The sequence below is a fragment of the Paraburkholderia sp. UCT2 genome (assembly GCF_014397665.1).
GTDB classification, from domain to species: Bacteria; Pseudomonadota; Gammaproteobacteria; order Burkholderiales; family Burkholderiaceae; genus Paraburkholderia; species Paraburkholderia tuberum.
In genome coordinates this window covers 1-191,688 of sequence record NZ_VZQO01000009.1, presented here as the reverse complement: position 1 = coordinate 191,688, position 191,688 = coordinate 1, and the positions used below count along the sequence as shown (strand labels likewise).

General features: G+C 61.9%; 162 protein-coding genes and 8 pseudogenes. 72 read left to right on the top strand and 98 right to left on the bottom strand.

The genetic code is table 11. The features are described 5' to 3' along the window. Positions 1-126 precede the first annotated feature (126 nt). The 11 genes and pseudogenes from F6X39_RS10510 to F6X39_RS37360 form a co-directional block, all read right to left on the bottom strand. A pseudogene (locus tag F6X39_RS10510) lies at positions 127-462 on the bottom strand (XdhC family protein); the annotation flags it as partial. A 52-nt stretch (positions 463-514) separates the two neighbouring features. Beyond that, entirely contained in the window at positions 515-895 is a 381-nt protein-coding gene (locus F6X39_RS10505) for a BON domain-containing protein (protein ID WP_187616560.1), read from the bottom strand. 28 nt (positions 896-923) lie between these two features. Beyond that, positions 924-2,069, bottom strand: coding sequence for a porin (locus F6X39_RS10500; RefSeq protein WP_187616559.1), 1,146 nt, complete (start codon positions 2,067-2,069; stop codon positions 924-926). A 158-nt stretch (positions 2,070-2,227) separates the two neighbouring features. Beyond that, positions 2,228-3,514: an MFS transporter gene (locus F6X39_RS10495; protein ID WP_187616558.1), complete on the bottom strand. Its 1,287-nt coding sequence runs from the start codon at positions 3,512-3,514 to the stop codon at positions 2,228-2,230. 149 nt (positions 3,515-3,663) lie between these two features. After that, positions 3,664-4,317, bottom strand: coding sequence for an SRPBCC family protein (locus F6X39_RS10490; protein WP_187616557.1), 654 nt, complete (start codon positions 4,315-4,317; stop codon positions 3,664-3,666). Next, entirely contained in the window at positions 4,305-5,888 is a 1,584-nt protein-coding gene (locus F6X39_RS10485) for an alpha/beta fold hydrolase (protein WP_187616556.1), read from the bottom strand. The genes F6X39_RS10490 and F6X39_RS10485 overlap by 13 nt, the downstream gene beginning before the upstream one ends. Then, positions 5,885-7,132, bottom strand: a complete 1,248-nt coding sequence (locus F6X39_RS10480; RefSeq protein ID WP_187616555.1) for a CaiB/BaiF CoA transferase family protein — start codon at positions 7,130-7,132, stop codon at positions 5,885-5,887. The genes F6X39_RS10485 and F6X39_RS10480 overlap by 4 nt, the downstream gene beginning before the upstream one ends. A gap of 24 nt (positions 7,133-7,156) precedes the next feature. Then, a complete protein-coding gene (locus F6X39_RS10475; RefSeq protein WP_187616554.1) occupies positions 7,157-10,081 on the bottom strand; it encodes a molybdopterin-dependent oxidoreductase in 2,925 nt (974 codons plus the stop codon). Positions 10,082-10,088: 7 nt separating this feature from the next. Beyond that, positions 10,089-10,955, bottom strand: a complete 867-nt coding sequence (locus F6X39_RS10470; RefSeq protein ID WP_187616553.1) for an FAD binding domain-containing protein — start codon at positions 10,953-10,955, stop codon at positions 10,089-10,091. A 3-nt stretch (positions 10,956-10,958) separates the two neighbouring features. Then, positions 10,959-12,131, bottom strand: coding sequence for a thiolase family protein (locus tag F6X39_RS10465; protein WP_187616552.1), 1,173 nt, complete (start codon positions 12,129-12,131; stop codon positions 10,959-10,961). Then, positions 12,128-12,538, bottom strand: coding sequence for a Zn-ribbon domain-containing OB-fold protein (locus tag F6X39_RS37360; protein ID WP_187616551.1), 411 nt, complete (start codon positions 12,536-12,538; stop codon positions 12,128-12,130). The genes F6X39_RS10465 and F6X39_RS37360 overlap by 4 nt, the downstream gene beginning before the upstream one ends. 311 nt (positions 12,539-12,849) lie before the next feature. Between F6X39_RS37360 and F6X39_RS10455 the strand changes: the two genes are divergently transcribed. Further along, the gene (locus F6X39_RS10455) at positions 12,850-13,527 is read left to right on the top strand and encodes a TetR/AcrR family transcriptional regulator (protein ID WP_187616550.1); all 678 of its coding nucleotides are present in this window, start codon (positions 12,850-12,852) and stop codon (positions 13,525-13,527) included. 85 nt (positions 13,528-13,612) lie between these two features. Here F6X39_RS10455 and F6X39_RS10450 read toward each other — a convergent pair. From F6X39_RS10450 to F6X39_RS10440, 3 genes and pseudogenes are all read right to left on the bottom strand, one after another. Beyond that, positions 13,613-13,940, bottom strand: a pseudogene (locus tag F6X39_RS10450) (cupin domain-containing protein). Between the two features lie 162 nt (positions 13,941-14,102). Next, the gene (locus tag F6X39_RS10445; protein ID WP_187616549.1) at positions 14,103-15,203 is read right to left on the bottom strand and encodes an NADH:flavin oxidoreductase/NADH oxidase; all 1,101 of its coding nucleotides are present in this window, start codon (positions 15,201-15,203) and stop codon (positions 14,103-14,105) included. Then, the gene (locus F6X39_RS10440; protein ID WP_262413830.1) at positions 15,200-15,721 is read right to left on the bottom strand and encodes a LysE family translocator; all 522 of its coding nucleotides are present in this window, start codon (positions 15,719-15,721) and stop codon (positions 15,200-15,202) included. The genes F6X39_RS10445 and F6X39_RS10440 overlap by 4 nt, the downstream gene beginning before the upstream one ends. 124 nt (positions 15,722-15,845) lie before the next feature. On the opposite strand from F6X39_RS10440, the gene F6X39_RS10435 reads away from it, so the two are divergent. Then, complete coding sequence (locus F6X39_RS10435) at positions 15,846-16,343, top strand: LysR family transcriptional regulator (RefSeq protein WP_262413847.1); 498 nt, start codon at positions 15,846-15,848, stop codon at positions 16,341-16,343. 52 nt (positions 16,344-16,395) lie between these two features. On the opposite strand, the pseudogene F6X39_RS10430 reads toward F6X39_RS10435, so the two are convergent. After that, positions 16,396-17,151: pseudogene (locus F6X39_RS10430) on the bottom strand (SDR family NAD(P)-dependent oxidoreductase). Positions 17,152-17,319: 168 nt separating this feature from the next. On the opposite strand from F6X39_RS10430, the pseudogene F6X39_RS36720 reads away from it, so the two are divergent. The 3 genes and pseudogenes from F6X39_RS36720 to F6X39_RS36710 form a co-directional block, all read left to right on the top strand. After that, positions 17,320-17,829 (top strand): annotated as a pseudogene (locus tag F6X39_RS36720) (AraC family transcriptional regulator); the annotation flags it as partial. Further along, positions 17,806-18,033, top strand: a complete 228-nt coding sequence (locus F6X39_RS36715) for an AraC family transcriptional regulator (protein ID WP_262413846.1) — start codon at positions 17,806-17,808, stop codon at positions 18,031-18,033. The pseudogene F6X39_RS36720 and the gene F6X39_RS36715, both read left to right, overlap by 24 nt. Continuing rightward, positions 18,034-18,213, top strand: a complete 180-nt coding sequence (locus tag F6X39_RS36710; protein WP_262413829.1) for a helix-turn-helix domain-containing protein — start codon at positions 18,034-18,036, stop codon at positions 18,211-18,213. Positions 18,214-18,386: 173 nt separating this feature from the next. On the opposite strand, the gene F6X39_RS10420 is transcribed toward F6X39_RS36710, so the two are convergent. Then, on the bottom strand, positions 18,387-19,160 hold the full coding sequence (locus tag F6X39_RS10420) for an SDR family oxidoreductase (RefSeq protein ID WP_187616548.1): 774 nt from the start codon (positions 19,158-19,160) through the stop codon (positions 18,387-18,389). Positions 19,161-19,253: 93 nt separating this feature from the next. Between F6X39_RS10420 and F6X39_RS10415 the strand changes: the two genes are divergently transcribed. Together F6X39_RS10415 and F6X39_RS10410 are read left to right on the top strand one after the other, a co-directional pair. Beyond that, positions 19,254-19,889 carry a TetR/AcrR family transcriptional regulator gene (locus tag F6X39_RS10415; protein ID WP_187616547.1) on the top strand — a complete coding sequence of 212 codons (636 nt, stop codon included), beginning with the start codon at positions 19,254-19,256 and terminating at the stop codon, positions 19,887-19,889. Between the two features lie 230 nt (positions 19,890-20,119). Next, positions 20,120-20,737 carry a LysE family translocator gene (locus F6X39_RS10410; protein ID WP_106282940.1) on the top strand — a complete coding sequence of 206 codons (618 nt, stop codon included), beginning with the start codon at positions 20,120-20,122 and terminating at the stop codon, positions 20,735-20,737. Between the two features lie 272 nt (positions 20,738-21,009). On the opposite strand, the pseudogene F6X39_RS10405 reads toward F6X39_RS10410, so the two are convergent. From F6X39_RS10405 to F6X39_RS10395, 3 genes and pseudogenes are all read right to left on the bottom strand, one after another. Continuing rightward, a pseudogene (locus F6X39_RS10405) lies at positions 21,010-21,724 on the bottom strand (transposase); the annotation flags it as partial. Between the two features lie 92 nt (positions 21,725-21,816). Then, positions 21,817-22,395: a cupin domain-containing protein gene (locus F6X39_RS10400; RefSeq protein WP_187616546.1), complete on the bottom strand. Its 579-nt coding sequence runs from the start codon at positions 22,393-22,395 to the stop codon at positions 21,817-21,819. Positions 22,396-22,429: 34 nt separating this feature from the next. Continuing rightward, positions 22,430-23,071, bottom strand: coding sequence for a dienelactone hydrolase family protein (locus F6X39_RS10395; RefSeq protein WP_187616545.1), 642 nt, complete (start codon positions 23,069-23,071; stop codon positions 22,430-22,432). A 188-nt stretch (positions 23,072-23,259) separates the two neighbouring features. On the opposite strand from F6X39_RS10395, the gene F6X39_RS10390 reads away from it, so the two are divergent. Further along, positions 23,260-24,207: a LysR family transcriptional regulator gene (locus F6X39_RS10390; protein WP_187616544.1), complete on the top strand. Its 948-nt coding sequence runs from the start codon at positions 23,260-23,262 to the stop codon at positions 24,205-24,207. A gap of 438 nt (positions 24,208-24,645) precedes the next feature. Here F6X39_RS10390 and F6X39_RS36705 read toward each other — a convergent pair whose 3' ends face one another. The 12 genes and pseudogenes from F6X39_RS36705 to gtdA form a co-directional block, all read right to left on the bottom strand. Continuing rightward, entirely contained in the window at positions 24,646-25,830 is a 1,185-nt protein-coding gene (locus F6X39_RS36705; RefSeq protein WP_316251676.1) for a methyl-accepting chemotaxis protein, read from the bottom strand. Between the two features lie 805 nt (positions 25,831-26,635). Beyond that, positions 26,636-27,775 (bottom strand): porin, encoded by a 1,140-nt coding sequence (locus tag F6X39_RS10380; protein WP_187616542.1) that lies wholly within the window; start codon positions 27,773-27,775, stop codon positions 26,636-26,638. A gap of 227 nt (positions 27,776-28,002) precedes the next feature. Continuing rightward, entirely contained in the window at positions 28,003-28,641 is a 639-nt protein-coding gene (gene maiA, locus F6X39_RS10375; protein ID WP_187616541.1) for a maleylacetoacetate isomerase, read from the bottom strand. 62 nt (positions 28,642-28,703) lie between these two features. Beyond that, positions 28,704-29,015 (bottom strand): non-heme iron oxygenase ferredoxin subunit, encoded by a 312-nt coding sequence (locus F6X39_RS10370; protein WP_187616540.1) that lies wholly within the window; start codon positions 29,013-29,015, stop codon positions 28,704-28,706. 202 nt (positions 29,016-29,217) lie between these two features. Then, positions 29,218-29,916: a fumarylacetoacetate hydrolase family protein gene (locus tag F6X39_RS10365; RefSeq protein WP_187616539.1), complete on the bottom strand. Its 699-nt coding sequence runs from the start codon at positions 29,914-29,916 to the stop codon at positions 29,218-29,220. 240 nt (positions 29,917-30,156) lie between these two features. Continuing rightward, positions 30,157-30,285: a hypothetical protein gene (locus F6X39_RS36695; RefSeq protein WP_262413824.1), complete on the bottom strand. Its 129-nt coding sequence runs from the start codon at positions 30,283-30,285 to the stop codon at positions 30,157-30,159. 23 nt (positions 30,286-30,308) lie between these two features. Continuing rightward, positions 30,309-30,578, bottom strand: a pseudogene (locus F6X39_RS37585) (carboxylesterase family protein); the annotation flags it as partial. 776 nt (positions 30,579-31,354) lie between these two features. Next, positions 31,355-32,713: pseudogene (locus F6X39_RS10355) on the bottom strand (MFS transporter). A 137-nt stretch (positions 32,714-32,850) separates the two neighbouring features. Continuing rightward, positions 32,851-33,912 carry a maleylacetate reductase gene (locus F6X39_RS10350; RefSeq protein WP_187616537.1) on the bottom strand — a complete coding sequence of 354 codons (1,062 nt, stop codon included), beginning with the start codon at positions 33,910-33,912 and terminating at the stop codon, positions 32,851-32,853. A 53-nt stretch (positions 33,913-33,965) separates the two neighbouring features. Continuing rightward, positions 33,966-34,442, bottom strand: coding sequence for an aromatic-ring-hydroxylating dioxygenase subunit beta (locus tag F6X39_RS10345; protein ID WP_410449997.1), 477 nt, complete (start codon positions 34,440-34,442; stop codon positions 33,966-33,968). Further along, complete coding sequence (locus tag F6X39_RS10340; RefSeq protein ID WP_187616536.1) at positions 34,439-35,701, bottom strand: aromatic ring-hydroxylating dioxygenase subunit alpha; 1,263 nt, start codon at positions 35,699-35,701, stop codon at positions 34,439-34,441. The genes F6X39_RS10345 and F6X39_RS10340 overlap by 4 nt, the downstream gene beginning before the upstream one ends. Positions 35,702-35,724: 23 nt before the next feature. Next, positions 35,725-36,771, bottom strand: coding sequence for a gentisate 1,2-dioxygenase (gene gtdA, locus F6X39_RS10335; protein ID WP_187616535.1), 1,047 nt, complete (start codon positions 36,769-36,771; stop codon positions 35,725-35,727). Positions 36,772-36,879: 108 nt separating this feature from the next. Here gtdA and F6X39_RS10330 point away from each other — a divergent pair, with 108 nt between their 5' ends. From F6X39_RS10330 to istB, 4 genes are all read left to right on the top strand, one after another. Continuing rightward, on the top strand, positions 36,880-37,782 hold the full coding sequence (locus tag F6X39_RS10330) for a LysR family transcriptional regulator (protein ID WP_187616534.1): 903 nt from the start codon (positions 36,880-36,882) through the stop codon (positions 37,780-37,782). A gap of 190 nt (positions 37,783-37,972) precedes the next feature. Further along, entirely contained in the window at positions 37,973-38,959 is a 987-nt protein-coding gene (locus F6X39_RS10325; RefSeq protein WP_187616533.1) for a 2Fe-2S iron-sulfur cluster-binding protein, read from the top strand. Between the two features lie 37 nt (positions 38,960-38,996). After that, positions 38,997-39,308: a non-heme iron oxygenase ferredoxin subunit gene (locus F6X39_RS10320; protein ID WP_187616532.1), complete on the top strand. Its 312-nt coding sequence runs from the start codon at positions 38,997-38,999 to the stop codon at positions 39,306-39,308. A gap of 85 nt (positions 39,309-39,393) precedes the next feature. Further along, entirely contained in the window at positions 39,394-40,068 is a 675-nt protein-coding gene (gene istB / locus F6X39_RS10315) for an IS21-like element helper ATPase IstB (protein WP_222945176.1), read from the top strand. Positions 40,069-40,227: 159 nt separating this feature from the next. Here istB and F6X39_RS10310 read toward each other — a convergent pair whose 3' ends face one another. Continuing rightward, entirely contained in the window at positions 40,228-40,848 is a 621-nt protein-coding gene (locus tag F6X39_RS10310; protein ID WP_187616530.1) for an NADPH-dependent F420 reductase, read from the bottom strand. A gap of 195 nt (positions 40,849-41,043) precedes the next feature. On the opposite strand from F6X39_RS10310, the gene F6X39_RS10305 reads away from it, so the two are divergent. After that, on the top strand, positions 41,044-41,496 hold the full coding sequence (locus tag F6X39_RS10305; protein ID WP_187616529.1) for a winged helix-turn-helix transcriptional regulator: 453 nt from the start codon (positions 41,044-41,046) through the stop codon (positions 41,494-41,496). 13 nt (positions 41,497-41,509) lie between these two features. Here the strand turns inward: F6X39_RS10305 and F6X39_RS10300 are convergent. Together F6X39_RS10300 and F6X39_RS10295 are read right to left on the bottom strand one after the other, a co-directional pair. Then, positions 41,510-42,107, bottom strand: a pseudogene (locus tag F6X39_RS10300) (NADPH-dependent F420 reductase). A 72-nt stretch (positions 42,108-42,179) separates the two neighbouring features. After that, positions 42,180-42,914 carry an SDR family NAD(P)-dependent oxidoreductase gene (locus tag F6X39_RS10295; RefSeq protein ID WP_187616568.1) on the bottom strand — a complete coding sequence of 245 codons (735 nt, stop codon included), beginning with the start codon at positions 42,912-42,914 and terminating at the stop codon, positions 42,180-42,182. 85 nt (positions 42,915-42,999) lie between these two features. Between F6X39_RS10295 and F6X39_RS10290 the strand changes: the two genes are divergently transcribed. Further along, entirely contained in the window at positions 43,000-43,395 is a 396-nt protein-coding gene (locus tag F6X39_RS10290; protein WP_187616528.1) for a winged helix-turn-helix transcriptional regulator, read from the top strand. Positions 43,396-43,609: 214 nt separating this feature from the next. After that, positions 43,610-43,789, top strand: coding sequence for a hypothetical protein (locus tag F6X39_RS36360; RefSeq protein ID WP_410450009.1), 180 nt, complete (start codon positions 43,610-43,612; stop codon positions 43,787-43,789). Positions 43,790-44,425: 636 nt separating this feature from the next. Here F6X39_RS36360 and F6X39_RS10280 read toward each other — a convergent pair. Continuing rightward, positions 44,426-46,228: an ATP-binding protein gene (locus tag F6X39_RS10280; protein WP_187616567.1), complete on the bottom strand. Its 1,803-nt coding sequence runs from the start codon at positions 46,226-46,228 to the stop codon at positions 44,426-44,428. Continuing rightward, the gene (locus F6X39_RS10275; protein WP_187616527.1) at positions 46,225-46,539 is read right to left on the bottom strand and encodes a hypothetical protein; all 315 of its coding nucleotides are present in this window, start codon (positions 46,537-46,539) and stop codon (positions 46,225-46,227) included. Before F6X39_RS10275 ends, F6X39_RS10280 begins: the two co-directional genes overlap by 4 nt. Positions 46,540-47,002: 463 nt before the next feature. On the opposite strand from F6X39_RS10275, the gene F6X39_RS10270 reads away from it, so the two are divergent. From F6X39_RS10270 to F6X39_RS10260, 3 genes are all read left to right on the top strand, one after another. Further along, positions 47,003-47,338, top strand: coding sequence for an ArsR/SmtB family transcription factor (locus tag F6X39_RS10270; protein WP_018422741.1), 336 nt, complete (start codon positions 47,003-47,005; stop codon positions 47,336-47,338). Beyond that, complete coding sequence (locus F6X39_RS10265) at positions 47,331-47,810, top strand: SRPBCC family protein (protein WP_187616526.1); 480 nt, start codon at positions 47,331-47,333, stop codon at positions 47,808-47,810. Before F6X39_RS10270 ends, F6X39_RS10265 begins: the two co-directional genes overlap by 8 nt. A 141-nt stretch (positions 47,811-47,951) precedes the next feature. Beyond that, positions 47,952-48,380 carry a VOC family protein gene (locus tag F6X39_RS10260; RefSeq protein ID WP_184045223.1) on the top strand — a complete coding sequence of 143 codons (429 nt, stop codon included), beginning with the start codon at positions 47,952-47,954 and terminating at the stop codon, positions 48,378-48,380. A gap of 205 nt (positions 48,381-48,585) precedes the next feature. Here F6X39_RS10260 and F6X39_RS10255 read toward each other — a convergent pair whose 3' ends face one another. From F6X39_RS10255 to F6X39_RS10245, 3 genes are all read right to left on the bottom strand, one after another. After that, on the bottom strand, positions 48,586-48,870 hold the full coding sequence (locus F6X39_RS10255) for a hypothetical protein (protein WP_184005314.1): 285 nt from the start codon (positions 48,868-48,870) through the stop codon (positions 48,586-48,588). A gap of 236 nt (positions 48,871-49,106) precedes the next feature. Beyond that, positions 49,107-49,433 (bottom strand): DUF190 domain-containing protein, encoded by a 327-nt coding sequence (locus tag F6X39_RS10250; protein ID WP_090811812.1) that lies wholly within the window; start codon positions 49,431-49,433, stop codon positions 49,107-49,109. Positions 49,434-49,686: 253 nt separating this feature from the next. Next, a complete protein-coding gene (locus F6X39_RS10245) occupies positions 49,687-50,469 on the bottom strand; it encodes an ABC transporter substrate-binding protein (RefSeq protein WP_184023501.1) in 783 nt (260 codons plus the stop codon). Between the two features lie 436 nt (positions 50,470-50,905). On the opposite strand from F6X39_RS10245, the gene F6X39_RS10240 reads away from it, so the two are divergent. The 7 genes from F6X39_RS10240 to F6X39_RS10210 are packed head-to-tail and all read left to right on the top strand — an operon-like array spanning position 50,906 to position 56,461. Next, on the top strand, positions 50,906-51,433 hold the full coding sequence (locus F6X39_RS10240; protein WP_187616525.1) for a Na+/H+ antiporter subunit E: 528 nt from the start codon (positions 50,906-50,908) through the stop codon (positions 51,431-51,433). Further along, positions 51,426-51,686, top strand: coding sequence for a monovalent cation/H+ antiporter complex subunit F (locus tag F6X39_RS10235; RefSeq protein WP_018422733.1), 261 nt, complete (start codon positions 51,426-51,428; stop codon positions 51,684-51,686). Before F6X39_RS10240 ends, F6X39_RS10235 begins: the two co-directional genes overlap by 8 nt. A 3-nt stretch (positions 51,687-51,689) precedes the next feature. Then, complete coding sequence (locus F6X39_RS10230) at positions 51,690-51,932, top strand: hydrogenase subunit MbhD domain-containing protein (RefSeq protein ID WP_018422732.1); 243 nt, start codon at positions 51,690-51,692, stop codon at positions 51,930-51,932. 3 nt (positions 51,933-51,935) lie between these two features. Next, positions 51,936-52,280 (top strand): monovalent cation/H(+) antiporter subunit G, encoded by a 345-nt coding sequence (gene mnhG, locus F6X39_RS10225; RefSeq protein WP_090810583.1) that lies wholly within the window; start codon positions 51,936-51,938, stop codon positions 52,278-52,280. After that, positions 52,277-52,981, top strand: coding sequence for a Na(+)/H(+) antiporter subunit B (locus F6X39_RS10220; protein WP_184059171.1), 705 nt, complete (start codon positions 52,277-52,279; stop codon positions 52,979-52,981). The genes mnhG and F6X39_RS10220 overlap by 4 nt, the downstream gene beginning before the upstream one ends. 16 nt (positions 52,982-52,997) lie before the next feature. Then, a complete protein-coding gene (locus tag F6X39_RS10215) occupies positions 52,998-53,372 on the top strand; it encodes a sodium:proton antiporter (RefSeq protein WP_090810587.1) in 375 nt (124 codons plus the stop codon). Next, complete coding sequence (locus tag F6X39_RS10210) at positions 53,366-56,461, top strand: complex I subunit 5 family protein (RefSeq protein ID WP_187616524.1); 3,096 nt, start codon at positions 53,366-53,368, stop codon at positions 56,459-56,461. The genes F6X39_RS10215 and F6X39_RS10210 overlap by 7 nt, the downstream gene beginning before the upstream one ends. A gap of 89 nt (positions 56,462-56,550) precedes the next feature. Here the strand turns inward: F6X39_RS10210 and F6X39_RS10205 are convergent, their stop codons facing one another. From F6X39_RS10205 to F6X39_RS10185, 5 genes are all read right to left on the bottom strand, one after another. Continuing rightward, positions 56,551-57,222 (bottom strand): hypothetical protein, encoded by a 672-nt coding sequence (locus F6X39_RS10205; protein WP_187616523.1) that lies wholly within the window; start codon positions 57,220-57,222, stop codon positions 56,551-56,553. Between the two features lie 27 nt (positions 57,223-57,249). Beyond that, positions 57,250-58,731: a cytochrome-c peroxidase gene (locus F6X39_RS10200; RefSeq protein ID WP_187616522.1), complete on the bottom strand. Its 1,482-nt coding sequence runs from the start codon at positions 58,729-58,731 to the stop codon at positions 57,250-57,252. 123 nt (positions 58,732-58,854) lie between these two features. Beyond that, the gene (locus F6X39_RS10195) at positions 58,855-61,269 is read right to left on the bottom strand and encodes an alkaline phosphatase family protein (RefSeq protein ID WP_187616521.1); all 2,415 of its coding nucleotides are present in this window, start codon (positions 61,267-61,269) and stop codon (positions 58,855-58,857) included. A 613-nt stretch (positions 61,270-61,882) separates the two neighbouring features. Beyond that, positions 61,883-62,557 carry a PQQ-binding-like beta-propeller repeat protein gene (locus tag F6X39_RS10190; RefSeq protein ID WP_187616520.1) on the bottom strand — a complete coding sequence of 225 codons (675 nt, stop codon included), beginning with the start codon at positions 62,555-62,557 and terminating at the stop codon, positions 61,883-61,885. 14 nt (positions 62,558-62,571) lie between these two features. After that, complete coding sequence (locus F6X39_RS10185; protein WP_187616519.1) at positions 62,572-63,801, bottom strand: helix-turn-helix domain-containing protein; 1,230 nt, start codon at positions 63,799-63,801, stop codon at positions 62,572-62,574. Positions 63,802-63,968: 167 nt separating this feature from the next. Between F6X39_RS10185 and F6X39_RS10180 the strand changes: the two genes are divergently transcribed. The 3 genes from F6X39_RS10180 (at position 63,969) to F6X39_RS10170 (ending at position 66,028) form a co-directional block, all read left to right on the top strand. Beyond that, complete coding sequence (locus F6X39_RS10180; protein ID WP_187616518.1) at positions 63,969-64,733, top strand: DUF899 domain-containing protein; 765 nt, start codon at positions 63,969-63,971, stop codon at positions 64,731-64,733. Then, complete coding sequence (locus F6X39_RS10175; protein ID WP_187616517.1) at positions 64,730-65,563, top strand: DUF2182 domain-containing protein; 834 nt, start codon at positions 64,730-64,732, stop codon at positions 65,561-65,563. Before F6X39_RS10180 ends, F6X39_RS10175 begins: the two co-directional genes overlap by 4 nt. Positions 65,564-65,761: 198 nt before the next feature. Further along, on the top strand, positions 65,762-66,028 hold the full coding sequence (locus F6X39_RS10170; protein WP_018422720.1) for a DUF4148 domain-containing protein: 267 nt from the start codon (positions 65,762-65,764) through the stop codon (positions 66,026-66,028). Between the two features lie 148 nt (positions 66,029-66,176). Here F6X39_RS10170 and F6X39_RS10165 read toward each other — a convergent pair whose 3' ends face one another. From F6X39_RS10165 to F6X39_RS10110, 12 genes are all read right to left on the bottom strand, one after another. Continuing rightward, positions 66,177-67,619 carry an aldehyde dehydrogenase family protein gene (locus tag F6X39_RS10165; protein WP_187616516.1) on the bottom strand — a complete coding sequence of 481 codons (1,443 nt, stop codon included), beginning with the start codon at positions 67,617-67,619 and terminating at the stop codon, positions 66,177-66,179. 39 nt (positions 67,620-67,658) lie between these two features. Continuing rightward, the gene (locus F6X39_RS10160) at positions 67,659-68,846 is read right to left on the bottom strand and encodes a fumarylacetoacetate hydrolase family protein (protein ID WP_187616515.1); all 1,188 of its coding nucleotides are present in this window, start codon (positions 68,844-68,846) and stop codon (positions 67,659-67,661) included. A gap of 79 nt (positions 68,847-68,925) precedes the next feature. Further along, entirely contained in the window at positions 68,926-70,710 is a 1,785-nt protein-coding gene (locus F6X39_RS10155) for an IlvD/Edd family dehydratase (protein WP_184023534.1), read from the bottom strand. Between the two features lie 32 nt (positions 70,711-70,742). Then, complete coding sequence (locus F6X39_RS10150) at positions 70,743-72,149, bottom strand: MFS transporter (RefSeq protein WP_187616514.1); 1,407 nt, start codon at positions 72,147-72,149, stop codon at positions 70,743-70,745. A 236-nt stretch (positions 72,150-72,385) separates the two neighbouring features. Further along, entirely contained in the window at positions 72,386-73,381 is a 996-nt protein-coding gene (locus F6X39_RS10145) for a LacI family DNA-binding transcriptional regulator (protein WP_184045189.1), read from the bottom strand. Between the two features lie 156 nt (positions 73,382-73,537). Continuing rightward, the gene (locus F6X39_RS10140; protein ID WP_187616513.1) at positions 73,538-74,422 is read right to left on the bottom strand and encodes an SMP-30/gluconolactonase/LRE family protein; all 885 of its coding nucleotides are present in this window, start codon (positions 74,420-74,422) and stop codon (positions 73,538-73,540) included. After that, positions 74,419-75,186, bottom strand: a complete 768-nt coding sequence (locus F6X39_RS10135; RefSeq protein ID WP_187616512.1) for an SDR family NAD(P)-dependent oxidoreductase — start codon at positions 75,184-75,186, stop codon at positions 74,419-74,421. Before F6X39_RS10135 ends, F6X39_RS10140 begins: the two co-directional genes overlap by 4 nt. Positions 75,187-75,251: 65 nt before the next feature. Next, the gene (locus F6X39_RS10130) at positions 75,252-77,657 is read right to left on the bottom strand and encodes a glycoside hydrolase family 3 N-terminal domain-containing protein (protein ID WP_187616511.1); all 2,406 of its coding nucleotides are present in this window, start codon (positions 77,655-77,657) and stop codon (positions 75,252-75,254) included. A gap of 277 nt (positions 77,658-77,934) precedes the next feature. Then, on the bottom strand, positions 77,935-79,065 hold the full coding sequence (locus tag F6X39_RS10125) for an ABC transporter ATP-binding protein (RefSeq protein WP_187616510.1): 1,131 nt from the start codon (positions 79,063-79,065) through the stop codon (positions 77,935-77,937). Between the two features lie 69 nt (positions 79,066-79,134). Then, complete coding sequence (locus tag F6X39_RS10120; RefSeq protein ID WP_184023548.1) at positions 79,135-79,965, bottom strand: carbohydrate ABC transporter permease; 831 nt, start codon at positions 79,963-79,965, stop codon at positions 79,135-79,137. Between the two features lie 3 nt (positions 79,966-79,968). Continuing rightward, positions 79,969-80,886: a carbohydrate ABC transporter permease gene (locus tag F6X39_RS10115; protein WP_244144714.1), complete on the bottom strand. Its 918-nt coding sequence runs from the start codon at positions 80,884-80,886 to the stop codon at positions 79,969-79,971. A gap of 60 nt (positions 80,887-80,946) precedes the next feature. Further along, positions 80,947-82,242, bottom strand: coding sequence for an extracellular solute-binding protein (locus F6X39_RS10110; protein WP_187616509.1), 1,296 nt, complete (start codon positions 82,240-82,242; stop codon positions 80,947-80,949). A 245-nt stretch (positions 82,243-82,487) separates the two neighbouring features. Between F6X39_RS10110 and F6X39_RS10105 the strand changes: the two genes are divergently transcribed. Beyond that, a complete protein-coding gene (locus F6X39_RS10105) occupies positions 82,488-83,564 on the top strand; it encodes a LacI family DNA-binding transcriptional regulator (RefSeq protein WP_311734789.1) in 1,077 nt (358 codons plus the stop codon). Here F6X39_RS10105 and F6X39_RS10100 read toward each other — a convergent pair. The 10 genes from F6X39_RS10100 to F6X39_RS10055 form a co-directional block, all read right to left on the bottom strand. Further along, positions 83,543-83,932, bottom strand: coding sequence for a type II toxin-antitoxin system VapC family toxin (locus tag F6X39_RS10100; protein ID WP_090810623.1), 390 nt, complete (start codon positions 83,930-83,932; stop codon positions 83,543-83,545). The genes F6X39_RS10105 and F6X39_RS10100 overlap by 22 nt on opposite strands. Next, the gene (locus F6X39_RS10095) at positions 83,932-84,261 is read right to left on the bottom strand and encodes a type II toxin-antitoxin system Phd/YefM family antitoxin (RefSeq protein WP_409259442.1); all 330 of its coding nucleotides are present in this window, start codon (positions 84,259-84,261) and stop codon (positions 83,932-83,934) included. Before F6X39_RS10095 ends, F6X39_RS10100 begins: the two co-directional genes overlap by 1 nt. A gap of 755 nt (positions 84,262-85,016) precedes the next feature. After that, a complete protein-coding gene (locus F6X39_RS10090; protein WP_187616508.1) occupies positions 85,017-86,147 on the bottom strand; it encodes an ABC transporter ATP-binding protein in 1,131 nt (376 codons plus the stop codon). Between the two features lie 112 nt (positions 86,148-86,259). Continuing rightward, a complete protein-coding gene (locus F6X39_RS10085; RefSeq protein WP_187616507.1) occupies positions 86,260-87,597 on the bottom strand; it encodes a GH1 family beta-glucosidase in 1,338 nt (445 codons plus the stop codon). Between the two features lie 58 nt (positions 87,598-87,655). Then, positions 87,656-88,486, bottom strand: a complete 831-nt coding sequence (locus F6X39_RS10080; protein ID WP_187616506.1) for a carbohydrate ABC transporter permease — start codon at positions 88,484-88,486, stop codon at positions 87,656-87,658. Next, positions 88,483-89,517 (bottom strand): carbohydrate ABC transporter permease, encoded by a 1,035-nt coding sequence (locus tag F6X39_RS10075; protein WP_187616505.1) that lies wholly within the window; start codon positions 89,515-89,517, stop codon positions 88,483-88,485. The genes F6X39_RS10080 and F6X39_RS10075 overlap by 4 nt, the downstream gene beginning before the upstream one ends. 129 nt (positions 89,518-89,646) lie before the next feature. Next, the gene (locus tag F6X39_RS10070; RefSeq protein ID WP_187616504.1) at positions 89,647-90,894 is read right to left on the bottom strand and encodes an ABC transporter substrate-binding protein; all 1,248 of its coding nucleotides are present in this window, start codon (positions 90,892-90,894) and stop codon (positions 89,647-89,649) included. A 190-nt stretch (positions 90,895-91,084) separates the two neighbouring features. After that, entirely contained in the window at positions 91,085-92,176 is a 1,092-nt protein-coding gene (locus F6X39_RS10065) for a LacI family DNA-binding transcriptional regulator (protein WP_187616503.1), read from the bottom strand. Between the two features lie 199 nt (positions 92,177-92,375). Next, positions 92,376-93,530, bottom strand: coding sequence for a porin (locus tag F6X39_RS10060; RefSeq protein WP_187616502.1), 1,155 nt, complete (start codon positions 93,528-93,530; stop codon positions 92,376-92,378). A gap of 264 nt (positions 93,531-93,794) precedes the next feature. Next, positions 93,795-93,980 (bottom strand): hypothetical protein, encoded by a 186-nt coding sequence (locus F6X39_RS10055; protein WP_187616501.1) that lies wholly within the window; start codon positions 93,978-93,980, stop codon positions 93,795-93,797. A gap of 394 nt (positions 93,981-94,374) precedes the next feature. Between F6X39_RS10055 and F6X39_RS10050 the strand changes: the two genes are divergently transcribed. Next, positions 94,375-94,683 (top strand): BON domain-containing protein, encoded by a 309-nt coding sequence (locus F6X39_RS10050; protein ID WP_187616500.1) that lies wholly within the window; start codon positions 94,375-94,377, stop codon positions 94,681-94,683. 365 nt (positions 94,684-95,048) lie between these two features. After that, entirely contained in the window at positions 95,049-96,212 is a 1,164-nt protein-coding gene (locus F6X39_RS10045) for an endo-1,4-beta-xylanase (RefSeq protein WP_187616499.1), read from the top strand. 113 nt (positions 96,213-96,325) lie between these two features. Here the strand turns inward: F6X39_RS10045 and F6X39_RS10040 are convergent, their stop codons facing one another. The 3 genes from F6X39_RS10040 to F6X39_RS10030 form a co-directional block, all read right to left on the bottom strand. Continuing rightward, the gene (locus tag F6X39_RS10040; protein WP_187616498.1) at positions 96,326-97,891 is read right to left on the bottom strand and encodes an alpha/beta hydrolase; all 1,566 of its coding nucleotides are present in this window, start codon (positions 97,889-97,891) and stop codon (positions 96,326-96,328) included. Positions 97,892-98,359: 468 nt separating this feature from the next. After that, positions 98,360-98,578, bottom strand: coding sequence for a YMGG-like glycine zipper-containing protein (locus tag F6X39_RS10035; RefSeq protein WP_018422694.1), 219 nt, complete (start codon positions 98,576-98,578; stop codon positions 98,360-98,362). An 11-nt stretch (positions 98,579-98,589) separates the two neighbouring features. Beyond that, positions 98,590-98,967: a hypothetical protein gene (locus F6X39_RS10030; protein ID WP_184068248.1), complete on the bottom strand. Its 378-nt coding sequence runs from the start codon at positions 98,965-98,967 to the stop codon at positions 98,590-98,592. Between the two features lie 897 nt (positions 98,968-99,864). Between F6X39_RS10030 and F6X39_RS10025 the strand changes: the two genes are divergently transcribed. Beyond that, positions 99,865-100,308, top strand: a complete 444-nt coding sequence (locus tag F6X39_RS10025) for a helix-turn-helix domain-containing protein (RefSeq protein WP_187616497.1) — start codon at positions 99,865-99,867, stop codon at positions 100,306-100,308. Positions 100,309-100,310: 2 nt separating this feature from the next. Continuing rightward, a complete protein-coding gene (locus F6X39_RS10020; protein ID WP_187616496.1) occupies positions 100,311-101,636 on the top strand; it encodes a type II toxin-antitoxin system HipA family toxin in 1,326 nt (441 codons plus the stop codon). A 40-nt stretch (positions 101,637-101,676) separates the two neighbouring features. On the opposite strand, the gene F6X39_RS10015 is transcribed toward F6X39_RS10020, so the two are convergent. Continuing rightward, positions 101,677-102,354: a FadR/GntR family transcriptional regulator gene (locus F6X39_RS10015; RefSeq protein ID WP_184045149.1), complete on the bottom strand. Its 678-nt coding sequence runs from the start codon at positions 102,352-102,354 to the stop codon at positions 101,677-101,679. A 220-nt stretch (positions 102,355-102,574) separates the two neighbouring features. On the opposite strand from F6X39_RS10015, the gene F6X39_RS10010 reads away from it, so the two are divergent. The 4 genes from F6X39_RS10010 to F6X39_RS09995 all read left to right on the top strand — a co-directional run bounded on the left by F6X39_RS10010 (position 102,575) and on the right by F6X39_RS09995 (position 107,733). Then, on the top strand, positions 102,575-104,359 hold the full coding sequence (locus tag F6X39_RS10010) for a gamma-glutamyltransferase family protein (RefSeq protein ID WP_184023593.1): 1,785 nt from the start codon (positions 102,575-102,577) through the stop codon (positions 104,357-104,359). A 91-nt stretch (positions 104,360-104,450) separates the two neighbouring features. Beyond that, positions 104,451-105,878 (top strand): MFS transporter, encoded by a 1,428-nt coding sequence (locus F6X39_RS10005; protein WP_187616495.1) that lies wholly within the window; start codon positions 104,451-104,453, stop codon positions 105,876-105,878. A gap of 38 nt (positions 105,879-105,916) precedes the next feature. After that, positions 105,917-106,480, top strand: coding sequence for a GAF domain-containing protein (locus F6X39_RS10000; protein WP_187616494.1), 564 nt, complete (start codon positions 105,917-105,919; stop codon positions 106,478-106,480). After that, on the top strand, positions 106,477-107,733 hold the full coding sequence (locus tag F6X39_RS09995) for an MFS transporter (RefSeq protein WP_187616493.1): 1,257 nt from the start codon (positions 106,477-106,479) through the stop codon (positions 107,731-107,733). Before F6X39_RS10000 ends, F6X39_RS09995 begins: the two co-directional genes overlap by 4 nt. Positions 107,734-107,831: 98 nt before the next feature. Here the strand turns inward: F6X39_RS09995 and F6X39_RS09990 are convergent, their stop codons facing one another. The 7 genes from F6X39_RS09990 to F6X39_RS09965 form a co-directional block, all read right to left on the bottom strand. Then, positions 107,832-108,167 (bottom strand): RcnB family protein, encoded by a 336-nt coding sequence (locus F6X39_RS09990; protein WP_184023606.1) that lies wholly within the window; start codon positions 108,165-108,167, stop codon positions 107,832-107,834. Positions 108,168-108,576: 409 nt separating this feature from the next. Continuing rightward, entirely contained in the window at positions 108,577-109,767 is a 1,191-nt protein-coding gene (locus tag F6X39_RS09985) for an arginine deiminase (RefSeq protein ID WP_410450007.1), read from the bottom strand. Between the two features lie 125 nt (positions 109,768-109,892). Continuing rightward, the gene (locus F6X39_RS09980) at positions 109,893-111,314 is read right to left on the bottom strand and encodes a basic amino acid/polyamine antiporter (RefSeq protein WP_187616491.1); all 1,422 of its coding nucleotides are present in this window, start codon (positions 111,312-111,314) and stop codon (positions 109,893-109,895) included. 527 nt (positions 111,315-111,841) lie between these two features. Then, a complete protein-coding gene (locus tag F6X39_RS09975) occupies positions 111,842-113,185 on the bottom strand; it encodes an ATP-binding protein (RefSeq protein ID WP_187616490.1) in 1,344 nt (447 codons plus the stop codon). After that, entirely contained in the window at positions 113,182-113,922 is a 741-nt protein-coding gene (locus F6X39_RS09970) for a response regulator (protein WP_187616489.1), read from the bottom strand. The genes F6X39_RS09975 and F6X39_RS09970 overlap by 4 nt, the downstream gene beginning before the upstream one ends. 7 nt (positions 113,923-113,929) lie before the next feature. Continuing rightward, on the bottom strand, positions 113,930-114,052 hold the full coding sequence (locus F6X39_RS36690) for a hypothetical protein (RefSeq protein ID WP_260332763.1): 123 nt from the start codon (positions 114,050-114,052) through the stop codon (positions 113,930-113,932). Further along, positions 114,049-114,420, bottom strand: coding sequence for a GFA family protein (locus F6X39_RS09965; protein ID WP_187616488.1), 372 nt, complete (start codon positions 114,418-114,420; stop codon positions 114,049-114,051). The genes F6X39_RS36690 and F6X39_RS09965 overlap by 4 nt, the downstream gene beginning before the upstream one ends. Before the next feature lie 543 nt (positions 114,421-114,963). On the opposite strand from F6X39_RS09965, the gene F6X39_RS09960 reads away from it, so the two are divergent. Both F6X39_RS09960 and F6X39_RS09955 read left to right on the top strand, forming a co-directional pair. Continuing rightward, positions 114,964-116,007 (top strand): patatin-like phospholipase family protein, encoded by a 1,044-nt coding sequence (locus tag F6X39_RS09960; protein WP_187616487.1) that lies wholly within the window; start codon positions 114,964-114,966, stop codon positions 116,005-116,007. A gap of 2 nt (positions 116,008-116,009) precedes the next feature. Beyond that, a complete protein-coding gene (locus F6X39_RS09955) occupies positions 116,010-117,506 on the top strand; it encodes a GntP family permease (protein WP_187616486.1) in 1,497 nt (498 codons plus the stop codon). Between the two features lie 124 nt (positions 117,507-117,630). Here the strand turns inward: F6X39_RS09955 and F6X39_RS09950 are convergent, their stop codons facing one another. Further along, complete coding sequence (locus F6X39_RS09950; protein ID WP_187616566.1) at positions 117,631-119,034, bottom strand: replication initiation protein; 1,404 nt, start codon at positions 119,032-119,034, stop codon at positions 117,631-117,633. 1,047 nt (positions 119,035-120,081) lie between these two features. On the opposite strand from F6X39_RS09950, the gene F6X39_RS09945 reads away from it, so the two are divergent. Continuing rightward, on the top strand, positions 120,082-121,293 hold the full coding sequence (locus F6X39_RS09945; protein WP_187616485.1) for a ParA family protein: 1,212 nt from the start codon (positions 120,082-120,084) through the stop codon (positions 121,291-121,293). Beyond that, a complete protein-coding gene (locus F6X39_RS09940) occupies positions 121,290-122,264 on the top strand; it encodes a ParB/RepB/Spo0J family partition protein (protein ID WP_187616484.1) in 975 nt (324 codons plus the stop codon). The genes F6X39_RS09945 and F6X39_RS09940 overlap by 4 nt, the downstream gene beginning before the upstream one ends. Positions 122,265-124,562: 2,298 nt before the next feature. Here the strand turns inward: F6X39_RS09940 and F6X39_RS09935 are convergent. Next, entirely contained in the window at positions 124,563-126,359 is a 1,797-nt protein-coding gene (locus F6X39_RS09935; protein ID WP_262413790.1) for an esterase/lipase family protein, read from the bottom strand. Between the two features lie 1,184 nt (positions 126,360-127,543). On the opposite strand from F6X39_RS09935, the gene F6X39_RS09930 reads away from it, so the two are divergent. The 23 genes from F6X39_RS09930 (at position 127,544) to F6X39_RS09820 (ending at position 161,988) form a co-directional block, all read left to right on the top strand. After that, entirely contained in the window at positions 127,544-128,518 is a 975-nt protein-coding gene (locus F6X39_RS09930) for an efflux RND transporter periplasmic adaptor subunit (RefSeq protein ID WP_187616483.1), read from the top strand. Next, positions 128,515-131,574: an efflux RND transporter permease subunit gene (locus F6X39_RS09925; protein ID WP_187616482.1), complete on the top strand. Its 3,060-nt coding sequence runs from the start codon at positions 128,515-128,517 to the stop codon at positions 131,572-131,574. Before F6X39_RS09930 ends, F6X39_RS09925 begins: the two co-directional genes overlap by 4 nt. Continuing rightward, positions 131,571-133,067 carry an efflux transporter outer membrane subunit gene (locus F6X39_RS09920; RefSeq protein WP_187616481.1) on the top strand — a complete coding sequence of 499 codons (1,497 nt, stop codon included), beginning with the start codon at positions 131,571-131,573 and terminating at the stop codon, positions 133,065-133,067. Before F6X39_RS09925 ends, F6X39_RS09920 begins: the two co-directional genes overlap by 4 nt. Before the next feature lie 141 nt (positions 133,068-133,208). Beyond that, positions 133,209-134,645, top strand: coding sequence for a basic amino acid/polyamine antiporter (locus tag F6X39_RS09915; RefSeq protein WP_187616565.1), 1,437 nt, complete (start codon positions 133,209-133,211; stop codon positions 134,643-134,645). 69 nt (positions 134,646-134,714) lie between these two features. After that, a complete protein-coding gene (locus F6X39_RS09910) occupies positions 134,715-136,142 on the top strand; it encodes a basic amino acid/polyamine antiporter (protein WP_187616480.1) in 1,428 nt (475 codons plus the stop codon). Positions 136,143-136,426: 284 nt separating this feature from the next. Next, a complete protein-coding gene (locus tag F6X39_RS37355) occupies positions 136,427-136,585 on the top strand; it encodes a BON domain-containing protein (protein WP_316251675.1) in 159 nt (52 codons plus the stop codon). Positions 136,586-137,243: 658 nt separating this feature from the next. Continuing rightward, positions 137,244-137,894, top strand: coding sequence for a response regulator (locus F6X39_RS09900; protein ID WP_187616479.1), 651 nt, complete (start codon positions 137,244-137,246; stop codon positions 137,892-137,894). A gap of 254 nt (positions 137,895-138,148) precedes the next feature. Further along, a complete protein-coding gene (locus F6X39_RS09895) occupies positions 138,149-138,697 on the top strand; it encodes a fimbrial protein (RefSeq protein ID WP_187616478.1) in 549 nt (182 codons plus the stop codon). A gap of 99 nt (positions 138,698-138,796) precedes the next feature. After that, a complete protein-coding gene (locus tag F6X39_RS09890) occupies positions 138,797-139,561 on the top strand; it encodes a fimbria/pilus periplasmic chaperone (RefSeq protein WP_262413786.1) in 765 nt (254 codons plus the stop codon). 12 nt (positions 139,562-139,573) lie between these two features. Continuing rightward, on the top strand, positions 139,574-142,411 hold the full coding sequence (locus tag F6X39_RS09885; RefSeq protein ID WP_187616477.1) for a fimbria/pilus outer membrane usher protein: 2,838 nt from the start codon (positions 139,574-139,576) through the stop codon (positions 142,409-142,411). 73 nt (positions 142,412-142,484) lie between these two features. Next, positions 142,485-143,045: a fimbrial protein gene (locus F6X39_RS09880; RefSeq protein ID WP_262413785.1), complete on the top strand. Its 561-nt coding sequence runs from the start codon at positions 142,485-142,487 to the stop codon at positions 143,043-143,045. Continuing rightward, positions 143,026-143,781: a DotU family type IV/VI secretion system protein gene (locus F6X39_RS09875; protein WP_262413784.1), complete on the top strand. Its 756-nt coding sequence runs from the start codon at positions 143,026-143,028 to the stop codon at positions 143,779-143,781. The genes F6X39_RS09880 and F6X39_RS09875 overlap by 20 nt, the downstream gene beginning before the upstream one ends. Beyond that, on the top strand, positions 143,778-145,457 hold the full coding sequence (locus tag F6X39_RS09870) for an OmpA family protein (RefSeq protein WP_187616475.1): 1,680 nt from the start codon (positions 143,778-143,780) through the stop codon (positions 145,455-145,457). The genes F6X39_RS09875 and F6X39_RS09870 overlap by 4 nt, the downstream gene beginning before the upstream one ends. 205 nt (positions 145,458-145,662) lie before the next feature. Further along, positions 145,663-146,196 (top strand): type VI secretion system contractile sheath small subunit, encoded by a 534-nt coding sequence (tssB, locus tag F6X39_RS09865; protein ID WP_184068521.1) that lies wholly within the window; start codon positions 145,663-145,665, stop codon positions 146,194-146,196. Positions 146,197-146,242: 46 nt separating this feature from the next. Next, positions 146,243-147,745 (top strand): type VI secretion system contractile sheath large subunit, encoded by a 1,503-nt coding sequence (tssC, locus tag F6X39_RS09860; RefSeq protein WP_187616474.1) that lies wholly within the window; start codon positions 146,243-146,245, stop codon positions 147,743-147,745. Positions 147,746-147,854: 109 nt separating this feature from the next. Next, positions 147,855-148,337: an Hcp family type VI secretion system effector gene (locus tag F6X39_RS09855; RefSeq protein WP_184023663.1), complete on the top strand. Its 483-nt coding sequence runs from the start codon at positions 147,855-147,857 to the stop codon at positions 148,335-148,337. Positions 148,338-148,477: 140 nt separating this feature from the next. Next, positions 148,478-149,023 carry a type VI secretion system lipoprotein TssJ gene (tssJ, locus tag F6X39_RS09850; RefSeq protein ID WP_187616473.1) on the top strand — a complete coding sequence of 182 codons (546 nt, stop codon included), beginning with the start codon at positions 148,478-148,480 and terminating at the stop codon, positions 149,021-149,023. Positions 149,024-149,028: 5 nt separating this feature from the next. Further along, positions 149,029-150,378, top strand: a complete 1,350-nt coding sequence (gene tssK / locus F6X39_RS09845; protein WP_184023673.1) for a type VI secretion system baseplate subunit TssK — start codon at positions 149,029-149,031, stop codon at positions 150,376-150,378. Continuing rightward, positions 150,375-151,709, top strand: a complete 1,335-nt coding sequence (gene tssL / locus F6X39_RS09840) for a type VI secretion system protein TssL, long form (RefSeq protein WP_184023677.1) — start codon at positions 150,375-150,377, stop codon at positions 151,707-151,709. Before tssK ends, tssL begins: the two co-directional genes overlap by 4 nt. A 13-nt stretch (positions 151,710-151,722) precedes the next feature. Continuing rightward, positions 151,723-155,688 carry a type VI secretion system membrane subunit TssM gene (gene tssM / locus F6X39_RS09835; RefSeq protein WP_187616472.1) on the top strand — a complete coding sequence of 1,322 codons (3,966 nt, stop codon included), beginning with the start codon at positions 151,723-151,725 and terminating at the stop codon, positions 155,686-155,688. A 33-nt stretch (positions 155,689-155,721) separates the two neighbouring features. Further along, complete coding sequence (locus F6X39_RS09830) at positions 155,722-158,181, top strand: type VI secretion system Vgr family protein (protein ID WP_187616471.1); 2,460 nt, start codon at positions 155,722-155,724, stop codon at positions 158,179-158,181. 89 nt (positions 158,182-158,270) lie between these two features. After that, positions 158,271-158,537, top strand: coding sequence for a PAAR domain-containing protein (locus F6X39_RS09825; protein WP_090810707.1), 267 nt, complete (start codon positions 158,271-158,273; stop codon positions 158,535-158,537). Positions 158,538-158,553: 16 nt separating this feature from the next. Beyond that, complete coding sequence (locus tag F6X39_RS09820) at positions 158,554-161,988, top strand: RHS repeat-associated core domain-containing protein (RefSeq protein WP_187616470.1); 3,435 nt, start codon at positions 158,554-158,556, stop codon at positions 161,986-161,988. Here F6X39_RS09820 and F6X39_RS09815 read toward each other — a convergent pair. The 8 genes from F6X39_RS09815 to F6X39_RS09780 all read right to left on the bottom strand — a co-directional run bounded on the left by F6X39_RS09815 (position 161,893) and on the right by F6X39_RS09780 (position 170,365). Further along, complete coding sequence (locus F6X39_RS09815) at positions 161,893-163,296, bottom strand: GlcNAc-transferase family protein (RefSeq protein ID WP_187616469.1); 1,404 nt, start codon at positions 163,294-163,296, stop codon at positions 161,893-161,895. The two genes, F6X39_RS09820 and F6X39_RS09815, sit on opposite strands and share 96 nt — an antisense overlap. A 41-nt stretch (positions 163,297-163,337) precedes the next feature. After that, entirely contained in the window at positions 163,338-164,354 is a 1,017-nt protein-coding gene (locus F6X39_RS09810) for a fimbrial protein (protein ID WP_187616468.1), read from the bottom strand. 72 nt (positions 164,355-164,426) lie between these two features. Continuing rightward, positions 164,427-165,500, bottom strand: a complete 1,074-nt coding sequence (locus tag F6X39_RS09805; protein WP_187616467.1) for an ImpA family type VI secretion system protein — start codon at positions 165,498-165,500, stop codon at positions 164,427-164,429. Next, on the bottom strand, positions 165,497-166,564 hold the full coding sequence (tssG, locus tag F6X39_RS09800; protein WP_187616562.1) for a type VI secretion system baseplate subunit TssG: 1,068 nt from the start codon (positions 166,562-166,564) through the stop codon (positions 165,497-165,499). The genes F6X39_RS09805 and tssG overlap by 4 nt, the downstream gene beginning before the upstream one ends. Before the next feature lie 2 nt (positions 166,565-166,566). Next, positions 166,567-168,447 (bottom strand): type VI secretion system baseplate subunit TssF, encoded by a 1,881-nt coding sequence (gene tssF / locus F6X39_RS09795; RefSeq protein WP_090810718.1) that lies wholly within the window; start codon positions 168,445-168,447, stop codon positions 166,567-166,569. Between the two features lies 1 nt (position 168,448). Then, positions 168,449-168,967: a type VI secretion system baseplate subunit TssE gene (tssE, locus tag F6X39_RS09790; protein ID WP_090810720.1), complete on the bottom strand. Its 519-nt coding sequence runs from the start codon at positions 168,965-168,967 to the stop codon at positions 168,449-168,451. Continuing rightward, complete coding sequence (locus F6X39_RS09785) at positions 168,964-169,800, bottom strand: type VI secretion system accessory protein TagJ (RefSeq protein WP_187616466.1); 837 nt, start codon at positions 169,798-169,800, stop codon at positions 168,964-168,966. The genes tssE and F6X39_RS09785 overlap by 4 nt, the downstream gene beginning before the upstream one ends. After that, complete coding sequence (locus tag F6X39_RS09780) at positions 169,784-170,365, bottom strand: TagK domain-containing protein (protein WP_262413782.1); 582 nt, start codon at positions 170,363-170,365, stop codon at positions 169,784-169,786. The genes F6X39_RS09785 and F6X39_RS09780 overlap by 17 nt, the downstream gene beginning before the upstream one ends. Before the next feature lie 653 nt (positions 170,366-171,018). Between F6X39_RS09780 and tssH the strand changes: the two genes are divergently transcribed. After that, positions 171,019-173,712, top strand: coding sequence for a type VI secretion system ATPase TssH (gene tssH, locus F6X39_RS09775; protein WP_187616465.1), 2,694 nt, complete (start codon positions 171,019-171,021; stop codon positions 173,710-173,712). Between the two features lie 82 nt (positions 173,713-173,794). Here the strand turns inward: tssH and F6X39_RS09770 are convergent, their stop codons facing one another. Next, a complete protein-coding gene (locus F6X39_RS09770; RefSeq protein ID WP_187616464.1) occupies positions 173,795-174,010 on the bottom strand; it encodes a hypothetical protein in 216 nt (71 codons plus the stop codon). Positions 174,011-174,255: 245 nt separating this feature from the next. Here F6X39_RS09770 and F6X39_RS09765 point away from each other — a divergent pair, with 245 nt between their 5' ends. Together F6X39_RS09765 and F6X39_RS09760 are read left to right on the top strand one after the other, a co-directional pair. Further along, complete coding sequence (locus F6X39_RS09765; RefSeq protein ID WP_184023711.1) at positions 174,256-174,639, top strand: SHOCT domain-containing protein; 384 nt, start codon at positions 174,256-174,258, stop codon at positions 174,637-174,639. 106 nt (positions 174,640-174,745) lie between these two features. After that, on the top strand, positions 174,746-175,300 hold the full coding sequence (locus F6X39_RS09760) for a hypothetical protein (RefSeq protein ID WP_409259948.1): 555 nt from the start codon (positions 174,746-174,748) through the stop codon (positions 175,298-175,300). 8 nt (positions 175,301-175,308) lie between these two features. Here F6X39_RS09760 and F6X39_RS09755 read toward each other — a convergent pair whose 3' ends face one another. Next, complete coding sequence (locus tag F6X39_RS09755) at positions 175,309-176,895, bottom strand: phospholipase D family protein (protein ID WP_187616463.1); 1,587 nt, start codon at positions 176,893-176,895, stop codon at positions 175,309-175,311. A 379-nt stretch (positions 176,896-177,274) separates the two neighbouring features. Between F6X39_RS09755 and F6X39_RS09750 the strand changes: the two genes are divergently transcribed. Further along, the gene (locus F6X39_RS09750) at positions 177,275-178,063 is read left to right on the top strand and encodes a hypothetical protein (protein ID WP_187616462.1); all 789 of its coding nucleotides are present in this window, start codon (positions 177,275-177,277) and stop codon (positions 178,061-178,063) included. Between the two features lie 39 nt (positions 178,064-178,102). Here the strand turns inward: F6X39_RS09750 and F6X39_RS09745 are convergent, their stop codons facing one another. After that, a complete protein-coding gene (locus tag F6X39_RS09745) occupies positions 178,103-179,380 on the bottom strand; it encodes a hypothetical protein (RefSeq protein ID WP_187616461.1) in 1,278 nt (425 codons plus the stop codon). Between the two features lie 467 nt (positions 179,381-179,847). On the opposite strand from F6X39_RS09745, the gene F6X39_RS09740 reads away from it, so the two are divergent. The 3 genes from F6X39_RS09740 (at position 179,848) to F6X39_RS09730 (ending at position 182,719) form a co-directional block, all read left to right on the top strand. Then, positions 179,848-180,921, top strand: coding sequence for an AI-2E family transporter (locus F6X39_RS09740; protein WP_184061789.1), 1,074 nt, complete (start codon positions 179,848-179,850; stop codon positions 180,919-180,921). 521 nt (positions 180,922-181,442) lie between these two features. After that, complete coding sequence (locus F6X39_RS09735) at positions 181,443-181,976, top strand: helix-turn-helix domain-containing protein (RefSeq protein ID WP_187616460.1); 534 nt, start codon at positions 181,443-181,445, stop codon at positions 181,974-181,976. A 329-nt stretch (positions 181,977-182,305) separates the two neighbouring features. Continuing rightward, complete coding sequence (locus tag F6X39_RS09730; RefSeq protein ID WP_090810736.1) at positions 182,306-182,719, top strand: VOC family protein; 414 nt, start codon at positions 182,306-182,308, stop codon at positions 182,717-182,719. Positions 182,720-182,832: 113 nt separating this feature from the next. Here F6X39_RS09730 and F6X39_RS09725 read toward each other — a convergent pair whose 3' ends face one another. The 7 genes from F6X39_RS09725 to F6X39_RS09695 all read right to left on the bottom strand — a co-directional run bounded on the left by F6X39_RS09725 (position 182,833) and on the right by F6X39_RS09695 (position 190,093). Beyond that, positions 182,833-183,231 carry a 2-oxoglutarate dehydrogenase gene (locus tag F6X39_RS09725; RefSeq protein WP_187616459.1) on the bottom strand — a complete coding sequence of 133 codons (399 nt, stop codon included), beginning with the start codon at positions 183,229-183,231 and terminating at the stop codon, positions 182,833-182,835. Between the two features lie 51 nt (positions 183,232-183,282). Continuing rightward, the gene (locus F6X39_RS09720) at positions 183,283-185,118 is read right to left on the bottom strand and encodes a S10 family serine carboxypeptidase-like protein (RefSeq protein ID WP_187616458.1); all 1,836 of its coding nucleotides are present in this window, start codon (positions 185,116-185,118) and stop codon (positions 183,283-183,285) included. Between the two features lie 547 nt (positions 185,119-185,665). Further along, the gene (locus F6X39_RS09715; RefSeq protein WP_187616457.1) at positions 185,666-186,034 is read right to left on the bottom strand and encodes a DUF2784 domain-containing protein; all 369 of its coding nucleotides are present in this window, start codon (positions 186,032-186,034) and stop codon (positions 185,666-185,668) included. A gap of 54 nt (positions 186,035-186,088) precedes the next feature. Further along, entirely contained in the window at positions 186,089-187,762 is a 1,674-nt protein-coding gene (gene treA, locus F6X39_RS09710) for an alpha,alpha-trehalase TreA (protein WP_187616456.1), read from the bottom strand. Positions 187,763-188,123: 361 nt separating this feature from the next. Next, positions 188,124-188,924, bottom strand: a complete 801-nt coding sequence (locus F6X39_RS09705) for a transporter substrate-binding domain-containing protein (RefSeq protein WP_184023733.1) — start codon at positions 188,922-188,924, stop codon at positions 188,124-188,126. A gap of 136 nt (positions 188,925-189,060) precedes the next feature. After that, on the bottom strand, positions 189,061-189,288 hold the full coding sequence (locus F6X39_RS09700; RefSeq protein WP_187616455.1) for a hypothetical protein: 228 nt from the start codon (positions 189,286-189,288) through the stop codon (positions 189,061-189,063). Positions 189,289-189,337: 49 nt separating this feature from the next. Continuing rightward, positions 189,338-190,093 carry a DeoR/GlpR family DNA-binding transcription regulator gene (locus tag F6X39_RS09695; RefSeq protein ID WP_187616454.1) on the bottom strand — a complete coding sequence of 252 codons (756 nt, stop codon included), beginning with the start codon at positions 190,091-190,093 and terminating at the stop codon, positions 189,338-189,340. A 79-nt stretch (positions 190,094-190,172) separates the two neighbouring features. Here F6X39_RS09695 and F6X39_RS09690 point away from each other — a divergent pair, with 79 nt between their 5' ends. Continuing rightward, positions 190,173-190,772, top strand: coding sequence for an NUDIX domain-containing protein (locus tag F6X39_RS09690; RefSeq protein ID WP_187616453.1), 600 nt, complete (start codon positions 190,173-190,175; stop codon positions 190,770-190,772). Here the strand turns inward: F6X39_RS09690 and F6X39_RS09685 are convergent. After that, a complete protein-coding gene (locus tag F6X39_RS09685) occupies positions 190,755-191,489 on the bottom strand; it encodes a haloacid dehalogenase type II (RefSeq protein ID WP_187616452.1) in 735 nt (244 codons plus the stop codon). The genes F6X39_RS09690 and F6X39_RS09685 overlap by 18 nt on opposite strands. Positions 191,490-191,688 lie beyond the last annotated feature (199 nt).

Sequence of the window (191,688 nt, the reverse complement as noted above, 5' to 3'; positions counted from 1 at the left end):
CGGATCTCTTCAAGCGTTGCATGTGAAAGCTGCCGGCCGTCGTCCTCGCGCATCTCGCCTCTCCCTAAGCCCTTTAAAGCTTAGACCATGGCGTCGATTTATGTTCGCTTATTTATGCACTGGTTAGCCACTTTGCCGCGTAATCGGTTCGAGCACGAGTTGCATCGTGCCGCCGCAAGGCAACCCGAAGCGACGCGCCTCCTCGGCGCTAATGCCATATTCCACCACTTCCGGTGTCCTTTGCGCGACGCCGTACCGACGCACCCGGTCGATCAGGTCATCTTCAATGCAGCCGCCCGAAATGGAGCCCACCACGTCACCGTCGTCGCGCAGGACAAGCATCGCCCCCTCCGGGCGAGGCGACGAACCCCATGTCTTCACCACCGTCACGAGCAGCATGCGGTGGCCTGCATCGAGCCAGCGCATCGCAGCTTCCAGCACCTCGAAATCGATACTGTTCATGCTCACATTTTCCTTCGGCACGTGGTCAAACATCGTCATGCCTGCGCACCTACTAGCTGCCGAACGGCTTTTTGACCGTCAGCCTGTTGGTCACGGACGTCACGCCGGGAACGCCCCTCGTGATCTCCGTCGCCTCGCCGACCTGGGAGGCATCCGCCACCGTCCCGTCGAGCGTCACCGCGCCACGCCTCACGATCACGCTGATATTGCCGGCATTGATTTCCTTGTGTTGCGCGATCGCCGCGTAGACCTTGCGACGCAGCGCAAAATTGTCCTTCCGGTTACTCTTCGCGGTCAAACTGTCAGAAGCTTCGGTCACTGTCCCTACCGACACGCTGTGCGCTTCGCTCTCGCTGGCTTGCGCCCAGACGTGGATGGATGTTGATCCGACCAGTAACCCAACAGCGATCTTTCGTGCTCTGCTCTTCTTCATTGAATGCTCCAGCTCCGCCGTGGCGGGATCAGAAGGTGTGGCGGATGCCGATCATCGCCGCGGTGCTCGAGGTACCCTCAGGAACCGGCGCGCCATAGGCGACCGTCTGACTCATCTTGCCCCGGTTATTGACATGGCCAACCTGCACGTAGGCGATGGTGGTCTTGGATAAGCTGTATTCGGCACCCACCGCGTACAAATCCGATTGATTGGATGAAACGTTGCGATCCTTCAGGTAATAAAAGCCCGAGGTGAGCTTGAGAAAAGGAGTGAACTTGTAGCCGAGCCCCCCGGAAATCATCTCGAAGTCGACTTGACCGCTGTTTGCCGGATTCCTGCCGATGCTGTACGACGTCGACACTGACAGGTCGTGGAACGTGTACATCGCGCCGAAATAGTAGAAGCGGTTGTTATTGAGCCCCGTGGATGGCGCCGTGATGATCGCGCCGGTGGCCGTCGTCGTGAACGGATTGGTGTCGTGACCGTTGTAGTAGACAGCCGAGAGGTTCAGGCCGTAGTTCGAATACCGGAGCACGACAGACTCGCGCGTGCCGCCCTGGAATTGACCTGCGACGCCACCAGGAGCGTACTCGACACCGAGCGATAAACCGTGAAACTTCGGCGACTGGTAAACAATCGCATTGGAGTCGTACAACGCACCGATTGCTCCGTTTGTACTGGTGCCCTGCCAGCCTGCAGCCTGATTCATGCCAAGCCATGCGGTGAGGATACTGCCGAAGAATTGCGCACCCCGTACGTCGGTGTCGGCCATCGCAAATATCATCGGCACGAACTGACGGCCCGCGTCGATCGAGCCGAAAGGACCTGAGATGCCCAACGTCGCTTGCTGGCTGAAGATTGCGCTGGAGCCGGGCGTGTCGGACAGCCCGAACTTCCCATTGGTGCTGGTGAATGCCCCCTGAAGCCTGAAGTTGACCTTGTAACCGCCTCCGATGTCTTCGGCACCCTTGAGCCCCCAGAAGCTGGTGAAAATCCCCGCGTCCTTGAGTTCGTACACGTGCCCGAGATTCACTTTCGACTGGAAATTGGGCGCATTCGCACTTTGATACAGCAATCCGGTGTCGATGGCGCCATACAGCGTCACCGATGATTGCGCGTGTGCCGCGACCGCCCAAGCAACGAGCGTCGAGGCGACGATCACTTTCAAATTCATGTTGTCTCCAATGTTGTAGTTTTTCGCCGGATGGGCCCAGCGTGGTCACCGCAAGGGCCGCAGTGCGTGCGAATTGCCGATCCACGATCATGCGCATTCACTAATCGGTATCCACGAAGCTTGTTGAGCGGCGCGCTTCGAATTTCCGCGTCGTCTTTTCAGCCAGTTTCCGGGCCAAAAAATATAGCGGCCAGTCCCATTCCGAATACGGTTGCGAGAGCGATTCCCACCACACGAAATCCCAGATTTGCCGACGCAGACGACACGATCAACGGTCCAAGCGCGGTGAACAGACGTGCCATATTCCAGGCGAAGCCTTGGCCCGTGGCGCGAACATGGAGCGGAAAAAGCTCAGTCAGATACAGCGCGACTATCCCAAATCCCCCCAATCCGAAAAAGCCGAATCCAAGCATCGCGACATAAAACGTCCCCAGTGTTTTCGCACCGCCAAAAAGTGCAACTCCTGCAATCCAGGCGCCTGCGCAAAACACCGCATAGACGGTCCGTCTGGAGATACGCGGTATCAAAGTGACGAGGAGCAGAATCGAAGCGAATCCAAGTACCGCGCCGACGTTGGTCGCCATGAACGCGATGCCCGTCTGCCTCGTGAATTCCGCATTGCCAGCGGATGGGAAGAACTCTCTCAGCAATGCGGGAAACAGGATGGATGCCCCCCAGCTACCGATCATCATTGCCGAGGCAATGAGTGTGCCCACCAGGGTTCGACGACGCAACTGACGGCCAAATATCTCGGAGATCGAGCCCATTCTCGGACCTGCGTGACGAATTCCGGTCGCACGCGACTGCTCCCAACTAGCCGATTCCGGTGTGATGAACCGCAGGCCAAGGCTCGCGACTGCCGGTACCGCCCCCACGCCAAGCACCCAACGCCATCCAGCACCTGACAGAAGGATCGCAATCGCGGACGCGGCAATCAGCCCTACCACATTGGCAACCTGCATGACCTGGACAGCCTTCGCCCTGTGTTTTTCCGGCCAGGTCTCCACGACAAGCGCGGCGCCAGCGGCCCATTCCCCCCCTATTCCAAAACCCGCCAGCATCTGAAACGCGAGGAGTTGATGCCAGTCCTGCGCTAAGGCACCGGCTGCCGTGAATACCGAGTAGATCAGCATCGTGCCGAGCATGACTCGAGCTCGCCCAAATCGGTCGGCCAGGACGCCAAACAGAATGCCGCCGATGCCCCAGCAAACCAGTTTCGCGCCGACAATGAGCGCTCCGATCTGCAGGGCGCTGCCTTGTGAAGGCCCGAGCAGGTCGTGAAGGGCCGGCACCATGATCATGGTGAAAAGGTAGAGATCCATCGCATCGAACATCCACCCTATAAACGCGGACGCAAGCACAATCCAGGCTGCCTTGCCCACGACAGAAGCACCGACATTGCTCCCGCGGTCTGTCGACTCGAACGGAGTCGAGTTCGTCTCCATCTGCTCATCTCCTTCGTTGTACTACTTATAATTATGGAAGCACTCGCCAACACTTCGATGCCATCGTGTGCCGTGCATCGCAAGGCTCAGTAGAAGCTGCTGCCTTTTGCCAACCCGACCAAATTGAAAAGAAAAATCAACGAAGAGAACTATGATGAATGCGCGCTGGCAAACCACTGCCTGCATTTTGCAACCACCGTTGCCCACACCAAGCCGAGCACCGAAATCTCGTTCGTTGAGCCCGCAGTGTTGTCGCTGCGTCTTGCCGCCACGGGTCTTTTTTCTCCAGTGGACGATGAGGCGAACGCGTCCGCGCTGGCTAAGGATGCCTCTGTAGCAGCCGGACGATCCGCGAGTTCCTTCAGCAAATTTGCCGCGAATTGACGGACCATCTGTTCCGATACGGCGTTGATGATTCCAACCCCGCGGCCATACTGCGCCACCTGCCCCGCCATCTTCACAGTGGTGTGGACGTCGACCTGAGTGCCGGCGACGTCACTGAGTCGCGATAGAGAAAACGTCGTCACCGTAGTGGCTGATCCCCGGTTTTTGGTCTCCTGCCATGTGGCGGTGACAGTCGCCGTATACGCGTCTCCCAACGGTGCGCTCAATGTGACCGTGCCGGCGAATTCCATCGCGATGGGACCCAGCTTGATGCGAATCAGCCCCTTATACGAATCCTTGCCGAGTGTGTCAGTCAGCGTCGCACCGGGAAAGCAGGACACGACCAGCGGCACGTCGAGTAGTGCCTTCCAGGTATTCTCGATAGTCGAGTCGACCGAAAAGCGATTTACGATTTCCATGCTTCCCCACCTTCATCCGTGTATTTCTCAAACAAGCCTAATAAAACTTCCGCGTACGCATCGGGCGTATCGACACATGCGAGGTGAGCGGCAGCGCCCAGCGTTCGTTCCTTCGCGCCAGGGATCCCTTGTGCCAACTTCGCCGATACTGCTCTGGGTATGCTCATGTCCAGTTCGGCGTTCAGCACGAGCGTCGGCACCTCGATGTCGCGCAAAAGACCAGACACGTCATCCGTGGAAATGGCGCGCAATATTTCCAGGTAATCCGTTGAAGCCACGGCCGCAATCTGCTGGGCAAGCCGTTCCCGTTTCGCATAGGCGGTGTTCCTGTGGAGGGTCTGCTCCACGGACATGCGCGCAAAGAGATGCATAGGCAGCTTTTTCAACATCCCTTCGGCTGCGGCGAACCGCTTTTCCACCGCGGGTCCTGAAACGCCTGCGTATGCGCTCGACAAGACCATGACAGCAACGCGTCGACCCAACTTCGCGGCAACGCGTACCGCTGTCAGCCCCCCCATCGAGATGCCCACCAGGCCAAAACAATCGAGGCCGATGGCCTCCGCCACTGCGACAACGTCGTCGGCAACAGCGTCCGGATTCCACGCGCTTCGCTTCGTCGAGTCGCCATGACCTCGGGCATCTATCGCCACGACTCTATATTTCGCGGTGAGTGCGGGCAGAATGTCGTCCCACAGCGCGCTCGATGTGCCGAGACTGTGCAGCAAAACGACCGCGGGCCCATTGCCGACGTCAATATAGGCAATGCGTTCGCCGTCGACGGTCAGAAACCGCTTCTCGTGGGACGGCACGAACGGCGCTGTCACGTCGAGGCGCGCCGCAATCGATTCCGCCAGAACGTCGGCAGCAAGCGTGGCAAGCTTTGGCGAATGCAGACCGGGCGACTCGCGCAGGAAGGTCTTGACTCCGCGTAATGCCTGCGGAGCCCGGCTGTTCATGAAGGCGATGAAATCGTCCAGCGCTTTGTCCAGTTCCCAAGGAGCGACAATTTCGCCGATCAGCCCATAGTCCAGAGCGGTCGCCGCGTCGATGGGCTGGCCCGTTAGAACCAGACGCGAAATCGCTTTGACATGGACACGCGCGACGAGAACGGACATCAACAGTGCAGGAGCAAACTGCTTCGCGAGTTCATCAGCCTCGAACTGGCTACGCACTTCGGCGACCGCATAGTCGCTCGCTGCAACGATTGCGCAACCCATACCCGAAGCGAGCCCTTTGACGAAACAGGCAACAGGTACCGCACTCGAACGGATTGCCTCATAAAGTGCGAGAATGGGCGCCGCACCCCGTGCCTTGATTGCGGGGCGTGGATCTTCCGTTGGGGAAAGCGCCGGCGGTGGCGATGCGGCTCGCCCTCCACAGAAGTTCTCGCCCTCCCCGGACAAAACGATGGCGACGGTGCTCTCGGGAGGATCGCTGATCACCTGCGTGAGCGCTCGCATCATTGCATCATCCAGTTCATTCCTGCCGTCAGCACTGTTCAGGGCGATATGCAGAACATTACCCTTCATCTTCAGCAGAAGATTTTCATGCATGCCGATCTCCTCGTTCATCGCGATTTCACCCCGGGTGATGGCATGCCTGGTGCAAACTGCCGAACAACCCCCTGATTCTGAAGTGTCCTCAGTGCCTCGGCATCAAGGCCGATGTACTTCCCGAGTACGGCGTTCGTGTGCTCCCCCAAATGGGGTGGGTAACTCCCATCGTCATGGCTCGGGTCATCAAACTTGATTGGATTGCCGGGCACGCGAACATGAGATCCCGCTCGACTGCGAAGCTCGACGACCATGTCTCGATGCGCGACCTGAGAGGCATTCAGTGCTTTATCCACCGTCTTGACCAGAGCGGCCGGAATCGAGGCTGAATTCAGCGAATCGAGCCAACTCTGCGCTGGTTCGGACCGGAAGCGCGCCTCCAGTGTTTCCCATAGCGCCACCTTGTTTGCCAGGCGTTCGGCCGGATCCTTGAATCGCGGGTCGTGGACGAGATGTGGCAAACCGACTGCCTTGCACAGGTCCGCCCACATACGTTCGGTATTGGCGGTCACGACCAGTGAAACACCGTCGCCACATTCGAACGCGCGGTAGGTCGGTATCGAATCGTGGCCTCGTCCCTGCGGTTCCGGCACTTCGCCCGACATCAGGTAATAGGCACCTTGATAACAAAGCATCGCGATTTGCGCGTCGAGCATCGACACATCGACGAACCGTCCTTCGCCAGAAGTTTGGCGCTCGACCAGCGCAGCGAGAATGCCCATCACGCCATACATGCCGGCCGCCAGGTCGCCGATCGGAATGCCGGCGCGAACGGGCGCCCTGCCAGGCTCCCCGGTCAGACTCATGCCCCCCGACATCGCCTGCACGATCATGTCGTAAGCGGGTAGATCCCTGTCCGGGCCCGTCTGTCCGAACCCGCTGATACTGCAATAGACGAGCCGCGGATTGCGCGTGCGAAGTTCCGCCTCGCCAAGTCCGAGCCGCTCCATCACACCCGGGCGATTGTTTTCTACAAGGACATCGAAATGCGCGGCCAGCTCCCGAACGAGTTCGGCTCCCTTCTCCGTCTTGAGGTCAATGACAACACTCTTCTTGTTGCGATTGACTGCGAGATAGTAAGCGCTGTCCCCCTCGACGAAATGGGGGGGTACGCCGCGCGCGAGCTCGCCGCCCGGCGGCTCAATTTTGACGATCTCAGCGCCGAGGTCACCGAGGATTTGCGTTCCGAAGGGGCCCGACAGGAACTGCGTGAGGTCTAGAACCCTCACACCGCTCAGTGGACCAGTTTTTCCAGAGTCCATATCGTTATCCAGCAAGTTCTTCGTTCAAGGTGTGTCGAGGGCGACGTCGCTGTACGCGCCAGCGGCATGCAGACGATCAAAGATCATTTCAGGCAGCACGGGTGTTTCGTCAAAACGAATTGACCATCGGCTCAGCGCATCCTCAATGGCACTGACGATCGCCGCGGATGCAGGAATCGTCCCGCCTTCCCCGGCCCCTTTGACGCCGAGAGGGTTGTTCGGCGAGGGGGAAACAAGATGCGCCATCTCTATGTGGGATGGCATGTCGAGTGCGGTAGGCAGCAGAAACTCGGCAAAATTCGTCGCAAGCGGCTGGGCATTCTCGTCGTAGCCGTGGCGCTCGAGCAGCGTATTTCCGATCCCATGGGAAATAGCGCCAATCACTTGCCCCTCGACGAGCATCGGATTGATCACGGTCCCGCAATCGTGTGCAACGCCATAGCGCAAGACCTTTACGTAGCCAGTCCCGATATCCACCTCGACTTCCGCGAACGCCGTTCCGTTGGCGTAGACGCTGGCTTTCGGGGAGAAATAATGCGTGACGGTCATGCCCGCATCCAGCCCGTCAGGTAGCGTGAACCCAGGTATCCCATAAGACATTCGAGCGATTTGCCCAAGCGGCAACGCCTTTTCCGGCTGACCTCGCACGCGTGCGGTGCCACGTGCGATCTCGATCTGATCCAGCGGAACACGAAGGGCGTGTGCGGCGAGCCCCCTGATTTTTCCAGCGAGCTTGCCGCATGCGATGTGGATGGCATTTCCGGCGTTGACGGTGATCCGGCTCGCGAATGTCCCGATGCCCATTGCGAGCTTGCTCGTATCGCCGACGACTACCGTAATGGCATCCATCTCGACGCCGAGCTGATCGGCAGCGATCTGGGCAAAGATGGTTTTCATTCCTTGTCCTTGCGCACCGGCACCACCGACGTCCAGGTGTATGCGTCCGTCGTTTTGCAACGTGACTTCCGCCCCTTCATAAGGGCCGAGGCCGCAACCCTCGACATAGTTGGCAAAGCCAATCCCGAGATACCGATGCTGCGCGTGCGCGTCCTTCTGACGGGCGCGAAACGCATCCAGATCGGCAAGCTCGACGGCCTTTTCCTGAGTCTCCGGATAGTCGCCGGAGTCATATACCATCGGCGCACCGTCGCGGAATATCAGGCCAGTCTTGTACGGCATCTGGTCTGGCTGCACGAAATTGCGGCGTCGAATTTCCAGACGGGCGAGGCCGAGCTGGTCGGCTGCCGCATCGAGCATCCGCTCCATCGCGAATACCGCTTTGGGCCGTCCCGCGCCACGCACCGGCGTGGTGGGCACCATGTTCGTGCACGCCACTTTCAGCTTCACGTCGAATGCCCGGACGACGTACGGACCCAGCGACGAGGTCACCGCGATAATCGGCACGACAATGCCCCAAGGCACGTACGCACCGTTATCGTGGACCACGGAGCCGCGCACGCCGAGGATCTTTCCGTTCTTGTCGAGCGCCATCTCGAGATTCCACAATTGATCGCGCTCCTGGGTAATGCACAGGAAGTGCTCGCGCCGATCTTCGGTCCACTTGACCGGCACACCCAGCTTGAGTGCCGCCGATGCCACGACCAACTCTTCCGGATAGGCGATGCCCTTGGGACCGAAAGCCCCCCCGACGTCCGGCATGATGACCCGGATCTTCGCTTCGTCGTAGCCGAGCGCTTGCGCGAGAAGACGTCTCTCGAGGTGCGGCGCCTGGCCTGAATTCCAGACGGTCAAATCACCGGTACCGGCATCTAGCCGCGCGAGGGTCGCGCGGCACTCCATCGGGTGCGCAGTACCGCGATGATGGAATATCTCGCGCTTGACCACGTGCGCGGCGCGCGCGAAGGCCGAGTCGACTTCGCCGAAAGCAAACGGCATGTCGAGGAGAAGGTTTGTGGGAACGTCGCTGTGAGCCCGTGGCGCATTCGGGTCGAATATCTTCCTGATGTCGCTGGCGACCGGCAGTACCTCGTAATCGATCTGCACCAGGTTAGCGGCGTCTTCGGCGATGTACCGGCTTTCCGCAATGACAACGGCAATCGCCTCGCCGACGTAGCACACCTCGTCCGCGGCCAACGGCGACCACATGCGCGGCTCATTCAGCATGTGCGTTGGTGCCAAGACCGGAATTGGCCGCCGATGTGCTTCATCCAGGTCAGCGAATGTCCACACATGGTGTACGCCCGGTACGGCCTTTGCTGCTTCCGTATCGATGTGCTTGATGCGGGCGTGCGCGTGAGACGATCGCACGAAACAGCAATGCAATGTTCCGGGAAGGTGGATATCGTCGACGAATTGCCCCTCGCCTTTGAGCAGCGCGGGGTCTTCGGTGCGCTTGACGGGTTTGCCGACATATCGCGCACCCACGCTCGAATCCGAGGGGGGATCGCTGTCTTTTGAGTATGCGGTAACCAGTCCGAAAACGGGATCGGGCTCGCCGCGCATTCGGGCGGCCGCGAGTAGCGCCGCTTCGACTATGGCCTGGTAGCCCGTGCAGCGGCAGATGTTCCCGCTGATCGCATCGCGAACTTCGGCCTCGCACGGGTCGGGGTTGGCTAGCAGAAACTCCGTTAGCGTGGTCAACATGCCTGGCGTGCAGTATCCGCACTGCAATGCATGGCGATCCTGAAACGCCTGCTGCAGGATGCCGAGCGAGCCGTCGGTATTCGCCAGCCCCTCTACAGTTGTGACCGTCCGCCCGTCGACCTGACCACAAAGCTGAAGGCAGGAGCGCATGGAACGTCCATCCACCAGTACCGTGCATGCCCCGCAAACACCATGCTCGCAGCCGTAATGCGTGCCCGTCTTGCCAAGCTGGTGACGAAGAAAATCGCCGAGCGTCACTCTGGGGTCGATGTCGCAGGTCATTGCCTGTCCGTTCAGTTCGAAGGCAATCTTTCTCTGTTCGACGATTTCGATTTTCTGATCCATGATGCCCTCAGCTTGCGTTCAATGCGCGAGCGAACGCGCGCCCAAGCGCACGCTCGGTCACGGTCCACGCGAGACGTTTCCGATATGCGGCACTGGCGCTCGTGTCGCTAAGGGCGTCAATCCAGCTTGCTCTGCTGGCTGCTGCCTTTGCCAGACCGGCGCTGGGCTGCTGTCCCTGGAGGACGTCGTCAAGCTGCAGACGACAAGGTTTGCTGCCCATCCCGCACAGGACCGCATCAGCGCGCGTGATTGCGTGATTTACGTCGACCGACACCATGGCCGCGGCGCCGACGATTGCGAAGTCCCCATGTCTGCGCGCGAATTCCTCGAACGCATATCCGTGTGGCTGATTCCAGATACGAAGGCGAATTTGCGTCACCATTTCGTCCGGCTCGATCGAAGTAGTCATGAAGCCGCGCGCGAATTCTTGAAATGGGATGCGCCGCTCTCCACCGGGTCCCACGGCGACGATGGTCGCATTGAAGATTTCGGCAAGAGCGGGCTGCTCCGAGGCCGGATCGAGATTGCAAACGCTTCCGACAAAAGTGCCTCGATTGCGCGTCTGAATATGGCCGACCAATCGATAGGCCTCCACCATCAGCGGTGCGTATTGCTGAATCAAAGGAGATTGCTCGATATCCCGCTGGCGAACCAATGCGCCGACGCAGACCTCATCGCCTTCCAACGTTATCCCGTCGAGGCCAGGTATCGCGTTCACGTCGACCAGGTGATCCACATACGCGTAGCGCATGGCCAGCATCGGCATCAGCGTCTGTCCGCCAGCGACGATGCGTGCGTTGTCCAGCGTGGAGAGTAGCTCAACGGCACGCGCCACGCTTTCCGGACGGTGCCAGGTAAAGGATGCTGACTTCATTTCTCACCTTCCAAGAATGTGTATCGCGCACGCACCGTGATCGAAGCCGTAGGCGCCTCCACCGGTGATGTGCGCCAGCCCGATTCGTGGACCGCGTGGCTTGTCTTGCGCGACCTGCCGCGCGCCGCAGCGACCCTGCAGCTGGCGTGTTATTTCGACGATCTGCGCGATCCCTGACGCTCCAAGCGGATGGCCCCTGCAGAGCAGACCGCCGGACGGGTTGAACGGGATACGTCCGTTCAGCGACGTTTGACCGTCTCTGATCAAACCCGCCCCGTCTCCGTGGGCGGCAAAACCCAGTGCTTCGTAGTACAGCAATTCGGCGATGGTGAATGCGTCGTGACACTCGACGAGATCGATGTCGGAAGGGCCGATACCGCAGGATTCGTAGGTTTCGCTCGCGCAACGCATCGTGACTTCGGGAGTCGTCATATCCCTCCCTCCCTGCATATAACGGCCCGACGTCAGATGGGACGCAAGAATCTTCACGGCGCCTTGCCGATTCGCAATGGGAAGGTCGGAGGCTTCAAGCACCACTGCGGCTGCGCCGTCGCCGAGCGGGCAGCACTGATGCAAAGTCAGCGGCGAGGCCACCTGCCGGCTGCTGAGCACTTCATCCACTGAGATGGTGCTGCGGATCTGTGCGTAGGGGTTGAGCGCTCCGTTCGCCCTGGCCTTGACAGCGATCTGCGCGAGATCGCGGGCTGATAAATCGAATTCATGCATGTAGCGCTGTGCGCGCATTGCATACAGCGCCGGCATCGTCAATCCGTTCGCCGCCTCGACATCCTCATCGCCCAGGTCAAGTGGCCCGGCTCCGAGACGAGTCAATTGCTCTACTCCAACCACGACTGCACAATCCACCGCACCTGCGGCAATCGCGAGGTAGGCGTGCCGAAATGCGCTCGCTGAGGACGAGCAGGCGTTTTCGAAATTCGCCGCTTCGATGCCGGTCAGCCCCGTCTCCCGTGCGATGCGTTGGGCAGCCAACGGACCACCGGATACCGTACCGCAATAGACTGCGCCGATGCGTCGGCGATCGATTCCGGCTTCATCAAGTGCCTCGATGACCGCTGGCGCGGCGAGTTGGGAAAGACTCACTTCCGGGAAACGTCCAAAACGAATCGTGCCTGTGCCAACGACGCTCACACTCCTCAAACCGTTCGTCACGCTCATGAATTTTCCTGCTGAGAAATTTCACCGGGCGCGGTAAAGAAATAGATGAATTGGCTCGCTTGTTTGTTTGCTGGTTGCACTCGCAATTCGAGCTGCTGCCCCGTCTGTACGGCGCCAACGTGCATTTCGATGCGCCCGAAGACCCGCAGACCATCGCTCAGGTCCACATACCCGACGGTGTAGGGCGTGTCGACGCCTCGTGGTCCCATATGCACCACGCTGTGGCAGTAGAGGGTGCCGATCGCCGGCAACGGCGACGCGACGAAGTCACGACCGCCGCATTGTGGGCACACGGTGAGTACCGGATAGATCGGCGTTTCGCAATCGGAACACTTCACCCCTAGTAATGACCAGCCCTTCCCGCCTCTTACAACTGAGGCTGTCCCTAATCGTCTGAAACCGTTCACGCTGACTCCACTCCTGTTCGTTTGGATGGTGTAGTGTGTAATACACTATACTAGCAAGCGGCAGCCAGGAAGGTAGGGCAAACCCGGTGCTCGCGGTTGCCTTCAGAGAGAATCGACATGCCGCCTGCTGGTCGGGAGCGCCGTCGCTATATGCTGTTGCCGATGCATCGGCAACCGGTCAGTGCAGAGCGTGAGCCGCGAAGTCTGCTCATCCATCTGATTCCGAAAAATCGTCGGCGGCCTCGCTTGCTGGCGAGTTTCTCCAACGGAGGGCAGAATGCCTTGCAGACCGATAGTTTTGGAGCTTATAAGTGGCAATAGCGAAGGCAGGAAAGAAGACGGCCCTCTCGCGGGCAGAGAATCACGCGCCGGACGGCGTACAGGGGTATCAGCAGCGTGTTAGCAGGGAAAAGCGCGCGCTGATACTGGACGTCGCAATTGCAACGTTTCTGGAAAGCGGATATGACGCGGCCACGATGGATTCCATCGGCGATCGCGCGGCAGTGTCATATGCGACCCTGTACAAGCACTTTCCCGGTAAGGAGATCCTCTTCAGCGATGCGATGGACCATCTCTTCCATCAGTTGTTCGCACGCTGGAAGGATCACGCCGTGCCCCCGGAGGTCGAGTCGGGCTTGCGCGAGATTGCCCGGGCATACAACGAGCTTGTTTCCGAGCCCAGCATGATTGCCGCAATGCGGCTGGTCATTGCTCAAGTGCGAAGCTTTCCCGACATGGCACTTCGCTTCCAGCGCGCGAAAGATCTCTTCAGCGACGTAACGGACGCCTGGTTGACAAAGCGGGTGGAAGAAGGCCGCCTGAAGATTGCCGACGTGCGGCTCGCACGCGCCGAATTCATCGGCATGTTGGGAGAAACGCTTTACTTTCCCCGTCTAATGCGGATCGATCATGCGATCTCCGACGAAGACGTTGAAAGGATCATCGGCAGCGCAGTCTCCACGTTCCTGACGCGCTATCACGCGCATTGAATAACGCGTCGCGACACCTACACCACGGTGAACGAGGCGGCGCTCCGCCTTTACGCGATACCTATAGAGACAGCAATCAGCCTGATCAACACATCTGTTCGTCGATTATCCTCGTCAACGTAGACTCGACATCGCCCGTGTGCTTCATCCGCACGGGCTCGATCAGGACGATCCAGCACCCGCTATCGGCCACCGGATTGCGCAACGTGCCCCTTGGGACTACGTGCATCGAACCCGCTTGCAAATCGACGACGCGTCCGCCTTCGTATTCGATCTTCAGATGTCCGCGCACTTTCTCAATCTTCAGGTATTGATCGTTGACTTCCGTGACGACTTTCGGTGACCAGTATTTCGACCACGTCGCCGAACGCGGCTTCGAGGTCGAACGATTCGGCAAACGGATGGATTGCCATGACTATATCCCGGTCGCAAAGGCGAAAATGGCGAGCAGCACGAGCGCAAGCAGAGCCATGTCCACCAGACTCAACTTAGGGAGTCTTCGCGTTAGATGGCACCTGCAAGAACGGGACGTTGTTGAACTTCGAATTCACTGCCCCCTTCTCGACGAGACGGATTCAAACGAACACCTTTCGCAGCCGACTGGGTTGAGCGCGAAGATACTGGTTCGGCGCCCTGACTTGAGCCCCAAAGTGAGCCGCAGCGTGCCAAGGCCAGCGAGGGTCAAAGAGCACGGCCCGAGCAAGCGCGATCAGATCGGCATCTCCCGTGCTGAGAATGGATTCGGCTTGTTCGAACTCAGTGATCATGCCGACGGCGATGACAGGGAGCGTCGTCTCCTGCTTCACTGCTCGCGCGAAGGGAACCTGATAGCCAGGCCCGATCGGAATTTGCGCGGCTGGGTTCGAACCACCACTCGAGACATTGATCGCGGCACAGCCTCTAGCCTCCAGTGCGTGGACAAAGGCGATCGCGTCCTGCACGGACCACCCGCCGTCCACCCAATCAGTAGCCGATATCCGCATCGTAACGGGGCGATCATGCGAAAATGCGTCTCGCACGGCTTCGAAAACCTCGAGTGGAAAACGCATTCGGTTTTCCAATGAGCCGCCGTACTCATCGTCCCTGTGGTTTGAGAGAGGCGAGAGGAATTGATGGAGCAGATAGCCGTGCCCACCAAGGATTTGAATGAAATTCAACTCAAGCCGGGAGGCGCGTTGCGCTGCGGCCGCGAAGGCGTCGCGAATTGCGGCCAGACCATCGCGGTCCAAGGCGGTGGGAGGTGTCTCGCCGGCCACAAAAGCGACCGGGGATGGGCCGTAGGTGTTCCAACCATTTGCGTGAACATATGGAATCTGTGCGCCGCCGTCCCATAATTTTTGTCGAGACCCTTTTCGGCCAGCATGGTTGAGCTGGATTCCAATCGGCGTATCAGACCACCGCCGAACGCCCTGCAGCACTCGTGCCATGGAGACTTCGCACTCGTCCGAATAGAGCCCCACGTCACCATAGCTGGTGCGTCCCTCGGGGGTGACCGCCGTCCCCTCAATGGTTAGCGCCGCCGCACCTGAAACCGCCAGCTGGCCGAGGTGAATCAGGTGCCAATCGCTCATCTGCCCGTCTTCGGCCGAGTACTGGGCCATCGGGGCGATCACGATCCGGTTGGCTAATTTCAAGTTGCCGACTTGTATCGGCGAGAACAGCGTTGGGTGACTCATAACAACTCCTTCCGGCGCGTTTTAGCGCCGTCGATGTGCTTCGTAAAACCCGCGCGCGACACGCTGATGTCGACGAGGCGCTTTTCGTTCCTGACCGCCACAGCGACACGGTCGAAGTCGTCGAGGTTCGCGGCGTCAGACGATGCCGCCGCGCCAACCGTCATCGCCCAGCCTTTCGGGTTGAGCCAGAGCAGCAGGAAACCGTTGACGAGCGTAACCGGCCGCGCGGGGCCGTTGTTCGCGTTTGGCGGCCCGCTGCGCGCGATGCGCCACGCGAGCCACAGCAGATACGCCGAGCCGAGCGCCCTCACCGCCGTTTGCAGCGACGGCAGCGTGAGAAGCAGGCCGCCAAGCCCGAGCGCAGCGAGCAAGGCGAGGCCCATCGCGATGCCCAGCATCAGCGGTATCGAGCGTACGAAGCCAAAGCGTGCGCCTGAGGTGATGGCGAGCGTGGTCGCGCCGCCGGGCGTCACGGTCGCGACGGCGACGAAGAGCAGAAGCGGCAGAATCGAGGTCATCGGTGCAAAATCGAATGAGCGAATTTGCACTGTACGGATCGTCGAAGCATCGTGAAAGCTAATAATGTTGATGCGGTACATTACGCGCCATAATGCATAGAGGAGCCGAAACCTCGATCTCGATCTGATCCGCACCTTCGTTGCCGTCGCCGATAGCGGCAGCATGACGGTCGCCGCGAATCTGCTGCACATGACGCAAGGCGCCGTGAGCCAACAGGTGAAGCGCCTCGAAGATGTGCTGGATTGCCTTCTGTTCGTTCGCAAGACGCGCCGGCTGGAACTGTCGCACCAGGGCGAGCAGTTTCTCGTGAAGGCGCGCAAGCTGCTGCGGCTGAACGATGAAATCTGGGCCGACATGACCGGCCAGCCGTTGCGCGGCGCCTTGCGTGTGGGCGTGCCTTACGATCTCGTGACGCGGCTCGCGCCCGCGATGAAGGCATTCGCCGACGCGCATCCGCACGTCGAAATTTCGTTGGTGTGCGCGGCGTCGCCAGAGCTGAGCGAAGCGGTGAATAGCGGTCGCGTGGACGTGTCGTTGGTCGAATATGTCGCGAGCGAAGCCGAAGGTGAAGTGGTCTGTGCGGCGGCGGCATTAGAAGGGGTGCGAGTGCCGCTCACCTGATTCACGAAGCAGGCGTTCGATGAAACTCAGCAAGCGCCTGGCATTCTTGTGCTCAGATGCCCTGTCCGCCAGACACTTCGATGCGCTGCGCGTTGACCCAGCGGTTGTCCCCGGACAGCAGGCTGGCGATCATCGGCCCGATGTCGTCAGCCGCGCCGACGCGGCCCAAGGCGGTCATGTCCGCGAAGAACTGGTTGAACTCCGGGGTGTCACGCACAGGCCACCGAAGAAGTCCGTCTCGATCGCGCCCGGTGCCACGGCGTTGACCGTGATCTTGCGGCGGCCCAATTCCTTCGCCATGTAGACGGTGAGCACTTCGATAGCCCCCTTGACCGAGGCGTAAGCCGACCACCCTTCGGCAGACACGCGGGTCAGACCAGTGGAAAGGTTCACGATGCGGCCGCCATCGGCGAGTAGCGACAGCAGCTTCTGGGTGAGGAAGAACACGCCCTTAAAGTGCACATTGACCAGTTTGTCGAACGCTTCCTCGCTCATCTCAGCGATCGGCGCAACGTCACCATGGCCAGCATTGTTGATCAGGTGGTCATAGGCTGTCGCGCTGCCAGGTCTGGCGCAGCACGGTCTTCAGCCGCTCAGCGAAGGCCGGGAACGTCGATGCGTTGCTGGCATCGAGTTGCAGGGCGACCGCCTTGCGACCCAGCTTCTCGATCTCGGCGACGACAGCCGTGACCTCTGCTTCGCGGCTCTGGTAGGTGATGATGACGTCGCCGCCTTTGCGGGCGATCGACAGGGCGGTATTGCGGCCGAGGCCGCGGCTGGAACCCGTGACGAGGGAAACCGTGCTCATGGCTAACTCCTTTGCAGGTGGTGGAAGTAGGCGTTCATTTTGTTGCTGAGAGCGCCAACCACCTTTGCCTAAATCTCGGAGTCCTTGGCCTTTTTCTCCGAAGGTGGTATCTCCAGTCGCCTGAACCCGCTACGATGGCCATGTGAAAAAAGACCATGATACGCAGGTATGAGTGACATATTACTTGACGCGGTGCGCCGCTACGGCGAGGCGTATGCTGGCCCGACCGGCGTGGCCCAAACCCCCATTCCCGGCCTGACTACTATCCGGGCGACGAAGCCGAGCGGGATCGACTACGCAATCTCCCGACCGCTCGCCTGCCTTGTCTTGCAAGGAAGCAAGAGAGTGACGATGGGGACGCAGACGTTCGACTTCAGCTCAGGCGATTCGCTGCTGATTACGTCCGACGTGCCGACGGTCAGCCAGATCACGCGCGCCAGCTCCGCCGAACCGTACTTCTCGCTGGTGCTGGATCTGGACCTGACGGCCATCGCGGAACTCGCCGTGGAGATGAAGTAAGGGCCAGTGGCCCAAGGGTCATCCGTGCGGGTCGAACCGTCCGACTCCGAGGTTGCCGACGCGGTGCTGCGCCTGATGCGTTTGATCGAGCGTCCCACGGCACTGCCGGTTCTGCAAGTGCAACTCGTGCGTGAAATGCACTACTGGCTGCTGGTCGGAAAGCACGGCTCCGTGATTCGCCAGCTCGGCTGGCCGGAAAGCCACGCCCAGCGCGTGGCGCGCGCCGTCGCCTTGCTGCGCGCCGAGTTCACACAATCGCTTCCGATCGAGCGCCTAGCGTCAGCGGCCGGCATGAGTTCTTCGTCGTTCTACCAGCACTTCCGGGCGGCGACCTCGTTGTCGCCGCTGCAATTCCAGAAGTAGTTGCGCCTGATCGAGGCCCGCAGGCTGATGATGTGGGAAGGCGTGTCAGCCAGCAGCGCGGCGTTTTCAGTAGGCTATGAAAGCGTCCAGCAATTCACGCGGGAATACCGACGAATGTTCGGTTTACCGCCGGGCAAAGACACCGATGCGACCAGGAGCGCTGTCAGCGCGTACGCCTAAATGGCAGAAAAAGGACTCGCATCCCCAAGACACCACCAGGATGCTTCACCCATGGTGGTGTCTTGGGGATGCGAGCGAGTCGCACGATTCCTCCCGTTTAGAAGAATCCCTAACGGATACGTCCACCGTTCTTGGTGTGCTGGTGCGATCTTTCTATCTGGCGGAGGGAACGCCTAGAGCCGGGCACCGCCCGTCGCGTCGATCACCTGTCCCGTAGTCCAGCGTGCCTCATTCGATGCGAGGAAGGCGATGACGTCAGCCACATCGGCAGGTTGCCCCACCCGCGAGAACACCGACATAGCCTCCGCGCCGGCGCGCGCCTCCGGTACCGTTATCCACGCCGCATTCATGTCAGTCTCCGTCACACCCGGCATGACCGCATTCACCGTGATGCCGCGCGGACCGAACTCAGGGGCAAGCGCCAACGTCAGCGTTTCAATGGCACCTTTCGACGCGGCGTAGGCAGGATGCGTCGGAGCCGCGACACGCGTGAAACCCGTCGAAACGTTAATGATTCGTCCATTGTCGCGAATGTGATCGGCAACAGCCTGAATCAGGAAGAATGGTGCCTTGAAGTTGACCGTCATGATCTCGTCGAAGACGGACTCACTGGTCTGAGAAAGGGGAATTGCCGGTGCCACGCCAGCATTGTTGACGAGAATGTCAAGCCAAGGCTCGCCCGTGGCGGCGATCGCGGCTGCCTTGAACTGCTCCCAGATACTATCCGTTGCTTCTTTACCGCGATTCAAGTCCGCCTTGATCGCGATGGCTTTTGATCCGAGAGCCTCGATCTCGCGGATGGTGTCGTAAGCCGCATCGGCATTGCTGCCGTAGTGCACGCCGATGAGCGCGGCCCCTTCTCTCGCAATGGCCAGTGCTACAGCACGGCCGATACCACGCGAGCTTCCGGTTATAAGGGCTGCCTTGTTTGAAAGTCTTGCAGACATTGACAACTCCGTTTCGACTATTTGAATAGGGATCGTTATAATAATAACGCCGGAAGAGCCTTGTCAACGCATTTTATAGGAATCGATACAAAAATGAACGGACCCGCCCGGAAACGTGGCAGACCGAGGTTGCTGGATCGCGAAGTGGGGCTCGATATCGCCGCGCGGCTGTTCTGGGAACATGGATATGAAGGCACCTCGATAGCCGACCTGACCGGGGCCATGGGTGTCCCGCCGCCGTCCCTCTACGCAACGTTCGGCTCGAAGGAGGATCTTTACAGACAGGCGCTCGACCATATCAGCGAGCGTGAGAACAAGCAGTGGCTGGAAGCGCTGCACGGAACCATGCCGGCCTACGATGCGATAGCGTTCTACCTGCACGACGCCGCGGCACGCTTTACCGACCCGGGAAGGCCGCGCGGCTGCATGATTTCGACTGCTGTTCTTCAACATGCTGAAAAGAGCGAGTCCGTCGCCCAGACCGTGGCCGCACGGCGGGAGCTTGGGCTACAGGCCATCAAGGCACGCTTCGACCGTGCCGTAGCCGAAGGTGAGCTTGCCACTGACACCGACACCGAAGCGCTCGCACGCTTTTATGGCGCAGTGGCGCAAGGCATGTCCGCACAAGCCTGTGACGGGGCAAGCAGGGCAACACTGAAGCGGCTGGCTGATGTTGCGTTGTCGGCATGGCCCCGGCCTCAAGCTCATCGCCAGAACCCGGTTTCGTGAGTGCGGTTCACTTTCGGCAAACACGACATGGGCGGTACCTGAGTCAATCAAGCAACGGGGTCGGCCGCGGGCCTAGCGGTGGCGTCCGCAGCGGAGCGGTCTGCGGTCACCCCGTCCGGGCCGGCCGGGGTCGGAGTCCGGCCAACAGCAGTCAGTCGTGAATTGCTTCAGAATAGTGGCCGATGGAGCAACTCCACGTTTTGTACAACCACAATTCACCGAGGCTACAAATGGTCGATTGGTCTGCTATTGCGACAGTCTTTTCTGTCTATGCGGCAGCTGCCGTTATACCCGGGCCGAACTTCGTCGCAGTCACTCACAAGGCGGTAGCCGGTAGACGCTCCGATGCGCTCGCGCTTGTCGCCGGAATCGTGACGGTGAATCTGTTCTGGGCGACTTGCGCCATCCTTGGTATCGGAATGGTGTTCGCTATTTTCCCGTGGCTCGCTGCCGGCGTAAGGCTTGCTGGCGCGGCCTATCTGATCTGGTTCGGGCTGCGGCTCGTTGTGTCGGCACGGGCAACCCCGTCAGGAGCACATTACCCAACGAAGACGCCTCTGTTTCGTGCCGCGTTCCTGCAAGGTATCGCGACAAATATCGCGAACCCGAAGTCCATCGCCTTTTATGCGGCAGTGTTTTCCTCAGCGGTGCCCGCCCACGTTTCCATGCCGACGTTCTTCGCAATGCTTGCTACTGTCGGTGCATCAGCGACGTGCTGGTACGGAGCAGTCGCGCTCGTTCTATCGCACGTGGCGATTGCGACGGCGTATCGTCGCGCGAAGGCATGGATCGACCTCACATGTGGAGGGCTCATGATTGCGCTGGGAATCCGGCAGGCATTTCGTTAACAAAAGCGCCCGGCGGAGCCTATCTGAACGGCCGCTTTGCGTGTGGGCGACCGTCCCTTGCGGGTCGCGTACAGCCGTCCGCCTTCGCGGCGGAAGCCAGCTCGATATGCAAGTCGCATGAGGCACCGGTCGGCCCAGAGCGTGTCAAAACGCGTGGCCCCTAGGAATTGACGAAACCTGTCTCGGCGCGGATCGCCGCTTGTCGATTGCGGCAAGCCGAACGTCAAATCACAGCCGCACGCATCACGAAGCTCAACAAGCCCGTCCGGGCGTCACGCCCGCATCGCCTTCATAATCGCTTCTGAACCGAGTAGTTTGATCACCCGCTTCATATTGTACGCCAGCACGTGCAGGCTCATCTCCGTGCTCACCCGCTCCATGGTCCGTGTCAGAAAATGAGTAGCGCCCATCCATGCCTTGATCGTGCCGAATGGATGCTCGACAGTCTGTCGCCGGATGCGCATCATCTCGGGCGCATGATCAAGTCGCACCTGCATCTCATCAAGAACAGCTTCGTGCTCCCAGCGCGTCACGCGACGTTGAGGGGCCCGGCGTGCATTGTGCTTTTAGCGAGCATTGCTGGCAGTTTGAACTCCAGTACTTACTGATCTTCAGGCCACGCTCAATGGTCGAGAATCGCCAGATGAGCCGCTCGCCTGCCGGGCACCGATATTCGTTCGTCTTTGCGTTGTAGATGAAGTCGTCCTTGCCGAAGCGGCCATCAGCCGTTGCGCTCGATGTTAAGGTCTTCGGGACGAACACGGTTATTCCTGCCTCGTGACACGCAAGTATCTCTTCGCTCTTGTAATAGCCGCGATCCGCAACTGCAGTGAGCCTGGGCACGCCCATCTCAGTACGGGCAAGCTTCGCCATCGACGTCAACCGGTCACGATCAATGCCGTCGTTGGTGACCACATGCGCGGCGATCAGATGGTGCTTCGTATCAACTGCCGTCTGGACGTTATAGCCGACAATTCCTGTTCCTCGCGCCGATGCCCACCTTCAGTTCTGACATGCCGGGTCTCCTCCTCTTGATATGAAAACGGCACCTACTGCGAGGTGCCGTTACGGCCACTACGTCACGGTTGATGCGGGCGATTTCCCTCCACCATGTGGAAGACGTGGCCCATGGGCTCTTCCCAGATCAGGTTGCGTTCCATCGCGCGCGCCGGCATGTCCTGGATCACGTACTGGATGGCGGGCTCGGTGCCCGTATTGATGTGCTCATGGCTGGCCATCGGCGGGCAGGCGAATGTGTCGCCGCGCTTCCAGTCGAAGCGCTTGCCGTCCAGGATCGAATAGCCCTCGCCCTGCACGATGTGGTAGAGCGCGTAGGAGTTATGACGGTGGGCGATGATGTGCTCGCCCGGATTGATACCCTGGATGCCGAGGAAGATCGACGGGAACACGCCACCCGCTTCGCCTGTATCGCCGTGAACCAGCGAGATGAAGCGGCGATCGGCGTTGCGCAGCGGATCTTTCATCACGACGTCTAGCCGCTCCGTCACATCCTGCCAGCGCCAGATTGCCGGGCGCAGGTTCTTCTTGACGAGGAACGGATAGTATTCGTCGTCCGTCATCATCTGCGCCCACTCGGTCCGGTCGACGACTTCCGTCACGGGTGACGTCTCGTGTTTGACTGCGTTGTCCTGGCTCATGTTTGTCTCCGTAAAAGAAAGGGGAAAGGTCGGGCTAGTGCGGATCAACGTGTCCGCACAGATACCAGTTCAGGAAGGTCCGGGTGCGCTGCCAGGCCGCCTTCGACGCGGCCGGCCGGAACACGGCGGACCGGAACCACTCGTCGAACGCATGCGGCGCGCCCCGATAGATGAAAAGCTCATACGGCTTCTGGGCCGCGCGCAACTGGCCGATAAATCCGTTGATCTCCTCCCGGCTGACAAGGCGATCCCAGTCGCCGTAATGACACAGCAGGGGCGCCTTCAACGAATCCACCACATCGACCGGTGCAACCGGCTTGCGCTCAGTGCGCGATGCATAGCTAAGCTGACCGTAATAGTCGACCGCACATCCCACCGCGTACTGTGCCGCCGCCAGCGCGGCATAGGTGCCGCCGATACAGAAACCAAGCAGGCCAGTTTTTGACAGCGGGAAGCCCTCGGTGTGCGCCCACGCCAGGATTTCGCCCAGATCCGCGAGCACGCGTGCATCGTCCAGCGACGCGACGGCCTCACCGATCAGCTGCGGCGTGGAAATGTCCGGAGCCGCGCCTTCCCGGCCAAAATAGTCGAGCACGGCGACCGTATAGCCGTCCGCGGCCAGATCCTTCGCGCGGCCAACGATGTAGTCGTTGACGCCCGCGATCGCCGCAAGCATCACGACGAGCGCCGGTCCTGCCTGCGTACCTGGAGCCGGCGGCAGAAGGCGGCATGAGGCGCCACCGGGAAACGAAACCTGCTGGATATCAGTGCTGTTCATGGGGGTACCTGTCCTTGTTGAATAGGAGTGTCATCGCAAAAGCTTCATGGCACAATGTGGATGATTTAGTTTTCACTATTCTCCGAATGAATAATCACCCCTCCCTGGACCTGAACCTGCTCCTCGTCTTCCGTGCGATCTGGGAGCATCGGAACGTCTCCCGCGCCGCGGAGAAGCTCGGTGTCTCGCAGCCATCCGTCAGTCACGCGTTACGGGCGTTGCGCGAGCACTTCAATGACCGGCTGTTCGTCCGGTGTGCCGGCGGGGTCATGCCGACGCCCCTCGCGCAGACCCTGGCCGACCGGATCGCGCAGGCACTGACCGCGCTCGAACAGGGACTCGAGATGCGCGACCGGTTCGATGCGCACACGAGCCGCAAGGAATTCACGATCGTCATGACCGACATCGCCGCGGCCATTATCCTGCCCCGCATCATCGATATCTGCCGGAAGGAGGCGCCCTTCGTCAGCTTCAGGACGATCGAGCTACCGACCGAAACGGTGCTTTCGGCGCTACGTGACGGCACGGCCGATCTTGCGGTCGAATTCAATCCCGCGCTTCACACTAGCCTGCTTCACAAGCCGCTATTCAGGAGCGAGTACGTCTGCATCGTCAGCGCGGACCATCCGCGCATTGGACGCAAGCTTTCGCGGACTGACTTCATGAGGGAGCGACACGCAGTCGCGCAGGCACAGGGGACGGGTCACTACGTGGTCGAGTCGACGCTGCAACGTCTCGGCCTAGTCCATCAGATCGGTGCGCGGATACCGCATTTCCTGGCACTGCCATTCATCATCGCCTCGAGCGAGATGATCGCCACCATTCCACGACCGCTGGCCGAAGTGATGCTCGGGGTCGCGCCGGTGAAGATCTTTGCGTCACCCGTGCGTCTGCCGAAGCCGACCATCGAATTGCTGTGGCACGAGCGGCTGCACGATGACATGGCCACACGCTGGCTGCGCGACCTGCTGCCCCGCGCGATGCAGCCCATCTTTGCCTCCGGGTTCAGCGGATTCGGTCATGCTCTGGAGTGACGTCGGTGTTTCAACACCGGCAGCCCGCACACGGGGATTGGAACGCTTCGGGACAGCGGGGGACCCGGCTATCAGGGTCAGCAAGTATGCGGGCTGGTTCTTTGCACGCCGGCGGCCGCGCACTGCAGTGCGGGCGGGTGCAAAGGCGTGCACCAGCGGCAGGCTCATCCCAGCCACACTCCGCTGTTTCCTCAGCCTGAAGGCGGCCCTGGAAACGAGGTGTCCGATTCGTGCGCGTCGCCATAGGGAGTCGCATGCACAGGGGAACTGGCTCATACGCCGACATGCCCGACAAGCCGCAACATGCCGATACAGCCCCCCGGGGCGCTCAAATTCGCCCGCCCCGCCCGCCCGGAAGGCTGGACTGCGCATTGCCTTGCCCCGGTCCTGAATAATTCTCGGGCCGCGGGAACGCCATGGGCGAACCCGGGCGCGACGTCATCGCATCGCGATGGTGTCGACACCATCTGTGGCACGCAGACCGTTACCGAAAGCGTCGGTGAGCCTGAATGACGAGACGGCGATCCTCAGTTGTGCTGCCTGATCCTCCAGCGACTGGGCCGCTGCGGCCGCCTGCTCGACGAGCGCCGCGTTCTGCTGCGTGAACAGGTCCATCTCGATGACGGCCTGATTCACCTGTTCGATGCCGCGACCCTGCTCCTCCGACGCTCCAGCGATCTCACTGACAATGTCGGAAACCCGCTTCGTGGCACGTTTGATCTCGCTCATGGCCGTGCTGACTTCAATGGCTTGATGCGAGCCCTCGCGGATCGTGGCGACAGACGAAGCAATCAGGTCCTTGATTTCTCTGGCGGCGCCGGCCGATCGCTGCGCGAGGCTTCGAACCTCGCTCGCCACCACCGCAAAGCCCCGGCCCTGTTCGCCGGCGCGCGCAGCCTCCACCGCGGCATTGAGGGCGAGAATATTGGTCTGGAATGCGATCCCTTCAATCACGCCTGTGATTTCGGAGATCCGGTTCGAGCTGCCACTGATTTTCTCTATGGTACCCACCATGGCCTGGACCACGTCATCGCCTGTAGCGGCGATATCCGTGGCGTCCGAGGCCAGTGCCTGCGCCTGATACGCGTTCTCGGCGTTCTGCCTGACCGTCCCGGCCAGTTGCGTCACGTTGGACGCGGTCTCATCCAGGGACGAAGCCTGTTCCTCGGTACGGACGGACAGGTCAAGATTGCCGGCCGCGATTTCGCGCGTTGCCGTCGCAACTGAATCGGTCGACAGATGCACGGCGGACATGGCTTCTTCTACCCGACGCATCAGCCTGTCGAACGCAACCGCCGCGCGGCCGAACTCGTCCATGCGTGGACTCCTGGCGCGCATGGACAGGTCGAGCGTCGTCGCAATCTCCTCAAATCTGGTGCTCATGCGGTTCAGCCCGCCGCATACCACTCGATGCAGGTGAATGCCACCACTGACTGTGATGACGCACCCTGTCAATGCCACCGCGATGAGCGGTGTGAGCAGCAGGCGGTATGACGCAGGCGCGTGCCCATCCAGATGCCATAACCCGAGAATTCCCACCAGCCCGACGGCGCACATCAGTGTTGCGCAGGTGCCGAACGCGATCATTAACTTGAGCCTGATTGTGAGAGCAGATTTCTGCACTTCGCTTCCTTCGTGACAGATGATGCGAGGACGATGAGAGGGTTGTATCTTTTGCTGACGTGCCATTGCGCGTGCCGATGCGAGCGTCGCAGGCAACCAGTCTGCTAGGTTGGTATCGGGGACACGACAGGTCGGGACCGACTCCAGAGGACTGTCCCCCAACGCGCACCGACGCTTCATTTATGGCCCTGATGCAGATTTCTGCATTCGCGTTTCCCTGCGCGTCGCAAGCCGGTTCGGCCCGCGCGAGAAAATGCGCGCAGGCCGCATCGGACAATCCTCCAACGATCATCCTGTCCCGGCCTATCAGCGGGCCGGGCTTGCGAGATTCGACCGCAAAACATGGCAATCTACGCGGCACGCATCGCTGGCCGTTCCGGGCCAGGTGGGAACATGCGCCAAATGCCGTCCTGGTGACGAAAGAAACATGGCAACCGGACCTGCGGTCCTCAATGTCTCGACGCAGACGTAGCACTCGCGGCGTGACCGTCTGTTTTTGAACGCGCTGACCCGGACCCGCATGGCGGGGTCCTAAGCGAGCCAGTACGCAACCATCAACCGCGGCGACTTTTCCGCACATCCCATCAACTTCTCCTCGTATCGCTTGATGCGACAGTTGCATAGCCATAGCTGTGACGCAACCCTTTCGGTCGTACGGATGGTCACGATCCGCTGCGCATACACGAAACCAGTCAGGCGTGAGCCGAATCGTGCCCCGGTCGACGCGGGTGGGAACGACGCTTTGCCGGCTCCCGGCGGGATGAAAGAACGAACGCGTATACCGGGGGCCTTGCCGCGAGGATCGTCAGAACTGATGGAACATGCCCAGCATGACACCCGTCTGGTTCATCCCGGGTCCGGGTGTGGCGCCGGGACCACCCGAGCTGGCGCTATATCGGGCGTGCGCGCTGTTGGCAAGATAGGTACCCTGCGCATACACCCCGCTTCGCTTTGACAGCAGATAGATCGCTCGCACGGTCGCCATCGTCGCACGGGTGTCGTGCTGGGTGTTGATGATGCGAAACGCCTCGCCGTCCAGCTCGACGAATGGCGTGATGAAATATTGTGCCCCGGCAAAGAACATGTCAGAGCGCACACTGGCGACGGCCGCGGACCCGGACGATACATGGCGGCCCAGCCAGCCCGCGTCGAACTTGACGCCAAACAACTGCACATACACGTTGGCCTGCGCGCGCGCGTCCTTGCCGCCACTGCCCGTGAATGGGGCCGGCGCAACGCCATCGAAGAAGTTGAACGCGGCGTTCGCCCCGCCGCGCTGTTCTTCATACGACGCCGCGACCCCGAACGAACCCGCGTCATACCTCAGGAGTGCAGACCAGTCCGTACACTGCCGGAAGTCGCCCGCCACAGACCCGGCACAGGTCCCCTGCCCGGGGGAATTGCCGGTCCCGGCCGCGTCGCGGCCGAACGACCAGGCTGCCCCCGCCGTGAACTGACCCATCGTGACCTTGTAGACAACGCTGTTGTCGGCTCTCGCGTTCGGGATGTACGAGTCAAGCGACCCCATCCCGTAGATGTCCGGACCTATGATGTCATTGTCGGCCAGCGCCCAGGTGGTCATCGTGTACTGACGTCCGAACGACAGGGTCCCGTAGCGACCGCTGAGCCCGACCCAGGCCTGACGGCCGAACAGACGCCCGCCCTGCAGCGAATTGCCATTGCCTACACCAAAACCACTTTCCAGCACGAAGGTGGCCTTCAGGCCGCCGCCCAGGTCCTCGGCACCCTTGAACCCCCAGCGCGACGGATAGACCCCCGTAATTGCCGGCATGCGTACCAGCCGGTCGCCCTTTACGTTCGCATGCGTCAGGTACTCCACGCCCGTATCGAGCAGACCATACAGCGTCACACCACTCTGGGCCTGTGCCGTACCCGTTACTCCGCACAGCAGCACGGCCGTCGCCCCTATTGCGTACTTCCTCATCGTCTCCACCTTTGTTTCGGGTCGAATATGTTTCTTGTAATGCCCTACAGCCAACATTGTCAGGGCGGCCTCCTGCTGTAGCAGTCACGGGAATGATCGCAATCGTGACTTTATCAACAGGAGTCCTTATAGATATTTCTTTAAAGAATCGTGAATTGTTTCCGACCGGAACAACCAGCATCCGGCACGATGTCACGCTTCTCCTCTACATGGATATCTTTACGGCACTATTCGGAATCAGGCTGCCTGTCGGGATGTGCTGCCTGGAATGCTTCGATCCACTGGCAGCGCTCATCGATGGCCTGAATCGCCGGGAATCGGGCCACATCCACGCCAAAACGCCGCGCATTGTAGAGCTGGGGCACCAGACAGCAGTCGGCCATCGTTGGTGTATCGCCGTAACAGAAGCCATCGCCCTCGCCGGCGAGCTCCCGTTCAAGCACGGAGAGCCCGGTCTCCAGCCAGTGCCGGATCCAGCCCAGCTTCTGTTCTTCCGATAGTGCCATCTGTCCCGTGAGGAACTTCAGGATACGAAGGTTGTTGAGCGGATGAATCTCGCAGGCGATGTACTGCGAGAGCGCCCTGACCCGCGCGCGCCCTTCAATGGATTCCGGTAGTAGCGGCCGGTTGGGATAGCGCTCGTCCAGGTACTCGATAATGGCGAGCGATTGTGAAAGCACGAGTGTGCCGTCCTGCACCACCGGCACCGTTTGCTGCGGATTGACCTTGACAAAGCTGTCCGAATACTGCTCACCACCGTTACGGTTCAGATGAATCGCAACATATTCATACGGCTGGCTCTTGAGGTTGCATGCTATGCGCACGCGATACGCAGACGAACTACGGAAATAGCTATACAGTTTCATAACGATTGGTTACTCGAATTGTGGGATAGCCGGAAGTTTGGGAGCCTGTTGCCGAGGCAGTCTCATCCGAGCGCGACGAAGAGGTCGTCACCATCCACCCGAGTCGGCCGGATTCGCAGATCTTCCTTAAGCGGCTCGCACAGCGCCTTCATGTGGCGCGCTTTGACCTCTTCCTGATAAAACGGACGTTCGAGTTCGTGGATATCCAGATAGCCGTCGCAGATCTGTACAAGCCCACGACTACAGATGTTGTCAGTCACGAACAGGCCGTTATCGACGTTGAAGACCGTGAATCCGCGGTTGCCCACTTCCGCCACAATGGCGCCGTGCTTCGGAACGTCTGTTACTGCGACCAGCCTTATCCACTTCTGCACGATAAGCACCTCAGATCGCCAAACTGCCGGAGACAATGACGAATCGCGGCAATAACGGTGCGCCTTGAATCGCCAGGTCGGGATTCCCGTGATCCTGGGACACGCACCAGCACCAGTAATCCCCGGCAGAAGATGGATTCAGGCCAGCCAGGGCAAGGCACCCATCTCCTTCTCATGCCCCTCATGTACGGCGCCGTCGCCCTTACTGCCCAACACGCACCACAATCGCGCCCAGACGGTCGATGAAGCCATGCATCACGTCGCCCTCTTGCACGGCATTCACACCCTCCGGCGTGCCGGTCATGATGATGTCGCCCGGCTCGAGCGCGTCATACTGCGAGAGATACGCGATGCACTCCGCCACTGACCAGATGAGTTTCGAGATGTCTGAGGACTGTCGCGACTGACCGTTGACCGTCAGCGTGATGGCCGCTGACGACAATTCACTCAGATCCGCGGCTGGCTGAATGGGGCCGATGGGTGCCGACCTGGCGAACGACTTGCCGAATTCCCAGGGACGCCCCTTGTCGCGCGCCTCGAGTTGGAGATCGCGGCGAGTCATGTCCAGGCCGACCGCATACCCATAGACGTGTTCAAGCGCCTGACCGACCGGGATATCGGAGCCACCCTTGCCGATGGCGACAACCAGCTCGATTTCATGGTGAAAGTTGCTCGTTTTTGGGGGGTAAGGAATCCGGGTCTCCGCCTCACCAGCCTGGACCACTGCGTTTGCAGGCTTCATGAAAAAGAACGGTGCATCGCGTTCCGGATCCTTTCCCATCTCACGCGCATGCGCGGCGTAGTTGCGGCCGACGCAGAAGACCCGGTTGACCGGGAACGTTTCGGGTCGGCCAGCAACAGCCAGCGTGTAGACGGTGGCGGGGCTCACTGCATATTCCATTTACTTCTCCGGTAGCACTTCAAACCATTGCCTCCTGGCCGACCGTTACCTTGGCAGCACGGGACGGTCAGAGAAAATAAAAAATGAATCATGTTTCGGCAAGAAACCTGAATTCATGCATTCCAGTTAGGGCCTGCCGCTCGCCTATTGCCCGGAGTCCAGACCTTCGGACGCTTCCCTGAGCACGACCCTGTCCAGTCCGCTGAACACGGCTGGTGCGCAGCGGGCGACAGGCAAACGTCAGTACCCGAGGATGTCGTCCCATACCACCAGTTGCGAGGATTTCGGTACGGGCCCGATTGCTTCGACCGGCGCGCCAGCCTCGCCCCAGCGCACGCAGGTCGCCATGCCGTGCTGATACTGGGCCACACGACGCCCGATGCGAGCATGTCCTGCAGCCCCCGGTTGCAGGACGTACCCGTGGCCGCATCGGCAAGGTTTGGATGGGAGAGCCAGCCCAGTGCATTCAGACGGTAACTCACGGTGACGACAACCACGCCCTGCGCCGCTAGGGCCGCGCCGTTGAAAAGCGGCATGCCGGTGGCGCCATTTCGCAGGCCGCCGCCGTGCACCCAGACGAGCACAGGCGCCTTCCCGCCGAGTTGCGGCGTCCATACGTTGAGCGTCAGACTGTCCTCGCTTTTGCTGCGTAATCGTGGGATAGATCCACGAGACCACTGAACTGTTGAACGTCTGGATGCTTGCAGGGCCGAATGAACTGGCCCTCACCGCGTCCGCCGTTGCGGGTACGTAAGGCTGCGGCGATCGGGTGCGCAGCGGACCAACCGGCGGCTCCGCATAGGGAATACTGTGATATCTGAGCGTCGTGCCGTCAGGCTGACCGATGAACTTGCCCGACGTCATACTCACGACAGTGGCGGCCTTGGCACTTCCGCCCCCTCGGCAGCCCCACAAGGGGGCCGTCGCCACGGCAGCGCTGGCGAGCAGCAGACGGCGACGGATGAGACTTGTCGGCTTCATGGCCTCCATTGAACTCATCAGGACTCCTCCATGTGTATTTTGGTAGGTCACGACTTCACGGCAGTTAAATCCCGGTTCCGGTATCCACCATGTCCAAGAGGCAGTGGTGGCCGCCGCGACCGAGTATGTTTCCGGCAGGGCTGGAACTCAAGCGTGATGTTTTAGTCTTTACTATTCAAATCACGAATAAACCTTCCATGACTCGACCGCATCTCATCAGACCGTCCGGACCGGACAGGCCATCGGCCCTGCCGAAGACTGGTTCGAGCACTAGCATCGCTGCTGTCATACACAACCGATCTCGCAGGGTTGAGATGACCAGCGGCCTCAGCTTGCTATTGGCCTTCTGGATAAACACTCTTCGGGTGCAGACTGCGACACATCGCCGGCAGCCAGCATCAGCCCTGCCGGTGGCCGACAACCCGCCGTCTTCGCCATGAGGGGTTCATCACTGATATCAACAGTCAAGGGACGCCGTTCCTGCCGGACGTTCGACGGCGTATACCCCTCCCGAAAAGTGGATGCCCGCCGTGCCGGCCACCGAGACTGCCGGCACGGCCGCCGCGAGGAACAGGACCGACGACGACCATTGCAGATGCAGGAGCGCCCCGCCCACTACCGGGCCAATCACCGAACCGACGCGTCCGATTCCGAGGCTTCATCCGATTCCGGTGGCGCGCAGGGACGTGGGGTAATACATCGCAGCCAAGACGTTCAGTGCCGGCTGCCCGCCGATGATGGCGAAGCCGGTCAGGCCGATGCTGACCAGAACAGCGACGGGGGACGCTGTCACCATGGGATTGCCGATGGCGGCCGTCGTCACGCCAGCGACCAGAAAAGCTGTGACCAGCACGCGTGTGAAACCGATCCGGTCGATGACGCGGCCCAACGCCAGCGTGCCGATCCGCCCGCCACCCCACAGGGTGGTGCCGGCCAGCACGTCAAGGGACGTGGAATGCCCCGCATCGCGCATCACCGTCGGCAGCCAGTTCGACAAGAAATACATCGCGAGGAGGTTGGCGAAATTGATCAGCCATAGCAGCAGCGTGACGCGAGCCCGGCCGTCCTTGAACAGCTCGATGAACGGCACACCAACCGGTTCCTGCTCATCCATCACAAACTGCGCGTCCTCCGGGAACGGCGTTGCCGGAGACACGCGTGCAAGACTGCGGCGAACCCGGCTGTCGCCGCGCTGCCTGAAGATCAGGAACTGGATCGATTCAGGCAGCGCCAGCCACATCAGCATGCCCAGCCCCAGGGGAATAGCCCCGCCGGCAAGGAACACCGAGCGCCAACCCAAGGCCGGAATCATCGCGGCTGTAATCAGTCCACCGACGGCGGCGCCCAGGACATAGCCACACGACACGAGCATCATCAGCATCACTGGAATCCGGCGAGGACTGTATTCGCCCGTCAAGGCCATCGCGTTGGGCATGATGCACGCCAGTCCAAGACCCGCCGCAAAGCGCCAGCCGATCAGTTCGGGAATGGAATGGGCAAACCCGGTGCCCAGCATGCAGGCCGAGAAGAACAGCGTGGCGCCGATCACGACGGGCCGACGGCCGATCCTGTCCGCGAGCGTGCTCAAGGTCAGCGACCCGACCAGCATACCGAACAGGCCGGCCCCGAAGACGGGCGCCAGCAGTTCCTTCTCGATGCCCCACTCACGAATCACCACCGCCGCCACGTACCCCATCGCCTGCACGTCAAACCCGTCCATGATGAGGCACATGGCGCACAGTGCAATGATCAACCAGTGATATGGGCAAAGCCGGCCGTTGTCGATCACGCCCGTCACATCGATTCTCGTCGTCACGTCTGTCTCCTGAAATGCGTCGCTTAATAGTTATGCGGGTCCGTTCGGTCGGACACGGGGTAAGAAGCCGCATGCGTCGCGTGCAACGACCGCGGATGCCGCACGAGCAACGACTCACTCACCCCATGAGAGATGATTCAACAGCCGGGGCGCCTCCCTTCCCAGGCTGCGTTGAGAATGCCCAAGACGGCCGCTTCGTCGATTGCTCGTGGATTGGAGTCGATGTGATGCATGCACTCGCTCGCGATCGCGCTGAGCCTGTCACGTTCAACGCCCAGTTCCTTCAACGACACCGGCGCGCCCAGCCTGTGTGCCACGTCGTACAATGCCTGCGCCGGGGACGCCTGCATGATCGGGCGCATGGCGTCCATCTGGGCTGTAATCGCCGGCTTGTTGAAAGCGAGGACATGGGGCAGGATGATGCCGTTGGTTTCCCCATGTGCGACACCGAAGCGCCCGCCCAGCACATGGCAGATCCGATGATGGATGCCAATACCCACGGAAGTGACCATCAGACCGCCAATCGCGGCGCCATAGGCAGCGAGAGTCCGCGCCTCAAGGTTGGCCGGTTCGTCCGCCAGCAGTTGCAGGGCGCGATACAGCGAATCAATCCCCGTCAGCGCAAGTTCGCTGGTCAGTGGATTGCTTTTCGGCACATACAGCGCCTCGACGCAATGCGCCATTGCATTCATGCCCGTTGAGGCCGTTTCCCGCATAGGCAGCGACTGCGCCAGTGCGGGATCGACGATGACGGTATTGGCGAGCGCCTTCGGTTCCCGCCGGCTGCGCTTTTCTCCCTCCACGAGAACACCAAAGAGCGGCGTCATCTCAGAGCCCGACAAGGTCGTCGGTATGGTGATATGCGTCGCACCGGTTTCCACCGAGATGAACTTACCCAGTCCAATGGTCGAGCCACCGCCGATGGAGACGACGCAGTCACACCCGGCCTCCCGGTAGCGACGTAACGCGACGTTGGCGACCTCAATCGGACAATGGGGTCGCGCATCGGCAAAGACGGCTTTCACCCGGTCGCCCATCGATTCGATCACCGGTGCGTAGCGGCTCCGTCCGGATACCGTCGTGACAACGAGCACCTGTGACCTGTCCAGTGCGTCTAGTCGCGCACCGGCTTCCTTCGCGCGACCGGGGCCAAACATGACCAGGGGTGACTGGCAGAAAAAATCAAAAGCAGGTTTCATGAAAAGCTCTCATAGGAACTCGCATCACTGCGCAGTCCGTTCACGACAGGTGATCAGATCGGATAGATGATGGAGTTGGGGATCATTTCGCTGTCGTAGATAACCTGGCGCGAGGCGAACCTGAGACCCGCGGCCGTCTCGACGACTTCATCGATATAACGCCCGACGTTAAACACCCACGACAGTTGATTCAGTTTCGTGCGGATCACTACATAATTCGCTTCACTGAAGGTGCGATCGCCTTCGACCTTATGCACCAGCGGGACGCCGACGATATGCCGCTGGTAGTACGGGTCGTGAAAAAGTGTCTCCTGGATGCCGTAGATGCGGTCCTTCAGCATCCCCTTGCTCTCGAACGACAGCGTCGCGAGCGGCAGGCCACGCTCAAAATTCTCCCGCGGCTGCAGGCGGTAGATACACTCGTCGGTGAAAAACTCCGGCCACAGGCTCCAGTCGCCGGAATCCACGGCACGGGCATAGTCCGCATACAGTTTCGTCAGTGCGACCCAGTCCTTGAAGCTATCCATCATTCCGGAGCCTCCATCACTTCGCGCCAGTACTGGTACATGCCCCGGATCAGCGTCTCGCTCACCATGTGATCAGTATCCCCAATATCGCTCCCCCCCAGTTGGGCCAGCGCTCGGTGGAAAGGCTTGCTTTCGAACCCCTGCTGGGAAAACTCAATCACTTCACCGTCGTCTGCGGAGACGAAACCGGCGGGACCAAACAGGTTGGCCTGGCGAAGCCTGCGCTGCACCATCTCGTCGGAATCGTCCTCGAACGCGAAGTGAGTCCAGTAAAAGTCAAAAGAGCCGGCGCCGTTGGGCTGGATCTGCCGGGTCGACACACTGTTGACCGACTGCTGGAGAATGACACTCGGAAAAATAGTCGTCATCACGGCCGTCGGGCCGCCCCACCACGGCTCCGGCACGATGTCCAGGAAACGCGGGTCATGCAGGTGCATGTCCTCCTTGAAACGCGCGACCTGCGACACCTCGGACGCCTTGAGCGCGTTGCCCTTCGTCGAAATCATTGCCGCATGCCGGTGGCGATCGTCCATCTTCAGCTCGGACCGGTTGTCGGCCCGCCAGAGTCCAAACGTCACGAACCACGTATGCAGCAGCCCGGGGTGATACGGATCCTTGATGTTCTCCTGCATCAGTTTCCAGTTGCCAGGAATCCGCTGCCGGTTGTAGCCCAGAATCCGCAGCTTGCGGCCGTTGAAGGTGCGATCGAAACATTGCAGGATCGTCGGGCCCAGATAGTCCTCCAACGACTCCACATCGTGGTCGAAGGAGGCAAACACGACCCCACCGCGCGTCGTGACCTTGAGCTTCGTGAGTCCGTTGTCTTCCAGCCTGAATTCAGGCGGCATGCCCCCGAGCACCTTGCCATCCTGCTTGACCCCCCGGCGGAACGGCACGCCCTGCAGGTCGCCCTTGAGCGAATAATTCCACTGGTGGTAGGGGCACGTGAACCCGTCCTTGCGGTTGCCGTGGCGCTCACGGCAAAACGCCATGCCCCGATGCGCGCACACGTTCTCAAGCACATGGATGTTGCCGTCCTGGCTACGGACCATGATGACTGACCGCTCGCCAATCGCGGTGCGGATGAAGTCACCGGGATTCGGGATCTCGGCTTCGAGGCCCACGTAGCACCAGTGCTTGCGGTAGAAAAATCTTTCCAGCTCCTTCCGATGCGTGGCCTCATTGGTGTACACCATGAAGGGGATCCGGCTCGTGCCGCTGTCCTCCCAGTGGACGGTGTCGGGAAATACAGAAGATGTCATTGAACTTGCTCCGTTGCTATGCGCTACTCGCGCGCCTCTCGCCAGAGGCCAAGTGCCTGATGGACCGGGCGGTCGCTGAAGCTGAACAGGTTTGTGTCCGCGATTGCATGAAGGCGCAACGCGGCCCATGACGGAACGACGAACACGTCGTTAGGTTCAAACGGATGGACCGAGCCGTTGATCTCGGCGTGACCATGGCCTTCCAGACAGACGTAGACCGTGCCGTCCGTGCATCGATAGGGCCGGGTCTCGAAGCCCTCGGGCAACCGCTGTGCAAAGGCCCCGATCGTAGGCATCGGCGCGCCGCCCGTGGCCGGATTCACGTAGCGGAGCTTGTAGCCGAGATGGCTGTCAGGCTCACCGCTGGCGATCGCTAGCAAGGATTCCGTTGCACGTTCGTAGGGATAGACGAACACGGGACTTGGGTCGGGAGCAGCGGAGTGATAGTCGACCGGCAGCATGTTCGCACCGTAGCGCTTCAGGCTGTCGCCTTCGGGGTAGCCCGTCGATTGCGTCGTCACCCCGGACTTCTCCGAAAACCCGGCATCCAGAAAGCGCACCAGCGGTACATCCAGGCCGTCAAGCCATATGACCGGCTGATTGCCGGGATTGCCGTGGCCGTGCCATGTCCAGGCTGGTGTCAGAATGAAGTCCCCACGCCGCATCGTGGCGCGCTCGCCATTGACGGCCGTATACGCTCCATCGCCCTCCAGCAACAGTCTCAAGGCCGACTGCGTATGTCGATGGGCGGGCGCCACCTCGCCTGGCAGGATCAGCTGAAGTCCGGCATAAAGCGACTGCGTGATGCACGACCGTCCTCGCGACGCGGGGTTTTCGAGGACCAGTACGCGACGCTCCGCCTCGGCGGCACTGATCAGTCGCCCGGCTTCCATCACCCGCTCACGAACCTCCGCGTAGCGCCAAAACGCCGGTTCAACCGGCGATTGGGGAAACGGCGGGACGAGCCGGTCAAGCACCTCCCAGAGCGGCGTCATGTTCTGCCGGCTGATGCGATCGTAGTATTCGCGCCGTTCCCGCGCCTGCGGCGGCTCGAAGTTGTGGTCCTGCATGCTGGTTGTCTCCGGTTACGTGTCGTTGTCGGTATGATCACTAACTGGGCGGTATCAGTAAATGCATTGCCGAAAATACGATGCATCACCATCGTGAATGGAGGAGACGTGGAATTACACGAGATGGACATGAATCTGCTGGTGGTGTTCAACCGCCTGCTGGCCGAACGAAGTGTCTCAAGGACTGCAGAAAGTCTTGGCCTGACCCAGTCCTCGATCAGCAATTCACTGGCGAAGCTGCGCAGACTATTTGACGACGATCTGTTCCTGCGCACCCCGCGTGGCATGGAACCGACCCCGTTCGCGGAAAAACTGGGGGAGTCACTCCCATATGCGATGGGGATGATTCACAGCGCGCTGAACCAGCAGATCTCGTTCGATCCGATGACCAGCACCCGAGCCTTCACGATCGGGATGACCGACATCGGCGAAATGTACTTTCTCCCGCGTTTGATGGACGAACTCGCGAAGGCAGCCCCGGGCGTGACCGTCACTACAGTGATCAACACGGCGGCGAACCTCAAGGACGAAATGGAGATGGGACATGTCGATCTGGCGATCGGTCTGCTGCCGCAACTGAAGGCAGGCTTTTTCCAGCGCCGGTTGTTCCGTCAACGCTACGCCTGCATGTTCCGCAAGGGCCACCGGCTAGACAAGCGCAGGATCAACCTGGAGGAGTTCACCGGGGCGGAGCACGTGGTTGTGGTGGCCGCCGGAACGGGCCACGGCGAAGTGGACAGGGTACTGGAGCGCAGCGGCATCCAGCGGAAAATCCGACTGACGGTGCAGCACTATATTGCCGTTGGTCCAATCCTCAGTAGTACAGAAATGATCGCTACAGTGCCGGAACGCTTCGCGCAACGGTTCGCAGGCCCCTTCGGGCTGTCGCATGTGGCCCATCCGGCACTGCTGCCCGAAATTGCGATCAACCTGTTCTGGCACGCCAAGTTCCACCGGGAAGCCGCGAACCAGTGGCTACGGTCGCTGCTCTTTGAACTGTTTTCCGGTTAAGGCTACAGGCGGCCTCGTTAGAAAAAGGCTGATATCAATGTGCATCAGCTGATCCACTGTCTTCACCGCCACATCCGTCCGGGCGTTCATCACAGGCTGTGATAACACGTATCAGGATTCGTCCATTTACCAATACCGCCATCTGCTTCACGATGTCTGCATCAGTCAAGGAAAATCCGGAGACACGACAGTGGAAGTATCCATCCTCCCGCTCGGGCGGAGACTCGACGTCCGTGCTGGCGACAACCTGCTGGACGTATTGCGGTCACATCAGATTCCCATCTCGTACAGCTGCATGTCCGGCCGCTGCGGCACCTGTCGATGCAAGGTTGTGGCGGGCCGCGCACGTGTGACGGGGCAGGACGAATCCGTTTCGCAGATCGCCGCCGGTCAGCCCATTCTCGCGTGCCAGACGAACCTTGTCGAAAGCTGTGTGATCGAACTTCCCGAAATGGATGAAGTCGTGGTCCATCCCGCGAAGATCATCAAGGCAACGGTCACAGGCCTGGACGACCTGACACACGATATCAAGCGCCTGCGGCTCGGGTTGTCGAAGCCGCTTGAATACTCGCCCGGTCAATACGCGACGCTGCAATTCACGCCTCACCATATTCGCCCCTACTCGATGGCGGGCACGCAGGACGGTAATGAAGCTGAGTTCCATATTCGCCTGGTGCCCGCTGGTCGGGTTACGTCCTATGTCGCGTCGGATCTGAAGGTCGGCGATGCTGTGCGGATCAGCGGACCTTTGGGGACCGCCTACCTCCGGCGAAAATTCGATGGTCCGGTGGTGTGCGTCGCGGGCGGAACGGGCCTCGCACCGATTCTCTCGATCCTGCGCGGAATGATGAAAGAAGGGATGTCGAATCCGGTTCACGTTTACTTCGGCGTGCGCTCGTCGCGTGACGTTTACGGCATCGAATGGCTGCGTGATCTGCAGACCCGTCATGCCGCGCTGAAGGTTCACGTGGTCGTGGCGTCGGCGGGGGAGGCGCACGGTCATCGCAGCGGCATGGTGACCGATGCCATTGCCGACGACTGGTCGCACCTGACGGGCTGGCGCGCGTATGTTGCAGGCGCACCTCCGATGGTTGAAGCGGCATCGGCCCTGTTCCGGCAAAAAGGCATCTATCCTGACCACATCTACGCCGACGCGTTCCACGCCAGCACCGTCTGATTTCGTATCTTCAACCTTTCCCGATCTGAGGCATCTCATGACAGAACGATGGATGAAAGTAATCCCGCTTGCCGCAATTCCGACGGACGATGTAATGGCCGTGCACGCGGGCGACTGTGAAATTGCCCTGTACCGCGTCGGAAAACAGGTCTATGCGACAGACATCATCTGCACCCACGGTCATGCGCGGCTGTGCGATGGCTTTCTTGACGGCCATGAAATTGAATGCCCGTTGCACCAGGGCAAGTTCGACGTGCGCACGGGAAAGGCGATCTGTGAGCCACTGACGACTGACATCCGGGCGTATCCAGTAAGGGTCGTGAATGGCGACGTATTCGTCGGGCTGTAGAGCGTTGACTCTGTGGTTGGCCGAGGGGCACAGGCGCAACGTTCCTCGGCCTGGCATTCAAGCTGATCGAGTCGGCCGAAGAATCGTGGCAGCGCATCCGCGCCCCGGAAAGGCTCTCGGGTATCTGGCCCGCCTGGTCGAAGGCGAGGCGCATCGGCGTGAAGATCGCAGCGTCGCCCGACGCGTCGCGCTCGCGCGATTCCCGGTACTCAAGACATTGGACCAATTCGAGTGGAACTGGCCCACCAAGATCAATCGTCTGCAGGTCCAGAATCTGTTTCGCCTGAACTTCATCGAGGAGCACGCCAACGTGATCTTCCTCGGCGGCGTCGGGCTGGGCAAAAGCCACTTGAGCATTGCGCTGGGCCATACCGCCTGCCTGCGCGGCTACTCGGTGCTATTTGCCACGGCCGTGGACATCATCAATTCGGTGAATGCCGCCCGTGCCCATGGCGGGCTCAAGCGTGAATTGCGCCGCTACGCCAAGCCGCGCCTGTTGATTATCGACGAACTCGGATATTTGCCCATCGACCAGCAAGGCGCCGACATCCTGTTTCAGATCGTCAGTCAACGCTACGAACACGGCGCCACCATCGTCACCTCCAATCGCGCCTTCAAGCACTGGCCCGACATCCTCAACCACGACAGCACCTTGACCTCCGCGCTGCTCGATCGCGTCTTGCATCATGCCGAGACCGTCGTCATCGAAGGCAAGAGCTATCGCATGAAAGACCAGAGCGACCCCGAACTCGCCGCTTGACGCCGTTCACCACCGTGAGTTTCAAACCGCCCGTTTCGCGCGAAATTGACGCCGCCGCTGACAATAGGCACTCGAATAGATCGTTACCACGCCAAATGCTCAAGCCATGCACGCATGGCACTCGCAGTAGTCTCCGCGAAGCGCCACGTTTCCATTCGGTCAGTCAATCGTTGGAAGGACGAACCGTTTATTGAACGTAAGATCGACACCCACGAGTGGTCCGCCAGTTTGCTGGAGCCGGCCGCCAATCGCGAGGGAGCCAAGATCGAGACTGTAGAAACCAATCTCCTCGATAAGGTCGCTCACGACCTTTTTAGCGTCCGCGTCATCCCCAGACAGGAAGAACGCGGTCTTCGGCTTTGACCGCGAAAAATCCGAGATCCAGGACATCGGAACAGTGTTAAACGCCTTGACGACCCTCGCGCCCGGCGCAAGATCGGCGACGATCTCGCTCGATGTCCGACCGGTTATGTCACCGAGCGCCAAAGGCTCGATGCTGGCAACGCGGTTAGTCGTATCCACCAGGATCTTCCCCTTCCAGTTGCCGACCGAAAATAGCGCCGCCTGCACGTTCCACCATTTGGTCGCAAGCACGACCAGGTCCTGCTCAGCAGCCTCTTTCGCCGTTCCCGCAGCAGCGCCGGCACCCAACTCCGCCACAAGGGCCGCGAGCGACTCAGGCCCACGCGAGTTGCTCAGTACGACATGGTGACCCACTGACAGGGTGTGCCTGGCGATCGTCTGGGCGACGGGACCGGCACCGATAAAGCCAATTTTCATTTCGCATTTCCTCGCTGTCATGGAGTTCATCATTCGTGGGCGGCTGGCGCGATCCCACAACCGCGCTCAACGGACAACCGCGTCGATACATTGCTTGCAAAATGCAAGTGAACACATCCTAGCCACATCTCTTGCAAAAAACAAGTTAACCGTCGAATTTCACTTGTAGAATGCAAGTGATGCTAAGATCTGGCCATGAATACGACGTGCAAAGCAGACATCCGGTCCCATTGCGCAGTGAACTACGGCGTGGAGATCTTCGGCGACAGGTGGTCGCTCCTGATCATTCGCGACATCGTTTTTGCCGGCAAAAAGACGTATGGCGAGTTCCTGAAGTCGGAAGAGGGAATCGCGACCAATGTTCTGGCTTCCCGCCTTGCCTTTCTTGAGGCGCAAGGGATTCTGTCGAGGGCGCCTAGCCCTGCCGACAGGCGCAAGGACTTCTACACGCTGACAGAGAAGGGGCTGGACCTCATCCCCATCCTGCTTAACATCGTCGTCTGGAGCGCGAAGCACGATTCAAAGTCGTACGTACGGCGACGCAAGGAGTTTGTTGCCGACTTGAATCGAAGCCCCGTCGAGGTGAGCGATGCGGTGAAGGCGTTGGTCCGCAACGGCGGGTGTGTCTTTCCTGAGAGCAAGGAATAGGCAAGACCGCCTATCAGTCGAACTTGACCAAGTCCTTGAAGATCAGTTGCCCCAGCTATTTCCACGCGCCTGCACAAGCAGTCCGCCTTCCGAAAGCCCGCTAAGTTTGATCGGCGCGAAACCGAGATTTTCCGCAAGCGCACCAATCTCCACTGCTGCGCCGTCATCGTCGCTCGCCAGGAATACGACTCTCCTGCCACCATGTACGGCCGGGTCCTGGGCCAGGACCGCGGCGGCCAAATGATTGAAGCCCTTGACCAGTCGTGCGCCATCGAAGGCCTGCGCGACAACCCTGGAAGAAGGCTGTCCTTCCAGTTTCTCTGGGGGCACGCCGTAGGCATTGGTCACATCGACGATGATCTTCCCCTGCCACATGGGGAGCGCCTTCGCGACATCCGGGTGCGACTCGATATGGACAGCCAGAAAGATGTGTCTGCCTTGACGGCTTCCACCAGGGTCGTGGGCATGATCGTGGGCCCGATTGCGGCGGCATCGGCTGCAAAGCTTGCCGGGTCGCGCGTGGTCGCAACGGATACTTCGATGCCCTTGCGGGCAAACGCTCTGGCAAGCGCCTAGCCGATCTTGCCGAAGCCGACAATTGCGTAGCTCATATATTTTCCTTCCGTTTATCACGCCCTACGGCGCTCCGAATAATCGAATGGAGTACCGCAGGGCGTAGCGCGTCAGAGTTGCGCAAGACCGCCGTCGACGGCGACCTCGCTGGCGGTCATGAAGCTGCTGTCCGGCGACGCAAGAAAGGCGGCCACCGCTCCGATCTCCGCCGGATCGGCCATGCGCTGGAGCGGGGTCATCGCGGCGAAAGCCCTCTGACCTTCCTCGCCTAGCGCTTCCTTCGCGAGTTCGGTCGCCGTCGCCCCGGGCGATAGCACGTTGACCCGGATGCCAGTGCCTTTCAGGTCCTCCGCCCAGGTCCGCGCGAGATTGCGCACGGCCGCCTTGCTCGCGCTGTAGGCGCTGAATGCTGGGGCGCCCGTGGTGCCGGCGCTCGATCCCGTCAGAATGATCGAACCACCCTGGCCCATCAGCGATAGCGCCTTCTGGACCGTGAAGATCGTCCCCTTCACATTGGTGTCGAAGATTTCGTCGATGTGCTCGGAGGTAATCTGGCCGAGCGGAAGCGCGCTTCCCGTCCCGGCATTGGCGAAAACGATGTCGAGGGTTCCACGCTCTGCCTTCACCGCCGCGTAGAGCCGGTCGAGGTCGGCCGGATCGGAAACCGAACCCTTCACCGCACGGGCATTCGGCCCGAGGTCGGCCACAGCGGCGTCTAGCGCATCCTGCCGGCGGCCGAAGATGAAGACGAACGCGCCCTCCTTGATGAAGCGCTTTGCGGCGGCGCGGCCGATGCCGGTAGCGCCGCCGGTAATTACAGCGGTCTTTCCATTTAGTCTGGTCATGTTGTGCATCCTTTGTGGGAGTTGCACAACTATCCGACCTTGTTTACCTTTAGACAAGTATGCACTTTTTGGTAAGTACCGAAATATGACGACACCCTCTGAAATCTGCGAGACCGGCTGCGGGCTCAACGCCACGCTCCGCATCATCTCGGGCAAGTGGAAACCGCTGATCCTGTTTTTCCTGCGCAACGGCCCGAAGCGCTACGGCGAGCTTAAGCGCTTGATCCCGGACGTCAGCGACAAGGTGCTGATCCAGCAATTGAAGGATCTGGAAGCCGATCGCGTGCTAACGCGGACCGACCACAAAGAGGTGCCGCCGCGTGTGGACTACGCGCTGACCTCACTCGGTCGCAGCCTGGCCGACGCGATCGTCCCGCTGTGCACCTGGGGAACCGAACACGCGGCGGAAATGGCAAGCATCTTTGCAGAGCGCGACGCTTTGTCCCACGAAGTTCCGAAGCCGGACCAACCATCGCCGTGATTGCAAAACGACTGTCTGCGTTGAAATCACGCGTTACGGCACGCTGCCGCATGTGATGAACCTCGTCCTCACAGTGCGAGGCGCGCAACCCGGTCGGCGCCTCGTTTTCAACGGGCATATGGACACATTCCCGCTCGTCGACGAAAGCCGCTGAAGCACCCATCCGAATGGCGAAGCGCGGGACGGCAAGCTTTACGGACTCGGCGTGTCGGACATGAAGGGCGGTATCGCGGCGATCGTGTTCGCGCTGCGTCATCTCGCGGCGATCCGCGACACGCTGCCAGGCGAAGTCGTCGCGACCTTCGTCGGCGACGCGGAAAGCATGGGCCCCGAAGGCGCGGGCTACTTCTTCGACTCCTGGAGAGAGGCCAGCTCCCCTACACATTTCCCCTGACGGCCTGCGGCACACCACTCACGGTCTGAATCACGGACTAGGTGGCCGATGGCGGGTTAACAGCGACGCTGCTGGCGAAATCGCCGCAGCCATCCATACCATCCATGGAGCCCCGGGTCGAGAACGTCCTATCGCTGTTAACTGCGCCGTGCAGGACTAACTCCAAATGAGAAGGCCGCCGAATTGGGGCTGCCGCCCCTTGCGCGGCATGTGCTGACAGAGTACCTGCTGCAGAGCGGCGTGCTCCGCCGTGCCGAGCACCACGGACAGGGCGAGGGACGCAGCGCGCACCGGATGCTGCGGAAACCAAGGGCCACTTTTTTTCACTCCGGGGTGGCACGTTTTCCGGAGGCGAATTTGGGCAAAAAATTCAGGGTGGTCAGATAAGGATAGTTATCTGACCACTCGTGTTTTATTTCACATTCGGCTGCGGAGGACCGGCCCGGGAAATCGCGCGGCGACGCAATATTCGATCTTCCCAGTGGATTGGGTCCGTTACGGGTGCTCTACAAGACCGCCGCAGACATGTAGTGAATTTGGTTCCATCATCCTCTGCCCAATAACGGGACTGGGCGTCGAGCTGAGATCGGCTTGCTGTCGACCTCAGCTGCCAAAAGTGCCAGGCATGGCCGGCACTTACAACATTTCCCCAATCCTGCGAAGCCACCCCTGAACTTCTCCTGCGGGATCTCTTTCCGCCAACCGCTCCGCAGTCATCCTCGGAAATGCCTTGTCCGCGAGGCGCAACTTCGCCTTGTCATCGCCCATAACCCCATCGTATTGCTGCTGCGCCGAGAATGCTTCGGCGAAAATCCTCGGGACAGCCTTTCCGTCGACACCGGGCTGATCGACAACAATGATCTCTACTCCAAAAGCATCCCTGATCGCGTCCGCATGTAGATAGCATTCGATCTCGTGCTTGTCCGTTTGCACAGCCCAGGAACCATCCGTGCGCCGGTTTACCTCGGCGACAGACTCTGCATACTTGGCTACGTCACTGTCGTAAATATGCACCTCAGGACGATTGAGGGACCGGAGATAGTGTTGTGTGACCCAATGCTTAAGCGTTGAGCCGCCGAGCAACACGAAGGCGATTCTGTCATCCCGAGCTAGATCCGGCAGGGCTTGGTCAGCCGAGTGTAACGCTCGACTGAGCGATTTAAGGGCAGTCACGTCTGTCGGCCCTTCGACGCACAGTAAGACTTTGACCCGACTGTCCGGCACGACGCCGAGCGTTTCAGCGACCTGCCCGAATACGTCAGCGCCTTCCAGGATAACGGGTTGAAGCGCGGCGTCGCGCGTTACAAATCTGATGCTAGCCGTGGGCAGATCCGCCGCGAAACCGGGGCTGTGTGTCGTGAGCAGGACCTGACACCCGGGCTCCAAAGCCAATGCCTTGAATGACTCGATCAGGATGCGCTGGTTGTTTGGGTGCTGGGCCGTCTCTGGTTCCTCGATTGCGTAGATGATGCTGCGACTGGTGCCGGCTTTCAATCTGCGCTCTGCTTCCGCCTTGAAAAAGGCGACCAAGACAAGGCGTCGGACACCGCTGCCGCGCTTGTTCAGAGGTATACCGTCGTCAGTATCCATGCCGACCGAAAACAGTCCGGTCCATTTGGCTGCAGTCGGCGGCACAAACTGCGGCGTAAGCTCTTTGGCAAGGCTCGGGTCGATCGTTTTCAAGGCCTCGTGAGTGATTTGCGCAATCAACTCGGCCTTCTCGCGCACCTTTTCCTGGATTCGGTTGATATCGTCCTGCACTTCCGCAATGGCAGCCGCCACGGCGGCCTTCATTGGGTTTTGTACTTCCCCGTCAGAATCCCGGCTGCTCCGGTCGCTCTGAAACAGAGCATACATTGGTAGGTAGTTCTCGAGCTGATCCCAGATCCGTTTGCTGTCCTCCTTCGGCTTGGTGACCGGTAGGGCCACTTCCTTTAGTTCCAGGTCTTTCGCAGCCGCCCACAAGGCGTGCCGCATGCCTGGATTCCCCTTCAGGGCGGCGTCAAGCTTTTGGTCTTTTACAAGTTTCTGCAGATCCTTTTCCTTCAGATCCAAAAGATCGGCCACGCCGGCTGCCGTCGGGTGGTTCGCAAGGATATACACCTCAACAGACGGCGTTTTTTTGCCGCAATCGAATACCTTTTTAATCTTCAGCGTGCCATTCGCCGAGAGCAGGTATTCCGCCGCGAGGGTCGTCTCCGCACCTGCGTCGAGGCTCAACCTCGATGGTAGATCAGAAAATTCGCAGGTGATTGAGACGGCGGAATCGCCGCTGTAAATGTTGGCATCGCCCTGTTCAATTTTGACGATTTCATTGTTGAAGAAGATCTCCAGTGCCTCAAGCACCGAAGACTTCCCTATATCGTTCTTTCCAACAAAGGTCGTCAAATCCGCCATTGCTACTGTGGTCTCTTCACGGTAGCAACGGAAGTTCTTTATCGAAACAGATTGCCCTGATAGGCCTCCAGTAGTTGGGGGGCAATTCGTAGTTGCCGCTCTGCACGCTCCCCCGCTCGTCTCTTTTGCTCGTCCCGTTTGCGGTGATATTCACGTCTTTGATACGAATCGAGAGCCCACGCGGTCTGTTCGATTTTCCAGTCGTTCGCCGACGGCCATCGCGAGGCGTTTGCTTCAACCCATTTTTCTAACGCCTCGAGATCAATGTCGAAATGGCTGGCCATGTTGACAGCAGCATACGTGGCGCTTTGCAGGCAGTATCGTGCGAAGTCCTCTTCGTCGGCATCTGTCACTGCCCGTCGATGGTCTAGTCGACAGCGCACGACAAGTACAGCGCTCACTCGACGGGGCCGCTGAGCAACGCAATGAATACTGGTCGCTGCGTGCACTCCCTTGTTTCACAAACATCTGGCCGAAAAAGACGTCTACGAGCGAGAGCTTGACGGAGATCCTTGCGCGAATCGCCATTGCTGCCGACGTGGCGTTCCCGGAGGCACTCAAAATTGTAATGCCGTGGCTCGCGCCCCATCCCGAAATGCGCCATCAGCTTCAAGCCGAAAACCCTTAGAAATTGTGCGGCGCACCGCAAATTTCGCGCTTGCCGCAGACTTTTTTGTCTCTGAGCGGGGTTTTCGGCGCTCCCGCAGACTTTGTTGTGCGCCGATAGGACCTGCGGAGCGTCCCTCACGTCTCCTTGACATGCAAGCAATCTCTTGCCTATAGTAAATGCAATAAATTACTTGCCTGTAGCCGTTCATGGCCGAGCGCCCCGACGACACCGACGTGCTATTCAAAGCCCTCGCCGATCCGAGCCGGCGCAAGCTGCTTGATGTGCTGCACGCGCACGACGGCCAGACTCTGAACGACCTGTGCGACCACCTCGACATGACGCGGCAAGGCGTGACCCAGCATCTGGGCCTGCTAGAAGCGGCTAACCTCGTCGTTACCGTACGCAGCGGGCGCGAAAAGTTGCACTTCCTCAATCCGGTGCCGCTGCAGCAGATCTACGAGCGCTGGATTGCCAAGTTCGAAAAGCCGCGCCTGAAGGCGCTCTCGACCCTGAAACGACGCCTGGAGAAAGGCAATGACTAGATCGACGTTCGTCTATGTGACCTACATCCGCACTACGCCGGAACAGTTGTGGTCGGCGCTCACCGACGCGGAGTTCATCAAGCAGTACTGGTTCGGCATGCACTGCGAAAGCGAATGGACGGCGGGCTCGTCGTGGAAACTCGTGTCGAGCGGCGGCCAGATCTTCGACGCGGGCGAGATCGTCGAGGCCGATCCGCCGCGGCGTCTGGTGATCCGCTGGCAGCACCAGATTCGTCCCGAGTTGCAGGCCGAAGGCGATTCGCGCTGCACGATGGAGCTCGAACCGAGCGGAACGGCGGTCAAGTTGACGCTCACGCATACGATCGAGCGCGATCCATCGAAATTCATCGAGGCGGTGTCGGGTGGCTGGCCGAAGATCATGTCCAACCTCAAATCGCTGCTGGAGACAGGCGCGATCGCGTTGCAGGAGGCTTATCCAGCCAATGGCGGGAGCCATGCCGGGAAGGCCTGATGCGGGGATACGCTGTAGAGCATCAGGTGTGTGGCTTCATCGTGGGGCCGATCGATGCATCGCAGGTTCGACGGCCGTCCGTCCGCGAGATCACGCTGATAGAATCGTCTGCCCGACCCTCGCCCGTCTCAGGAAATCAGCATGGAAATCCAGCCCTATCTGTTCTTCAATGGCCGTTGTGAGGAAGCCATTGAGTTCTATCGTTCGGCGCTCGGCGCGCAGGAGTTGCTGAAGCTGCGCGCGAAAGACGCGCCGCCCGATCCAGCTCGCCCGGTGGCGCCCGAACACGCCGACAAGATCCTGCACGCGACGCTCGTCATCGGTAACACGCACGTGCTGATGTCGGATGGCGATTGCCGCGGCGGCAATGCCGTGCATGCGGGCTTCAGCCTGTCGGTCACCGCCGACGACCAGGCGTCCGGCGAAAAGTATTTCAACGCGCTGGCGGACGGCGGACAGATCACGATGCCATTCCAGCAGACCTTCTGGACCAGCGGCTTCGGCACGTTGATCGACCGCTTCGGCGTGCCGTGGATGGTCAATGTGCGGCACGAGGAGCCCACGGCATAGCATTGAAGCGGGCCGGCGTTCCATATCACACGCACACGCGAGCGCCGCTTCGCCGCGGCGCAACTACCTGTCCGTTCCGTCTTTCAATGAGTCATGTCTGCCAGGAAGGCGGCGCCTGCTGCGCGCGGCGTCGCCATGCGCGGGACCCAGAGCAAGCCTGCGCGCACGGAACGGCGACCAATGCGCCGCCGCGCCTAAGCGACGCTTACTGCGTCGCGGACGCCGTGCTCGCCGGCGTGCTGTGGACCGACGCGGCGTCGCTCGCGGCGGGCGCTGCGCTCGCCGCCGCGCCCGCCTCGCCGTTCGCACGATTTGCCGCGTCGCTATCGCCCGGTGTGCCGCGCGGGCTCGCCGAATTGCTCATGACACCGCTGCTCACTTGGCCCGTCGAGATACCGCCATTCCCGGCCGTCCGCTTGCAGCCGGATGCGCCCGCCAGCAACGCAACGGCCGACAGCGCGATCAGCATGTTTGCCGAAACCTGCCGCATGATTCGCTCTCCTTGGGATGACTCGCCTCTTGCAGCGAAGCATGCGCCATGCCCAATAGCCACACCGGGCGCGCGTCTACTCGCGCGCGTACGCGGACCAGGTCGAGAAGGACTACGAGGAGTTCCACCGCGCGTGCCGCAGCGGCAAGCTGGAAGCACGCACCGACTCCGACATGGCGGCCGACTTCGTCGCCTGGACGAGCGAGGCGTGGGGCTTGCCATCGAGGCCCGGTCGTTCAAGCCCCGTCGGCCTCGCCGACGACGCCGAACTCGGCGGTCGTCTTCACGTAGAACAGATGCAAACCCTCCGCGCGCAGTCGATCGAACAGCCGATCGGCTTCGTCGCTCGTCACCGCCATCACGACGGACAACGGCTGGTCGGCAAGCTCGAAGAAGTGCGCGGAATGAATGCGATGATGATGGCCGATGCCTTCGCTAGCCGGGATCAGGGTCGCGCCGCGCAGGCCGAGTTCGCTCGCGAGACGCACGAGCCAGTCGGCAAGCGGCTTGCCATGATGGCTGCGCCCCTGCTGGGTGAAGAACGTGATCTGAAAGCCGTGCATGTCGGTGCCCCCCAATGCGGATCGCGCCGTGTGCGCAAGGCGATCCGCACGCGAGCCGGTGGCCGCATTGCGCCGTCCCCTGCCCGCTTACTTTTGTAAGCGGAAACCTGCAGCGCCGCGTGAGGCGCCGGTTGCAACCGATTCGGGCATCCCCGCTTGCCGCAGCACGGCTCAGGACGGTCATGACACAAGTTTAGGTGTCGGGCCGCGCGAGTGCCAGGTCGAAACTGGTCACGTGCGGCGCGGCCCCGGCTCACTGACCGTACACGTCGAAATCGAAATACTTTTTCGCAATGCGGTCGTAAGTGCCATCGGCGCGGATCTCGGCAATGGCTTTGTCGATCTTTTCCTGCAGATCGGTATCTTCTTTACGCAAACCAATCGCTGTGCCGCTGCCGAGCGTTTTCGCGTCGTAAAGCGGATTGCCGGCAAATCCGAAGTCCTTGCCGCGCGCGGTGCGCAAAAAGCCGATATCGGCTTGCACCGCGTTTTGCAGTGACGCGTCGATACGGCCGGCAAGCAGATCCGAATACACCAGATCCTGATCCTGATACGGCACGATCGCGGCGCCGGCCGGCTCCCAATACGTCTTCGCGTAGGTTTCCTGAATCGAGCCCTGCTCGACGCCGATGCGCTTGCCCTTGAGCGCTTCCGGCGTCGGCTCGATCGGCGAGCCCTTCTTCGCGACCAGACGCGTCGGAATGCGGAACACCTTCGACGAGAACGCGATCTGCGCCTGACGCGCGGGCGTCATCGACATCGTCGACAGCACGCCGTCGAATTTGCGGCCTTTCAGCGCGGGAATCATGCCGTCGAACGAATTCTCGATCCACACGCATTTCGCGTTGAGCCGGCGGCAGATCTCATTGCCGAGATCGATATCGAAGCCGACGAGCTTGCCGTCGGCCGCTTTCGATTCAAACGGTGGGTAGCTCGCGTCGACCCCGAACCGCACGGTCGACCAATCCTTGGCGATTGCGCTTCCGGACGAGACGGCCAGCAGCGCAATCGTCAGGGTTGCCAGCATGGCTTTCATTGTTGCTCCTTATTGGTCATTTGAAGAATTCAAACCGCGCGAAACCCGACATTCGACCGGGATCTGGTCGCCGGCGCAAATTCATTAAAAAAATCAATTTATGCAGCACGCGCATAGATTGGCGACTAGACTTCCAGATTCCGATCAGTCGCAGGTGATTAAAAAAACGGTACGGCGCCGCTTAGAGATTCAACGTCGCGTCTTATCGCGGCAACGCAGTCTGTTTCAAAATAAATGCGCGCCGATCGGCGTCGGCTTTTCGCGCGCCATTTTATTGAACAGATCGCAATGACACTAATTCACTCGATGAGCAGCCGATAAGCGCCGCGCGGATTGACGCACACAAAACGACCACCAACGGACAACCGTGCGCCGGTTGCTTTGCCATAAGTTGTCACTTAGAATTTTCCGCAAGGCCTCCTGAGGAACCGATGACATGGCTGCGAACAACGGAAAACCGGTGTCGTCGTTCGTTCCTCGGGGAATGCCTGGCCTCTGGGTCGTCCTGTTCGTCATCTGGATGATCGCCAATGCATCGCTCGCCGTCGAACCCGCACTCGTCGGTCTCGTCATTACCTTCGTCATCGCGCGTGTCTTCGTATCGTCGAGCGAAGCATGGCAGCGCCTGCGTCTAACGCCAGGCGCACCGTATCACTTCGCCGCATATAGCGCGACCTTCGTCGTCGAGCTCATACGCGCCAATCTGAACGTGATGGCGCTGGTGTACTCGCCGCGTATCGACATCAAGCCCGGCATCGTCAAGGTTCGCACGCGCCTCCAAACACCGCTTGGCCGTCTCGCGCTCGCCAATTCGATTGCGCTCACGCCGGGCTCGCTCGTCATGGATATTCGGGACGACATACTATTCATTCACTTGCTCGACGTGAAGACGACCGATATCGACGCAGCGACCGAGGCACTCGTCGCACCGTTCGAAAAGCATCTGGAGAAAGTCTTTGGCTGAGATCATGCTCCGGATCGCCGCCGTGCTGATCTTCTTCGCGATCCTGTTCGGCGTGATCCGTCTCGTGATCGGCAAGACCCTCGTCGACCGCATCGTCGCGATCGACATGCTGACGGTCGTCTCGCTGTCGCTGATCGCGCTGTACGCGCAAGTCTCCGGTCGTTTCGTCTATATCGACGTCGCACTTGTCTATGCACTGCTGAGCTTTCTCGCGGTGCTCGCGATTGCGCGCTTTCTCGAAAGGGGGCTGTGAGCCATGCTCGAACTGCTCCTGCTGCTGATGTGCGCGAGCATCCTCGTGAGCGGCGTACTGGCCGTCTGCCTGAAGAATCTGCTGGCCGCGATGGTGAGCTCGGGGCTCGCGAGCCTGTTCGCCGCGATAGCCTTCCTGCTGCTCGCCGCGCCCGACGTCGCGATGGCCGAAGCCGCGATCGGTTCCGGACTCGCGACCTTCATCTTTCTGTACGCGATCCGCAAAACCGGTTATCAGAAGGGCTAGCGCATGTTCGAACTGATCGGCAGCGTGTTCATCCTGGTGGGCGCCGTCTTTCTGTTCTCCGCCGGCCTCGGGCTGCTGCGCATGCCGGATGCGTATACGCGCATTCAGGCCGGCACCAAGGCGTCGACGCTCGGCAACATGCTCGTGCTGATCGGCCTCGCGTTCTATCACCCGAACTGGACCTTCCGGCTGATCCTGCTGATCTACTTCGTGCTCGTGACCAACCCGGTGTCCTCGCATGCGCTCTCGCGCGCCGCCTGGCTGATCCGCACGCCGATGACCTCGTCCACGATCACCGACGCACTCGCCGACGAAGGCGGGCGCACCGCGGGGGAGGCCGAATCATGATGCGTCGCGCGTTTGCGCTGCTGACGGTGCTGCTGTTCGCGGTCGTGTTCTGGCGGCTCGTCGGCGGCTACACGGAGTTGCAGGCGCTGCGCCCGCTCGCCTGGTACTACGTCGTCAGAGGGCCGCTCGAACTCGGCGCGCCGAACATCGTGACCGGCATTCTGATCACCTTTCGCGGCTTCGACACACTCGGCGAAGTCGCGGTGCTGTTCATGGTCGCGGCGAGCGTCGGTGTGCTGCTGAAAGAGGAAAGCAACGCGACCTCCGCCGCTGCGGCAGACGAATCCGCGCCCGCGCGCCGCCCAGCCGGCGAGATCGTACATACCGGCAAGCAGGTGCTGCTGCCGATGATCCTCACCTTCGGCGGCTACGTGATCGTCAACGGCCATCTGTCGGCGGGCGGCGGTTTCCAGGGCGGCGCGATCGTCGCGTCCGCCGTGATGCTAATGCTGCTCGCGCGGCCCCGCTCGACGCTGAACGTCGCGCTGCTGAGCGTCGTCGAGTCGCTCGCGGGCGTGATTTACGTGTGCATCGGCATTCTCGGCCTCGTGCTCGCGGGCGGTTTTCTCGACCCGCGCTTTCTGCCGCGCGGCGAGTTCGGCGCGTTCTTCAGCGCCGGCGCGATCCCGCTGATTTCCACGCTGCTCGGCGTCAAGGTCGGCGCGGAGCTGAGTGTCATCATCGACCGGTTCAGAAGCTGAACGAGAAGGAGAGCGCATGAGCACAGGCATCCCGGTTTCGAAGATCCTGCTGATCACGGGCTTCTGCCTTTCCTTGATCGGCCTGTGGGGCATGCTGACCCACCGCAACATCCTGCGCATCATCATCGGCTTCGCGGTGATCGACACGGGCCTGCACATCGTGATGGTCGCGACCGGTTACGTCACGGGCGGCACCGCGCCGATCATCGACGCGGCGCTCAGCAAATCCGCCGCCGCGCACCGCGCGATCGATCCGATTCCATCGGCACTCGTCGTCACGGCGATCGTGATCGGGCTATCGGTCACCGCCATCATGCTGTCGTTCGCGATCCGTCTTCATGCCGCCAGAAAGACGCTTTCCATCGACGCCTTCACCGAGTCGAAATGGTAGCCGCGCTGTTTCATCCGCTGCACATCTTCATTCTCGGGCTCGGCGGCGGCTTCGTCATTCCGCTGCTGTACCGGCTCGGCAAGCCATGGCTCACGCTCGGCTTTTTCATCGCGCTGTGCGGCATCGTGCTCGTTTCCGGCGTGTCGTTCTACGGCCTGCTCGACGGCGGCGACACGATCGAGGTGCTGACCGCGGGCGCGCTGCCGCCGGTGTCGATCAATCTGCGCTTCGGCTTGTGGGAAGGCTTCTTCACGTTCAGCGTCAATGTGGTCGCGCTGCTCGGCGCATTGCATCTGTGGGACCGTCTGCGCGGCAACTACGCGGCGTTGCTGCTGTACCTGATTCTGGTGATGGGCATCGACGGCATGGTGATGACTCGCGACCTGTTCAACCTGTTCGTGTTTCTCGAGATCGTGTCGATCGCGACATACGGCCTGTTCGGGCTCGAGCGCACGCCCGCCGCGCTCGCCGCCGCATTCAAGTACATCTTTGCGACCGTGATCGCGTCGACGCTCTTTCTGCTCGGCGCGGTGCTGCTCTACTACGTGAGCGGCACGCTGAACATCGACGAACTGCTGTCGCTGCGCGACCAGCTCGGCGGCCCGATCGGCACGACCGCGATCCTGCTCGTGTTCGCGAGTCTCGTGATCGAGCTGAAGCCGTTTCCGGCCAACGGCTGGGGGCTCGACGTCTACGAGACCGCGCCGAGCGGCGTCGGCGCGATGGTATCGGTCGGCGTATCGGCGGGCGTGTTTTTCGCGCTGCTGAAATTGCTGCCGCTGTTCGACGGCCTGCTGACGCTGCTCGCCGTCTCGGGCGGCGTCACGTTCCTGTTCTCGAACCTGCTCGCGATCAAGCAGACGAAGCCGCAACGCTTGCTCGGCTATTCGTCGATCGGGCAGATGGCGCTGTTGATGCTGTCGCTCGCGTTGTTGCGACAGATCGGCGCGGACGCATCGATCCCGCTCGTCGTCGGCGGGCTCTTCATCAACCATCTGTTCGCGAAGGCGGGGCTGTTCTGGCTGATCGGCGTGCTGCGGCGGCACGGCGACGATGCACGCGCGATCCTGTCGCGCAGCCCGTTGCTGATCGGCCTGCTCGGTCTCTTCATGGTCGCGATCGCGGGACTGCCGCCATTCCCCGGCTTCTGGGCGAAGTGGGAACTCGTGATGCGCCTCACCGCCGCCGGCAAGCCGTACTGGATCGTGTTGATCCTGACCGGCTCGCTGCTCGAAGCGGGTTATATGTTCCACTGGTTCGTGCGCGCATTGGCTCCGTCCGACGTCGAGGCCAAAGCCCGGCCGAACATCGCCGCGCTGTTGCCGCTGTTCGGCGTCGCCGTGCTGCTGATCGCGGCGGCCTATATGGCAGCCGTGTTCTCGGGCGTCGTGTCGGCGTGGATCTTCTCGCCGCTCGCGGCGGGTGCGCTGTTCTATGCGGCCGATCGTCTGCCGGGGCGCGTGAAAGGCGTGCTCGCGGTGATCGCGATTGGATTGATCGGCAGTCTGCTCTGCGAGGGCTCGCGCGGTATCGCCGGACTGTTCGCCTGGCTGCTGCTCGCGGGCAGCCTCGTGATCGCAGCGGCGAGTCTCTATCGCGACGACGTGCGCGCCGGCTTCTATCCGATGCTCGTCGTGCTGTCGCTGTCGATTCCGGCGCTGCTGCGCTCATCCACCTCGCTCGAGTTCTTCTATAGCTGGGAAATCATCACGCTGTCGTCGTGCTTCCTGATCGCGAAGTGCCGGCGCGCGGGTCCGCACGTGCTGACCTTCCTGCTGTTTTCGCTGCTGGCTGCGTTCTTCCTGCTGGCGGGCTTCGCCAACGTCGCGGCGATCGACGACAGCATCGCGCTGTCGGCGCTGATCCATTCGGGACCGGAGGCGAACCGCGCGTTCGTGCTGCTCGCGGCGGGCTTCCTGATCAAGGCCGGCGCGATCGGCGTGCACGTATGGCTGCCGGGCGCCTACACCGAAGCGGAAGACGACGTGACCGCGATGCTGTCGGCGGTGGTCAGCAAGGTCGCGATGTTCGGCCTGTTGATCGGCACCTATCTGACGATACGCTCGGAGGTCGGCCTCGAACTCGCGCACGCGATGACCTGGATAGGCATGCTGACGACCCTGTTCGGCGCGCTGATGGCGTTGCGGCAGAACGACTTCAAACGGATGCTCGCGCTGTCGAGCATGAGCCAGACCGGCTATATCGTCGCCGCGATCGGCCTGATGAGCCATCTCGGCTGGGTCACCGCGCTGTATCTGGTCGCCAATCACATGTTCGTGAAGGGCATCCTGTTCCTCGCGCTCGCAGGCGTGATCTCGCGCACCGGCACGCGCAACTTCGCCGATGTGGGCGGCCTCGCGCGCGAGATGCCGCTCACGTTCGCGATGGTCGTGATCGCGCTCGTCTCGATGTCGGGCCTGCCGCCGCTGATGGGCTTCGGCGGCAAATGGCTGCTGCTGAGCGCAATGACCGACAAGGGTTGGTACGGGCTCGCCGTGTGCGGGCTGATCGCGACCTTTGCCGGCTTTCTGTACATGCTGCGCCTGCTGAACGGCGTCTTCCTCAAACCGCGCCCGCCGCAGCGGCCGCAGGTGCGCGAAGCGCCTGTGATGCTGCTGGTGCCGCAGTTGCTGTTCGTGGTCGGTATCGTGATCCTGTCGTTCTTTCCGAAGGTGTTGCTCGAACCGGTGTCGGCCGCGATCGATCCGCAGTTCGCGGCGACACTGGTGTGGGGCGGCATGTCGCTCGAAAGCATCTACGGGTTCTGGAATCCGACGCCGGTCGTGATCGTCGTGCTCATCGTCACGGCGATCGTGTTCGGGCTTGGTGTGCTGTACTACCGCAGCCGCCGCGGCAATGCGCGCAACGCCCCGGATTTTTACCACTTCTACCGGCCGATCCTGAGCCGCACGGTGCCGCCGGTCGCGCAGATGTTCTGGCGCGGCATATCGCACTTCGCGCTCGTGGCGGCGGCTCGGATACGCCGCGTCTATACCGGCAACGGGCAGACCTATGCGCTCTATGTGCTGCTGTATTTTCTCGCGATCTATTTTGCGAGCACGGGGCTGAGTCCAGCGAGGACGCCGTAAGGGTGCACCTGGGGTCCTGGCGCAGCGGCATGGACCGGCCCACGTGCGGGAACGATCGCCTCGGAGCACGGCGGCGGCGAACTCAACGATCATCGAACGAGATATTCTTCCGCTACCCAGCCGTCCTTGGTCAAGCGCACGCCTTCGCGCAGTTGCATGGTGCCCGCGCCTTCGATCACGCGCGCCACCATGGGAAACACTCGCTGGAACTCGGGAGTCCTGGCAAAAGGCGCCGGGTCGATCTTATAGGTGTAGAGCACCGAGGTCCTGGTCTCGCCGTCGTGAGTCTGGGGCGGCTCCCAGCCCACCACCTTGTCCAGGGTCAGCGTGGCCACGCAAAAATCGACATCGTGCGTGACCGTCTTGCCGGGCGTCGCCACCACCACCGGCTTGTGCAGGTAGAACTGCTTGCCTTCGTCGGTCAGCACATACTCGCGTCCCGGCGCCTCGATCCTGGCCCCGTCCTCGCCAGTGCGCTCGACCGTCATGACGGTGCTCTTGACGAGGCCCAGCTTTTCCATCACCGGCAATTGCAGCGCATCGCGGGAATGCGTGACCACGATGTCCTGATCGGCCACGTGGATGGGCCAATCGTATTTCGCCACGCACAGGTGGCCGCGATCGGCCAGGTAGTGCGTGATGGTGTTGGTGAAGTTCTCCGCGGTAGGCTCGGCCTTGTTCTGGCAACCGCCCAGCAGGAACGACGCCGTCAGGGAAACCGCAATGGCAGTGCCGCGCACCGGATTCGAAAAATGCATCATCGTGGATAGTTCAAGTATTGAAAAAGATCAATTCACGCAGCTACCGCTCGTGGGCTGGGTCGCGGGAGGCTGGTAGCCGTCGCTCAAAGTATTCAGGAAGCAGATCACGTCCTGCACGTCCTGATCCGACAGTTGCGGCGCCGAATGGACAGCACGCGGCTGCGCACCGTTCAACGCCGTGGTGCCGCCCGCGTCGGTCTGGCCCTGCCCCAGCGGCAGTTCCTCGTCGATATTGCCCTGGTAGGCGGCCGGCAGATCGTTGAACATGTTCACCGTCGCGCCCGCTGCGTAGGTGGGTTGCAGCGCATAGCTCGGGTTGCTGGTCAGCTTGGTCGAATCGCCACCCGTGGACGGATACCAGTACTCGGGGTTGGTGTCGCGCGTGTTGTAGAAGCGCACCACCTGCTCCAGCGAGTGGAACACGCCGTTGTGGAAGAAGGCGTTGCGCGCGGCGACGTTGCGCAGCGTCGGCACCTTGAAGCGGCCGCAATACGGATCCGGGTTGTTCACGCCCGTAAAGGGGTCCGGGCCGGCGCCGCTGGTGGCCGAAAGCGGCGTGTGGCTGTCATAGCTGCCGTTATTGATCGGGCCGCACAGCCCCATGTCGTAGTAGCTCGCGTTCAGGTTGGCCGCGATGGGGTTCGGATTGTCCGGGATCGACGTGTCGTTGCGCGGCGCACCGATCGCCTGATAGGTGAAGTCGGTCCCCAGCGCGTTCGATCCGTTGAAGTTGGCGCCCATGAAATGGCAGGCCACGCAGCCGGCCCCGTGATCGGTATCGTTGAACAGGTTCATCCCGCGCAATTCGGCCGGCGTCAACGTGCCGCCGATCTTGTTGTTCGCATACAGGTCGAACTTGCTGGAATACGGCGCAAAGCTCGGGTCCTCATTCTGGTAGGCCTGCAGCGCGAGTCCGATGTCCTGGAACGCCGTGTCCGTATCGCCGAACACGGCCGGGCCGTACACCGCCGTGAACTGTGCGGCATACGAGGAGCTCTTTACCGCTTGCACCACCGCGTCCTTGGAGGCGTTGTTCATCTCGATGGGATTGAGCAGGGGCAGCGCCACCTGGTCGGCCAGCGTCTTGCCGCGGCCGTCCCACATGAATCCGCCGCCCGGCGCGTTCGCCGTGATGCCGTCGGGGTTCGAGGCGTTGTCGTCGTAGGCGGGCGTCATGGCCTTGTAGCGCAGCGAGGGAACCGCGCGCTGGCCTTCCGATACGCCATCGGAACCCAGCTGCACCGCCAGGCTGTTGGGCGGGCCGTAGGCAAACGCCGGATCGTGGCAGCTCGCGCATGCCTGGTTCTTGCCGCCGGACAGGTTCTTGTCGAAGAACATTTTCTCGCCGATCTGGGCCGCAGCGCTCAGCTTGCTCGTGGGCGCCGACCCCGTGGAGCCCGTGGAGCCCGTGCCTGGGTCCGTCGAAGCAGACTGTGACGAGCCCCCGCCCCCGCAAGCGGCCAGTGTCGACAAGATGACATACAGCGCCCCCGCATAAACCTTGCGCATCGCTACTCCCCCCGGCTTTGTTCGATAAAACAGCTGGCGGGGGAGCGGCCGAACCGCTCCCCCGCGCAGGCTACTGCTTGATGAATGGCACGCTTGCGCGTGCTTACGGTTTAGTGCTTTTTATTACTTCGTCGCCCACAGGTTCTTCTGGGTCGCGTCCGGACCAACTTGCGCCGGATCGCTCACGTCACCCGCCTGGAACTTCTGCGTGTAGCCGGCCGGAATCACGTAGGCGTGGTTCATCGGACGAACCGCGTCGTAGTGCGTGTCGGCGCTGCCAGCGTACTCAGGCAGGTTGGCGATGTTCTGCGCAATGTACGACTCCGTGTACTTCGAACGGTTGGCGTACGAGGTCGGAACAGTCGGGTCGGCCAGCTGGAACATGTCCTGCACCGTGCGCACGAACGAGAAGTGGCTGTACGTATCGGTGTCGGCGACGCCCTTCGGCGCGGCGCCCACGTCTTGCTGGTTGGTCATCAGGACGAAGATCGAGTTGCCATGGCCCTTGTTGCCGTTGCCGTACTTCGCCTGAACCGGAGTCCAGCTGCCGTCCGCGTTCTGCATCTGCGTAGCCTTGCCACCCACGTCCCAGCCGCAGCACGAGCTGCCGGCACCGTTGGACGCGCCATTGCCTTCGTCGAACATGACCACGATGGCAACGTTGCGCTGCTTGTTCTGCCACAGCGGCGAGGCCTTGATCTTCTGCACCACGGCGTTGGTGTAGTAGTCGGCGCGGGTCAGCAGCGCGTGAGCCGGAACGGTACCCGAGGCGGTCGCGCTGTCCTTACAGGTGCCGTCGCTGCCGGTGCCGTGCAGGTCATCACACTGGTCAGGCATGATGAAGTTCAGCGTACCGACGTCGCCCTTGGCCAGGTCGGTGCTGAACTGGTCGACGTTGTAGCCGGCCGGAACCTTGTAGAGCGTGGTGTTGGTCAGGTCGGCCGCGTTCGTGTAGTACTGGGTACCGAAGATCGTGCGGTTGTTCGCGAAGAACTCCGGCTGGTTACGCACGTTCTGATAGGCCATGCCCGGATGGTGCTTGGTCTTGTAGAGCGAACCGGGCATGGCGAACGGCGTGCCCGTCACGGTGATGCTACCGTCCGTCTGGTTGTAGGCCTGCGATACACCCGTGTCACCGAGGCTGTCGGCGCGCGGATCCTGACCCGGGTTCAAGGATTCGCTGTAGGTACGCCACGTCAGGCCCGCGCTCGAAATCTGCGTGAACAGGTTCGGCGCGTTCATGATGTTGTGGTTGGCGACGGAACCGGTGCCGTCCGTCGAGCACGTCTGGTTGGTGGCCGCCGTGTAATTGGACAGCAGCGATCCAACGGCCACGGTGGCGCCGCCGGCGGTGGTACCGATGATCGGGTCGTTCGGCGTCAGCGCGACGTGGGACGGCAGGGGCTGGCCGTCGGAAGCCGTGCCGCCGGCGAAAGCCTTGTCCGTCGGGGCGTTGGCGCCGCCGGCGGCGCAACCCCACCAGTTGTCGTCGCCGATACCGAAGTCGTCGGCGCCGCCCAGGGCAGTGTAGTTCGGCTCGGACGGGCTGCCGGTCGCGAAGTAGGTCGAGAAGTAGTTGCCGTTGGTGATCATCGAGTTGACCGCCGGCATGTACGCCGAACCCTTGACGCGGTTCGTGCTGCTGTTCTCCAGCATGATCACGAAGACGTTGTCGTAACGCGGAATCGCTTCGACGTTGAACGCAGCCTGCTGGGCTTGTGCGAAGGTGATCGCCTTACGCGTATCCGTCGGGATGGTTTCGCCAGCGGTGATGCCGGAAACGCCGGTCAGGGTGGGGTCGCCACCGGCAACGGCCAGCGCATCGGGGTACTTGTCGCCACGATCGAGCTTCGCGGTGGCGTACGTGTAGCGGTTCGTCAGTGCGTTTTCTTCGAACAGCACCACGTACTGCTCGGCGCCGGACAGGGTGTTGGCGTCGGCCAGGACGTCGCCGGCGGAAACTGTCACGGAGGCGTTGTTGAATGCCGGGCCGGACAGACGGGTCGACAGATTAGCCTTCTCGGTCGCGTACTTGCTGCCGTTGGCTTCGACGAGGCGCTGCACTTCGCTCGACATCGGGCTGATCACGACTTTGGTGGCGCCCTGGTCGGCGATCTGGTCGGCCGAAGCGCGCAGGATCAGGTGGCTGGCGACCTTGGCGGCCGATGCCGTGTTGGTGGCCGAGGTCGTGATGTCAGCGACGAGCGGACCCGTGGCGGTCGAGGTCAACGAGAAATGGCCGTTGCTGTCGGTCTTCGCGGAGGCTTCGCCGCTGTCGAGCACGCCGTTGCCATTGGCATCGACGAACACGGTGGCGCCAGAGTAGTAGCCGGCCTTCAAGGTCGGGTTGCCGCTCGAGCTGCCCGGGACGAAGGCAGTTGCGGCGACCACGCCCGAGTAAGTCGTGCCGGCGGTCGTGCCACCGTTGTTGTTGCTGGCAGAGGGGCTATCCGAATTCCCGCCGCAAGCTGCGAGCACGCAGGCAGCGGCAACGGACGTTAGACAAAGCGCTGGGCGCATTTTGTAATGCGATGACATTTGGGGACCCTTTGTTAGTTGTATCGGCAACCGCTTGTGTGGGGCAAGACTTAGTAAAACGAGCGAATAATATGAAGGGTTTGTGTAACGCGTATGTCTGCTCACGATAAGGATTGGGGTGTGAACCTGGCTTGCTTCTGATCACATTTTTTTCGAAAGGCCGCAATGCACGGGCAAGCAACGAAGACGAAAATAAAGCTGAGAACCAACCGTCGCAGTTGTTGCGGGTGCAGCGAAAATGCTCTCAATTCCCCGCTACGATTGAAAGACACTCGGAATACTTCGCGTGTGCGGTGCAGCATCCGAGTGTGTTGCGGTTTGGACTTTCGAGTACCGGGTGGTGGCGCATGCGCCGCGTCGGTGGGTCTGATGCGAGCACTGGTGGGGCGAGGCTGAAGAAGCGAGATGACGGGACCGCTATCCGGCGGTGGCTGAGTGCTTTGCCACGGCCTGCTGGAAGTCGCTGCAGGCGGCCCGCGTCTGGGGAGTAGTCTCGCGAGAAGAGTAACGCAACGGAATACTTCGTTTACCAACGATGACTTACGTTATCGGCGAGTACAAGTGAGCCAAATACCAGCGCCGGATAACGAGGACGCGCTGCTTGCATGACGAATCACTCGTTCGTCGAATCGACCGGCAATTGCGAGTCGCTCTCTCGCAAGGGACGCTGCACGGCGCGAACGAGCCCGCTGCCGCCGCCTCCGCAGAAGAACAGGTCCGCGCCGTTCGATTCGAGTCCGGAAATGCCCGCGCCGGCCGGCATCTCGACGCGCTCGAGCACCTCGCCGCTGCGCGGATCGAGATGCCGCAGTTCGCTCTCGTCACCTTCCCACGTGCCATGCCATAGCTCGCCGTCGACCCACGTGATCCCGGTCACGAAGCGATTCGATTCGATCGTGCGCAGCACCGCGCCAGTGTCCGGATCGAGCTGATAGATTTTTCGTTCGGGATACTGACCGACCCACAGCGAACCTTCGGCCCATGTCAGCCCCGACTGGCCGCCGTCGCCGGGCGCCGCGATCGTCGACAGCACGCGGCCGCTCTGCGGGTCGATCTTCTGGATGCGGCCGTGCGCGATCTGGAACAGGTGTTCGCCGTCGAAGGCCGTGCCCGCGTCGGCGGGCACCGCGATCGAGCGCAGCGTCTCGCCGCTCGCCGGATCGAACGCGTCGAGCCGTTCGCCGGTCGCGATCCACACCTGTCGGCCGTCGTAGGTGACGCCATGCACTTTATCGACGCCCGTAAAGGGCCCATATTCACGGACGATTCTGGCGGCAGAGCGGTTCATGGTGGCCATCCTAATCATGAAGGAAACGGGGAAGGGAGTAACAAAGCCGTCGCGAATCCGGCCAGGGGCGGCGTCATCCAGCGGCGCGCGCGCCCCTCGCCCACTGGCTGCACCTTGCCGGCCGCGGCGAGCGAGTCGAGTGAGCGCTGCACGGTGCGCTGACTCGCGCCGAGCACGAGGGCAAGCGCGGAACTCGACCACGCTTCGCCGTCCGACAGAAACGCGAGCAGCGCCGCATGCTCGCCTTCGACCGGCGGCGCCAGCACGACGACCTCGCGCGCGTGACGCGGCGCGAGCGCGAAGCCGCGCGTCGTCGCGCTGACGCTCGCGAGCGTGCCGAGCGCCGTGCGCAGCCGGCCGATCTCGACGCGCAGCCGCGCGCGATGCGATTCGTCGGCGCGTTTGGCGCGGAACGCCCGTGCGACGAGCGCGTCGCGCGGCACGTCGTCGGGCCATGCCTCGCCGAGCATGCGGGCGAGCGCAAACAGCACCGGTCGGCTCGCGAGCGCAACCGCCGCGTTCGCATCGCGGATCGCGTAGCGGCAAGCGTCGACGATCAACGCGCCGCCAGCGCGATTCGAGGTCAACAGCTTCTCGACTTCATCGAGCAGGATCGGTTCTTCTTCGCCATGCGCGATCATGCGCGCGGCCGGTTTGCCCAGTGCCACCGACGCGCTTTCGACTTCCGCGATCAACGCCGGAATGCCGGCCTCGCGTGCCGCGCGTCCGGCCCGCGCCAGAGCGGCACGGGCGGCGCTGCTGCGCAAACGCCGCAGCGCGACTCCCGCGACCACCAGTTCATGCGCGGCACGCAGCGCGGGCGGAAACGGCCGGGGATCGAGCGCGGCAAGCTTGCGCTCCGCTTCGTCGAGACGGCCGATCAGCAGCAGACGCCGCGCCGCGAGATACCGCGCATGCGCGGCATTGACGCGATCGCCGTACGCGTCGAGCGTGGCGGTCGCGGCATCGAGTGTTTTGACGGGCCATGCGAGATCGCGCGACGCCAGCGCGATCTCCGCTTCGGCGACCACGCATCTCGCGCGCGCCACCGCATGCTGCGCGCCGAACGCGCGCGCGGCGTCGCGCACCAGCGCCTTTGCGCGCCCGAAATCGCCGAGCTGCGCCATCGCGATGCCGCGCAGCGCGAGCGCCGGCGCGTCGTCGCGTAACGCGACGCGATCGAGCGCGCCAAGCGGATCGCCGGCCGCGAGCGCGCGCGCCGCCGCGGAAATCAGCGCGTCCACGGCGTGCGAGTCCGCGCGTAGCACGTCAATGCATCAAGTGAATCCCGCCACACTTGTCACTCCCACCCGATGGATGCCCGGCCCTAATCTAGCACGACCATCAACCGTCACCGACGCCGTCGGGCAAGGGCTCGCGCGGCGCGGCACGACTCACGGAGGTACCCACGATGACTACGCATCCGATCGGAACACGCGAACAGTGGCTCGCCGCGCGCCGCGCGCTGCTCGACGCGGAAAAAGCCCACACGCGACAAGGCGACGAGCTCGCACGACAACGCCAGGCGCTGCCGTGGGTCAGGGTCGACAAGGCCTACCGCTTCGATACCGACCAAGGCAGCGCGTCGCTCGCCGATCTGTTCAAAGGACGTTCGCAGCTGCTCGTCTACCACTTCATGTTCGGCCCCGACTACAAGGCGGGCTGCCCATCGTGCTCGTCGATCGCGGACGGCTTTGCCGGCTTCGCCGTGCATCTCGCGCATCACGACGTGATGCTGACGGCGGTGTCGCGCGCGCCGCTGGAGAAGCTGCAGACCTACAAGCAGCGCATGGGCTGGACGTTTCCATGGGCGTCGTCGGCAAGCGGCGATTTCAATTTCGACTTCAACGTCTCGTTCACCGAGGCACAGCAGCGCGATGGCGATATCGAGTACAACTACGCACGCAACAGTCACGCGATGGACGTGAGTCCCGCGCCCGAACCGGTCGCGCAGTTCGCGGCGACCTGCGGCACCGACGCGGCCACCTATTCGCGCGACCGGCCAGGCATGAGCGCGTTCGTGCTCGAAGACGGCGTCGTCTATCACACGTACTCGACTTACGCGCGCGGTGTCGATGCGCTGTGGGGCATGTACCAGTGGCTCGATCGCGCGCCGAAGGGGCGCAACGAGACGGGCATCTGGTGGCGCCGTCACGACGAGTACGAGCGGTCATGAGCCCGCTCGTGCGCGCTGTCTGCACGAGCGGGCAGCGCCTTGCCACACGGTGCGCGGCGCGCTCACCGCAGCGCGTGTTCGTCGGCGTCTGCCTGCTGATGTTCGCCGCAAGCGTCGCGGCGACATTGGCCCACGGCGCGTCGATGTCGGCGATGGGCGCGTTGCCGATGCCCGGCGGCTGGTCGATGTCGACGCTGTGGATGCCGACCTGCGGGCGCACGTGGGCCCGCGCCGCGGCATCGTTCATCGGCATGTGGATCGTGATGATGGCGGCGATGATGCTGCCGTCGTTGATGCCGACGCTGCTGCGTTATCGCGACGCGATCGGCTCGCGCGCAAGTGCGGAGCGACTGGCCCTGCTGACGATGCTCGTGAGTGGCGCGTATGCGGTCGTATGGACGGCGTTCGGCGTGGCCGTGTTTGCACTGGGCGCGTCGCTCGCGGCGCTCGAGTTGCGCTGGCCAGCGCTCGCGCGTTCGACGCCGCTGGCGGCCAGCGTGGTCGTATTGCTCGCGGGCGCGTTGCAGTTCAGCACATGGAAAGCCCGCCGCCTCGCCCGCAGCCGCACGACACCCAGCCTTCCTGCCGATGCGCCGAGCGCGTGGAGATACGGTCTGCGCGTCGGCATCGATTGCGCCGGTTGCTGCGGGGGTCTTACGGCAATTCTGCTGGTCGTCGGCATGACGGATTTGCGCTTGATGGCCGCCGTGACGGCCGCCATTACGGCCGAGCGACTCGCGCCGGACGGCGCACTTGTCGCCCGGGCGAGCGGCGCCATAGCCGTCGCCGGCGCGGGCTTGCTGCTCATCCAGGCCCTATCAGCCGGCTGACTCATGCGCGCCAGCTGTCGCGGATCGCTTCGCAAATCGACGCTCGACGGCCTTGCTGTCTCATTATTGTTTTGGTTTCGGAAACAGTGAGTTCAGAAATTAGGTATTTACCCTACTTTCCGCTCCCCCTAGACTGTCATCACTGCTGCAAACAAATGGTTTCGCAGCCTAACAAGACAAAACCTGGAGGTAGTAAAAATGAAATCGCTCGTTCAAGCTGTCGTTATCGCCGCTACCCTCGCTGCTCCGGTTGCCGTTTTCGCTCAATCGAACCAGCCGCTGACCCGCGCGCAAGTCCGTGAAGAGCTGGCTCAGATCGAAAAAGCCGGCTACAACCCGGCACGTTCGAACCCGAACGAATATCCGTCGAACATTCAGGCTGCCGAAGCCCGCGTCGCGGCGCAAAACAGCGCGGTCGGCGGCGTGACCAGCGGTTCGTCGCAGCAAGGTCACGCAGCGCAGTAAGGCGTTGCAGGTTGGAAAGTTGCTGTTGCTGTACCTGCTGGAGCGCTCTGCCTTAGCGCTTTAGCAGCTTCCCCTACTGGCCCGCCATCGCGACTGAATGCGATGGCGGGCCAGTTCCGTTTTGGGGAGCTCGGTTGTTAGTTCTGCGTCAGACCGCGCCCGGGTTGATATACGCGGTCTTCACCGACGTATAGAACTCGCGGGCGTAGGCGCCCTGCTCGCGCGGACCGTAGCTCGACCCCTTCCGTCCGCCAAACGGCACGTGATAATCGACCCCGGCCGTCGCGGTGTTGACCATCACCATGCCGGCCTGCACATGGCGGCGGAAATGACTCGCGTACTTCAGCGATGTCGTGCAGATGCCGGCCGACAACCCGAACTCGGTGCCGTTGGCAACCGCGAGCGCTTCCTGGTAGTCCTTGACCTTGATGACCGACGCCACCGGCCCGAATACCTCTTCACGGTTGATTCGCATAGCCGGGGTCGTCTCCGTGACCAGCGCCGGCGCGAGGAAATAGCCGCGCGTCGAGCCTTCGACGCGCTCGCCGCCGAACACCGTGCCGCCCTCTTCGCGCGCGATCGCCAGATAGCGCTCGTCCTGTGCCAACTGCTTGTCGTCGACGACCGGGCCGATGTGCGTGCCGTCCGCGAGCGCATCGCCGACCTTCAGCGCGCGCATGCGCGCCTTCATGCCGTCGATGAAGCGGTCATAGATCCCCGCGGTCACGATCAGCCGGCTCGACGCCGTGCAACGCTGGCCCGTCGAGTAGAACGCGCCGTTGACGCACGCTTCGATCGCGACATTGAGATCGGCGTCGTCGAGCACGACCATCGGGTTCTTGCCGCCCATTTCCAGCTGGAATTTCTTGCCCGAATCGAAGCACTTCGCGCCGATCGCGCGGCCCGTCGAAACGGAACCGGTGAAGCTGATCGCATCGACATCCGGCGACGACACGAGCGCCTCGCCAACCACCGAACCGCGCCCCATCACGAGGTTGATCACCCCCGCCGGCGCCCCCGCCTCGGCGATGATCTTGACCAGCTCCCACGTGCTGCCCGGCACCAGATCGGCCGGCTTGATCACGACCGTGTTGCCGTACGCAAGCGCCGGCGCGATCTTCCACGCCGGAATCGCAATCGGAAAATTCCACGGCGTAATCAGGCCGACCACGCCAACCGGCTCACGCGTCATTTCGACCGTCATGCCAGGCCGCACCGACGGCATCACTTCGCCGCCGACGCGCAGCGCTTCGCCCGCGAAGAACTTGAAGATCTGCCCGGCGCGGCCCACTTCGCCGATCGCCTCGGGCAGCGTCTTGCCCTCTTCACGCGCGAGCACCTTGCCGAGCTCCGCCTTGCGCGCGAGGATCGCGCTGCCCGCCTGGTCGAGCACGTCGAAGCGCTGCTGTGGCGTGGACAACGACCACTGCGCGAAGGCCTTGCGCGCGGCGTTGATCGCGCGATGCGTCTGCTCGGCGTCGGCTTGCGCGAATTCGCCGATCACGTCGTCGAGATTCGACGGATTGACGTTGCGCGACACGCTCGCGCCGTCGACCCACTGTCCGTCGATGTAGTTTGCGAACTGACTCATGTCCTGATTCTCCTTTCGAAAATTGCAACGACAATCCGGTTATTCAGCAACGAGCAGGCCACGGGCCGCGAGATTGCGATACAGCGCGCGCACACCGAACGTCCACGGCTCGATTTCGGTGGACAGGCGCACCGTGTTGGTCAGCGCGCCCAGCTGCGGCGTCGAAATCGTCACGCGGTCGCCGAGGTGGTGCGTGAAGCCGCCGCCGGGCGCGTCGCGATCCTTGATCGGCGAAAACATCGTGCCGAGGAACAGCATGAAGCCGTCCGGGTACTGGTGGTGGCGGCCGCAGGTCTGCGCGACGAGGTCGGCCGGGTCGCGGCTGATCTCGCTCATGTGGCTCACGCCGTCGAGCACGAAGTCGTCGTCGGCGCCTTCGACGCGCAGCGACACGCTCGCCGCGCGCACCGAGTCGAGTGAGAAGGTTTCGTCGAACAGCCGCACGAATGGGCCGATCGCGCACGAGCCGTTGTTGTCCTTGCACTTGCCGAGCAACAGCGCCGAGCGGCCTTCGATGTCGCGCAGGTTCACGTCGTTGCCGAGCGTCGCGCCGACGATGCCGCCGCGGCTATTCACCGCGAGCACGATCTCCGGCTCCGGGTTGTTCCACACCGACGCGGCGAGCAGACCGACGTCCGCGCCGAAGCCGACTGCCGACATCGGCTGCGATTTCGAAAATACTTCGGCGTCCGGACCGATGCCGACTTCCATGTATTGCGACCACGCATCGCGACGCTCGAGCTCGGCCTTCAGCTTCATCGCCGCTTCCGATCCCGGCTTGATCTTCGACAGATCGGTGCCGATCGTCGACGCGATCGTCTCGCGCACTTCCTTCGCCTTCGCCGGATCGCCGCCGGCCTGCTCCTCGATCACGCGCTCGATCAGGCTCACCGCGAACGTGACGCCGCAGGCCTTGATCGCCTGCACGTCGCACGGCGCGAGCACGCGCACGGCCGGTGCGCTCGCGCCCGGCAGGTTCGCCTCGATCAGCTGCGCGACCGGCCCGAGCGGCACGCCCGGCGCGCTGCGCGCAAATTGCGCGGCATCGTCGCGCTCGAACAGGTCGGCGGTAGTCGGCACGACCGCGGTGATGTCGAACACCTCGCCGCCGCGCACGACGACCACGCACGGTCCTTCATGCTGCTCGGTCTTGCGCCACACGCGGCCGATCAGCAGTGCGTCGTTCAGATCGCCGGGAAGAAAGCTGGAGGGGAAAGTTGCGGACATGGGATGAGCTCTTTCGGATAAGTGGGAAAACGGGCAAGGCCGGGCGTTGCGTGCGAAGCCCGGCCTTGTCACCTGCAGGTCAATGCGAATGCCGTGGGTTGCCGCGCTCGGCAATCACCTTCAGATACAGCGTCGCCGGTTCGAGGCAGCCGCCGGTCGAAAGCTGGCCGACCGTCTTGCGATACAGCTCCTGCCACGGCGTTTGCGCGGGCGGAATCTCGAAGTGCACGGTTTCGCGACGTCGCGCGAGTTCTGCTTCGTCGACCAGCACTTTGACGCTACGCGAATTCAGATCGACGCGGATGCGGTCGTTCGTGCGCAGCAGCGCGAGGCCGCCGCCCACCGCCGCTTCCGGCGACATGTTCAGAATCGACGGGCTCGCCGACGTGCCGCTCTGACGGCCGTCGCCGAGCGTCGGCAGCGACGTGATGCCCTGGCGCACGAGCGCCGCCGGCGGCGCCATGTTGACGACTTCGGCGCTGCCCGGATAGCCGACTGTGCCCGTGCCGCGAATCACGAGGATGCAATGCTCGTCGATTTCAAGCGACGGGTCGTTGATGCGCGCGTGATAATCCTCGGGGCCGTCGAACACGATGGCGCGCGCTTCGAAGCTGTTTTCTGCGCCTGGCTCGCTCAGGTAGGTCTTGCGGAACGCATCGCCGACCACCGACATCTTCATGATCGCGCTGTCGAAGAAGTTGCCGGACAGCACCATGAAGCCCGCGCCGTGCTTCAGCGGATCGTCGGTCGTCTTGATGACCTCGCGATCCGGCGCGGGTGCGGCGGCCGCGATTTCGCCCATCGTGCGGCCCGACACGGTCAGGCAATCCTCGTGCACGAGGCCGCCTTTCGCGAGCTCGCGCATCACGGCCGGTACGCCGCCCGCGCGATGGAAGCTCTCGCCGAGATATTCGCCGGCGGGCATGCAGTTGACGATCAGCGGCACCTGCTCGCCGACACGCTGCCAGTCTTCGAGACTCAGCTCGACGCCCATGTGCCGCGCAATCGCGATCAGATGCGGCGGGCAGTTGGTCGACGCGCCGAGCGCCGATGCGACGACGATCGCGTTTTCGAACGCTTCTTTCGTCATGATCTTCGACGGCCGCAGGTCCTCGCGCACGAGGTCGACGATGCGCTTGCCGGTCGCGTAGGCCATCTGGCCGCGCTCGCGGTAAGCGGCCGGAATGCTCGCGCAGCCGGGCAGCGACATGCCGAGCGCTTCGGCGAGGCTGTTCATCGACAGCGCGGTGCCCATCGTGTTGCAGTGACCGATCGACGGCGACGACGCGGTAGTCAGCTCCATGAAGCCTTCGTAGTCGATCTCGCCGGCCGCCAGCAGATTGCGTGCATGCCAGATCACGGTGCCCGACCCGACGCGCTTGCCGTCGTGCCAGCCGTCGAGCATGGGGCCGCCGGACAGCACGATCGCGGGCATATCGACGGTGGCCGCCGCCATCAGGCACGCGGGCGTGGTCTTGTCGCAGCCGGTGGTCAGCACGACGCCGTCGAGCGGGAAGCCGTGCAGGATTTCGACGAGGCCCAGATACGCGAGATTGCGATCGAGCGCGGCGGTCGGCCGGCGGCTCTGCTCGGCGAGCGGATGCACCGGAAACTCCATCGGAATGCCGCCCGCGTCGCGAATACCGGCCTTCGTGCGCGCCGCGAGCTCGATGTGATGCCGGTTGCACGGCGCGAGATCGCTGCCGGTCTGCGCGATGCCGATGATCGGCCGGCCCGACTGCAGCTCTTCGCGCGTCAGACCGTAGTTCATGAAACGCTCGACGTACAGCGCCGTCATATCCGCGTGCGAGGGATCGTCGAACCATTCCTGGCTGCGCAGCCGGCGCGGGGTGGATGCTGACATGATGCTTGTCTCTCTGTCTGGGTGAGGGTTTCTTATGCGTGCTCTGCGTGTTTCTGTGCCCGCGCTGTCTCGCGGCCGGGGCCGCTGCCTTCATTCGAGGCGGCCCGCGTCAGCATCGTGCGCGGCACGAGCAGGATCAGCACGCAACTGACCAGCAGACACGCACCGAGTGCGTAAGTGCCGTTGTTGATGTCGCCGGTCAAATCTTTCGCCACGGCGGTGATCATCGAACCGGTAAAGCCGGACAGATTGCCGATCGCGTTGATCATCGCGATGCCGGCCGCCGCGGCGGCGCCCGACAGCAGCTGTCCCGGGAACGTCCAGTAAATCGGCATCAGCGCAAGGATGCCGGCGGTGGCGATTGTCAGAAACGTGATCGCCCACACCACATGATGCGCCAAAGCCGCACTCATGATCAGACCGATTCCGCCGATCAGCGCGGGAATCGCCGCATGCAGGCGCCGCTCGCCGGTTTTCTTCGAATGCGCGGCGTTCGCGAGCGTCGCAATGATGGCCACGCCGTACGGGATCGCGGTCAGCAGGCCGATATGCAACGGATCCTGCACGCCGGTCGCCTTGATGATCGACGGCAGCCAGAACGCGAGGCCGTAGAAGCCGGTATTGAACGTGAGCAAAATCGCGACCAGCAGCCAGACGCGCGGATCGCGCACCGCCGAGCCGAAGCGCGCTGTCTTGTGCGCGCTTTCGCGCTGCAGATTCGCCGCGAGCAGGCTTTTCTCCTGCGGCGTGAGCCAGCGCGCGCGGTCAATGCCGTCGTCGAGCGAGAAGTACACCACGAACGCGGTCAGCAGCGACGGCACGCCTTCGATCAGCAGCATCCATTGCCAGCCCTGATAGCCGAGCAGGCCGGCCGTATGGTCCATCAGCCAGCCCGACACGATGCCGCCGAGCATCGGGCTGACCGGCATTGCGATCAGAAAGCCTGACATCACGCGACTTTGGCGCTGTGACGGAAACCAGAAGTTCAGGTACAGAATCACGCCGGGGAAAAAGCCGGCCTCGCAGAGCCCGAGCAGAAAGCGCAGGATGTAGAACATCGTCGCGGTTTCGACGTGCGCGACGCGCGCGAGCGGCGCGACGAACGCGAGCGCCATCGACACGAGCCCCCACGTGAACATGATCCGCGCGATCCAGAAGCGCGCGCCGTAGCGATGCAGGAACACGTTGCTGGGCACTTCGAAGATGAAATAGCCCCAGAAGAACACGCTCGCGCCGATCGCGTACATCGTGTCGGACAGGCCGAGATCGTCGAGCATCTGCAGCTTCGCGAAGCCGACGTTCACGCGATCCAGATACGCAACCACATAGCACAGCAACAGTACCGGCAGCAGCCGGCGCACGACCTTGCGATAGGTCCTTTCCTCGAACTCGTCGACGCGTGCGGCGGGCGCGACGATGGCGGGCGGTACAGCGGTCATTCGTTTCTCCATCAGCTTGTTTTATGGTGGGAAATGCCGTTGCTTCGCGGCTCGTGCGATCCGTGCCGGCGAACCTCGCCGTCAAGTTACCGGTAACATTTCTGGCTGTGGATGTTACGCCCGGCTTATGGTCCGGGCAACCAAGGGATATCCCTGATCTGTTTAATTAAGGGTAGTTCGAGGTGTTCGCGGCTTGCGAATTCAGCGTCGCGCCGCTGATGCTTGCAGCGTGCCCTCTACGCGCTATCGCGTGCAATCACCGTGAAATCGATCTTCACCGCTTTCCTGCGCTGCACCTCGCCCGCTTCGCGATCGGCGAGCGCCGCGAGCAGCGTTTCGCCAGCGCGCAGGCCGATGCCGTACGCGTCGACCGACACCGTCGTGATGCTCGGCTGACAGCACCACGACACCTCGAAGTTGCCGAACCCGGCGACCGCGATGTCGCCCGGCACCGACAGCCCGCGCCGGTGACACTCCATGATCGCGCCGAACGCCGACATGTCGCTCACGCACATCACGGCCTCGGTATCGGGCCACGTGTCGAGCAATGCGCCGATCGCCGGTGCGCCGTGGCTCATCGTGATCGGCGAATCGCCGAGCCGGATCACGCGCGGCTCGCCGAGGCCGAGCGCCTTGATTTCGGCGACGTAGCCGCGCATCCGGTCGTGCCCGCGCCGGTCGCGCTCGCTGGCACCCGCGATGAAGCCGATCCGCCGATAACCGCGCTCGTGCAGATGCCGGACCATCGCGCGCGCCGCCGCCGAGTTCGAAAAGCCGACAACCGTATCGATTGGATCGCTGGGCAGATCCCACATTTCGACGACCGGAATGCCGGCGCGCTGCAACAGCATGCGCGTCGCCTCGGTATGCCGGCCGCCCGTCAACGCGACGCAGCGCGGCTGGTGGCGCAGCATCGAGCGCACCAGCAGTTCTTCCTGTTCCAGACGGTAGTCCGTGTCGCCGAGCAGCAGTTGCAGACCGTGCGGGCCCAGCGCGGCATTCAGTCCGCGCACGGTGTCGGAGAAGTTCGAGCTGGACAGCGACGGCACCAGCACCGCGACGAACGCCGAGCGTCCCGACGACAGCGCGCCCGCCGCCGCATCGGCGACGTAGCCGAGTTCGTCGATGACCTTCTGCACGCGTTCGCGAGTCGCCTGCGACACGTTGCGGCCGGCTAGCACGCGCGACACGGTCATCTTCGAGACGCCCGCGCGTTCGGCAACATCGGACATGCGGGGCGGGACTGGCGGCCTGGACGTCATGATAGGTATCGGGGCGAATGCGCGAAAGTCATGGAACGCACATGATAGCGGGCCGCTCCTTGCGGAGCGACCAGGCAACGTCAGGGTTGCGTTTTGCGGCCTGTCCTGTCGCTGTGTTTTTGTCGTCTAGCGCTCGAAGCCCACCGTGCAGCGCGCCTGAGCCTGCCCCGCCACCGGCGCGCGGAACGAGAACAGCCCGCCCGCCTGCGGCTGATGCTGGCGCTCAACCGCCGTCAGTCCCTTCCATGCGGTGGACACATAGACGGTTTGCAGATCGTCGCCGCCGAACGCGAGCTTCGTCACGTTCGCGCACGGCAACGGCACCTGATCGACCAGCTCGCCCGCCGGCGAGTAACGCTCGATCCGCCAGCCGCCGAACAGCGCGATCCACACGAAGCCGTCGGCATCGACTGCCATGCCGTCGGGATGGCCGTCGCCGGAGATGGCGGCGAAGATGCGCTTGCCCGACAGCGTGCCGTCCGCGGCGACGTCGAAGGCATAAACTACGCGCCGCATCGTGTCGTTGTGATACAGCGTGCGGCCGTCCGGGCTCATCGCCGGGCCGTTCGTGATCACGTAGTCGTCGTCCTGCGCGATTGCCGCGCCTTGCTCGTTCACGCGATACAGCGTGCCGCTCGGCGCCTCTTCCGCATCGTCCATCGAGCCGAACCACAGGCGTCCCCGTGCATCGACGAAACCGTCATTGAGGCGGTTGCCCGGCAGATGCGGTTCGACCTCGGCGAGCTTGCTGAACTCGCCGCTCGCCGGATCGAAGCGATGCAAGCCGGATGGCAGCCCGCATACGAACGTGCCGTCCGCGAGCGGCGCCAGAAAACCGGGCTGGTCAGGCGCCTGCCACGTCCGCTGCTCGCCGGTCGCGACGGACAGCCGATGAATCCGGCGCCCCTTGATATCGACGAAATACACCGCGTTTTCGGCGGCCTGCCATAGCGGCCCTTCGGCCAGCTCGGCGCCGACCGCCCATACGCACACTGGGACCGGCATGCTCATTCTCCGTACCACCCTGCGTCGACGAAGTAATCGCGGCCGGAGCAGCGTGATGCGTCGTCGGACGCGAGGAACAGCGCCATACGCGCGACGTGCTCGGGCTCGATGCGCAGTTGCAGACACTGACTCGCGACGACTTTCGCTTCGCTTTCCGCCGATTGCCACAGCTGCATCTGCCGCGGCGTCTTCACCGCCCCGGGGATGATGCAATTCACGCGGATGCCCGCGCTGCCCAGATCACGCGCGAGACCACGCGTGAGCCCTTCGATGCCGGCCTTGGCGGTCATATAGATCGCGAGGTTCGGCAGCGCGAGATGCCACGACACCGAGCCCAGATTCAGAATCACGCCGCGCCCCGCGCGACGCATACCGTTCGCGGCGGCCTGCGCGCAGAAGAACTGGTGGCGCAGATTCACCGCGATACGGTCGTCCCAGTAGCTCGCGGTGAGTTCGCCGATTTCGTGCCGGTCGTCGTTGCCGGCGTTGTTGACGAGCACGTCGATCGGGCCCACCGCATCGACGATGTCGGCGAACGTGTTTTCGATCGCGTCGACATTTTTCAGGTCGCAGCGGCGGAACAGCGGCGGATGCTTCGCGTGGCGAAGCGTTTCCTGCAGCGCGAGCGAATCGTGCTCGGCGACGTCGAGGAAGAACACGCGCGCGCCTTGCTGCGCGAAGGCCTCGACGATCGCGGCGCCGATCCCGCCGCCGCCGCCGGTCACGACGATGGTTTTGTCCGACAGACTTGGATAGGTTGCGTACGACATCAGATTTTCCACTTGTTACGAGTAGGACCACATACAGGACGGCGCTCGCCGCCCTGACCCGCCGCTTAGGCCACGATCTCGACCTCGCTCAGCATGCGCCAGTTGCGTTCGAGCGTTCTCGTCGCGGAGCCCGCGACGGCGACCGTGCCGCTCAGATGAATGTCGCGGCTCGAGCTGCCGACCAGCAGATCGAAGTCACCGGGCTCGACGATACGCTCGCCGCACGCGTCGGTGAAGTTCAGCATGTCCACCGGCAGTTTCACGCGCACACGCGCCGACGCACCGGCCGCGAGCGGCACGCGCGCAAACGCCTTCAGCTCGCGGACCGGCCGCGCGACCGACGCGTGCCGGTCGCGCACGTAGATCTGCACGATCTCGGTGCCGTCGCGCGCGCCGATGTTGTCGACCGTGAAGCTCAACCCGATAGTACCGTTTTCGATCGACACTTCGCTGTGCGCGAGCGCGAGATCGCCGTAACGGAACTGCGTATAGCCGAGACCGAAACCGAACGGATAGCGGCAGCCGAAATGGTATGCAATCGGCGTTCCCGCGCTCTTCAGACGATGGTTATACACGTACGGCACGGCGCCCGCGCTCTTCGGCACCGACAGCGGCAGACGGCCGCTGAAATTGGCGCGGCCCACCAGCAGATCGGCCAGCGCCTCGGCGCCACGCTCGCCCGGCGCGAACGCCATGATCTGCGCGGCGATGCGGTCTTCGAGGCCGCCGAGATTGTACGGACGGCCGCCCGTCATCACGACGACCGTCGGCGTGCCGCTATCGACCACTGCCTGCAGCAACGCCTGCTGCACACCCGGCAGGTCGAGGCTGTCGGTATCGGACCCTTCGCCGACCGTGCCGGACTGGAACAGGCCCGCCAGATCGCCGACGAACACCAGCGCGACGCCCGCTTGCCGAGCGGCCTCGACCGCGCCCGCGATGCCGTCGGTGTCCTTGCTGATCAGCTCATCGCAATGCGCGTCGCCGGTCAGATCGAGCGACACGTCGCCCGGGAACACCGGCGCGCCCGCGCGGCGCTCCTTGATGATGTCGCAACCCTGCGCGTGAATTACGCGCTCGTCGCCGAGCAACGCGCGCAGCGAACGCAGCGGCGTCGCGATCGAAGCAGTGGACTGCTCGCCGCTGTTGATCAGGTGCACCGGGAAGCTGTAGCCGGCGAGCAGCGCGAGCGGATCGTCGGCGGTCGGGCCGATCACCGCGATCTTGTCCGGGCCGTGCGCGTCGAGCGGCAGCACGTCGCCTTGATTGCGCAGCAGCACCGCCGATTCGAGCGCAACCTGATACGCGGTATCGCCCGCGGTCGCGCTTTTCACGTCGACGCGTTCGGGATCGACGTACGGATTCTCGAACAGGCCGAGCTGGAATTTCACGCGCAGCACGCGCGAGACGGCGGTATCGATCGTCGCTTCGCTGATCTCGTTGCGCTCGAGCGCTTCCTTCAGATGCACCGCGCACTCGTGACCCGGCAGCTCCACGTCGAGGCCGGCGTTGAACGCGAGGGCCGCGGCCGACGCGCTGTCGCGCGCCACGGCATGATGGCTGAACAGCAGGTCGACGCCCGCGTAATCGGCGACGACGAGACCGTCGAAGCCCCATTTCTCTCGCAGCGTGTCGTGCAGCAGCGCGCGATCGCCATGACAGGGTACGCCGTCGACGTCGTGATAGGCGGGCATCACCGAGCCCGCGTTCGCGAGCTTCACGGCCATTTCGAAAGGCAGCATGAACACGTCGTTGAGCTCACGCGGACCGACATGCACCGGCGCATGATTGCGGCCGCCTTCGCTCGCCGAATGACCGACGAAATGCTTGAGCGTCGCGAGCAGATCGCGCTGTTCGCCCTGCAGGCCCTTCACGTAATGACACGCGAGCACGCCAACCAGATACGGGTCTTCGCCGAGCGTCTCCTCGGTGCGGCCCCAACGCGGGTCGCGCGACACGTCGAGCACCGGCGCGAGCCCCTGATGACAGCCGATCGAGCGTGCCTGCTCGCCGATGATCGTGCCCACTTCGCCGACCAGTCGCGGATTCCACGTCGCCGCATAGTTCAACGGCGACGGGAACAGCGTCGCGTCCTTGATCATGAGCCCGACGAGGCATTCCTCGTGTGACATCACCGGAATGCCGAGGCGCGTGTCTTCGACCATCTTGCGCTGCAGCTCGTTGAGCGCGCGTACGCCTTCTTTCGGATCGACCGTATGCGTGCCGAGCGGACGCGTGATCTGGCCGAGGCCATGCTGCAGGATCTCATCGACCGTGATCTGGTTGGCGCTCTGCGCGAAATCGATGCTACGCGCCTTGTGATTGCCATCGGCCGACAGCTTCAGCCACGCGGCGTGAAGCTGCGCAATCTTTTCGTCGAGTGTCATGCGCGCGAGCAGATCGGCCACGCGCTCTTCCACGGCTGCCGCTGGATTGCGGTAGAGCGGGACCTCACTTTGGCGAAGCAACATCGAAAACTCCTTTTTTTTATCGTGGTGTACGAAGCGCATGAAGCGCCGACAAATCCGTTGTTTCTGACAAGCGTGCGGCATGGCGTTGCTTCAGCCCGGATGCCATCCCTTCTATTTCAGATACCTTTCCAGACTTCGCAGTCCTGCTAATCGATCGAACGCAGCCGCGACTCGAATTCGCCGTGTTTGATCGACTACGGGTCGTTCGTCGCGTCTAGCGACGCGATGCAATGGGACCGCTTGCTCGCGTCGTGCAAGCAGCGCGATCGCAAGCGGATCAGTGCAGACGCGGCAGCGCGAAATCCTTGTCGTCGAACACGTGGCACGCGTGCGGTGCGAACGCCAGTTCGACGCGTTCGTCGTGCGTCACGCCACCGTCGCCGGGCAGCTTGGCGATCATCGTGTTGCCGTCGCGCACGCCACCGTCCACATGCACGTAGCTGTGCTCGCCCATCCGTTCGACCAGGCGCACGGCGCAGCGGATTGTCTGCACGCCGGCCTGCGCCGACGGCAGGGCAAGATGCTCCGGCCGGATGCCGAGCGTGACCTGCGAACCGACGCGCTGCCTGCGGCCGTCGACCTCGGCGCGCACGCGCTCGCCCGTGGTCAGCTCGACCTGAATGCCCTTGTCGTCGACCGCGAGCACCGTGGCCGGCATGAAGTTCATCTTCGGCGAACCGATGAAGCCAGCGACGAAGCGGCTCTTCGGCCGGTGGTACAGATCGAGCGGCGCGCCGATCTGCGCGATGCTGCCGTGCTTTTCCATGTCCGCGCCGGCGTGTAGCAGCACGATCTTGTCGGCGAGCGCCATCGCTTCGATCTGGTCGTGCGTGACGTACACCGCGCTCGCGCGGTTGAACTCGCGATGCAAACGGGCGATTTCGGTACGCGTCTGCACGCGCAGCGAGGCGTCGAGATTCGACAGCGGCTCGTCGAACAGGAACACGCCCGGCTCGCGCACGATTGCGCGCCCGATCGCCACGCGCTGGCGCTGGCCGCCGGACAGCGCAGCGGGGCGGCGTTCGAGGTAGCTGTCGAGTTGCAGCGCGGCAGCGGCGCTGCGCACCTTCTTGTCGATGATGGCCTTATCGACCTTCGCCTGACGCAGGCCGAATGCCATGTTCTCGTACACGCTCATATGCGGATAGAGCGCGTAGTTCTGGAACACCATCGCGACCTGGCGCTTCGCGGGTTCGACGTTGTTCATCAGTTGACCGTCGATGCGCAGTTCACCGTCGGTGATCGATTCGAGACCGGCGATCATGCGCAACAGCGTGGACTTGCCGCAGCCCGACGGCCCGAGGAACACGCAGAATTCGTCCCTGCCGACTTCGAGGTTGGCGTCGCGGATCACCGAGTTACCGCTCGTATAGGACTTCTGTACGTTAGTGAGAGAGATGCTTGCCATATCGTTTATGCGAAGTTCGGTGTGCGGGCCACTTTGGCCCACACGATTCGAGGTGAGGTGCGATGCGGATCAGCCCTTGAGCGAGCCGGCCATCATCCCCTTGATCACGCGCTCCTGACCGAACGCGTAGGCAACGATCAGCGGCAACGACGTGAGAACGAGGACAGACAGCATCGAGGGTATGTTCGACGCGTATTGCCCCATGAAGTCCCAAATCGCGAGCGGCAGCGTACGGTGCTCGGCCGTCGACGTGAGCATGTACGCGAAGATGAACTCGTTCCACAGACCAATGCCGTTGAAGATCGTCACGGTGGCGAGCCCCGGTGCCGAAAGAGGGAAGAAAATACGCCAGAAGATGCGGAACGGACTGCAGCCGTCGAGCTGCGCCGCTTCTTCGAGCTCGCGCGGAATCTGGCGCATGAACTCGGTCAGGATGAAGATCGACACCGGCAGACTGAGGGCCACATAAGGGCCGAGCAGCGCGAACGCGGTGTCGTAAAGGCCGAGGTTGCGCGTGAGCAGATAGATCGGCACGAGCGTCGCATGCAGCGGCACGATCATGCCGGCGACCACCAGACCGAACAGCGTCTTGTTCAGCGAGAAGCGCAAACGCGCAAACACGTAGGCCGCCATCGCACTGATGATGACGATCAGCAGCACCGACACGCCCACCGTGAACACGCTGTTACGGAAATAAGTGAAAAACGGCCCCTGCAGCACAGCCGCGTAGTTACCCCAATACAGGTGGCTCGGTGGCGCCCACACTGACGTCGCGAAGGTCTCTTCCTGGCTCTTGAAGCTCGATGCGACCATGAAGAGAAACGGAATCGTCGTGACGGCCAGCCAGATCAGTGCCAGCAGAGGAACCCCCACGCGGGGGAAGCGTAGTTTCTTGTTCATGGTTCAGACCTCGGTTGCATAACGGCGGGTGAAGTACATCGACACCGCCGCCACCGTGATGACGATAAGGAACATCGCCGAGCCGATGGTGCTGCCGTAGCCGAGTTGAAACGAACTGAACACCGTGCGATACATGTAGGTGGCCATCACCTCGGACGAGCCTTCGGGGCCGCCACCGGTCATGACGAAGACGAGATCGAAGTAACGCAGCGACCCGAGCACCGACAGCAGCACAGCGGTGCGCACCGTGCCTTGCAGGTGCGGCAGCTTGATGCGCCAGAAAATGGTCCACTCGGATGCGCCGTCGAGGAGCGCAGCCTCGTTGACCTCGGCCGGCATCGACGAGAGGCCGGCGAGAAACAGAATCATGTAGAAAGGCGCGTTCTGCCAGATGATCACGGCGATGGTCGCAGCCAGCGAAAAATGCGGATCGCCCAGCCAGTCCTTCGCGAGGCCATCAAGCCCGAATGCCTGCAGCGCGACGTTGATCGGACCGAAATTCGGATCGTAGATCTGCTTGAACAGCACACCGATCGCCACGCTCGACATCAGCAGCGGCAGGAAATAGAGAACCTTGAGCAAGCGCGAGCCACGACCGGCCTTCTCCAGCAGCACGGCGAGCGCGAGCGCGATCGGAAGCTGGACGACGATCGACGCGACAGCAAGAATCACGTTGTTCTTCAGCGATTGCCAGAACACCATGTCGTGCGCGAGCCGCGCCCAGTTCGCGAGCCCGATATAACGGGCAGTGTTGCCGAGGCCGTTCCAGTCGAGCAGCGACAGCCGCAGGCTGGAGACGAGCGGATAAAGCAGGAACACGGCCAGCAGCAGCAGCGACGGCGCAAGAAACACAACCGTGACGAGCGTTTGCGATGAAAATCTCAGCCGGCGTTCGGGTGTAGCGGAAAGTGCGATATTCACGGGCTTGTATGCCGACCGGCACCTCGCGGTGCCGGTCGGACTTTTCTTTAAGACTGGAGATCAGCCGCCCTTCTTCGAAGCGGCTTCCATTTGCTGCGCAGCAGCCTCAGGCGTCAGCGACAGACCGAACAGTGCTTGCGTCGTGTCCTTGTGCAATTCACCGAGGGCCGGCGGCAGTGCCTGGTCGTACCAGAGCTGCACGCTCGGAGCGGCGGCAAGCATTTGCTGCAGACGCTGCGTGAACGGATCGTCGATCTTGACGTGATTGACCGGCGGGAGCTTGTGGTCATCCGACGCGCGAGCCTGCATCGCCTGCTCGTCGGTCAGTGCCTGGATCAGCTTGAATGCTGCGTCCGGCGTCTTGCACTCGGTCGAGATGCTGAGGAAGCCGTCGCCGACCGTGCCGATCAGGTCGCGCGGATCACCCTTGCCACCCGACACGCTCGGGAACGCGAAGAAGTCGAGGTCCTTCGAGAACGTCGGATTTTCGTTCGCGATCGTCGAAGCTTCCCAGGCGCCCATCAGCTCCATGGCAGCCTTGCCCGTGTACAGCAGGCGGCGCGAGGCGCCCGAGTCGTAATCGAGACCGTTGATGCCCGGTGCGAACGCGCCAGCCTTCACGAGTTCCTGAATGCGCTTGCCGGCTTCGACGAACGCCGGATCTTCGAAGCCCTTGCCCTTGCCTTCGATCGCGTCCTTCACGACTTGCGGACCGCCGATACGGTCGACGAGGTACATGTAGTACATCGAACCGGTCCACTTGTTCTTGTTCGCGAGCGAGAACGCTGCAACGTTGTGCGACTTCAGCACTTCAACGACGTGCATCAGTTCATCCCACGTCTTCGGCGGCGTGATGCCGTACTTCTTGAAGACTTCCTTGTTGTAGAAGATCACCGCGGCCGCCGCGTTTTCGGCGGCAACACCGTAGGTCTTGCCGTCGAACGTCGTGACATTCCACGACGCTTGCATGAAGCGGCTGCGGTACGCCGGATCCTTCTCCAGGTACGGCGTGAGGTCGGCAATCTGGCCGGATTTCACGTACTCGTGCAGCCCGCCGCCGCCCCAGTTCTCGAACACGCACGGCGGCTGGTTCGCGCCGAAAGCGACCTTCAGCTTAGTCTTGTACGCCTCGTTCAGGACGTGCGAATTCTCGACCTTGTAGCCCGGAACCGCCTTTTCGAATCGATCCGACGCGTCGCGAATGATCTTGCTCGACGACGCATTGGTCTGCTGGTCCCATACCGTGATCGTTTTGGAGTCCGCCGCTACGGCGTTCGAAACAACTGCAGACAACGAAAACAGCAGCGCCGTCGCGCCGATGATGGACCGCGCTTTAAACAAAGCCGGGTACGCCATGGGTGTGTCCCCTCTTCTGGATTTATAAGAAATCACCGAAACATTAACGTTAGCCTTAACGTTACTGAATGTTAGGTCGATGCGCGAAGTAAGGCTATGCGGGATTTTACCTGGTCCCGGCGGGCTGCGACGCAACTGCCCTATAAGATTGACCGATTGTGGGAAAGCTGAAATATAAAGGGTTCTGCTAGAATAACGACTACATAAACGGTATCGCTAACGCGATTAGCGAGTCGACCCATCCAATGACCTCTCGCACACCTTCGACCCGCATGGCAAGACAAACCCCAACGCTTGAGCACGTTGCCAAGCTTGCCGGGGTGTCCCAGATGACCGCGTCGCGCGCTCTCAACGGCCGTCCCGGCGTGTCGCGCGAAACCCGCGACGAAGTCCTGAGAATCGCGTCGGACATCGGTTACGTCGTCAACCGCACCGCGCAGAAACTGTCGGGCGGCCGCAACGGCATCATCGGCATCATCACGCCGACACTCGACACGCAATTCTCCAGCGAACTGATTCTCGGCGCGGGCCGCGCGGCGCGCGGCGCGGGCTGCGAAATGCTGGTCTACACGGTGTTCGACGAAGATCGTCATACGCATCACGACCTGCTTGGGCTCATCCAGCAATTCTCCGACGGTATCCTCGCCATTCTTCCGCGCGAGTCGCTGTGCCTCGAGGCGCTCGCCACCGCGAAGGTACCGGTCGTCGTCGTCGATCAGCGCGGCACGCTGACGGGCTTCCCGTCGGTGTCGGTCGACAACTACGGCGGCGCCTGTCTCGCGGTCGAGCACCTCGCCGAGCTCGGTCACAAGCGCATCGCGTTTCTGGCCGGCGACGAAACGATCGAAGGCGTGCGCGACCGGCAACGCGGCTATCACGACACGCTGGCTCGCCTCGGCCTGCCACGCGAAGACGCGCTGGTCGCCGCGGGCGACCTGTCGCAAATGATGGCGTTCGACGTCACGTTCGACCTGCTGAATCTCGCCGAGCCGCCCACCGCGATCTTCACGGCCAACGACCAGAGCGCGTTCGGCGTGATTGCCGCGATCCGCGAAGCGGGTCTGCGCGTGCCGGACGACATCTCGGTGATCGGCTTCGACGACATCCCGATGTCCGAGCAGTTTCACCCGGCGCTCACCACGATCCGCCAACCGTTCCAGCAAATGGCGCGCTCGGCGGTCAACACGCTGCTCGCGCAGATCGCAGGGATCGACGCCGCTTCGCAGCGCATCACGCTGCCGGCGGAACTGGTGGTGCGCGATTCCACCGGCCCCGTCCGCACCAGGCAGCGCCGCGTCCGTCACCAGATCGTTTCGACGTAAGTCGACGCGCGCACCTTCGCATCCGAAGTCACGAGCGCGCCGCCATGCGTGCGCGCGGTCGCGACGATCAGGCGTTGATGCAAGGCGAGCGTGGGCGGCAGCGTGGCCGCGCGAAACGCGATCTCGGTGTCGACCGGAATCATCCGCACGCCGTCGAGCGACAGAAACGTCGACATCCAGCTGCGCGCGTCCATCGACAGCCCGAGACTGCCGACCTTCACGAACTCCGCGATTTCGAACGCACTGATTGCCGAAATCAGGATCTCGCCGCCGGCGAGCTCCCGATCGATCGCATCGTGCGCGGCCTGGCTCAGCGCCTTTTGCCTGCCGAGCCAGCACACGAGCGCAAGCGTGTCGAGCGTGATCATTACTCGTCCTGCTCGGCAGTGACAGGCTGCAACGCGTGCTTCAGGTTGAAATGCGTAATCGACGCACGCAGCAGCTCGAGCGGGTTTTCCTGCTTGCTGCGATACGGCCGGATTTCGATGGTGGGTTGCCCGCGGTCGGTGACGACCACGGTTTCGCCCAATGCCTCGACCTGACGGAACAGCTCGCAGGCCCGGGACTTGAAAATGGCTTTAGATACTCGCTTTTCCATGACGCTCTCCACCCAGCAAAAATCCAACGGTATTTTTTGTATCGGGCCGGTGCGCCCGCAGGCGAACACCCGCGATGCGTGCCCGACATTCTTTATCAACCTTGCTCTCAGTCGTTGCTTCCCAGCCTACTGCCAGGAGCTCCCTCAAGCTCCAATCCAACTCGCGGCGACAACTACCGTAACCGCGACACAGCCTGCATCGGTCGCGCCAATTCCTGCGCGCAACCGATGCACGTTCATCTAATCAATTGGCTTTACACAGACCGCTCTGGCCATACCGGGTCGTGCCGGATAGCGGCGCGGCGCGTCTTGGCTTGCAATGTTTTGCCCCGTGTTATAGATCTTCGAATAGACGCAAACTTGCTGAACGTTACCCTTAACGTTAGCGGATGTTAATGGCGCATGTTCGCGGCCGCCATGCGGAGTTTACCTAAGCTCCGAACCACTATCCGCCCCTCGACTGGACCCGCTAAATCAAGCCCGGCAAGGAGAAAGCTAGATGCAAGTCGTCGAAAGTACCGCGTAATATTTAATGCAAACTGGCTAACGTCATCGCTGCTTGCGTCAGTCTTCGTCGTTCGATGCAGGGGGCCCGGATGAAGGCTCCGCATCGAAATGCACGATCCACGCATGCAACGATTCGCGCGGCTTCTTCAGCCTGCCGCGCTGCTGCGGCTCGCCTTCACTAGCCGGTTGCCCGCGGTCCGCGGCAGCAGCGGTTTCACCAGACGTTCGGTCAGACCGGTGCCCGGACGGATTGCTAGCCGCGGCCTCGCCATCGTCGTTCGCTACATTTTTCTCCATCGCACTATCCGCCATCGGTGTACCGTTGGTCACTCGCCGACATCGGCCTGTCAAACCACCGCGCCGACGTCCTCGCCGACTTCGGGTCGCGCGAGGCTCACCGCGGCGCCATTCGCATCGAACAGCGTGACCGACGACGACGCCACCTTGATCCCGACACGCGCGCCGACCGCGTGCTGCGCGTCCTTCTTGTCGAGCTTCAGCGCGATCGCGTGCGCCATGCCATCGAGTCGAGCATGCAGGATCGAGACGTCGCCGAGATGCTCGACCAGTTCGACACGCGCGTCGAGACCTTCGTCGAGCGAGCCGATGCCCAGATGCTCGGCGCGCACCCCGAGCGTCAACTCGCCACTGACCGGCTGCGCCAGCCGGCCGGGCAGCACGATGCGCTGGCTCGCGCCGGCGAGCGCCACGACGGTTTGCGCATCGCTTCGCGACACCAGCGTCGCGGTCAGCATGTTCATCTGCGGCGAGCCGATGAAGCCGCCAACGAAGCGGTTCGACGGCCGCTCATACAGGTCGAGCGGCGCGCCGGTCTGCTCGATGCGGCCTTTGTTGAACACGACGATCTGCTGGCCCAGCGTCATCGCCTCGACCTGATCGTGTGTGACGTAGATCATCGTCGTGCCCAGTTCGCGATGCAGCTTCGCGAGCTCGATACGCATCTGCACGCGCAGCGCCGCATCGAGATTCGACAGCGGTTCGTCGAACAGGAACACGCGCGGCTTGCGCACGATCGCCCGTCCGATCGCGACGCGCTGGCGCTGGCCGCCCGACAGCGCCTTCGGTTTGCGCTCCAGCAGATGTGTGATCTGCAGGATCTCGGCGGCACGGCCCACCGCCTCGCGCACTTCCGTTTTCGACTTGCCCGACAGCTTCAGCGAAAAGCCCATGTTTTCCGCAACCGTCATGTGCGGGTAGAGCGCGTAGCTCTGGAACACCATCGAGATGCCGCGGTCCGTGGGCTGCAGATCGTTGACGCGTACGCCGTCGATCAGAATGTCGCCGCCCGTCACCGACTCGAGCCCCGCGATCATGCGCAGCATCGTCGACTTGCCGCAGCCCGACGGTCCCACGAACACCGTGAACTGGCCGTCCGGGATGCGCAGGTCGATGCCCTGGATCACCTGCGGTCCTTCGCCATACGTCTTCGTGACGTTGCGCAATACGAGTTCGCCCATTTGATGTCTCCTCCTCAATCCTTGTACTTGCAGACCCCGCGTGACGCTATCCCACTGCCGCACTGCTGTCGCGCCACGCGAGGTTCGACGCGCCCGTCGCCGGGCGTGCGCCTCAGCGCACGGCCGCGACGCCGGCGTGTTGCGCGATCACGTCGCGATACCACAACGCGCTGTCCTTCAGCGTGCGCTCCTGGCTCGCGTAGTCGACGTAGACCATGCCGAAGCGCTTGTCGTAGCCCGACGCCCATTCGAAGTTGTCCATCAGGCTCCAGGCGAAATAGCCCGCCACGTCGACGCCCTGTTTCACCGCGTCGGACAAAGCGGCGAGATGCAGGTCGTAGAAGCGCACGCGCTCGGCGTCGTGCACGCGGCCGTTATCGAGCACGTCTTTCGCCGCGCAGCCGTTCTCGGTGATGTAGATCGGCGGCAGCTTGTAGTCGGCGTTGATGCGCGTCAGCAATTCGGTGAGACCTTGCGGATAGACTTCCCAATCCATGTCGGTGAAGCCGAGCGCGCCCGGCGGACGCTTCTCGCCCGATGCGCTCGCGAAGATCCGCGTGTAGTAGTTGACGCCGAGGAAGTCCATCGGCGTGCCGATCACGTCGAAATCGCCGCTCCGGATCACGTCTTGCGGACCGTTCGCGCCATACCATTGCAGTGCCTCGGCCGGATACTCGCCCTTGAACAGCGGGTCCATGTACCAGCGCACGAACTTCGCGTATTCGAGCGACGCGGCGGCCTGATCTTCGGGCGCATCCGTCGCGCCATGCGCCGGCGACTGGTTCAGCACGATGCCGAGCGGCGCCTTCACGCCATCGGCGCGCAGTGCCTGCAACGCGAGACCGTGCGACAGCAGCAGATGGTGCGCGACATGCGTGGCCTTCTTCAGATCGGCGTTGCCCGGCGCGAAATAGCCGGTTGCGTTGCCGAGCCACGCGGTGCACCACGGTTCGTTGTGCGTCGCGATCGATGCAATGCGATCGCCGAGCACGCTGCCGATCTTGCGCGCGTAGTCCGCGAAGCGATAAGCGGTGTCGCGGCTTTCCCAGCCGTTTTGCGTATGCTGCAGCGACAACGGCAGGTCCCAGTGATACAGCGTTGCGAACGGCTGGATGTCGCGCTCGAGCAAACCGTCGACAAGGCGCTCGTAAAACGCGAGGCCCTTGTCGTTGAATGCGCCGCGGCCAGTCGGCTGCACGCGCGGCCAGGCGATCGAAAAGCGATAAGCCTTGACCCCGAGTTCGGCCATCAGGTCGAGGTCTTCCTCGACGAGGTGATAGTGATCGCATGCGACATCGCCGTTCTCGCCGTTCACGACCTTGCCCGGCACGTTGCAGAACGCGTCCCAGATCGACGGGCCGCGGCCGTCCTCATGCGCTGCGCCTTCGATCTGGTAGGAACTCGTGGCGACGCCCCAGACGAAGTCTTCGTTGAATCGATACGTCGACATAGATGATGTTGTCCTGAGTGTCACGCCCGCGAGGACGTGAAAAATGAAAGAAAGAATCTCAAGCCTTGACCGCGCCGGTCGTCAGACCGTCGATCAGACGCCGCGAGGTGAATGCGAACAGCACCAGCAACGGCAGCACCGCGACCGCGGAGCCCGCCATCACCGCGCCCCAATCCGAATTGGTCGGACTTTGCAGAATGCGCAGAGCGAGCGGCAGCGTGTACATCGACGGCGAACGCAGCACGACGAGCGCCGACAGAAAGTTGTTCCACGCCTGAATGAAGCTGATCAGTCCAAGCGTACCCAGCGCCGGTCCCAGCAGCGGCATCACGATGCTCCAGTAGATGCGGAATTCACCGCAGCCGTCGATGCGCGCCGCCTCGATCAGCTCGGACGGAATCGCCGCCGCGACGTACTGGCGCATCAGGAACACGCCGAGCGCGGCGGCCGCGCCAGGTACGTACAGCGCGCGCGGCTGATCGATCCAGCCGAGCAGGTTCATCGTCATGAAGGTCGGAATCATGCCGAGGAACGGCGGCACCAGCATCGCGGTCAGCGCGATCGCGAACAGCGTCTTCTTGAAGCGGAATTCGTACATCGCGAACGCGTAGCCGGCCATCGACGTGACGAGCAGCGTCAGCACGGTTTGCATCGTGGCCGTATAGAAGCTCCAGCCGAGATTGCGCCAGAACGGAATGTGCCGCATCAGCGAGGCCATGTTGTCGAGAAACGCGCTGCCGAACCACAGCGGGGGCGGCATCGAGAAAATCTCGGAACTCGTGTGCGTCGCGAACACGAACATGAAGTAGAACGGCGAGAACATCAGCAGCGCGCCGGCCGCCACGATCGCGTAGCCGATATAACGGCCCTTGTTGTTCGACGATTTCATCGCTGTGTCTCCTCGTTCATGCCGCTGCGGTGAAAGATCCGCGTGTTCAACCACATCAACGCGCCGATCGAAATGAACAGCAGCCATGCGATCGAACTCGCGGTGCCGAAATCGCCGTCGTGGAATGCGGTGCGATACATATAGACGGCCGTCGTCAGACCGGACTGGCTGGTACCCATGCCTTCGTTCGGCAGCAGGATGAACGGCTCTTCGAACAGCTGCAGCCCACCGATGATCGACAGCGTGACCGCGAAGAAAATCATCGGCTTGATCAGCGGAATCGTGATGCGGGTGAACTGTTGCCAGCCGTTCGCGCCGTCGACGCGCGCGGCCTCGTAAAGGTCCTTCGGAATGGTTTGCAGCGCCGACAGATACAGCACCGTGTTCCAGCCGACATAGCGCCAGAAGATCACCACCGACACCGCCGGCTTGACGTTCTTCGGGTTATACAGCCACTCGATCGGATGCGCAGGGACGATCCAGTGCAGGCCGGGCAGCTTGCCGAGCTCGGCGATCGCGAGGTTGATCATGCCGAAGTCGGTCGAATACAGCGACGAGAAGATCAGCGCGATCGCGACGCTCGACGTGATGAACGGCAGGAAGTACAGGCCGACCACCAGGTTGCGCCAGCGGCGAAACGCGGTTTGCAGAAAAAATGCGAGCGGCAGCGCCACCAGATGCTGCGGCACGCCGGACATGATCGCCATCGACGCGGTGTTGTACAGCGACTTCCAGTACCACGGGTCGGTCAGCGTGAACGTGAAGTTCGACAGACCCACCCACTTCATGCTCGCGAGCCCCGCCGTCGCGTCCCAGCTCTGGAACGACAGGTACAGCGAAAACAGCAGCGGGAACGCCATGAATAGCGCGAACAGCAGGAAAAATGGACCGAGAAACAGGTAGGGTGCGACTTTCACCGGATCGAGCCGCGAAGTTCTGCGCGGCGCGGCGAACGGCGCGGGCGAGCTCAGCACGTCGCTAGCGCGCGCATCGCGGGCGACCTCTGGGGTCGTGGGCAGCGGGGTGTTCATCAATAGTTCCGTCCAGTCGGGCGTAGCCGGGATCGATGACCGGCCACGCTGTTTGCAGCAGACTTGCAGCGCGCTGCGACACACTTCGGTCGCGGCACGCAGCGTGCCGCGACCTTGCATCGATACCGCTTAACGGCGGACCCGATGCGCGATCTGGTCCTGCGCTTCCTGGAGCGCCGTATGCACGTCTGCACCGTCGTCGACGACCTTGTCGAGCGCCGAATGCACTGCTTCCTCGGCGACCTGGTCGTACTTGCTACGCTGGATCGCCGGGATGTGCGAGGCTGCGTCACGCCAGATCAGACGCGCTTTCTCGTTGCCGAGGAATGCGACCGGCTCCGCGAAAAACGTGTCGTTCTGCGCGGCAAGCAGCGCGGGGAATGCGTCGATCGAACGGAACGATGCGAGCTGCGTGTCCTGGCGCGTCGTCAGGAACTTGATGAATTCCCACGACATCGGCTTTTGCGTCGCCTTCGCCGGGATCGAGTAGAACGTGCCGCCGAACGATGCGTACGCGTTGTTCGGCAGATTGGCCGCGCGCCACAGACCCTTCGTGTCCGGGGCGATCCACGACGACAGGTGGCCACCGAGCCACGCGCCCATCATCTGCGTCGAGACGGTCCCGCGCTTGAAGCTTTCGGCCCATTCGTTCGACCAGGGCGTGATCTTCGCGTCGAGACCGAGGTCGCGTGCTTTCTTCGCGAGCTCGAACGCCTTCACGAAACGCGGCGACGTGACGACCGGATTGCCGGCCTTGTCGAAGTACACGCCATCGCCTTCCTTCAGGTCGGCGCGAATGTAGATGTCCTCGATATCGCGCGACGATGCCATCAGGTACGCACCCGTCGCCTTCTTGATCTTCACGCCCGCCGCCAGGTACGAGTCCCACGACTTCGTCAGGTCGGCTTCGGTCACGCCCGCCTTGTCGAGAAGGTCCTTGCGATAGAACAGCGTGCCCGGACCGATATCGGCCGGCATGCCGACGATCGTGCCGTCCTGCGTGGTCGCCTGCGCAAACGTGTAGTTGATGAACTGGCTTTTGTACTGGCCCGTGTTATACGGCGCCTTCGACAGATCTTCGAGACCGCCGCCCGAGGCGAAGCGGCCGATAAAGCCGACCTCCACCGCCATCACGTCGGGCAGATCGGAGCTCGTCGCGAGTGCGGTGGTCATTGCGTTGTGGTGATCGGCGATCGCGAGCGACGACACCTTGATGTCGACGTCCGGATGCAGCTTCTTCCACGCCGGAAGCGCGTCCTTGATTTCCTGATCCAGCTTCGGAAAGACCGCGACCGTCAACGTGGTGTTGGCGTGCGCGCCGACTGCGGCCAGGCTGAGCAGAACGGCAGTGGCAGAGCCTGAAAAGCGGAATTTCATTACTCGTCTCCTGAAGAACCTTGTTTGAATTGCATTCGATGAATACCCGGTTGCTGCGACCTACTTCCCCTGTTGTCTTTGTTGCTGCTTTGCTTGGTGCTGCTTTGCCTGGTGCTGAATGCTCTGCTGAATTTCTGCTTGACTGCCAATACCTGAAAGCGCTTTCACGTTGAGGCGAAAAAAAAAGCCGCTACGTAGGCGTATCCCCCCGTTTTACCGGCGGCGTGATTCGCCGCGTGGTTTCACGCGTCACGAGCGTGAGCGGAATCGGGCTTAGCGCGATCGACTGCTTGCGGATCATCTGCACGATGCCTTGTGCGGCGAGGCGGCCGATTTCGTAAGTCGGCTGGCGGACCGTCGTCAAAGGCGGCGTCATGTACGACGATGTCGGCAAATCGTCGAAGCCGACCAGCGACACGTCGTCCGGCACCCGCACGCCGCGGCGGAACATCGCGAGGCGCGCGCCGTACGCGGTTTGATCGTTTGCGCAGAACACCGCGCTGAACGATCGATGCCGCGCCATCAGGCGCTCCATCGCTGCGACGCCGCCCGTTTCGAGGTAATCGCCCTGCTCGACGAGCTCGGCATCGAAACCGATGCCCGCTTCCTCGAGCGCGGTTTGGTAGCCGACGAGGCGCTCGATCGCATCCTCGTGACTTGCCGGCCCGGCGATGAAGGCGATCTCGCGATGGCCTTGCTCGATCAGATGATGGGTCGCGTCGCGTGCGCCCTGCATGTTGTCGATCGGCAGGCCAGCGAGCGTCGCGCTGTTTTGTACCGAGCGGCCGAGTACGAGCATTGGTGCGTGCCGCGAGTAGTCGGTCAACGTCGACTCATCGAGTTGCGCGTGCAGCAAGATGATTCCATCGACGCGCCGCGCGATGAACTGCTCGAGGCGCGCCTTTTCGTCGTCGATGTTCCAGCGGCTGCTCACGAAGATCGGCGTAAAGCCCGGCTCGTACAACGACTCCTCGATGCCGCGCAGCCACTCGGCGTAAAACGGGCTCGACACCGCCTGCGTCAATACGCCGATCGTTTCGGTCCGCCCGCTCGCGAGACTGCGCGCGAGCACGTTCGGCCGATAGTTGAAACGCGCGATCGCCGCTTCCACCGCCTGCTGCTTGGCGGGAAGCACGCGCGCAGAACCATTCAGGATCCGCGATACGGTGCTCGGAGAAACACCAGCCGCGCGCGCGATGGCTTCGAGCGTCACGTTGGGCGCAGCGGGTACGTTGGATACCTTGGGCGCGCCGGGTTTATCGTTGGAGCCGTCGTGGGTCATGAGTTCTGCCTGAATCCTGTGATGAAAGCGCTTTCAGATATGAAGAGGCGCACTACGTCCGGTGATGAATTCGAAAAGAAGAAAAAGCAGCCGATGCGACGAGGGTGGAGGAGGCGTCGCACCGGCCTCTCTATGAAAGAGAAATAAACAGTCCTTGAAACAAAGAGATCACTGCGATTGCTGATCAGGCAACCTCAACTCAGAACGAGGTCATGATCCCGGCGAAGACGCCGGTCTGGCTATGACCATAGTTCGGGTTGCTGTTCGACGACGTGCCCGTCACCGCATCGAAGTTGTTGTTGCCGTACGGCCCGTTGCCGAGGTTCAGGTTCGACGTCGAGCTGTTGTGCACGTAGCCGGCTTCCGTGTACAGGAACGTGCGCTTCGACAGCGCGTACGTCGCGGCGAGCGTGAACAGCGTTGCATTGCCGTTGCCGTTGTTCGCGTTCGCGTGGTAGACCGCAGCCGTCAACAGCGTGGGCGACGTGACCTGCCATGCAGCGCCGACCCATTCGTGGTTCACACTCGTCGGCGCGCTCACGCCGAGAGGCTGCGACGCATCGGTTACGCCCACGCTCGCGTTGGTCGCATCAGGCGCGCTCAGGTGCTGGTAGCCCGCGTACAGCTTGACCGGACCTAGCACGTACGTGCCGCCGACAAGGGCCATCCGCGAAGCAGAGTAGACGTTGTTGAACGAGCCGTTGGCGCCGCGCACTTCGTCATAGATCACGCGGACGTCGCCGTTGCCCCACGTGTACACACCTTCGACCGCGTTTGTACGACCCTGGCCGGTCGGCACGCCAGCCGAGTTGACAGGCGCCGAGTTCCAGCTCGTGTTGTTGGTCAGCGAATACTGGCCCTTCAGCACGAGGCCGCCGAACAGCACCGGCGAGTTGTACTCCGCGCCGTTGCTGGTGCTCGCCCAGTTGCGGCCGCGCACCAGTGTCGAGATCGCGTAGCGCTGCATCACCTGCGGGTCGGTGCCCCAGCTGTCCTGCGAAAGTTCGCCGGCGCCGAGGTTACCGATCTTGAACAAACCCCAGTGGTCGTTCGTCAGCCCCACCGTTGCGTGACGGCCGAACAGATTGCCCGCGGATGCACCGGTCATCGTGTTGAGCTGTCCTTCGAGCTGGAAGACCGTCTTCGTGCCGCCGCCGATATCTTCGGCGCCCTGCAGGCCGAACCACGAGCAACCCCAGTCGCCGCTTTGGGCTGACCACGCATGGCCGCCCGGGAGGCCGGTTTCAAACTGGATGCCGTTGTCGATACGGCCGTACAACGTGACACTGCTCTGTGCATGGGCCACCGTCGTCGCGGCTGCCATCACCGACACAGCAATAAGCTTCTTCTTCATTTAGATATCCTATATATATTTTGGCGTCTCCAAGCCGCACAGGACGCACGCGTTCTCACACGTTTCCCCTCTTGCCGAAATGTTCGCTACTTATTTGCTTCACATTTCGAGGCGATTATAGGGATGACCTTGCGCCGCGCATCAAACTAACTGCTCAGGGAAAACGCTGTTATCGATAACAGTTGCGCGCCGGACGATCCCGCAGTAGCGCTCTGCTTTGTGACCATTACGTGATGGTCACAAGCGTCGGAAATCCGTTTGAACTCATGCACCGAAACGATGCGCCAATCCGTCTCGCGCGTCGCTCAGCGCTTGCTTAACAAGGAAGACGCGCTCGAATGCAAGCAAAATTTCGCGCTTGATGTTGCGAAGATGCAACGAGCCGCCTCGTTTGCATTGCCGGTTTGGGCTTGACGAACTGGCGCAGGCGCCGCCAGCAGTGGTGGACATTAGCGACTATCATCAATGCATACGATGCCGGGCAACGAGCCGGGCTCAGCCGCGTAGCAGGCTGGGTGCAGGATTGTCGGCGCATCCGTCTGGCTCTCGCGCTCCATCACGACCGCTCCAACCAGCTCCCATCCCTCGGCTCTCGCTGTTCCCCCGCCACGCCGCACATGCGACGTCCCGTTCGAACACGCTGCCCTTGCAACTTTTCTGCGGGCGAAGGCACGACCGCCCATCGCCCCGACTGGCAAAACCTCGGCGCGCAACCGCGATAACCGCGACGCGTGCAGTGGAAAGAGGATTTTGTCCAGTGCACTTCCGACGCCTCGCATCGAGTCGAACCGGAAGATTTGCCGGCGGATTTTGCCGGCACACCTTGGCACTCTAAGGAGGTATCGTGAAAACAGCCCTTGTTTCTACACTTGCGCTGCTGATTTCAAGCGCAATAGCGCCGGCGGCCCATGCCCAGGATTCGCAAGCCACCGACCAACAACTCGCCCATAGCGTGCGGGTCGCGGAGGCGCACAGCGGAGTCGGGATGTCACATGTGTTCGTCTTTGCCCACTCGGGGCAGATCACGCTGCTCGGATGGGTGCCCGAGCGGGACCATGTCGCGCGTGCCGAGCAGAGTGCGATGTCGGTTCCGGGTGTCACCTCGGTGGACAACCGGCTCTCGCCCGACGCTGGCTCGCTGAACGGGCATTGAAATCAAACTGAATCGCCGCGCGGACGACGATTGAAGCAAACCCGCGCGTTGAACGGATTCGGTTTTCCTGTCTCGCCAGTTGGGATTCAGTGACTGGCGCCCTGTTTCGCGCCGTTAGCCGCGCGGCGGTTCCGTGCAATCCCCATCTGAAAGCGCTTTCAACCCACGCCGTGTCAAGCCGGTCGACTCAACGCTGATTCACCATCCATGTCTCGTCGATATGTCAGGTAAATCCCTCATAGCGGGGCTGACAGAGGCTGCTTAACATCTCCGCTGTTACCGGTAACGGTGGACATAGTTAGAGAAGACATCCGAACCGGCATTCCGTCACAAGGAAACCAGGAGTGCGTCCTTTGAGGACTTCAATGCGCATGCTCTGCGCAGCCGTCGCCGTTTGCGCGCTCGCATGGACCGCAGGCTGCGCGCACAACCAGGCGGCCGTCGCTCATGACGGCCAGCCGCTCGCCGCAGCGCCCGCTGAGGCGCTGCCGCCATTGCGCAGTGTGATGGCCGCGCACTTCAAGGTCGGCGCGGCGATTGAACCTGATTCAATCGACAGTCCCGCCGACGCGGCGCTCGTCGCCGCCCAGTTCTCGAGCCTGACCGCCGAGAACAAGATGAAGCCGGGCACGATCGGCGTCGCGGAAGGCAAGTACAACTTCGAACCGGCCGACAGGATCGTCGCGTTCGCGCAAGCGCACGGCATTGCGGTGCGCGGGCACACGCTCTTGTGGCACTTCAAGGCCGGCAACTGGACCGAGGCGCCGGACTGGTTCTTCGCCGGCGATCCGAAAGATCCGCTCTATCACGATATCGTCGCGAAGCGGATCGATCGATATGTAACCGACGTCGTCACACACTTCCGAGGCAAGGTCTACGCGTGGGACGTAGTCAACGAAGTGATCAGCGACGATCCGCATCAGGTGTATCGCGAAGACAGTCCGTGGTACCGGACGCTCGGCAAGGACTACATCGCGATCGCCTTCCGCGCGGCGCGCGCGGCGGACCCGAACGTGAAGCTCTATATCAACGAGTACATCACCGACGATCCGGGCAAGCGCGCAAAGCTGCTCGCGGTGATCCGCGATTTGCGCGCGCAGGGCGTGCCGATCGACGGTGTCGGGCATCAGATGCATATCAGCGTAAATTGGCCGCCGCTGCCGAACATCAAGCAGGCGTTCGACGACGTCGCCGCGCTCGGCCTCGAAAACCAGGTGACCGAGCTCGACGTGAGTCTCTATGCCGATCCCGGTGAATGCTGGAGCGATCCGCATGCATGTCTGCCGGACCTCGGGCATCCAGTGCCGAACGACATCATGCGCGCGCAGGCCGAGCGTTATCGCGCCGTGTTCGCTCTGTTCGAGCAGGAGCCGAGCATCAAGGCGGTCACGTTCTGGGGCTATTCGGACAAGCACACGTGGCTGACGTCGACGCCGGTGCCGCGCAACAACCTGCCGCTGCCGTTCGATGCGAACCTGCAGCCGAAAGCGGCGCTGTGGACGATCGTCGATTCGTCGTATCAGCCGTAACGTCGATCTTCGAGCCGAAAAGCAGGCGGCCCGCGGTAGGTGCGGGCCGTCTGGTCACATCTCGCGAGGGTGGCAGTGCAAATGCCGTCAGCTTGATTCAAAGCATCGAGATTTCAAGGCTCGTCCGAGCCGACCTGCTCGAGCGCATTCAGATTTTCGGGGAAATCGTCGGGCGGACCGTCGGCGGTTTCATGCGTGCGCGGCGGTGACTTGACGACCGGCGGCGGCATCTTGCCGATGCCCTCGTCGATACGCTGCAGCAGATACGGGAAGAACGGGTTCGACGCGATGCGGAACATCGAATCGAGCGTCAGAATCAGTGTGCCGCGTTCGCCGCGCGGCGCGAGCGTGCCGAGGTTCTCGTTGAAGTTCTCCGAATCGTCCGGCGCGATGCCGTACAGCGCGTCGGTGATCGGGAATGGAATCGCGACGTGCGACAACGAGAAAATATCCTGCGGATAGTCGAGATCCAGCGGCTTGACACGCGTTTGCACTTCGCCCGCATAAACGCTGCGCTCGACAGTATGCGCTGAATCCGGCGACACGTTGGTGATCACCGTCGTGCGATAGTTCTGCGGACCGATGCGCAGTAGGCGCGAGAGCGCCGTGTACGACGCGGAGCGCAGGAAGGTCCTGAAGCGCACGCTGCGGTTCACGTCGAACAGCACGATTTCGCTGCCGTTCTCCGGCAGCTTGTCGTAGAGCGCCGACATCACCGCTGGCGTGCTGACCGTGAAATCCGTCACCGACTGGAACGTCAGGATAGGCGGCAACTTATCGAGCCGGTTCTCGCGCTCGAGCCGCGCAATCTGTTCTTGAATCACGCTCGTGAGGAGAAAGGACTGTCGCGCGCCATTCACAGGAAACGAGTTGTACTTGAACGGGTTGAACTCCGGCACGATGCCGAGCCACGCGGCGCGCGCGAAGGCCGGCAGCACCGCGGGCAATCCGGCGAGACCGGCAAAGCGTGCGTAACGCGTGACGCCGATCATCGGCGAGATCAGCACGACGCGCGTCGGACGCGCGAGCGCGGGATTCTCGATCGCGTCGAGCGCATATTGCAGTGCGAGCGCGCCGCCGTTCGAAAACCCGACCAGCTCGATCGGCTTGTCCGGTCCCACGCGACGGCGCGCTTCACGCACCGCGAGCCGGGTGGCCGCGGTCCAGTCCTGCCAGTGCACGTCGACGAGCCCCGCCGGCACCGTGCCATGTCCGGGTAAGCGGATGCCGATCGCGACGAAACCGCGATCACGATATCGACGCGCGATATGCCGCATGCTGTACGGCGCATCCGTCATGCCGTGCAGCAGCACGACCGCGCCGACGGGTGGCCCCGACGGCTCGAGAATGTACGAGTGATTCCAGTTTTCGGCGAAATGCCACGGAAAAATCGGCGAGCCCTCGTAATAGCGGTTCGCCGGAATGCGCTCGGACGGCCGCAGCTTTTCAACGACATTGACGCGCACGTCGTCGAAAATCCGATTTTCCGCCTTGATGTATGCGTTCCAGTCGGCGGTGTCCATTTCCTCGACGGTCATTTCGCGCGGCACATAGGTGTGCCATACCGACAGCTCCGGCCCGCGCTGCGAATACCACGCGCGTAGCCCCAATGCGAGCACCGCCAGCAGCACCAGAACCCATGCACTTATCTTTATCACCTTCAGTGACGTGCGCAGCATTCGTGTTCTCTTGATGAGATGAAGGTTGCACCGCGCGCAGACTGCTCTCTGCGTGGTGTGCGCATGCCGCCATCGCAGCGGCTTCAGATGTGGATATCCTAAGGGCTTTTAATCACCGGTTCAAACTTTGTCGGCCGGGCGGCCAACGCGACGTCGACAGCGGATCGAGTATGAACGGATTATTTTCATGACGAACTGGGGATGCGCGATGTCGCGAGCGCGAATGAATTCGCCCCATTCGCTTCGCTACTTGACATTCGACGTGAGGAAAATGGCACGGAACCGCATACGGCGTCGCGGGGAAGGGAGAGGTGTCTCATGGAAGAACGGTCCTTCAGCGACGCCTCGGAAATCGCTTCACTCGACGGCCGTGGAATGCCTGATCAAGGCCTGATCGGGCCGTGCGCTTCAGTAACGAAGCCGGGACGTGACCCAGGTCGCGCCCCGGCCTTGCCTGCTCGCTGGTAATTACTGACGGCCGCGGATATTGCCGGCCACGCCGCCCGCCGCGCCGCCGATGATCGCGCCGGTCCACGCATCGCCGCCGGAGATCGCCGCGATGCCCGCACCGGCGCCCGCGCCAAGTGCCGCGCCGCTCACCGTTCCCTGCGTCTGCGGGCTCATGTCCGTGCAACCGATCATCGCAGCCAGTGCGCCAATACTGACGATCCACCCAAGTCGTTTCATGATCGTTCTCCTTACTGATTTTTCTTCAGGCCGGGCACGACCATCTGGAACCAGAGGGTCTCGATCACCGGGTGTTGGATCATCGTGGGATTGGCGGCGTAGTAGCCGTCGAGGCCTTGACGCACGCTGTCCAGTGTCTGGCCTTGCATGCCCTTGCCGAAGCGCTGTGCGATGTCATTGCTGTTCGCCGTGTTGCCGGCATAGGCGCGCTCGACGTCGATCAAATTCGAGATGCCGACCAGATACGCTTTCTTCTGCTCATCGGTCGACTGCATCCATTGCTGGCCTGTGACAATTGGAATGCTCTCCGCACGCGCGACGTTGCCCATCATTGCCAGCGATAGAAAAGTCAGAGATAACAGCGTTCGCCATTGTGGTTTGCTTGCCATCACATACTCCAAAGAAGTTATGTTCTCCAGCGGCCCGCCGGCGACCGCATCCGGCGGCGTCGATCGCGTTATTTGGAAGAATGGTCTGTGTGTCTCGTCGAATCTCCTTTCAGGTTCACCGGTCGGCGTGGTTCGCCGGTTCGGCTTCTATTGGCGTTGGGTCGTATCAGCGAATAGACACCTTGATGGCAGAAAATCTCATGGCGGATTGGAGTGATTTGCACACATGCTGTGTGCGCGCAACGATTGGACTCGTGTTGGCCTCGCCGCGTAATACACGCTATAGAGTCTACAGCCTTTTCTGTAATTTCCAAGCCCGTTTCCGCTCGATGCGCGGCGCGTGACATTTGTGTCAAATTTCATTCAGCGAGCGAAAGGATACGATGCAATGCGCGTCAACACTCGTCAGTTATCCTGCGCTCGATTTGAGCGCCCGTGATATTGCTAGCGATTCGTTATCGACGGCCATTCAGTATTCTAGCCACGCGATGCGAAAACAGCTTTTGTTTTGCCTGAATGTCGGCTTCCTGATTGGATCGTCAATCGAAAAACGATTCGGATTTATCTATTTCCGGTCGAGGCGTTGCTTCTTCTGGTGGCAGCACCAACCAGCAGTGAAACAGATGCGATTTTATGGTTGCGTTTGTCCATCATCTTTATTTTCGGTGGATCACATGTTGCCTGCGGTGGAGGGGCTGCGCAGCAGCGAAGGGGGTGGCGGTGCGCGGTTGACCGTTAGTTGCGTGATGAGTAGCGTGACGGGACGCCGTTTCAAATGCGTCCGTGCTCGTCATTAACAGTCTCTAGCTTGTATTTGCTAAATACAGAGTATAGACTGTATCTGTTATTTACAGGTTTTGGGCTGTTACGCCGCCGCAGCCGAACCGGAGATCGACCGTGGACTACGCCATCAAGACACTGAGCCAGCTCAGACCGATCCTGCAGGGCTTCAGGAAGGCCGCCGGCCTCACTCAGGCCGCGATGGCCGCACATCTCGGGGTCACGCAACAGACCTACGCGCAACTCGAAGCGAATCCGGCGACCGTCAGCGTCGAACGGCTCTTCAGGGTGTTGCGGGTCTTGCAGGTCGATCTGAAGCTCGCGCAGAGCGTATCGACGCAAAGCGTGGCCGTGGAAGACGCCGCGCCGGCGCCGAACCGCTCCCGCCGCGCCGGGAGCGGAACGCCGGCCGCCGGAACGCCGGTCGACGCAAAAGGCAACGCTAAACGCGCCACGCGCGTGCCGCTCAAACCGGGACCGTCGGCGCAAAAGCCCAAAGCGGTCAAACCCGCCAAGGCAACCAAAGCGGCCAGCACCAGCAAGAAACGGGAGGACTGGTAAGCATGGCGCGCAGCACACCGAACCGTCTGAATCTGTGGATGAACGGCCTGCGGGTCGGCGCCTGGGAAACGACACGCAGCGGCGAACGTCTGAGCTATGCCGACGAATGGATCGACGATCCGCAAGGACGTCCGCTATCGCTGTCGCTGCCGTTCACACCGGGCAATCAGGCGTATCGCGGCCAGATCGTCGCCGACTATTTCGACAACCTGCTGCCCGACAGCGAACCGATCCGGCGCCGCATCGCCGCGCGCTACCGGACCGGCAGCGCCGCGCCGTTTGCGTTGCTCACCGCGCTCGGCCGCGACTGCGTCGGCGCATTGCAACTGCTGTCGCCGGACGAAGAGCCGAGCGATCTGACGAGCATCCACGGTCGCGAACTCAGCAACAGCGACATCGCGGCGTTGCTGCGCGGCACGACGACGGCGGCGCCGCTCGGGCAGCACGATCCGCTCGAAGACCTGCGTCTGTCGATCGCCGGCGCGCAGGAAAAAACCGCGCTGCTCCGTCATCGCAATCGCTGGCTGCTGCCCGAAGGCAGCACGCCGACCACGCACATCTTCAAGCTGCCGCTCGGGCTCGTCGGCAACATGCGCGCCGATATGCGCACGTCGGTGGAAAACGAATGGCTGTGCTCGCAGATCGTCGCGGCCTACGGGCTCCCCGTCGCGCGTTGCGAAATCGCGCGATTCGATGAGCAGAAGGTATTGATCGTCGAGCGCTTCGATCGCCGTTTGTCGAGCGACGCCACGTGGATCGTGCGTCTGCCGCAAGAGGACATGTGCCAGGCCACTGGCACGTCGGCGCTGCACAAGTATGAGTCCGACGGTGGTCCGGGCATCGAGGCGATCATGGAGATACTCGCGAGGTCCACACGCGCGACGACGGACCGGCGCAACTTCTTCGCGACGCAGTTGGTTTTCTGGCTGCTCGCCGCGACCGATGGCCACGCGAAGAACTTCAGCATTGCGCATCTGCCCGGCAATCGCTACGAATCCACGCCGCTTTATGACGTGCTATCCGCGCATCCGATCATCGGCAGCGGCGCGGGGCGCCTCGCGGCGCAAAAAGTGAAACTGGCGATGGCGGTTCGCGGCAAGAACGTCCACTACCTGCTCAATCAGATCCAGCGCCGGCATTGGGTGGCCGAAGGACAGCGCGTCGGTTTTTCCGCCGCGGACGTCGATACGCTGATCGATCAGTTGACCGCGCAAACGGAGACTGTGATCGACACAGTCTCGTCGCAACTGCCCGGCGACTTTCCGCTGGACGTGGCCGATGCGGTCTTCGACGGCATGCGCCGGCTGAACCGGAAGCTTGCGCAGTAAAGCGCCGCCATCCCGATCGACGCGCGGCACCACGGCAACCTCACGCACGCCGCGCCGCCGCACCATCGGTCTTCGCCGACGCACGCCACTGCACGCTCAGCAGATGCTCGCGCATGCATTGCGCGGCCGCATCCGCATCGCGCGCTTTCAGCGCATTGACGATCGCCTGATGCTGTTGCGCAAAAAACTGCCGCGTCTCCTGCGCGGACGTTTTCTCGCGCACCTCCGGCTTCACCCGCATACCGTTGATCACCTCCATCAACGCAATCAACGCGGGATTACGCGTGGCATGTCCGATCAGCAAATGAAAGCGATGATCCCATTGCTGCCACTCGTCGTCGTTTTTCGCGGCGGCATTTTTGCGTGCGCATTTCTCCAGTTCCTGCAGGTCGTCGCCACTCGCTTTCGTCGCGGCCAGCGCGGCCAGCGCCGGCTCGAACAGCAGCCGCATTTCGGCGATATCCGCGGGACTGGTGCCGGCGCGCAAGCCGCGCAGCGTCGGCGCAAACTTCAGCGGCCGCGCGCCCAGATAGGTGCCGCGGCCGACGCCGCGCCATACGCGCCCCGACGCCTCGAGCGAAGCCAGCGCCGCGCGCAGCTCGCGGCGGCTCACGTCCAGTTCCTCGGCGAGCTTTCGTTCGGGCGGCAGCGCGTCGCCGTCCTTCAACTGATGATCGGCGATGTAGTCGAGCAGCGCATCCAGTACCGGTTTGTCCATGTTGTCCACTGAACCAATTTGTATTGGTCCCAACGATACCAGAATCGCGGCGGCATGACATACCAGCACCCGATGATTTTTGATTCGCTATACTGGGTCGCATGCTGATGGTTAACACCGGGTGCAACCCGGCTTCGTTAGTTTTACGCTTTCATTTTCTCCAATTGAACCATTCCATATTGGTTCTTCCATCCGGACCGTTGTCGCCAAGGAGTCGCGCATGTCGTTTACAACCCGTCCAGAACTGATCGGCACCTTCGGCATGGTGGCCTCGACGCACTGGCTCGCGAGCGCATCGGCGATGGCGGTCCTCGAAAAAGGCGGCAATGCGTTCGACGCCGCCGCCGCGGCCGGCTTCGTCCTGCAGATCGTCGAGCCGCATCTGAACGGTCCGGGTGGCGAGTTGCCGGTGGTGTTCTACAGCGCGCGCGAAGAACGCGTGCGCGTGCTGTGCGGACAAGGCGTGACGCCCGCGCGCATGACGATCGAGCGGATGCGCAAGATGGGGCTCGACGTGGTGCCGGGCACGGGCCTGCTGCCCGCGGTCGTGCCGGGCGCATTCGGCGCGTGGATGGCGCTGCTGCGCGACTATGGCCAGTTGCCGCTCGAAGAAGTGCTGAGCTATGCGATCGGCTACGCGGAAAACGGCTATCCGGTGCTGCCACGCATGGCATCGTCGATTCTCGCGATTCAGGACTTCTTCCGCACCGAATGGACGACCTCGGCCGAGCAATGGCTGCGCAACGGCGAGGCGCCGATGCCGAACCAGTTGTTCGCGAATCCCGCGATCGCCGAAACCTACAAGCGCATCCTGCGCGAGGCAAATACGCGCAGCGATCGCGCCGAGCAGTGCGAACGCGCGCGTGATGTCTTCTATCGCGGCTTCGTCGCCGACGCGATCGACCAGTACTTCCGTTCGACCGCCGTGCTCGACACCTCGGGCCTGCGCAATAGCGGTCTGCTCGATGCGGGCGATCTCGCGCGCTGGGAGCCAACCTACGAAGACCCGGTGTCTTACGACTACGCGGGCATGCGCGTGCACAAAACCGGCCCGTGGGGCCAGGGCCCGATGTTCCTGCAACAGCTCGCGCTGCTGAAGGGTTTCGATCTCGGCGCGATGGACCCCCTCGGGCCCGATTTCGTGCACACGGTGATCGAGTGCTCGAAGCTCGCATTCGCCGATCGCGAAGTGTTCTACGGCGACCCGGCGTTTTCGCATGTGCCGATGGACGTGCTGCTCAGCGACGCGTACAACGACGAGCGGCGCCGCCTCATCGATCCGCGCCGCGCGTCGTTCGAATTCCGCCCCGGGCTGCTCGGCGACAGCGAGCAACGCGCCGCGCGCATCGTCGCGAATGCCGGGCGCGAGCAGGCCGGCGGCTTTGGCCAGGGTGAGCCGACCTTCGCGCCGCTGCCCGAATTGCGCGGCGATACCGTGCATCTCGACGTGGTCGACCGCTGGGGCAACATGGTGTCGGCTACGCCGTCGGGCGGCTGGCTGCAGGCGTCGCCGGCGGTGCCGGGTCTTGGCTTCAACGTCACCACGCGCGCGCAGATGTTCTGGATGGAAGAAGGCCTGCCTTCGTCACTCGGCCCGGGCCGCCGGCCGCGCACCACGCTGTCGCCGACGCTCGTCACGCGCGACGGCAAACCGTACGCGGCCTTCGGCACGCCGGGTGGCGACCAGCAGGATCAGTGGTCGCTGCAGCTGTTCCTCAAGCACGTGCATGGCGGCATGAACTTCCAGGCCGCCGCCGATGCGCCCTCGTTCCAGACCGCGCACTTCCCCGGCTCGTTCTATCCGCGCGCGATGCAGCTCGGCAAGATGTCGGCCGAGTCGCGCTTTCCGGACAGCACGCTCGCCGAACTGCACGCGCGGGGCCACGACCTCACCGTCGCGGAACCGTGGGCGCTCGGCCGGGTCTGCGCGGTTGCGATCCGCAACGGTTTGATGCGAGGCGCCGCTACACCGCGTCAGATGCAGGCCTACGCAATCGGCCGATAAGCGGCCGATAAGCGGCCGATAAGCGGCCCGAAGCATCCATCAGCGCAGAACGCGCGGCCTCGCCGCGCCATTTCCTTCAGGAGAATTTGCCGTGTCCGCCGTCGCCGCCCGTCTTGAAAGACTTCCCCTGTCGAGCTTTCACCGCAGACTGCTGCTGATCGGCGGGCTCGGGTACATGTTCGACGGGCTCGATTCGTCGTCGCTCGCGTTCCTGCTGCCGGTCGTCAGCAAGCTGTGGCAATTGACGAGCGCCGAGACCGGGCTCGTCGCGAGCAGCACCTATATCGGCTACTTTTTCGGCGCGTTCCTGTCGGGTGTGCTCGCCGACGTGATCGGCCGGCGCCGCATCATGATGAGCGCGCTCGCCATCTATTGCGTCGCGTCGCTCGCGAGCGCGACCGCGCACGACTGGCACACGTTCTTCGCGCTGCGCGTGGTCGCGGGCTTCGGTTCGGGCGCGGAGACGGTCGTGATCGCGCCGTTTCTCGCCGAGTTCGTGCCGCGCCGCTATCGCGGCATTTTCTGCGGCGCGCTGGTCGGCTTCATGTCGTTCGGCTATCTGACCTCGTCGATTCTCGGCTTCGCGGTGGTGCGCAACTTCGTCGACGGCTGGCGCTATCTGGCCGTGATCACGTCGCTGCCCGTCGTGATGCTGCTGTGGTGGCGCCGGACGCTGCCCGAATCGCCGCGCTGGCTCGAAAGCCAGGGCCGCGCGGCCGAAGCGAACGGCATCGTCGGCCGCATCGAAGCGGCGTTCGTCGAGCGCGGCATTGCGCTTGCGCCCGTGACTGCGAACCACGCGCTTCACGCGGTGCCCACGCCGGCCTCGACGCCGGCGCGCGGCAACGCGTGGCGCAACGTGCTCACGCTGTGGTCGCCGCGACTCGCGCGCACGACCGCGGTCAGCTGGCTGATGTGGTTCTCGGTCGCGTTCGCGTACTACTCGTTCTTCGCGTGGATCCCGAGCCTGCTCGTCAAGGAAGGGCTGACGATGACGAAGAGCTTCGGCTATTCGATTGCAATCTATGGCGCGCAGATTCCCGGTTACTTCTCGGCGGCGTGGCTCAACGAAAAGATCGGCCGCAAGGCGGTGGTCGCTTCCTACATGCTGTTCGGCGGCATCGCCGCGATCACGCTCGCGTTTTCTCATACCGGCATACAGATCATGACCGCGGGCATCGCGCTGTCGTTCTTCATGAACGGCGCATTCGCCGGCGTCTACGCTTACACGCCGGAAGTGTTTCCCACCGCGGTACGCACGACGGGCACGGGCTCGTCGTCATCGTTCGGCCGCATCGGCTCGGTCAGCGCGCCGATCCTCGTCGGCCTCGTTTATCCACTGTCCGGTTTCCTCGGTGTATTCGCGATGACCACGACGGTGCTGGTGATCGGCGCATGCGTGGTGTTCTTCCTCGGCATCGAAACGCGCAACCGCTCGCTCGAAGATATCGAGGCGAGCGAACTCGAAGCGGCTCGCGACGCGCGAGGCCAGTTGAACTCCACCCGCATGCACGGCTAAACGCACTGCGACTTTTCACACTTTCCGATGCAAACGCGATGCAAATGATGCAAGGCAACCTGACCGAACCCGCACCGCACGATACGCAGATGCTGGATATCGCAGACCTCGAGCGTCTCGCGCTGGCGATGCGCCTGAAGAACCAACCGCTCGAGCTGTTCCGCGCGGTTCACGCGGTGGCGGCAAAGGCGATAGGCCTAAGCCTGTTCACGATCATGTCCTACGATGCGCGGCGTCACGAGGTCGAACGGGTCTACACGAACATGCCGGACATCTATCCACTGGGCGGCCGCAAAAAGAAGCAAGGCACCGCGTGGGCGCGACAGATACTTCAGGATCTGAAGCCGTTTCGTGCCGCCACTTCGCAAGGCATTCGCGAGGCCTTCGACGATCATGCGGTGATGGCAGGTATCGGTCTCGGCTCGATCCTGAACATTCCGATCGCCTATGATGGCGTGTGCATCGGTACGATGAACCTGACCCACAAGGAAGGCTGGTACACCAGCCGTCATGAAAGCATAGGCCTCCTGACCGGCGCCTTCCTTGTCCCCGCTCTGCTCAAGCAGAATACGGCATCCCCCGCTTGCGCCGCCCGTTCATGAAAACACCATCCGACCTGCAAAACTATCGAGCGGTGACCCATTCCGCCGTCTCGCAAGGCCGCTGGGTGCTAGTCTTCGTGCTCGCCTACCTCGCGCTGATCGCCGATGGCGCCGACGTGATGATGTACGGCCTCACCCTGTCGCGCATCAAGGACGACTTCGGGCTGACCAATGTCGAAGCGGGCGCGCTCGGCAGTCTGACCTTGCTCGGCATGGCGATCGGCGGCATTGTCGGCGGCTGGGCGAGCGATCGTCTCGGCCGCGTGCGGGTCATCGCATGGGCGCTCGCGCTGTTCTCGCTCGGCGCGGGGATGCTCGGGTTCACGCACAGCTTCGTCGAATTCGCGGCAGTGCGCTTTATCAGTTCGCTCGGCATTGGCTGCATGGTGCTGGTCACCACGCTCGTAGCCGAATATGTGCCGACAGAACGGCGCTCGCTGGTACTCGGCATGCTGCAAACCGGCATTTCGGCCGGCTATATCGTCGTGATCGCACTCAGCAACTGGATCCTGCCGCAGTACGGTTGGCGCACGCTGTACTACGTGTCTGCCGTGCCGATGCTGCTCGCATTCGCGATCAAGTTCGCGGTGCCCGAACCGGCGGCATGGCTCGCGAGCCGGGCTGCCGACCATGCGAGCAAAACGCGGCTCGTCGACAATCGCTACGCGCAGATTTTCCGCGACCGCCAAGCGCGCACGATGTTCATCCTGTGGACCTTCGCGTCAGTCTTCGTGCTGTCCGGCTTTTACGGCCTGAACAACTGGCTGCCGACGTATCTCGAGAAGGAATTGCACATCAAGTTCAGCTCGCTGACCGGCTATATGATCGGCACATACGTGGTCGCCTTCATCGGCAAGATCTTCGCGGGCTGGCTCGGTGACCGCTGGAGCCGGCGCGGAGTGTACGTGCTGGGCTGTGTCGGCGCGGCACTCTTTCTGCCCGTGATCATTTTCTGGCACACCCACGACAACATTTCCACGCTGATGCTTGTCTTCGGCTTTCTGTACGGCGTGCCACTCGGCACGATCGGCACATTCATGTCGGAGAGTTTTGCGACGTCGGTGCGCGGCACCGCGGTGGGCGGCTCGTATAATCTCGGGCGCTTCTGTTCGGGGGCGGCGCCGATCGTCATCGGTTTTATCGCGACGCAGTTCTCGATCGGACTTGGCTTTCTCGTGGTCGGCGCGGTGTTCTTTTTGAGCGGCGTGACTGCATTGTTCGTTCCCGACCGGCTATACGACACGCAGCATTAAATCGACGCGAAAATGACGAAATCATGTCGTGTCGATGAATGGCCCAGGTTCCGGCGCTAAAACTGATCGCCGGATAGCCCGGGCACCACGAGGAAGCATTACTGCGTTCCGGCGACAATGTCTGAAATGGTCCAGTTGTTCGTCGTTACGAGCACATAGTCGCCATTGACACCCAGCCATTTGTGCCCGCGCGGCGGCGCATTGAGGCCATGTCCGCGCCAGTCGTCCATCATGAAGTTGTAGTTACGGTATTCGGCCGGCACACGTTGACCTTTATGCCAGTCACGGTGCGGAATCGTCGGCATCACCTGCTGACGGCCCGTACCGGCCATCTGGCCGCCGCCCTCGTCCTTGGGGGGACCAGCCGCAATCGCGAGCGCGGACATACCGGCAAACGACAAGGCGACGAGTTGCGCAACAAAGCGATTATTCATATTCGAACCTCCGTGCGGTGGAAGAAAGCTCCGAGCATTCACGCGATTGACGTGAAAAGTGATCGTCCAGCTACTCGCAAATTCATTAACTCGAACTTCATTGCAGCGATCGCTGGTCTATCGAATGTAATCCTTGCAAATCGCGAGATATCAAATTCGATAATTCAGGCGCGAAGTCGTTAAAAAGTATAGTAAAAGGAAGTTCGACTTCAAGCCGGACCTGCCCACCACCACCGCGTGCGTCAACCCGGCGATTAGCGGGGCGATTCGATTCGTCGCGTCGATCGTCTGGACGGATCGCGCCGTTCCTGGCGGCGGCGCAAGCGCACGCGGCGCTGTCGCCCGCTCGCCACTTCAGCGAGTGGGCGACACTTTGCCAGTCACCGGCCAGATTGATTCGCTTGACTGATCAATAGTCGACCGCATCGCGGATGATCGGGCAGGTCATGCAGTGACCGCCGCCACGTCCACGGCCCAGCTCCGCACCGACGATCGTAATCACCTCGATGCCCTGCTTGCGCAACAGCGTGTTCGTGTACGTGTTGCGGTCGTATGCATAGACGACGCCCGGGGACGCGCACACGAGGTTCGCACCGCTATCCCACTGCGTGCGCTCGCGTTGATAGTCGCTGCCGCCCGCCTCGACCACGCGCAGATGCTTCAGCCCGAGCGCCTCGGCGACGATATCGGTGAACGGCTTGTTTTCGGCGTGCAACTCGACGCCGCTCGGATGGCTGCTCGGCCGATACGAATAGGTGCGCGTCTTCGCCATGAAGTCCGGGGCGACCAGCACGCAATCGCGATCGGCAAACGTGAACACGGTATCGAGGTGCATTGCCGCGCGAATCTTCGGCATCGCCGCGACGATCACGCGCTCGGCCGCGCCCTTCTTGAACAGCATTGCAGCCAGTTGACTGATGGCCTGCCGCGAGGTGCGCTCACTCATGCCGATCAGCACGACGCCCTTGCCGATCGGCATCACATCGCCGCCTTCCAGCGTGGCGAGACCGTGGTCCTGAGTCGGGTCGCCCCACCACACGTTGACCTTGCCCGCGAAATCGGGGTGGAACTTGTAGATCGCCGTGGTCAGGATCGTCTCCTCGTGGCGGGCCGGCCAGTACAGCGCATTCAGCGTGACGCCGCCATAGATCCAGCACGTCGTGTCGCGCGTGTACAGCGTGTTCGGCAGCGGCGGCAGCAGATATTCGGTGCCGCCCGCCGCTTCTTTCGCGACCTCCAGCGCCTTGCCGCCGTGCGCTTCCGGGAAGTCGTGAGTGGATAGCCCGCCAATCAGCGTTTCGGCAAGCTTGCGATTGTCGAGCCCTTCCAGATAGCTTCTCAATTCATCGATAAAGCCGAGGCCGACCTGATTCGGCACCACCTGGTTGTCGAGAATCCACTTCTTGCCTTCGGGCACCGCGACCGTTTCGGCGAGCAGATTGTGCATCTCCACCACTTCGACGCCGCGGTCGCGCATCTTCGTGACGAAGTCGAAGTGGTCGCGCTTCGCGTTCTCGACCCACAGTACGTCGTCGAACAGCAGTTCATCGCAATTGCTCGGGGTAAGACGCTGATGCGCGAGCCCCGGTGCGCAGACCATCACTTTGCGCAGCTGCCCGACTTCCGAGTAGACACCCAATTCACCCGCTTTCGCGTCCGTGTTCGCCATGATGATCTCCTGAATGCCAATGTTGGCCCGCTCTGTTCAATCGGATTTCATTAAAGCTAAATCGCGATCCTTCCGGTTACGAGGCCATAGATGCCGATGATCGCGCCAATGATTGCAACGATAAAAATGATCCAGTCGGAAACGATGAAGACATTCTTGTTCTGCTCGCGCCGAGCCCAGATATAAAGCGCCGTTCCTGGCGCATACAGCACGGCGGAAAGCAGAATGAATTTCAGGCCACCCGCCCAGATCATGAAGACCGTATAGATCGAGGCGATTGCGGCCATGATGAAGTCACGCCGGCGCTCGTCGGCGCGCACGTCGTAACCGTCGCCGCGATTCGCGTTCATGCAGCCGAACACCGCGACGAAGAGGTACGGAATCAACGACATCGCGCTCGTCAGATTCAGCATCAGCGCGAACGCATCGCGCGAGAAGTAGGTGCTGATGACGAGCAGCTGCACCACGATGTTGGTCAGCCACAATGCATTGGCAGGTACCTTGTTGGCGTTCTCCCTCGCGAATACGGCGGGCATGTCTTCGGTCTTTGCCGCCGTGAACAACACTTCGGCGCAGATCAGCGACCAGGCGAGATAAGCGCCCAGTACCGAAATCAGCAAACCTATGCTGACGAAAACCGCGCCCCAATGACCGACCACCGCTTCGAGCACCGCCGCCATCGACGGCTGCCGCATGGCCGCGATGTCAGGGCGCTGGAGCACTGCGTAAGGCAGCATCGTCACGAGCACCATCAGCGAGGTCACGACGACGAAGCCGAGAATCGTCGACTGGCCGACATCGGAGCGCTTCTTCGCATAACGGGAATAAACGCTCGCCCCTTCGATACCGATGAACACGAACACCGTGACCAGCATCGTGGCCCGCACCTGCTCGAGGATATTGCCTTCGAGTCCTCCGCCGTAGAGGTTGGCCTGGAACAGGTCCAACCGGAAGCCGAAGATCAGGATCACGATGAACACCAGAATCGGAATGACCTTGGCGACCGTGACGATACTGTTGATGAAGGCCGCCTGCTGCACGCCCTTCAGGATCATGAAATGAAATAGCCAGATGCCGATCGATGCAACGACGATCGCGACGACCGTATTACCGTCGCCGAACACGGGAAAAAACGCGCCGAGTGTCGACTTGATCAGCACCCAGTAAGAAACGTTGCCGATACAGCTACCGATCCAGTAGCCAAATGCGGAGAGAAAGCCCGGATAATCGCCAAAGCCCGCTTTCGCATACGCAAACACGCCGGCGTCCAGTTCGGGTTTTCGTTCGGCCAGCGCCTGAAATACGCGCGCCAGCATATACATGCCCGTGCCCGCGATGAGCCAGGCAATCACGGCGCCCAACGGACCGGTGGCATCGGCAAAGGTACGCGGCAGGGAAAATATTCCGGCTCCGACCATGCCGCCCACCACCATCCCGGTGAGTTGCATTTTTGACAGCTTTTGTGGAGTGGACGCCATTCGGATTCCTTTTAGTTACCTTTTTAACAAGGATCTTTAATCAGATTCGAACGAAACGTGTCTCTCGGCCAATCTTGCTGTTGATCAGCCGCGCTACTCTGCAACCACCACACGAAAAGAATGGTCTGTCCGTTGGCGTTTGTCAATTTATCGAAGACAAGGTAACGGACTGTGGCTCGCTATGCGATCGAATCCATCGATGCTGCGTTGCCGAATCTGGTTGAATTTGCGAATTAACAATTCACCACGCATCTGAATCGCTCGCATCGATAAGTCGCTTTGAATATCGATGATTTAACAATGATGCGACCTGCCGCATCACCGCCGCGGTTTTCTCAAATGATGGGGAATCGCTGAAGCGAGCTGAACCGGTGGCCGTTCAGAACTACTGAGAGGCGCCAGAGTCACAGCTCGAAATGGCGCGCGGGGGTCATTAATAGTCCAAACCCGATGGCGATTTCGTAATGGCGGGCTTTGTGAATTTTTCTGACGGAATCGTCTGCGTCTCCGCGGCGCAAGAGGTCCAACTATGACTCGCGCAACTTCCTCAACGTCAGCCGCGCTTCGAGACCGCCGCCAACGCGGTTGTGCAGCGTGAGCGTCGCGTCCATCGCGAGCGCGAGTTGCCGCGCGATCGCGAGCCCCAGCCCCGTGCCGCCCGTTTGACGATTGCGCGACCCTTCGAGCCGCACGAACGGCTCGAACACGGTCTCCAGCGACTCGACCGGAATGCCGGGACCGCGATCGAGCACCGACACGGTAGCCTCGCCATCGTGCAACGCCCCGATATGGATCTGCGCGGCGCCGCCGTACCTCAGCGCGTTATCGACCAGATTGCCAACGATGCGCTTCAACGCCTGCGGACGCATCGTCAGCGACTGGCCGAAGTGGCCCTGCAGTGACACTTGCTGACCCGCATCGACGTAATCGCAGACCAGGCTGTCGAACAGCGCATCGGGATCGATGCGGCGCGGCACCTCGGTCGTGCCATGCATCGTGCGCGCATAGGTGACCCCTTCCTTGACCAGCGCCTCCATTTCCTGCAGATCCTGGCGCAGCTTTGCGGCCTCGCTGTCGTTGTCCATCGTGTCGACGCGCAGACGCATGCGCGTGATCGGCGTCTGCAAATCGTGCGAAATCGCCGCGAGAATCTGCATGCGCTCGGTCATGTACGTGGCGATCCGGTCCTGCATCGCGTTGAACGCGCGCGCGGCGCGCGCCACTTCGGACGGACCGGCTTCGCGCAGACGCGCGGCCTTCAGGTCGGGGCCGAGCGTGTCGGCCGCGACTGCGAGCTCATTGAGCGGGCGCGTCGCGAGCCGTACCGCCAGCCAGCAGCAGGCCGCGAGCACGAGCAGCTGCAGCGTCAGCACGAGCGGCAGCCAGCGCGACAACGGGGCGCCGGGCATTGGCCGCAGGTCGATGGTGAGCGGCGTGCCGTCGCTCAGTTTCAGGTGCACCTGCAGACGCTCGCGATCGCCCGGCACTGCGTTGACGGTCAACGGATAACGCGTGCCGATGCCATCGCCGATCGACTGCGCGACGCGCGCCGACAGGCTCGCGTCGACCGGGGTGCCTGGCACGCCCGGGCCGAGCACGAACTCATAGCTGCGCCGCGCGAGCCGCGGCAGCCACTGGGCACGCTCGTCGGGCGGTAGATGATCGAGCAGCGCGACCGAGCTCGCCACCTCGCGCTCGATGTAGCCCATCATGATGTTGGTCATCGTCTGGTCGCGCTCGGTCATCGTGAGCCAGAACGACAGCGCCTGCGCGAGCGCGAGCCCGACGAACAAAATCACCGCGAGCCGCGCGAACAGCGTGCGCGGCCAATGCGGCCAGCGCAGCAATGACGGTGATGGAGATGCGCTCATTGCGGATCTCCGATCGCGGTCACGGCCGCTGAAAACACATAGCCCTCGCTGCGCAGCGTCTTGATGTAGCGCGGCTCGCGCGCGCCGTCCCGCAGGCGTTGACGCAGGCGGCTCACCATCAGATCGATCGAGCGGTCGAACGGATCGGCCTGGCGTCCCTGGGTGAGGTTCAGCAACTGATCGCGCGTGAGCACGCGCTGCGGATGATCGAGAAACACACGCAACAGACGGTACTCCGCGCCGCTCAACGCCACCTCGGTTCCGTCCGCGTCGAGCAGATGGCGCGCGGTCGTGTCGAGCCGCCAGTCGCCGAAGCACAGCATCGGCGCCGACTCCGTCACCTCCATGCCGGGCGGCAGCATGCGCGCGCGGCGCAGCACCGAACGGATTCGCGCGAGCAACTCGCGTGCGGCGAACGGTTTGGTCAGGTAATCGTCGGCGCCCATTTCGAGACCGACGATCCGGTCCGCTTCCTCGCTGCGCGCCGTCAGCATCAGGATCGGCACCGTGCGGAACTTGCTCGCGCGCAACTCACGGCACAGCACGAGGCCGTCTTCGCCGGGCAGCATCAGATCGAGCACGATCAGGTCGGGCGCGCCGTTCTCGAGCGCGGCGCGCATCTGGCGGCCATTGGACGCGAGCGAGACACGCACGCCGTTTTTCTCGAGGTATCCCGCGAGCAGTTCACGGATACCGCGATCGTCATCGACGATCAGTACGTGGTCGGCGGTTTCCATCGACGGATTATCTGCTGCGGCGTTTGAGTTGCACGCCGCTCGACTGGATCAATGAACACTGCAACGGATGCGCGAGTTCGGCCGCGAAGCCGCCCGCCACGAACACAGCGATGGCAAACAGGCGTTTCATGCGTCCTCCAGCACGGAAAGACTCGCGCCATCGGCCACGCCGGCTTCGAGCGCGTAAGGATCGACCCCGTCGAGGCAACCGATATTGACGCGCCATTGCTGCGGATCCTTGCGCGTCTGATGAAAAGGATAGATGCCGCAATGCCTGCAGAAGTAGTGTTTCGCGACCTTCGTGTTGAACTGGTATAGCGTCAGCGAATCCTTGCCACTCAGAATCTTCAACTGACTGGCGGGAAAGAGCGGCGTCATCAGCGCGCCCTTGCGGCGGCACAGGCTGCAGTTGCAACGACCAGCCGGAACGATTTCGGTGCGAACTTCGAACTTGACGGCCCCGCAGTGACAGGACCCTTGCAGCAACCCGGCGTTCATGATGCTCTCCGTGATTTGACGATGCCTGCTTTATAGCCCGGTTCAACAGTCGAATTATGTCGTAATGTATCCGGCGGCCGAGACGATACATTACATTGCAATACGCCGCGGCGATTAGCGCAAGGCGAAACAGCGAAGATATACACGCGAGTTAGCATTTAAGCGGCACGCGCAAACGGATAACGCAGATTGCATGATTGCCACCGCATTATCGCGCTCAACCGTGCAAAGATACTCCGCCTATCCATGATTATGTGAGTGGCTTATGTAAGCGGCGGGACGGGGCGCGCCGGCCGATCTCCCTACACGCTGTTTTTGACCTCGGCGTGACCAACCGGCTTTTCTATATTCCGCTTGAATGGCCGGCAACGCTTGACTTTTAGTCACCGGCCACTTCCAATACCAATGGTGCAGTGCGATGTTTCACCTCTGAAACACGCCTCACCTCATTCGGTAGTTCACAGCATTGGCCAGCAGTTCATTCGTCCGCCGTGCATGCGGCGTCAGCTCGCGAAATGGAGCACTCCTCACTACGGAGTCGTCTTGGCTGCAACAAAAAACCAACCCACCCACCGCGAACCCGCCCTTATCGACCTCGCATTGCAAGGCGGCGGATCGCACGGTGCTTTTACATGGGGCGTCCTCGACCGTTTGCTCGAAGAGTCGTGGCTGCAGATCGAAGGAATATCGGGTACGTCGGCTGGCGCGATGAACGCCGCGGTGCTGGTGAGCGGCTATCAGGCAGACGGCGCGGCCGGCGCGCGCGCCGCGCTCGAAGCCTTCTGGCGGCGAGTATTCGAAGCATCGGTGTACAGCCCGTTTCGCCGTACCCCGTTCGACGTGTTGATGGGCCGCTGGACGCTCGACTACTCGCCGCTCTTCATCGCGATGGACCTCGCGGCGCGCGTGTTTTCTCCATACGACCTGAACCCGCGCGGCGTACATCCGCTGACGAAGATTCTGCAGGACTCGATCGATTTCGCGCATCTGCGCGACGCGCCGATCAAGCTTTTCATCACCGCGACGCGCGTGCGCACGGGCCAGGCGCGTGTGTTTCGCAATGGCGACCTGACGCCTGACGTGCTGCTCGCCTCCGGCTGCCTGCCCACGCTGTTTCAGGCCGTGCAGATCGACGGTGAAGACTACTGGGACGGCGGCTATGCCGGTAATCCGACCATGACGCCGCTGGTACGCGAGTGCACGTCGAGCGACACGCTGCTGATCCAGGTCAATCCCGTGGTGCGGGACGAAACCCCGCGCACCGCGCGCGACATCATCAGTCGCCTGAACGAAGTTGCCTTCAACGCGCCGCTGCTGAAAGAGCTGCGCATGATCGCGCTGCTGCGCCGCGCGGCGGACCCCGGCAGCGACGAAGGCCGCCATTGGGCGGCGATGCGCATCCATCGGATCGCGAGCGAGCTGATGACCGAACTCGGCTACTCGTCGAAGCTGAACGCCGAGTGGAGCTTTCTGACGATGCTGCGCGACGAAGGCCGGCGTGCCGCCGACGCGTTCCTCACCGAGCACGGCGATTCGATCGGCGTGCGCTCCTCGCTGGATCTCGACGCGTTGCTCGACGGAGTCTGACCATGGAAGTCATCACCCTGTCACCGCTCGCGATCGGTCTAGGGCTTTTCGGCATGCTCGCGAGTCTCGCGCTGCTGATCGGCTTCGCGTACCGCGGCTGGACCGTGCTGCTGCTCGCGCCGTTCGCCGCGATGCTGGCCGCCGCGATTTCGGGCGAACCGATTCTCGCGCATTGGACCCAGACCTTCATGCTCAGCGCCGCGCGCTTTCTCGCGCAGTTCTTTCCGTTGTTCCTGCTCGGCGCGCTGTTCGGCAAGCTGATGGAAGACAGCGGCTCCGTGAAGGCGATCGCCAGTTACATGACGGAGAAGCTCGGCGCGCATCGGGCGATTCTCGCGGTCGTGATCGGTGGCGCACTCGTCACCTATGGCGGCGTCAGCCTCTTCGTGGCGTTCTTCGTGCTCGCGCCGATGGCCACCGCCCTCTTCCAGGCCGCCAATATTCCGCGCCGTCTGATGCCGGCCGCGATCGCGCTCGGCACGTCGACGTTCACGATGTCCGCGCTGCCCGGCACACCGGCTATCCAGAACGCGATCCCGATGCCGTTCTTTGGTACGACGCCGTTTGCGGCGCCTGGGCTTGGCATCATCGCGAGTATCGTGATGGTGGTGTTCGGGCTCTGGTGGTTGTCCTTGCAGCAATCGCGCGCGAAGGCGGCCAATGAAGGATTCGACGGACTCGAGGCGGCGGTGAAATCCATCGGGGCGCCGGCCAGCGACAACCTCGTGCGCGAGCGCGCAAGCGTATCGCAGAGTTTCGATCCGGAGGAAGCGAAGCGCGGGCATGTCAGCGAGAGTCTGCCCTCGTTCGGCGTCGCGCTCACGCCGCTCGTGCTCGTCGTGCTGACGAACTTCGTGATGAACGTGATCGTGCTGCCGCGCATCGACGCCGACTATCTGGCCGAGGTCCGTTGGGGCGAGACGTCGCTTGCGGCGGTCGGCGGTGTGTGGGGCGTGTGCGTGGCGCTCATCGTCGCGATCGTCGTGCTCGTGCTGCTCAATCGGCATCGCCTGCCAGCGCTGCGCGAGACGATCGATGCGGGCGCGAATGCATCGGTGCTGCCGGTGCTCAGCGTCGGCAGTCTGGTCGGCTATGGCGCGGTGATCGCCGCGCTGCCAGCGTTCGCGCTCGTGCGCGAATGGGTGCTGGGTATCGGCGGTGGTCCGCTCGTATCGCTCGCGGTCGCCACCAATCTGCTCGCGGCGCTGACCGGCTCGGCCTCGGGCGGTCTCACCATTGCGCTCGACGCGCTCGGCAGCACCTATCTGCAACTGGCTGCGCAATACGGCATCGACCCGGCGCTGCTGCATCGGGTCGCCGTGATTTCCTCAGGCACACTCGACAGCCTGCCGCATAACGGCGCGGTCGTGACGCTGCTTGCCGTGTGTGGGTCGAACCACCGCGAAAGCTATCGCGACATCGTGATCGTCGCGATTCTCGGCGCGTTACTCGCGCTGGTGGTGGTGATCGTGCTGGGCTCGCTGTTCGGGTCGTTCTGAGCGTTCTGAGCGTCTGAAGTAGCAAGGGGTCTTGCACTGACGTTGCGATCCGTCAGTGCAAGACCCCTTTCTATTTGCCGGTCGGCTCAGTTTGGGCTGCTTTGCAGCCGATTTCCGGCTCACTTCACGCCGCCGCGCGCGCCGCATTCATCCGGCCGAACACGAACTGCCCCAGATACCAGACCAGTTCGGTATTCGCGAAAATCGCATCTTCGGTGACCGTCGACGGTTCGAGCTTCATCCGACGCAGCATCAGCTTGCCTTCGCGCGACGTCGTCCACGCATGCATCAGTTCCTTGCGCGTCTTCGCATCGGCGGCGTTGAAATGGTCGCGGCCCTTGCGCGAATCCTCGTTCATGCGCGCGCGCACTTCTTCTTCGCGCGTCGCGATGCTGTGCGCCACGGTCTTTCTCGTTTCGGTCTTGACCGCCTGTTCCTGCGTTTCGTCGGCGAGCAGTTTGGCCTGTACGTCGACCATCGTGCGCTCGGCCTCGGAGATCTTCCAGTTGTCGCGTAGCGCGCGCATCAGATAGCCCGCGGGGCTCTTCTTGACCTGGCCGCGCTTGACCCTGAAGCGCGTGTATTCGACGGCCTGCTGGATGCGTTCGTCGGTCCAGAGTTCGCGGTTCTCCGAAATCTCGCTGAACTGCTTGGTCGAGAGCCCGAATTCGTCGGTGAGAATCTTGTACAGATGGCTCGCGTCGGCGAGGCTCGCGAGTACCGCGTCGGCTGTGTCCTTGCGCTTGAGCAGGAAGCGGATGCGGTCGATTTTCTTCGACGTCGTGGATGCAGTCCGCGTCTCATAGGACATCTCGACGTCCGACACTTCGTTGATCTCGCGCACCGCCGGCTCGAGCCAATCGCGCTTGAAGTATTTGAAGATGGCGGCATTCGCGCCCATTTTGCCGGGCCAGTTGCGCATTTCCTCGAGCTGGATCCAGTCGGTGCGTCCCGCGGGCACGTTGGGCAACACTTTGTCGTAGATCGCGCGCGCGAGACTGCGCGTGAACGCGGTGGAAATGCGCAAGCTCAGCCAATGCGATTTCTGCGGATCGCGGATATGCGGCACGAGCCGCGGATGGACGTCGAAACGCATACGTCCGCGATGAAAGCCGACCATGCCGATCAACTGAACCTGTACCCACAGATCGTCTTCGTTGGGATCGCGGTCCGCGGGCGTATTCGTCACGCGAACTTTCGCGTTCTGAGCTTCGTCGGCGATCGTGCGCAAGTGCTTCAGGTTGCGGCTGTCGTAGCGCATCAGCCACTTGAAGTAGTTGAGTTCGACGTCGTACTGATCGCGCTGCTCGGGCTCCTGCGCGACGATGAAGTACGCGGCATCGAGAAAGCGCCGCGCCGGCAGCCCCATATTGACGATTTCGGTGAAGAAATCGTTGCGCTGATAACCGATCTCGCGATTGGCCTCGTTGATGCGCAATCCCTGATCGAACATGTCTTCAAACAGCGCGAGCGCCATCTGGCGTGACGTCGCTTTCGACCTGCCCTCTTCCGGATTGTCCGCGGCCATGTTCTTCATCCACTTTTTCGCTCCCGGGACTGTAAGCATGCGGTGGTGAGCTGTCAACACACAGAACCTCACCATCAAACGACCGCGGCAGGGGCCGTTTCGGCGTCCCTTCCGCGTTTCGGCACACAGAACCTCACCATGCTCACAAAGAACCTCACCTTGCGGGTGGGCGTTCGCGCGGCAAGGCCTTATGCGACGGCCCTTTCAACCTCGTTCCCAGTAGCTGCACAACCCACCTCACCTTCGCGATTCGACGCAGTGGCAAACACATCGAACCGCACCTTGGTGGGGAATCGGTCTCACCTTGCTGCACAACCAACCGCACCTCTGAGCACAGCGAACCTCACCTTCGACACAACGCACCTCACCTTTTGGAACTTAAGTGCTTGAACGGATTGAAGAGTGTTTGGTTGCGTTGGTTTGTGGGTTTGTTCTCGGTTTTAAAAAAAAACCTACCAACTCGGCACACACAGATAAATGCGGCTGAAGATTGCGCGATGCAGCATGGTGAGGTTGATTGTGCGAAACGTTGAGCAGGTTCGGAAGAGCTGTTGCCAAGGTGAGGTTGGTTGTGCTGCTACAGTGATTGGCAACCTTGGCGATGAGCTGAACCTCTGGCTGACGGCTTGGCGCCGGTGTATCGCCGCTTCTGTGGGTGAGGTTGATTGTGCATTTGCGTTCTCAGTGCGGGGAGCGCTCGCAGCGAGGTGGCGAAAATCTAACAATGGTGAGGTCGGTTGTGCAGAAGATCGCCGGACCGGTCTTTCAGAAAATGAGAAAGTGCACAAATGACCTCACCAAGTGCCTAAGTCTCGAGCAGGAGTGCCGACTCCGCTACCCAGATTGCGAAGAAAGGTGAGGTCATTTGTGCCTTCGAGAACGCAGTGTTTCGAGGCTCGTTTAGTTTCCACGGCGATTCCGCAACCGAAAACGGTCTGGAAATACAGAAATTTGCAGAAAATCCGCATAAAAACAGTAATTTAAAAAGCTATTTTCAAGTATTTCCTGTATTCTGAGGTTTCTGGAATTTTATGGAAAAACCTCAGAATGGTCAGAACGAGCCAACTTCCTGCCGTAGACCGAACCGTTCACTTTGAGCAGATCAGTGAGTTCGCAGAAAAGGTCACCATTTTCACTAATGAGCTGCGTGACACGATTCTGGCTCCGCGTCCTCGAAAAACGGCTCCCGTTTTCAAGACCGGCGAGATTGCCGAGATGTGCAACGTCTCACACTCGCAGGTTCAGTATCTCGCGACAAAAGGCGACGGAGAACTGCCTTCGGGCACGGCGGCAGGCACGGGCCGTACCCGGACCTTCACGCTGGAGGAGGCGCGGATCTGGGTACAAAAGATTTCCGACATCTACCAGACTCCACTGGTCACGCGCCTGAAGGAGCCAGACGGGAAGATCATTATCACCGCGCAGCTCAAAGGTGGCTCCGCCAAGACGACGACGACGATGTGCCTCGCCCAGGGGCTGTCGCTGCGGGGACGCAAAGTGTTGGTGGTTGATCTCGACCCGCAGGCATCGCTTTCGGAACTGTGTGGACTGTACGCGGAAAAAGACGTGACGCCTGAAGACACAGTATTGCCGTTCGTCTACGACCAGGACATCGAAGGTGGCCTCGAGGGGCGGGTCCAGTCGACGTACTGGGATGGCATCGACGTGATTCCTGCGCACACAGAACTGATTGGAGCAGAGTTCCATCTGCCGGCGATGCAAAAGATGCGACCGGGTTTTCGCTTCTGGACCGTGCTTCGTCAAGGGCTCGAGCCGCTGCGCAAGAAGTACGACTACATTCTCATGGATACGTCGCCGTCGCTGTCGTACCTCAATCTGAACGCGCTGATGGCCGCGGATGCCATGGTGATGCCGATGGTGCCGGAAAACCTGGACTTCATCAGCTCGCTGTCGTTCTGGCGACTTTTCTCGGACGTGTCCAAAAGCTTTATCAAATTCGAGACGGACAAGAAGTACGACTTCGTGTCGCTGGTGTTGTCGCGGGTCGATTATGGGCGGAACTCGTCGGCGCCGATCGTGCGCGCGTGGGCGCAAAGCGCGTACGAAAACTGGCTGCATTCGATCGAGGTACCGGCGAGCTCGGTGATGAGCACCGGGGCGTTGGCGTTCTCGACCGTCTTCGACATCAGCAGCAATCACAGCGCGGCCAAGTCGTTGCAACGCGTGCGGCAACCTCTCGTCGACTACTGTCGCTGGATCGACGAGATCTATTCGGAAAAATGGAGGAACGCGCAATGAGCAATATGCGAGAACAGTTGCTGGCCAAGACGTCCGGCATTCGCAAAACTTCGTCGATCAACGAGGACGAGGTGAAGCGCAGCAACCGCACGCAAACGGCGCCCGGCCTTGCCGGCGCGCTGGCCGTTGCGCAACTTCGCGTGCAGGAACTGGAATCGACTGGCGTCGCATCGCAACTGGCAGTTGCTGGCATCTTGCCGAACCCTTGGCAGCCGCGTCGCGTGTTCAACGAAGCAAAGTTGGCCGAGCTTGCGGAGTCGATCCGGGAAGTTGGACTGATGCAGCCGATCGTGGTCCGTCGTGTCGCGGACGACTATCAGATCGTCGCCGGCGAACGACGCTGGCGTGCGCACAAGATGTTGGGGCTGGACACGATCAAGGCCGTGGTTGCGGATTGCTCCGACTCGGATATGGCCGTGCTCGCAATGGTCGAAAACATTAGCCGCGACGACCTTGCTGACTATGAAATCGGCGTGGCGATTCGTCGATCGGAAACAGAGTTCCCGAATCGCAAACGACTGGCGGAAGCGATGGGATTGTCGCGGGCAGGTCTGTATCAATTCTTGTCGTTCGACAACCTGCCGGACTTCATCAAGAAAGATCTCGATATTCAACCGCGACTATTGGGCGGGACTGCGGCGCAAGCAATTGCAGCGGCTATCAAAAAGCATGGCGAGGATGGCGTTAAAGCCGCTCGCGAAATTTGGCCTCTGTTGGTGAGAGGCGAAATGGATCAGGGCAAGGTCGCAGCGGGAATCACCGCCCTGGCGACCCGGCAGACGACGTCGGGTGGTACCAGCGGACGCAGCATCGAGAAATTTTTCGCGGGACGAGAGCACGCTGGGAGCATCACCAAGGATGTGAGTAACTTCACGATCAAGATCAAGACCGGAGTGATCACCGAGGCGCAAGAAGTTCAGATACGACAGTTGATCGGACAGATGTTCCAATCGCAGCCGAAGACGAACTAATCGGTGGTTCGGTTGTAGTGTTGAAAGGCCCGCTTAGTGCGGGCTTTTTTTTGGTCAATCAAATCGGTCCACCTCGAAGAGTGTCTAGAGTCTAGACACTCACTCAGCAGCCCTACCTTTGCGCCATCCGGTGTCTAGACTCTAGACACTCTTGAAGACGCATCCCCGATGCCGGTGAAAGCGTGCCGCGTCCGCGCGAACGCACATCCTTCGTGCCTTGCACGACCTGTGGAGCGATTCGCGCAGTATTGCGTTCGCAGCGATCTCGCAGGCACCTGCGGCGGGTCAGCCGCTCGCCATAAGCGAGACAGCCAATGACTGGGGATTTCTGATGCATCCATTGAGCCGGGTTCGGCTGCTTCGTTGACGGTCGCATTACCCGGAGCACATACAAAATCGCACAGGCGACATATGACGGACGGGATGGAGGGCCAGCCCTCTGTCCTATAAACGTAAACTCTATTCCGGCAGACCATCCACGGCCGTTCTCAATCCAACGCCGCATCAGCGCGTTTCCCCCAAGACGACTCGACTCCGCTATCGTCGGTCCCAATCTTCTCAATGAGAAAGGCCGCGGCCCTTAGTGCGCGACGTGCATTGCACATGGTTGTCCATGAACAGCTGTGTTCATGATGGCGCTGTCGGCCGCAGCAAACCTCGGCGAAGATCGTCGACGTCCCGCAAGAATGCTTCACTCTCCCGGTGTACCTCAGGCAATGAACGCGCGCAGCGTTGAGGCCACCGCTTATCGACCGCTAAGTCGGCAGTCGTTCTGCCGGAAAAGCTGTTCCGTACGATTAGCAATGAAAGCGGCACGAACAAACGCGCGAAGGAAGGCTGTGAATGAGGCTTGCCTCAGCGAACAGACGACATGCGTCAAGATTCGGCGGGAGCCAGTTATTACTGGAACGTCGTGTTAAGGGACCCCGAATCATGTATCGCGCGTTCTCTCAAACGATGCAGTCGCCGTTCCGCAAACGGTGTTCACCACGGCGCAAGCTTGTCCTCAAATCAGATCCCGTTGCTGATCCATCGTCTCGATCGACGACCAGAAAGTCAATCGCGAACGCCTGCCGGCCGCGATGAATTGGCCGTAATCGCGTTAAACCAACATCCCACCGTCGTCAAGAGAGGACACTCTAAAGGTAGTTGATGTCGGTCGTCACGGCTACCGATCTACCCACCCGCCGGGGAGACACCCAGATAGAAGTATTCGAAGGGATGTATCGCGACCGCGCCGATCATTTTTGGGCAAGCACCAGAGTAATGAGTGACTCGACCGCAACGAATGATCTCCGTCCGATCGTATGTCACGCCACCCGGATGGGCCTGCGTCAGACCACTCGTTCAGCGCGAAATCAACTTCGCTGCTCTCAGATCATCCGCAAGAAATCCGTCGGACGATGGACGGCAGGATAGGTGAGGGCAAGCGCGCAAATCTCGCGAACGTAAAGAGTCTCTCCCGGCCCGCCCTGTGATATTGATTAGCAAGACGATCGCGCATCCGCAATGCGAGCGACTGTCAGTCGCCACGCGTGTGGCCAACTTGAACTTCAGCAGATGCAGCAGTTGCGCATCGGCAACCTAACAATATACGGGGCCAGAACATCCGGTCAACTTTTGCGAACTAAATATCGAAAAACGAATGACTCTTAGCCAATACGAGCGAGAATTTTCGATTCTTCGGCCAATCTCGCCAACCGACACGGCGTGAAACATAGCGAAACGTCTTCTGTTCGTGTCAACCTATTGTTTTAAAAGACATTTTTCACCACTGCACGCCATTGTTTCACGCCGATCAGTCAAATTGGTGCACGATACCCCATCACTCCCACCAAACGGCGACAACACGCCCGAATGAACACACGTGCCCCGCCAATCCGTAACATTCGATACGTAATTTGTAGCGAAAGAATTTCGAGCGGCCGTCGCGATCTTTCGAGTGTTCCGCTGACCTGGCCGCTCATTCGAACCAATCTTCCGCGCCTGCCTCGATCACGCTGGCTTGATTCGGAACGCTGTACCGGTGATTCGAACAGAGCCCAGCAACAGCAAGCTCGTCAAGTCCGAGCCCAAGTCCGAGCCGCCGCAAAAGACAGCTGGCCCCTCCGCCATCACTTCGCTATCCGAGCCTCCCCGCAAACCTCCCCGGGCTGATCGATCTGCGCAATATCCTCATGCAAGATCCGCCGAATCTCGAGGATCCCCCGCGGCGCCCCCTGCACACTGTGTCCAGCAACAATCACCTTCTCCGACAGCGCGCCCACGAGATGCGCGTTGCGATAAAAGACCACGCCATCATCGGAATCTTCGAGCGGCCCGTTTTCGCGGCGCCGTGCGATGATCGAATGGAAGCAAACCCGGGGGGCTGATCGGCAACTGCGACGTCGCGCGAATCAACGGATCGGTTTCGCGCAGCTGTTCGATGCTGTTAGGCACATGGAAGGTCCGTCCCTGCGGTTCGATGTTCGTCGCCGTCTGCATCACTTCCACGATCTCGTTCAGCAGGGCAAGCGGCAGACGCACGAGGTTGGCCGCCCAGCGCGACAGCCGGTTGCTCGCGAAGGGCGTGCCTCGATGGGGGGCCGCGATAAATATGGCGCGCTCGATTTGCGGCATCGGCGCGAAGTTCAGTAGCCGATCGCGCCGCTCGTCCTCGCGATCGATATCGGTGCCCTCGGGCACGTACTTGTCCTCGAACGTCGCCCAAAGCGCGTCGCCGGAAGTCGACCCGAGCAGCCGCGCCAGAACGCCGCCCATGCTATGCCCAATCAACACCATGCCATGCGACGCCGGCACCGTACCGTCTGGATCGAAGTGCGCGAGCGTCTGTTGCGTGGCGCGGCGGATGCGCGCGAGGTTGACCAGAATCGGCACGTTGGTCGGGTAGTAGACCTGCCACACCTGGAAATGCTGGCGAAGCACTTCATCGCCCTGAATATCGTTGGCGACGTTGACCCATGCCTCGGGGCTGCTCGCGAGGCCGTGCAGCATCAGAATGATCCGTCGATTGGGATCGAACGGTTGCATCATGTAGATGCGGGGCGTATCGATACCGTGTGCGCGTCCAAACAGCGTGCGCAACGATTGCCCGGCGAAGCCGGAGCGCGCGAGCCAGATGCCGTAGCCCGCGCCGAAGTTGGCCGAAAGTGGCACAGTCTGGCCGTGTCGCTCGACACTGTCTTCGCGATACGGATCATAGACGGACAGCACGACCTCATGCGAGGCAAGCACCTGTTCGAGCGTGCCCTGGCTGAACCAGATCAACGCGGTCACGTTCGGCGACGGCATCTCGCGGAAAAAGCGCGACGCCGGCCTTGGCCGACCCGCGGCTGCTGACGACACGCCGGGGTTGACCGGTGCGCTCGCGGGACCATCGACGCGGGCGGACACACGCGTGTCGGCGCTGGCATTGCCACCCGCATCGACATCATCTTCAGGCGGAGGCACGTTCATCACAGCAACGAGTTCCGCCCCCAAACCATCGCGTCGATAAATGCTACGTATCCCCGCGAACGACAGCCGCGACGCCGGGATGACTTCGCGCGGTTCGCGCACGCCTTCGGGTAGCCGGGTTCGGCTCAGGTCGAGATGAATGGACCAGCCTGCGATGTACGGCGTGCCCGGCACGCCGTTGCCGGCATCGGTAGCGAGCGCGCCGCGCAGAAGCAGCGCGTGGGCAAGTTCCTGCACCGCGTAGTTGTAGTAGTCACGGACCTGGGTCTGACGATCTTCGAATGCACGTTCGCCAGCAGTGCGTTCACCGAGGAACAGAAATGCATACGCGAATCGCGCGGCCCTGAGCCACAGATCGAATTGCGCGTCGCTCCAATCGCTGGCGTTGGCCGGCGTGTTGGTGATGGCCATCTGCAAAGATAGTTCGGCGAGGCTCGACAATCGCCGGTCGGTATTGATTCCGCAGACGGTCGAGATCGTATTGATGCAATCGAGCGGCTCACGTTGGCAGGTGTTCCCATCGAGTGCCGCGATGTGCAGGGTGTCTCGCGTCGCGGCGCTCAGACGGCCGGTCGATAGAATGTCGCCGCGGCGCATCGCGATGTACTGCTCCGGGCCTTGTGAGCTGACGGTGACCATCGCGCAACCGCACAGAAGACTGCCAGTGAGCAGCGCGAGTGCCGCGCACCGCGATGTCCACGATGCGAGCGAGCGCGTGATGCGTCGAACCGGTTCGTGCGAGAGGGCAGCCGCGCTACGCCGATGCAAGCGATGAACGCTGGCGGCGGCCCGCGACGTTGCAATTGCCAACTTTCTTTTCACGCAGAGTTGCGTCACCCATCGGCGAAACAAAAATTCCTTGAAACCTATAGCATTTTTCCCCATGGCATTTGGTGACTAGTACAGCAGCATAGCCATGCTTATATTTCATCAACAGAAGCCGAAGCAACCATAGAACGAGTCGGTATGACCGTAGCAAGTCGCGAATCGATTGACGGCTTGCGCACTGTTCGGCCATGATGCCTGTGACGAACTGAAAGGGGGCAATGACGCACGCATGACACGGGCAAACCACCAGTGAACTGCGCGAAGTCATGAACGCCTATGACGGCTTTGATATACCGCTTAAGGTAAACAATCGATACGATCGTGCTGCGCCTGTGAGGCTCTTGACAGCGAATTGTTTGGGAACTTTAATAATTTTGCAGCAAGGTTCAATCGAAGTGATCTGCTTCAACGCTGCAATCCGCCCGCATATTCATTCGTCTTCAGGTTTTGCGGAATCGTCGTGCATTCCATACAGGGCGGATTCGTCAATTCCCTCAGTCTTGCTTCGGCATGGCGAAGCAGTTTGGCAGTTCGACAGGATGCCTGATGAACGGAGCCGGAATGACGACACATGGGTCGCGGCTGTAGTCCCGACGGCCACAACACCGTTGTCGCCGATACACTGGTTTGAACGACGTTGCCGGTCCGACAGAAGGGATGCCGCTGTTCCTCGAGTCTGACCTGGCCGTGGAAGTCGAAGCGGATGCACCCATCGGTCCACTGTTATGGGCCCCTATGAATTGCTGAGCAACCTGTAGGGTCTCGTATTCGCCGGCCCGTGAGCTACGTTGCCGCTGGGCTTACGACATGGGTTGCGCCAGCAGTCAGCCGAGAACGTCATGAATGCAAACCGCTCCGATGCACCGCGGCCCCGCCGATCAGGCGGAATCGCACTGACCGGCGCATTGTCGTGCGCGTTGGCCTGCGCGCTTGTCGTTTCACTGTCGGGCTGCCAACGGCAGACCGAAACACAGAGTGGCGATACGAGGCCAGTCGTGCAACTCACCAGGGTCGAACCGGCCGACGCTTCCGCCATTCGCATTTTTACCGGACGGGTCGAGCAGACCAGCATCTCGCCGCTCGCCTTCGAAGTATCGGGCCGCGTCGTGCAGATCGCGGTGCTCGAAGGCGCATCCGTGAAACGCGGCCAGTTGATCGCGCGTATCGATGAGGAACCCTACAAGCTGCAACTGCAACGCGCGAACGCGCAGTATCAGCAACTGAGCGACAACCTGAAGCGCCAGGCGGTGCTGCGCAAGGACGGCATTCTGTCTCAGGCTGCTTATGAGCAGCTCTCGGCTTCCACGGACGCCGCACGCGCGGCACGCGACTTGGCGAGCCGCGACCTGCGCAATACCCAGCTCGTCGCGCCATTCGACGGCCGGATCGCTCGCCGTAACATCGAGATCCAGCAGGTCGTGCAGGCTGGGGCACCCGCGTTCAATCTGGAAAACATCGGCCGGGCCGATGTCGGCGTCGATCTGCCTCAGAGCATTGCCGAACGGCTATTCGTCGACAAGACGCTGAGAGCCGAGGCGTGGCTGCCCGGGCGGCCGCAGAACCGCTTCCCGCTCGTGTTCCGCGAACGGACCACGCAGACCTCGCCGACTTCGGCGGCCTACCGGCTCGTGTTCTCGATCGAAGGACCGCAAAGCGCGATGCTGTTCCCCGGCATGGCGCTGCGCGTACAGATTTCCGAAACGGCGCGGCAAGTCGCGCAAAACGAGAACCACGGCTACTTCGCGATTCCGATCGCGGCGGTGTCGATCGGCGCGGACGGTCAGCGCCGTCTGTGGCGCTACGATGCCGCGTCCGGCCGAGTGCATGCGGTGCCGGTCAGCGTGCGCGAAATTCGCAATGACGATGTGGTCGTCGCGGGGGCGGTCGCGGAGGGCGACCGCGTGGTGGCCGGCGGCTCGCAGTTCATGAAAGAGGGAATGGCGGTTCGTCCAATGGATGCGCCTCAATGAATCTCGCGCGCCCCCTTATCGAAAAGCCGCTGATCGCGTGGGTTCTGACGCTGATCTCGCTGTTGGGCGGTATCTTCGCGTACTTCAACATCGGGCGGCTCGAAGACCCGAAGTTTACGATCAAGGCCGCGGTCGTCGTGACGCTGTATCCCGGCGCGAGCGCGCACGAAGTCGAGCAGGAAGTGACGGACCGCCTCGAAAGCGCGATTCAGCAGATGCCGCAGGTCGAGAAGCTGACCTCGCGTTCCATGCCGGGCTACTCGGAAATCCGCGTCGAGATTCGCGACCAGTACACGTCGGCGCAATTGCCGCAGGTGTGGGACGAGGTGCGCAAGTCGGTATCGGATGCACAGCCCCGGCTTCCGCCGGGCGCGGGACCGTCACTCGTGCTCGACCGTTTCGGCGACGTCTACGGGATGTTCTACGCGCTAACCGGCGAGGGCTACTCGCAGGCGCAACTGTATGGCTACGCCCGCGAGCTGCGCCGCCAACTGCTGACGCTCGACGACGTGTCCGACATCGTGATCGCCGGTGAGCAGGAGGAGCAGATCTCGGTCGACGTCGACCAGTCGCAACTGATCGCCAACGATCTGTCCACCGACGATCTCGCGCAGACGCTGTTCCTGCAGAACGAGGTTCGGCCCGCCGGCCGCGAACGCGTTGGCGACCTGTCGTTGCGGATTGCGCCGACTGGATCGCTCGATTCGCTGCAGGCCATCCGTTCGCTGCCCGTCAACAATACACCGGGCCCGCTGCTGCTTGGCGACATCGCTCGCGTGAGCCATGGCTATGCGACGATTCCGAACCAGGTCATTCACTACAACGGTCAGCCCGCGATCACGATCGGTATCAGCGCGCGGCCGCGCGTCAACGTGGTGAAGGTCGGCGAGAAGATCAAGGCGAAGCTCGCCGAACTCGAACGTGATCGCCCGATCGGCATAAAGCTGTACTCGCTTTACGATCAGCCACAGATCGTCGACGAAAGCGTACGTGGCTTCATCTTCGATGTGTTCCTGTCCGTGGCGATCGTCGGTGTCGCGCTGGGCATTGCGCTCGGCTGGCGCGCGGGCGTCGTGCTGGGCGTCGAGCTGTTCCTGTCGATCCTCGGCACGCTGCTGGTCATGTACGCGGCAGGCATCGAGCTGCAGCGTATCTCACTCGGCGCGCTGATCATCGTGATGGGCATGCTGACCGACAACAGCATCGTGGTGGTCGAGGGGATGCTCGTGAAGGTTCAACGAGGCAAGTCGCATCTCCAGGCGGCGACCGAGATTCTCAAACAAAGCCAATGGCTTCTGCTCGCGTCGACCATTGTGGGAATTCTGGCTTTCTCGGGCATCGGCCTGTCGCCGGATGCGGTCGGCGAATTCTGTGCATCGTTGTTCGCCGTCGCTGCGATTTCGCTGCTATTCAGCTGGGTGATCGCCATCGCCCTGACACCGCTGTTCGGCACGTATCTTTTCAAGCCCGCGGACATCATCGATGACGACCCGTTCAAGTCGAAGCTGTACAAGCGCTATGGCGCGCTGTTGTCATGGGTCACCAGACGGCGCGTGCTCGTGGTCATCGGCCTCGTTGCGCTGACGGTGCTGGCCGGATGGGCGTTCCGCTTCGTCGCGCAGAGCTTCTTCCCCGCGTCGACTACGCCGATCTTTTATGTGGACATGCGCTTGCAACGCGGCGCCGATATTCGCGCGGTCGTCGAGAAGAGCCGCGAGGTGGAAAAGGTGCTCCTCAAGCATGCGGACGTCACCAACGTGCAGACGTATATCGGCTCGGGCGCGACGCGTTTCTTCCTCGCCTACGATCCGGAGACGCGTGATCCGTCGTACGCGCAGTTCATCGTCGGCGCGAAAGACCAGGGCCTGATCGACGACATGATTCCGGACATCGAAGCGGATCTGAAGAAGCGCTTCCCCGAGCAGCATTGGACTGTGACGCGGCCGAACTTCGGCCCCGGTGGAGGTGCGGCGATTCAGGCGCGCTTCTCCGGACCCGATCCGATGGTGCTGCGCCGCTTGTCGCAGGAAGCGCAGAACGTGCTGAAGGCCGACGGTCGCATCATCGCGATCCGCGACGACTGGGAGAACCCGATCAGCATCGTGCGGCCGGAATTCGACGAATCGCGGGCGCGCTCGCTCGGAGTGACGCGCCGGCAGGTCAGCGACACCATGGCTTATGCAACCGAAGGCCTGCGGGCGGGCATCTATCGCGAAGGCGATCAGTTGCTGCCGATCGTGCTGCGCTCGCCCGACTACACGCGCGGCGTCGCGGGTCTCCAGGACCTGCAGGTGTTCAGCGCGGGGCTGCGCCGTTACGTGCCGCTCGGCGACGTGGTCAACGGCTTCGCGGTCGGTACCGAGGAAGGCCAGATCGCGCGCGAAAACAGGATTCGCACGCTCACGGTTTCGGGCAACCCGATCTATGGGCAGAACAGTGTCGACGCGTTCAACCGCATACGCTCCAGCATCGAGAACATCAAGCTGCCACCGGGCTATAGCTTCGAATGGGGCGGCGAGCACGAATCGTCGACGCGCGCGCAGCAGAGCCTGTTCCGTCAACTGCCGCTCGGCTTCATCGGCATGGCGCTGCTGGTGCTGATGATGTTCGGACGCCTGAAGCCGGCGCTCGTCGTGCTGCTCGTCGTGCCGATGTCGATCGTCGGCGTCACGCTCGGTCTGCTGCTATTTCGCGGCGCGTTCGGCTTCATGGCGTTGCTCGGTCTATTGAGTCTGATCGGCATGCTGATCAAGAACGGCGTGGTGCTCGTCGAAGAGATGGATTCGCAGATCGCCGCGGGCGTGCCGCGCATGCAGGCGGTGACCCACGGCGCGATGAACCGTCTGCGGCCGGTGATACTGGGGGGCGGTACGACGGCGCTCGGCATGGCGCCGTTGTTGTGGGATCCTTTCTTCAAGGACATGGCGATCACGATTATGGCGGGCCTTGTTTTTGCCACCGTGCTGACGTTGGTCGCCGTGCCGGCGCTGTATGCGATGCTGTTCTCGATCAGGCAGGCGGAATGGGAGCCGGGTCGACACCCGGAAGCAAAATGATCCGCGCGCGCCCTTATCTTCTAGCCATCGCGGCCCTGCTGCTCGAAGCCGGCTGTACGGGTTCATTGCAGCTGCAAAAGCCCGCCGCGTTTCCGCCGCAGTATTCGGAGGCGCAACCGGGCGTGGCGACACCGATGTCCGAGCAGCAGCTCGCGGCATGGTGGACCCAGTACAACGACCCGACGCTGAACAAACTGATCGATCTCGCGCTCGCGCACAACTTCGACATCGCGACCGCTTACGCACGGGTCGATCAGGTGCAGGCCGGGATCCGGCTGGCTCGCTCGCAACTGCTGCCGTCGGTCGGTGCTGGCGTGAGCGCTGCGAAGTACCACGGCGGCGAGACGCAGCTCGAATTCGAGGAACTGCTCGGCATCAACAATACCGATGCGCAGTTCTGGCGTGTCGGCTTGCAGGCGCAATGGGAGATCGACCTGTTCGGTCAGGGACGCGCAAGGCTCTCGGCGGCACGCGAACAGGCACGCGCGGCCGCGGGCGACGCTGAGGCGGTACGCCTGAGCGTGGTGTCGGGTGTCGCGGATCTGTACGTCACCTATCGCGGGCTGCTCCGTCAGCGCACGATTTTGCTGCAGAGCCGCGCAATCGCGGACGACTTCGTCAACATCGCCGAGAAGAGCTTCAACGCGGGTCTAGTGCTGAGTACGGACATCGAAGCAGCGCGCGCCGGCCGCGCGCAGGTCGATGCGCGTTTGCAGGACGTGGAGAACGGCATCGCGCAGGCACGACTCAATTTGCAGAATCTATGCGGCGTGCAGCCCGCGGAATTCGCGGGGATTCTCGATGAAAGCGACACGCTGATGACCGCGCTGCCGCATATCGAGCCCGGCCAGCCGGTCGACCTGCTGATGCGGCGCCCGGATCTGATCGCGGCGCAGGCACGCGTGAATGCGGCGCTCAGGCAGTCGGATGTCGCGCGGCTCAACTACTGGCCGACCATGTCGTTGAGCGGTTTGCTTGCACGCAATGGTTGGGAGATCGCGGGTCAAGGCCTCGGGCCCAGCACGTTCTGGCTATTCGGCGCGGCGATGGCGCTGCCGCTGATCGACTTTGGCGCGCGGCGCTCGCAGGTGGAATCGTCGGATGCGCAGGCGCAGCAGGCCATGTCGAACTACGAAAAGACCGCGCTCGGCGCGTTCTATGACGTCGACCGTGCACTGGCGCGTTTGAACCGGCAGGACGAGTTGTTCAAGGCACGCAATGAAGAAGTCGTGCGTCGCACCACGCAGTTGAGCCAGGTGCGACGTCGCTACGAACTCGGCGATACCGGCCGCGTCGATATCGATCAGGTGCGGGTTGCGCTGCTCGAAAGCCAGTCGTCGCAGGCGAGGGAAGAGGTCGGCGAACTGCAGGCACAGTTCGCGCTGTTCAGGGCATTGGGGGGCGGCTGGTTGGCCAATCCGCCAGTGGCCTCGAATACACGAGCGCCGACGGAACCCGCGCCCGCCACCGCACCGGCACCGGCCGCACAGTGAACGACCAGGAGGAGTGCGGTCCGGTACTCGCAAAGCCGTTGGCTTCAGTCGGGGAGGACTGACAGGAGATGCGCAATGCACGCGTACCTGCTCCGCGTAAGTCCCTGTCTGGAAGAAATCAGCTTCTCTGAAGGGTGGGCGATGGCAAGCCAGGTCGAGACGAAACTGTCGTTGCCCGCATTGACCGCGATGGTCGTCGGCTCAATGGTGGGCGCAGGGATTTTCTCGTTGCCGCGCAATTTCGCGCGCGCGACCGGACCGTTCGGCGCGGTCATTGCATGGTGCGTGGCGGGCATCGGCATGTATGCGCTGGCGCGCGTCTTTCAGGCGCTCGCGCAGCGACGGCCCGAGCTCGACGCCGGCGTGTTCGCGTACGCGCGAGCGGGCTTCGGCGATTATGCGGGCTTTCTATCGGCATTCGGCTACTGGATGGCTGGCTGCTTCGGCAACGTGTCGTACTGGGTGCTGATCAAATCGACGCTTGGCGCTTTCGTGCCGGCCTTCGGCAACGGCAACACGGCGACCGCGATCATCGTGTCGTCGGTGGGCATCTGGCTGTTTCATCTGGTGATGCTGCGCGGCGTCCAGCAGGCCACGATGATCAACACGATCGTCACGGTCGCGAAGTTGATTCCAATCGTGCTGTTCATCGTGATGCTGATCGCTTTGTTTCGCGCCGACATGTTTCGCGCGAATCTGTGGGAACGCAGCGATCAGATCGGCAAGGGCCTGTTCTCGCAGGTTCGCGCGACGATGCTCGTCACCGTCTTCGTGTTCGTCGGTATCGAAGGTGCGAGCGTGTACTCGCGCTATGCGAAAAAGCGCTCGGATGTCGGCGCCGCGACGATCACCGGCTTCGTCGCCGTGCTGTGTCTGCTGGTGCTGGTGACGCTGCTGCCTTACGCGACCTTGCCGCGCGCCGATATCGCGGTGATGCGCCAGCCGTCGATGGCCGCGGTACTCGGCGCGCTGCTCGGCCCATTCGGTGTCGTGTTCGTCAGCGCCGGTCTGATCATTTCGATCCTCGGCGCGTACCTCGCATGGTCGCTGATCTGTGCCGAGGTGCTGTTCGCAGCAGCGCGTCTCGAGACGATGCCGCGTATCTTCGCGCGACAAAACGAGCGCAAGCTGCCGGTCGCCGCGATCTGGCTCACGAGTACCGTGGTGCAGTGTTTCGTAATCAGCACGTACTGGTCGACCGATGCGTTTGCGCTGATGCTCAATCTCACGAGCTCGATGGCGCTGATTCCTTATTTTCTCGTGGCCGCATACGGCATCAAGGCCGCGCGTGACGATAGTGGCCAGAATGGCGGCACCTTGAGCGGCGCGTTGCGCACCGAGTATTTCGTCGCGATGTTCGCGACGTTGTATACCGCCTTTCTGCTGTTCGCGGGCGGCCTGAAGTTCCTGATGCTATCGGCGCTGCTTTATGCGCCCGGTACGGTGCTGTATGTGGTGGCCAAACGCGAGCGCGGCCATCGGGTGTTTTCGAAAGTCGAGTGGGTCATCTTGGCCGTCGCGGCCTGCGGCGCGATTGGCGCGCTGATCGGCCTCGCGACCGGCACGATCGTCATCTGAGCGGTCGATCATCGTAGTCGCACGAGCGCGGCTCGATTGGAACGTGTTCGCGGGAGAGCGATCGCAGCAATGGACAAGCGCGTCAGACTTTCAGCGCCGGGCCTGATGGCAATGGTGATCGGCTCGATGGTCGGGGTGGGCGTCTTTTCGCTGCCGCAGGCGCTCGGCAAATATACCGGCGTAGTCGGTTCGTTGATCAGCTGGACCATCACCGGCTCCGGCATGCTGATACTCGCGCTGATCTTTCAACGGCTCGCATGGCGCAAGCCGGAACTCGACGCTGGCGTCTACACGTATGCGCGCGTCGGGTTTGGACGCTACACGGGATTTCTGTCGGCGTTCGGCTACTGGTGCGCCAGCTGTCTTGGCAACGTGGCGTATCTCGTGCTGATCAAGTCCGCGCTCGCGATCGTCGCGCCTTCATTCGGCGCTGGCAATACGTTTAGCGCGATCGTCAGTTCCTCGCTGATGATCTGGGTGTTTCACTTTCTGATACTGCGCGGCGTGAAGGGCTCGTCGGTAGTGAATGCGTCGATGACGGCCGCCAAGTTGTTCGCGCTTGGACTGTTCGCGGTGCTCGTGCTATCGAGTGTCAAGTGGCAGTTGTTCCTCGCGAACCTGTGGACCGTTCCCGAGCCGTCGGCGACCGGTCTGTTCGGCGAGGTGCGCAAGACGATGTTGGGCACGGTATTCGTGTTTCTCGGCGTCGAAGGCGCGAGTGTCTATTCACGGCATGCACGCGAACGGCGCGACGTCGGGGTCGCGACCGTCCTCGGCTTTCTCTGCGTGCTTGCGTTGATGGTCATGGTCACGTTGTTGTCGTATGGCGTGTTGCCGCTCGAGCAGTTGGGCACGCTGAAAAATCCGTCGATGGCTGGCGTGCTGAGCGCCGCGGTCGGCGCCTGGGGCGCGGTCGCGGTCAAACTCGGCCTGTTGATATCGGTACTCGGTTCTTATCTCGCATGGACGTTGCTCGCCGCCGAAATTCTGCACGCGGCGGGCAAGAGCCGCACGATGCCCGCGTTTCTCGGGCGAGAAAACCGCAACCACGTACCGGTCGCCGCACTGTGGATGACGAGCCTCGTGATTCAGGCCTTTCTGATCGTGACGCTGTTTTCGAAAGAAGCGTTCACGCTGGCCAAGGAGTTCACGACGTCGATGAACCTGATCCCGTATCTGCTCGTCGCCGGCTATGGGTTGAAGCTCGCAGCGAGCGGCGAATCGTATGCGGGGCAGCCGTGGTCACGGCGCATCGATTTCATGCTCGCGCTGCTGGGCTGCGGATACGCGCTCTTTCTCGTGTACGCGGGCGGCCTGCATTATCTGTTGATGTCGACCGTGCTTTATACGGCGGCGACCGTGTGGTTTTACATCGCCGAGCGTCGCAAGGGGAAACGGCCTGTGTTTACGCTGCTCGAACGCTGGCTGTTCATTGTGGTTCTGCTTACCGGGCTGGTCGCGTTCGTCGATCTCGTGCGCAATCATTTTGCGGCCTAAGGCTTCCGCTCGCGCGCCGCGCGGCTCACATGATCGCGGCCTGGCGAATGCAGCGGATGAAATAGTCGGCCGGGCGCCACCGTCGATGTCATCCGGCCATACACAACAGGAAAACGAAATGAACGCACAGAAATGGCTGAAGCTGGTTTGCGCGAGCGCGGTCGTGTTCCGCTTGCCTGACTGCGCACGCGCAGCCGCAAGCGGGCGGATCGGGTCCCGCGGCACAAGCTGCGGCGAGTTCGGCGCCAACCGCGGGCGAGATCAAGGCTACCAACCGGCAACTCGTGCGGGACGTACGCCGCGCATTCAGAAACGCACGAAGCCAGGGACTACGGGCCAGCAACATTACAGTGCGCGCGGATAACGGCGTCGTGACATTGACGGGCAGCGCGCCGACCGCGGACCTGCTGTCGCGCGGTCCGCTAGAAGAAACACGGCGGTGACGCCGGCGGCGATGGGGCATTGCGACGGGCCGACTGGGGTGGATGTTGAAAGCACTTCTTGCACCTATGACGCATATAGGACTCTGCTGATTTTTTTGCTTGTTAGCGCATCGTACAATCCGCCTCTGCGCAAGGCGAAGACGTTTTAATTCCTCGCCGACGAGTTGGGGTGCGTTGCGCTATCCCATCTTCATGATTGATCCATGCTAGGTTGCATGCCCAAAAATTGCTTTGTCTTTACCAAAGCACACCGACTTTCTCACCGATTTTGCATCGTTTTAAAAAACAGTGGTTCAAAAACTTCTATTTGCGTGGTGCCAAAATGCTTTTGTGGAACGATCAAGACAATTTGATATGCGCTATCTGGAGTGCACCGACTGGTGCGCTTAGATGATAGGCGTTCCCGACGCCGTTCGCTTCATTAGAAGCAGGAAGGTTGCGGCTCTCGATCTTGCTGCTGAGGTGTGCGGCTAGGCCCACGCAAACGCAGCGTCCCGTGGCGACACACAGGATCAGGGAAGTTGACGAGTGGATGGGACGAGATGCCCTGCGCCTTTCTCATCATGTAACGGCGTGAAATGACATGGTACTTTGGTGACAAATCATGCAGGGTGTTTCGGCAAGGAAAAGGTATTCACCTGCGTGGTATGGAGTGTGAGTGAACAAAATAAGAGTGGGTATCGCCGACGATCATCCATTTATTCTCCTCGGCGTCGAGCATCTTCTTCAGCGTTGTCCTGACATCCAGGTCTGCTTCAAAAGCGAAAGTATTGGCCTGCTTCTCCAGCGGTTGGTTGAAGTGCCAGTCGATGTTCTTGTGTGCGACTACGAATTCGAAGGCGATCCGTATGCCGACGGTCTCAACCTTCTTGACCGGATCCGGCGTGTCACCCCAGCCATACGAGTAGTTTTCCTGAGCACGCATTCGTCCACGCACATCATTTCAGCTGCGCTCAACGCGGGGGCGGCCGGCTTCGTCGGCAAGGGTCCCGAGGGCTTTGTCAGCCTTACCGCTGCCGTCCGCGTTGCCAAAAATAAAAGCGTGTTTCTGCCTGATTCCATTGCGGACAAGATGTTGCGCGCAACGGGGCGCGCAGCGCAAGGCGGATCTTCTCTCAATTTGCTATCTGAAAAAGAATCGACGGTCGTGCGAATGATCTGCGACGGGATGTCGATCGCAACAATTGCCGAGCGGCTCAATCGCAGTCCGAAGACCGTGAGCAATCAGAAGAACGCTGGCATGAAGAAGCTCGGTGCCAGAAACGACGTAGAACTCGTCACGATCGTGCGCGAGTGGTCCTGCTCGTAGCAATTGCCGCGATTCTCAGGCGGATTCTGTCGTTCTCGTGGCGCCTTCTCCCTATCGTAGGGTGGTCCTGTGACCTGTTCAGTTCGAGGAATCGACACGTCGTTTCTCGACTGACCTATTTGGTCTTTCATTTTGGGTATTGGCCCATTAACACCGATCTTCTTCAATGAGATCATTCCTCTGCCTTGACGATCGCTGGACGTCCCGGCTTTACAAGGGTTTGTAGTTCTGAAATGGCAACAAAGAGGAATCTCATGAAAAAACAAGTAACGCAACTCATGATCGCGCTGATGGGCCTGTCCGTCGCGCCGATGGTTTTCGCTCAAGCTGTACCGGGCACAGGTCAGGTAACGTTCAATGGAGAACTGTATGACGACACCTGTGTGATCAACTCGGGTGACGAGGACCAAACGGTCACGCTGCCTCGGGTGTCTTCGCAGACGCTGCCTGCGGCTGGCGTAGTCGGCGGGTCCACGCCTTTCAACATTTCGGTGTCGCAGTGCCCGGCAACGCTGAAACAGGTCGCGGCGCATTTCGAGACCACGAACATGGACCCGGTTACGCGTAATGCCATTAACCAGGCAACTACCTCGCCGGCCCAGTACGTCGAAGTGCAATTGCTTGACCACAATTTCACGAATGGCGCGGCGCAGGTGCTTCCGCTGGGCAGCACGGGCGAGTTCGTTGATGTTGGGACCGACGGTTCGGCAACGATGTACTACGCCGGCCAGTACTATGCAACAGACAGAGCCACGGCCGGTAACGTGACGGCTGTTGTTCGCTACACGTTGGCATACCAGTAAGCGAATCTAAGCCGAATGGCATCGGGTTGCTCTTCTAGTTCGAAGGCAACCCGAAGTGGCATTCCGCTTACCTGTCGCGTGGAGGAGCGAGTGTCTTCAATGAAGTTTCCAATGTTGTTCGCCGCAGCTGTCGCCTTAAGTGTGACCTCGTTCGCTGCACAAGCTGCTATCACCATTACCGGTACCCGAGTTATTTATCCGGCGCAAAACCGTGAAGTCAATGTTCGTTTGAACAATGTTGACAGCCGTCCGGTCCTGGTCCAGGCGTGGCTGGACGACGGCGATGCGGCAGCTGCCCCGAATGAAATCAAGGTGCCGTTCACGTTACTGCCGGCGGTATTTCGGGTCGAGCCTCACAGAGGGCAGGCTTTGCGCATCATGTTCACAGGCGGCGACATGCCGAAGGACCGTGAGGCTGTCTATTGGCTGAACGTTCTCGAAATTCCGCCGAAGCCCAAGGACGCTGATGACCGGAACATGATTCAGCTCGCGTTCCGAACGCGTATCAAGATGTTCTACCGGCCGGCATCGTTGCTCGATGACCCAACGGCGGGGCGGGCCCAGCTGAAGTGGCATGTCGAGGCAAATGACAAAGGTCAGAGCATCGTTCGTCTGGACAACCCATCGCCCTACTACATTTCCGTCGGCACGGCAGAGGTAGAAACGGCAGGCAGGAAAGTCGCTCTTTTGCCCGATATGGCACCGCCGTTCGGGCACGTCGATCTCCGTCCACAAGATGGAAAGCTGGATATCAAAGCTCCTGCCACCGTTTCCTATACGGTTCTGAACGACTTCGGTACAGCGATCAAGGACTCGGCGGAAGTGACAGGTGCTCAAAGCGCGGAAGCGCAAAAGAATCAATAATTGAAATACGGGATGTCGGGCGTGCGGAATAGTAAGACGGCGGTTGAAAGAGTATTCAGTAATGTCCCTTTCCGGTTTCACCCACTGGCTTGGGCGGCAATCATAGCGTCGGGCTGGGTCTTTTGCCCAAATTCCGCGGTCGCCGCGTGCGCGCCGGACTCAGCGGCGACGCCATCCAGCGACTGCTCGGCGTCCGAGTTGCCGCAACAGGCAGCTGGTGTCGACGGAGAGGCTGCGCGTACGGATGCGTCATCTACCACGGCGACATCAAATGCGCCCGCTGCGGAAGTTCCGCAAGAAGTCGAGTTCAATCCAGCATTCTTTACGGGCAACGTCGCCGATTTGTCACGCTATACGCGAGGCAATCCTGTTGCTCCCGGTGTTTATCCGCTCGAACTCCTCGTCAATGGTAAGAAGCGTGGACGCTTCGATGTCCTGTTTCAGGCAGTGCCGGGCTCGGATATCGCAACGCCCTGTTTCACGATGCCTGGCCTGGACCGCGCTGGCGTAGATACCGAGCGCGTGGCCCAGCGGTTGAAGGAAGCAGGAAAGGGCGACTTCGACGATACGGATGCGTCAGTGCAATGCGTCCCGCTGGTTGAAGCCGTACCGGGATCGGTTGCATCGTTCAACACCGCCGATCTGCAACTCGATCTGTCGATTCCACAGATCGAATTGCGCAAGGAGGCTGCCGGTTACGTTGATCCGTCCCGTTGGGACAACGGGATCAACGCAGGCTTCGTGCAATACAGTCTCGCCGGCTATACGACTCACCAGAACAATGGTAGCGGAGACTTCAGCAGTGTCTACCTCGGTCTGCAAAGCGGATTCAACGTGAACGGCTGGCGTTTCCGCCAGTGGTCCACGGTAAGCTCGCAGAACCGGGGTTCCGGCACGCATTGGCAAAGTGTCGCGCTGTTTGCGCAACACGATGTCACGGCGCTTAAGAGCCAACTGACGATCGGCGACAGCTCGACGAGCGGTGACGTCTTCGACTCATTCAACGTGCGTGGCGTCCAGCTTTCGAGCGACGACCGCATGTTGCCGGATTCCATGCGCTCCTATGCGCCGGTTGTGCGTGGCGTGGCTGATACCAATGCACGCATCATCGTGCGTCAGAACAACATCATCGTGGCCGAGACCAGCGTGCCGCCGGGGCCGTTTGAACTGAACGACCTGCCGGCTACGGGTTATGGCGGCGACCTTCAGGTCACTATTACAGAATCCGACGGCCGTCAGCGGACTTTTCTGGTGCCGTTTGCGTCCGTCCCGCAGTTGCTGCGGCCTGGTGTTGCACGTTTCAATCTGACGACCGGTGTCTATCGCGATACCGTGCTGAATAACCATCCGTGGGTGGCGCAGGCGGTTTATCAGCGCGGCCTGACGAACCTGTTGACCGGCTACACCGGTGCACAGTTTGCGGAAGGTTACTGGGCTGGCCTGGTGGGTGTCGCGCTCAATACGCCGCTCGGTGCATTCTCGTTTGACGTAACGGCGGCGGGAACGAATATTCCCGGCGTGTCTGGTGGTCGTCCCGGCTACAGTACGCGGATCAGCTACAGCAAGCTCCTTCCAGGGCCCAACACGAATTTTTCGGTTGCGGCTTACCGATACTCGACCTCACGCTTCTATAGCCTGCATGACGCGATGTACGCGCGATATGGCTCCCGAGACACCACGGGTCAGTATGACTACCGCACGCGCAGCCGTCTGCAGCTGAATATCAACCAGCCAATCGGCGAGTCGAGTTCTTTTTATATCGCCGGCAGTTCGCAGAACTACTGGGGCGCGTCGAAGGGCTACGATCTGCAATATCAGGTTGGTTTCAACAGCGCGTACAAGCGGGTGTCCTACTCGCTATATGCGCAACGCACGCGCCTGCAAAACTCGAAGATCAGCACGCAGGTAGGTTTGAACCTGACGATTCCGCTCGGCAAGGTCGACTCGAACGAGCATCATATGTTCGACTATCTGACCACCAACGTTTCGCGCGGCTCGAACGGGGATAGCACAATTCAGGCCACTGCGTCGGGCAACACGAGCGGAGCCACGCCGATCACCTACGGTGTCAACGCGTCACGGATCGTCGCCGGCGACAATCGGACCGTTTCCGCGGGTGGTTACGCGATGTATCGCGCGCCGTTCGCTACTTACAACGTCAATGCATCGATCAGCAATCAGACCCGTCAAGCCGCGTTCAACGCCGACGGCGCGGTCGTCGTTCACAGTGGCGGCATGACGCTGAGCCCGCCGCTTGGGCAGGCGTTCGCGCTCGTCGAAGCGAAAGGCGCGGAAGGCGGCCGGATCATCAATGGCCAGGGTGCAAGGATTGACGCTAACGGCTATGCGGTGGTGTCTTCGCTGATGCCATACCGGGTCAACACGGTCGCGCTGGATCCGAGCGACGTGTCGCTCGACGTTGAACTTGGCAACACGAGTGAGGAAGTCGTGCCGCGCGCGAGTTCGCTCGTCAAGGTGAAGATTGCGACCACGCAGGGCACGCCGATTTTCGCCGAGGTTTTGGATCGGGAAGGCAAAGCCATGCCGATGGGCACCGAGTTATTCGACGAGTCCGAGAAATCGGTGGGCATCGTCGGTCAGGGTGGCCTCTCGTACCTGCGCGGCCTCGAGCACGAAGGCAAGCTGCTGGTGCGCTGGGGCAATCGCGCAGCGGAGCAGTGCGTGATGCCCTACACGATGCCGGACGACGACAAGGCGGACAGCGGTCAGCGCGCGGGGATCGTTGCGCGCATCAAGCTGAGCTGTGATCCAGCGCTAATCTGGTCTCCGCCGGCAAAGTCCGTAGCGCGACGTTCAGCGGGCGCGGCGCTTGTCAGTTCGCTTCGCTGAAGTGCGAAGGTCGATACCCGGTCAGCTCCAGCGCTGCGGCTTAGATGATTCCGCCGACAGTAGAGGTCAGAAAATGAAGAATATTTGCAGATACTTTCGGATTGCCGGACTAATTTCCGGATTGATCGCAGGTGCGCTGTTGGGATCGGTTTGCGTACATGCGCAAGGCTCGCCTTCGGTCACGCTCAATTTTAGTGGCACCTATAACGCGGAGACGTGTGCGCTGGTGAGTTCGCCCGACATGACGGTCACGTTGCCAACGCTTTCGACGCGATCGCTGCCGACGGCCGGAGTTATAGATGGCTCAAAGTTCTTTACCATCACGATCCAATGTCCAAGCGGTGTAACGGGGGCGCGCGTGTATTTCGAGAGCGGTTCGTCGACCGATCCCAACACCGGGAATCTGGACCTGCAGAATGCGAGCGGGGCGGCGTCGGCAACGAATGTACAGGTCATGCTGGCCAATGCGGACGGATCGCGGATCAAGGTCGGCGACCGGTCTACGATGAGAGTCGTTCCGATCACGTCCACGGATCCGACGCCGGTGGATTTCATTGCCAGCTACTACGCAACCGGTCGAGCCACGGCTGGCACCGTCAATACATTCGTCACCTATGTCGTCGAAATGCCCTGAGGGTGCCGGCGCGAATACGTTTCTTATTATGTTTGACTCAACAGTCGCGCTCATGCGAGCGACTGCGTTGCATGCAGCACTGCTGTCCGACGGCGCGGAGCTGCCGGCTATTCCTTTTTGGCGCGCGCGTTGCAGTACGTTGGTCGAGACGCTACAGCAGCAAATGCTGGATCGAACTTTTCCGGCAACGGACATCCGGGAAGTCAGCCTCGCACAATGCGTTCTGCTAGATGAACTGACGTTGCATGCATTGCCGTCCAGGGAGCGCGAGGAATGGTTGCGTGAGCCGCTGCAGATGCGTTTTCATGGCGTGCGTGACGGCGCCGCATGGGTATGGCACCGGATCGCGGCGGTGGTGGACGGCGGCGATCCGGACCCCGCCGGACTTGAGTTCTACACCATGTTGCTGGGGCTGGGCTTCGACGGCGGACGCGAAAATGCCAACGCATATCTGGAGCGTGCGAAATCGGCGTTGAACGGGCATCTGCGTCATAAGGCGGCGTTCTCCATACCCGACGCACCGGATAACGCCATGCCACTGACCAATTCGCTTCGGCCGTCGGACGTGTCACGCATCTCACATTCACGCAGAACCGCCGGCGGGGTGATTGCTGGTGCGGTTGCCATCGCGTCACTGTGGACGGCGATGGACCTTAGTCTGGACTTTGCGACACGCGGTCTACCTCAAACGTCGTCGCCGCAGAGTAGTCCTATGCAGACGGAGCATTCGCAATGATTTCCGGAAACAGCTACCGGGCGGCGCTGATCTGGATCGCTGTCTCCGTAGTTGGACTGATATGGCTATGCTTGCCGCTTGCTCTCCAACCATCGTGGCCCGTTGTGCTCAGTCTTGTTCTGTTGACGGGGGTGGGCGCCGCCGTTTTGCCAGCTTACGGGCGATCGCATCCGACCCACGAGGGTCAGGATTTTCAGCTCGGGAACGTGCATCAGTTATCGATCGTTCTCGTCGTCGGGCCGCATGCCGGCGCGTTGTTTGCACGCGATGGCCAGACATCCACACTGCGACGTAACGGTGATGCGCTGTGGTTGCGTGTCCGGTCCCCGCAGCAGTTGTCCAGCGTGTTGGCCACGGTGATGGAGTCGCATCAACGTCCGCCGGATGCCGTGTTGATGCCCGTTGTTCCCGACGGTGAGTGCGACGATGCTGTGATTCGCCGCGAATTTTCCCGCTGGAAGCATCAGATCGACGCTTGCATCGGTCCCCGGGCGTTCGTATTACCCTGCTATATCGCGATCTACGCGTACCTCGGCTCGAATAGCGACCACGCAGTGGAACCGGTCTGGTTCGGCGATGCCATGAATATCTCGACGATGCAACCCGCGACCGCAAACGCGCGGCAACATGTGCAAGCGCTCAGGCAACAGCTGGATCAGGCTTGGCTCGCTGTCGCCCACCCGGAACGTGCGTCGCGTGCCGGTCTGGGGCATGCAGTGTTCGACTGGCTAGAAGATGAGGCGCTGCTATCGATACTTTCATCGCTCGCGAACACCGCGCCGTTCTCGCTGCGCGGCTTGCTGTTGGCCGACATAGGACACCCGCCGATGCGTCCAGGCGCATGGACGCGATGGCTCACCGGCAAGACCGCGCTGCGGCCGCTGCTGATGAGGCCGAAGGCTCAACCGAAGCCGCTGTCTCTGCCTTTACTTACGACCATCGCGCGGAACGACAGATTCCGGGTTTCGAAGAGCGAGTGGGCCCGGTCGTATTCCGGAAGCTTGCACGCGTTGGCTGCGTCGGTGGTCGTCCTGATGGTGTCGATTGGTGTCTCCGCATGGTCGAACAGCAGGTTGGTCACGCGAGTCGCCGACGACCTCGAGGCTTACACGCATATACCCACAGCCCGCGCGGATGCGAAGCGTGAGCGATTCGAATCGTTGCGCAGACAATCCGCCGAGCTGGCTCGCTATGCGAGCAACGGTGTGCCGGCCGGGCTCGGCTGGGGACTGTATCGGGGCAAGCAGTTGCAAGTCGCGCTTGAACGCGTGACCGCGACATCGCATTCCCCCACGATCGCCGCGCATTCCCCGCCCCTTGCTGTGACGATCGACAGCCTCTTGTTATTCGACAGCGGCAAGACGACGCTCAAGTCAGCTGCAGAGCCAAGGCTCCACGCGGTTCTCGATCTGATTCGCGCGAATCCCGACAAGCGAATTCTCATCGCGGGTCATACTGACAACGTGGGTGCCAGCGTCGCGAATCAAAAGCTCTCCGAGGCACGCGCGCGGGCCATCCGCGATTGGTTCGTCAACACGGCTACGTTGCCCGTCACACGTTTCGCAATTCAGGGGTATGGCGATACCCGGCCGATCGCCGGCAACGAAACTAGTCAGGGGCGCGAGATGAATCGTCGTGTCGAAATCACCGTTGTTCCCGATTCAGGCACGCACTGAAAGTACTCGTCGCGGGTAGCCCTCTGGGAGCCAGCGTTCGCGCACGCCAACCCGGCCTCGCTTTTGCGAACGGGACAGACTTTTGGGCAACCGCCCATATCGCCGCGCTGTTCCGAGACATAACATCTTCAGCTTGCAGACTTCATACGAAAGCGAGCGGTGTCGCCGCTCCTTCTTTTACTTGAGCGAACAACCTCAAAGCACTATGTCGGCTTCTACCAGTTCTCAAAAATTCATCGCACGTAATCGTGCCCCCCGCGTCCAGATTGAATACGACGTCGAAATTTACGGTTCGGAAAAGAGAGTCGAACTCCCGTTCGTGATGGGCGTCCTCGCCGACTTGTCGGGCAAGCCACTCGAACCGTTGCCCGCCGTCGGCGATCGTAAGTTCTTCGATATCGACATCGAGAACTTCGATGAGCGAATGAAGGCCATGAAACCGCGTGTCGCGTTCGCGGTGCCCAACACGCTGACGAACGAAGGTCATCTGATGGTCGATATCACGTTCGAAAGCATGGACGACTTCTCGCCCGCAGCCGTCGCGAAGAAGGTTGACGCGCTTGCGCAGCTACTCGAGGCGCGTACGCAACTCGCCAATCTGCAAACGTATATGGATGGCAAAAGTGGCGCGGAAAACCTGGTCAGCAAGGTGTTGAGAGACCCAGCGTTACTCGAAGCGCTCGCAAAGGCGCCAAAGCCGGAAGCGGCATCCGCCGGCGAACCGGTGACCAACGAATGATTTTTGCTTTCCGCACGAAAGCACAGCCTGAAACAATGGGGAAATGATGGCCGAACTTCAAGCGAACACGCGCGCCAAGGCAACGGCGAGCGTGACCAGTCAGTCCGATTTCAACGCACTCCTATCGCGCGAATTCAAGCCCAAAACGGAGCGCGCGCGCGAGGCTGTCGAGGGGGCTGTCCGGACGCTCGCTCAACAAGCACTGCTTACATCGGCAACGGTGTCCGACGACGCATACAAAAACATAGAGTCAATTATTGGGGAGATCGATCGCAAATTATCCGAACAGATCAACCTGATTCTCCACCATGAAGATTTTCAGAGTCTTGAAAGCGCATGGCGTGGGCTTCATCACCTCGTCGCGAACACGGAAACGGATGAGAAGCTGAAGATCCGCTTTATGGATGTGTCGAAGGACGACCTGCGTCGCACGATGAAGCGCTACAAAGGGATTGCGTGGGACCAGAGTCCGTTCTTCAAGCAAATTTACGAGGAAGAGTACGGGCAGTTGGGTGGCGAGCCGTACGGCTGTCTCGTCGCTGACTACTACTTCGATCACACGCCCGCCGACGTCGACCTACTGGGCTCGATTGCAAAGGTGGCGGCAGCGTCGCATGCGCCGTTCATTACGGGCGCGGCACCGTCCGTGCTGCAGATGGACTCGTGGCAGGAACTCGCCAACCCGCGCGACCTGACGAAGATTTTTACGCAAAACCTCGAGTACGCACCTTGGAACTCGCTGCGTAGTTCGGAAGACGCGCGCTACATCGGCCTTGCAATGCCGCGTTTCCTTGCACGTCTGCCGTATGGCGTCAAGACGAATCCGGTCGACGAATTCAATTTCGAAGAGGCGACCGCCGGCGCGGATCATCAACGCTATGTATGGTCGAACGCGGCCTACGCAATGGCGGTGAACATCAACCGTTCGTTCAAGAACTACGGTTGGTGCACGCTGATTCGCGGCGTGGAAAGCGGTGGGGTAGTTGAAAACCTGCCGTGTCACACGTTCCCGACGGATGACGGTGGAATCGACATGAAGTGCCCGACGGAAATTGCGATCTCCGACCGCCGCGAAGCGGAATTGTCGAAGAGTGGTTTCATACCGCTCATTCACCGCAAAAACACTGACTACGCGGCGTTCATCGGCGCGCAATCGTTGCAGAAGCCGGTCGAGTACCACGATCCCGACGCAACTGCGAACGCGAATCTATCGGCACGTCTTCCGTATCTGTTCGCGTGCTCGCGCTTTGCGCATTACCTGAAGTGCATCGTGCGCGACAAGATCGGCGCATTCAAGGAGCGGGACGAAATGCAGCAATGGCTCAACGAATGGGTCATGAACTACGTTGACGCCGATCCCGCGAATTCGTCGCAGGAAACCAAGGCACGTCGACCGCTGGCGGCGGCCGAAGTGGTCGTCGAGGACGTCGAGGGAAATCCGGGATATTACCAGGCGAAGTTTTTCCTGCGTCCGCATTTCCAACTTGAAGGTCTGACGGTTTCTTTGCGTCTCGTCGCGAAGCTGCCGCTCGTGAAGGATGCAGCCTGATCTGACGTCTACCGTTCATTCGGTGATTGAGCGACGGACAGGCGCTCACTAAATATGCCTGACTTTCATTGAGCATCTTTAAAACTAATCGGTACCAAGGAGTATTTTTATGGCGCAAGACATCTTTCTCAAGATTAACGGGATTGATGGTGAGTCGGCAGACGCTAACCACAAGGACGAAATCGATGTTCTGAGCTGGGCGTGGGGCGTTACGCAGCAATCGAATATGCACGTTGGTTCTGGTGGTGGCGCTGGCCGAGCCACGGTCGACGACTTCACGTTTGAGCATTTCATCGATCGTGCAACGCCCAACCTGACGCAATACTGCCTGACCGGTAAGCACATCGACGAAGCCAAACTCGTCGTGCGCAAGGCTGGCGGTAATCCGCTCGAATACATCAAATTCACGATGAACGACGTGCTGGTTACCTCGGTGCATCCGTCCGGCGTCAGCGACAGTGAATCGCGTCCGTGCGAAACGGTGCGTCTGTCCTTTGCTCGCCTGAAGCAGGAATATGTGGTGCAGAACGCGCAAGGCGGTAGCGGCGGTGCGATCACGGCGACCTTCGATATCAAGAAGAACACAGCCTAAATCGCACATTTTCCTGAATCTTGGCACGACGACCCTTTTGTCCGGGAAGCCGTGTCAAGGTTGTTAACCGGGATGCCCGGCTGGATGCAGGCATCCTGGTTCATTCAGGGCGATGTGCGAGATCACCTTGATACCGTCAGATGGTTTCGATCTTTTTTTCCCGCTTCGCGATATGGCTGCGTATCGGGGGCTGGCTAGCCCTAAGCGGGGCGAGCGCATGGCTGTCCGGGTGCGCTACCGCGTCGGCTCCCGTTGTCAAGGAGCGAACGACCCTCCGGCTTCAGATCGCGGCAAACGAGAACGTCAATCCGAACGAGTGGGGAACGGCGGCGCCGATCCTCGTGCGGGTCTACGAACTGAAGTCGCCGACGGCGTTTCAAACCGGCGACTTTTTCACGCTGCAAAGCGACGACAAAAAAATCCTTGGCGACGACGTGCTGGTCGTTGACGAATTTATTCTGCGTCCCGGCGATACACGCGAGATCGTCCGGAAGTCGAACCCCGCCACTACCGCAATTGGCGTGCTGGCCGGCTACCGGGATCTCGGGAAATCGGTCTGGCGCGCGGTTTACCGGTTGCCAATCGCGCCCGACGCCGCATGGTACAGGATGGCTCTTCCAGACAAGGAACAGAAGCTGACGATCCAGCTCGATCAGCGCACTGTTTCGATTTCAAAGTCAGACTAATTTCGATGAGTTGGTATAGCAAAGTTGTTTGGAGCGAAGGACTCTTCCTGCGCCCGCAATTGTTTCAGCAGCAGGAGCGGTATTTCGAGTCGTTCGCGCATCGCCGAAGCGCGCCGCTGAGCCCGTTTTTCTGGGGCTTCAGCCGTTATGAAATCGATCAGGAATCGCTCGCGTTCGGCAAGCTGGTGTTCAAGAGCGGGCTCGGCGTATTTCCAGACGGCACACCGTTCGAGGTGCCTGGCCTGACGCTGCCCCCGCCCCCACTGACGATCGGACCGGAACATCAGGAGCAGGTGATTTACCTGGCGGTCCCGCTTCGCTTGCCTAACACCGAGGAAACCGCCTTCACCGAGCAGAGCGGATCGCTCGCCCGTTACCATGCGTACGACGCCGAACTGCGCGACAGCAACGCGATCGGCCAAGGTCCGAAGCCCGTCCAACTCTCGAATCTGCGCTTGCGGCTGTTGCCCGAGAAAGAGCTGACGCAGTCGTGGATCGGGCTTGCGCTGACGCGCGTGAAGGCGCTGCACGCCGACGGCGCCGTGTCGCTGCACAGCGCTGACCACATTCCGCCCGTGACCGGTTACGGCGCGAATCCACTGCTGCGGGAATGGGCGATGCAGCTGCACGGCCTCGCGCGACTACGCGCCGACGCGCTCGCCGCCCGTCTGTCAGGTGCTGATGGCCGTACGGGCGCGGCGGCCGAAGTGGCCGACTATCTGCTGCTTCAGGTGCTCAATCGCTATGAGCCGCTGCTGGAGCATATTTGCCAACTCGAGGAGACCGCGCCGGTGACCCTGTATCGCGAGCTCGCGCTTTTCGCGGGCGAGCTTTCGACCTTCGTGCGTCCGCAAACGCGGCGTCCGCGGGCGGCGCCGGGCTATGACCATGCGCAGCTCTACCGCAGTATCAGGCCCCTCGTCGAGGAGGTTCACTATCTGTTGAACCAGGTGTTGATTCGTGGTGCGCAGCCCATTCCGCTTACGGAGCAGGCGCATGGCATCCGTACGGCCGCCATGCTGCCGAACGAATTGGCCGGCTATTCGAGCCTCGTGCTCGCCGTGGGCGCGCAGATGCCTTCCGAATTGCTGCAGCAGCAGTTTCTTGCCCAAACGAAGATCAGTCATCCGCAGCGCTTGCCGGAATTGATCCGTTCGCACCTGCCGGGTCTGGCAGTAGCGGCGCTGCCGGTTCCTCCGCGCCAGATTCCGTTCAACTCGGGCTTTATCTATTTCGAACTGTCGCGTACCGGACCGTTCTGGGAACAGATTGCGCGGCACGGAGGGCTTGCCATGCATGTCGCCGGGCACTTCCCGGAACTCAAGCTTGAGCTGTGGGGCGTGCGTCAAAAATGAGTACCGGTGCATACGGGGACGACGCGTTCGAGTTTCTGTTGAACCCCGACAACTCTGCTTCTGGCCAGAGCCAGCCGTCTGCCATTCCCGCTGGACGTCCCACAACCGCGGGTGTCGCCAATCAGGAACCGGTGGTCGATGCGGCCGCGTTCGATCCGCCGGAACAAGCGCAGACGCGTCTGGAGCGCATGAAGGCTGCGCGCAATCCATTGTGTGAAGCCGCGCAGCCTTTGTTGCGCATGCTGGCGGACATGCCGGCTTCGCTCGATTCGTTGGCTGCGGTCGCGAGCTTGCGCTCGCTGCTGGTGCGTGAGGTCGCCGCATTCCAGAAGGTCTGCGACAAAGCGAGTTTGCCGTGGAAGCACGTGGCGGCTGTCCGTTACGCGCTGTGCACCGCGCTCGACGAAGCCGCCAACCGCACGCGTTGGGGGAACGGTGGAATTTGGGCCGCGGGGGGGCTGCTGCTCAAGTTCGAAGGAGAAGTGGACGGCGGCGAGAAGTTCTTCCTGCTGATCGGCCGCATGGCAACGGATCCCCAGGAGTACATCGACGTCCTCGAGGTGTTGTATCGCATTCTCAGCCTTGGATTCGAAGGACGCTACAGCGTTGCCGCGGACGGTCCACGTCATCTGGAGCAGATCCGGCAGCGGATGCTGACGCTTATCAGCGGCACGCGGGACACGATGCGGCTCGAACTGTCGCCGCACTGGCGCGGCGAGGAGCCGGGCAGGATGCGGCTGCTGAAAAGCGTGCCGGTCTGGGCGACGGCGGGCGTCGCTGCGCTATGTGTGTTCTCGCTGTTCGCCTGGTACAAGTATCGGCTTCTGGCGCAAAGCAATGCGCTGGAAGCGAAGATTCTCGCGATCGGAGAGCCGATCAAGGCCGCGGCTCCGGTCGTTCACGAGCGCTTGCGCCTGTCGATTTTGCTGAAAGACGAGATCGCTCGCGGCCAGGTCTCCGTCGAAGAGAACGCGAGCAGCAGCCGGGTCGTGTTCCGTGGCGACTACGTGTTCCTGCCGGGGCAAAGCCGCATTCGACCGGAACTGGATCCGGTGTTGACCAAGGTCGCGCAGGAGGTCGTCCGGGTCGGCGGCAATGTCACGGTGACCGGGCACACCGACAACCAGCCGATTCATACGGCGGAGTTTCCTGACAACCTGGTGCTATCGGAAAAGCGCGCCGCGTTCGTCGCCGACGTATTGAAGGCGCACGGCATGCCCGGCAATCGCATCGAGGCTGTCGGCAAGGGCGATACACAACCTGTCGCGGACAACAGTACAGCGGAAGGTCGTTCCCGCAATCGACGCGTGGAAGTCTTCGTCACGCATTAACGGGAAAGCCTTGATGTCTTATTTGAACCGCTTATCGAAACTTGTGCTCACGCGCCAGACGCTGGTGCTCGCCGCGATCCTCGTGACGGCTGTGGCTGTCTGGTTCGTGGGACCTCTGATTGCATTTGGCGACTACCGCCCACTCGAGAGCGTGCTCTCGCGCACGCTGTCGATCGTCGTGCTGTTATTGCTGCTGCTGTTCTGGTTGCTCGGCTGGTCGCCTGGCGTCATCGGCGTCGCGTTGCTGTGTCTCGCGCTCTGGTATTTCGGACCGATACTCGCTTTCGGCCAAACGCATCCACTCGGCACCACATGGTCCCGCGTGCTGCTGATCTCGGGGCTCCTTGCCTGCTACGCGATCTATGGGCTGTATCGTCTGTGGCGGGCAGTGCGCAGCGATGACGTGCTGCTGCAGCGCGTTCTGAACCCGTTCACGAAGAAGTCGGTCGCGACCCCTGTCGCACGAGACGAAATCCGCGCGCTTCACGCAGTCGTCGCGAAGGCCATCGACAAGCTCAAACGCATGCGCGGCGGACCGGCAGGGCTGCGTCGTCTGCTCGAAAGCCAGCGCTACCTGTACGAACTTCCGTGGTACATGGTGGTGGGCTCGCCAGGCGCCGGCAAGACGACGTTGATCCTGAACTCGGGTCTGGATTTTCCGGAGGCGGATCAGATGGTCGCGGCGTCGCTGAGAAGCCGCGTCGAAACGGCGAACTGCGACTGGTGGTTCGCGAACGAAGCGGTGCTGATCGACACCGCTGGCCGCTATACGGTTCAGGACGCAACGTCGCAAGACGCCGCGAAGGTTGACGTCGATCCGGAAGACCTGAAGAGCGTGAACGAGGCCGAGTGGCGCGGCCTTCTGGGGCTGCTTCGCAAGCGGCGCCCGCGCGCGCCGGTCAACGGTGCGTTGCTGGTCGTTTCGGTCGAAGAGTTGTTGACGCGCCCGGCGCCCGAACGAAAGGCGCTCGCCGCGTCCATGCGCGCTCGGCTCGGCGAGTTGCGCCAGCAGTTGGGGATTCGATTCCCCGTCTACGTGCTCGTCACGAAGCTCGATCTGCTGCCCGGCTTCGGGGAGTATTTCCAGTCGTTGACGGCGGAAAGCCGCGCGCAGATTTTCGGCTTCACACTGCCTTATCAGGAAGCGGCGGAAGAACACGGCCGCGACACACTGCGCCTGAACTGCGCGGCCGAACTGCGTGAGCTGGAGCAGGGACTCGAAGACGGCGTCAACACGAGGCTGCAAGAGGTGTACGAGGTCGATCTGCGCAAGAAACTTTATGCGTTGCCGTCAGAATTTCGTAGCCTGTGCGCGGAACTCAATGAATTGCTCGCGCTGGTGTTTCTCGATTCGAAATACGACGACACGCAGTTGAACAGCACGCTGCGCGGCGTCTATTTCACGAGCGCGGCGCAAACTCACGAGGCCGTGTCCGCCGACAGCTCCACGCTCTTGCAGCGGCTGCGTCGCGGGCTCGCGGGTTGGTTCGGTGCCGCGCCGAAAACGGTCTCGCCGTCGTCCGGCGACGCTACGCCTACCGGCTATCGCGGCTATTTCTTGCGCAATCTGTTTCAGCGCGTGATCCTGGCCGAAGCGCATCTGGTGCGGCCGAACCTGTACTGGGAAGTCCGCTTCCGCGCGTTGCGTCTTATCGGACATCTGCTCGCGATCGTCGTGGCGGTGTGGCTGATTGGTGCGCTCGTCGTGAGCTTCGGCAACAACCGCGAGTATCTCGCCACGATCGATGGCAAGGCCAATGCGCTCGCCGCGCGGGTCTTGTCGCAACGGAAGGCGCCGCAGCCCGGGACGATGGGGACGCTTCTGTCGGCGTCGCGTGACCTGCCTCAGTTCGACGGCATGGACCTCGACAGTCCCGGTGTCGCATGGCACTACGGGCTCTACACGGCGCCCGCCATCCGCGCCGCCGCCGGCGAGACTTACAACAATCTGCTGAAACAGATGCTGCTGCCGCAAGTCGTCGGCCGGCTCGAAACGGTGCTCGATACGCAAATCGGCGTACAGGACGCGGACGGCGTTTATCGCACGCTGATGGTCTACCTGATGCTGTTCGATGGCTCGCACTACGACGCGAAAGCGGTCAAGGCATGGGTGCTCGGCGACTGGGAACACGCCAACAGCGTCGCATCGCTCGGCGAGCGCAACGTGATGGCGCGTCACCTCGATGCGCTGATCGTGGAAGGGGTGCCCGCGGTGCCGGCAAGACCGGTGAATGCGCAGCTCGTGCGCCGCGCGCGCGAGTTCCTTGGCCGCAATCCGGCGTCCGGACGGCTCTACGAACGTGCGATGAACGCCATGGCTCCCGAGGCGCCCGAGAACGTCACGCTGCTGAGCGCCGCGGGTCCGCAGGCCACTACCGTGTTCATGCTGGCCGGCGGTTCGACGCTCGCGCGAGGTATCCCCGGTCTCTATACCTACGACGGCTATCACGCCGTTTTTAACAAGCGCCTCCCTGATTTTCTCGAGCAGGCGCGAAAACAGGACGCTTGGGTGATGGGCGAGGCCGATGCTTCGGCGCGGTGGCGGCGGATGGCAAACGGCAACGCGCCGCGCAAGGACAGGCTCGCCGACGATATCCGTCGCCAATACCTGACCGACTATGGCAATTACTGGAGCCAGTTTCTCGACGACGTGAGACCGGTGTCCGGCAGCGAAGGCACCTTGGCGCCCGACCTGCAGACGCTGCGTACGCTGGCTGCGCCGGATTCGCCGCTGGCGAGACTCGCGCGAACGGCCGCGCGCGAGACGTCGCTGTCGATCGTTGATGGCGCGGACGAGCCGTCGGCCGCCGGTAGTGCCATCAACGTGATCATGCGTCGCTCGCAGGCGGCGCGCGCAGCGAGCGCCGTGGCCGCAACCGCCACGATCGGTCAGCTCGCGCAACAGAAGATGGAACGTGAACTGGTCGACAGACGCTTTGCCGCGCTGCGCGAAGTCGTGACCGGCCAGGCCGATAGCGGGAGCGCGCTGCCAGGCGGCAGCGGCGTGCTGCAGCTGGGCGGCGTCATCGGGCTGATCAACGAGCAGTACACGCGATTGATGACGGCCGGCGACGTGCTCGCCACCAACAGCATGCCGCCCACGGATGACCTCGGCTCCACGATGCAGCTCGAGGCGCAGAAGCTTCCGCCGCCGTTTCGGGCCGTGCTCGCGGGCCTCGCGTCGCAGTCGATGCGCAAGGTGGACCGCAATGTCGGCTCCCTGCTCACGATGCAGGTCGAATCGAGCGTTGGCGCGCAATGCCGACGTGCTGTCGAAGGCAAATATCCGTTTGCCGCGAGCGCCCAGGAAGTCGACATCGACGATTTCAATCGCGTGTTCGCGGCCGGCGGCCTGCTCGACGACTTCTTCCACAAGACGCTCGCCAGCCGCGTCGATACGAGCATGCGGCCATGGCGCTATAAGCCGGTCAGCCCCGGCATGCCGCCCATGCAGGGACCGGGCCTCGAACCGTTCGAGCGCGCCGCGGCGATCCGTCAGACATTTTTCCGCGATCCCGGCGCGACCCGGATGTCGTGGAACGCGGGCCTCAAGGTCGTGTCGCTGGACCCCGAGATTACCGATCTGCTCATCGACGTCGACGGGCAAAACCTGCGCTATGCGCATGGTCCGGTCACGACGTCCCCGATCACCTGGCCGGGGCCGCGCGGCGGTTCGATGGCCGGCCTCACCGCGAATCCGCGCGTGCGTCCGGACACGTCGACCGTCATGACCGAAGGTCCGTGGGCGCTGTTCCGTCTGATCGACCGGGGCCGCGTGACGTCGACGTTGTCGTCGAGCCGCTCGGCGGTGGACTTCAATTTCGACGACCGGCACGCGGTCATCGAACTGACATCGGGCGGACAGTCAGGACCGCAACTCACGGCGTTGCTGCGCGATTTTCGTTGTCCCGGTAGCGGAAACGCGATGGGAAGGCGAGCGGACGCGTCGTCAGGCTCCGCATTCGCCGACGAACTGTAGCGTCTTTTCGATATAGAGAATTTAGAGGAGTGCATGTCAAGTAATCCCTTGAACGCGATAAGTGTGCAAAGCCGCTCAGTGACCGTATCCAGCGCGGCGATACCGCGGTGGCCGGGGCAGACCGCGGACGGACAGACGCAGCCGGCGCTGGAGTTCATGTCACTGAACGGCGACGAGCATCTCGGCAAGCTGTTTGAGTACGAACTGCTGTTGCGCACGCCGGACGATTACACGGTACCGCTTGCCGTCAGTGCCAACCTCGACCTGAAGGCGCTGCTAGGCAAGGAAATGACCGTCGCGATCGACCTCCAGCCGAGCGCCGACACCGAAGCATGTCAGCGCGAAATCACCGGACTCGTCGTCGCCGCGCAATACCTGCGTCGGGAAGGCCGCTACAACGTCTATCGTGTCGTGCTGAAGCCGTGGCTGTGGCTGGCGACCCTGACGACCGACTACAAGATTTTCCAGAACAGGACGGTCATCGAGATCATCGACGAGGTGCTGAAGGGCTATCCGTACCCGGTCGAAAAGCGCCTCGACGTGAGCCGCTATGCGCTCGAGGGTGAGAGTCCGACCAACGAACCGCGCGCGTTCCAGGTCCAGTACGGCGAGACCGATTACGACTTCATTCATCGCCTGATGGAAGAGTGGGGCATCTACTGGTTTTTCGAGCATGCCGACGGCAAGCACCGGCTCGTGCTGTGCGATCACATTGGCGCGCACCGCCACTCGCCGAACCCCTCATACCGGACGCTGGCGTTCCTACCGCAGGGCGGCAAGACCGACACCGAATACATCAGCGCGTTTTCGACGGCCGAAGTCTTGTGCACCGGTCACTACGTGACGAGCGACTTCGACTTCACGCGTTCGCGCGCCGACATGCGGGCGATCAATCAGCAACCGCGCGACACCAGCTGGAACCTGCTCGAGCGCTACGACTGGCCGGGCGACTACACCGACAGCAGCCACGGTGAACTGCTGGCGCGTACGCGCATGGAAGCACTGCGCGCGCCGGGTACGCGAGCGAAAGGCGAAGGTAACGTACGGGGACTCGCGTGCGGGCAGACGTTCGTGTTGACCAACTACGACTATACGGCCGCGAACTGCGAATACCTCGTCATCGGTACGAAGCTCGACCTGACCGGTACGCCGGACGAATCGGGTAGCGGCTACGAATACACCTGCAGCAACAAGTTCGACGTGCAACCGACAAGCGAAGTGTTCAGACTGCCGCGGGAGACCTCGAAGCCGGTCGTCAACGGGCCGCAGTCGGCTGTCGTCGTGGGTCCCGAGGGCAAGGAACTGTGGACCGACGAATTCGGCCGCGTGAAGGTCCGCTTCGTCTGGGACCGTTACGGCCAAAACGTCGAAACCGACTCCTGCTGGGTCCGTGTGAGCCAGGCGTGGGCCGGTCAGGGTTTCGGTGGCATCTACATTCCGCGCATCGGCCAGGAAGTCATCGTCGACTTCTGGAACGGCGACCCGGATCGTCCGCTGATCACCGGGAGCCTGTACAACGCGGCGACGCGTCCGCCCTATGACTTGCCAGGCAACGCGACGCAGAGCGGTTTCATGAGCCGGTCGATGGAAGGGGGCCTGCAGAACTACAACAGCATCCGCTTCGAGGACAAGGCGGGTGCCGAGGAATTCACGTTGCAGGCGGAACGGGACATGAACCGCCTGACGAAGCTGAATGAGTCACACGTCGTCGGTGCCGACTACACGATCGGCGTGGCCGCGGCGCACAGCATGACCGTCGGCGCGACGTCCAGCACGATCGTCGGCGGCAAGTACTCGGTAAGGGTGAAGGGTGTCGCCTTCTATTCCGTGGGTCTTGCACACTTTGTCTCGATTGGCGGGGCGGAGGAGACCGCGGTTGGGGGCGCCTCCCTTCTGACGGTGGGCGGTGCACGTACGGTCACGGTCGGTGGCGCGTCGACGCACGCGGTAGGCGGAGCCTATTCGCTGTCGGCCGGGGGGGCGCTGTCTATCGTGTGCGGCAAGTCGTCGCTGACCATGAACAAGGATGGCGAGATCAAGCTCATTGGTAAGTCGATCCGCATCCAGGGTGACACCCGTGTCGTGGTGCAAGGCACGCCGCTGGACCTTAACCCCGGTGACAAGGAATGCGGCAGCGCAGTGACGGTGCCAGTTCCTGTCGTGGTGCTCGATGCGCTGGACGTTCCAGTTATTCCGCCACCTCCATCGGACGAGCCGCTTCCGACGATATGTCCGCTTCCGACGATATGTCCGCCGCCGTCGGAAGAGCCGCCGCCATCGGAAGAGCCGCCGCCATCGGAAGAGCCGCCGCCATCGGAAGAGCCGGCGCCATCGGAAGAGCCGCCGCCGTCGGAAGAGCCGCCGCCATCGGAAGAGCCGCCGCCATCGGAAGAACCGCCGCCGTCGGAAGAGCCGCCGCCATCGGAAGAGCCGGCACCGTCGGAGGAGCCGCCGCCGTCCGAAGAGCCGCCGGAAACCGGCATTGACACGTAACAGCGTATTTCGCAATACCGTGCAGACGGCCAATGCCTTCGCGCATCGCCCTGCACGGACGTTCAGTTTCCATGAGGAGAAAATCGATCATGTTTCCAGCGGCTCGCAAAGGCGATGCGATCGGACATGGCGGTTCGATCGTCTCGGGTTCCCCGACGGTCTTCATCAATCGATTGCCTGCGGCGCTCGTCGGTATGAGCTCTGCCGTTTGCGCGCTGCACCCGTGCTCGCAAGCTGTGGTCGCGGGTTCGGGTACGGTGTTGATCAACAACGTGCCGGCGGCATTGGTTGGCGGCAAGGTTTCGTGTGGGGCGCCGTGTTCCGCTGGCTCGCCAGACGTGCGCATCGGTTCATGATGACGATGGGGGCCATGTGACGACGGGAGTCGCGGGAATCGGCGGCGAGCTGGTCGGCTTGCCCGGCGTCGTATTGCCCCTCGCCAGTGTCGGACCGTTGCTCGATCGCTGTGAGCGGCTCGGCGACGTCGTCGACCGCTTGCGGATGCGTCGTGCGCTGTCGGGCATTCTGTGCGGCTCGGTCGAGGTAATCAGCGGCAGCAAAATCTGCCTACCTACCGACGAAACCGACTTCAGGCTGCGAGGCCGTCTTCCGCTCGTATGGTCGCGTTGTTATTCGAGCGAGCAGCACGCGCTCGGGCTGCTCGGCGTCGGTTGGCGCACGAGTTGGGAAGTCACGCTGCACAAGCGGGACGATCAACTGCTCTACACCGACGAATACGGCAGCACGCTCAGCGTGCCGTTTCCCGAGCGCGGGTCGCAGGTGATTGCGTCGGCTGCGCAGTTGCACATCGCGCATCTGAGCGACGGACGCCTCGTCGTCGCGGATCTGACGCCGCATTACCGCGTGTTCGGCGACTTCGACGCGAACGGAATCGCACGGCTCAAATACGTCGAGGATCTTCGTCAGCAGCGCATCGGCCTGATCTGGGATCCCCGCGGGCGCTTGCTGCGCATGCGTGGGACCTGCGGCCACGAGCTGCGCATGCACTACGAAGCGCGGATGGGCGCGCGTCTGAGCGCTGTCGAGTGTGTCGACGGCGGTCCCACCGGCGCGCTGGTCCAGTACGGCTACAGCCAGCGCGGCGAACTCACCGAGGTACGCAACCGGGTCGGCGAAATCGTGCGTCGCTTTGCATACCGCGATGGGCGGATCGTCGAAGAAGCAGACGCGCTCGGAATGGCGACACGCTATGTGTGGCAGACGATCGGCGGCGCCGCGCGCGTGATTCGACGAGTCACGTCAGAAGGCGCGCGTGAGCGCTTCGCCTACGACTTCGATAGCCGGACCAGTGAGGTCAGCGACGTCTTCGGCAACAGGGCGCATTGGCAATACGACGAGCAGGGCCGCGTGCTGTCGCACACGGACTTCGACGACCGGCGCTACCGGTTCGACTACGGCGACGCGGTCGCGCCGCTCAACATGCAACTGCCCGGCGAGCGGGTGGTTCACGTCGAATACGACGGGCTCGGACGCGTCGCGTGTGAGACGGATCTCCAGGGCGCAACCCGCTCGACGCAGTATGCGTTTGCGTCACGCGAGCCCGTGTCAGTCGCGTTGAGCGATGGCCGCGTGTGGATGTGGGCACGCAACGATCGCTTGCAGCCGTTGCACTATCAAACCCCGTCTGGAGAATTCACGCGTTTCGAATATGGTGACGATGGCGATGTCGTGTGCTCGACGGATGCGCAGGGGGTCGCCACGACCTTCGCGCATAACGCGTGGGGGCAGGTGACACGTCGCACCGGAGTCGGCGGAAGCACGACGGACTACGAGTATGACGTCAATGGTTACGTGGTCAGTGTGACCGACGCGCTCGGCGCGGTCACGCGAATCGAGCGCGATGGGCTCGGCCGACCGTTGACCATCACGCGTCCGGACGGACAGGCCGAGCGTCATGTGTGGAATGTGGCTGGCCAGCGGACGTCGTTCGTCGGCCCGAGTGACCGAAGCCGGCACTGGTATCGAGACCGGCGCGGCAATGTCGTACGCGCGGTCGACGAAGAGGGGCACGTGATCGTGCGTCGATACGATGCGCATGGGCGCCCGGTTCGAATCGAAAGCGCGAACGGCGCGGTGCAGTTGCTTCGGTGGAATGCGAGCAGTTGCCTGTCGATTACGGATGCCGATGGCGTGGAACGCAACTTCGACTATGCGGATACCGGTCAGGTCCGTTGTCTCACGTGGAAGGCGGGCGCGCAACAGCGTCGCGAAACGTTCGACTACGACCGCGCGGGCCGTCTGATCCGGCGTGAGACCGCGCACAACCGCTATATGTATCGCTACGGGCCGCGCGGATTGCTCGACTGCGTGAGCCGCGAGCCAACACGAGAAGGCGAGCTACTCGGAATCGGAGCGGATGAGATCCGCTTCGAACACGACGCCGGTGACCGTCTGATCGCCGAGCACGGCGCAAACGGCACACTGCGCTACACGTACGACGTCGTTGGCCGCCTTGTCGCGATTCAGCTGCCACAGGGGCAGGAGTTGCGTATGCGTCGCTTCGAAACTGGCGCTGTCGCGTTCGTCGAACTGGACGATCGACAGATTGCGCGCTTCTGGTATGACGCGATGAGGCGTCCGGTTGCGCGCACGCAAGGCCGTTTGCGCACGCATACGGGCTATTCGCCGCTCGGCTTGCCGGTGTGGTGGCGCTCGGTGACGGGGCGCGACGTGGATACGCCGGGCTGCGCGACAGAACCTGTCGCCGGATTGTGGCGCGAAACCGATTACAGTCTCGCTGACGTGATCCTCAGGACGGGCGCCGAGGCCGACGGTCAGACGTGGTACGACTACGACCGGCGTGGCTGTCTGTTGCGCTCGGTGTCGGAGAAGGGGGACATCGAGTATTTCACGTGGGACGCCGCTGGCAATCTGCTCGATACGCCTGGCGGCAGCTGGTTCCCGGCCGCGTATCCCGACCACCGGTTACGGGAGTGCCGCGGACATCGTTATGACTATGATGTGTGGGGGCAATTGGTGCGTAGGCGTGGCCGCAACCATACGCTATCGCTCGATTGGGATGCGGAGGGGCACGTCATCGCCGCGCATCGCAAGGGCTATACCGTGCGCTATCAGTACGACCCAATCGGTCGGCGTATCGGCAGGCGTGTCGAACCCGCTTCGTCACGGCGCGCGCAGCAGTCATCGACGCCGGAACAGGACGAGGTCACGCGCTATTTGTGGCAAGGACACAGACTGATCCAGCAGCAGCGCGCGATGGAACTGCGCACGTACCTGTATCAACCCGAGCCCGACCGCTCAACCGGCTTCGCGCCGCTCGCTTGCGTGGACCAGACCCTCACCGAGGATGGCGCGATCAAGAACACGCAGGTCTATCACTATCACACTGACGTCGCCGGTACGGCCGTCGCGCTCACGGATGAGACCGGCCAGGTGGCATGGCGCGGGCGTTACCGGGCGTGGGGCAGTCTCGTGACGCCGGAGTGGCCAGGCAGCGACGCGTTTGCGCAGCCGCTTCGTTATGCCGGCCAATACGCGGACGATGAAACCACGCTGTACTACAACGGTGCGCGTTTTTTTGATCCTCACGCGGGCCGCTACATCAGCCCCGATCGCAGCGGCGAAGGCGGAGCCAGTCCGTATCGCTACGCGCCGAATCCGCTGACGTGGTGCAATCCTGTCGGCCGCGCGACGCCGGAGGCGTTTCCGTGCGTCGTCGTCGCGGATGCGTCATGCATCGATGGCGCACCGGACCCGGCTCAATACCTTGCCGGCGTCGTCGAACAACTCCACGACGTAGCAGGCTGGGAGCTGGCCAAGTTCTGATTCGAAAGTCACATGGAAGTCGAGCCAGCCGTTTTTCCGGTATCGGGAAAGACCGCTGCCGTCGACGGTCTCGCGGCGCAGTACCGTCTCGTCGTTGCCGTAAATCACGACGGTGACTGACGTCGCGGCCCGCAGCGCGTGCTCGACGCCGGGCGTGACCAGATGCCTGTCGAATCCATTCTGATGCACGCACACACGGACGTCGTTTGCGCGTAGCAGAGAAGCTTTCCATGTCGCTTCGTCGGGACGTTGCGTGCCCGCGACTGGTGGAACATCATTCAATACCGACTGCTGGACACCGCGCCACTTGAAGCCGATGCCCGCGTAGGCCTCGTAATCGGCGAGCGTGCGTTCCGCTCCGAGTCCATACTTGCCGAACTCAACGTCAGCCAACGTTTCTCCGTCGATACCGAGCAGAGCACGATTGCGCTGCAACGAGCGCTCGTTGCGCGCGTGCCAGGGCTCGTCGATTTCACCCCGTTCCTTGGCCTCGTGATTGTGGTCGTTCCACATCTTGACGCGGTATGAGCGCAGATATTCGTGCCAACCGATCAGCCTGTGCGGACTGTACAGGTCATAGCCGTGGGTGAACGCACGGACGGCAAGCGAAATCTCCTCGCCGTGAAAGAAATAGTCAGGATCGTGCTGGACCGCCTGGGCAAAGTGACCGTCGGCAAATGCGAAGTGCGCGCTGAAGAAGCGCGAACGGACCGGGCGAATGCGCGTTCTCCAGTCGGAGAGTGTCTTCAAGCGAAACAGGACCACCCCTTCCCTGGAAAACCTTGCATAGGCCAATATCCCCGGCTCGTCGCTGGATCGAGCGTCGTCGTTCTCGGGGTCGTACATCGGAAGGTAGGCGGTCAGCACGGGTTTCGGACTTGCATCGCGTAAAGACTCCAGCATCTCGATTGCGAGCGTGTCCCATGCATCGACGAAGCGGTGGTGCGAATCGAGTTGCAGCGTGTAGCGCTCGCCGCCGTATCGCTGTTGGACCAGATTGCGAGCCCAGCATGCGCCCTGCGTCATCATGTGGGGCACGTCGATCAATTCGATTTTCGCTTCACGATGACTGAGATGTTGGATGGTCCAACCGTCGGTATGCTCGGTTCGCCAATTGCCAAAGCCGTGCTGCCAGAACTGGATCATCGTCTCGTCGTGCGCATGCTGCCAGCAGACGATGATCCGTAGTAGATCAGGTTTTCTAGCTTTCTGGATCAAATCCAGCAGGGTGGGGATCAACTGCGGGTCGCGATAACTCGCGATTTGCACGAAGATCGAGTGCGGCGGTGTGACGGATAACTGGGTCATGCGCGTTGATTCTGGTGGACCTTCGTCGTTGAATAGTCGATTCAAAGAATGGTCATCGTGACAGTTGCGGTTGCCTGGATCCTGCCTGCGCTCGGCGTTGCTGTTCCGACGCGCAGCACCGTCGCCTCGAGTGCAAACGGCGATTGCATCGCGCCCTGCGGTGTGTGGACGAGGGTGCTCGTCGGATCGTTGGGCCTGAAGATTGTGTTGGTTGAAACATCCCGCAAACGAATCGCGAGATGCGTCGCGCCGGTGTTCTTCAACAGGCTGCTATCTTCTGTATCGGGGGTTCCGGAAAGTACGGCAGTAATCGAAGCCGGTGGCGTGGGCCCGGTGCAGAGCACCGTAAAGTCGACTGGCCGGGTTGGCCCGCTTGTGGTCGATACTTCGCTTGGGCCGAACGTGCCGAAATCGATGTTCAGTGTGCTGGTATTGACCGAGCAACTTGGAAGAACCTTGACGTTGATGCTGCCGCCCGTGATGGTCACGACCCGATTGCCGTCACCCTCGGCGAAGCCGGCTCCCACGGTGTTGAGTATCACGTTGACGTTGCTTGCGATGTCGCCCGTTTTGACCAGTTCGATCTCGAATTGCGAGCCAATGCCGAAGCGCGCATAGATAACCTGATTGGGTTCGCCCGCGGGAAAGGACGGCGTAAACGGAAGTGGCGAGTTCACGCCGGTTGCACGAAGATAGGTCAAACGAAAGCCGATGCCTGGGACGTTCGTGTTATAGACGGTAGCCCCCAATACAACGGACGGCGTTGCGTTGGAATACTGCATTGATACCGTGCCCCCGTTGGTGCAGTCCGCGAAGTTCGCATAGGTCGCGTACGCCGGCGACAAGCCCGTGGCGATCACCGAGCCGACCGGTAACGCCGGATCGATCGATACCGAGCTTTCCCGGAACGGTATGTTGACCGTTAATGGTTGTCCCGCGATGTAGCCTTGAGACAGCAGTTCGGAAACTTGCGAAGGCTTCAACTGGATGCAGGTGGCGAACGCGAAATGGGGTATCGCGAAGCAAACCAGGATAAGAAAATGAATGAGTCTTTTCATTGGAAGTTGTTGGTTGACCGGCGGACTGAATGGGCTGACAGCGGGGAAAGGCGCACATGCGCGCACGTCGCCTCAACTGTCGGCTACGTCCCATTTAGCGAGTAAATCGGCGGGAATGATATGGGCGAGTTCTGAAAACCGTTTGCCCACCATTCGTTCCGATTGGCGCAGCAAAACAATGACAGGACTGCTCGGTTCGTTTTGCTCGAACCACATGCGTGTTTCCTGAATGGCTGCGAGCGCGCTCCAGCGATCCATTGGAGAAGGCGCAGTGATTGGCAGATCGGCGGGAGCGTCGGACTGCGGTAGCGTCGCCGTAGCCACGATCGCCGACGCCGATCCGCGCACGCTGTCGTTGTCCTGCTTGTTGTCCTGCTCGTTGACGGCTCGGGCGGGCGCTGGCGCGGACCCGCCGCCGCCCACCCGATGCTGCGCGAATGGCTCCAGCGCTCGGGACAACGCGCCGAGATCGGGCGCGTCGGCGTCGAGCATCTCATCGCACCATGCGGCAATGCGCTGCGTCAGACACTGCGCTTCGACTAGTGCGGCCATTGCCGCGTCGCGTCGTCCCCACAATTCCTTTAGCAACCGGGCGACGGATTCAGGGGCGAGCGCGTCCTTCTGGCGCGGCGTCGCGAATGATTTTTCGATATCGCGCAAATGCAGTTGAAGCCCCGCGGCCCTCGGCATCGGGATGTCGCGCGCATCGGCCAGCGTGCCATCCGGTTCGACGAGTCCGCCGATCGCGTTGGCGAACATCGCCGGGTCTCGCTCGCCTTCGAACACGGGCAGCGGGTGGAGCGCTTCGCCATAGCATTCGAGCATCGCCATCAGCAATGCCAGTCCGTCGCGCAGGCCAGCCGCGCCGTCGAGCCGGGTTCGGCAACGCAGCAGGATCACCGCGAGGCGGATGTCTTTTGTCCGCAGCAGCAGCGCGCGGCAGTCCCGTTCAATGTCGGCCCAATTGGCCGTTGGCGGCACGTCGACGAAGTCGCCGTACTGCGCTTCGGCGCGTGGGGCCGCGGCCGCCTGCAGCATCACGAAGGCCGGATCGTATTCGAGATCGGGACCGCAAGGCGCGTGTGCGGAGACCGGTTCGAGCAGATCGGCGTAGCGCAGCACGACGGCGGGAGTGTTGGCGTTCATGCGAGGGAACTCCGGGGTCGGTCGTTGTACTGTTCAGGTTCGAAAACCATGCCGACGACCGGCAGGTCGTCGAGGGAATCACCGAGCCACGTCGAGTAGCCGAGTCTCTGCGACGTGCCGATGCAGGCGGGTGGCGCCGCGCGAGGGTTGACGAGCAGCTTGACCTCCCACGCGTATTCGTGGCCGACGAAGGCTCGCACCCATTCGACGAACGTCGGCAAGTCCTCGCCGTGCGGCGTGAGGCGCAAATACTGATCGAGGTCGAGCGGACCCACGACGAGCCGGAACTTGTGTTGCCGGTCGGGAATTGCCTCGCCGAGTTGGGCGCATTCACCGATGATCGCCGCGGGCCCCGGCACCCCGAGCCTCGTATGTTCCGATGCGCACAGATGGATCCAGTGCGGCACGAATTCTTCGATCGTCATCGGAACACCGAAGTAATGCGAGAGCGTCGCCGCGATGCCGTGCGGAGTCCGCGCCTCGCGCACGAGGTGCGCCGCCGCGCTGTAGCGCGAGTGCGTGGGCAGACAGGACTGCTCCGCCTCGGCCGGGTCGACGCCGATCAGACTGGCGACGTAGAACGAAAACGTTTCGTCGCCGGCACGGTCGAGCGACGCTGTGGCTTGCCCCGATGCCCACGCGCGATAAAACTGCGACAGCGCGCGGTGATGGAACAGATCGACCAGCGCGACGAGCGCATGATCCTGGTGGCTTTCCACACGACTGTGAGCCAGCTCCGTCATATGCAGCGGCAGCGGCCCCTGCGGCCCCCACAGGCCGAGCCCGAACAGCCGCACGTCGAGGCGACCGTCTCGCATGCCGAGCGACGCGATTTCGCGTGGCGCAAACGCCAGAGTGGGTTGCTGACCGATCCGGAACGGCTCTTCTTGCGGCAGACTCGCGGTGCCCGGCAACGGCATCAGCGGGTCGCGCGCGGCGATCGCCCGCAGCAGGCTCAGGAAGCCGGACTGCCACGGCGTGTCCGGATCGAACCACGCGTCGAGCGATTGCGGATCGAGCGATGATCGCGTTGGCGCGACGGTGCTCGCCATTGCCCCATCCATGCTCATACCGCTCCGCGTCCGCCCATGCGTGGCCGCCATTGGGTGATCAGGCCACGTTGCATCGAACGAAGTTCGGTTTCGGTGAACACGTTGATCGAGACGTGGCGCGCGAGGTAATGCTCGAGCACGAGGCCGAGCAGATACGGGCTGATGCCTGAGAAGCCGGTTTCGTCGACCGTCAGTTCGCAGCGCACGCCACGCCCATACACGAGTAGTCCGTCGCCCGGCAGACGCCGGACCACCGGTTCAGTGCGTGCGCCGACGAGTGCCTCGATCTGCCGAGCCTGTTCGCGCTCGCCTGGGGCGATGAAGAGGCCGAGCATGTTGCGCAGCGCCTGGCCGCCGTCGCCGTGGTCGAGTTCGGCGAGCGGCATGTAGTTGAAGCTCAGCTGCCTGATCAGACGCCACGCCGTTTCACCGCTCGCGTACGGCGCGCGCGGCGCGCTCGGTGCATGCACGAGGCGCACGCCCTCGATCGGCACGGAGTCCGACATCGTGAGGTCGGTTTTGCCGTTACGCGGGATCAGGCGCGGCAGGTCACGGTTCGTGACCCACGCTTCGACCGACAGGTAGCGAATGTCGTCAGCGTACGGCGCCTCCGCCTGATCGACGAGCGACACGTAGACCTCGGTCCCGATATACGGCGTACGGGTGCCGTACTTGCGTGCATTGGCCGATAGCGCGCGCTGCTCACGGCGCACCGAAAAATAGCGGCCGTGGTTGCCCACGTCGCTATGCAGCGTCTGATAAAGCGGATTGAACTCGACTTCGAGCGATGTTTGCGCGCGCTGACCGAATACGCGCGACACCGAAAAAATCTCGTAGTCGAGCGGCCGGGTGCGGTCGGCGAGCAGATGAAAATCGGTTTGCGCGCGATTGATTTCGACGCGGTCGGTGCGCTTGCGAAACAGGTTGATGACCGGCGTACAGAACAGCAGGAAACGCGCTGCGTCGACGTGCGCGGCCAGCTCTTCCGGCAGGCGGTCGAGCAGCAGCACGACCTCGGCCTCCTTGCTGTCAACGCGCGCGAGACCCGCCGCGAGCTGCGTCAGCGCAAAGAAATAGAAGCGCTGGCGGCATGCGAAGTATTCCTGAAGCAGGTTGTGGCCGTGAAACGTATTCCACGTGAGCGGCAGCAGACCCTGTTGCGCTTGCAGACCTTCAAATTCGACCGGTGTTTTCGCGACCACGTGCCCTTCGTCTCTCGACGCGCCGTACGCGCGCACGACGGAGGCGACGCTACCGGCGTGGATCAGCTCGAACAGATGCGAAGCGATACGTTCGTCGCCACCGATGTAAATGGGCAGCCGGTCGAAGTCCGTCATCTGGTTGAACTTCACTTCGCCTGTTGTGCGCAGGCGCAGCCGTAACGCGCCGCGCAATTGCAGGTGCGGCAACAGATGGCGATCGGTGTCGGGGATATCCGGCGGCACGGCGCTGAGCCGGGCTTCAGCGATCTCGATAGGCCATAGCGTGACGTCCTGGCTGCTGCGGAATTCGCACGCGGTTTGCTCGCCGGGCGGGATCGCCGAGCGCAGCATGCTTTGCCGGGGCACCTTCAGCCCTCTCGTGAAATCGCCTTCGCGCAGGCTCGGACGCAACTGCGCGACGGCGATCGACGGCGTCGGCGCGACGTAGTTCGGATAGACCACTTCGAGCAGGCGCTGCGTAAAGCGCGGAAATTCGGCGTCGAGTTTGATCTGCGTGCGCGCCGACATGAAGCAAAACGCCTCGATGAGCCGCTCAACGTAGGGGTCGGCAACGTCGATGCCCTCCATGCCAAGGCGGCGCGCGATTTTCGGGTGCTGGGCGGCGAACTCGCCGGCCATTTCCCGCATGTAGGTCAGTTCGCGGCTGTAGTAGTCGAGAAATCGTGGGTCCATGTCAACTTCCCTTGCCGGAGCCCAGCTCGAACGTGACGTGATTCATTTCGATGTCGAATGCACTCTGGATGCGAAATTCCAGTGGATAGGGCGACCAGCGCATGAGGCCATGAATCTCGAACTCGAGCTGGTTGTAGCGTACCGGGTTCTTGCTATTGAGCGGCCGGATGCGCAGCGACTCCGGAATCAGCCGCGGCTCGAAGCGAACGATCGCGTTGCGGACCATCTTCTCGACGGTTTCCCAGTTGCGACTGGTGAGGTAGCTACCGGACAACGCGGGAATGCCGTAATTGACGACCGACGCGGCTAGCATGGGGTAGCGCGCGATGTCCATTTCGTCGTCCAGGTTCGTCGTGTTGAGCAGCAGGCCGAGATCACGCTGGATGATGCGGCGCATGCCTTCGCTGTTGGGCGCATAGGCCTCCGGCCGCTCGCTGCGCCGCGCGGGCGCATCGTCGAGCAGGCGGTCGATCAGCGACGGCATGTAGGCTTGCCGGTGTCGCGCGTCGGACGTGGTCATACGTGCTCGTCGTGATTGAACCGGCATTCGCCGATGTCGAGCAGGCCGACGTCGCCCTTGTCGGTGCTCCAGGTTTTCTGGCCGAGCGCGATCACGCCGGTTTCCCCTACGTCTTTCCAGGTAGTTTCGCGCGAGAGCCGGGTGGCGGCGGGACCACTTTCCGAGCCGGGATAGCGCACCGGCAGGTAGCCGCGCAGGATAGTCGCGTCGCGTAGGCCCACGACGGCCGAGCGCCAGACGAGGTCGGTGAGCGCGGTGACCGGACCGAGTGTCAGCGATTTCATCGAATCGAACGGCACCCAGCGATACCCGCCCGCGACCGTCAGCTCACACACGGGGCCCAGCCGGCTATCGCTATCGGTCAGCCACTCGAATGCGCCGATCTGCGTGCTGTCGCCGCGCGTGGCCGGCGCGGCGTTCAACGCGGCGCCGCGCAGTTCGTCGGCGGCGGCGAGGTTGCCCTCGCCCAGCTTGACGTTGGCTTGCAGCAGCGATTTCACCCACTCGGGCAGTGGATTGATCTCGCCCGGCGCGCGCTGACCCGCGAACACCTCGGCGCGGAACATCTCGCTGCGAATCAGCCCGCGATACATCTGGGCGCGCGATGTGCCTTCCGGCTCTAGCGTGGCCCAGGTTTGCAGCTGTTGTAACGCGCGTTTCCATTCACCGTCGAGGCACAACAGCTCGAACAACAGCCAGCGTTCGCGCACGTTCGACGGATGCTTGCGCACGTTGTCGATGGTTTGCTCCTTGAGTTCGCAGTAAGTCTGCGCGTCGAGCAGGCTGCGAAGTGTTGGCGTGTCCGACTTGGGCAGGTCAGCGGTTATTTTCATCTGAAAATTCAGGCTCTTCGTATTCGATCGATTCAGGCATGGCGATGTGGCTGTCCATACTGATCATGTGATGTTCTTCGCGCGCAAGCTGCGCGGTTCTGCTCGCACGGTGCGCGGGAATTCCGCGCGGCGCGAGCAGCGCGAGGATCTCGTGCGTTTCGTCCGCCTCGAAAATCTGCTCGGCACTGAACGAGTCAAGGCTATCGAGCAGGGTGTCGATGTTCTTCCCCTTCGTCAGCAGGTCGAACACCGACGCTTCAGCACGCGACGGATCGACAAGCTCGGCGAACGGATCGTGAGGTGAGCCGATGATCGACTCGCCATGATCTTCGGCCGACGCCTTGGGCTCGTGCGCGTTGCCGCTCTTCTGGCTCAACAGCGCGTGACGATATTCCAGCGTGAGCGCGGCGAGCGGGTCCGCTGCGTCGATGTCGGCTGCCAGAAGCTTTGCCATGCCGTCGTGTGCGCCGGGTTCCGCTGGATTCGGTTCGCGCCGCAACTGCAGCGGATCGTTATCGTCCTCGTCGGCGAGTGCGATCAGGTCGCTGAAGTCGTCCGGCTGCATGAGCACGGGCTCGATCCGGTCCGCGGCAGAATTCACGCTCGACGGTGGTGCCTGGACAAAGTCTCCAGACGTATTCGCTATTTCGAGAGGCGGGTTCCGTAATAAATCGGGCATAGGCTGAAGGTCGGTATGCGCGCTCGGCCCAGCGCGAGGCGAACCCTCCACGCCGGCGTGACGGTCCTCGCGTGCGACGGCCCACTGGCTTGCCTCACTCATTTCCGACAGATCGATTCGCGAAACGGTTGGAGCGAGCCGGAAAGACTGGATCGTTCGTGCGAAGGTCCTGAGCGCGCTTGCTTCGAAGGGCGAATGGTCCCAGCGAGCGTGATATCCAGTCATGGCCTGACCCGTATGCAACGGCGAATGAGATTTGCCTGGAAAGCGCGCATTTGTAAAAACTCTCTCGCCGCAGAAATAAAAGGATCACCAACTGAAAATGTGGGTTGGCGCGTGGAAGATATGAATGCTACTTCGCGCTCCTTGAGTGGAATATGGGCGACGGCCCAAATACACGCAGCGATCGACCGGCTATCCTTTGTCGCTCGATCAGTCTGGCCGGCGCGCTTTTTCGGATACCTGCCCGCGGAGCGCGGGATGCTGCCGACGCGAGGCCACGCCTCTCCGCTACAAACATCTTTACCTGCAACGTCATCATGTCCATTTCACGCCACGCGTTGTTCGGCAAGCTCGGCGCAACGCTCTTCAGGAGCATCGAATCCGCAACGGCGTTTTCCAAGTTGCGCGGCAACCCGTATATCGAGCTCGCGCACTGGCTGCACCAGTTGCTCGCGCAGTCCGATAGCGACCTGCACCGCATCGTCAGACACTGCGGCATCAGCCGCGAACTGCTCGAGCGGGACCTGCAGACCGCGCTTGCCGCGCTGCCGTCAGGCGCGAGCGCGCTCACGGATTTTTCGCATCACGTCGAGACGGCAATCGAGCGCGCGTGGGTGGTCGCGACGCTGGCATTCGGCGACGGTCGGATCCGCGGCGCATGGCTGATGGCGGCGCTTGTCGAGACGCCTGAGTTGCGGCGCTTGCTGCTGGCCATTTCGCCGGAGTTCGGCAAGATTGCCGTCGACGGCCTTCACGATGCGTTGCCGGCGTGGATTGCCGGCTCCCCCGAAGCGGAGGACACCCCGTACGACCAGAGTGACTTTTCGTCGGCGGTGCCGGGCGAGGCGTCCGGTGCGCTCGCTGCATCGGTGAAGGGCGCGGCACTCGCGCAGTTTTGCGCGGATCTGACCGCACGCGCGCGCGCCGGTGAAATCGATCCGGTGATTGGACGCGAAGTCGAGATTCGCACGATGATCGACGTGCTGTTGCGCCGGCGTCAGAACAATCCGTTGCTGACCGGCGACGCCGGGGTTGGCAAGACGGCGGTGGTCGAAGGCCTCGCGCGCGCGATCGCGGCCGGCGAAGTCCCGCCGAAACTTGCCGACGTGCGGCTGTTGAGCCTCGACGTCGGTGCGCTGCTTGCCGGCGCGAGCATGAAGGGCGAGTTCGAGGCCAGGTTGAAGTCGGTACTCGAGGAGGCGGCGAAGTCGTCGGCGCCGGTCGTGCTGTTCGTCGATGAGATTCACACGCTGGTCGGCGCCGGCGGCCAGGCCGGCACCGGCGACGCGGCGAACCTGCTGAAACCGGCGCTCGCCCGCGGCACGTTGCGCACGATCGGCGCGACGACGTGGGCCGAGTACAAGCGGCACATCGAGAAGGACCCCGCGCTCACGCGGCGCTTTCAGGTGCTGCAGATCGCCGAGCCCGAGGAGCCGTCCGCGATCGATATGGTCCGCGGACTCGCGCGCACGCTCGCGAGCCATCATGGCGTCGTGGTTCTCGACGAAGCGATTCGCGCAGCCGTGACACTGTCGCATCGCTACATCCCGTCGCGTCAGTTGCCGGACAAGGCGATCAGCCTGCTCGACACCGCTTGCGCGCGCGTCGCGCTATCGCAGCATGCGCCGCCGCGCGAATTGCAGCGAATACGCGAGCGCTTGCAAGCCGCGCGCGTCGAAGCCGAGCTGCTCGGAAACGAGGTGCGCATCGGGCTCGGCAGCGAGGCCGCGCTGGCCGACGTCAAGGCGACCATCGCGACGCTCGAGCTCGAGGAAAGTGTTGTCGAAGCCGCCTGGCAGGCCCAGTCCGATGTGGCGAAGGCGCTGGCGCACGCGCGCGAGGTCGAAAGCGAGCGCGCCGCCGCAGCCGGACCTGAGGCCGAAGTGCGCGATCGCGCGGCGACCGCGCTGGAGACGTTGCGCGAGCTGGAGCGGACGTTATCGAACCTGCAGGCGGATACGCCATTCGTGTTCCCGGAAGTCGGCGAAGCGATCGTCGCCGACATCGTCTCTGACTGGACCGGTATTCCAGTCGGACGCATGATCACCGATGAGGTCAGCGCCGTTCAGGTGCTGCCCGCCACGCTGGCGGCGCGCGTGATCGGCCAGCCCGACGCGTTGCAGCAGATCGGCGAGCGCGTGCAGACGGCGCGCGCCGGGCTCGCGGACCCGCGCAAGCCACTCGGCGTCTTCCTGCTCGCGGGGCCGTCCGGCGTCGGCAAGACGGAAACCGCGCTCGCATTGGCGGAGGCGCTCTATGGCGGCGAGCAGAACCTCATCACGATCAACATGAGCGAGTACCAGGAGGCACATACGGTCTCGGGACTCAAGGGCGCGCCGCCTGGCTACGTCGGGTACGGCGATGGCGGCGTGTTGACCGAAGCGGTGCGCCGACGTCCGTACTCGGTCGTGTTGCTCGACGAGATTGAAAAGGCGCACGGCGACGTGCACGAAATGTTCTACCAGGTGCTGGACAAGGGCTACATGGAAGACGGCGATGGTCGCTATATCGATTTCCGCAATACGACCATCCTGATGACCAGCAATGTCGGCTCCGATCTGACCGCGAGCCTATGCGCGGACGAAATGCTTGCGCCGGACTTTGACGGTCTGCGTTCCGCGCTTTCGACGGAATTGCTGAAGGCGTTTCCGGCCGCCTTCCTCGGACGCGTGACGCTGGTGCCATATCGTCCGCTGGGCTCGGATTCGCTCGCGCGGATCGTGCGTTTGCATCTCGATCGAGTCGTTCGGCGGATGGCGGACAACAACCGCATCGCGCTGAGTTATGCGGCGGAGGTGGTCGACTACATCGTCGGGCGCTGCCTCGTGCAGGAGACCGGTGCGCGTCTTTTGATCGGCTTTATCGAACAGCACGTGCTGCCGCGCCTCGCCCGGCAGTGGCTCGATGCGTTTGCAGCGAAAAGCGCGCTCACGCATATGACGATCGAGGTGACCGATCCGGCCGCGGCACCTGTTGAAGCGCTCGTGGTTCGGTCGTTCTGCCATGAGTAGTCGGCTTCGCACTCGGGGACCTGCATCGCGAATGACGAGTCGTTGATCGTGCAGCGGCGTGACGAGGCGAATAGCCGGACGGTCAGGGGCTGCATGGATGCATCGCAAACGCCTCTTTTGGCATTTTTTTGCGGGCCAAAGCGCTGGTTTTTGACATCATTTTCACATATGCATGTTCAATGCCACGCGGCATGATCGCCACACCACCAGAAATCGTCAATCGAACGGAATCCTTAAAAATTGCTCGCGTTACACGATCGGGATAAGCTATAAAGACAAAAAGATCCGCATCATGCATTTGCGGCGCCCGAAGTGAGGAGCACAAATGAAAGACGTGACGAACAGCGGGTTTGCGGCTTTAAACGAGCCATTGAAACTCATGCATGTCTTTCATACAGTATGAATGCGCGTGCGAATCGACATGCGGTCATGGTAGGTTTTCGGCGCTGCCGTGCTGATCGTATGCGTCATCCATAGCGGGGCAACCATAGGTCGAAATCCGTTAAGCCTTTCAATTGCAACCGGAATGACTGGAGAACAACAATGCTTTTCTTTAATGATGGTTTCACATTCCCGAATTTTCTGGCCGACGTTTTCTCCATCTTCATCTTTATCCTGTGGTTCTGGCTGTTGATCACGGTGTCGAGCGACCTGTTCCGCCGCCATGACGTGTCCGGATGGGGCAAGGTTCTGTGGGTGATCTTTCTCATCATCCTGCCGTATATCGGCATCTTCGCGTATCTGCTCACGCAGCATCGCGGCATGGCGGAACGCGATCAGGCGCGGGTCAAGCAGGTGCGCGAAGATCTGCGCAATGTGGTGGGCTTCAGTGTCGCCGACGAAATCGAGAAGCTCGACAAGCTGAAAGCGTCCGGTTCGATTTCCGGGGAAGAGCACTCGCGTCTGCGCGCGAAGCTCGTGCAGTAAGCGTCGGTCACCTGACTGCAGCCATGGGCGAGCGGGCGCGCAGCCCGTGTCGCCTCGGCTTTTGCGCGGTGAGGAATCGTGCGATCGAACGTAACGGGAGGAACCCTTGCTTACCCGCCTCGCCCACGTTCGGAACGCTGCCGCGCGAACCGCGCGCGCGCCGCTGGCATTGCGCCGCGCCGCGCTCACGTGCGCGACGGCGTTGATGCTCGCGGCTTGCGCGCAACCGTGGCAGCAATTCCAGGCGGGTCAGGATCAAGCGGCGATCGTCGCCCGCATGGGTCCGCCGCGCGAAGTCTATGACCTGCCGGGGGGCGGCCGCCGACTGATGTGGCCGACCCAGCCGATGGGCTCGACCACCGTCGCCGCCGATATCGACGCTTCAGGCAAGATCGTGAACGTGCGTCAGGTCTTGCAGTTGAGCGAATTCAATCGCGCGGAAATCGGCAAATGGACGCGCGACGATGTGCTGATCAATTTCGGCCGCCCCGTGCAAACGCAGTTCTTCCGGCTCTCGCAACGCGAAGTCTGGTCATACCGTTATATCGAAAGCAACATCCACCACATGTTGTTCAATTTCGCGTTCGACACCAACGGCGTGTTGCGCGAGACGCAGCGCACGCCCGATCCACTGCGAGATCGCGATTTGCGACGATTCTGAACTGCGAGCTATAGCAGCGACTCGATTGGCATAATCGACAGCATCCAAACACCGAGCCGTGCGTACCACGTCGTATTCGGTTCGGTGTCGTGGCGGGTTTCGACGTCGCCGTTGGTTTCGATCCAGTACAGCTTGCCGTTTTTGTCGAGATGCACCGCGTATGCGACGGTCGGCAGCAGCGCGAGAAACTTGCGATCGACCCGCGTCGCGAGATCGGGGCTGTCGATGACGAGTCCAAGCTCGGTATTCAGATGCGCGGAGCGCGGATCGAAGTTGAACGAACCGACGAAGACCCGCTGGGAGTCCACGATGAAAGTCTTCGCATGCAAGCTCGACCCGGAGCTGCCGAACGGCCCCGGCGACTGTTCTTTCTTGTAGGTGGCGCCCGCCACGCGCCGCAATTCATACAGGTGCACGCCGTTTTGCAGCAACTCGACGCGCCGCCTCATATAGCCCGAATGCACGGCGACGACATCGGTCGCTTCGAGCGCGTTCGTCAACACCCGCACGTCGACGCCCTGGGCGGCGAGCCCGCTCAGATACTGCGTGCCCGTGTTTGCCGGCACGAAGTACGGGGAGACGAGGTCGAGCGACTTCGTCGGCTGGCCCATCACTTCGCGGAGCTGGTGGGAAATCAGCGCTTCCGGCGGCGCGTCGTTCAGGCCTTTCGCGGGGTCGTCGCTGATCATCTTCGTTTTGGCCCAGTCGAGCGGCAGCTTGTCGTCGAGCAGGTTCTGCACGACGCGCGGGCCGCGCAGCGCTTGCTTATACTCAGCGGCGGCAGGATCCTGCTCGATCGCCTGCGCATTGCGCTCCAGCGTGGCCAGCTCATCGACGCTCTCGTGCGGCAGGATCTTCCCGACCGGATACGCCGACGCGCTTGCCCAGTAGCGGTCGAAATCGCGCGAGACGTCGGTCGCGGCCGGTCCGACCGCAAGTACGTCGAGGTCGGCGAAGACGACGCCGTCGGTGGCATCGAAATACTCGTCGCCGATGTTGCGGCCGCCGAGGATCGTCGCGGTGGCGTCGGCGGTCAGGGACTTGTTGTGCATGCGCCGATTGGCGCGCGAAAAGTCGGTCACGAAGCCGAGGATTTTCGGGCTGCGCACGACGAACGGGTTGAACAGGCGCACCTCGATGTTCGGATGCGCGTCGAGCGCCGCCAGTGTCGGGTCGAGCGCGGAGGCGATGCCGAGATCGTCGAGCAGCAGGCGCACCCGCACGCCCCGGTCCGCCGCTTCGTGGATCTGTTCGAGCAGCAGCGTGCCGGTCAGATCGTCGCGCCAGATGTAGTACTGGATGTCGAGCGTGCGTTGCGCGGAACGGATCAGGTCCATGCGCGCGGCAAACGCGACATGCGCATCCGCCAGCGGATAAATGCCCGCCAGCCCCGCGTGCGCGGCCAGCTCGGGCGCGACCGCGCGACCGATATCCGTGGTGGCCGCCACCGCGGGCGACAACGCATGCGACTCCTGGCGACCCTCGAGCGACGGTAACGGCGCGCAGCCGGCCAGCAGGCTTGCGCACAGCAGCGCGCACAGCGCGCCTCTCCATCGGCGATGCGGGAACGACGGGTGGTGTATCTGCGCTTGCATGGAGTCCAGGTCTTCGTTTGGGTCGCGCGAGCCGGCCGGTTCCAGAATCGGAACATCGCGTGGCGTTGCTCGACAAAGCTTCGCTCGACCGCCTGTACTGACGGTGTCGCGCGCATGCTTGCACGCAACTTGCATTGGTTGAGAAGAATACTATGAGCGCATGCCCATCGGTGCGCCGCCCGACGCTCTTGTTGCGCAAAGCGCTTTGTCCGATGATACGAGCAGGCTGCGCGAATTCGAACGGGGGCCAACCCGGCTGCACATCGACCGCATGGTTTCCATGCAATCGAGCGTGATCCGCTCCGTGTCAGCGTAAAGGGTCATAAAGGGTCCGGTCACGGCGCCTTCGAGCGTTTCGCCCACTGTGGAGTCGAGCAACGTGAAGATCTCCCGCTTGCTGCTTGCTAGCGTGCTGCTTTTCGTGGTGGGCACCGCGCTGCAGATGATATGGCCGCTCGCGCAGCCGGCCTCGTATCACCACTTCGCCGATCAACGCTCGCTGGGGCCGCTGCACCATGCGGCGGACGTGCTGTCGAACGTCGTCATTCTGATCGCCGGTGTGTTCTGTCTGCGTTGGGTCCGGCGCCATGCGTCCGACCAGCCGGCGCAATTTCCCGGCATGGTCGTCGCCGCGCTCGGGCTGCTCTTCACCGCGTTCGGCTCGGCTTACTACCACATGGCGCCGAACGATGCGACGCTCGTCTGGGACCGCCTGCCGATGACCATCGTGTTCGCCGGCATCCTCGCCATGCTATGGACGTCGTGGAGCGGACAGCGCGTCGGCTGGGCGCAGATGCTGATCATGGTGGTCGTGTCGCCCGCCACCGTCGGCTACTGGCTCGTGTTCAACAGCCTGTGGCCTTACGCGATTCTTCAGTTCGGCGGGCTCATGCTGATCGTCGGCCTGACGCTCACGCGCAAGGTGGACGGCGTGATCGCGTGGACGCTCGTGATCGTCTTCTACGGGGTCGCGAAGATTTTCGAAAGCCTCGATTGGCAGATATGGGAGCTGACGCATCACGTGATCGCCGGCCATGCGTTGAAGCACGTGGCGAGCGGTCTCGCCGGCGCGGCGATGATTCTGGTCGCGAACGCGGCGCCGCGCTCCGTCGCGGGCATCGTGCCGCGCGGGCCGGGCGGTATCGGGCATTCGGGTACGTCGCGTTGAAGCCGCGCCATGGCGAAGTGACGCGGCCTCCGGCCGACGTCACTGCGGTTCGTACCACGAATACGTCGCCAACGTGCTTACCGGCGGCGTACCGATCTGCAGCGTGATGTCGCGCAACGACGTCAGCTCGATACTGCGCAAGTCGCCCATATAGCGGCGCGAATCGCCGTTGTCGTTGATATACGCGACCACGTCGCCCATGATGCCCGCGACGTTCGTGTTCGTCAGCGGCTCGCCCCAGATATCGAAGAACTCGCCGAGCGTATAGGTCTTGAGGTTCGGCGCTTCGATATGGATGATGCCGGTGTTGTCGTGCGTATGCATCTCATACGTGCATTGCGACAGGATGCCGACGTTCATCGGCAACGCGAGCCACTGCCCGTCCTTGATGATCGCGAGGTGCGCGTGCACGTGGTACAGCACGCTCATGTCCGGCGCGCAGGTCAGGCCGTCGACCGGCGTGCCGGTGCCGCCCGTCGAGGTCGTGCCGTTCGGCCAGAACGACGAGCCGACCACGCCTCCGAAGACGAGCGTGATCGGGTTCGGGTCGAACGGCGGCGGATCGGTCCAGGTGTAGGTGGGCACTTGGGTGACAGGCGTGCCGACCATGACCGTGATTTCGGTGTGCGGCTTCAGCACGAGGCTCGCGGGGTCGCCCGTATATTGCGTGAGCGTGCCGCCGTCGTTCACGTAGATCGCGATTGGCGAGGCGGTCAAACCCGCCACGTTCGACGCACTCAGCGTCTCGCCCCAGATCGAGAAGAACTGGCCGAGCGTATAGGTCGCGCCGGTCGTCGCGTCCATATGGATCTTGCCGCTCGAATCGACCGTGTGCACCGGATATGCGCAGCCAGTTGGCGTGGTCAGGGTCGGCTCGACCATGCCGATGTTGGGTGGCAGCGTCAGGAGTTGCCCGTTCTGGTAGATCGACAGATGCGCGTACGCGTACGCGGTACTGCGCAACCCGCAGTTCAGTCCGCTGACGGGCTGACCGGTTCCGCCCGAAGCCGTGACGCCCGCGGGCCAGATGGCGGCGCCGAGTGTCGTGCCGTCGATGATCGGCGTCGCGGCGGCGAGCTTCGGTGTCGTGGCGCTCGCGTCGGATGCGCTCGACGGGCTCGACGCGGGGGTCGGGCTAGATGCCGGTGTCGGACTGGACGCGGGCGCGGGACTCGATGCTGGCGTGGTCGCGCCAGCCGCGCCGTTCGAGCCGGTGCTGGCCGGGTCGGCGCCGCTGCCGCCCCCACCACCGCCACAAGCGGACAATGTCCACATCAGACCCACTGCGACGAATCGCGACCCCAGCCGTTGCAGCATCTCGTACTCCCATGTCGTGAGGTGAGAGGATGCGTGCAATCGGACATCACGCACAGATATAGCGCGGACATCGCACGGGCACGCGCGGCGCGGCTTCACTGCATGGATTCGGCCGTGCGCTGCCACCGCGTGACGCAGGCGCTCGCTTCGGATCACGTCAGGAGATCGAAACCGATTAGGGCAGCGTAGCAGATGGGTTTCACGAGCGAATCCGGCGCATCACAACGTTTCGCGACATTCTGCTGGCGCATTTGGAGGTGTCGACCCAGAGTTTGCCGGCGGAGCGATCTGGCGCGCTTTTTATGTGAGCTGTCATCGTTCTGTGCGAAGATCAGTGCTGTCCATCGCGCGACCGGCTGGTAAGGGGATCGCACGGCGGGCGCGTGCCCGGCCATCGCCGTCGTCCTCGGGTGACCTTGGGGTGACTCTCTGGCGCACCTGTTTGCGGATTCATGGAGCACTGACCAATGACCGACAGATTGCAAGCGTCCGTATATGTAGTGGTGCTGCTGCTGATTGTGGGCTGGGTGCTGTATATCGGGCGCGCGGTTTTCGTGCCGATCGTGTTCGGCGCGATCGCGGTATACGTGGTGGTCGACTTCACGCGGCTGCTGCAACGCATTCCGGTGATCGGCCCGCGGCTGCCGGTCCAGTTGCGCTACGGACTCTCGATGTTCCTGATCGGCGCCGCGATCTTCTTCGCGGTCGACATGCTCGTCGAGAACTACGACGCGCTCGTCGCGCTCGCGCCGCGCTACCAGGACTCGGTCCTGCTGATGATCCACAAGATTTCGACGCTGCTGCACCTCGAAAGCGAGCCGACGTGGGAATCGCTGCGGCGGAACATGCTCACACAGTTGAATATTCAGGCGATGGTGACCGGCATGCTGGCGTCGCTGTCGTCGGTGATCATCGACCTGTTCGTGATCGTGCTGTATGCGAGTTTTCTGCTGGTCGAGCGCCGGACGTTCGGCGACAAGCTGACGAACATGACCGCCAATTCGACCAACGCGGCGCGCATCCGGGGCGTGGTCACCGACATCAACCGGCGCATTGGCGCCTATCTCGCGCTGAAGACGTTCCTCGGCGTGCTGCTAGGCGGGATCTGCTGGCTCGCGATGCGCAGCGTCGGCCTCGAGTTCGCCGGGCTGTGGGCGATACTGACCGCGCTGCTGAACTACGTGCCCTATATCGGCTCGGTGCTCGCGATCGTGTTCCCGGTGCTGATGTCGGTGCTGCAGTTCGGCGACCTGAATTCGATCCTGGTCGTGCTGGTGTCGCTGACCGCGATTCACTTCGTGATCGGCAATATTCTCGATCCGTATCTGACGGGCAACTCCCTGAACCTGAGCCCGTTCGCGATTCTCGCGAGCATGGCCGTGTGGTCGGCTTTGTGGGGCGTGCCGGGCGCCTTTCTCGCGGTGCCGATCACCGCCAGCATGACGATCATTTTCTCCGAGTTCGAAATGACGCGGCCGGTGGCGGTGCTGCTGTCGAAAAACGGCCGGCTCACTTACGGCAAGACCGAACAGACCGCGTGAAGCGCCCACCATGGCGGACATATGATCGACCCGGCGCATGAAATGAAAACGGCCCGTGCGGAATAGTCCGCGCGGGCCGTCGAATGAAACACGTCTATCTCGACGCGTGCGGCTTGCCGCCGCCGCACGCTGTTGCCATCAGCGTTTAACGCTTGCTGCTTACTGCGAAGAACCCGGCCACGTCTGGCCGGTCGTCAGCCGGTGCTGATGTTGTAGGCGAACACGACGTTCTTCAGGTAGCCGCCGAACGCGTCGGTGTTCTTCGCGGTATCGTCCACAGCACCGTTGCCATCTCTTATAAATCGAAAAATTTTCGATCGGCCTTTGACGCGAGGTTCACGCAAAGCCGTGCAACAATGGCCTCGGGTTGCGGTCAGGGCCAGGGGCCGCAGCTTGTGCGTCGTTCCATCAACACGAGGCCTGCCGCTCGATGACAAAGCCTGCCTGGACGCTCCTCATGGCCGCGATCGTTCTTGGCGCGGCGGCGGCCGGGCATCGGCTATCGGTTCTAACGCGAACATATGCCCGGCTCACACGACCCTGCAGTCCAGCCGACCCCCGTCTCGGGCGGCGCCGATGCACTCGAAGACCCGGCGCTGCTGCGTCGCCTGCTGCGTGCGAAAGACCGCATCGATGCGGCCTCGCACGAAGCCTGGCCGGTGCGGCGCCTGGCTGAAGTCAGCGGCGTGTCGGAGGCGCACTTCGCGCGTTCGTTCAAGCGGGCCTTCGACGTGCCGCCACACCGCTATCTGTTGACGCGGCGTATCGAACAGGCCACCACGCTTCTGCGTGACACCAACCTCGGCATTACGGACATTGCCTTCGCGACCGGCTGGGAAAGCCTCGGCACGTTCGGCCGCGTCTTTCGCGACATTACCGGCCTGAGCCCGAGCGAGATGCGCGTGCAGGCACGCGCCAACCACGCTGAACTCGATCGCGTGCCCGCCTGCGTGCTGAAGGCCGCGCAACGCCCCGATCTGACGACCGCAGTTCTGGAAAAGCGCCGCCGCGTGGTCGGCGACACTGCCGAGCCTCCTACCAGCGAGACGTCGTGAATGAGGGAATCGATGTGGTCGGCGCGCACGTTGACGATCAGAAGGGACGCAGCGCTCGCGTTCGACGCGCGAGCGCCGCGATGCCGATGCCCCGCTGCCTTTGCGAAGCGCTTTAGCGTCTCGCGGCCTCCGGCGGCGTCGCGTGGCCGACCGATCCGATCGGCGCGCTCGGTTACTCGGAGGACGAGATTCGCGCGGTCGTCGCCGAAACCGGCGCGCCAGCGTGCCGAAGGCCGGGCAAACGCCCGAACCTGCCGATCGCAGTTTTGGAGAAGCGCCGCCGCGTGGCCAGCGATACAGTCGAACCCTCAACCAGCGAGGGAGGAGTTATGAATCAGGGTATCAATGTGGTCGGTTTGTACGTCGACGATCAGGATGCGGCGCTTTCGTTCTACGTCGACAAACTCGGCTTTCGCGTCCACACCGACGTGCGCAACGGTGCTTACCGCTGGCTCACGGTCCAGCACCCGGAACAGCCGACTTTCCAGTTGGGACTGTTCGCGCCGGGGCCCCCGGTCCACGATGAAGCGACCGCGCAAACGCTGCGCGCGATGGTCGCGAAGGGGGCGATGCCGCCATTGGTGCTGTCCGTTGCCGACTGTCGCGCGAGCTACGAGCAATTGAAGGCGCGCGGCGTGGAATTCACGCAGGAGCCGGTGGATCGTTTTGGCAGCGTCGATGCGGGCTTTCGCGATCCGGCGGGCAATGGATGGAAGATGATCCAGGCGGCAACGGGCAAGTGAGCGTGAGCGATCCGCCGCGCGGGCGCGGCGCGCAGCCGCATACGGCCGGCGCTGCGTCGCACGATCGCGACGCAGCGCCGGCCGTCATCCCGGACCACTGGACTACCGCACTCTCACTGCTGATGCTGCTGCAGATACTGCCGAACGTCGTTCAACGTCACGCGGCCCGAATGCGCGGTATCGATCTCGTCAAAATGCCTGGCGATATAGCCGAGCCCATCGCTTTGCGCCTGGGCCTTGGTGATCGACGAGCCGTTGCTGAGCACCGATTTCGCGCCCAGTCTGCTCTCCACGCGCTGCTGAGCCTGCTGCTGCAGCGTCGAGCCGGTGGTCGGCGCGACCGCGTTGGCACGATTATGAGGAAAGAACGGACCGTCCACGCCGTGTCCGCCGTTGGGTAGCGTCACGGGCGCCACCGGCTGGGGCGGCAACGCATGCGCACTGCCGACGATCACACCGAGGACGATCAACGTCAGAGTGCGTCGCAAGATATCGATTGAAGACATGATCATTCGCCATAAAAAGTAGTCAGAGGGTTTCGCGCGAAGCGAAACCACCATCGATCAGGGCGCGGCCGCGGCGAGCGCCTCGCTCGTCGGCGTAGCGGCTGACGCTTCGTCGGCCCACGGCTGAGGCAGCGTCGCGAGCGTCAGCGCGCCCGCTATCGGCGTACCGCCATAGAAGGCCGCGAGATCCGCCTTCATCTGCGGGCGCGCCACGTCATCCAGATAAATCATATGTCCGCCCTGGAAGAAGTTGACCTGCAGATTCGGGTTGAGACCCTGGACTGTCTTGAGCCGCGCGAGCTGCTTCTCGGTATTGAAGAACGGCGTGGCGAGATCGTGGAAGCCGTTTTCCGCCAGCACCTTCAGTTGCGGATTCAGCTTTAGCGCGCCGAGCAGATCGGGGATCGTGTCGGGCAGCGGCTGGCCGCCGTGCGAGAAATCCCACACCTCGATGATCGCGTCGTTCAGCGGCATGTACGCCGCGTTCGGCGCCGTGTAACCGAGGTAATCCGGCATCTGTGTCGCCAACGCATTGGTGAATGGCAGCGAGATCAGGATGTCCGACGGGTCGCCGTCGCTCTGCAGACGCGAGTCCGAGTTGGGCAACGACACGCGACCATCGTAGCGGCCTATCGTCGAGCCTGGCACCAGCGTGAGGTTGAACGGATTGATGTTGAAGTAGCCCTGCATCGCCTGCAACGTGAGACCGGATTCGGCGTCCCAGACCTTCTCCAGCCACGTCGGCGGGAAGTTCGGCGGTCCCGCGTAGGTGGGCGCGCCGAGCTGGCTCAAGGTCCAGTACAGCGAATAATTCTTGAACAGGTTGTAGTTGGCGGTCACGAACGCCTCGCTGCGAAGCGCGTAGGTCGCCTGACTCACTGGCGCTGGCGATACCTGGTTGTAGTACGCCGCGACCTCGGCATAGCCCGGCATGTAGCCGCTCAATGTATCGGTTTCGAGCGCGAGCTGGTCGGGCGAACCCGTGATTGCCACCGCCTCGATCGCATCCGCGAAGTAGTTCAGGATCGAAGACTGCAGCGTGATCCCCGTCAGATGCACGCCGGCCGATTCGAGCGCGAGCGCGAGGATGTCGGTGCGAGGCGTGCCGTACGATTCGCCGTACAGATAGATCGGCGAGCTGCTGCGTGAATTGACCGTCAGGTAGCGGATGATGAAGTCGCGCATGATGTTCGCGTCGGCATCGGTGCTCCAGTAGGTCTGGTTCGTGTTCGGCAGGATCGCTTCGGAGAGGCCCGTGCCTGGCGGATCGATGAACACGAGATCGGTCGTGTCGATCAGGCTCTCGGTGTTGTTCACAAGCGGATAGTTCGGCCAGCTGGTGCCGTTCAGCAGCGGATCGGTGGTCGCGACGCGCGTCGGCGCGAACGATCCGAGACGCAGCCAGATCGACGAAGAACCCGGCCCGCCGTTATAGACGAACGTAACGGGACGCGGTTTGCCATTCGTGCTCGGCGCCGTGTAGGCCACGTAGGACATCGTCGCTTCGGGTGCGCCGCTCGTCAGATCCATTGCGGTCAGGTGGCCGGTGGTCGTCGTGTAATTGACGGTGGTGCTGCCGGACGTCCATTGGTAATGCATGATCGCCGCTTTCTCCGCGACCAGCGACGCGGCTATCCCGGACGTCGCACTCGTCGAATAGGTGGTGAGATCGGTGTAGGGCTGATTGGCGGATGGCGTCTGCGGCGCCGACGCCGCTTGCGCCTGATTGGCGACCTGCGCCATGCCGCTTGGTACCGCCGACGCCGACGAACCTCCGTCGCTGCCGCCGCATCCGGCGAGGATAACGATTCCGAGTGTCAGCGCGCTTAGCGCGGCGAGCCGGCCATGACGACGGACGCGACCATCGTCGGTATTCCTTCTGTCTGGTTTCATCTCGTTTCCTGGTGAGTGATACCGCTACACAAAGGCCGCTTTTCGCAGTGCATTAATTCAAAATGCTTTCATAAATATTTCCATTCACTTTCTGCAATTGCTAATTGAATGGATAAAGGAATTCCCTGTCGATTTATCTCGACATTTCAAGAGAAATTTAAAATTGAATCTTTCCGATGCTTACAGCAAGAGTGAAAATAGGATGCGAAATGCGGTCTTGTCAAGGATCAAGCGGCGATTATGCGATTCAGAATAAAGTCGGATCTTGTGGAGGAGTAGCGCTTTGAGATCGAGCGCTGGCGCGGTCGCCGCCGCATGGGGGGAAGAAAAACGCTGGCGGATTTATCCGAATTGCATTGAATGGCGACGAGGAACTGCGGATTTTCGTGGCTATGTCGTCGGAATTAATTGCGTTTGATAAATATAACTGAATGGTAAATTTAACCGGTGAAAATGTGTCCTCAATAGAATTAAAAAAATAGCAGGCTGGGGAATTTCCGTCCGGGCGGCGTCGATCGCTTCGGCGAGCGGGGCGGCGGTACGCCCGTCACGCTCGTGGCCGAATTCGGTACCACGTAACAATCACTGCCAGCAAGAACGCGACATAGGCGACTACGAACACCCAGCCCGGAAAGTCGTAATACAGCCAGGCGCTGACCCAGCGCTGTATGAACCCTTGCGGACCGACCGTTCCCGTGCGCAGACGATCCTCCAGAACGGTTAACGGACACGGCACATTGAGCACCGCAAGGGTCGCCACGATACCGATGGCGAGAACATGTACCGTCCGGAATGTGCGATTGCGCGCCCACGGGAGTTGCAAACCGTGGGCGATCCAGATGGCGAATAGTCCGCCGACGATAAACACCACGATCAGCGCGTGCAGCACGAGAACAATATTGGCGAGCCAGATCATTCTGCTTCCATTGGGACTAGCCGCACGACACTCGCTTAACGATGCCGCGAGGACTCACTGCCCATTGCCATACAGATCGAGCAGCATCAACGTTACGCCATTGGTCCACCCGAAGCCGTCCTGAAGCGGATACTCGCCACCCCCGCCGCCGCCTTCGCCCGCGCCTTCCACGACGTACTTCTCGACGAGCTTGTGCTGCGTGTTGTAGACGTTCTCGACGTCCGCGAGAAAGCGCGTGCCGATCGGTTGCGCGAGGTCGGCGCGTCCGTAGCGCTTGAGGCCCTGAATCGCGATCCAGTGCAACGGCGCCCAACCGTTCGGCGCGTCCCATTGCTGTGTGGTGTTATAGGTCGACGTCGTGAGGCCGCCCTGCTTGAGCAGCACATTCTCCACGGTTCGGGCGGTCTTCCACGCGCGATCGGGCCACGCCACGCCGGCCATCAGCGGATACAGCATCGCCGGTGTCTGGTTGTCGCGCGACTTGCCGAGTTGCCAGTCGTAGTCGCCGTAGTAGCCGTTGCGATTCCACAGATAGCGGTTGATGCCTTCCGCGCGCCGCGCCGCGTAGCCGATGAACTGCGCGACGCAACGGAAGTCGCGTGTCTCCGAGCAGCCGCGCGCGATCGTCGTCTCCAGATGGAACAACAGGCTGTTCAGATCGACCGGGATGATCGATGTCGTGCGCACCGTTGCGAGCGTCTGGTTGTCGCCGAACCAGCGTGAGCTGAAATCCCAGCCGCTTTCGGCGGTCGCGCGCAGATCGCGGTAGATCTGGTTGGCCGGCCGGCCGCTCGCCTGCGCGGTCTGCACGTCCTCGAGGTACGACTCGTCGCGCGGCGTGTCCAGATCGTCCCAGTAGCGGTTCAGCACGGTGCCATCGTTGAGCACGACCACATTGCGCGTAGCGCCGCCGCGCGGCGTGCTGGACGAGCCTTGCATCCAGTACGCGTACTCCTTGCGCAGTACGGGCAGGTACTTCTGATAAACCTTGTTGCCTTCCTTTTGCGCCGCGAGCTCCACCATATACGAGTAGAACGGCGGCTGCGAGCGGCTCAGATAGTACGTGCGATTGCCGTTCGGTATGTGGCCGAACGTATCGATCATGTACGCGAAGTTGTCGAGCATATCGTCGACGAGATCTTCACGCCCGGACTCCTGCAGCCCCAGCATCGTGAAATAGGTATCCCAGTAGTAGCCTTCGCGAAAGCGGCCGCCCGGCACGACGTATGGTTTGGGCAGCGGGATCAGCGAGCTGTAGTCGGGCGCGCTCGTCGTCGTGCGCGTGAGGCCGTTCCAGAGCCAGTCGATGTGCTCGCGCAGACTCTGGTTCGGCGGCGGCGTGATGCTCTGATCGGGCGGCGGCGTGAAGTACTGGCTGACGAATTTCTGCAGCGAAAAGTCGGGCTGGTTCTTCTGCGTTTCGTATAGCTCGACGATCGCGGCGGGATTGCCATTCGGCGTCGCGTCGACGAACGTCTTCTGGTCGGCGAAGATCTGCGCGGTTTGCACGGCGACGAACAGATCGCCGTACAGAATGTCGGGCGCCGGCGGCAGCGTGGCGCCCACCTGGGTATCGGCCAGACAGCTCGCGGATGCGAAGACGAGCGAGGCGATGCAGCCGACGCCGAGCGTGATCGGCGAACGCCGCGGCACGAAGTACTTACTTGAGCTGGGGAAGAGATCGGCGGTTGATGCGGTGCTGCTGCGAGACAGTGATTGAATGCTCATGATGCCTCCAAGGTTGTGGGCATTTCACTGGTCTCATCGCGTGCCATTCGAGGTCGTCTCCCGGCGACATGCGAGTCCGACACGAGGTGGCCGGATCAATGGCTCCGAAAGCATCGCACGCTTTCGAAGCATCAGGCAACTGCGGCGCAGCAGAGCGTGCATGCATTCAGCATGAAGAATGAAACGTGATGAACGAGGGAGAAGGTGCGCGTAATGGCGTATCCGCGCTTGCTTCGTGATTCGAAGCAATGGAAGCGTTGATCGCGAGCGATTCCGCGGCAGAAACCGCTCAGCGAGCAAGCGGCGTACCCGCGTCGACCATTCGGCAGCTCGACGCGGGTACGCAAGAACAACGAGAAAATTACTGCGCGACAGGCTGAGTCACGTCCGTGCCGAACCAGTGCATCGAGATCTTCTTGAGCGTGCCGTCCTGCTTCATTTGGGTCAGCGCGTCGTCGAGTGCTTTCGCGAACTTCGGATTGTCCTTGCGGAACGGGATGCCCATTTCCTGCTCGGCGCCTTTCAGCACCGCGCCCGTACGCAACGGCAACTGCGAGTTCTTGATGATGTATGGCAGCATCAGCCGGTCGTCGATCGTCGCATCGATACGCCTGGCGGCGAGATCGCGCAGTTTCTCGGGCGCACCCGGATAAGTTTGCACGTTGATGCCAGGTACCGCGCGGGCCATCTGGTCGTAGTTGGTGCCGAGCGTCACGCCGATCTTCTTGTCGCCCTTGAATTCGTCGAGCGATTTGAACTCACGCTTGTCGTCCGCCCGTTGGATCAGCTGCGCGGCCGAGTACGTGTACGGCTGGCTGAAATCAAGAACCTGTTTGCGTTGCGGGGTAATGGTGACCTGATTGATGATCACGTCGAATTTGCCGCTCTGCAGCGCCGCGATAATGCCGCTCCACTCGGTCGGAATGAATACCGGCTTTACGCCGAGTTTCGCCGCCACGGCTTTCGCGACATCGACGTCGAAGCCTTCGAGCTCGCCGTCCTTGTTGCGCGAGTCGAACGGCGGATAGGTGCCTTCGAGACCGATCTTCAGGACTCCGGCCTGTTTGACCGAGTCGAGCAGATCTTCGGCATGAGCCGCGACCGCGGTAAAGCTGAGAGCCGAGAGCGCCAACGCGTTTATAAGCAGCTTCGAAAGTTTCATTGAGTGTCTCCTCTGTACTTGAGTATCAGGCTGCACAACGCAACGATTTCACCATCGTGTCGGCAACCCGGCAGTGTCGCTTCGTGGAACAAGCCGGGTTGCGCGCGTCATCCTAGCACTCCAGAAGTCGCCTGTTTTATCTTTGTTCGGAAGCGGCCGCGCGCGGATGAAACTCCGGCTTCGAAAAATCGCAGAACTCCCGCGTGAGGCTTGCGACGTGCGAATAGAGCCGCTGCGGCCCGTCGTTGCGATAGACCGCGTAGTACCGTACCGGCGGCAGTTCCGGCTGCGAATACAGTACCGCTGTGATCGGGCGGCATACGCCCGACGGACGCGTGATCGCCAACGACAGCGATTTCGTCATGTACCTGCTCGAAAGCCAGGACGTCGGCGTGATCCAGGGCGCGCCACCTCTACGCTCTCACCACAGTCACCCCAGCCGCTTCGATCGGCTTCGTCAATTCCGCGCGGGTCTTCTTCTCGACCACGATGGTCTGCGCGAGTTTGATCTCGCCGATCACGAACCGCGATGCGGCGTTCAGTTTCGACGACGACGCGAGTACGACCGTTTCCGCCGCCCGCGCGGCGAGCGCGCGCTTGATCGCGGCTTCCTCGAAGTCACCGGTGCTCAGCCCAGCGCTGGGATGCACGCCGGTCACCCCCATGAAGTACAGGTCGGCATGGATGCGCGAAATGCCTTCCATCGCCGCGGCGCCGACGGCCACGATCGAATGTTTGTAAAGCCGGCCGCCAATCAGGATCACCTCGACACAAGGATGCGCGGCAAGCGCCGTGGCGACGCTCGGACTATGCGTGACGATGGTCGCGTGCAAATCGGACGGCAGCGCCTGGACCAATAGCGCCGACGTGGTGCCGCCGTCGACGATCACGGTTTGCCCCGGCGCGATCAGCTCGACCGCTCGCCGAGCGATGCGCCGCTTGGCGAGCGTCTCGATGTCCTGACGCTGCTCGAATGACGCGAGCGCCGCCGACGCGGGCAACGCGCCGCCGTGGACGCGCTGCAAGCGCCCCTCCGCGGCCAGTTCGCGTAGATCGCGGCGGATCGTGTCTTCCGACACGCCAAACGCCGCGCTCAGCTCGCCTGCCAGGACCTGCCCGTTGCGCGCGAGTTCGTCGAGGATCGCTTTCTTGCGTTGGGTCGTCAACATTGCATTGCACGAAATATCTTGAAATTGCACGAAGTTGCACGATACCATGAATCATTGTCGATGGTCGACAGGAGGCGCCATGACCGCAACGAAAGACCGGGTTCGCATCGTCGGAACGACCTTGCTATCCGACGACTGGTACATGCTGAAGAAGGTGACGTTCGACTTCCTGCGTCGCGATGGCACATGGCAGCGGCAGAACCGCGAGACCTACGATCGCGGCAACGGCGCGACGATCCTGCTGCACAGTCCGCGCACCGGCAACGTGATACTCACGCGACAATTCCGCATGCCCGCGTTCGTGAACGGTCACGACGGCATGATGATCGAAGCACCGGGCGGGTTGCTCGACAACGCTTCGCCGGAAGAACGCATCCGGCTCGAAGTCGAGGAGGAAACGGGGTATCGCGTGGGGCAGGTCCACAAGATTTTCGAGGCCTACATGAGCCCGGGATCCGTAACCGAAAAGCTCTACTTCTATGTCGGCGAGTACGACGCGTCGATGCGGGTCAACGACGGCGGCGGCGTCGAGGATGAAGGGGAAGATCTCGAGGTGATCGAAATGCCGTTGCAAGCCGCGTTGCGAGCGGTCGACGCAGGGGAAATCGTCGACGGCAAGACGATCATGCTGTTGCAGTACGTCGCCTTGCGTGGGTTTGCGTCAGCGCGCGCAGCCTAGTTGCGTCGCGAGTTCGTGCAGATCGTCGACGATGAAGTCCCACGCCTCGTCCGCCTTCAGATCGCTCGTCTGTTGAGGGCCATGCTCGGTGGGCCGCACGACGAACGCGGTGCTCAAGCCGACGCGCCGGGCAGCGACGAGATCGTCGTTATGTGCGGCCACGAGGCATAATTCGCGTGGCGCAATGCCGAGAATTTCCGCCGTTTCGCTATAGACCATCGGCGAGGGTTTATATGCGCGGACGACTTCGGCACCGAGAATGGCATCCCAAGGCAGACCGGCACGCTTTGCCATGTCCACCATCAGGCGAATGTTGCCGTTGGATAGCGGTGCGATGATGAAGCGCGCCTTCAGGCGCCGCAATGCGTCGACGGCATCGAACCAGGGGTCCAGCCGATGCCAGGCCAGGTTCAACTCATCGATCTCCGGTTCGGGAACGTTGGCGATGCCGAAACGCGCCAGCACTTTGACGAGGTTTTCCCGGTGCAGCACGTCGAGACGCACATACGGTCTGCGTCCAATACGCACTTCTTCCATCGCGGGCGAATACTCGCGTCGCCATGCGTCCGCGAAGTCGGATGCGTCGAGATTCGGCGCGTGCCGCTGCAGAAACGGTTGCGCTTCGCGCGCGACGCCGCTTCGCCAGTCAACCACGGTTCCGAAGACATCGAACACGAAAGCTTTGATGGCGGTTTGATGCGTCGAGTCGATGCCCATGACCTTCCTTTGTGGCTCTGACGGGAACCACCCATCTTAGATGCGTGTCAGGAACTTCGCGCCAGACCTGGTAGGCAGTATGACTTCCTGCGGGACAGAGGCTGGCCTGCCGCAACGGAATCAAACGCGGGTTAGCATTGCTGTCAGAGCCGCACGGTGCGGACGTGCCGCACCCGGCGATTTCCGACGCGGAGGCCAG

Coding starts and splice junctions, on each gene's coding strand:
- F6X39_RS10260 (WP_184045223.1), top strand. CDS start 47,952: ATGGAAATCCAGCCCTATCTGTTCTTCAATGGCCGTTGTGAGGAAGCC.
- F6X39_RS09780 (WP_262413782.1), bottom strand. CDS start 170,365: ATGCAGCCGGACGACTTCAGCGACCTGATCGCACTCGCCGACGAGGAC.
- F6X39_RS09805 (WP_187616467.1), bottom strand. CDS start 165,500: ATGAACGCCAACACTCCCGCCGTCGTGCTGCGCTACGCCGATCTGCTC.
- F6X39_RS09935 (WP_262413790.1), bottom strand. CDS start 126,359: ATGGTCACCGTCAGCTCACAAGGCCCGGAGCAGTACATCGCGATGCGC.
- F6X39_RS09830 (WP_187616471.1), top strand. CDS start 155,722: ATGTCAAGTAATCCCTTGAACGCGATAAGTGTGCAAAGCCGCTCAGTG.
- maiA (WP_187616541.1), bottom strand. CDS start 28,641: ATGAAACTGTATAGCTATTTCCGTAGTTCGTCTGCGTATCGCGTGCGC.
- mnhG (WP_090810583.1), top strand. CDS start 51,936: ATGTTCGAACTGATCGGCAGCGTGTTCATCCTGGTGGGCGCCGTCTTT.
- F6X39_RS09720 (WP_187616458.1), bottom strand. CDS start 185,118: ATGAAACCAGACAGAAGGAATACCGACGATGGTCGCGTCCGTCGTCAT.
- F6X39_RS09770 (WP_187616464.1), bottom strand. CDS start 174,010: ATGCATGATGCGGATCTTTTTGTCTTTATAGCTTATCCCGATCGTGTA.
- F6X39_RS10130 (WP_187616511.1), bottom strand. CDS start 77,657: ATGTTGCTTCGCCAAAGTGAGGTCCCGCTCTACCGCAATCCAGCGGCA.
- F6X39_RS09910 (WP_187616480.1), top strand. CDS start 134,715: ATGGACAAGCGCGTCAGACTTTCAGCGCCGGGCCTGATGGCAATGGTG.
- F6X39_RS10175 (WP_187616517.1), top strand. CDS start 64,730: ATGAGCCCGCTCGTGCGCGCTGTCTGCACGAGCGGGCAGCGCCTTGCC.
- F6X39_RS10240 (WP_187616525.1), top strand. CDS start 50,906: ATGGCTGCGAACAACGGAAAACCGGTGTCGTCGTTCGTTCCTCGGGGA.
- F6X39_RS10395 (WP_187616545.1), bottom strand. CDS start 23,071: ATGCTTGCGGCGATCGCGGGCGTCAACGACTACATCGTTGGCCGCGCG.
- tssJ (WP_187616473.1), top strand. CDS start 148,478: ATGGTTTCGATCTTTTTTTCCCGCTTCGCGATATGGCTGCGTATCGGG.
- F6X39_RS10440 (WP_262413830.1), bottom strand. CDS start 15,721: ATGACCTCGATTCTGCCGCTTCTGCTCTTCGTCGCCGTCGCGACCGTG.
- F6X39_RS09690 (WP_187616453.1), top strand. CDS start 190,173: ATGACCGCAACGAAAGACCGGGTTCGCATCGTCGGAACGACCTTGCTA.
- F6X39_RS10210 (WP_187616524.1), top strand. CDS start 53,366: ATGGTAGCCGCGCTGTTTCATCCGCTGCACATCTTCATTCTCGGGCTC.
- F6X39_RS10205 (WP_187616523.1), bottom strand. CDS start 57,222: ATGATGCATTTTTCGAATCCGGTGCGCGGCACTGCCATTGCGGTTTCC.
- tssC (WP_187616474.1), top strand. CDS start 146,243: ATGGCCGAACTTCAAGCGAACACGCGCGCCAAGGCAACGGCGAGCGTG.
- F6X39_RS10030 (WP_184068248.1), bottom strand. CDS start 98,967: ATGGCAAGCAAACCACAATGGCGAACGCTGTTATCTCTGACTTTTCTA.
- F6X39_RS09965 (WP_187616488.1), bottom strand. CDS start 114,420: ATGAACGCCGGGTTGCTGCAAGGGTCCTGTCACTGCGGGGCCGTCAAG.
- F6X39_RS10150 (WP_187616514.1), bottom strand. CDS start 72,149: ATGACCGCTGTACCGCCCGCCATCGTCGCGCCCGCCGCACGCGTCGAC.
- tssF (WP_090810718.1), bottom strand. CDS start 168,447: ATGGACCCACGATTTCTCGACTACTACAGCCGCGAACTGACCTACATG.
- F6X39_RS09970 (WP_187616489.1), bottom strand. CDS start 113,922: ATGGAAACCGCCGACCACGTACTGATCGTCGATGACGATCGCGGTATC.
- F6X39_RS09815 (WP_187616469.1), bottom strand. CDS start 163,296: ATGACCCAGTTATCCGTCACACCGCCGCACTCGATCTTCGTGCAAATC.
- F6X39_RS10245 (WP_184023501.1), bottom strand. CDS start 50,469: ATGAAAGCCATGCTGGCAACCCTGACGATTGCGCTGCTGGCCGTCTCG.
- F6X39_RS10480 (WP_187616555.1), bottom strand. CDS start 7,132: ATGGACTCTGGAAAAACTGGTCCACTGAGCGGTGTGAGGGTTCTAGAC.
- F6X39_RS10145 (WP_184045189.1), bottom strand. CDS start 73,381: ATGTCCGATGTTGCCGAACGCGCGGGCGTCTCGAAGATGACCGTGTCG.
- F6X39_RS10160 (WP_187616515.1), bottom strand. CDS start 68,846: ATGTCCGCAACTTTCCCCTCCAGCTTTCTTCCCGGCGATCTGAACGAC.
- F6X39_RS10475 (WP_187616554.1), bottom strand. CDS start 10,081: ATGGATCAGAAAATCGAAATCGTCGAACAGAGAAAGATTGCCTTCGAA.
- F6X39_RS10100 (WP_090810623.1), bottom strand. CDS start 83,932: ATGATCACGCTCGACACGCTTGCGCTCGTGTGCTGGCTCGGCAGGCAA.
- F6X39_RS10310 (WP_187616530.1), bottom strand. CDS start 40,848: ATGAAAATTGGCTTTATCGGTGCCGGTCCCGTCGCCCAGACGATCGCC.
- F6X39_RS10415 (WP_187616547.1), top strand. CDS start 19,254: ATGAACGGACCCGCCCGGAAACGTGGCAGACCGAGGTTGCTGGATCGC.
- F6X39_RS10365 (WP_187616539.1), bottom strand. CDS start 29,916: ATGGAATATGCAGTGAGCCCCGCCACCGTCTACACGCTGGCTGTTGCT.
- F6X39_RS10340 (WP_187616536.1), bottom strand. CDS start 35,701: ATGACATCTTCTGTATTTCCCGACACCGTCCACTGGGAGGACAGCGGC.
- F6X39_RS10255 (WP_184005314.1), bottom strand. CDS start 48,870: ATGCGGCAGGTTTCGGCAAACATGCTGATCGCGCTGTCGGCCGTTGCG.
- tssG (WP_187616562.1), bottom strand. CDS start 166,564: ATGGATGGGGCAATGGCGAGCACCGTCGCGCCAACGCGATCATCGCTC.
- F6X39_RS10085 (WP_187616507.1), bottom strand. CDS start 87,597: ATGTCGACGTATCGATTCAACGAAGACTTCGTCTGGGGCGTCGCCACG.
- F6X39_RS36715 (WP_262413846.1), top strand. CDS start 17,806: ATGCACTACTGGCTGCTGGTCGGAAAGCACGGCTCCGTGATTCGCCAG.
- F6X39_RS09730 (WP_090810736.1), top strand. CDS start 182,306: ATGAATCAGGGTATCAATGTGGTCGGTTTGTACGTCGACGATCAGGAT.
- F6X39_RS10070 (WP_187616504.1), bottom strand. CDS start 90,894: ATGAAATTCCGCTTTTCAGGCTCTGCCACTGCCGTTCTGCTCAGCCTG.
- F6X39_RS09975 (WP_187616490.1), bottom strand. CDS start 113,185: ATGAGCGCATCTCCATCACCGTCATTGCTGCGCTGGCCGCATTGGCCG.
- F6X39_RS10495 (WP_187616558.1), bottom strand. CDS start 3,514: ATGGAGACGAACTCGACTCCGTTCGAGTCGACAGACCGCGGGAGCAAT.
- F6X39_RS10345 (WP_410449997.1), bottom strand. CDS start 34,442: ATGATGGATAGCTTCAAGGACTGGGTCGCACTGACGAAACTGTATGCG.
- F6X39_RS10445 (WP_187616549.1), bottom strand. CDS start 15,203: ATGAGTCACCCAACGCTGTTCTCGCCGATACAAGTCGGCAACTTGAAA.
- F6X39_RS09810 (WP_187616468.1), bottom strand. CDS start 164,354: ATGAAAAGACTCATTCATTTTCTTATCCTGGTTTGCTTCGCGATACCC.
- F6X39_RS09755 (WP_187616463.1), bottom strand. CDS start 176,895: ATGCAAGCGCAGATACACCACCCGTCGTTCCCGCATCGCCGATGGAGA.
- F6X39_RS10490 (WP_187616557.1), bottom strand. CDS start 4,317: ATGGAAATCGTAAATCGCTTTTCGGTCGACTCGACTATCGAGAATACC.
- F6X39_RS10165 (WP_187616516.1), bottom strand. CDS start 67,619: ATGAGTCAGTTCGCAAACTACATCGACGGACAGTGGGTCGACGGCGCG.
- F6X39_RS10350 (WP_187616537.1), bottom strand. CDS start 33,912: ATGAAACCTGCTTTTGATTTTTTCTGCCAGTCACCCCTGGTCATGTTT.
- F6X39_RS10055 (WP_187616501.1), bottom strand. CDS start 93,980: ATGTCCACCACTGCTGGCGGCGCCTGCGCCAGTTCGTCAAGCCCAAAC.
- F6X39_RS09735 (WP_187616460.1), top strand. CDS start 181,443: ATGCCCGGCTCACACGACCCTGCAGTCCAGCCGACCCCCGTCTCGGGC.
- treA (WP_187616456.1), bottom strand. CDS start 187,762: ATGAGCATTCAATCACTGTCTCGCAGCAGCACCGCATCAACCGCCGAT.
- tssH (WP_187616465.1), top strand. CDS start 171,019: ATGTCCATTTCACGCCACGCGTTGTTCGGCAAGCTCGGCGCAACGCTC.
- F6X39_RS10135 (WP_187616512.1), bottom strand. CDS start 75,186: ATGTCGTACGCAACCTATCCAAGTCTGTCGGACAAAACCATCGTCGTG.
- F6X39_RS10155 (WP_184023534.1), bottom strand. CDS start 70,710: ATGTCAGCATCCACCCCGCGCCGGCTGCGCAGCCAGGAATGGTTCGAC.
- F6X39_RS09995 (WP_187616493.1), top strand. CDS start 106,477: ATGAAAACACCATCCGACCTGCAAAACTATCGAGCGGTGACCCATTCC.
- F6X39_RS10140 (WP_187616513.1), bottom strand. CDS start 74,422: ATGAGCATGCCGGTCCCAGTGTGCGTATGGGCGGTCGGCGCCGAGCTG.
- F6X39_RS10380 (WP_187616542.1), bottom strand. CDS start 27,775: ATGAGGAAGTACGCAATAGGGGCGACGGCCGTGCTGCTGTGCGGAGTA.
- F6X39_RS10195 (WP_187616521.1), bottom strand. CDS start 61,269: ATGTCATCGCATTACAAAATGCGCCCAGCGCTTTGTCTAACGTCCGTT.
- F6X39_RS09890 (WP_262413786.1), top strand. CDS start 138,797: ATGAAGTTTCCAATGTTGTTCGCCGCAGCTGTCGCCTTAAGTGTGACC.
- F6X39_RS36690 (WP_260332763.1), bottom strand. CDS start 114,052: ATGAAACGCCTGTTTGCCATCGCTGTGTTCGTGGCGGGCGGCTTCGCG.
- F6X39_RS09700 (WP_187616455.1), bottom strand. CDS start 189,288: ATGACGAAATCGCTGTCGTTGGCGATCACGCGTCCGTCGGGCGTATGC.
- F6X39_RS10125 (WP_187616510.1), bottom strand. CDS start 79,065: ATGGCAAGCATCTCTCTCACTAACGTACAGAAGTCCTATACGAGCGGT.
- F6X39_RS10075 (WP_187616505.1), bottom strand. CDS start 89,517: ATGAACACCCCGCTGCCCACGACCCCAGAGGTCGCCCGCGATGCGCGC.
- F6X39_RS10290 (WP_187616528.1), top strand. CDS start 43,000: ATGACGACACCCTCTGAAATCTGCGAGACCGGCTGCGGGCTCAACGCC.
- gtdA (WP_187616535.1), bottom strand. CDS start 36,771: ATGCAGGACCACAACTTCGAGCCGCCGCAGGCGCGGGAACGGCGCGAA.
- F6X39_RS09685 (WP_187616452.1), bottom strand. CDS start 191,489: ATGGGCATCGACTCGACGCATCAAACCGCCATCAAAGCTTTCGTGTTC.
- F6X39_RS10020 (WP_187616496.1), top strand. CDS start 100,311: ATGGCGCGCAGCACACCGAACCGTCTGAATCTGTGGATGAACGGCCTG.
- F6X39_RS09725 (WP_187616459.1), bottom strand. CDS start 183,231: ATGATCATGTCTTCAATCGATATCTTGCGACGCACTCTGACGTTGATC.
- F6X39_RS10420 (WP_187616548.1), bottom strand. CDS start 19,160: ATGTCTGCAAGACTTTCAAACAAGGCAGCCCTTATAACCGGAAGCTCG.
- F6X39_RS09940 (WP_187616484.1), top strand. CDS start 121,290: ATGAGCAATATGCGAGAACAGTTGCTGGCCAAGACGTCCGGCATTCGC.
- F6X39_RS09740 (WP_184061789.1), top strand. CDS start 179,848: ATGACCGACAGATTGCAAGCGTCCGTATATGTAGTGGTGCTGCTGCTG.
- F6X39_RS10215 (WP_090810587.1), top strand. CDS start 52,998: ATGAGCACAGGCATCCCGGTTTCGAAGATCCTGCTGATCACGGGCTTC.
- tssM (WP_187616472.1), top strand. CDS start 151,723: ATGTCTTATTTGAACCGCTTATCGAAACTTGTGCTCACGCGCCAGACG.
- F6X39_RS10485 (WP_187616556.1), bottom strand. CDS start 5,888: ATGAACGAGGAGATCGGCATGCATGAAAATCTTCTGCTGAAGATGAAG.
- F6X39_RS09695 (WP_187616454.1), bottom strand. CDS start 190,093: ATGTTGACGACCCAACGCAAGAAAGCGATCCTCGACGAACTCGCGCGC.
- tssL (WP_184023677.1), top strand. CDS start 150,375: ATGAGTACCGGTGCATACGGGGACGACGCGTTCGAGTTTCTGTTGAAC.
- F6X39_RS10220 (WP_184059171.1), top strand. CDS start 52,277: ATGATGCGTCGCGCGTTTGCGCTGCTGACGGTGCTGCTGTTCGCGGTC.
- F6X39_RS10105 (WP_311734789.1), top strand. CDS start 82,488: ATGACCTCTCGCACACCTTCGACCCGCATGGCAAGACAAACCCCAACG.
- tssE (WP_090810720.1), bottom strand. CDS start 168,967: ATGACCACGTCCGACGCGCGACACCGGCAAGCCTACATGCCGTCGCTG.
- F6X39_RS10470 (WP_187616553.1), bottom strand. CDS start 10,955: ATGAAGTCAGCATCCTTTACCTGGCACCGTCCGGAAAGCGTGGCGCGT.
- F6X39_RS09895 (WP_187616478.1), top strand. CDS start 138,149: ATGAAAAAACAAGTAACGCAACTCATGATCGCGCTGATGGGCCTGTCC.
- F6X39_RS09990 (WP_184023606.1), bottom strand. CDS start 108,167: ATGAATAATCGCTTTGTTGCGCAACTCGTCGCCTTGTCGTTTGCCGGT.
- F6X39_RS10065 (WP_187616503.1), bottom strand. CDS start 92,176: ATGACCCACGACGGCTCCAACGATAAACCCGGCGCGCCCAAGGTATCC.
- F6X39_RS09870 (WP_187616475.1), top strand. CDS start 143,778: ATGATTTCCGGAAACAGCTACCGGGCGGCGCTGATCTGGATCGCTGTC.
- F6X39_RS10200 (WP_187616522.1), bottom strand. CDS start 58,731: ATGCGCAAGGTTTATGCGGGGGCGCTGTATGTCATCTTGTCGACACTG.
- F6X39_RS10250 (WP_090811812.1), bottom strand. CDS start 49,433: ATGCACGGCTTTCAGATCACGTTCTTCACCCAGCAGGGGCGCAGCCAT.
- F6X39_RS10390 (WP_187616544.1), top strand. CDS start 23,260: ATGAATAATCACCCCTCCCTGGACCTGAACCTGCTCCTCGTCTTCCGT.
- F6X39_RS09880 (WP_262413785.1), top strand. CDS start 142,485: ATGAAGAATATTTGCAGATACTTTCGGATTGCCGGACTAATTTCCGGA.
- F6X39_RS10410 (WP_106282940.1), top strand. CDS start 20,120: ATGGTCGATTGGTCTGCTATTGCGACAGTCTTTTCTGTCTATGCGGCA.
- F6X39_RS10000 (WP_187616494.1), top strand. CDS start 105,917: ATGCAAATGATGCAAGGCAACCTGACCGAACCCGCACCGCACGATACG.
- F6X39_RS10320 (WP_187616532.1), top strand. CDS start 38,997: ATGACAGAACGATGGATGAAAGTAATCCCGCTTGCCGCAATTCCGACG.
- F6X39_RS10090 (WP_187616508.1), bottom strand. CDS start 86,147: ATGGGCGAACTCGTATTGCGCAACGTCACGAAGACGTATGGCGAAGGA.
- F6X39_RS10040 (WP_187616498.1), bottom strand. CDS start 97,891: ATGCTGCGCACGTCACTGAAGGTGATAAAGATAAGTGCATGGGTTCTG.
- F6X39_RS09875 (WP_262413784.1), top strand. CDS start 143,026: ATGTCGTCGAAATGCCCTGAGGGTGCCGGCGCGAATACGTTTCTTATT.
- F6X39_RS09980 (WP_187616491.1), bottom strand. CDS start 111,314: ATGGCGTCCACTCCACAAAAGCTGTCAAAAATGCAACTCACCGGGATG.
- F6X39_RS10500 (WP_187616559.1), bottom strand. CDS start 2,069: ATGAATTTGAAAGTGATCGTCGCCTCGACGCTCGTTGCTTGGGCGGTC.
- F6X39_RS09955 (WP_187616486.1), top strand. CDS start 116,010: ATGGAAGTCATCACCCTGTCACCGCTCGCGATCGGTCTAGGGCTTTTC.
- F6X39_RS10060 (WP_187616502.1), bottom strand. CDS start 93,530: ATGAAGAAGAAGCTTATTGCTGTGTCGGTGATGGCAGCCGCGACGACG.
- F6X39_RS10120 (WP_184023548.1), bottom strand. CDS start 79,965: ATGAACAAGAAACTACGCTTCCCCCGCGTGGGGGTTCCTCTGCTGGCA.
- F6X39_RS09825 (WP_090810707.1), top strand. CDS start 158,271: ATGTTTCCAGCGGCTCGCAAAGGCGATGCGATCGGACATGGCGGTTCG.
- F6X39_RS09915 (WP_187616565.1), top strand. CDS start 133,209: ATGGCAAGCCAGGTCGAGACGAAACTGTCGTTGCCCGCATTGACCGCG.
- F6X39_RS10080 (WP_187616506.1), bottom strand. CDS start 88,486: ATGAAATCGTCGAACAACAAGGGCCGTTATATCGGCTACGCGATCGTG.
- F6X39_RS10035 (WP_018422694.1), bottom strand. CDS start 98,578: ATGAAACGACTTGGGTGGATCGTCAGTATTGGCGCACTGGCTGCGATG.
- F6X39_RS10270 (WP_018422741.1), top strand. CDS start 47,003: ATGGCCGAGCGCCCCGACGACACCGACGTGCTATTCAAAGCCCTCGCC.
- F6X39_RS09745 (WP_187616461.1), bottom strand. CDS start 179,380: ATGCTGCAACGGCTGGGGTCGCGATTCGTCGCAGTGGGTCTGATGTGG.
- F6X39_RS10295 (WP_187616568.1), bottom strand. CDS start 42,914: ATGACCAGACTAAATGGAAAGACCGCTGTAATTACCGGCGGCGCTACC.
- F6X39_RS09920 (WP_187616481.1), top strand. CDS start 131,571: ATGATCCGCGCGCGCCCTTATCTTCTAGCCATCGCGGCCCTGCTGCTC.
- F6X39_RS09855 (WP_184023663.1), top strand. CDS start 147,855: ATGGCGCAAGACATCTTTCTCAAGATTAACGGGATTGATGGTGAGTCG.
- F6X39_RS09885 (WP_187616477.1), top strand. CDS start 139,574: ATGTCGGGCGTGCGGAATAGTAAGACGGCGGTTGAAAGAGTATTCAGT.
- F6X39_RS10110 (WP_187616509.1), bottom strand. CDS start 82,242: ATGGCGTACCCGGCTTTGTTTAAAGCGCGGTCCATCATCGGCGCGACG.
- F6X39_RS10010 (WP_184023593.1), top strand. CDS start 102,575: ATGTCGTTTACAACCCGTCCAGAACTGATCGGCACCTTCGGCATGGTG.
- F6X39_RS10045 (WP_187616499.1), top strand. CDS start 95,049: ATGCGCATGCTCTGCGCAGCCGTCGCCGTTTGCGCGCTCGCATGGACC.
- F6X39_RS10465 (WP_187616552.1), bottom strand. CDS start 12,131: ATGAGCGTGACGAACGGTTTGAGGAGTGTGAGCGTCGTTGGCACAGGC.
- F6X39_RS10180 (WP_187616518.1), top strand. CDS start 63,969: ATGACTACGCATCCGATCGGAACACGCGAACAGTGGCTCGCCGCGCGC.
- F6X39_RS10305 (WP_187616529.1), top strand. CDS start 41,044: ATGAATACGACGTGCAAAGCAGACATCCGGTCCCATTGCGCAGTGAAC.
- F6X39_RS09705 (WP_184023733.1), bottom strand. CDS start 188,924: ATGAAACTTTCGAAGCTGCTTATAAACGCGTTGGCGCTCTCGGCTCTC.
- F6X39_RS10265 (WP_187616526.1), top strand. CDS start 47,331: ATGACTAGATCGACGTTCGTCTATGTGACCTACATCCGCACTACGCCG.
- F6X39_RS09945 (WP_187616485.1), top strand. CDS start 120,082: ATGGTCAGAACGAGCCAACTTCCTGCCGTAGACCGAACCGTTCACTTT.
- F6X39_RS10170 (WP_018422720.1), top strand. CDS start 65,762: ATGAAATCGCTCGTTCAAGCTGTCGTTATCGCCGCTACCCTCGCTGCT.
- tssB (WP_184068521.1), top strand. CDS start 145,663: ATGTCGGCTTCTACCAGTTCTCAAAAATTCATCGCACGTAATCGTGCC.
- tssK (WP_184023673.1), top strand. CDS start 149,029: ATGAGTTGGTATAGCAAAGTTGTTTGGAGCGAAGGACTCTTCCTGCGC.
- F6X39_RS09925 (WP_187616482.1), top strand. CDS start 128,515: ATGAATCTCGCGCGCCCCCTTATCGAAAAGCCGCTGATCGCGTGGGTT.
- F6X39_RS36360 (WP_410450009.1), top strand. CDS start 43,610: ATGAAGGGCGGTATCGCGGCGATCGTGTTCGCGCTGCGTCATCTCGCG.
- F6X39_RS10015 (WP_184045149.1), bottom strand. CDS start 102,354: ATGGACAAACCGGTACTGGATGCGCTGCTCGACTACATCGCCGATCAT.
- F6X39_RS09765 (WP_184023711.1), top strand. CDS start 174,256: ATGCTTTTCTTTAATGATGGTTTCACATTCCCGAATTTTCTGGCCGAC.
- F6X39_RS09715 (WP_187616457.1), bottom strand. CDS start 186,034: ATGATCTGGCTCGCCAATATTGTTCTCGTGCTGCACGCGCTGATCGTG.
- F6X39_RS09985 (WP_410450007.1), bottom strand. CDS start 109,767: ATGGTCTGCGCACCGGGGCTCGCGCATCAGCGTCTTACCCCGAGCAAT.
- F6X39_RS10400 (WP_187616546.1), bottom strand. CDS start 22,395: ATGAGCCAGGACAACGCAGTCAAACACGAGACGTCACCCGTGACGGAA.
- F6X39_RS10505 (WP_187616560.1), bottom strand. CDS start 895: ATGAAGAAGAGCAGAGCACGAAAGATCGCTGTTGGGTTACTGGTCGGA.
- F6X39_RS10190 (WP_187616520.1), bottom strand. CDS start 62,557: ATGAACCGCTCTGCCGCCAGAATCGTCCGTGAATATGGGCCCTTTACG.
- F6X39_RS09950 (WP_187616566.1), bottom strand. CDS start 119,034: ATGGCCGCGGACAATCCGGAAGAGGGCAGGTCGAAAGCGACGTCACGC.
- F6X39_RS10230 (WP_018422732.1), top strand. CDS start 51,690: ATGCTCGAACTGCTCCTGCTGCTGATGTGCGCGAGCATCCTCGTGAGC.
- F6X39_RS09785 (WP_187616466.1), bottom strand. CDS start 169,800: ATGAAAATAACCGCTGACCTGCCCAAGTCGGACACGCCAACACTTCGC.